The organism is Pseudomonas sp. NFX5 (assembly GCF_049132125.1).
Taxonomy (GTDB): domain Bacteria; phylum Pseudomonadota; class Gammaproteobacteria; order Pseudomonadales; family Pseudomonadaceae; genus Aquipseudomonas; species Aquipseudomonas marginalis.
The window spans coordinates 1-179133 of sequence record NZ_JAFMZG010000007.1 but is presented as its reverse complement, the minus strand read 5'-3'; the positions used below and the strand labels follow the sequence as shown (position 1 = coordinate 179133).

Sequence of the window (179133 nt, the reverse complement as noted above, 5' to 3'; positions counted from 1 at the left end):
GGCTTGTCCCGCCTTGGGCTGCGTAGCAGCCCCAGTAAAGCTGAATGCGGTGTATCAGAAACTCCATAGCGGCTGTTTTGGGGCCGCTACGCGGCCCAACGCGGGACAAGCCCGCTCGCCACAGGGAGATTTATCAGAGGCTGAAAAGTTGTGTAGATATCCATGCCCCGATGCGGGAGTGTCAGTTGATGCATCTGTAGCTGACCCACTGCCATCAGGGGGCAAGTCGAACCGTCGCACCGCCCCTCCCACATTTGGATTTGCATACCTCAGGTAGACCTCGGCCTGAGCTAAAGGCCAATCTCGAAAAGACATTATTTATATGAATAAAAAAACTAAAAAATAATAAAATTAGAGAATATTAGCTTATATCAAAACAGCATTGTATTTTCAAAACCCATTCCGTTATGTTTGATCGCAACAGCCTACCCCTGACCTCGGATGGTACCCAGCGTAATCAAGATTCTGCGCGCCATAACCGGGTGATCATCCCCGCAGCAGAATCGTTGGAAGGGAGTTCAACGTATGTTGCCAATTCAAACCCAGCGCCACACCTAGTCCCCAATCGCCGCAACCCCCCTGAAAAAAACCGAGCACCGCGCCCGCCCGCGTGACTGCCCGACTTCGCGATTTGGAATGTCTGGAGTGGCTATGAAGCAAGTCTTACAACCGACCGCCATCCTGGCGCTGGCAATCCTGGCCACTACCGCCCGGGCCCAGGACGACAGCACCCTTTCCACCGTGGTGGTCACCGGTAACCGTGGCGCCGAACAACGCACGGTCACCAGCAGCCCGGTGCCGATCGATGTGGTCAGCGCCAAGCAATTGCAGAGCACCGGCAAGCCCGGTTTGATGGAGGCGTTGAGCGCGGTGATCCCATCGCTGACCCTGCCGGAAAAAACCGGTTGGGACGCCAGCGGCATCGCCCGTGCGCCGAACCTGCGCGGCATGAGTGCCGCCGAAGTGCTGGTGCTGGTCAATGGCAAGCGCCGCCACACCGCGGCCACCCTGAACATCAACGGCATCAACACCGGCGCCGCGCCGGCAGACCTGGATTTGATCCCGATCAGCGCCATCGACCACGTCGAAGTCCTGCGCGACGGGGCCGCCGCCCAGTACGGCTCCGATGCCATCGCCGGGGTCATCAACGTGATCCTCAAGGCCGACACCAGTGGCACCTCGGTGACCAATGTCGGCCAGGGTTACGACGGCAAGAAACAGACCGTGCAGCAAAGCCTCAACAAGGGCTTCGAGATCGGCAACGGCGGCATCGTGCAGTTGGCCCTGGACGCGCGCAGTCAGAACGACGACAACAAGGCCAGCGCCAATGGCTACACCTACGCCCAGGCCTTTGAGCAGGCCGGCCGCTCCACCTATGGCGGCTACGGCACACCGAAGACCAACCTGCTGACCCTGGGCTACAACGCCGAATTGCCGATCGACGACAGCTTCAGCCTGTATTCCTTCACCACCTATTCGCGGCGCAAGGCCGAGCAGGGCCAGAACTTCCGCCTGCCGACCATCACCAACACCATCACCACCGGGCCTAACGGTTACCCCGGCGGCTACACGCCGACCTGGTATATCGACGAGGACGACTTCCAGGCCGCATTCGGCGGTAAAGGCACCGTCGGCGAGTGGGACTGGGACCTGTCCACCACCTACGGACGCAACGAGGCGGAGCAGGGCACCACCCATAACCAGAACCCATCCCTGGGCGAGGCCACGCCGAACAGCTTCACCTCCGGTACCTGGATTTCCACCGAGCTGACCACCAACCTCGATTTCAAGCGCGGCTTCGACATCGGCCTGCAAAAGCCGCTGGACCTGAGCTACGGTTTCGAACATCGCCGCGACACCTACGAGGTGCAGGCCGGTGACTATGAGTCCTACGCCAACGGCGGCTACTGCGTGGCACCGGGTAACTGTGCGTCGTCCGGGGCCCAGGTCACCAACGGCATCTCGCCGGATGAAGAAAGCAGCGCCTCGCGCAACAGCCTCGCCAGTTACGTCGACGTGGGCTTCAACCCGGTGCCGGACTGGTACGTGGGTACCGCGTTTCGCTACGAGCATTACAACCAGGGCGTGGGCGCTACCCGCAGCGGCAAGCTGACCACCCGCTACGACTTCACCCCGCAATTCGCCGTGCGCGCCACCGTGAGCAATGGCTTCCGTGCACCGTCCCTGGCCAACAGCCTGTTCAGTGCGCGATCCACCACCTATGGCGTGGTCGACGGCGTGTACCAGTCGATCAACTACGGCGTGCTGCCGGTAGGTTCGGCCGCTGCCCAGGCCTTGGGGGCGCAGGAACTGAAACCCGAGCGTTCCACCAACTTCAGCCTGGGTTTCACGCTGACCCCCAGCGATCGCCTGAGCTTCACCGCCGACGCCTACGTGATCAACCTGCGCGACCGCATCACCCTCACGGGCACCTTGCTCGGCCCGGAAATCACCCAGGTGCTGCAAGGCAATGGCATCACCTCCACCTCCGGCGGCCAGTACTTCATCAACGGCGCCGACACCCGCACCAAAGGCCTGGACCTGGTCGGCAACTACAGCCAGGACCTCGGCCCCTATGGCGCGCTGAAATGGACCGCCGCGTTCAACTGGAACCAGACCAGAATCCTCAACTACAAGGAATCCACCACGATCCTGGGCACGGCCTATGACCTGATGGACCGCCAGGCCCGCAACCTGATCACCGGCGTGCAGCCCAGCACCAAGCTGATCCTCGGTGGCGACTGGAGCATCGAACGCTTCAACCTCAACCTGGCCCTGACCCGCTACGGCTCTTACAAAGAGGTCAACGTCTCCGCCGACCGCAGCCTCGACCGGGTCTACAGCGCCAAGTGGATCACCGACCTCGATCTTGGCTACAACCTCACCAAAGACCTCAACGTGGCCATCGGCGCCAAGAACCTGTTCGACGTCTACCCGAAAAAACAAGGTGTACCGAGCAGCACCATGGTCAGCAGCTACGGCACCTATTCGCCCTACGGTTTTACCGGCGGGTACTACTACACCCGCTTGACCTATGCCTTCTAGGCCGAGGAATACATCATGCCCATCGTTGCCAAATCCTATGACCTGATTGACTCGCCCGGCGCGCTGCGCCAGGCCCGTGTGTCCACACCGATCAAAGCCCTGCAGGTGGTGCCCGCGCGGCACCCCTGGCGCTGGGCCGGGTCGATCTTTGCCGCGCTGGTGCTGCTCGCCATCGCCCATTCCCTGGCCACCAACCCGCGCTGGGAGTGGGGCGTGTTCGGCCAGTGGTTCTTCTCGCCGTCGGTGCTGCGTGGCCTCGGCCAGACCCTGTTGCTGACGCTGCTGAGCACGGTGTTCAGCGCCATCCTCGGCACTGCGCTGGCGTTGGCGCGGCTGTCGGGCTCGCCGCTGCTGGCGGCCCTGGCCTGGGGCTACATCTGGTTTTTCCGCTCGATGCCGGCGCTGCTGGTGCTGATCATCCTCTACAACTTCGCCTACCTGTACGACCACATTGTCCTCGGCGTACCGTTCACCAGCGTGGTGTTCGCCGAGTGGTCGACGGTGGACGTGCTCAGCCAATTCACCGTGGCCGTACTGGGCCTGAGCCTGATGCAGGCGGCGTACGCGGCGGAGATCATTCGCGGCGGCCTGATCGGTGTGGATGCCGGCCAGCATGAAGCGGCGGCGGCCCTGGGCCTGCCGGCCTCGCGGCGGATCTTCCGGATCATCCTGCCCCAGGCGCTGCGCTCGATCCTGCCGTCGGGGTTCAATGAAATCATCGGCCTGGTCAAGGGCACCTCCATCGTCTACGTGCTGGCCCTGCCGGAGCTGTTCTACACCGTGCAGGTCATCTACAACCGCACCCAGGCGGTGATCCCGTTGCTGATCGTCGCCACCGTCTGGTACCTGATCATCACCACCGTGCTCACCAGCGCCCAGTACTACGTCGAGCGGCATTTCGCACGGGGTACGGCCAGGGTGCTGCCGCCCACGCCATGGCAACGCGTGCGCCGCTGGCTGAAGGAGAACACCCATGAGTGAAGCCCGCGCCGGCCGTATCCAGATCCAGGGCGTGGGCAAGCGCTTTGGCAATCAACAGGTGTTGAAAGACATCGACCTGACCATCGATCCGGGCAAGGTCACGGTGATTCTCGGGCCGTCCGGCTCGGGTAAATCCACCTTGCTGCGCACCATCAACCACCTGGAAAAGATCGACAGCGGGCACATCACCATCGACGGTGAATACGTCGGCTATCGACGCAAGGGCGACCTGCTTTACGAGCTCAAGGAACGCGAGATTCTCAAGCGCCGTATCGACGTCGGTTTTGTGTTCCAGAACTTCAACCTGTTCCCGCACCTCACCGCCTGGGAAAACGTCGCCGAGGCGCCGCTGGCGCACAAGCGCTGGAGCAAGGCCGACGCCCAGGCCAAGGCCACCGCACTGTTGGCCAAGGTTGGCCTGGCGGACAAGGTCGATGCCTACCCACGCCAGCTTTCCGGCGGCCAGCAACAGCGCGTCGCCATTGCCCGCGCACTGGCGCTGGACCCCAAGGTGCTGCTGTTCGATGAACCCACCTCAGCCCTCGACCCGGAACTGGTGGGCGAAGTACTCGACGTGATCAAGGGCCTGACCCGGCTGGGCGTGACCCTGGTGATCGTCACCCACGAAATCGGCTTTGCCCGCGAAGTGGCCGACCACGTGGTGTTTCTCTGCGACGGCGAGTTGATCGAAGAAGGCCCGCCCGAACAGATTTTCCGCCAACCCCGACATCCCCGCACCGTGGCCTTTCTCGGCAAGGTGCTTTAGTTCAAGGAGTGACTGCCCATGTTCATCAACATCACCCGCGTGGCCCTGCTGGCGCTGGCCGTCAGTGCTGCGCAAAGCGCATTCGCCGTGCAACAGGTCGACCTCAGCCCCGACCGCCCACGCATCCATGTGCCGCGTAACGAAGCGGCGATTGCGCAGATCCCGCCGGGCTTCAAGTTCGCCCAGCCGGGCAAGTTCACCGTGGCCGTGTCCGGCGTGGCAGGGCCGCCCCTGGCGCTGCTGGCCAGCGACGACAAGACCACCATCGGCAGCGAAGCCGACACCGCGCAACTGGTGGCCGACAGCCTCGGCCTGCAACTCAATGTGGTGCAGACCAGCTGGGAAGACTGGCCCCTGGGCGTCAGCTCGGGCAAGTACGACGCGGTGATCAGCAACGTCACGGTGACCGAGGCGCGCAAGAAGCGCTTTGACTTCGCCACCTATCGCCAGGATGTGCTCGGCTTCTACGTCAAGACCACCAGCAAGATCAGCGAGATCAAGCAGGCAGCCGATATTGCCGGGCTGAAGATCATCGTCGGCTCCGGCACTAACCAGGAAAAAGTCCTGCTGGCCTGGAACGAGGCCAACGAAAAGGCCGGCCTCAAACCCGCGCTGTTGCAGTACTTCGACGACCAGGCCGCCGCGCAACTGGCGGTGCAGTCGGGGCGCAGCGATGCGCTGTTCGGGCCCAACTCGGTGTATGCCTATTCGGCGGCGATCACCGGCGGCATCAAGCGCGTCGGCACGGTGAACGGTGGCTGGCCATTGCAGGCGGACATTGCCGTGACCACCCGCAAGGACAACGGCCTGGTCAAGCCGATCCACACCGCCCTGGAAGGCGCGATTGCCGGCGGCCAGTACGAGCAGGTGCTGCAACGCTGGGGCCTGGATGTGGAACGCGTCGACAAGTCGCTGATCAACCCACCGGGCCTACCGGATTAAGGAGCAATCGACATGGGACTGACACGACGTGAAGCGTTGTCGAGCATCGCTGCGGTAGGCGGCGAAAAAGCCGTCAAGGATGCACTCGCGGTACTCGGCCTCGGGCCGTCATCGCACCGCCGACCGCAACCGTTGAAACTCAAGGACGGCCTGGGGCAGGGCACCCGCGTGCTGGTGCTGGGCGCCGGGATTGCCGGGCTGGTCACCGCCCTGGAACTGACCCGCGCCGGGTTCAGCGTGCAGGTGCTGGAAGCCCGTGAGCGGGTCGGCGGTCGCACCTGGACAATCCGCCATGGCGACCGTGTGGACTACCAGGATGGCCGTACGCAGACCGCCGCGTTCGAGCCGGGGCATTACTTCAACGCCGGGCCGGCAAGGATTCCCAGCCAGCACCGCACGATCCTCGATTATTGCAGTGAGTTGGGGGTGCCGCTGGAAGTGCTGGTCAACAGCAGCCATGGCGCCCAGGTGCGGCCGGATGTGAACCAGCCGGCCTTCAGCGTCGGCCAGGCGATCAACGATGCGCGCGGGCACGTGTCCGGGTTGCTGGCCAAGGCGGTGCAGCGCGATGCCCTCGACGATGTGCTGAGCGCCGAGGAGCGCACGCGCTTGCTGGCGTTTTTGCACGTGTATGGCGACCTGTCCCAGGAGCTGGCCTTTGAGGGCACGATCCGTTCGGGGCACCTGGAATCCCCGGCACATCCCGGCGCCTTGCCCGCCAGCCGCAGCCCGTTGGCACTGGACCAACTGCTGCACCCCGAGCTGTGGGGCGCCTTGCTGCACACCGAATTCCCGGAGTTTTCGGCGACCATGTTCCAACCGGTGGGTGGCATGGACCGCATCACCGACGCCTTCTACCGGCGCGTCAGCGATCACGTGCAACTGGGCGCCCAGGTGCGCCAGATCCGTCAGTTGGAAAACGGCGTGGCCGTGACCTACCACGACCAACGCAGCGGTCGCGAGCAGGTGGTACGCGCCGACTATCTGGTCTCGACCTTGCCGCTGCCATTGCTGGCCAAGCTCGACACCGACTTCAGCGACCCGATCAAGGCCGCCTTGCTCAGCACCCGCAGCGACCAGGCCACCAAAGTGGCGTGGCAGTCCCCACGCTTCTGGGAAACCGACTACCGCACCTACGGCGGCCTGTCGTGGATCGAACACCCGGCGCGCCTGCTCTGGTACCCGAGCAACGACCTCAACACCCGCGAGGGCCTGCTGGTGGCCGGCTACGTGACCGGGGAGGGCGCCGATGCGTTTGGCGCGCGACCGTTCGACCAGCAGTACGCCACCTCCAAGGAAGCGGTGGAACTGCTGCATCCGGGCTACTCCAGGCACCTGCGTCACCCGCTGGCGGTGTCCTGGGAACAGATCCCCTTCAGCGAAGGCCCGTGGCTGCAACGTGAACACTTCCCGGCCGATGCCAGCGCCTTGCTCGAAGAAGGCCACGGCCGCGTGTACTTCGCCGGCGACGGCCTGGTGCAAAGCGGCGTGGGCATCTGGCAGGAATCGGCGGCCAACTCGGCGCGGCATGTGGTCGCGCAACTGGCTGAACGCGTGACCCAACAACGACAGGTCGCGGCACTCGCCGCCTCTTAAGGAGACACACCATGAGCGACAGCATTCAACGCACCAGCGTCGGCGATTTCCCGATCTCGCAGACCGTCACCGTACCGGCGTCCGCCAGCCTGATCTTTGTCAGCGGGACCTTGCCGGACCTGGTTGATCCAACGGTTCCCGGGGTGTTTGGCAACACCGAAGTGCAAACGGTTTCGGTCTTCAACAAGCTGCGCCAGATCCTGCGCCAGCAAGACCTGGACCTGGGCGATATCGTGCAGTTACGGGTATTCCTAGTCGGCGCCGAGGAAACGGGCGGCAAGCTGGATTTCGCCGGGTTGCAGCGTGGGTATACGCAGTTCTTCGGCACCCCCGAGCAGCCGAACAAGCCCGCACGCACCGCGTTGCAGGTCGTGGCGTTGCCATTGCCCGGTGCACTGGTGGAAATCGAAGCCATCGCCGCCAGGACGGCGTGACAATCCCTCGCAAGTAACCCCCCCTCACAACCGCTTCCGGGCTTCGGCGTGACTGCGCCGAACGCCCCGGCGGGCGCCTGCCAGACAGCGTTTCCAACCTTCCTGAAGCCCCTCCCGCACAAAGATAAATCTTGTATTTAAACGCCTGCGACGTATTATCCAAGAAATGTCTTGTGTATATGCCTGAGGCTGGATTTCCCTTTCGACAAATACGGAGGTTTGAATGACTGTGGAGGCAGGGTTACTGGGTCACTCGATGTCAGTGTTCCTGGGCGTACAGGCCGTTGGCTTGAGCCTGTGGCTGAGCATTGCGGTGCTTAACAACTGGCAAGCGTTTCGCAGCTCGGTAGGCGCGGTAGGCGCGACCATGGCCATGGAGCCGTTGCGCCAGAGCCCCGCCATCGATATTCCCTTGCTGGTGCGGGCCGTGCGTTCACCCCGTCTGCACCAACTGGCGCTGCTGGTGGTGCTGGCCCTGCAACTGGTCGCTGCACTCGCGGCCTGGACCGGCAGTTATCACTTGATCCTCGGCGACGGCCTGCTGTCGGCACGGCCCTGGCTCAACCTCGCCCTGAGTGCGTTTTCGGCGTTTGTCTTCGCGATGCTGCTGGGGGGCTTGTGGTTCGGCTACTGGATTCGCCAGGAGGGGTTGCAACTGACTCACCTGGTGCTGTCGATCTGGGCGGTACTGGCCTTCTTCCTGTTCAACCACAGCTGGCTGTGAGCCGCGCGTAACGCACTCATCGTGATAAGGACGTCCATGAACAAGAAGAAGATAACCAGCCTGGTGTTGATTCCGGTGGCGGTCATCGCGGTGGTGATGATGTCGCGCGCGCCGTCCCAGGCCCAATCCGCCGATGCCCCCGCCAGCGCGTTGACCAAGGTGGCCCTGGGGGCAGTGCAATTGCGCCCGGCCAATGTGTATTTCGCCGGCGTCGGTGAGCTGGAAGCGGCCTCCCAGGTGCAGGTTTCCGCCGAGGTCGGCGGGCGGGTCACCTTGATCAACTTCGAGTCGGGCCGCCAGGTCAAGGCTGGCGAGGTGCTGGTCAAACTCAACGATGCCCCGGAACAGGCCGAGCAGTTGCGGCTGCAGGCCCAGGTGCGCAATGCCGAGATCATCCGCAAGCGCGTGACCGGGCTGGTCAGGGAAAACGCCGCGACCCAGGAACAGCTCGACAACGCCCGGGCCGCCCATGACATGGCCTTGGGCGAGTTGAAAAAAGTCCAGGCACTGATTGCCCAGAAGACTATCCGCGCACCCTTTGCCGGGGTGCTGGGGATTCGCCAGGTCAACGAAGGGCAGTACCTCAATGTCGGCGATCGCATCGTCAGCCTGGTCAACACCCAGGTGCTCTATGTCAATTTTTCCCTGGATGAGCAGCTCAGTCGCCGTCTGGTCGTCGGGCAAACCGTGGGCGTGCTGATCGACGCCTACCCTGACCGGGTGTTCAAGGCGCGGATCAGTGCCGTCGACCCGATGATCGGCCGCTCACGCACGGTGCAGGTGCAGGCCACGCTGGAGAGCCCGGACGCCCCCCTCAAGCCGGGCATGTACGCCAGTGTCAAAGTGGCCGATACCGAGGTGGCCGATGTGCTCACCGTGCCGGAAACGGCGGTGGCCTACACCGCCTATGGCGATACCGTTTTCCTTGCCCGCCCGGACCAGGGCGCCACGCTGGTGGTCAAGCGGGTGGCGGTGAAAATCGGCCAGCGCCAGGACGGTTGGGTCCAGATCCAGGAAGGCTTGCACGAGGGTGACCAGGTGGTGACCTCCGGGCAACTCAAGCTCAGTGACGGCATGGCGGTGCAGGCGACCGATGACACCCTGGCCCTGCCTGCGTCCAAACCGCCTGTGACGGGCATCTGATTCTTCGCCCAGAGAACGCTCATGACTTTCACCGATATTTTCGTTCGGCGGCCGGTGCTCGCGCTTGTCGTCAGTATTCTGATCCTGCTGCTGGGGATCATGTCCTTGTTGCAGCTGCCGATCCGCCAGTACCCGATGCTGGAAAGCTCCACCATCACCGTGACCACCGAATACCCCGGCGCGTCATCCGACCTGATGCAGGGCTTCGTCACCCAACCGATTGCCCAGGCGGTGTCATCGGTGGAAGGCGTGGATTACCTGTCGAGTTCGTCGGTGCAGGGGCGCAGCGTGGTCACGGTGCGCATGGAGCTCAACCGTGACTCGACCCAGGCCCTCACGGAAGTCATGGCCAAGGTCAACCAGGTGCGTTTCCGGCTGCCGGAGCAGGCCTATGACCCGGTGATCGAGCGCTCGTCCGGTGAGTCGACGGCGGTGGCCTATATCGGGTTCTCCAGCCCGACCCTGTCGACCCCGGCCTTGACCGATTACCTGGCACGGGTGGTGGAGCCGGTGATGAGCACCATCGAGGGCGTGGCCAAGGTCCAGGTGTTCGGCGGGCAAACCCTGGCGATGCGTCTGTGGATCGACCCCGCACGGCTGGCTGCGCGCGGCCTGACCGCCGCCGATGTGGCCGACGCGGTGCGCCGCAACAACTACCAGGCGGCGCCGGGCAAGGTCAAAGGCCTGTTCGTGGTCGCCAACCTGCGGGTCAATACCGACCTGACCAACGTCAATGAATTTCGCGATTTGGTGCTGCGCAACGATGGCAACGGCCTGGTGCGCCTGAAGGACGTCGGTACCGTGGAGCTGGGCGCGGCGTCCAGCGAAACCAGTGCCACCATGGACGGCGTTTCGGCCGTGCACCTGGGGTTGTTCCCGACGCCCGGCGGCAACCCGCTGGTGATCGTCGACGGTATCAAGAAACTCCTGCCGGACGTGCGCAAGACCCTGCCGCCGGACGTCAAGGCCGAGCTGGCGTTTGAAACCGCGCGCTTTATCCAGACCTCCATCGACGAGGTGATGAAGACCCTGCTCGAGGCCTTGCTGATCGTGGTGATCGTCATCTACCTGTGCCTGGGGTCGTTGCGCACGGTACTGATTCCGGTGGTGACCATCCCCTTGTCGATGCTGGGGGCCGCGGCGCTGATGCTGGCGTTCGGTTTCAGCCTCAACCTGTTGACGCTGCTGGCGATGGTGCTGGCCGTGGGGCTGGTGGTGGACGATGCGATTGTGGTGGTGGAGAACGTGCACCGGCATATCGAGGAGGGCAAGACCCCGGTGGCGGCCGCCCTGGTCGGTGCGCGGGAAGTGGCGGGGCCGGTGATCGCCATGACCATTACCCTTGCGGCGGTGTATGCGCCCATCGGCATGATGGGCGGCCTCACGGGGGCGTTGTTTCGGGAGTTCGCCCTGACCCTGGCCGGCGCGGTGATCGTGTCCGGCGTGGTGGCGCTGACGTTGTCGCCGGTCATGAGCTCGTTCCTGCTGCAGTCCAAGCAATCGGAAGGGCGCATGGCACACCTGGCCAACCGTTTCTTCGACGGCCTGGCCCTGCGTTATGCCAAGGTACTGGACCTGTCGCTGCGGCATCGCTGGCTCAGCGGGCTGTTTGCCTTGCTGGTGATGATCAGCTTGCCGTGGCTGTACCAGTTGCCGCAGCGGGAGCTGGCGCCCACCGAGGACCAGGCCGGGCTGCTCACCGCCATCAAGGCGCCGCAACATGCCAACCTGGAATACGTCGAGCGCTTTTCCACCAAGCTGAATGAGGTCTATGGGCGCCTGCCGGAAACCGTCAGCACCTGGATCATCAATGGCAGCGACGGCATCGCCTCGAGCATTGGCGGCATCAACCTGACGTTGTGGGGCGAGCGCGAGCGCACCGCCGCGCAGATCCAGGTCGACCTGCAGGCGGCCACCAACGATGTGGAAGGCACCAGCATCTTTGCCTTCCAGTTGCCTGCCTTGCCGGGCTCCACCGGTGGCCTGCCGGTGCAACTGGTGCTGCGCAGCTCCCAGGATTACCGCGTGCTGTACGAAACCATGGAGCAGATCAAGCAGAAGGCCCGCGACAGTGGGTTGTTCGCCGTGGTCGACAGTGACCTGGACTATAACAACCCGGTGGTACAGGTGCGGGTGGACCGGGCCAAGGCCAACAGCCTGGGGATCCGCATGCAGGACATCGGCGAATCGCTGGCGGTGCTGGTGGGGGAAAACTATCTCAACCGCTTTGGCCTGGAGGGCCGCTCCTATGATGTGATTGCCCAGAGCCCGGGCAGTGAGCGACTGACGCCCGAAGCCCTGACCCGCCAGTATGTGCGCACGGAAGACGGCACGCTGATTCCGCTGTCGACGGTGATCCAGGTGTCCGAGCACGTCGAACCCAACAAGCTGACCCAGTTCAACCAGCAGAACGCCGCGACCTTCCAGGGCGTGCCGGCGGCCGGGGTCACCCTGGGCGACGCCGTGGCGTTCCTGGAGGGCGTCACCGCCGAGTTGCCCGTAGGGTTCAGCTACGACTGGCAATCCGATGCGCGGCAGTACACCCAGGAAGGCAATGCGCTGCTGCTGGCGTTCCTGGCGGCGGTGATCGTGATCTACCTGGTACTGGCGGCGCAGTACGAAAGCCTGATGGACCCGCTGATCATCCTGATCACCGTGCCGCTGTCCATCAGCGGCGCGCTGATTCCCCTGGCGCTGGGCTACGCCACGATCAATATCTACACCCAGATCGGCCTGGTGACCCTGATCGGGCTGATCAGCAAGCACGGCATCCTGATGGTCGAGTTCGCCAACGCCCTGCAGGCCCAGGAACACCTCGACCGTTCCGAGGCGATACGCAAGGCCGCGCAGATTCGCTTGCGGCCGATCCTGATGACGACGGCGGCCATGGTGGTCGGCCTGGTGCCGCTGCTGTTCGCTTCGGGTGCCGGGGCCAACAGCCGCTATGGCCTGGGGGTGGTGATTGTATCGGGCATGCTGATCGGTACCTGCTTCACCCTGTTCGTGCTGCCGACGGTCTACACCCTGCTGGCCCGCAAGCATTCCCTGGCGGCCGCGACCCCACGGGCCCAGTCCCTGGCGCAAACCCTGAGGAGTGAACCATGAAGTCCGGCAAAACTGTCACCACCGTGCTGGCGCTGACGCTGCTCAACGGCTGCATGGTCGGGCCGCATTACGAAAAGCCCGTAACCCCGCCGATCAGCCTGGTCACCGCGCAAAAGGCCTTGTTCGCCCAACAGGCGCCCGTGCAGGCCCAGTGGTGGTCGTTTTTTGACGACGCCGAGCTCGATCGCCTGATCGACACGGCGCTGGCGCATAACCATGACATCCGCCAGGCCCAGGCCAACCTGCTGGCCTCCCGCGCGGTGTTCGATGACCGCCGGCTCGACCAGTATCCCGGCGTCACCGCCCGTGCCGCCTATGGCCGCAGCCTGGAGCAGCAGTTGCCGTTCGACGGTGGGCCACCGGAGCGGATGCTGTCGCAGACCTATCGCGCCGGCTTTGATGTGCAGTGGGAGATCGATGTGTTCGGGCGTTTGCAGCGCCTGACCGCATCGGCCATGGCACGTTCCCAGGCGGCGCAGGCGGACCTGGCGCTGATGCAGTTGAGCATCGCCGCCGACGTGGCGCGTTATTACTACGAGCAGCAAGGCTTGACCCGCAGCCTGGAAGTGGCCCAGGCCCAGGTCAGTGCCTGGCGCGAAACGCTCACGCTGACCAGCGCTCAGGTGCGCGCCGGCAGCGGTCAATTCGAGGATCAGCAAAACGCCCATGCCAACCTGCTGCTCAGCGAGGCGGCGATTCCACCGTTGCTGACGCGGATCCAGGAAACCGGTTATCGCCTGGACGTATTGACCGGCCAGCCACCGCGTCAACGGCAGGCCCTGGCCAAGGCGCATTTCCTCGCGCCCCTGGCCCGGCAACTGCCCTTGGGCGATGTCGACCAGTTGATCCGCAATCGTCCGGATGTGGTCAGCGCCGAACGCCTGCTGGCCGCCAGCACCGAAGACGTCGGCGCCGCCACGGCGGACTTGTACCCACGCCTGAACCTGGGCGGTTTCATTGGCTTCTTCGCCCTGCGTGGCGGCGACCTGGGCAGCGCGTCCCGCGCGTATGAGCTGGCGCCGTCGGTGGACTGGCCGGCGTTTCGCCTGGGCAACGTGCGCGCACGCCTGCGCGGTTCCCAGGCCCAGGCCAAAGGTGCCCTGGCGCGCTATCAACAGTCGCTGCTCAAGGCCCAGGAAGATGTGGAAAATGCACTGATGCGCCTGGCGCAGGACCAGACCCGCCTGGGCGCCTTGCTGGCGTCCGCCACCCATGCCGAGCAGGCGATCGACATCGCCAGCAAACGCTACCGCAGCGGTTCGGGCACCTACATGGCGGTGCTGGAAAACCAGCGTGCGTTTTTCCTGATCAAGAAGGACGTGGCCGATGCCGAGACGGCGTCCTACCTCAACGCCATCGCGCTATACAAGGCGCTGGGCTGGGGCAGTGGCGGTGCGCAGCAGGCTCAATCAGCGGACAAACCATTGGCCAGCAACTGAGCCTTGAGATCGGGCCGGTAGTTACGTGCATACGTGCGGCCCACGGTGCTTGACCAGGACTGGCCGTCCGCACGGCCGATGATCTGCCAATGGCGCATCAGGTGCTGGTCATAGGCACTGATCGCCGGTGCCAGCGCGGCCGGGTTGTAGCGCTCGTCGTGACGGAAGGCTTCGATGCCCATGCGCGGTTTCTGCGCCGCCGGCTCGTGCACATGACCCAGGGCCAGGCCGCACAGGGCGAAGGTCTGCTCGGGCAGCCCGAGCAGCTCGATCATCGCCTCGGCGTTGGCACGAATGCCGCCCACCGGCACCACGCCCAACCCCAATGAACGTGCGGCGATCATCAGGGTGCTGAGGATGATGCCGCCGTCGGTGCTGGCGGCGATCAGCCCTTCCAAATGCCGCTGGATTTGCTGTTGCTGGCCATTGAGCGCGGCACCGACGGCGGTCTTGTGAAAGTCCACCACCAGGGTGATAAACACCGGTGCCGACGCGATCCAGGGCTGGCCGCCGGCTATTGCCGCAATGCGTTGGCGGGTGCCTGCGTCGCGCACGACCACCACGGAAATATGCTGGGCATTGAAGGACGTCGGCGCCAGGTGGCCGGCCCGCAAGATGGCATCCAGGTGTTCGTCGCTGACGGGCGTGGGTTGGAAGCTGCGCTCGCTGCGGTGGTTGGCGAGCAAGTCGATAGTCGGGGTCATGGCCTTATTCCTTTAGGGCGGTTGGTGTGGGGCGGTCAGGTGCGCGGTTGGATGTTATAGACGCAACGCCGGTCCCCGGAGATCAGGTGTTCGCAGCGTTCGACAAGGGTGTCGTCACCCATGGCTGCACGAAATATCTGCAGCTCCGAGCGGCAGAAACCCTGGCATTTGCGCGCGGCGGCGCAGATCGGGCAATGGTTTTCGATCAGCAGCCAACCTTCACCTGCGGGTTCCATATGCGCCATATAGCCGGCGAGTTCGCGGATGCGCACCAGGATGGCGACTTTTTCTTCCAGGGATGAGGCTTGCGAACACGCCTGGACGTATTCCTGGCGGTTGGTCGCTTCCATGCTGGTGATGATTTTCTCGATGCCGTCACTGCCGAAAACCCCCTCGATGGATTCGATCAGGTGCAGGGTCAGCACACTGTGGGAATCGGGGAATTTGTTCTGCGCAGTGTCCGTCAACGCCCACTTCAACGAAGGGCGGCCGGCCCCGGAGGTGGGTGCCGAAACGCCGACGATCAGTTCCGATGCCTGCAACTTCTGGATTTGTTGCCGGGTTGCCTCAAACGTGAGTTCCAGCAGGGACGCCAGTTCGGTGGTTTTCAACGGGCCACGGGTCTTGAGCAAAAACAGGATGCGTTCAGCGGTGGATGACTGGGTATCGTCGGCAGGTCTGGAGGTCATAAATCGCGTGTAACCATGGGGAGTGAGGGCATCACTGGAGTTCGTCGACCTTTGGCGCCATCCATTGCGTAAGGGGTAGTGGGCATGAGCATAGTCATTTTTGCTGCTCAGGAAAATAATAAATAAATGGAATCAATAGGTAATTATAAATAGCAAATAATTATAAAAGGTTTGCCTTGCTTTTGTAGGGCTTACGACTAGGATCGTAGCTAGCTTTTTGGAAGCTGCTCGTAAACATTCATTTGCACACGACTCCGGACCGTTAAAAAACACGCTGCGTCCCAAGCACTCATCGCTCGCCGACGCCAGTGAAGACAAAAACATTCAAGGAAGAGAATCTGTATGAATGCGCAAAAGCCGACGACCATCTATGAGCACGCCGATGAAGTAACCGCTCTGTCCAGCGTGGTCGACCTGGTGAAACTCTCCGACCAGTATCGACAATCCGCCATCCTTCACTTCGCCGTAGCGCAGCACCTCTTCGATCACACCGCCCGCCCGGCTACCGCCAACGCGATCAGCCAGCAATTGGGCTGGGTGCCCAATAAGGCGAAGATCTTTCTCAATGGCCTGGTCGCCCTGGGCCTGTTGAAAAAGTCCGCCGACACCTATACCAACCAGCCCCTGGCCGAGCGTTTCCTGGTCAGCCGCAGCGCCGAGTTCATCGGCCCGATCATTGCCCACCAGCGCTTGCAGTGGCAGAACTGGCCACGCCTCGGGGAAATCCTGAGCAGCGCCGAGTCCATGGATTTCCAGCAGGAGAACCGCTTCAAGCACGACATTGCCGCACGTGATGCCTTCAACGATGCGATGGTGCGCTTCAGTCAACCCATGGTCGATGTGCTCAAGGAATTGCCGGTGTTCGATACCGCCAGCAAGGTCATCGACCTGGCCGGTGGACACGGCACCTATATCGCCGAAATTGCTCGGCGGCACCCTCAGGTCCAGGGCGAAATCTGGGACTTGGCCGCCACGCGCCAGTCCGCCGAAAGCACCGTCGAGAAGTACCAGTTGGCGGGGCGCCTGACGTTCAAGGAGCGTAACCTGCTGGACCTGGCCCGCTACGAAGGTGAAAGCGCCGACGTGATCATGGTCAATGATTGCCTGCACTATTTCACCCGCGAAGAAACCAGCACGCTGATCCGCTCGGCGGCCCAATTGGTCAACGACGGCGGTTCGTTGCTGGTGCTGAGCATGACCCTGGAAGACGATGAAATTCACCCGGCGCTGTCGGCGGATTTCTCCCTGCACATGATGGTCAACACGGTGCACGGCGAACTGCATCCCACCCGCTGGATCGCCGAACAGATGGTTGCCCAGGGCTTTGAGGTGGTCCAGGAGCCTATCGGGCGCTACAGCCTGTTGATCGGTCGCCGCACTGAGGGGAGGGTTGCCTGATGCTGCGCTTTATTACCTTGTACAGCTCCGACACGGCCGCACAACTGAACGGCTTTCTCGAGCCGTTGAACACCTGCGCGAAAGCCGCCGGTTTTGAACTGTGCGCTGCCGTTGAGGGCGCGCAGTTACCCCAGGCCGACGGGTTTATCCTGCTGGTGTCGGCGGCAGACAGCCTCGATACCCTCACTGCCCGGCTCGCGGCATTGGCCGATGGCTACCACAACAAGGCGGTCAGCATCGTGCGCCTTGCCGAAGGCAGCGCCGGGCAACCTGCCGGCGATCCGCTGAACGCGGCATTGCTGCAACGCACGGCCTGTTTCATTTACCCCCATGGCCTGGCGATCACTGACGCGGGCGTATCCACGGACACGGTGAAAAACTGGCTGGCCGGTTTCTCCAAATTCGCCGCCGCGATCAAAATGTGGCGGTCCCTGGAAGGCGTATCCATCGAGGCGGCCGCGCTGGAATCCCAGCGTCCGCAACTGACCCACATCAACATCCTCACCCGTAACCTGGAAGCCTCCCAGGCGTTTTATCGCGACATCTTCGGCGCCCACTATTGCTACAACCTGGGGCCACGCAAAGTGGTGATGGAGTTGAACGGGTTCGACTTCTTCATCGAGCACAATCCCGACTTTGTCTACCCGCCGGGCTACCACATCGGCATTCGTGCGCTGCCGGAGGATGTCAAGCGCATCGCCGACAAGGTGGCTGCCGACGACAACATCACCCTGGTCAAGGGCAATGGCCCCGCGCCGGGTTATCACCACGGTCCGGACAACGTCCGCACGGCCGTGTACTTCGAAGATCCCGATGGCCTGGTGGTTGAGGTGTACTCCACCGAAATCGAGATGATCGAGACCAATCGAAGGTTGCTGCTCGACCGACTCTGATACCTGACTGATCCACACGCCGAGCGGTTTCGCGCTCGGTCGTGGATGTGTTCGCTCGGAATAAAGGTGTACCTATGACGAATCAATACGGTTGGCATTGGCCGACGCTGCCGAGCCCTTTGCCAAAGAACGTGTCTGATCGGGTATTGATGGGCTACCCGCAGGCTTACGTCGAATATGAACTGACCCGGCAAATCGCCGACGCCACCGGACAGCTGATGAGTGCGCCCATCGAACAACTGCTACGGGTGGTCGAGTCGGTTGCCGAACCCCTGGTGAGGCGTATCGCCGCCGGTGAAGTGCTGGGCTACAAGGGCGACCCGCGCATCGACGTGTTCAGCCCCGCCATGTGCGACGTTCCTGCCGCCCAGGTCGAGATCGGCCTGGAGCCGCAGCGCGTCGATGCGGTCATGACCGCCTACGCCGGGCTGGGCCTGGACCGCAGTTGGATCGAGAAAGAAACCCCCAACCATCGGGTCGACCTGGCGAGCTTTCGCATCGGTCGCTACCCGGTCACCAACAGCGAATATCGCGCCTTCCTGTTGGATACCGGTTATCCGTTCCTGCCGACCGGCTGGGCCTTTGGCCGCTTTCCCCAGCACCAGGCCAACCACCCGGTCTACAGCGTCAGCGACGTGGATGCCGACGCCTACGCCAAATGGCTGAGCCGACGCACCGGGCGGGCGTTCGCGCTGCCCAGCGAAGCACAGTGGGAATACGCCGCGGCAGGGCCGCAGCGCTCTCAGTTTCCCTGGGGCGAAACCTTCAATGTCGAGTACGCCAACACCATCGAGTTGGGGTTGCTCACGTCGACACCCGTCGGGGTGTTCCTCGAGGGCGCCTCGATGTTTGGCGCGCTGGACATGGCCGGCAACGTGGAAGAGTACGTTGCCGACGATTATCGGGCCTATCCGGGCGGGCCTGAGATCAACGATGACCTGGTGCTGGATGTTGGTAGGCACCGGGTAGCCCGTGGCGGCAGTTTCACCCGCTTCAGGGATCTTGCGCGCAATCAGCGCCGACATGGACGTTATCCAAGACCCATCTATGTCATGGGATTCCGTTTGGTAGAAAACCACTCTGGCCAGAACGCGACACTTCCATAGAGGCTATGCCATGGACACTCCAGTAACGCTTCATACGCAAGTTCCCATCTCCATTCTTGGCGGTGAGGTCAACGCCCACTTCTACGGGTTCAAGGGCTTTGACAAGAACAATGAACACTTTGCCGTCAGAGCCGGTGAGCCCGATGCCGATGTGCCCCTGGTGCGCGTGCATTCCGAATGCATCACCGGTGATGTATTCGGTTCCCAGCGCTGCGATTGCGGCCCGCAGCTGCAGGAAGCCCTGAAGGCGCTCGATGCCGAAGGCGGCTACCTGATCTACCTGCGCCAGGAAGGTCGCGGTATCGGCCTGTATTCGAAGTTCGAAACCTACCTGCTGCAAGACGCCGGCATGGACACCTACGAGGCCAACGTGAAGCTCAACCACCCGGAAGACTCGCGCAGTTTCGCCCCGGCGGTCGCCATGCTGAGGGCCCTGGATGTGCATCGCTGCCGGCTCCTGACCAACAACCCGGACAAGGTCAAGCAGTTGCGCGATGGCGGGATCGACGTGGTCAGCTCAGTGCCGACCGGGGTGTTCCTGACCAAGCACAACCACAACTACCTGCGATCAAAAGTCAGCAAGTCGAGCCACACCATCAAGCTTTGATTTCATTCTCCAGGAAAAGGACTTTTCGATGAGACACATAGGCCCTATCAGCGGCGTCGCCGCCCATGCTGGTGAGTTCATCGCCACCGCCGGCTACGACAACCAAGTCATTCTGTGGAACGCCCAGACCGGGCATTCGATCCACCGTGTCAGCCATGACCACCTGGCCAACCAGTGCGCGTTCAGTGCCGATGGCAAGTACCTGGTGAGCGCCAGCAGCGACTACACCGCCCGCGTCTGGGAAGTGCCGAGCATGCGCCTCAAGGCCGTGCTGTCGGGGCATGACGACGACGTGGAAATGGCGGTGTTCTCGCCGGACGGTGCGTCGATCGCGACCTGCTCGCGCGATCATCAACTGCGCCTCTTCGACCTCGACGGCAACCTCAAAGGCACCTGTCGGGGGCATCAGGCCGATGTGATTTCCGTGGTCTGGTCGCCGGATGGCAAGCGCCTGATTTCCAGCAGCGACGACGGCACGGTGCGCCAGTGGGACACCAGCACCTTCGAGCAATGCGATGAAGTCGACATCGGCGGCGTCGAGACCGATACCGTCGCCATTACCCGTGCCGGCGTGGTGTTTGCCGGTGACGATGAAGGGCGCATCTCGATCATCCATGGGGGCGAGATCCGCTCCATTCCTGCCCACGACGCCGGGATCAAGCGCATTGTCTGGAACGACGAAAAACAGCTGCTGGTGACCTTGAGTTATGACCGCCTGGCGATCCTCTGGCGCTTCGATGGCACCCAGCTGGAGCGCCTGCGCAGCACCAATTTGCCGAGCATCGTCTGGCCGCGCAGCTGTGCGTTCGTCGGCAGTGACGCCTTGGTGTTCGCCACCTTCGGCTCGCGCTACGCCACCTGGGATTATGAACACGATCAGTGGACCGTGGACGGTATTCAGCCTGCGGTGAGCATCAACGCTGTGGTGACCACCGAGGGCGGGCAATACAGCATCGGTGACGCGGGCCTGCTGTTTCGCGATAACCAGCCCGTGAGCGGCGTCGGCAGCCTGTGCAACTTCCTGCTGCCGTTCGGTTCGCTGCTGCTGACCGGTGGGCAGATGGGCCAGGTGTTCGATGCCCTCAGCGGGCGCCTGTTGTATCAGCATCGCTCGCCGCTCAATTGCGGCACCACGTTCCAGCGCAATGGCCAGCTTCATGCACTGATCGGAACCTACACCGGCGAAGGCCTGGTGTTTGTCATCGCCGGCGATAACAGCCTGGAACTGGTGGCGTCGATCCCGATGCACGACAACGCGATCAAAGGCGTGGCCGCCAACGAGCATCACTTGTTCAGCGTGTGCGCCTCGGCCGCCGCCGCCCTGCACAATATCAGCGACTTCAGTTGCGCGCGGCATATCGAAAATGCCCACACGCGCATCTCCAACGGTTGCTGCCGGGTCGACGGCGGTTTCGCCAGCATTGGTCGCGACCTGAAACTGCGCCTGTGGCTGGAGTCCGGTGACGAGGTCTATGACACGCCGCACCGCAATTCCATCAAGTGCATTTGTGCCTCGGCCGACGGGGAAGTGATTGCCACTGCGAACTACAGCGGCACCATCGCGCTGTTCGACTTGCCCAGCCGTTCCTGGCAGCAAGTACAGCGTCCCACCGCCAGTGGCATCTCCTGCATCACCCACAGCGTGGCCAGTGATGACTTCCTGGCCAGTTCCTACGATGGCCAGATCTACGGGATTGCCACCCGTCGCGCCTCTTGACCCAAGGACCGCCTGATATGAGCAAGCAAGCGCAATTCATGGACGTATCGACGTACCGCCGGGCGCTCGACACCTCATTTGTCCACCGCTACAGCCATGGTGAAGATGAGTGGTCCTGGGACATCGGCATGGCCAAGGCCGCCCGGGTTTTCCTCGAGGCACTGGGGCCGACGCCGGACCAGCACATCCTCGACGTGGGCGTCGGCCGTGCGCGGGATGCCTCGGAGTTCATCCTGGCAGGGCACCGGGTGACCGGCCTGGACATCGTCGAGAATTCCAGCTGGCCGCTGCTGCGCAAACGCTGGGGTGAGCGTCTCAGCCTGGTGTGCAGCGCCCTGCAGGATTGGCAGCCACCGGCGGGGGAGGCGTTTGACGGTGTACTCGACAATGGCTGCTTCCATCACCAGCATCCGGATGAATGGGACCGTTACCTGGCCAATATCCGCCAGTACGCGCGCCCTGGCGCGCTGATCGGGCTCAACGTCTTCGGCGTCGACGCGAGCAATCCGGAGCCGGGCTGGCGCGAGATGGATAACCAGCGTCAAGGTTATTTCTTCACCGAACAGGGCGTGCGCGACACCCTGGAAGCGTTTGGTTTCACCTGGCAGGACCTGGTGGTGATCGAGCGCCAGCATGGCGAGGCGGTGTACCTGTTGGCGCTGGTTCGCACATGAGCCTGGCGCTGGCGCGCGACATGCACTTCATGCGGCTCGCCCTGAAACTGGCTGACCGCGGCGCCTTTACCACGGCGCCGAACCCGCGGGTCGGTTGCGTGATCGCCAAGGGCGACCTGCTGCTTGGCCAGGGCTGGCACGAGTGGGCGGGGCAGGCACACGCCGAAGTCAATGCCCTGCGCGAGGCGGGCGTCGATGCGCGGGGCGCCACCGCCTATGTCACCCTGGAGCCGTGCGGCGGTCATGGGCGCACGCCGCCCTGTGCCGACGCGTTGATCAGGGCCGGGGTGGCGCGGGTGGTGATCGCCAGTGTCGACCGCTCCCAGCATGAGCATCATGGCGTTGAGCGGCTTGAGGCGGCGGGGGTGCTGGTCGAACACTTGCCGTGTCCGGAGGCGCGCGAGTTGAACCAGGGGTTTTTCTCGCGTACCGAGCGTAAGCGGCCGTGGCTGAGGGTCAAGCTGGCCATGAGCCTGGACGGGCGCACGGCCCTGGGTAACGGGCAATCCAAATGGATCACTTCGCCCGAGGCCCGGGACGATGTACAAGTGTGGCGCGCCCGGGCCTGTGCGGTGCTCACCGGCAGTGGCACGCTGCTGGCGGACAACCCGCGCCTGACGGTGCGCCTGCCCGACCCGCACACGGCGTTTTCCGCGCCGCTGCGGGTGGTGCTCGACCAGCACCTCAAGGGCGATGCCAATGCCCATGTGCTGGATGGCGCGGCACCGACCCTGGTGTTTCATGGGCCCGGCGTCCAGCCGTTGCACCCGCCACCTGCGGGTGTGCGTTTCCGGCAGGTCGGGGTGGACGGCGAAGGGCTTGACCTGCGAGAGGTCATGACGGTCCTGGCTGAGGAGGGGTGCAACGAAGTCCAGGTCGAGGCCGGCCCGGTATTGTGTGGCGCCTTTGCGGCGGCAGGCCTGGTGGATGAATGGCTGGTCTACATCGCCCCGCTGTTCCTGGGCAGTGATGCACGGCCGTTGCTGGCGCTGGATGGCTTGACCGATCTGGGCCAGGCGCAACCCTTGTCGATCATCGAGCAGTGCCTGGTGGGGGCGGACATCCGGGTGCGATTGCGCCCGGTCGCCGCCCCGGCGTGATTATTTGCGGCAGGTCAAACCGATCTGCAGGCTGTTGCGCTCGAACAGCTGCCAGTACCCCGCACCCATGGAGGTGCGGCTGTGTTCACTGATCAGCGGGGCGACCCAGGTGAGCTGGTTGAAACCGGCTACCCGTGCGGCTTCTTCGTACACGCCTTGCTCCCAGCGATAGTAGGTAAAGGGTGCGGGGGGCGATGACATGAACTGCGCGTTGCAGCGGAACCCGCCGGCGACCGGGGTTTCATCGAACACCTCAATCCCATAGCGAGTGAAATTGCCTTTTCGCAGTTCGAACGACGGGTTGGCGGTGTAGGCCACCAATTGACCGCCGGGCTTCAGGTTGTCGGCCGCCGACTGAAACATCTTGCTCAGTTCGTCGACACTGCTGGCATAGTTGAACAGCCAGGCCGCCGTCACCATGTCGTAGGCGCCGATACGGCCCATCTTCGCCACGTCCCGTACTTCGTAGGCGATACCGTCGTTGGCTTGCCGCGCCTGGTAGATCATGTTTTCGGAAATATCCACGCCATGCACCTTGGCCGCCCCCCAGTCCTTCAACTGGCGACTGAAGAAGCCATGCCCACAGGCCAGGTCCAGGATACGCAGGCCCTCGACATTGCCGACCATGCTACGGAAGGTGTCGACCTCGACCTTGCGTTGAGAGGCCCTGGCGGTGAAATCCTCGAACTGTTCACTGATGCGTTCGTACACTTCTTTGGATTCTTTCATCTGCATGCCACTCCTTCGAATATGCGGGCTGGGTGATGAGCAAGCCTTGGTGGTTTTTTATGCAAGGTATTGCTTGCGATATTAGGCGCAACGCCTCGATTTAACAAACGGCTTAGTGGGCGGTGCTGCTCGATCGGGTCAGTCTGCTGATGGGAGAGCGTGGGGTTGATTATGCGCTTAGGGAATGTTCGGCATTGTTTTGATCATTATTTTTAATGATTAGCATAGATCCACAAAGCATTTCACAAGCCTGCCGGCGGGCATTATGGTCCTTCTCCACAGGTCAGCGTCGCTGCCATCCACGGAGGAGTATCGTGATGTCCCACTTACCCCGGCAACTCAGGTTCGGTGCCATCCTCACCGGCGTCGGCACCGCGCAGAACGAATGGCTGCACCCGCAAATCCCCGGCGACGCCAGTGTGGACATCAATTGGTACCGCACCCAGGCGCAACAGGCGGAAGCAGCGAAGTTCGATCTGGTGTTCATCGTCGACAGCCCCTACATCACCCCGGATTCGGCGCCGCATTTTCTCAACCGCCTGGAGCCGCTGACCCTGCTCTCGGCCGTGGCCGGTGCCACTTCGAAGATCGGCCTGGTGGCCACCCTGACCACGTCCTATACCGAACCCTTCAACGTCGCCCGCCAGTTTGCCTCCCTGGACCTGATCAGCGGCGGCCGCGCCGGCTGGAACGTGGTCACCACCGGCCTCGAAGGCGCGGCCGGCAACTTCGGCCGTGAGCAGCATATCGACCACACCGAGCGCTATCGCCGCGCCGCCGAGCACCTGGAGGTGGTGCAAGGGCTATGGGATTCCTACGAAGACGACGCCTTCGTGCGCGACAAGGCCAGCGGCGTGTTCCTCGACCCGCAACGCCAGCATCGCCTGGACCACCATGGCGAGTTCTTCTCGGTGACCGGGCCGTTGAATATCGCACGCTCAGCCCAAGGCCAGCCGGTGATTTTCCAGGCGGGTATTTCCGAATCCGGACGCAGCCTGGCGGCCAACTATGCCGAGGGCATTTTTGCCGGCGTGGGCAATTTCGAGGACGCCCAGGCCTACTACCGCGACATCAAACAACGCACCGCCGCCGCCGGACGCAACCCCGATCACGTGACCATCCTGCCGGGCATTTCGCCGATCATTGCCGACACCGACGAACAGGCCCAGGCCATCGACCGAGAACGCAATGGCGAGCTGGATTTGAACAAGGCCCTGGTGCAGTTGGGGCGACCGTTCAACTACCACGACTTCAGCCAGTACCCGCTGGACGAGCCCTTCCCGGACCTGGGCGACCTGGGCAGCAACGGCTATCGCGGGCATGCCGAAAACATCAAGCAAGTCGCCCGCGACCAGCGCCTGACCCTGCGCGAGGCGGCGTTGCGTTTTGCCAAGCCGTTTTCCAGCTTTGTCGGCTCGCCCAAGACCGTGGCCGACGAGATCGAACGCTGGTTTGTGGAAGGTGCGGTGGATGGGTTCAATATCCACGTCGGCGCGCCGGATGACTTTGCGCGGTTTACCGACCAGGTGCTGCCGTTGTTGCGTGAGCGTGGGTTGTTTCGCAGTGAGTACAGCCACAGCACGTTGCGTGGGCATCTGGGCTTGCCGGTGCCGGTGAATCGGCATACGGCGGCAAGGAGCGAGGCGGCCTGAGAGTCACCACCATTTCCAGCGGCCCTGTTGTTTCAGGGTCGCGATAATGACTAGGCGTTTGTGGCGTAACTCCACCGACTTTTGCCGCAGTTCGCGGCAGCGGTTGCTGTTGAGGATGAGCAGGCCGACAAGTGGGCAGAGCAGGGCCAGTGCATAGAGATAGGTATTGGGGCGCCAGAGGATGGCGGGGAGGGATATCAGCAGGCAGAGGAGGTAGATCGCGACGTTTATCCAGACCCAATGGATGCGGCCGTAGAGCACTTCGTATTTGGCCAGGGCGAATACTGCGCCCAAGCCCGCAGCGCTGAAAAAGCATGTCTTGGCGACAAACTCTACGGGGTGAGTCGGCAAATACGTAAGCATCGCCAAGATCGTTGTCAACGCTATCGAGAAACATCCTGCCAATGCATCACCTCCAATCACGGGCATGAACCGCTTGAGGAGTTGCCAAGGATCCTCAATAAAGAGTGATGAGTAATATTGGCCTTTTATCTTCCGTTGTTGGCTCACTGGTTAACTTCCTCGTAGATACCCAACGCCAGAGTTCTTACGTTTCCAGAGACTGTACTGCTGGTAAAACCGAGCAAGGCCGCAGCTATATCCATTTTGTGTGCGGCATTAGCACGCTGCATTTGAATAGCGCTGATACGTTTGGCCACATTGCCGGAGGCTTTTTCCAGCTTGAGCAACTTGGTTGTTAGTCTTGGATCTCGGATTTTAAGCAGCTCATTGTTCAATTTTGTCCGTTCTTGCCGTGTCATCCCTCTAAGCACTTGCCTAGCTGTTTTTCCGGTTACTTTTGTGGTCGTTGTGACGACTTTCACGGTGACGAATGCCGAGCTGGCAACACCCATCAAAGCAATACCGTCCAACACTGCTGTTGCGGCCTCATACCACGTCTCGTTATCCAAGTAGTCATTAACCTCTGGAAAGGCTAACTCCGATGCTGTACGTAAAGCGCCACCGATGCATTGAACTGTACTTGCAACGGCAGCAGCTTTACCGATAAACGAAATTATCGAGCTAGCCCCAGCTGTAAAAGGCATCAGCGCAGCCCCACTCGCAATGACCATCCAACTCAACACTACTCCGGTGCATGCAATTGCCGTATTTATAGCTTCCACCGCCATCCTCGACTCCCGAGGCTCATGCTCCAACATCCGCTTGAACTCCACCGGCCCCACATACCTCGGCGCTTCCCGCAGCACCACCTTGATTGGCCGCACACTGCAAATCGCCTGGAACTCACGCAGTACCACCACGTTGAAATCCCCATCGATATACACCACCCCCGCGCCGATCAACGCCGGGTCGGCGTCTATGGCGAAGAACAACCGCCGCAGGTCGAGGCTGCTTTCAATGCGTTGGCGTGTAGTGCGGTGGGTTGATGGGAAGCCATCCTTGAACAGGGCGACGGTCATTCCTGAACTCCTTTTTTGGGAGTTGAGAGAGTAAAGACGCCGCGACTGGGATGAGTGTCGGAAGCTTCGCCATTTGCAGTCGGGCACTTCCTGATGCGACGTTGACGTCTTGTAGGCCCGCTCCCGATTGAGGAAAAGTGCGCCCCACGTCACTTCCGGCGGACCACAGGACAAGGAGCCAACATGGCAGTCGATATGTTTTTGAAACTGGGCGATATCAAGGGTGAATCGCGGGACCAGGCCCATCGTGACGAGATCGACATTACCAACTGGGGCTGGGGTTTATCGCAAACGGGCTCGATGCATTCCGGCACGGGAGGCGGCTCGGGCAAGGCCGACTTTGCCAACCTGAACCTGACCAAACCCCTGGATAAATCCAGCCCCAACCTGATGATGGCCTGCGCCACCGGCAAGCATTACCCCGAAGCCAAATTGGTGGTGCGCAAGGCCGGCGGAGCCAGTCCGGTGGAATATCTGGTGATCACCTTGAAGGAGGTCATGGTGGTGTCCTACAGCACCCGCGCTGAAACGGCCGATGATGTGCTGTACGACAGCATCGCCTTGAACTTCGCCACCGTCGACGTCAGCTATCAGCCGCAGAAGGCCGATGGTGCCAAGGACGGCGGGCCGGTGAAGTTTGGCTGGAATATCCGGCAGAACGTCAAGGTGTGATGCGCTGAGAGGGCATAGGTATCTACACAACCTTTCAAACCCTGACACATCTCCCTGTGGTGAGCGGGCTCGTCCCGCGCTGGGCTGCGAAGCAGCCCCAAAACCAGCCTCTACAGAGTGTCTGATACACCGCGTTCTTCTTGACTGGGGCTGCTTCGCAGCCCAGCGCGGGACGAGCCCACTCACCACCAGAATGCGGTCGCCTGAAATTGTTTATGCAAGACTCAAGATTTTAGAGTGAAAATTTAACCCTTTAAAATCAATAGGTTATTTTGAGCTTGATAAAGGCCCATCACTCATTCGCCAAACCCGACAATCGCCTTGGTTTCCAGATACTCCTCAAACCCCTGCACCCCATACTCCCGCCCATTCCCCGAGCGTTTGTAGCCCCCAAACGGCGCCATCGGATTCCACGCCGGATGGTTCAGGTGCACCTGGCCGGCGCGTATACGCGAAGCCACCGCTCGCGCAAGATCAAGGTCCTGCCCCTGAACGTGGGCGCCCAGCCCATAGACCGTATCGTTGGCGATGGCGACGGCTTCATCCACCGTCTCATAGGCAATGATGCACAGCACCGGCCCGAATATTTCCTCCTGGGCAATGCGCATGGCGTTGTCCACGTCGGAGAAAACCGTCGGCCGTGTATAGAAGCCCTTGTCAAAACCCGCCGCCCGTCCCGGCCCACCGCACACCAGTTTGGCGCCCTCGTCGAGGCCGGCCTGGATCATGGTCTGGACGCGATGGAACTGGGCTTCGTTGGCGATCGGACCCAACTGCGTCTGTTCCGATTGCGGGTCGCCGACGATCAGTGCATTCGCGGTAGCCGCCGCCAGGGCTTCGACTTCGGCCAGGCGGCTTCTTGGCACGATCATGCGGGTCGGCGCGCTGCACGACTGGCCGACGTTGCGAAACGCCGACATCACCCCCAGCGGCACAGCCTTGGCGAAGTCGGCGTCGGGCAGCAGCACATTCGGCGACTTGCCCCCCAGTTCCTGGGTGACCCGCTTGACCGTCGGCGCGGCCGCCTGGGCAACCAACGCGCCTGCGCGGTTGGAGCCGGTGATGGAAATCATGTCGATATCCCCATGGGCGGCCATGGCCGCGCCGACTTCGGCACCGCTGCCGTTCACCAGGTTGAATACCCCAGGCGGCAGGCCGGCGTCATGCACCAGTTGCGCAAACAGCAGGGCGCTCAATGGCGACAGTTCGCTGGGTTTCAACACCACGGTGCAGCCGGCGGCGATGGCCGGGGCGACTTTTGCGGTGATTTGATACAGCGGCCAGTTCCACGGCGTGATCAGCCCGCACACGCCGATAGGCTCGCGCTCGATTGCGGTGCCGCCTTCCACGGTCTGGAAGCGATAGCTGGACAACAGGTCACGGGCGACCCGCACGTGTTCGGCCGCCAGCGGCACTTGCATCGCCCGCGCAAAACCGATGGCCGTGCCCATTTCCAGGGACAGCGCCTGTGCCAGCTGCTCTTTGCGTTCAAGGATCAGGGCGTGGATTTTCCCCAGCACCTGGGCTCTCGCAGCCGCCGGGGTTGCTGACCAACCGGCGAACGCCCCGCGTGCCGCCGCAACGGCCCGGTCGACATCCTCGGCAGACCCGCGTGCCACCTCGGCAACCACGGCTTCAGTGGCCGGGTTGACCACCGGCAGCGTCGCCGGGATCGCGGGGGACGTCCAACGCCCGTTGATGTAAAACTGGTGAGCCGTTTGCGCATCAACGCTGTAGCTGTTTGAAGATTGAGTTGTCATCCAACTGGCTCCCTGGAGCGGTAATAGGCGTTGCAAACAGCACGGCCCGGTGTCCGGATAAGCTAGCAAAAGCCTCCCGCGCAAAGATGCCGTTATTCAACGCTGCAAGGGATAATCTGCTGAATCCGGCAGGCGGGTGAGGCTCATATGAGTTTTCCTGTGGTGGGGGCGTTTGCCGGCACCGTCGAAGGTTGGGTAAAGCGCCGGATATCGAACGGGCTGATCAAGGTGCTGGTACTGCCGGTGCTGATCAGTTCGGCCATCACATCCCCCACGCCCGGGCCGAGCTGGAAGCCGTGGCCGCAGAAGCCGAAGGCATAAAACAGCCCGTCCACGCTGCCGCTGGGGCCCATCACCGGCAGGGAGTCGGGTGTGTAGCTTTCGATGCCGCTCCACACGCGGATGATGTTCAGTTTCTCGGCGCCCGGTAATAGCCGTTTCATCTGGCGCATCTGGTTGAGCAGGCTCTCGGGCTTGAAAAACGCGCGGCGGTTGAGCATGTCCGGCGTGCAGCGGGCGCCGCCACCGATGATGATGTTGCCGCGCGGGATCTGGCGGAAGTAGATCACCTCTTCCTTGATCTTGGTGAACACACCGATCACGGTTTTCAGCGCATAGGGCACCGGTTCCGTCACCGACATCTGCGGGCCGTTGGGCTCCAGCGGCACCGGCTCGCCGAAGCGCTCGGACAGGCGCGCGGCCCAGGCACCGGCGGTAATCAACAGTTGCTCGGCAACAAACAACTGACCGTCGGTGGTGGTGACGTGGAACAGGCCGTTGACCTTTTCCACGTCGGCGACTTCGGTTTTTTCCTCGATTCGCGCCCCGAGGCGCTGTGCGGCGCGGGCAAACGCCGGCGCGGCCAGGCGAGGGTTGGCGTGGCCGTCATGGGGCGCGTAGGAGCCACCTTTCACCTCGGGGCCGAGGAAACCGAAACGCTGGTGCAACTCGGCGCCGCGATAGATTTTCAGGTCCAATTGCGCGGCTTCCGGCGCGGCGGCGTAGGCCTCCAGTTCGGCGATTTCATCTTCGCGATAGCACACGCGCATGTGGCCGCTGGGGATGAATTCCAGGTCGTCGTCGATCAGCTCCGGCAGGCGCTTCCACAGTGCCCACGAACGATTGGACAGCTCCAGTTGCCCCAGGTAGCGGCCCTGGCGGCGCACATTGCCGAAGTTCACACCGCTGGCGTACTGACCGATCTGGTCGCGTTCCAGCAGCGTGACCGAGCAACCGCGGCGGCGCAGGAAAAACGCCGACGAGGCGCCCATGATGCCGCCACCGATGATCAGCACAGCGCTTTTTTGCGGGTTCATGCAGGCTGCTCCTGTGTGGCACGGGCCACCGCTTCGATTTCGATCAGGTAGCCATGGTGCAACACCGGCACGGGCACCACGGCGCGGGCCGGTTTATGTTCACCCAGGTAGCACGCGTAGATCCGGTCGAAGGCGGGCCAGTGTTCGATGCCGACCACGTAGACCGTCACTTTGAGCAGGTCACCGAGGCTCAGGCCCGCTTCACCGAGGATCGCCACCAGGTTATCCAGGGCAAGCGAGGCTTGCACCGCGAACGGTTGCCCGGCGCTGTGCTCGCCATTGGCGCGTACCGGCAGTTGCCCCGACACATACAGCACGCCGCCGTGTGCCACCGCCTGGGAATAGTGCCCGCCCGGCGGTGCCGCGTGGGGGCTATGAATCGAGTGGATGCGATTACCAGCCATGCAGGCGACTCCAGGTGTGCACGCTGCCATCGGCCTCCACCGCGTGATAATCCGGGAACTGCGCGCCGGTGGCACAGGCATGGTTGGGCAGGATGCGCAGCCGACTGCCGATGGGGAAGCGCGTGACAAGCACGTCACTGTTGGCCGCGCCCAGGCTGACGATGCCGTGTTCCTGGTTGGCAGCGCTGACCCGTGCGCCGTCGATCCAGTCGCCCGCTTCGCTGCACACTTGGCCGTAACCGAAGTCCTGGCGCTGGTGCTGGGTGCCACGGTCACGGCTCATGGCCATCCAACCGGCGTCGGTGATGATCCAGCCTTTGTCCGGCTGATGGCCGATCACGGTGGTCAGTACGCTCAGCGCCAACTCGTCGGCCTGGCACACGCCGATGTTGCGCATGACCAGGTCGAAGAACACATATACACCTGCGCGCACCTCGGTGACGCCGTCCAGGTTCAGCGCCGAGAGGGCCGTGGGAGTGGAGCCGATGCTGACCTCGGGGCACGCCAGCCCGGCTGCGCGGAGGGTGTCTGCGGCGTGTACGCAAAGTACGCGTTCCTGTTCGGCCAGCGCTTGCAGGGGTTCAAGGCTGTCCAGCTCGTAGCTCGAGCCGGCGTGGGTCATCACGCCACGCAGGTGCAGGCCGCCCTCGCTGAGGATGCGGGCGACGTCGATAAGTACAGGGTCCTGCGCGGCCAGGCCGGAGCGATGGCCGTCGCAATCGATTTCGATCCACACCTCGAAGCGTGCGTCATGCTGCTGTGCGAAAGCGACGATGGCCTCGGCGCCCGGGACGCTGTCGGTGAGCAGGCTGAGGTTGCAGCCTTTGCGCCACAGGGCCAGGGCCTGGGGCAGTTTGCCCGGGGCGATGGCCACGGCGTAGAACACATCGCGGATGCCGGCGGCGAAACAATGCTCGGCTTCCTTGAGGGTGGACACTGTGACACCGCTGGCCCCGGCGGCGATCTGGGCGTGGATCACCGGCAGGCACTTGCTGGTCTTGATATGCGGGCGCAAACGCACGCCCAGGCTGTTCATGCGCTCTTGCATGCGCTGGATATTGCGCTGCATCTGCGGGATGTCGACGAGCGCGGCGGGCGTGTCGAGGGAAGCAATCGGCGTGGACATGGCGGAACTCGTGTGGCGGGGGACAGGCTGCACTCTACTCAGCTGTCGTTAACCTGTGGTTCAATCGGTACTCATCAATCATTAAGTAAAATTGAATGATTTCCATCGAAGACCTGCGCCTTGCCGTGACCCTGGCCCGCTCGGAGTCGCTGAGCGCCGCCGCCCGCACCCTGAATGTGTCGCCGCCGGCATTGTCCATGCGCCTGCGCAAGTTGGAGACGCTGCTCGGGCTGAGCCTGGCCAATCGCGATGCGCGGCGCCTCAGCCTGACGGCGGATGGCGAGCGGTTTTCGCGGGAGAGCGCGCTGTTGCTGGAGCAGCTTGAGGCGCTGCCGGAGTCGTTCCGGCACAAGGATGAAACCCTGGTGGGCACCTTGAGGGTGGCGGCGCCGTTTGGCTATGGCCGCCAGCGCATCGCACCGCTGTTGGCGCGGTTTGCCAAACTGCACCCGCAGCTGTGTTTGCATCTGGATTTGCGCGAGACGCCCTGGCCCGATCGCCATGACAGCGATGCGGTGGTTCATATCGGCCATCTCAATGACAGTCTGTGGACCGCGCGGCCACTGACACCAAACGAGCGCTGGTTGTGCGCCAGCCCGGCCTACCTGCACGCCCATGGCGTGCCGTCTGCGCCGGACGAGCTAGCGTCCCATCGCTGCATCTGCATTCGGGAAAATGATGAGGACGTGACCCTGTGGCACCTGCGCAAAGGCCAGGGCCGCAAGACCCTGCGCGTGGAACCTGCGTTGTTGAGCAACGATGGCAGCGTTGCCCGGCGTTGGGCCGAGCAAGGCTTGGGGCTGGTGCTGCGTTCGCAGTGGGACGTGAGTGACGCCGTGGCCAGCGGCAGCCTGGTACGTGTGTTGGCGGACTGGAGCTTTGACAGCGCACCGGTGCTGCTGCTGGTGCCGTCGCGCAAACTGCGCAGCCCGCGCGTACAGGCGTTGGTGACGTTTCTGGAAGAGGCGTTGAAGGCCTGAGTCACTTCACCGCGTAGACCTTGCGCACGTACACCGTGCTGGTCCAGGCGCAGGGCGCGCCCTTGGCCACGAACACGGTGTCGCCGGTATTCACCGTGACTTCGCCACCTTCGTTGCCCTGCAGGGTGACGCGGCCTTCGAGCAGGTGCATCAGTTCGTGCAGTTTGTGCGGGCGGCCGTGGCGGGCGTAGGGCGTCGAGTCCCAGATGCCGATGCGCAGCTCGGTCACGGCATCGTCGAACAGGTTGAGGGCGCGGCACTGCGGGGTAGGGCCGATCAGTATCTGGGGTTCCGGCGCGGCGGAGGAGTTGAGCAGAGTGTGCGGCTCGAGCAGGGTCAGGCCGGGGGACACCGGGGCATCGGCCTGCTCGACTGCGCAGAACGCCCATTCGCTGCCTGCACTGGCCTGCACCGTGAGGCGTGTGCCGAAGCCGATGACGGCGCTGGCGCCGACGTCCAATTCCAAGGTCTGTTCCGCGTCACTGAGCACGACATGGCCTGCATGTACCACCAGCGTTTCGCTGTGGGGGAACTCTTCGATCACCGCTTCGCCGCTGAAGGACACCACGCCGGCTGACACGCCATCGTCGCCCATCCAGGCGAGTTGGCGGCTGTCGCCGAACGGGTCCAGCGCGCTCAAGGCGGCTTTGTTGAAAGACGTGGCAACGCGGCTGCCGTCGGCGCGTGCCAACAGCAGGATACGGGGAGATGACATGGGGAGTGCTCCGGGAGAAAAGTCAGCCGATCGCCTGGGTGATCAGGGCAAAGGGGTGGACGCCTTGGCTGGCCTGGGGTGGCGTACCCAGGGCCATTTGCGCGACGGTGTCGATGTTCTTCAGGCCGGCCTGTTCGAGCCAGTCGCTGAGGCCGCAGGCGACGGGAATGTCGATGCGCACAAAGGTGTCCGGCACCTGGGCCAGCAAGGTGGCGATCAGGTACTTGGCCTGCTCGATATTTTCCGCCACCACCGGGCCGATGCAACGCCCACGCCCAAACGGCCGCAGCAGGGCGAAGCCGCGTAGCCGGCCGTCGCGTTCGATACCCACGGCGTGCTCCACCTGCAGGTCACGCAGCACTTCACGGCGGTCCATACCGCTGGCGGCCTTGGCCAGCGCGAGCAGGCTGGCGTGATCATCGGCGTTAAGCGCCCGGCAGGTTTCGCCGTCGGCCAGCGTCGGCAGCGCGGGCACCACCGCCTGGCCCTGATGCTGCTGCACCCGGCCGAACTCGACGAACCCCTGGCTGGCATACAACGGCGCGCCGGCGAGGGTGGCGTTGAGGACCGGCGTGCGCGTATCGCAAGCGGCAATGGCCTTCTCCATCAAGCGCCGGCCGATGCCCTGGCCCTGGTAGTCATTGCTGACGATCACCAGGCCGATGGTGGCGTAGTCGCCCTGGGGGCAGGTGAACGCGCTGCCGATCAGCCGCTCGCCATCCATTGCCACGAAGCCGTCGCTGACCCGTTGCAACATTGCCCAGTCTTCCAGGCGGTGAGGCCATTTGAGTTGCACCGACAAATCGTGGGCGGCCGGCAGATCGGCTGCGGTCATTGGGCGGTAGAGATAAGTGGGGTGTGGCAGGGCGGACATGGCGAGCCTCCGTGGAGCGTTGTTTTGGCGGTGTCAGGTTGCTTGTATCCCACCTGGGTTGGAGGCTGGCAAGGGGGCCGGGAATATTCGGTAGATTCCTCGCGGTGTGCAGGGCGAGACCACAGTTACTACTTAATTGGGGTTGGGGGGCAGCAGCAAATGCCATGGGGTTGGCGTTGGAGCCAACTGGAGTAGGAAGGGTGTACACGGTACAAATGTGGGAGGGGGCTTGCTCCCGATGAGGCCGTGTCAGTGGATACATCTGTAGCTGACCCACTGCCATCGGGGCATAAGTATCTACACATTTTTTTCAGCGGTCTGTGGCGAGGGCACTTGCTTCCGTGGCGGCCTTCGGGCCGACCGCTTTTTTTGGGGGGTGAGTACATATCCGTTGCTGCGGTAACGGCTGCCTATGGTTCCGCTCTTACAGCGGGTCACTTTTGGAAAGACCCAAAAGTAACCAAAAGGTCTTCGCCCCAACACTACTCGGTGCCTCGCCTAGGCTCGGTGTGCCCTCACTCCGGCTTTGGAGCGTGGGCCGCCGCGATGGGCCATCCCTGGCCCAGCGCGGCTAACCCGGCGTCCTGCCGGGTTACCCACGCTCCAAAGCCTGCGTTCGGCCAGCGTGTTTGACGGGGCGATGCCAAATCAAAAACAAAAGCGAGGCGGCCTTAAAGCCGACCTGATTATTGAAGCGTGCGCGGTGTGGCTTCTACTTCCTTAATCGCTGACGAAGTCAGCAATCTTTTGATCTGGCTCTGGCTCTGGCTTTTGATCTTGATCTCAGGCGCCCCGTTAACCACGCTGGCCGAACGCAGGCTTGAATCCGTGGGTAACCCGGCAGGACGCCGGGTTAGCCGTCCTGGGCCAGGGATGGCCCATGACGGCGGCCCACGGATTCAAGCCGGAGTGAGGGCATACCGAGCCTAGGCGAGGTACCGAGTGGTGGGGCGAGGACCTTTTGCTTACTTTTGGGTCCTTCCAAAAGTGAGCCGCTGTAAGAGCGGAACCCTAGGTGGCCGTGACCGCAGCAACGGATATGTACTCAGTCAAACCCAACGACATGGTCGGCCCGAAGGCCGCCACGGAACCCAGCTCCCTCCCACCGTTCAACCCGCCACACTTTCTGCCGCCCCCACCCCCGTGCTTAAGCCTCTGCACCCCGAAAAGCCCCCTAAAAGCGCACAAACACTGGCCCTGCCCAAGCCTGGCGCGCACCGCAAAGTCTGCTGAGCCCGGCCACCAAAACGGTGGTTTGTATTGAGCGCAGGTCTTTTTAGACGGCATATGCTGATTTCACAGTGGTGTAATGAACCTGTGCTGCAACGAGGCCGACGCGCCGCCAGGGCAGCGAACGCTTGTCACACTCAACGAACTCCAGGACCGCACTCAATGAGCTTTCTTCGTCCCAAATTCATTACGTTCGACTGCTACGGTACGCTGACCAACTTCCATATGGGCACCATGACCCGCGAGCTGTTCGCCGATCGCATCACGCCCGAGCAGATGGACCAGTTCGTCAAGGATTTCTCGGCCTACCGCCTCGACCAGGTCATGGGCGACTGGCGCCCCTACGATGAAATCCTCAAGACTGCCCTGGCCCGTACCTGCAAGCGCTGGGGTATCGACTATCGCGAGGAGGGCCAGCTGTATTACGACGCCGTGCCGACCTGGGGCCCCCATGCGGACGTGCCGGCCGGGCTGTCGAAAATTGCCGACAAGATCCCCCTGGTGATCTTCTCCAATGCCAGCGACAGTCAGATCATGTCCAACGTCGACAAGCTCGGCGCGCCGTTCCACAAGGTGTTCACCGCCGAGCAGGCCCAGGCCTACAAGCCGCGCCTGGCCGCGTTTGAATTCATGCTCGACAACCTCGGCTGCGGCCCGGAAGACATCTTGCATGTGTCGTCCAGCTTCCGTTACGACCTGATGCCGGCCCATGACATGAAGATCAAAAACAAAGCCTTCGTTGCCCGTGGCCACGAAGTGCCGGGCAACGCGTTCTACGGTTACCAGCAGATCACCGACATCGGTGGGCTGCCGGCGCTGGTCGGTCTGTAATCGCACACCTCTGAGGGCAAGACATGGGCAGCGAATCCTATTGGCTCGACACCGCACCGGCGTTTACCGGTGCCCAGCTGGGCGGCTTGCCCAAGCAGGTCGATGTGGCTGTGGTCGGCGGTGGGTTCACCGGCTTGGCGGCGGCGCGGGCGCTGGCGCTCAAGGGCGCCAGTGTGGTGGTGCTCGACGCCGGGCGGGTGATCGGCGAGGCCTCGGGGCGCAACGGTGGGCAGTGCAATACCGGGGTGGCCCAGGATTACGCCGGGCTGCACGCCAGCCTCGGTGCCGTCAAGGCACGCGCCTATTACCAGGCCTATGAAAGTGCCGTGCAGACGGTGGTGTCGCTGGTCGAGCAGGAAGGGATCCCCTGCGACCTGGTGCGCAACGGCAAGCTCAAGCTGGCGGCCAAGCCGATGCACTACGAAGGCCTGGCGCGTACCTGCGAGCTGATCCGCCAGGAGGTGGATGCCGAGGTCGAGCTGCTCAGTGCCGAACAGACCCGTGCTGAGGTCAATTCGGCGCAGTTTCATGGCGGCCTGCTGCAGCGCAACGGCGTGCAGATGCACGTCGGCCGCTTCGGCGTCGGCCTGGCCGAAGCGGCGGCGCGGCGCGGCGCGATGATCTACGAGCACACCCAGGTCAAGGATTGGCAGGCCCAGGCCGGCGGCTACCAGGTCAACACCGCCAAGGGTTCACTGCACGCCGGGCAAGTGCTGCTGGCCACCGGTGCCTGCCAGCATGGCGACCTCGGCTGGTACCGCCGGCGCATTGTGCCGGTGGGCAGTTTTGTCATCGCCACCGAAGTCTTGCCCCAGGCGCTGATCGACCAGTTGCTGCCCCGGCACCGGGCCTATGTGACCAGCCGCATGATCGGCAACTACTTTCGCCTGACCCCGGACAACCGCCTGCTGTTTGGCGGGCGTGCGCGGTTTGCCATGTCCGACAGCGTCTCCGACGCCAAGAGCGGCAAGGTCCTGCAAGCGGCGATGCTGAACATGTTCCCGCAGTTGGCGCACGTGAAGATCGACTACTGCTGGGGTGGCCTGGTGGACATGACGTCCGACCGCCTGCCCCGCGCCGGCCAGCATGGCGGCGTGTTCCACTCCATGGGCTACAGCGGCCATGGCGTGCAGATGTCGGTGCACATGGGCCAGGTAATGGCCGAGGTCATGGCCGGCAATACCGCGGCCAACCCCTGGCGCGAACTGGAATGGCCGGCGATTCCCGGGCATTTCGGCAAGCCGTGGTTCCTGCCGTTCGTGGGGGCTTACTACCGCTTCCAGGACTATTTGCACTGAGTTGCCGTTGTTGCGTCACCGTCGTTTGTGTTTCCAGGACGCTCCGGACATCCGTGAGCACTCGATTCTTCCGATTATCGACAGGTAGCCTTGCTATGACTGACAACAAAAACACCCCCGAACTCATCTCCGGCCAGGACAGCCTGCGGGTGTTCGAACGTCTCAACCGTGGCATGTCGCGCCGCAACGCCCTGCAGATGCTGGGCGTGGCTGGGGTGGCCGCCGCCGGTGCCGGCAGCCTGTTCGGCGCCGCCGGCAAGCTGTTCGCCGACGAGGCCGCCGTGGCCGGCAAAGGCAAGCCAGGCGGCAGGATCCGCGTGGCCGGCATGTCCAGCTCCACCGCCGATACCCTCGACCCGGCCAAGGGCGCGCTGTCCACCGACTATGTGCGCCACTACATGTTCTACAACGGCCTGACCCGCTTCGATAAGCACCTGGTGCCGCAACTGGAACTGGCCGAGCGCATCGACAACACCGACGCCACCGTCTGGACCATTACCCTGCGCAAGGACGTGACCTTCCACAACGGCAAGGCCCTGACCGCCGCCGACGTGGTGTTCTCCCTCAACCGCCACAAAGACCCGCTGACCGGTTCCAAGGTCATGCCGCTGATGGAGCAGTTCGCCGAGATCAAGGCCAGCGGGCCGAACGAAGTGCAGATCCGCCTCAGCGCGGCCAACGCCGAATTGCCGTCGATCCTCGCGGTGTCCCACCTGTTGATCGTCCCCGAGGGCACCAGCGACTTCAGTAAAGGCATCGGCACCGGACCGTTCACCGTGGGCGAGTTCAAGCCAGGCGTGCGTTCGATTGCGGTGCGCAACAAGAACTACTGGAAACCGGGCCTGCCGTACCTCGACGAGATCGAGTTCATCGCGATTGCCGACGAGCCATCGCGGGTCAATGCACTGCTGTCGGGCGATGTGCACATGATCAACGAGGTCAACCCGCGCTCCACCACGCGCATCAAGGCCAGCGCCAAGCATCGCGTGGTCGACGCGCCGTCGGGCAACTACACTGACCTGATCATTCGCCAGGATCAACTGCCCGGCAAAAGCCCGGAATTCACCCAGGCCATGAAGCTGCTGCTCGACCGTGAACAGGTCAAGTCCGCCGTATTCCGTGGCTTTGCGGTGGTGGGCAACGACCACCCGATTGCGCCGGGTTCGCGCTACTTCAACACCGACTTGCCGCAGACGGTCTACGACCCGGAAAAAGCCAGGTTCCTGCTGAAGAAAGCCGGCATGGAAAGCATCACCATGCCCGTGATGGCCTCGCCTGCCGCCACCGGCTCGGTGGACATCGCCGTGCTGTTGCAGCAATCGGCCAAACAGGCCGGGCTCAAGCTCGACGTGAACCGCCTGCCGAGCGACGGCTACTGGTCCAACCACTGGATGAAGCATCCGCTGAGCTTCGGCAACATCAACCCCCGGCCAAATGCCGACGTGATGTTCTCGCAGTTCTTCCAGTCCAAGGCGCCGTGGAACGAGTCCGGCTGGCAGAACGATCAGTTCGACCAGTTGCTGATGCTGGCCCGTGGCGAAACCGACGACGCCAAGCGCGCCAAGATGTATGGCGACATGCAGGTCCTGGTGCACGACCACTGCGGCATCGGCGTGCCGGTGTTCATCAGCAATATCGACGGCGTCGACCAGCGCATCAAAGGCTACGACAGCAACCCACTGGGCGGTTTCATGGGCTACATGTTTGCCGAGCAGGTGTGGTTGGACGCTTGAGGAGGGTGGTGGGATGAATAGCAATACACTGTGGTTGATCGGCCGGCGCTTCGGCGCCGGGGCCTTGACCTTGTTGATCGTGTCCATGGTCGTGTTCGCGATCACGGCGGTACTGCCGGGGGACGCGGCGCAACAATCCCTGGGCCAGTTCGCGACCCCTGAACAGGTGGCGGCCCTGCGCCTGAAACTGGGGTTGGACCAGCCCGGTGTGTTGCGGTACCTGCACTGGTTGATGAGCCTGCTCACTGGCGACATGGGCGTGTCGGTCTCCAACGCCATGCCGGTCGGTGAGCTGATGGCGGGCCGGGTGCCCAACACCCTGATGCTGGCGGGCGCCACGGCGCTGGTCTCGGTGCCGGTGGCACTGGTGCTCGGCATCGGCTCGGCGATGGGCCGGGGCGGGCGCATCGACAGTTGCCTGAGCTTTATCACCCTGGCGATGGTCGCGGTGCCGGAATTCCTGGTGGCGACCCTGGCGGTGCTGATCTTTGCGGTCAACCTCGGTTGGTTGTCGGCACTCTCCTATGCCAGCGACATCAGTTCACCGCTGCAATTCATGCGCACCTATGCCTTGCCGGTGATGACGCTGTGCTGCGTGATCGTCGCGCAAATGGCGCGCATGACCCGCGCCGCCGTGATCGACCAGCTCGACAGTCCCTATGTGGAAATGGCCCGCCTCAAAGGCGTCAGCCCGATCCGCATCGTGCTGCGCCATGCCTTGCCCAATGCCATCGGGCCGATTGCCAACGCCATCGCCCTGAGCCTGTCGTACCTGTTGGGCGGGGTGGTGATCGTCGAAACCATTTTCAACTACCCCGGCATTGCCAGCTTGATGGTCGATGCCGTGACCAACCGCGACATGGCGCTGGTGCAGGCGTGCACCATGTTGTTCTGCGCGGCGTACCTGGGCCTGGTGCTGCTCGCCGACCTGTGCGCGATCCTGTCCAATCCGAGGCTGAGAAACCAATGAACAACCTCATTGCGAAATCCAAGCCTGTCTCCTCCGCCCTGGCACTCGCCAAGGTGTCCAGCGGCCCGTCGTGGCTGGGGCTGCTGGGCGGCGTGGTGTGTGTCGCCTGGCTGCTGGTGGCGCTGCTCGGCCCGTGGCTGGCGCCTCACCCGGTGGGGGAGGTGGTGTCCGATAACATCTTCGAAGGCTTCAGCCTCGCGCATCCATTCGGCACCGATTACCTGGGCCGCGACATGCTCAGCCGGATACTGGTGGGCGCGCGCTTTACCGTCGGGCTGGCGCTGGTGGCGGCGTTACTGGCCAGCACCTTCGGCACCGGCTGTGCGCTGTTGTCGGTGGTCTCGCCCAAGTGGCTGGACGAGATCATCAGCCGCATCATGGACGCCTTTATTTCGATCCCGAGCAAAATGCTCGCGTTGATCATGGTCTCGGCGTTTGGCTCATCGGTGACGCTGCTGATCTGTACGGCCGTGATCAGCTATATCCCCGGCTCGTTTCGCGTCGCCCGCAGCATGGCGGTCAATATCGAAGCCCTGGAGTACGTGCAGGTCGCGCGTACCCGTGGCGAGCGCCGGCTTTACGTGGCGTGCGTGGAGATCCTGCCGAACATGCTCAACCCGGTCCTGACCGACCTGGGCCTGCGTTTCGGCTACATCGTGCTGTTGCTCAGCGGCATGAGTTTTCTTGGCCTGGGCGTGCAACCGCCGGATGCCGACCTCGGCTCGCTGGTGCGGGAAAACATCGGCGGCCTCAACCAGGGCGCGCTGGCCATCATCCTTCCGGCGCTGGCCATCGGCACGCTGACCATCGGCGTGAATCTACTGATCGACTATCTGTCCTCGCGACGCAGTCGACGCACGGGAGGCCATTGAAATGACTGAATTGATTCGCGTCGAAGACCTGCGCGTGGTCGCCTGTGGCGAGCGTGGCGAGGTGGAAATCGTCAAGGGCGTGAGCTTTGCCCTGAAACAAGGTGAAGTGCTGGCGTTGATCGGCGAGTCCGGCTCCGGCAAGACCACCATCGCCCTGGCCTTGCTGGGGTATGCACGGCGCGGGTGTCGCTTGTCCGGCGGCGTGGTGCAGGTCGGCGAGCACGACATGCTCGCCCTGGGCGAACACCAACTGCAAGGCCTGCGCGGCAACCGTGTGTCCTATATCGCGCAAAGTGCCGCCGCCGCGTTCAACCCGGCGAAAAGACTCATCGACCAGGTCATCGAAGGCGCACTGATCCACGGCCTGGGCACGCGCGCCGAGCTGTACGCCAAGGCTATCGGCCTGTTCCGCGACCTGGCGCTGCCAGGCCCGGAACGCATCGGCCAGCGCTACCCGCACCAGGTCTCCGGCGGGCAGCTGCAACGGGTGATGGCGGCGATGGCGTTGATCAGCGATCCGCTGCTGGTGGTGCTCGACGAGCCGACCACCGCCCTGGACGTGACCACCCAGATCGACGTGCTGCGTGCCTTCAAACGCGTGGTGCGCGAGCGCGGTGCCACGGCGGTATACGTGTCCCACGACCTCGCGGTGGTGGCGCAAATGGCCGACCAGATCGTGGTGCTCAACGGCGGGCAGATCCTCGAACAGAGCGCCACCGCACCGTTACTTAACGCCCCGACCCACGCCTACACCCGCAGCCTGCTGGCCGCCGCACGGCCCGACACCACTATTCGCCCGCCCTGCGGCGTCGTCGGGGAGGTACCGCTGCTGACCATCACCGGCCTCACCGCCGGCTACGGCAACAAGAACCTGCACGGCATGCCGTCGATTCGGGTATTGGAAGACATCGACCTCACCGTGCGCCGTGGCCAGGCCATCGGCGTGATCGGCGAGTCGGGCTCGGGCAAGTCCACCCTGGCCCGGGTGGTGGCGGGGTTGCTGACCCCGGCCCTCGGCGGCCTGGCCTTCGACGGGCAACCCTTGGGCGGCAGCCTCGCCGAGCGCACCCCGGAACAGTTCCGGCGGATCCAGATGGTGTTCCAGAACGCCGACACCGCGCTCAACCCCATGCACAGTGTGGCGGCCATCATCGGTCGGCCGTTGAAAATGTATTTCGGCCTCAAGGGCGCGGCGCTGCAAACCCGCATCGGCGAACTGCTCGACCTGGTGCGCCTGCCCCGGGACCTCGCCGAACGGCGCCCGAATGAGCTGTCCGGCGGGCAAAAGCAGCGGGTCAACCTGGCCCGCGCGCTGGCGGCCAAGCCCGACCTGATCCTCTGCGATGAAGTGACCTCGGCTCTCGACACCGTGGTGGGTGCGGCGATTCTCGAACTGTTGCGCGACCTGCGCCAGCAACTGGGGGTGTCGTACCTGTTTATCAGCCACGATATTTCCACCGTGCGCGCGCTGTGCGATGACATTGTGGTGATGTACAGCGGCCGCAAGGTCCAGGCCGGCAGTCGCCAGGCGTTTGCCGAGCCGCCGTTCCATCCTTACACCGACCTGTTGATTCACTCGGTGCCCGAGTTGCGCCAGGGCTGGCTGGAAACCTGCGGTACTGCAGGCGACACGCTGCCGGCGCTCGGCGAGCGGGCCAATGGGCCGCAGCTGTGCACCTTCCTCAATCGCTGCCCGGTGCGCGTCGACGGCCTGTGCAACCGCACCGCGCCGCCGCGCCGCCGCCTTGACGACGGTGGTGAAATCCTTTGCCACCACGACAGCGCCCATTTGCTGGATACCCAGCAGGGCGTCAACACCCTCACTGTGGGAGCCTATGCATGAGCGCGCGTTTTGTGAGGCTGGCCGAACAGGGCCGGCCGACGGTCAGCCTGACCGTGGATGGCGCTGCCGTCCAAGCCCTGCAGGGCGACACCCTGATGGTCGCGCTGCTGACCCAGGGCAATGCGCTGCGCCAGTCGGAATTCGACAGCGGCCGCCGCGCCGGTTTCTGCCTGATGGGCGCGTGCCAGGATTGCTGGGTGTGGACCCGCAGCGGTGAACGCCTGCGCGCCTGCTCCAATGAAGTCCGTGACGGGCTGGATATCGTTACCACACAACCGGAGGCGACATGGCCACTGCACGGGTAGTTATTGTGGGCGCCGGACCGGCCGGGGTGCGCTGCGCCGAAACCCTGCTGGCGGCCGGGATCAAACCGATCCTGATCGATGAAAACCGCCGCGACGGTGGCCAGATCTACCGGCGTCAGCCAGAAGGCTTCATCCGCGACTACGCGACCCTGTACGGCAGCGAGGCCGCCAAGGCCCAGGCCCTGCACCAGAGTTTCGACCGCCTGCGCGACGCCATCGACTACCGCCCCGACACCCTGGTGTGGAACCTCACGCCGGGGCAACTGTGCTGCGTGAGCCAGGGCCGCCACACCACGGTGGATTACGATGCACTGATCCTCTGCACCGGCGCCACCGACCGCCTGATGCCCATCGAGGGCTGGCAACTGGCGGGCACCTACAGCCTGGGCGGGGCGCAGATCGCGTTGAAAAACCAGGCCGTGTCCATCGGCCATCGCGTGGTGTTCATGGGCAGCGGGCCGTTGCTGTACCTGGTCGCCAGCCAGTACGTGAAGGCCGGCGCCGACGTGGCGGCGGTGCTCGACACCTCAGCCTTGAGCCTGCGTCTGAAAGCCTTGCCCAAACTGCTGGCGCGGCCTGGCGTGCTGTTCACGGGGATCAAGCTATTGGCGCAACTGTACCGCGCCAAGGTGGCGGTGCACCTCGGGGTCAAGCCGCTGCAAGTGATGGGTGACGCGGCCAACGGCGTGAGCGGTGTGCGCTTTACCACCGGCAACGGGCAGGCCGTCACGGTGCAGGCCGATGCCGTTGCGCTGGGTTACCACCTGCGCCCGGAAACCCAGCTGGGTGACCTGGCCGGCTGTCGCATGGCGTTCGATGAGGCATCGAGCCAATGGTGGCTGGCCACGGATGACGCCGGACGCACCTCGGTCAAGGGCGTGTACACGGCCGGTGACGGCGCGAAAATTCGCGGCGCCGATGCCGCCGAGCATGCCGGGCGCCTGGTGGCGCTGGCGCTGCTGGAAGACCTGCAACAACCGGTCGACACCGGCCTGCGGGATGAGCAACAGCAGGCCCTGGCGGTGATGGATCAATTCCGCCTGGGCCTGGCCCAGGCGTTCCCGTGGCCGAGCGAACAGGCCAAGGCGTTGCCGGACAGCGCCATTGTGTGCCGCTGCGAGATGATCAGCGCCGGCGAGTTGCGCCGCACGGTGAAGGAGAAGGGCGCCTGCGAAGTCAATCGCGCCAAGGCGTTCAGCCGCGTGGGCATGGGCCGTTGCCAGGGGCGTTATTGCTCCCAGGCCGGGGCCGAAGTGATCGCCGCCGCTGCCGGCGTGCCGGTGCAGGCGGTCGGACGCCAGCGCGGCCAGGCGCCGGTCAAACCGTTGTCGATGCTGATCACCGAGGAGGTCTCGTCATGAGCGTGCAAAAAACCGATGTGGTGATTGTCGGCGGGGGGCTGATGGGCTCGGCGACCGCGTTTTTTCTGCGCCGTCGCGGGCAGTCGGTGATCCTGCTGGAGCGCGACCAGATCGGCCAGTACGCCAGTGGCGTCAACTTCGGCAATGTACGCCGGCAAGGGCGTTTCCTCGGCCAGTTGGCCTTGGCTAATCGCTCCTGGGCGCTGTGGAAACGCCTGCCGGAACTGATCGACGACGACCTGGAATTCATCCCCAGCGGGCATATGCGCGTGTGTTACCGCGAGGATGAAATTGCCGAGCTGGAGGCCTACGCCGCCGCACCGGAAGCGCAACAACTGGACCTGAAGATTTATCGTGGCGCCGAACTGCATCAACGCTTCGGCTTCCTCGGCCCGGACGTCAAGGGTGGCTCCTACGCGCCCCACGATGGCCATGCCAACCCGCGCCTGGCCGCGCCGGCGTTTGCCCGCGCCGCCCGGCGCCTGGGTGCGCAGATCGAAGAGCGCACCGAAGTGGCCGAGGTGCAGAAAGTCGGCGCCGACTTCCAGGTCACCACCACCGACGGCCGCCAGTTCCACGCCGCGCAACTGTTGATCACCGCCGGCGCCTGGGGCCAGAAGCTCTCGGCGCAGTTCGGCGAACCGGTGCCGCTGGACACCCACGGCCCGCAAATGGCCGTGACCGAGCCGGTGCCTTATGCCTTGCCCACGGTGATCGGCGTGTACACCAAGGTGCCCGAAGAGGTGATCTACTTCCGCCAGATTCCCCGGGGCAATATCGTCATCGGCGGCGGCTACCGCAGCAAGCCGGATATGCTCAACCGCCGCGCCTACGTGGAACCGCGCAGCATCCTCAACCAGGTCAGCCAGATGCGCCGCCTGCTGCCGGGCGTCGGCAACCTGAACATCATCCGCGTGTGGAGCGGCATCGAAGGCTACCTGCCGGACTCGCTGCCGGTGATGGGCCCCAGCGGTACTGTCGACGGGCTGTTCTATGCCTTCGGGTTCTGCGGCCACGGTTTCCAGCTGGGCCCGGGCGTCGGCGATGTGATGGCCGAGCTGCTCGCCACCGGCAGCACCAGCACCCCGATCGAGCCATTCTCCATCACCCGGTTCGCCCCACCTGCCGAGCAACGGAGCCAGGCCTCATGAAACCCCGCGTATTGGCGATTCTGAAACAGCTGATGGCCTTCGACACCGTGTCATCGGCGTCGAACATGGCCTTGATCGAGTATGTGCGCGACCTGCTGCTGAGCAAGGGCATCGACTCGCTGATCGTCAAGGACCCCAGCGGCAAGAAAGCCAACCTGTTCGCCAGCACCGGGCCCAAGGAACAGCCCGGCGTGCTGCTGTCCGGGCACACCGACGTGGTGCCGGCGGCGGGGCAGGCCTGGACCTTTCCCGCCTTTGCCGCCACCGTGCAGGACGGGCGCATTTATGGGCGCGGCAGCTGCGACATGAAGGGCTTTATCGCCCTGGCCATCGACGCCATGCTGGATGCCGCCGACCACACGTTGAACCGCCCATTGCAACTGGCCCTGTCCCATGACGAAGAAATCGGCTGCGTCGGCGTACGGCGCTTGCTCGACGTGCTGCACCTGGCGCCGATGCGGCCGTTTCTGTGTGTGATCGGCGAGCCGACCAACATGCAGTTTGTCCTCGGCCACAAGGGCAAGGGCTCCTACCGCACGTACTGCCGAGGCCAGGAGGCGCATTCATCCCTGGCGCCGCGCTCGGTCAACGCCATCCACGTGGCCTGCGACTTTATCGCCGCCCTGCGTGACAGCCAGCAGCAGTTGCAACGCCACGGCGCCCAGGACAACGACTATGACGTGCCCTACAGCACCGTGCATGTCGGCCAGATTATCGGCGGCAAGGCGCTGAATATCGTGCCCAACCTGTGCACCCTGGACTTCGAAGTGCGCAACCTGCCGGCGGACGACCTGGACGCGTTCCTGGAGCAGATGCGCGAGCGCGCCGAGGTGATCGTGCGTGAGGCGCAGAAGCTGTCCAGCGTGGCGGCCATCGAGATCGAAACGATCAACGTCTATCCTGGCCTCGACACCCATCCCAGTGTCGAGGCGGTGCGCTTTCTCAAGCAATTCGCCGCGCCGGGCACCGGCACCTCCAAGGTTTCGTTCGGCACCGAAGGCGGCCTGTTCAAGCAGCGCCTGGACGTACCGGTGGTGGTGTGCGGGCCGGGTTGCATCGAGCAGGCGCACAAGCCCGACGAGTTTATCGAGATCAGCCAGATGGACGCCGGCGAGCGCTTTTTGCAAGGCTTGCTCGGTTCGCTGACGGCCTAGCAGAGCCTGCCGTCCTGGGCGCAATTTCAGCACGGCACGCTGCTTTAACCGCGCTTTCGGCATCCTCGTTTGCGGCGCCTCCCTAGACTGGAGCGTGTCTCGGATCAGGACTCGACCATGCTCAAGAATCGCTTGCAAGACCCCAGCCTGCTGGCTGAACTCGCCTACGTAGATGGCCAGTGGATCGCTGCCGACAGCGGCGCCACCCTGGCCATCCGCGACCCGGCCACCGGCCACGTGATTGCCCAGGTGCCGGCCATGGACGCGGTGGACACCCGCCGCGCCATCGAAGCCGCCGAGCGTGCCTGGCCCGCCTGGCGCGCACGCCCGGCTGCCGAACGCGCGGCGCTGCTGGAGCGCTGGTACCAGGCGATGATCGACAACCTCGATGACCTGGCGCTGATCATGACCTGCGAGCAGGGCAAACCCCTGAACGAAGCCCGTGGCGAAGTGCGCTACGGTGCCGGTTTCGTCAAATGGTTCGCCGAGGAAGCGCGCCGGGTCTACGGCGAAACCATGCCCGCGCCCAGTGGTGATCGGCGTTTGCTGACCCTCAAGCAACCGGTGGGCGTATGCGCCGCCATCACCCCATGGAATTTCCCCAACGCGATGATCACGCGCAAATGCGCGCCGGCCCTGGCCGCCGGTTGCCCGATCATCGTCAAACCCTCGGACCTCACGCCGCTGTCGGCCCTGGCCCTGGCGGTGCTGGCCGAGCGCGTCGGTATTCCGGTCGGGGTGTTCAATGTGATCACCGGCTTGCCCGCCGGCATTGGCGAAGAGCTGACCGGCAACCCGGCGGTGCGCAAGATTTCCTTTACCGGCTCCACCGCCGTCGGCCGCCTGTTGATGCGCCAGAGCGCCGAGCACATCAAGCGCTTGAGCCTGGAACTGGGCGGCAATGCACCGTTTATCGTGTTCGACGACGCCGACCTCGAACAGGCGGTGGCCGGGGTGATGCTCAGCAAGTTCCGCAACGCCGGGCAAACCTGCGTGTGCGCCAACCGCATCCTGGTGCAGGACGGTATCTACGCGCGTTTCGCGGCGCGGCTGGTGGAAGAGGTGGGCAAGCTCAAGGTCGGCAACGGCCTGGACGACGGCGTGACTATCGGCCCGCTGATCAACCCCGCAGCGGTGAGTAAAGTCGCGCGGCATATCGACGACGCCCTGAGCCAGGGCGCCCGGCTGCTGTGCGGCGCCGTCCCCAGCGGCGACAGCCAGTTCGTGCAGCCCACGGTACTCGGCGATACCCACGCCGGGATGTTGCTGGCCAATGAAGAAACCTTCGGCCCGGTGGCACCGCTGATGCGCTTTACCGACGAAGCCCAGGCCCTCGCCCTGGCCAACGCCACCCCGTATGGCCTGGGCGCCTACTATTTCACCCAGGACCTGCAGCGTTCGTGGCGTTTTGGCGAGGCCCTGGAGTTCGGCATGGTCGGCCTCAACACCGGGATCATCTCGATGGAGGTCGCGCCGTTCGGCGGCATCAAGCAATCGGGCCTGGGGCGCGAGGGCAGCAAGTACGGCCTGGACGAATACCTTGAAGTCAAAGCCTTCCATATCGGCGGCTTGAACTGAATTTTTGCGAGGCATGCACCATGAGCAAGGCATTCAGAATCGCCGCGATTGCCGGCGATGGCATCGGCAAGGAAGTCCTGCCCGAAGGGCTGCGGGTACTGGAACAGGCCGCCAGGATCTGGGACCTGGACCTGAGCATCGAAGTGCTCGACTGGGCCCACTGCGATTACTACCTGGAACACGGGCAGATGATGCCCGAGGACTGGTTCGAGCAGCTCAAGGGCTTTGACGCGATCTACTTCGGCGCCGTGGGCTGGCCCGACAAAGTCCCGGACCACATCTCGCTGTGGGGCTCGCTGCTCAAGTTCCGCCGCGACTTCGACCAGTACGTGAACATCCGCCCGGTGCGGCTGTTCCCCGGCGTGCCATGCCCCTTGGCCGGGCGCGCGCCGGGGGACATCGACTTTGTGGTGATCCGCGAAAACACCGAGGGCGAATACTCCTCGGTGGGCGGCAAGATGTTCGAAGGCACCGAGCATGAATTCGTGCTGCAGGAGTCGGTGTTCACTCGACGCGGGGTTGACCGCATCCTCAAGTTCGCCTTCGACCTGGCCCAGACCCGTCCGCGCAAGAAGCTGACGGCGGCGACCAAGTCCAATGGGATTTCCATCAGCATGCCTTACTGGGATGAGCGCACGGCGTTGATGGCGGCGAACTATCCCGAGGTGACGTGGGACAAGCAGCACATCGATATTTTGTGTGCGCGGTTTGTGTTGCAGCCGGACCGGTTTGATGTGGTGGTGGCCTCGAATCTGTTTGGCGACATCCTGTCGGACCTGGGGCCGGCGTGTGCGGGGACCATCGGGATAGCGCCGTCGGCGAACCTGGATCCGGAGCGGCGGTTTCCGTCATTGTTCGAGCCGGTGCATGGGGCGGCGCCGGATATTTACGGGCAGAACATAGCCAATCCGATTGCGATGATCTGGTCGGGGGCGTTGATGTTGGACTTCTTGGGCAATGGGGATGGGCGGTATCGGGCGGCCCATGATGGGATATTGCGGGCGATTGAGGCGGTGATTGCAGAAGGGGTGGTCACGCCGGATCTGGGGGGCCGGGGATCGACTCAGGATGTGGGATTGGCAATTGCGACGCGGTTGACTGAGACGAATTGATCAAAGCGCGGCGGCCTTATAGCCGATCGGCGTTGTGCCTGATGTACTGGGTAAAAAATGTGGGAGGGGGCAAGCCCCCTTCCACCGTTTGATCTGCATACATCAGGTAAACCTTGGCCTGCTCTTGCGGCTTGGAACCCACGGCCTTGGAACCGACTGCCTTGGAACCGAATAGGTACTCAATACCCCCGCAACCGATCCACCTCACCCACCATCTCCTCCCCCCGCTCAAACCGCCGAATATTCTCCAGCAACACCGCAAACGCACTCTCCGGTTGGGTCATGGCCGCAATATGTGGCGTCAACAACACCTGCGGATGCCCCCAGAACGGATGCTCCGGCGCCGCCGGCTCTTCCCGCAGCACATCCAGCACCGCCCCACTCAACTGCCCACTCTCCAACGCCTCGAGCAAATCCTCTTCCACCAGGTGCCCCCCACGGCCCATATTCACCAACCCCGCCCCCCGTGGCAGTTGCGCAAACAAGCGCCGGTCCAGGATCCCCTGGGTCTGCTCCGTCAACGGCAACACGCACAGCAAAATATCGCACTGGCTGAGAAACGCCGGCAGTTGCGCTTCCCCCGCATAACACTCCACCCCCGACACCTGGTGCGCACTGCGCGCCCAGCCGGACAGGGCAAAGCCCAGGGGGGCCAAGGTCGCCAGGATCTGCTGGGCCTGGGCACCCAACCCCATCACCCCCACGCGCCGGTTCGCAGCCGGTTGCAACAGGTGCGCCTGCCAACAGCGCGCAACCTGCTGCTGGCGGTAGCGCAACATATCCCGGTGCAGGCTGAGCACCGCCCAACTGGCGTATTCGCACATGCCGCGGGTGATACCCGGATCCAACAGGCGCACCACCGGCAGGCCCGCAGGCAGGCGATCAAGGTCCAACTGATCGACACCGGCCGACAAGGCGAACAACACCTTCAGGTTGGGCAGCACGCGGGCCAGATCTTCCGGTGCCTGCCAGGCGGCCAGGTAGTCGACCTCGTCGGGGTTGCCGAGGTCGGGCCAGGTGCGCCACTCGATTTCCGGCGCGTGTTGGGCGAACAGTGCCTGCCAGTGTCGGCCGCGCACCGGGTCAGCTTTGTAGAGCAAGGCCATGGGCATTTCCTGCTGGATAAACGGAAGCATCATCATCGCCCAAAGCCCGGCGCAGGATCTGTTGAAACGCGGGGCGAAAACAGTTGATCCGAATTTCTCACGGGGCAAGTTCGGCGTAGTTGGTTGCCCGCAGGCCGTACTCTGGACTGCATCGCAACCACCTTCCGGTTGCCGGACTCACGATGGGAAATGCCATGAATAGCAAAGTCGACGAAACCCCTCATTTGCTCCGTCAGCGCGAGCAGTTCGTGCCCCGTGGCCTGGTGACCGCGCACCCGCTGGTGATCGACCGCGCCCAGGGCGCCGAATTGTGGGACGTGGATGGCAAGCGTTACCTGGACTTCGTCGGCGGTATCGGTGTGCTCAACATCGGCCATAACCACCCCAAGGTGGTCGCCGCCGTGCAGGCCCAGTTGCAGAAGGTTTCCCATGCCTGCTTCCAGGTGGTGGCCTACCAGCCTTACCTCGACCTGGCCCAGCGCCTGTGTGAAATGATCGGCGGCCAGGAAGCCTATAAAGCGGCGTTTTTCACCTCCGGCGCCGAGGCGGTGGAAAATGCGGTGAAGATCGCCCGCGCCCATACCAATCGCTCGGCGGTCATCGCCTTCCGTGGCGGTTTCCACGGGCGCACATTGCTGGGCACCACGCTCACCGGCATGAGCCAGCCCTACAAGCAGAACTTCGGGCCGTTTGCGCCGGAGGTGTTCCACACCCCGTACCCGAATGCTTATCGCGGCGTGACCAGCGACATCGCGCTCAAGGCCCTGGATGAGTTGCTGGCGACCCAGGTAGCGCCGGAACGGGTGGCCGCGATCATCATCGAACCGGTGCAGGGCGATGGCGGTTTCCTCACTGCGCCCCCTGAGTTTCTCCAGGCGTTGCGGGCGTTGGCCGACAAGCATGGCATCGTGTTGATCCTCGACGAGATCCAGACCGGCTTCGGTCGCACCGGCACCTGGTTCGGTTTCCAGCACGCGGGTATCCAGCCCGACCTGGTCACCGTGGCCAAGAGCCTGGCCGGCGGCTTGCCGTTGTCCGGCGTGGTCGGCAAGGCGCACATCATGGATGCACCGCTGCCCGGCGGGCTGGGCGGCACCTACGGTGGTAATGCGCTGGCCTGTGCGGCGGCGCTGGCGGTGATCGATGCGTTCGAGCAGGAGCAGTTGCTGGCGCGCAGCCAAGTACTGGGCGAGCGCCTGCGCCAGGGGTTGCTCGGTTTGCAGGCGCGCTGCTCGCGCATCGGCGATGTGCGCGGCACCGGCTTTATGCTGGCGATGGAGTTGATCAAGGATGACCCGGCCCGCACCCCGGATGCCGATCTCAATCAACGCTTGATCGATGCAGCCCGGGCCGGTGGTTTGCTGGTGATCAAGTGCGGGGTACATCGCAATGTGCTGCGCTTCCTCGCGCCGTTGGTGACCAGCGAAGCCCAGGTCGACGAAGCGCTGGAAATCCTCGACGGCGCCTTGGCACGGGTCTTGAACTGAGGCTGTGCCCGCTACGGGCCAACTGCGGCATTGGAGGCTTGACCCCACATGGGACTGACAGATTATCGAGCGTTGCTGATCGATTGCGATGAAGTGCTGGTGGATCGCGATTCAGGGGTGTGGGCGGCGTTGCAGCCGCTGCTCGACAGCCGTGGCGGGCAGCCGGCCAAGGATCAGGTGCTGGCCGAATTCAACACGCAGGTTGCCAGGCTCTACCCGCGTTTCGCCGAGCTGGGCTTCAGTGGCGTGTTGTGTTTTGCCCATCGCCAACTGGCCGAAAGTTGGGGGCTGCACGCCAGTTGGGAGGAGGGCATGAGCTTTGCTCGTTCGGCGGGCAATTGGTCGTTGTTCGAGGATGCGCCGGGGGCGATGCTGTACCTGCGCAAGTTCTACCGCTTGCTGGTGCGTGGCGACCGTGATGCCGAGGACCGCGGGGTGTTGTGCGAGCGATTGGGGATTGCACCGGAAGATTTCATTTCCCTCGCCGAAGACCCGCAATGGCTCACGGACCGAGGCGCGCAGCTGCAACCGGTGCTGCATGTGACGCGACCGTCGGTCGGCACACACGGGGCGCTGGACCGCTGTTTGATCGGCCGCCACCGGGCGCGGCAGCCTTCGCCTTGTGCGGCGGAGTACTGCATCAACAGCATGGCGGATCTGGTGGCGCAGCATCAGCTGTCTTTACGGCGCTGATTTTGCTAGAAGATTGTCTTACAAACGGCAGTCAAGAGGTACGTGATGGAAGGGCAAGTCAAGCTGGACCGGATCGACATCAGTATTCTGGTTGAACTGCAAAAAGACGGGCGGATGACCAATGTCAGCCTCGCCGATGCCGTGGGCCTGTCCGCCAGCCCCTGCCTGCAACGGGTCAAGCGGCTTGAATCGGCCGGGTATATTTCCAGCTACAAGGCGCACTTGAACCTGGCCAAGATCACCGATTCGGTGACGGTGTTTACCGAGATCACCCTCAGCGACCATAAACGTGAAGACTTCGCCAAGTTCGAATCGAATATCCGCCTGGTGGACGAGGTACTCGAGTGCCACCTGATCAGCGGTGGCTACGACTATCTGGTGCGTTTCATGACCCGCAGCATCCAGCACTACCAGGAAGTGGTCGAGAGCCTGTTGGATAAGAACATTGGCATCTCCAAGTACTTCAGCTACATCGTGATCAAGTCACCGGTGCTCAAGGATGGCGTGCCGTTGCGCAAGTTGCTGCGGCACTGAAATCCGCGCGCTTTCCTGTGGGAGGGGGCTTGAACCTGATGGCGGCCTGACAGCCGACCAGGATGTTGGCGTGGAATGAGTACATATCCGTTGCTGCGGTAACGGCCACTTAGGGTTTCGCTCTTACAGCGACTCACTTTTGGAGAGGCCCAAAAGTAAGCAAAAGGCCTTCGCCCCACCACTCGGCACCTCGCCCAGGCTCGGTGTGCCCGTAATCCGACAGTGATTTGGGGGGCCGCCGCCACGCGCCATCCATGGCGCGGGGCGGCTAAACCGGCATCCCTGCCGGTTTACCCCCCAAATCACTGTCGAATTCCGGCCAGCGTGGTTTAACGGGGCGCCTGAGATCAAGATCAAGATCAAGATCAAGATCAAGGGCGGCTCGCTTCGCATCGTGGTTACTGTTGGTGGCTACAACGTTGTAGATAGCTATGCCCCTGATGGCGGTCTTTCAGCTGACCCCGCTTTAGGGGGTGAACCGGTTCAAATGTGGGAGCTGGCTTGCCTGCGATGCAGGCACCTCGGTACATCAGGTACACAGCTTTGCGCAGGGCGTGGGAACGATCAAAGCTCACTGCTTTTGCACCTCAATTGGACACGCCCCCCCGTAGTCTCGGCTAAACGCCTCATCTCGACGCAACCCGCATAAAACACTTTTTTGGGCCCTTAAACAGTGGTCTGCGCCGATCCGTGGGTGCAATTCGGCGAAAAACGCAAAAGGGCCTGCGCTGTAATGCTCGCAGAGTGAGGGAGCGCAGGGTTGTGCGGTGTTTTCCAGCCGCGACAGCCGTGGGTTGAACACCACCAATCGGAGCGAAAAAAATGCGAATGAGCAACGCAAAAGCACTGTTGGGTTATGGGGCGTTCATGTTGGCAACCGCCAGCGAGGCGCATCAGATTTGGTACGAACAACTTCCCGGTCAGCCCTTGGCCTTGTACTACGGGGAATATGACAAGAACGTGCTGGAGGTCACGCCGGGGGGAATGGACCGGTTCAGGCAACTGCGGGCGTGGTCGATGGCCGACCGGTCGGCACCGCTGCAACTGAGCCTGCAGCGCCAGGCGTTCCTGCTGGCGGAGCAGCCCGGGCAAGAGGATTCGCTGCTGGCCCAAGACCTGCACTATCCGATGTTCGATGTGCAGGAAGGCGGCAAGACCTTGAAAGCCGCCTGGACCCCGGCCACGCGTTGGGTCGGTGACCTGCGGGCCCGTAGCCCGGAGCTGACCCTGGATATCGTCCCCACCGGCGTTGCCGATGCGGGCCGTGCGCAGTTCCGGGTGTTCTACGCGGGCAAGCCGCTGACGGGCCAGGAGGTTCTGCTGGAAACCGCCTCCGGTGAAGTCTTCAAGCAGCGCAGCGATGCCGCCGGCAACGTCAGCTTCGCGCTGCCCTGGCAGGGCACTTACGTGGTGGCCGTCGAGTACCAGGACAACAGCCCTGGCGAGCGTCTTGATCCGGCGGGCAAGCCCGAGCGGTTTGACGTCAAACGCTTCAGTTCGACGTTGTCGTTCCACCGCCGGCAAGGCCAGGCGCCGTTACCTCGCGCGCCGTCGCAACTGCCGGCATCGGAAGTCGCCAGGCTGAAAAAGTCAGCCTGATTCATTGCCTCCTTCATGAGTGATTGATATGACCCTTTCTTCAGGATTGGCCGGTCAGGCGGGCACTGTTGCGCCGACGCTTGCCCGCACGAACGTCACGACGGCCACACGCATGCTGGCTATCGATGCGCTGCGTGGTTTTGTGATGCTGTTGATGCTCATCGACCATGTGCGCGAAACCTTCTTGCTGCACCGGCAGGTCACCGACCCGATCGACGCCTTGAGTGTCACCCCGGACCTGTATTTCACCCGTATGCTCAGCGAGATCTGCGCCCCGGCGTTTATCTTCCTGACGGGCTTGTCGGCCTGGCTCTACAGCCAGAAACACAGCGCCCGCGAAACCTCGGTGTTTTTGCTCAAGCGCGGGCTGTTCCTGGTGTTCCTGGAAATCACCTTCGTGTGCTTTGCCTGGAATGCCGAATTCCCACCCAAGACGTTGTGGCTGCAAGTGATCTGGTGTATCGGCCTGTGCATGATCGTGCTCGCCGGTTTGCTGCACTTCAAGCGCGCCTGGCTGATCGTGCTGGGGGTGGCGATTGTCGCCGGGCATAACCTGCTCGACGGCGTGACCGTCGGGCCGGAGTCGCCGTTCTTCGTGCCCTGGTCGATCCTGCATCAGCGGGTGTTTATCGACATTACCGAATTCACCCGCGCCCGCACGACGTACCCGATATTGCCGTGGATCGGTGTGATCCTGCTGGGCTGGGGCATCGGCCCGTGGTTTGGCAAGGCAATGCCGTCGGCGGAGCGTATCTCGCGCCTGGTCAAGCTGGGTGCAGGCCTGCTGGTCGCGTTCGTGTTTATCCGCTACCTCAATGTGTATGGCGAGAAACCCTGGGTGCAGACCGGTGATGCGCTGCGCACCTTCATGAGCTTCATGAGCGCGAAGAAATACCCGCCGTCGCTGATGTTCCTGATGCCCACCCTGGGCCTGTCGCTGCTGCTGTTGGCGCTGTTCGAGAAGTGGCAGGCCCGCTGGGCCACTGCGACCTTGGCGATCTACGGTGGGGCGCCGATGTTTTTCTACTTGCTGCACCTGTACGTGCTCAAGGCCATGTACCTGGTCGCGCTGGCGATCTGGGGCGCCAACCAGGGCACCTACTACGGTTTTGACGACCTGCCCATGGTGTGGTTGTGGAGCGTGATACTCGGGGTGTTGCTGTTCTTCCCGACACGCTGGTTCGCCGACCTCAAGCAGCGTCGTCGCGACATCGCGATGCTCAAATACCTCTGACGGAACCAACGGTGTTCTGCGCCCTGCGGAACACCTTTGCCTGACACGTTCTGGAGTCAAACCGTGAAGATGCTATCGACCCGCACCCTGCTATTGGCATTGGGAGGGCAGAGCCTGCTCGCCTTCGCCGCCGAACAAGACACCGCCAACGGCTTTATCGAGGACAGCCAGTGGAACCTGCTCAACCGCAGTGTCTACGACCGCCGCGACTACCAGCATGGCGCCCTCAGCAACGGCGCACGCAACGCCTACAAACCTCGATCCCAGCGCAGCGACCTGGCGGAAGAATGGGCCTATGGCCTGATGGCTGACTACGCCTCGGGTTTCACCACCGGCACCCTGGGTTTTGGCCTGGATGCCCACGTTTATTCCGCCTGGCAATTGGACAGTGGCGGTGGGCGCGCCGGGAAGGCACGGCTATTGGCGGTGGACAATGACGGCCACCCCAAGGAGCAGTTCAGCCGCGGTGGCGCAGTTGCCAAACTGCGCGTTTCCTCAACCGAATTGCGCTACGGCGAGCAGCGGGTGAAAACCCCGGTGTTTGCCTCGTCCGACAGCCGCTTGCTGCCCGAAACCGCGACGGGATGGTGGCTGACCAGCCGCGAGTTGCCGGCCACCACCCTGTTCGCGGGGCACTTCAATGAGAGCACCGACCGCAACGCCAGCAGCCATGACCGAGGGTTTGTCGTCAACTATTCCAATGGCAGGCAAGGCGATCGCTTTGACCTGGTGGGCGTGCGCAATACGGCAATCAAGGGGCTGAGCGCCAGCGTGTTCAGCGCTGTCTATGAAGACACCTGGCGCCAGCATTACCTGGGGGCGGTCTACACCCGGCCGCTGTTTCCCGGCCAGGCACTGACCGTTGACCTGAACCTGTATCGCACCCAGGACACCGGCAAGGCGTTGTCCGGGCGCATCGATAACACCACATGGAGCCTGCTCTCGACCTATCGGTTCGGTGCCCACAGTGTGGGCGTGGGCTATCAGAAAGTCAGTGGCGACACGCCGTTCGACTACGTGACGCGCGGGGCGATTTACCTGAGCAACGCCGTGGCGTTGTCCGACTTCAACGCCCCACGGGAGGCCTCGTGGCAGGCCCGTTATGACCTGGACCTGGCGGCCCATGGCATGCCCGGCCTGAGCCTGGCGGCGTTGTATGTACGCGGCAGTGGCATCGACGGCCGCCACATGGATCCTCGCGGCGGCTACCAATGGCTCGGCTACGGTGATGGGGGCAGGCATTGGGAACGTGACCTGCAGGCACGCTACGTGGTGCAGTCCGGGGCCGCGAAAAACCTCGCCTTTACCCTGCGCCATGCCGTGCACCGGGGCAATGCGGCCCAGGCGGAACTGGATGCCAACCAGATCCGCCTGGCGGTCGAGTACCCGTTGGGCGGGCGCTTGCACTAGGTCGGCGTTACTCCTGCAACTGCAACGCCTGCTGCTTGAGCTGGCGTTTCTGCGCGAACGGCAGCTTTTCATCGTCCCCATAGGGCGCGCTGTACCAGTTGCCGTAAGTCGGGTTGGGCAGCAAAAACCAGCGCTGCCCGAGCCAGTTCACATAGGGTTCGACGGCCTTGCGCTGGGCCTCGAGGGTGTTGCGTTCGGCCTGGACGAAATCCCCCAGGGAATCACCGGCCATCAACAGCACGCGAGCCTGGCTGGCGACCCATTGGCGGCGGCAGTTCTTGCCGTAGCCGGCGCTTTCGCAGTGCCCGGTAGGCGTGCTGGCGGCGAGCACCTGTTGATTGCTCTCCACCGGAAAACCGCGCAGGCGCAGGTTGGCCACCGTGGCCGCGACCTGGCTGTGTTCGCGGTTGGTCAGGTAGTAAACCGTGATGCCTTTTTGCTTCGCCGCTTGCAGGAACGCCACGGCACCGGGAAGGGCCTGGGCCTTGGCCTGGTCGACCCAGGTGTTCCAGCGGTCGTAGCCATACACCTGGTTATGGATGACGTCGCGGGCATTGAGCGGCACGTTGTCCAGCAGGGTTTCGTCAATATCCACCACCACTGCCGGTGGCAGGCCGCTCAGGTTGCGGGGCGGGAAGGGCAACGCGTCCCAGCTGGGATCGGCCAGGGCCACGTCGAGCTGGCGGGTGGCGTTGGCGAACACCTGGCGATAGATCAACTCGTGTTCGATGGAGGTCTGGGTCCAGAGTACGGCGTCGAGCTGGTCGTTGGCCGGCGGCGTTTGTTGGCAGCCTGCCAGCAGGCACAGGCTGGCGAAGATCAGGGGTCGCATGCAGAGGTCTCGCAGGGAAAGGGCGCGTGGGCGGCACCTTAGCCTAATCCCGCGTGGATTCACCACATTGCGAAATGTTTCGCCGGATGCGAAACTGACGTAATTGTGAATACTTATCATCTAGCGCCAACCTTATCGCCGGCCCCGCGCATCCTGATCATCGAGGATGACGTGGAGCTGTGCACGCACCTGAGCAACCATTTGAGCCGTCGCGGCTTTGCCTTGAACAGTACCCAGTGCGGCGACCAGGGTTTGGACCTGGCGCTGCATTCGCCGGTGGAGCTGATCCTGCTGGACATCATGCTGCCCAATGAAAGCGGCCTGAATATCCTTGCACGCCTGCGGCATGCGCGCGGCACCCCGGTGATCCTGATGTCGGCGCTGGGCGCCGAGCAGGATCGCATCACCGGCTTCAGCCAGGGCGCCGATGACTACTTGCCCAAGCCGTTCAGCCTGGCGGAACTCGATGTGCGCATCGACGCCTTGCTGCGTCGCGTGGCGATTGATTGCGGGGTCGCGAAACCGCTCGCCCGGCATTCCACATCGGGACTGGACAGCGACGCACGCGATTTCACCTGTAACGGCCGCGCCGCCGGGCTGACGGCTTCGGAATTCCGTCTGTTGTGCACGCTGCACGCACACCGGGGCGAGACGCTGAGCAAGGCTTTCCTCTACCAACAGGTGCTGCATCGCCCCTACACCCGCCTGGACCGTGGCCTCGATGTGCATGTGTGCAACCTGCGCCGCAAGCTGGCGGCCATCGATGTGCAGGGTATTCGCATCGACGCGGTGCGCCATCAGGGCTACGTGCTGCTGTGCGACAGCGCCTGATGCCGCGCCGTCATCCGCTGCTGTGGAAAATGGCGGCGCTGCAAGTGTGCTTCTGCCTGCTGCTGGTGTGGCTGGTCTGGAGCTGGGGCTTGCAGGTGGAGCGCAACACCTACTTTCTGGAACAGCCGGATCGCATCGCGCTGGCTGCGTATGCCGCCGAGGCGGAACAGCTGGCGGCCCGCGGCGATGCCCAGGCGCTGGAGCGCTGGCGACTGGCGTTGCAGCAGCGCGAGCACACCTGGGTCGCGGTGCTGGATGACTACTTGCACAGTCTGGGCACCACGCCGCTGACGGCCGAACAGGTCGGCCACCTGACTTTCATGCGCAAGCTCAGTTGGCCGATGAGCAAGCGCCTGGACGATGAATTGCCCTACGTCAGCATCGCCTTCCCCCAGCACCCCGAGCGCGGTCGACTGGTGATGCAATTGCCGGAGCGCCTGTTGCCACCGGGCCTGACGCCCTGGACCCATGTGTTGAGCCACGGCGTGGTACCGGTGCTGTTGGCGCTGGGCCTGGGGTTGCTGCTGTATCGCCATTTGGTACAGCCGTTGAACGAACTGCGTGAGCGCGCCAACGCCTTGAGTGCCGGCGACCTCGAGCCCCTGGCCAGCAGCCGCGTGACCCAGCGCCCGGACGAATTGGGCGAGCTGGCACGCGCCTATGAACACATGGCGGGGCGCCTGCGCCAGAGCCTGCACCAGCAACGGCAATTGCTGCGCACCCTGTCCCATGAAATCCGCACACCGTTGGCACGCTTGAAGATCGCCAGTGAAAGCGGCCTGTCGCCGGCCCAGCTGGAGCAGCGCCTGGGACGGGAAGTGGAGGAGATGCGCCGGCTGGTGGACGACTCCCTCAACCTGGCCTGGCTCGACACCGAAAAACCGCGCCTGGAAGCTGAAACGGTGGTGGTGGCCTCGGTGTGGGAAGCGCTGGTGCAGGACGCGCATTTCGAAACCGGCTGGCCCCTGGATGCGCTGGTCTGCGAGCTGGACAGCGCCTGCCAGGTGCACGTGCACCTCAACAGCTTTGCCCAGGCCCTGGAAAATATCCTGCGCAATGCCATCCGCCACTCACCGCAACACGCCGTGGTGCGCTTGAGCGGCGAGCGTGACGGCGACAGCTGGTGGCTGGTGATCGAAGACCAGGGGCCGGGCGTGGCCGAAGGCGATCTTGAGCGCATCTTCGAAGCCTACCTGCGCCTGGATGGCACGGTGGGCAGCGGTTTCGGCCTGGGCCTGAGCATCGCCCGGCGCGCCATCGAACTGCAGCACGGCCGGCTGTGGGCCAGCCAGGGCACTCAAGGTCTGCGCATGAACCTGCGCCTGCCCGCGGCGAATGTTTAGAAAGTTAATGTTCTTTACTCGCAATTGCATCTGATTATCATCGGCGATCTTTGATGGCCCACCGCTATCGGTCGGGCTGACGTTTGGAGATCCGCGCATGTTCCGCTTGTCCCTGCTTGCCGTGAGTATTTGCAGCCTGTTGCCCGCCAGCAGTTTCGCGGTTGAAACCGAAGCCCCCGCGCAGATGGAGCTGCCGACCCAGACGGTACTGGGCACCGCACAGGAAGAGATCAAGCAGATGCCCGGCGTGTCGATCATCACCGCCGAAGACATCAAGAAACGCCCCCCGGCCAATGACCTCTCGGAGATCATCCGCACCATGCCTGGCGTCAACCTCACCGGTAACTCCAGCAGCGGCCAGCGCGGCAACAACCGCCAGATCGACATCCGCGGCATGGGCCCGGAAAACACCCTGATCCTGGTGGACGGCAAGCCGGTCAGCAGCCGTAACTCGGTGCGTTACGGCTGGCGTGGCGAGCGCGACAGCCGTGGTGACAGCAACTGGGTGCCGGCTGACCAGATCGAGCGCATCGAAGTCATCCGTGGTCCGGCGGCGGCGCGTTACGGCAACGGCGCGGCAGGCGGCGTGGTGAATATCATCACCCGGCAACCGGGCAGCGAAACCCACGGCTCGGCGACGATCTACCACAACTTCGCCCAGCACACGGCCGAGGGTGAGACCGAGCGCATGAACTTCGGCCTCAACGGCCCGCTGACCGACACCCTCAGCTACCGCGTGTACGGCAACATCGCCAAGACCAATGCCGACGATGCCGATATCAACAGCGGCCATGAGTCCGTGCGCACCGGTAACCAGGTCGGCACCTTGCCGGCGGGGCGCGAAGGTGTACGCAACAAGGACGTCAACGGGCTGCTGAGCTGGCAGTTCACCCCCGAGCAGACGCTCGACCTGGAAGCAGGGTTCAGCCGCCAGGGCAATATCTATACCGGCGATACCCAGAACACCAACAGCAATGCGAATGTGAAGAGCATGCTGGGCCATGAGACCAACATCCTCTACCGTGAAACCTATTCGGCCACCCACCGTGGCGAGTGGGATTTCGGCAGCAGCCTGGCCTACCTGCAATACGAAAAGACCCGCAACAGCCGCATCAACGAAGGCCTGGCGGGCGGCACCGAAGGCATCTTCGCCAACACCGATTTCTACACCACTGTGCTGCGCGACCTGACCGCCCACGGCGAGGTCAACCTGCCGCTGCACGCCGGTTTCGAACAGGTGCTGACCCTGGGCACCGAGTGGGTCGAGTCGCGGCTCGACGACCCGAGCGCCAACACCCAGACCACCACTGCCGGCGGCAGTGTCGCAGGGCTGACCAGCACCAACCGCAGCAGTACCTCGTCGTCACGCATCTTCTCGGTGTTCGCCGAAGACAATATCGAGCTGCGCCCCGGTACGCGCCTGACGCCGGGCCTGCGCCTGGACCACCACGACATTGTCGGCGACAACTGGAGCCCCTCGCTGAACCTGTCCCAGGTGCTCACCGACACGCTGACCTTGAAGGCCGGCATTGCCCGTTCGTACAAGGCGCCGAACCTCTACCAGCTCAACCCCAACTACCTGCTGTACAGCAATGGCCAGGGTTGCTATGGCTCGACCAAGAGCTGCTACCTGCAAGGCAATGCCGATCTCGAGGCCGAAACCAGCGTCAACAAGGAGCTGGGGATCGAGTACCGCAATACTGCCGGGGTGGTCGCCGGCCTGACGTATTTTCGCAACGACTACAAGAACAAGATCGAGTCCGGCCTGACGCCGGTGGGCACCGCTTCGGGCGGTTCTGGCACCACGGCCAACGCCAATATTTTCCAATGGGAAAACGTCCCCAAGGCACTGGTTGAAGGGCTCGAAGGCAACCTCACGTTGCCGTTGGCCGAGTCGCTGACCTGGACCAACAACTTCACCTACATGCTGCAATCGAAAAACAAACAGACCGGCGATGTGCTCTCGGTCACGCCCAAGTACACCCTCAACTCCATGCTCGATTGGCAAGCCACCGAGGCCCTGTCCCTGCAGGCCAGCGTGGCCTGGTACGGCAAGCAGACCCCGAAAAAGTACGATTACCACGGCAACCGTGTCACCGGCACCGGCAACAATCAACTGTCGCCCTATGCCATTGCCGGTGTGAGCGGCACCTACGCCATCAGCCAGCATCTGAGCGTTACCGCTGGCGTCGATAACGTTTTCGACAAACGCCTGTGGCGCGAGGGCAACGCCCAGGGGGTGAACAACATCGAAGGCGCGGGGGCGGCGACCTATAACCAGTCCGGCCGCACCCTGTACACCAGCCTGACGGCGTCGTTCTGATGGGGCGCGCGATCTTCCTCGCCTTGCTTGTCACCCAGGGCGCCCATGCCAGGCCGGCACCGGACCAGTTGATGGACGCGCCGGTATTGCGCGAAGCCAGCGCCTACCGTTTCAGCACCCTGGAACTGGACTCCGCCGATGGTGCGCGGCACTACCGCATCTGGCTGGGGCAACCGCCCAAGGTCAGTGCCGCCAACCCTGTGGCGTACCTGTTGGATGGCAACGCGGCGATGGCGGCACTGGATACCGAGCTGTTGAATCGCCTGTCCCACCACCCGACGCCACCGGTGCTGGTGGCGGTGGGGTACGCCACGCCACTGCGCATCGAACGCAATGCCCGCACCTTCGATTACACACCGCAGGTGGGCGAAGGCATGCAACGCGACCCACTGACGAATGTGCCCAGCGGTGGGGCCGATCAGTTCCTCGACCTGCTCACCCGGCAGATCCGGCCCTTGATCAACCAGCGCCTCGCCGTGCAGCCTGCGCGCCAAGTGCTGTGGGGGCATTCCTATGGTGGGCTGCTGGTGCTGCACACCCTGCTGACACGCCCGCAGGCCTTTGATGAGTATGCCGCCGCCAGCCCCTCGCTGTGGTGGAACAGTGGGGTGATCGAGGCCGAAGGGCTGGGCTTGCAACAACGGCTGCAGGGCCGGCGGCCGAGGCTGTTGCTGATGCGTGGCGACGCAGAACCCGCCGGCCCGACGAGGTCGGCCACGCCGCAGGATGATGCCGCGGCCAAGCGATTGCTGGTCAGGCTGCAAAGTGTCGAGGGGCTGACTACCCGCTACCAGACCTTTCCCGGCCTTGGCCATGGCCCGATGTTACCCGCGTCGTTGCGCTATACCCTCGAACACCTGTAGGCGTCATCAATCGGGTTGGCACACCAACGGCTGTCGCTCGTAGTTCAACGCCTTGTTCTGTGGCGCCAGCACATAGCTCGCACGGCAACGCTGTTCGCCCCACTTGATGGTCAGGGTGCCCCGGTCCTGCTCAACCAGCGCCAGGGCATTGCCGTTCGGGTCGGCAATTGCCAGTTGCTTGCCGTTGGCATCTTCCAATGAGGTACCAAACGACAGCGGCTTTCGTTGCGCATCAAACAACTCGAACAACACTCGCCGTCCGGTGGTGCCACTGTAATGCGCGACGACCACGGCCCCCCGGCGCGGTACCAGTTGCTGGGTGGCGTTGGTGATCTCCACGTTGCCCCCCAGGTCGCGGGTGTCGAGGCTGATCCAGTTCACCCGATAAGGTTGCGCCGTCGGGATCACCGCATAGCCGTTGGATCCGGTTTCCACACCGCTGTAACTGCTGATCTTCGCCCCGGAGATGCCCGGCACTTGAGCCAGCGCGAAGGTCTCGCTGACCGTTTGCCCCAGGTTGATACCGCCGGCATGGGCCACCACCGAACCTGCGAGGTTGACGTTCTGCGAGGTGTAGCCCTGGCCCTGGCTGTAGCCGAGGCTGACGTCGGCCACGGCGGTACGGCTGTTGATATTCACCGAGCCGGAATCGCCGCTGGTATCGCTGTGGCCCGCCTGCACCGAATAGAACGTGTCGCTGGTGTCGGCGACATAGCCGTTGATCCCCGCCTGGGTGGTGGTGTCGCCGTGTTGCCGGCTGGTGGTGACAAAGGCGCGTGGCGCGCGCGCTTGGCTGCCCAGCGGGAATGAGACGGACAGGTTCAACTGCGTGTCGCTGCTGGGTTCGCCCCAGGTGACGATCTGCTTGGTGCGTGTCACGCCCAGGTTGTAGCTCAGGTCGCCCCAGTGGCTGGTGTAGCCGGCGGAAAAACTCTGCGAGCCGCCGCGATTCCAGTAGCGCTGGTCGCTGGCATTCACGTACAGGCTGCCGAACGCACTGTTGCGTCCCAGGCTCTGGTTGATGGTCAGGTCGGTGCGGGTTTTTGAATGCCCGGTGCGAACGCGCACGTCTTCGCTGAGGTCCTCCACGTGGTCGGTGAGGGTGCGGTAGCCCTCGGTGGAGTAGCGGTAGGCGGCCAGGGTGAAGTTGGTGTCGGTGCCGGCGAAGGTCTTGGCATATAGCGCACGCACGCTGCTGCCCTGGGTGGTTTGCCCGCGTGCCTTGCTGGACGAGTGGGTGGCGTCCAGGGAGAACGCGCCCAGCGAGGTGTTCTTGCCGGCGCCGACCGACACGGCGTTGTAGTCCTCGCTGGCCTGCAAACCGACGATGCCGCTGAGGTTGCTGGTCAAGCCGTACGCCAGCGTGCCACTGAGAAAACGCGGGGTCGCCAGGCCGTCGGCATTGCTCTTGAAGGTGCCCGCCGAAACGCTGTATTTGACCTGGCCTTCACGCACCATGATCGGCAGGCTGGAGAACGCCTGCATCGTCACGCGGCGGCTGCCGTCGGCTTCGGTCACGGTGATTTGCAGGTCGCCGTTGGAGCCGCTGGGGTAGATGTCGTTGATCTCGAACGGCCCTGGCGCGACGTTGGCGGTGTAGAGGATGTAGTCGTTCTGGCGAATTTCCACGGTCGCGTTGGTTTGCGCCACACCCCGGATCACGGGCGCATAGCCGCGTTCGCTGTCGGCGCGCATGCCTTCATCGGAGGCCAGTTTCAGGCCGCGATAGCGCACGCTGTCAAACAGGTCGGTGTCGGAGAAAATTTCACCGGCGCTGAACTGACCCTTGATCGCCGTCACATCATGCTGCAGGTAGGTGCGGTTGCTGGTGTAGGTGTTCGAGCGCCCGGTACCGCCACTCAGGTTCGATTCGTTGCGCAGACGCCAGGCGCCGAGGTTGATGCCGTTGCGCAGGCCGAGGTTATTGGCGATGCGGGTGTCGTAGTCGCCCGCAGTACGACTGCTGTTGAGCTGGTAGTTGATGAAGGCGGCGGTGACGCCTTCGTCCCACAGCTGCGGGTCGACATAGCCGCGCAAGCCACGTTGCATGGCCACTTGCGGAATGCTCGCCAGCAGGCGCAGGCGGCTGCTGTCATAGCGCACGTTGGCCTCTTCGATTATCTCGGCCAGGGCGTAGCAGTCCTGCGGGTGCTGCGGGTCGAGTTTGCCCTCGGCCTGCAAGCGGGCCAGGTCGATGCCCAATTGCTTGAGCAGGTCGAGGTTCAGGCAGGCTTCGACGCGACCGTTGTGGGGGTTGCGCTTGAAGTCGATATCGCGCCGGCCCACCAGCACCTCGTTGCTGTACAGGTCGACGCGGTAATTGCCCGGCAACACGCTGTTCGCGGAGAGCAACTGCTGCAGGTCTACGGTGGACTGTGCACCTTGCAGGAACGTGGTGTTGAAGCGCTCCGCAGGCTCATCGGCCATTGCCCAGGCCGGCAGGCTGGCGGCCATCGCGAGCGACAGTGTCTTCAACGTCAGTGCGCCGTGCGCGGGCCTGTTGCTGGAAAAAAAAGACATGCGAAGACCTGTGACATCCCGGGTTGGCGAACAGGCGGGCACGCAAACACGCACGCGAGGTGAGCCTGTGGATTAGAAAAGGGGCTTAGGGTTTGCGGCGTGATTCCGTGGCGTGCGCGGGGGCGGCAGCACCGACGGCCAGGGGCGCGGTGTACGCGTTCTGTGCACCGTAGTCATTGATGCTGGAAAACGACAACTGCACCGGCCCGCTGGCGGGCGTGGCGCCGAGGGGAAACTGTTTCTCCTCGCCGGGCGCGATCATGGTGGAGTCGCTGGCCAGTTGCGCCTGCACTTTGATGTCGGCCATGGACACGTGGTAGAGCGTCGGGTTTTTCACCCGCAGCAGGGTCTGTGCGCCATGTCTGACCAGGCGCCACTCGAGCTGCGCTGGGGCCTGCAACGCACTGCCTGCGAGGCCGGCAGGGCGGTAGAAAATCTTGATGCGTTGGCGGATCGCCAGTTGCAGGGTGTTCTCGGCCTCGCTGGCCTTGGGGATCTCCTGCACGTTGAGCCACACCACCGACTCGCGGTCCGTGGGCATGCCGGCGCCCTCATACAGGATGCGCAGCAGTTGCTGTTCCTTGGCGAACACCCGCGCCAATGGTGGGGTGACGGCAAACGGTGCGCGGCTGCCGCTGGCATCGTTCATGTCGACCCAGGATTGCACCAACACGTCCTGGTTACCGTTGCGCACGGTGATATTGGCTTCCCTGTGGGCGCCATCGAACACGATACGGGTGGCATTCAGTGAAATGCTGGCGGCGGCCTGGGTAGCCATAAGCATGCCCAGCAGCACCAGGCTCATGGCGATAGAACGAGGCGGCATGAGGGGTATCCGGTGTCATCAAAAAGGGAATGGCGAGGCCGCATGGCCTCGCGCGTTCGGTGCACGGGGCGCCGGGGTTATTCGTATTGCAGGATGAACGGCAGGGTTGCATCACCGCGACCGGCGGTGGACGCACCGGCGGCACCGGTGGTGACGTAGGCCGCCGCGAAGCTCAGGGTAGCGTCGCCGCCTTCAGTGCCTTGACCGTGCATGGTGCTTTCGATACGTGCGGTGGCTGGCGAGCTCAGATCGATCAGCGTGCCTTTGCTGTCCAGGAGGGCGATACCGACGTTTTGCGCGGTGGCCGAACCCGGGTTCAGGGCCAGTACGTTCTTGCCGGTCACCAGGCCCGAACCGCCGTTGTTGGCGTCAAAGATCATCGCCACCTTGGTGCCCTGGTTGCAGTTGACGTTCAGGTTGAAGTCTTTGGCGGTAACGCGACCTGCGGTTGGGTTTTCCGCGGTGCCCATGTCCTTGATCGAGACGTTGCCCATGTCGACCGAGATGGTGCGGTCGGAGTTGGCGCCGTCCACCGAGCAGGCGTCGTTGTTGATCACGCCGGTGAAGGTGATTTTGCCGCTGCCGCCCAGGGTAGGAGTAGGCGCTACCGTATCGTCGGCGAACGCACTGCCGGATGCGGCGATAATGGCCGAGGCGATAACAGCCAGGGAAAACTTCTTCATGATGATGTCCGTTAGTGTTAGTTGGAGAATGTAACTACTGAACTGCCAGGAAAGAGTAAAAGGCGAGGTCGTTGACCAGAATAAGACGATTCTTATAAGTCGAAACTCAGGCGCACTGGTTACGCGTCAAGAACAGGCGGGGAGTCTGAAAATAAAGGGCGAAGCCATTGTCGGCGAATGGCTTGCGAGTGGTTCTTTAGTTGAAAATGTTACGCGCCAGGCAATAAGCGAGCAGGTCTTGGTCGCTGTTGACTTCAAGTTTGCGCATGGCCGATATTTTTTGTGCGCTGATGGTTTTTGAACTTCGATTCTGGCTGCGTGCAATATCACTGACACTCATGCCGGAGATAAACAAGCGCAGGATCTCGAACTCTTTGGGCGACAAGCTGGTAAAGCGCTCGTCGAAGTCGGTGAGGGTTTCGATCACTGATGTCTTGGGCGGTTCCAGGCTGCGATAGGCGCTCTGCTGGGCAATGGCCTGGAGTGCCAGTTGAATCTCGGTGTGCAACTGGCTTTTCTGGATGATGCCGACCACACCCAGCTCTTGCAGGCGGGTGAGAATCAGGTGGTTGGAAATCATCGTGAGGATCAGGACCTGCACTTGTGGGAAATGCCGTTTCAGGTATTCCACCAACTTCAGGCCATCGCCGTAGGGCGAGTCGCCCGGCATGTTGTAGTCGGTGATCACGATGTCGGCGCCCTGGCGCTGCAGCAAATCGATCAGCCCGGCCGAACACACGGCCTCGCCGACCACTCGAAAGCGCGTGTCGCGTTCCACCAGCTCGCGAACGCCCAGCAACACGATCGGGTGATCGTCGGCGATTACCACGTTGAATTTTTTCATAAGGGGCCGTCCGTAGTGCCGGTTCAAGTGAGTGAAGAGTGCCCGGGCTGGAGAGTCTCCAGGACGGCCGACAGTCGCTGCATGACCGCTTTCACCTTGAGCGTAAGGTCAGTGTCGAGGCTGCCACGGTTAAGTGCGCTTTCCAGTTCGATGCAGGCGTGGGCCAGGTCGAGCGCCTGGACGGCACCCAGGGCGCCGGCCAGCGAATGCAGGCGTTGGCCAAGACCGTGGGCGTCGCGCTGTGCCAGGGCGGCGTCGATACCTTGCAAGTCCTGCTCCACGCTGCTGATGAACAGCGGGCGCATTTTCTCCGATAACTGCACGCTGTCGTTGAATGACGCGGTGGCTGGCGCAACCGGCGGCTTGACCTTGCACAGCTTGATCAACTGGCCACGCAAGGTTTGCAGGCTCAAGGGCTTGACGATCCAGGCGTTCATGCCCACCGCCAGGCAGCGCACGCCTTCCTCGCGCATCGCATTGGCGGTCACGCCGATGATCGGCAACTGCGGGTCGTGCTCGCGCAGGGCCCTGGCCAGGTCATAGCCATTCATCAACGGCATATTCACGTCGGTCAGCACCAGGTCAAAGGCGTGCGGTTGCCACAAGTGCAGGGCCTGCTCGCCATTGGCGGCCAAGGACACCGAGCAACCGAGTGCTTCCAGCTGTTCCTTGATAATCGCCTGGTTGACCGGGTTGTCCTCGGCCACCAGGATATGCAACCCCAACTGCCCGGCACTTTGCAGGCGCGTCGCAGGCGGTTGCTCATGCTTGCCGTGTTGTGCCAGCGAGACCGTGGCGGCGATGGCACGTACATCGTACATATCCACCCTCCAACCCTGGGCCGTGTGCAGCGGCGGGCTGTGCGCACCTGGCAGGCACAGCACGCGCTGGCCGACCCAGGGCCGCGCGGGGTCGCTGGCGAACAGGTCCACCAGCACCGCGTGGCGATTGTCCTGTTCCTGGGTGGGCGCCGCCAGCGCCGCCGCAATGCCCAGGCGGTTGAGCCAGTCACTCATTGACTGTGCCAGCTCGCGCACCGGTGCCTGCACATACACCGGCGTCGGGCTGGGCTCGATCAGCGGCAGGTTGGTCAAGGCACCGCCACACAGCGGCAGGCGCATTTTCAATGTGAAGCTGCTGCCCAGGCCCGGCTCGCTGACCACTCTGATCTCGCCGTCCATCATCTGCGCCAGCCACCGGCAGATCGGTAATCCCAGCCCGGCGCCGCCTTCGCTGGCGGTGTCCGGTGCCTGGTAAAACAGATCGAACAGCTTGGCCTGCTGCGCCTCGGGGATGCCCACGCCGGAGTCGGTGACTTGCCATTCCAGCTCAACGTGGTTGGCGTCCTGTGCCGTGACCCGGGCGCGGATCACCACGCGGCCGATGTCGGTGAACTTGATGGCGTTGCTCACCAGGTTATTGAGAATCTGGCGAATCCGCATCGGATCGCCCATGACGCAGTCCGGCAGTTGCGGGTCTATGCAGCTGTAGAGCTGCAAACCCTTGCGCTGGGCGAAGGCGGCGTAGGTGTGCAGGGTGTCTTCGAGCATGTCCAGCGGGCAGAAATCCACGGCTTCTATCGCCATTTGCCCGGATTCGATTTTCGACACATCGAGCACATCGCTGATCAGTTGGAACAGCGTGCCGGATGAGCGCTGGATGGTCTGCAGGTAGGTTTTCTGGTGCGGGTCCAGATCTGTCAGCCCGAGCAGTTCAAGGGTACCGAGCACGCCATACAGCGGTGTGCGGATTTCATGGCTCATGGTTGCCAGGAACAGGGTCTTGGCCTCGTTGGCCGCATCGGCGGCGCGGCGGGCGTCTTCCAGGGCCTGGGCGTCATCGATATGACGGGTGATGTCGTTGAACGCATACAGGCGCACGTCTTCGGCCTGGTAGCGGGTCGACACGAAGCCGATCTGCAGGTGCCGGCCTTCGATCTCCAGGTGCGTCTCGCCGCTCTCAGCGCCCTCAGGTGTACCGGCCATGGCCGCTACCAGGCATGCGGTGCCCGGCCATTGCTGGGCGCGCTGGTTTTCGATAAGCACCTTGCCGTCGCTGCGGCGCACCACGCATAGGCCGGTGGGTGCGGTGTCGATGATCACGCGGCTGAACGCCACGCTTTCGGCAATGCGCTCGTGGGCCAGGCGCGCCGGGTTGATTACCTGGCGCCGATACCAGCGGCTGCCGCCCCAGCCGAGGGTGATCAGGCCGCCGAGAAACAACGCCAGGCTGCTCAGCGGCCACAGCGCAGAGTGGAAGAAGTGCGCGTAGTTCAGGCCGTAGACCGCGCTCCAGGGCCGGTCACCGGCCTGGGTCATCTTGAATTCGAAGCCATCGGCGTTGAAGTGCACGCCATCGCTGAGCGATGCGTCGACGTCGGGCCCGGCCAGCCGCTGGCCGTCGGGCCCCATCAACGTGAGGCGATCGAATGCCGAGTGATCCAGGGCGCGCTGTACATCGTCGACCCGCGACAGGTCGAGCAAGGTGCCGACTACCGCCTGTTCCTGACCGCCAAGTGGCAGGCCGATATACGCCAGCAAATGTTCGGCGGCGGGACCGGCTTGCCAATACACACGGTTTTGTTCCAGGGGCTGGGGCGTCTGCTCCAGGCGTTGTTGCACTGCGTTGACCAGCGCCACCAGGTTGCCCGTGTCCTCTGTGCTTTCGCGACGTTGGTAGCCCACGGACGGCACGGTAATGGTGTAGTTCGCCTGACGATTGAACAGGAAGGTTTGTGGTGCCTCGTAGGGCGACGAGGACCAGAAGGCGCTGTAGTAGCTGGTCAGGTGGGCGCCCAGCGCGAAAATCTGCGGCCGGGCAGCGACATTGACCTGTTGCTCATCGAACTTGGCGCTGAAGGGCACCGAAAACGAATACTTCTGGCCTTCGTACAGCGTGCGGTGGTTGTCGACCATGCGGCTTTTCAGGCTGACCTGCACATGGGTGGCACGCAACAGTTCGGCCTGGATGCCCGGGTGGGTCAGGCTCTTGAGATAGGACTCCTGCTCCTGCAGGTTTTCCATCAGCCGCGCGAAGTGAAAGCGCGTGGCGCCGTAGCGGGTTTCGATCCCGCGTTGCAGTGACCAGTAGTTGGTCAGGACCAGCAGCAACGCGATGCCAATCAGCACCATCAGGCCTTTGTTCAGGCGCAATGAGCTGCGGGTGAAAGCTTCGAGGATCGCGTTGTTGTGCTTCATCAAGGGTTTCCGCGGGCGCAGGATAAATCGGCACTGGATGGAGCTTACTCCTTAATACGGGGTAAATAATCCGGGGCCGGCTGCTAGTGAGATGTCGCAGGGCCATCATTGTTCAGTAGTTGTTGAAATTGATCCGGCGACACCGCGTGGGAGATCAGAAAACCTTGCACCTGGTTGCAGTCGATCTTGCGCAGGAGCGCCAGTTGCTGGGGCGTCTCCACCCCTTCGGCGACCACGGTCAGGCCGAGTTTGCGGCCCAGCGCGATGATGCTCGCCAACGCCTGGGCAATGCCTTCGTTGTCATGGCTGCCCTGGACCAGCGCCTGGTCGATCTTGAGTTCGGTAAACGGCGTGGACACCAGGTTCAGGTACGAGCTGTAGCCCTTGCCGAAATCATCCTGGGACAGCCCGAACCCCTTGATGCGCAGGCGGCAGGCACCGGCATAGAAGTTACTGATGTCCTGCGGCACCGAGCACTCCATCAACTCGAAGCAGATCATCCCCGGGATGCCATCGTGGTGCAGCACGAACTCCAGCAAACGGTCCGCCAGGTCATGGCTGTTGAGCAGGTGGGTGGGCAGGTTGATCGACACCGGGATTTCATAGCCACGCTGGCGCCAGTGTTCCTGGGCGTGGATCGCCTGCTTGAGCACCAGCCACAGTAGTCGTTCCTCCAGTTCGAAGGCCTTGATCGCCGGCAGGAAGGCACCCGGCAGCATCACGCCTTGCTCGGGGTGCATCCAGCGCACCAACGCTTCGGCGGCGACGATACGGCCGTTGGCCAGGGATTTTTTCGGTTGGAACCAGGCCTGGAACTGGCCGGCGTTCATGGCCTGGATCAGGCTGTGACGGTCGATGTCCACGTGCTCGGGCATTGCGGGGGAGGGCTTGCACACCCTGTTCCTGAGTTGTTCCACCAGGCTGCGCAATGCATCGGCGGCAACCGGTTTCGAGATCAGCCCGATCACCTCCACATCGAGGTTTTTTGCCACCAGGCTGGCCGCCATCAACATGCGTCGCGACGCAGCGCTCATGATCGCCAGCGCCGGCTTGCAGCGCAGGCTGGCCAGGCACTGGATAAACTGCACGCCGTCCATGCCGGGCATCAGCAGGTCGGTCAGTACCAGGTCGAAATCCCGCTGGCGCAGCTGCTCCAGCGCTTCTTTGCCATCCGCGGCGGTTTCGAGCATGAACTCCCCCAACTCACTGAGCAGGTGCTGCAGGTAGATGTGCTGCAGGGGATGATCCTCAACAATCAAAATACTAAGGGGCTTCATGGGTGATCCGTGCATAAGGCGCCAGGGAGTTGAATAGAGCCCGCAACGCAAAGGGTTTGACCAGGCAGTGGTTCATGCCGGCGGCCAGGCACAGGTCGGCCTCGCCGCGCATGGCGTTGGCGGTGGCCCCGATAATCGGCAACGGGCAGCCCTGGCGGCGCAGTTCGCGCGCCAATTCATAGCCGTTGATATGGGGCATGTTCACGTCCGTCAACACCACGTCGAAGTTGCCGGCGGTGTACAGCTGCAACGCTTCCCGGCCATCGGCCGCCAGCTCCACGGTACAGCCGAGTTCTTCGAGTTGGTCACGCAGTATCAGCTGGTTGATGATGTTGTCCTCGGCCACCAGCAGGTGCAGGTTGAGTTTATTCAGGTCACGCTGGCGCGTGTGCTCATCGGCGCGGGCCACCCACAGCCCTTGCGCCTGGCTGACGGCCTGATGAATAGCGCCCAAGTGGTTGAGGTTGACGTGCCAGGCACCGGCGTCGGCCTCCAGGGTCGTGCAGGCATTGCTGCTGACGTGAATCACCGGGCCCGGCCACTCGGGCACCAGCGACGGGTCGATGCTGCCGGGGTGCACTTGCAGCAGCAGATGATTGTCCGCCAGGGTCGGCAGGCCGGCCTGGGCCCTGGCGCCCCAGCGACGCAGCCAGCCACTGACCGAGTTGGCCAACTCCGGAATCGGCGAGGCCACGTAGATTGTCTCGGCCAATAGGGGGGGCATGGGCGGGGTGGGAGCCTCTTCCAGCGGCAGGATCAGACTGAAACTGCTGCCCAGGCCGAGTTCGCTGACCATGCGGATATTGCCGTTCATCAACTCCGTCAGGCGTTGGCAGATCGGCAGGCCCAAGCCGGTGCCGGCGACCACATTGGTGTTGCCTTCACTCTGGTAGAACGGTTCGAAAATCATCGCCTGGTCTTCCTGAGCGATGCCTTTGCCGGTGTCCGAGACTTGCCACAACAGGCTGGAACGCTCGCCGTCGCGGCCCAGTACTTTGACCCGCAGCACCACGCGCCCGTAGTCGGTGAACTTCACCGCGTTGTTGAGCAGGTTGTTGAGTATCTGACGGATGCGCGTCACGTCGCCGATCAAGCGTTCCGGCAGCGTAGGATCAAAGCAGGCGTACAGTTGCAGGCCCTTGCCCTGGGCGGCTGCGGCGTAGCCCTGGATGATTTCGTGGACCAGGTCCAGGGGCGAGAATTCGCTCAACTCCAGGGCCAGTTGGCCGGCCTCGATCTTCGACACATCCAGCACGTCGCAGATCAACTGCAGCAGCGTCGAGGAGGAGCCTTCGATGGCATGCAGGTAGTCCTTCTGCTGGGCGTCCAGTTGCGTGCGCGCCAGCAATTCCAGGGTGCCGAGCACGCCATACAACGGTGTGCGGATTTCATGGCTCATGGTTGCCAGGAACAGGGTTTTGGCGGCGTTGGCGGCATCCGCCGATTGGCGTGCTTCTTCCAGCGCCGCCTCGACTTGCTTGCGTGCACTGATATCGCTGAACGCGCAAAACAGCACGTCCTCGCCGCGATAGCGGGTGGGGGCGCTGCTCAGGTACAGGTGGCGGCCGTCGATGGTTTCGAAGTAGTCACTGTGTTCGCTCGGCTCGCAGGCAAAGGCCTGCTCGATCCAGCCGGCGCGCAACGCCTCACGCTCCGGGCCGTGGCCCAGCCACTGTTGGGCCAGGGTGTTTTCCAGCACCACCTGGCCGTCGGTGCGGCGCAGCACGCAGAGGGCAACGGGCGCGGTCTGGATCACGTCGCGGCCGAACGCCTCGCTTTCGATCAAGGCCTGGATGCGATGGATCGAAGGGATGATGAAGCGCTGGTCGACGCGGCGCATCACCAGCCAGATCAACGTCAGGCTGAACAGGCAGAACAGCAGCGAGCCGAGCAACTGTTTCCACAGGCCGGTGACCACCGCGCGCAGGTCGATGGAGTACATTAGTTGCCAGTCCGAGGACTTCAGATGCTTGCGGATCACCAGGTGGTCGGGCAGGAAACCACTGCCGACAAACCCGAAAAAATTGTCTTCCCTGGGCTTGAGGCGTTGCTGGCTCAGCTGTGAGTCGTGACTGTTGGTGAAGACCAGCATGCCCTGGGAGTTGAGCATCATGAATTCGCCGGCGCTCTGGTCGCTGAGGGTCTGGGACACTTCGCGGCTTTCCATTTCCAGGCCCAGCCAGCCGGAGCGAGGGTCGCGCTCATCCAGGCGAATGAAGATGTAGAGGTGCGAGTGCTGCTCGGTCTTGTCGCTGAGCCACAGCTCCTTGAGTGTGCCCGGGTCGCTGTTTTGCAGGGCCTTGAGGCGGTTGAGCATGCATTTGGAAATCGGCAGCACCTGCGCAGTGGAGTCGTACAGCCGCGTCACCTGTGGGGTCGGGCCGGTGTTCACGTAGAGCAGGTTGACCTGCTTGGCCTTGAGGTAATCGCGCATGCGCGTGGTCAGCCAGATGCTCCACTGGTTGCCTGGCGTGTCACCCAGTTGCAGGTGTTGTTCCTCCTCCGAGGGTGGATAGATCCTTGCCTGCTTGCGCACTGCGGACAGGCTGAGGCTTTCGAGCAGGGCCTCGCGGTTGGTGAAAAAAGTGTGGGCTTCGGCGATGGCGCTGCTCATGTAGCCGCGGCGCTGGGAGATGTCGTTGTTGAACGTCGACAGTAGAAAGGTATAGACCCCGCTCAGGATGCCGATCAGCAGTACGGTCGCAAAAATACGAAGCAGCCTTCTGGCTGCTTCGGGTCGGGAGAGGACGGGGTTGATCTGGAGCAGATAACTTTTCAATCGCATCGGCGCACTTTAAACAGCACGGTGCACCGGGGGTATAAGACGATCCTTAAAACGGGCCTACTTGTAGTACATATCCACCACCACGGCGGCGTCGAAGGCACCCGGGATCGGCAAGGTGCGCCATTTCAGGTCGGCGCGGAATTCATCGTGGCTCTGGCCCAGCCCCATCAACTCTTGCAGCGTGAACCAGTTATTGAACGGCAATTGCTGTTGGCTCTCGGCGCGGGACAGCGCGATGCCCACCGAGCTGTTGTTATCCGGCACCAGCAAGCCATTGATCACACTGCCGCCCCCCGCCGTGCTGGCGAAGCGTGCGCTGATGGTGTAGGGCGTGTCGCAGCCCTTGCGCAGGTTCAGGCTGAAGTTGGCGCTGCTGGCCACTTCACCGATGGCAGCCTTGCGCGACGGTGTTGGGAAGTTGACCACGCTGGGGGTGATGGTCAACTCGGGGGTACAGGGCACGAAGCGGATATCGTTCATGCCGGTGACCACGTAGTTGAAATTGCTGTTGGGCCGCGAGTTGAGCCCGCGCACGCCGTCGAGCTGGAATACCCGGTAGGAGGTCAACGTACTGGCTTGCCCGCTGGGTGGCGTGGGGTCGTATTTCTCGATGAACACGCTGAAGTTGAGGGTAAAGCGCGCCTTGTCCCAGCCGACGCAATTGGCCAAGTTGCAGCCTCGATCGGAATAGAAGCCGGTACCGACCTTGCCGGTGCTTTGGGTAATCGGCTGGTTGTTGTAGCGAATGCCCACGCGAATACCCGTGCCGATACTCACGCCGGCCGGATTGACGTAGAAATACACTTCTTCGCGGCCATGGCCGTAGTCGTCCTTGCAGATCACATCGGTCGAGCGCGGGCCCGACTCCCAGATGATGGTGCCGTTGGGCGCATCGGCGGCCACCGCCAGCGCAGTACCCAGTGCCTCCTGGGTGATGATCGAGTTGGTGCCGTCCTCACGGCAGGCCAGGGCGTGGCTGGTAGCCGGCAGGACCGCACAGGCCCACAGCAGCATCGGTAAGCAGTGTTTGGTGAGTGACATGGGGGCAGATACTCCGCGATCTATCACTTGAGCGCCGCACTATGGCGGGCCTGCAAGCCGATATCGGTGATTTCGGTGAAGTGAAGGGGGGTGCCTTTGGCCAGACGTCTCGGTGCGGTGAGGGTTTTGCTCTCATGGGGTTTGAGCAGCAGGTAATCGCTGAGCGCCAGGCTGTCGGTCTGCACATTGACCAGCGACAGGTGAAACGCGCTGGGGTTACTGACGGTGATAGTCGGCCCGTCGTCGCTGCGCCATGATAATTGCCGCACCGCCTCGGCCGAGCCACCCTTGAGCGCGGGCGGCCGATAGAACAGCTTGAGCCGTTGGCGTATTGCGAACTGCACGCTGTTGGCGTCTTGCGCCTTGAGCGGAATTTCCATGACGTTGAGCCAGAACAACGACTCGCGATCGGCGGGCAAGCCTTCCCCGGCATACAGGATGCGCAGCCGGTGATGTTCCCCGGCGCCCAGTCGCACCAGCGGTTCGGGGGTGGCAAACGGCACGGGGCCTGCGGCTGAATCGTCCTCGCCGGTGACCCAGGTTTGCACCACGACGTCACGCAGTGCCTGATTGACCACGCTGATACTGGCGGCCTTGTCCTGGCCGAAGTAGATCAGGCGCGTGCCTTCGATCTTCAACGCAGCACGGGCGGGTGGCGGTGCGAGAGCCAGCAGCGCACAGGCCAGCATCGCCATTCTGAGTAGAAACATGAGCACAATTGAAATCCATGGGAGCGTGTGGGGACGCAGCCCATGGTAGGGAGAGGTGCGCGCGGGGGCTTTCAGGCGATTCTTAAAAGTGTGCCGGTGTACCGGCTTAGCGTTTCAGAATCGCCTTAAAGTCAGGTTTGCCGCCCGACGGTTAACGTAGCGGCGTTGAATGATCGACGCTGATGCCCAACTGTCAGGTTTACCTATGTCCAATAAAGCGTTACGCCTTCTGATTGCCGATGCAGACCTTCTGCAACGGATCAAGATCGAGAAAATGCTCAACCAGATGGGCTATCACCGTATCGCCCCGATTGGTTCGTTCGACGAACTGCTGGCGTTGACGCGTTCCCCCGGCGTGGCATTCGACCTGTTGATCATCAACATGGCGCTGGTGCATACACGGGAGGTGAACCTGTTGAAGTACTGCCATGACAACCCGCTGATCCGCCACACACTGGCGTATGACGGCCAATGTGCGCAGAGTTCAAGGGTGTCGGTGTCGGTAAGCCAGACCTTGCATTTGTCGCTGTCGCAATCGCCGGACTTCAACTCGCTGCGCCGTTGCATGGAGATGGTCGATCCCTTGCACACGCCACAGTCACTGGAGCGCCCGACGCTGCGCGCAGTAGACACGGAGCGCATGGCGCCCCGGGTCAGTAAGGGTTCAATAGGCACGCGTGCGTTTTGCCCCGGCGACCCGGCGGTGGTCGCGTGTGCGATCGGGTTGTCGCCCAAGCGCTAGGGGGCTGGCGTTACAAAATGCTCAACGGGTAACTGATGATCACCCGATGCTCATCGCTGTCACGCTGGGTGGTCACTTCGGTGCGCAATGAGGCATGGCGCAAGGCGATGCTCAGGTTCTTCAGCGGGCCTTGCTGGAACACATAGCTCACGGTCAGGTTGCGTTCCCACTCGCTCTTGTCACCCGTTGGCGTGCGGATGTTCGAGCCACTTTCGTACATGCCCATAAAGCTCAGGCCTGGCACGCCGACCGTGGCGAAGTCATAGCCGTAACGCACCTGCCAGGTGGTTTCCCCGGCGCGCTGGAATTTGCCGATCATCGACTCGGTCATGAAGTAGGCCGTGGAACCGTCCCCCTGGTTCAGCCACACCGCATCGCTGTCGCCGCTGACCTGTTGCAGGCCGGCGGCAATCGTATGGCCGTCGACCAGGTAAGTGAACAGGGCGCTGCTCAGGCGGCTGTCGACCTTGCCCTTGGTCACGCCGTCGCCGTAGTAGCCGAAGGTGTAAAACGCCGGGTCGTTGCCGTTGGCGCCGTCGGAGCGGTTGTCGAAGTGGCGCAGGTCGGTGCGCAGGGTGCCCGGGCCGATCTGCCAGTCGTACTTGAGGCCCAGGAAGTTCTGCTTGTAGAAGTCCTGCAGGTTGCCGTAGTAGTACTGCAACGTCAGGTCTTTGGTGGGTTTGTAGTCGACGCCACCGTAGTAGAACTTGTTGACGAACTCACCGCTGACCGCGTTGTTGGCGCCCGGGATCGACATGCCCATCTGGTTGCTCGAACCACGGCCTTTCACGTGTTCAAGCTGGCCGAGGGTGAAGGTGAAATGGTCCAGGTCCTTGGACTGCACCTGTCCGCCGTTGAAGGTCTGTTGCAGCATGCGGTCGGTGGACATCACCACCGGCAGCATGGGCACCAGGGTCCCGTATTTCAGCTCGGTCCGGGCAAAGCGCGCCTTGGCGGTCAGGCCCAGGCTGCCGAACTGGTCCACCGCGCGGCCATCGTGATCGGTGGGGAACACGTTGCCGTTGAACGCAGTGCTTTGCGGGTTGTAGTGACGGCCCTTGCCGGAGTCCAGGCGCACACCGAACATGCCGATGGCGTCGATGCCGAAGCCCACCGTGCCCTGGGTGAAACCCGACTCGAAGTTGGCGATAAAGCCCTGGCCCCATTCCTGGGTGTAGTTGGGGTCGGCCGCGCCGCTGCGGTTGTCGGCGTTACTGAAGAAGTTGCGGGCCAGCACGTTGAGCTTGCTGTCTTCCACCAGGCCGGCGGCGTAGCCCTGTTGGGCGATCAGCAGGCCACAAAGACCGGCGAGTACTGTTGGTGCGCGATTGAAAAGCTCCATCGGTGTCATCCCCATGTGTGTTTGGTTTTTTTGAGGGCAGTCAAAAGCGGCAGTGAAGGTTTTCTATTTGTTTTCAGGAGCAGGTGTTTCAGGAGCAACGGTGGCCGGCACGACATGCAGTCGCACCGGCGGCAAGCGGTACAGGATGAACAGCGCCAGCACGCCGATCCCGGCGCACAGCAACAGGCCTACGCCAACGGACTGCGCCAGGGCATCCCGGGCCAGGTTCAGCCACGGCGAGGCGTCGAGGTTGGCATGCAACAGCGTTTGCGGATCGGCGTACGCGGCAATGCCCTCGGCGTGATTCGCGGCGAGAAACACCCGCTGCACATTGGCGCTGTACAGCAGGTTGACCAGCACCCCCATGCCCGCAGTGCCGAGCAGCCCGCCGACCAGGCGCAGGGACTGGGTCAGCGCCGTGGCAATCCCCAGGAACTGCCGTTCGGCCAGGGTCTGGGTGAAGACAGTGAGGTTGAGCAGGATAAATCCCAGCCCCAGGCCGGCCAGCAGGATCAAACCGAGCAGCAGGTTGAACGCGGCCCCGCGCCCGACCACCGCCAGGCCCAGGCACGCCAGCAGCAGTGCGACAAAGCCTGCCAGAGGCAAATGGTTGGGGTTGCGCAAACGGGTCACGATGCGGCTGTTGACGATGGCCCCCAAGGTGATGCTCAACGCCAGCGGCGTGATCAACAGGCCGGCGTCCTGGGGCGAGTAGCCGTAGGCGCCTTGCAGCAACAGCGGCAGGTAGAACAACAGCGAAAACATGATCGCGCCGGCCGCCACCGACAGTGCGAACAACCATCGCAGGCTCGGCAAACTGAACAGCGCCGCCGGCAACAGCGCATGGGGGCAACGCCGCTCCCAATGCCACAGCGCGCTGATCGCGGCCATGCAGCCCAGGCCCAGGGCGGCGCTCAACGCCAGGCTCGAATGCCCCAGCCACTCCACAAATAGCTGCAGGCTGCCCAGGGCCAGAGCGATCAATAGCGCGCCGGGCCAGTCCAGGCGAATGCCGCTGCGCTGCTGCGGGCGGTACCAGGGCAGAAAGCGCCAGGCGATCAACAGCGCCAGGCACCCCAGGGGCAGGTTGAGGTAGAACACCGAGCGCCAGCCAAAGGCGCCGGTCAGGTAACCCCCCAGGCCCGGGCCGATGGCATTGACCACGCTGAACAGCGCACTCAAGAGCATTTGCCAGCGCAGGCGTTGACGGGTATCGGGAAACAGTTCGGGAATGCAGGCGAACGCGGTGCCGATCAGCATGCCGCCGCCCACGCCTTGCAAGGCGCGGCCGATCACCAGCACCCGCATGTCATCGGCCACGGCGCAGGCCAGGGAGGCCAGGGTGAAAATCAACGTGGCGGCGAGCACGAACGGCTTGCGCCCGTAGTAATCCCCCAGCCGCCCGAAAATCGGAATGGTGACGATGGACGCCAACAGGTAACCGGTGGCCACCCACGCGTAGAGTTCAAATCCATCGAGTTCGGCGACGATGCTCGGCAAGGCGTTGCCGATCACCGTCTGGTCGAGTGCCGAGAGCATCAGCACCAGGGAGATGCCGAGCATGGCCAGCAAGGCTTGCTGGAAACTCAAGGGCGGGTGGGCTGCCACGGTCATGGTCGGCCCTCAGCGCAACGCGGTGACGGCGGTGGCGATGCGTGCACAGCCCTGGTCGAGAGTAGCGATCGCGGTGGCGATCGACATACGGAAAAACGGCGCCAGGCCATACGCCGTGCCGGCCACCACCGCCACGCCCTGGCTTTCCAGCAGGTACATCACGACGTCGCTGTCGGTGTGCAGCACCTTGCCCTCGGGCGTGGTTTTACCCAGCAGGCCAGCGCAATTCACATACAGGTAGAACGCACCATCGGGCTTGCGGCAACTGAGGCCGGGAATGGCATTGAGCAGCTCCAGGCAGCGGTCGCGGCGTTGCTGGTAGACCAACACGCTTTGCTTGACGAAGCTCTGGTCGCCGTTGAGCGCTTCCACCGCCGCTGCCTGGCTGATCGAGCAGGCGTTGCTGGTGGACTGCGATTGCAGGGTGGCCATGGCGCCGATCAGGTCGGCGGGGCCGGCGGCGTAACCGATGCGCCAGCCGGTCATGGCGTAGGTCTTGGACACGCCGTTGACCACCAGGCTGCGCTCGCTCAAGGCCGGCTCGATGGCGAGGATATGCGGGTTGTCCAGGCCGTCGAAACGGATGTGCTCGTAGATGTCATCGGTCATCAGCAGCACATGGGGATAGTCCAGCAGCACATCGGCCAGGGCGCGCAATTCGCTGTGGCTGTAGCTGGCGCCGGTGGGGTTGCTGGGGGAGTTGAGCAGCAGCCAGCGGGTACGCGGGGTGATCGCCGCGCGCAGCTGGCCTGGGGTCAGCTTGAAGCCGTTGTGTTCCGGGCAGGCGAGGGTCACAGGCTCGCCTTCGCAGGCCAGCACCATGTCCGGGTACGACACCCAGTACGGCGCCGGGATCAGCACCTCATCGCCGGCGCCGAGAGTGGCGGCGAAGGCGTTGAAGATCGCACTTTTGGCGCCGCTGGTCACCAGCACCTGCTGGGCGGTGTAGATCAGGGCGTTTTCCCGTGCCAGCTTGTCGACGATGGCCTGGCGCAGCTCCGGGGTACCGGCGTTCTGGGTGTAGCGGGTTTCACCGCGCTCGATGGCGGCACTGGCGGCCTGGCGAATGTTGGGTGGCGTATCGAAATCCGGCTCGCCCACCACCAGGTTGATGATGGACTGGCCCTGGCGACGCAGCTCGTTGGCGCGGTCGGACGCGGCGCTGCTGGGCGATGGTTTGATGCGTTGCACACGGGCGGCGATGCGGGAGGCAGTCACGGGCGTTCCTCGTTGATGGCGTTGACAGGGGCCACAGTACGAGGCGCGGGGAAGGGCGCCATAAGATGAGTTCGTTCTGGTTTGATAGGCAGTGCTTATGGCTGGGGTTGCACTGTTGCGGTGCGTCCAGTCCTGGCTGCTCCGGGCGGGTGCCTTGGATCGGAGATCAGGGACAGCCATAGCAAAGCCTTATGGCTGGTTATACGGATGGCCTGTCTTTTGCAAACCTGCCAGGTGTACGCAAAACCAAATGTGGGAGGGGGCTTGCTCCCGATAGCAGTATGTCAGTCACAGATGCATCAACTGACACTGCCTCATCGGGAGCAAGCCCCCTCCCACATTTAAGGCATCACTTGTCCATTACATGAGCATCGCCATTTTGAACCTGCGCCGATTGAAGTATTTCGTGAAACTGGTCGACATCGGCAGCATGACCCAGGCCGCCGATGTACTGCATGTGGCGCAACCGGCGTTGAGCCAACAACTGGCAACCCTGGAAGCCGAGCTGCAACAGCAGCTGTTGATTCGCACCAAGCGCGGCGTCACGCCGACCGAGGCGGGCAAGGTGTTGTATGGGCATGCGCAGATTATTTTGCGTCAGTGCGAGCAGGCCCAGAGCGATATCAATGCCACCGGCCAGGCGTTGTCCGGGCAGGTGTCGGTGGGGCTGGCGCCGGGTACTGCGGCGTCGGCGCTGTCGTTGCCGTTGCTGCGCACCGTGCGTGAGCGCCACCCTGGCATCCTGCTGTACCTCAATGAAAATTTCGGTACCACCTTGAGCGAGCTGATCATGAACGGCCGTATGGACATGGCCGTGCTGTATGGCGGGCGCGAGGTGCATGGCCTGAGTTTTGTCTCGCTGTTGCGCGAGCCGCTGTACCTGGTGAGTGCCGACCCGGCGATTGCCACGCGTGAAGAAGTGCCCCTGGCCGAACTGGCCGACATGGACATGCTGCTTCCGCGTCCCTACAACGTGATGCGTCGGCTGGTGGACGAAGCCTTCCTGCGCATCGGCCTGAGTGCGCGGGTGGTGGCCGAAATTGAATCCTCGACCACGCTGACCGCCGCCGTGGCCGACCATTTCGGCTCGACCATCCTGCCGGAGTCGTCGGCGCGGGTGATGGTGGCGGCCACTTCGGTGCACATGTGCCGCATCGTCGAACCCGAGGTGGAGGCGCCGCTGGCGCTGTGCCTGTCGGGGCATTTGCCGTTGTCGGTGCCGGCCCAGGCGGTCAAGGCGATCCTGCTGGAGCTGGTGGCGAAGATGCGTGGCAGCCTGATTTGAGCGGTCATAAGGTCGGCTTATCACCCCAAAGCCAAAGCGTCTTGGCCGCTTTTCGAGGGGCTCGGTAGATTGGGCCCATCCACTCAAGACACGCTCGACAGGCAGGGGCCATACATGGATTCAGCACGTATCAAGGGGTTGATGGATTTGCTGGCCGAATCCGATCTGCTGGAACTGAGCCTGACCGAAGGTGACAGCACGCTGCGGCTGTTCAAGCAGGCAGGTCAGGTGATCACCAGCGTCGCGCCGGCCGTGACCGCAGCGCCAACACCCGCAACCCCCGTGGCCAGCTCCGCCGTGGAGATCAAGGCCAGCCTCTATGGCGTCCTGCACCTGACGCCCGCCGTGGGTGAGGCGCCGTTCGTCAGCGTGGGCCAAGCGATCGAAGCCGGCCAGACCGTGGCGGTGATCGAGGCGATGAAGATGTTCCATCCGGTCAAGGCCAAGGTTGCCGGCAAGTTGGTTGAGATTCTTGCCCAGGCCGGCGTCGAAGTCGAAGCGGGCCAGGCCCTCTTCCGGCTCGGTTGACCCCCACGCGTATTCGTTATTCAGGTGAATTCAATGTTCGACAAAGTGCTGATCGCCAACCGTGGCGAAATCGCCCTGCGCATTGCGCGTGCCTGCCACGGCCTGGGTATCAAGACCGTGGCGGTGCACTCCGAAGCGGACCGCCATGCGCAGTATGTGCAAAACGCCGATGAGTCGCTGTGCATCGGTCCGGCCGCACCGGGCCTGAGCTACTTGAACCAGACGGCGCTGCTGTTTGCCGCCAGGGTCAGTGGTGCCCAGGCGATCCACCCCGGTTACGGGTTCCTGTCGGAAAACGCCGGGTTTGCCGAGCGCATCGAAGCGGCCGGGTTGACCTTTATCGGGCCGAGCGCCGCATGCATTCGCACCATGGGCGACAAGGTGGCAGCCAAGCGCGCCATGCGTGAAGCCGGTGTGCCGTGCGTGCCGGGGCCGGATTCGAGCATGCCGAGCGACGATGCGAGCATCCTCGCCATCGCCGCCGACATCGGTTACCCGGTGATCGTCAAGGCCGCCGGTGGCGGCGGCGGTCGCGGCATGCGCGTGGTGCAGGCAGAGGCCGAGTTGTTGGCGGCCATCGGTCTCACTCGCGAAGAAGCGCGGTTGGCGTTCGGCAACCCTGAACTGTATATCGAGAAATTCCTCGGCCACCCCCGGCACGTGGAAATCCAGGTGCTGTGTGATGCCCATGGCCATGCGATCTGGCTCGGCTGCCGCGACTGTTCCCTGCAACGCCGCCACCAGAAAGTCCTGGAAGAAGCGCCGGCGCCGGGCATCGATCCCGCGCTGATCGCCACGGTCGGCGAACGCTGCGCCGAGGCCTGCCGCCGCATCGGCTATCGCGGCGTGGGCACTTTCGAGTTTCTGTATGAGGACGGCGAGTTCTTCTTCATCGAGATGAACACGCGCCTGCAAGTGGAGCATCCGGTCACCGAGATGACCACCGGCATCGACATCGTCCAGCAGCAACTGCGCATGGCCCGCGGTGAAGTGCTCAGCGTGCGCCAGGAGGACGTTCAACTGAACGGCCACTCCCTGGAGTGCCGCATCAACGCCGAGGACCCGCTGACCTTCATGCCGACCCCCGGCCTGATCCAGCGTTGGGAAGTGCCCGGCGGCTTTGGTGTGCGGGTCGATTCCCATGTCACCACCGGCTACCGCGTGCCGCCGTACTACGACTCGATGGTGGCCAAGGTCATCACCCACGGCGCTACGCGCGAAGACGCCATGGCGCGTATGCGCCTGGCCCTGAGCGAGATGGTCGTGGAGGGCATCAGCACCAACATTTCTTTGCACCGCGAGATTCTGGATGACCCGGCGTTCTGCGCCGGCGGCGTCGATATTCATCACCTTGAGCGCTGGTTGCAGCAAAGGAGTCCGACATGAACACCGCCCCTGTCATCAGCCTGCTGGGCTCCAGCGCCTTGCTGTTCGAGGCGCCGGGCGAACTGGACCTGGCCCCGCAGCAGCGCATCTGGCGCCTGGCCCTGCAAGCCGGCGAATGGCCCGAGATCCACGAAGCCGTGCCCGGCATGAACAACCTGATGCTCACCTTCCTCACGCCGCCCCGTGAACTGAACGGCCTGTGCCAGCGCCTGCTGGAAGCCTGGGAACAGAGCCAGCCGCTGCCCCTGGAGGGGCGCATTGTCGAATTGCCGGTGGTGTACGGCGGCGAGTTCGGCCCGCATATGGCGGACGTGATCGCCCACACCGGGTTGGATATCGAGACCATCGCCAACCTGCACTGCGAACCGCTGTACCCGGTGTACGCCCTGGGCAGCCACCCCGGTTATTGCTACCTCGGCGGCATGGACCCGCGCCTGGCCACGCCACGGCGCCAGGTGCCGGTGCTGACTATCGGGGCGGGCTCGGTGTCCATCGGCGGGGTGCAGACCGGGGTGTCCGCCTCGGCCGGCCCCAGCGGCTGGAACACCATCGGCCGCACTGAAATGGCGTTTTTCGACCCCGCCCAAACCCCGCCCGCGATCTTGCGGCCGGGTGATTTCCTGCGCTTGCGCATCGAGAGGATCATTCGATGATCGAGATTTTATCGGCCACCGCCCTGGCCACCGTGCAGGACTTCGGCCGCTTCGGCAGCCTGGGTTATGGCGTGGGCACATCGGGCGCCATGGACCACCTGGCCCGGGCCTTGGGCAACCTGTTGCTGGGCAATCCCGAAGACGCCGCCGCGATTGAAATACCGCTGTTCCCGTTCGAGGTACGGCTGCTGCAGGACTGTGCCTTTGCGGTGACCGGCGCCGCTTGCGACGCCACCCTGGACGGCCAGCCCTTGCCACCGAACTGGGTGTGCCAGGGCCGCGAAGGCCAGGTCTTGAACCTGGGCTATCCGACGTCTGGCAGCCGTGCCTATCTGTGTTTGGCGGGCGGGGTGGATGTGCCGTCGGTGCTGGGTTCGCGCAGCACTCAATTGCGCGGCGAGTTCGGTGGCCTCGACGGCCGCGCCCTGCAACAGGGTGATCGGCTGGGGGCACTGCACCCCGGTATCAGCCCGTTGCCGCTGGATGTTGGGGTGCTGGCGCCAGGCCTGGCGCTGCCGTTGCAGGTTGATGGGGTGCCTGCCATGCGCGTGTTGCCCGCCGCCGAATACGAGCGCTTCCAGGAGGCCTCCCGCGCGGCGTTCTGGGCCGGTGAATGGAAGATCACCACCCAGAGCAATCGCTACGGCTACCGAATGGAAGGCCAGCCGCTGCTGCCCATTGCACCGATGGAAATTCGCTCCCACGGCATCGTGCCGGGGGTGATCCAGGTGCCCCACGGCGGCCAGCCCATCATCCAGATGCGTGACGCCCAGCCCAGCGGCGGCTACCCCAAGTTCGGCAGTGTGATCGAGGCCGACCTGTGGCGCCTGGGCCAGGCGCCCATCGGCGGCAAGGTGCGCTTTATCGAGTGCAGCTACCTGGAGGCCGTCGAGGCCCTGGAAACCAATCGCGCGTATCTGCGGGAAGTCAGCCGCCTGCTGGAACTGCACCGTGAAGGAGTGAAAGCATGACCCTTGAGGAAATTCGCCAATTGGCGCTGTGGCTCAAGGAGCACCACCTGGCCGGTGCCGAAATGAGCCGCCCCGGTGTGCACCTGACGCTCAAGCGCGGCGCCTCGGCCGGCGCTGTTGCGGCGCCTGCCGTGGCCGTGGTTGAAGACCAGGTGCTGCGCACCACCGGCCTGGGCCGCTTGCTGCTGACCCATCCCCAACTGGATCAACCGTTCGTGGCGGTGGGCGATCAGCTCAGCGCCGGGCAACTGGTCGCGCTGCTGCAAGTGGGTGAGTTGCTGTTGCCCTTGCGCGCGCCCCGCGCCGCACGGGTCGTCGATGTGCGCGTGCCGTGCGGCACCACCGTCGGCTACGGCGAAGCCTTCCTTGGTGTGGAGTACCCCGCATGAAGATTGATTTGAACGCCGACCTCGGCGAAGGCTTCGGCCCGTGGCGCATGGGCGAGGATGAGGCGCTGATGCACCTGATTTCATCGGCCAATGTCGCTTGCGGTTTCCATGCCGGCGACCCGTTGATCATGGACAACACGGTGCGCCTGGCCAAGGCCGGTGGCATCGACCTGGGGGCGCATGTGGGCTTCCCGGACCTGATGGGCTTTGGCCGTCGGCAGATGAACATCGAGATCAAGGAACTCGCCGCCCATGTGATCTACCAGCTCGGCGCGCTCGCCGGGATCGCGGCGGTCAACGGCCATCCCATGACCCACATGAGCTTCCACGGCGCCCTGGGCAATATGGCCGCCGCCGATGCGGCGCTGGCGGAGCCGTTGGTGCGGGCGGTGGCGGCGTTTGACCCGACGCTGATCATCAGCTCCTCCAGCAGCCGCGCCATCGAGGGCGCGGCCGAGAAGTGCGGCCTGCGCGTCGCCACCACGTTTCTCGCGGACCGCGCCTATGACGACGATTGCCTGCTGGTGCCGCGCAAGGTCGACGGTTCGGTGATCAAGGAGCCGGCAGCGGTGCTGCGCCGGGTGCGGCAGTTACTGGAGGAGGGCACCGTGACCGCCCTCAGCGGCAAGGTGCTGCGGGTGCCGGCCCATTCGATCCTGCTGCATGGCGACACCCCCGGCGCGGTCGAACTGGCGCGCACCATTCGCGCCGAAATCGAGCAACTGGGCGGTCGCATCACGCCGATTTCCCAGCTGCTGGCCGCGTCATAAGCAGGCCTTATCGCCACACAACCATTGCGTCTTGGTCCAGCGCCCGAAGGCTGGATAGAGTCGAACCATAACCCGTAGCACAAGGACCACCCCATGCCATTTTCCGACTACAAAACCGCGCTGGTCACCGGGGCTTCCTCCGGCATCGGCGCCGCCGTTGTCGAACGCCTGTGCCAGGAAGGCGTGCAGGTGCATGCCCTGGCTCGTAGTGCCGACAAGTTGCAGGAACTGGCGGCCAGGACCGGCTGCATCGCCCACGCCATCGACGTGACCGACCTTGCCGGGTTGACCCAATTGTTCGCCGAGAACACCTTCGACATCCTGGTCAACAACGCCGGCGTCGACAAACCCGGTTCCCTGCTCAAGGCCGACGCCGACGGCATCGACCTGCTGATCGACGTCAACCTGCGCGCCGTGCTGCACCTTGCACGGCTGGCGCTGCCGGGCATGGTCGAGCGCGACTGCGGGCACATCATCAACATCAGTTCGATCGCTGCGGCCTACAACTTTGGCGGCAACTCCACCTACCACGCCACCAAGGCGGCGGTGAGCATGCTTTCGCGCCAGTTGCGCATCGATGCGTTCGGCAAGCGCGTGCGGGTCACCGAGATCTGCCCGGGTCGGGTCGCCACGGATATTTTTGCCCACGTGCACGGCGATTCCGAAGCCACCTACAAGCGCTTCGTCGAGGGCTTTGAATTGCCCCTGGCCGAGGACATCGCCAATGCCATCGCCTTCGCGATTGCCGCGCCGATTGCGGTCAACATCGGGCACATGGAAATCACCCCGACCTTGCAGGTGCCGGGCGGGCTTTCCACCGCCCGGCCCCAGGACTACCAGGGCTGAATCCGAGCCCCGGCAAAAGAACGGATCGATCCGTCAGCGCTGCATCCCGCCACGGCCACGCCGGGTGATTTTGATTTCTGCCCTAGCCCAATGCCGATAGGGATTGACCATGAAGCAAGACTTCGATTTGGCCGCGATTCTGCAAGGCGAGTATGCCGAGCTGATCGTCAAGGGCATCGAAATGACCTTGCAGCTGGCGCTGTTCGCCTGGCTGCTGGCGATGCTGCTGGCGCTGACACTGGTCACGGTGCGCCTGACCGGTAACACGCTGGCCGACCGCCTGGTGGCGGGGTATGTGTCGTACCACCGCAATGTGCCGACCCTGGTGCAACTGATGCTGTGGTACTTCGGCGTGCCGACGCTGCTTGGCGAGTCCACGCAACTGTGGCTGGCCAACCACAACACTGAATACCTGTTCTCGGTGATCGCCCTGGGCCTGTGCCAGGCTGCGTATTTCTGTGAAGACATGCGCAGCGGCCTGCGCGCCATTCCCGCCGGGCAGACCGAAGCGTCCAGGGCCCTGGGCCTGGGCTACGTGCGTTCGATGCGCTACGTGATCCTGCCCCAGGGCGTGCGCAACTGCCTGCCGTCGCTGATCAACCACACCGTGCTGCTGTTCAAGAACACCAGCCTGGCGATGGCGATCGGCGTGATGGAACTGACCTACGCCAGCCGCGAAGTGGAGAACTACACGTTCCGCACCTTTGAGTCGTACCTGGTGGCCACGGTTTTCTACCTGGTGTTTTCACTGCTGCTGATGGGCGCCGGGGCATTGCTCGCCCGTCACTTCAGCAAAGCCCTGGCGAGGTAGACCGCGATGTTCGATATGTTTTCAATCGTGCAGCAGAACTGGACGCTGTTCCTGATCGGCCAATACCCCCACGGCCCGCTGGGTGGCCTGGTCAGTACCCTGATCCTGGCGGCGGTGGCGTTGCTGCTGGCGTTCCCGTTCGGCCTGCTGCTGGCCTTGGCGCGGGTGTCGCCGTGGAAGGGCTTGTACTGGGTCGCGACAGTGTGGGTCTATGTGCTGCGTGGCATCCCGTTGCTGATGGTGATCTTCTGGACCTACTTCCTGGTGCCGTTGCTGATCGGCCATAACATCACCGGCTTCATGACCATGCTCTGCACCCTGGTGATCTACCAGAGCGCCTACCTGTGCGAAATCATTCGCGGCGGCATCCAGGCGCTGCCGGCCGGGCAGTACGAGGCGTCCCGCGCCCTGGGCCTGGGCTATGTGCGCACCACGGTCTGGGTGATCCTGCCCCAGGCGCTGTACAACGCGCTGCCGAGCCTGATCAGCCAGTTCATCTCGATCATCAAGGAAACCTCCCTGGGCTACGTGATCAACGTGCAGGAAGTGACCTTCGCCGCCAACCAGGTCAACAACCAGCTGCTGACCAAGCCGTTCCAGGTGTTTTTCATCCTGGCGATCATCTACTACCTGCTGTGTTTCGGCCTGACCCGCCTGGCCGGTTGGGTGGAGCAACGCATTGCCCGCAAGCGCCTGGGCGATGGCGGGCAAACCGTGGCGGGCGGTCCGTTGCTGACCACCGATAATTGAAGAGGGCTGCGCTCATGCATCCAATGATCATGTTTTCGAAAATCAATAAATGGTACGGCGAGTACCAGGCGCTTACCGACATCACCGCCGAGGTGCAACCCGGTGAAGTGGTGGTGCTGTGCGGCCCCTCGGGTTCTGGCAAGTCGACGCTGATCCGCACGGTCAACCGCCTGGAAGACATCCAGGCCGGCCAGATCCTGTTCGATGGCCAGGACGTGCACGGCACCGACGCGCAGATCAACCGCCTGCGCAGCCGCGTGGGGTTTGTGTTCCAGAGCTTCAACCTGTTCCCGCACCTGTCGGTGCTGGAAAACATCACCCTGGCGCCGAACAAGCTGCGCAACCTCAAGGGCGCCGCTGCCAAACAAAAGGCCATGGAATTGCTCGACCGCGTCGGCCTGGCCCATAAGGCCGGTGCTTACCCGGCGCAGTTGTCCGGCGGCCAACAGCAGCGCGTGGCGATTGCCCGGGCATTGGCGATGGAACCGCCGGTGATGCTGTTCGACGAGCCCACCAGCGCCCTCGACCCGGAAATGGTCGGTGAAGTGCTGAGCGTGATGAAGGGCCTGGCCAAGGACGGCATGACCATGATGTGCGTGACCCACGAGATGAACTTCGCCCGCGAAGTGGCCGACACCATCTGGTTTATGGACGCGGGGCAGATTCTGGAAAAGAGCAGCCCCGATGCGTTCTTCACCCAGCCTTCGCACCCGCGAGCGCAACGTTTTATCGCCGACCTGCGGGCCCATTGAGCTGCGGCGGCTTTGCTCCCTCTGCCATTTTTGCTGGTCCAACTTTCTGGAGATTTCCCATGGGTATGAAGCATCTGTTTACCGCACTGGCATTGGGGCCATTGGCGATCGCCGTCGCACAGGCCGACCAGTTGAGCGACATCCTGGCCAAGCAGTCCCTGAGCTGCGGCGTCTACGCCGACGTGCCGCCATTCTCCGCGCCGGACCCGAAAACCCGCGAGCTGGTGGGCATGGACGTGGACCTGTGCAAGGCCCTGGCCAAGACCATGGGCGTGGCCCTGGAACTCAAGCCGCTGTCGGTTGAAGCGCGGATTCCCGAAGTGAAAATGGGTCGCGTCGACGTGATCTTCGCCAACCTGGCCTACACCAAGACCCGCGCCGAACAGATCCAGTTCAGCGACCCGTACTACATCGCCAAGGAAACCCTGGTGGTGCGCGCGGCGAATGCCGACCAGCCGAAAAGCTTCTTCAAGGACAAGCGCATCAGCTCCACCAAGGGCTCCACCTCCGAGCAGTCGATCCGCCTTGCCGGGGCCACCCCGGTGACCTTCCAGGACACCGGCTCGGCCTACATGGCGTTGCAACAGAACAAGGTGGTGGGCCTGGTGACCAACACCATGACCGCGCTGAAACTGGTCAACCAGGCCAAGGCCAGTGGTGTCGAACTGGCCCTGGCCAAGGAGCCGATGGCCCTCGAACCGATCGGTGCCGGCATGCGCCGCGATGAGCCGGCGTTTCTGGCCAAGGTCAATGAGTCGTTGATGGCGATGGAGAAGGCCGGGGAGATCGATGCGATCTGGGACCGCTGGATCGGCCCGAACACCGAATACAAGATGTTCCGCGAGGACAAGGTGCAGAGCTTGAGCGCATTGAAGTTCGAGCCGTTGCCGTAAGCGCCGGCGGTTGTGAAAAAGCCCGCCGTGGGTGATGCACGGCGGGCTGTTTTTTACGGTGTTCTGTACTGGGGGCGCAGGGCCTCATCAATCATCCAGTGCGGTTGGCCGGGCCTGATGCATGTACCGCCCACCCAGCGTTCGTGGCTGGCATGGTCGAGCCAGTACGCCTGTCCGTTGAGCACGCTATAGCCCAAGGGGGTCAGCGACAACGTGCGGCGGGGCCAGTCCAGATGCGTCTCGGTTTCCGTCAGCAACGGCTGCTCGCCATCGATCAACGGCCGCAACAGCGCATGAAACATCATGTCCCCGAGGAACGGCAGCGGGTCGCGCCTGGCCATCAGCTCGGCGAACACACGGCCAAACGGCAGCGGCCCGGCTTCGGCGAGGTAGGTCAGGGCCAGGCGTTCGGTCAGCGACAGGCCGTCCTGGGTGCCCGGTAACTCCTGCAACTGACGCAACAGCGCCGGCGCCAGCAACGGCAGGGCGGGGTGTTGGCCATGGGCAAGCGCCGCCAGCCGGGTCGGTGAGCTGTCGCAATAGGCCGACCAGGCCTGTTTGGCCAGGTGCACGGCATCGTCACCGATGAGGCGCCGCTGTGGCCAGAGCCACGCCAATACATCGGGCGCCAGTTGGCCGATACCGATAAAACGCTCGACACCGGGAATACGATCCACCTCAATCAGCTCCAGCTTGGGCGGTGCCTGCTCCAGGCCGGCCAGGGCACGGATCAGGAACAACTGGTCATAGGCGTCCGCCTCACACCACAGCACGCTGTGCTCGGCATTGGCCAAGGTTTCCAGCTGATCGTATTCATCGTCGACGCGGCGCGTGACGTCCGCTAAGGGCAGAGCAAAGGCCTGGCTGATGAACGCGCTGCGCAGGGCGCGGAATTCTGCGGCGGGGACGTCGCGCACCGGGCCCATGCACAGCGGGTCGGTGAGCATCTGGAAGCGGCCCTTGAACCCGGCCACCTGGAGGCTGTGGGCAATGTCATTGCCGCAGCGCCAGTGGGTGGTGCGTGCTTCGTCGCTGGCGGCAAAGTCGGGATGGCGGGCGGCGAAGTCAATGGCGTCGACATGGGCCTTGAGCTTGGGCCAACTGCTGAAGCCCAGTTGCCTGGCGATCTGCCATTGGGCTTGGGACAGGGTGGCGCCGGGGTCCTGGGCTTTCAGATGGCGCAACAGTTCCTTGGCGCGCTTGCGCTGCTGCTCAAGGTTGAGACGGCCATCGGTGTTGGAGGATACGGGGCGTTGCGACATACGATCTCCTTGCACAAACCTTTTCCGCTTTAAGGTTGGGAGTCGTAGAAATGAGGTAGAGCTTCATTGTCCTGGGCGCAGCCCTTTCCGCGGAAGGTGGCGTAGAGAGCGCCAGGCGGGAAATATAGGCACTGCGGCGTTTGATTGCAAATCGGGCTTGGGATCGAAGCCGTACTCCTTTTTTGGGGGGGACGGGATTAAATGTGGGAGGGGGATTTGCCCTCATGCCAGTCAGTGAAGACGTAGAAAGGGGAAAAAGTAACCTGTGGTGAGGGAACAAGCTCTTATCAAGATTAAAATAACTCACTGATTTTAAAGGGATAAAATTTCACGCTGAAGTCTTGAGTCCTGCATAAATAATTTCAGGCGAGCGCATTCTTGTGGTGAGCGGGCTTGTCGAATCGTCGCACCGCCCGCGTTGGGCTGCGCAGCAGCCCCAAAAACAGGCGCAGAGGAGTGTCTGATACACCACATTTGTCTCCATCAGGGGCGCTTCGCACCCCAACGCGGGCGGTGCGACGATTCGACAAGCCCGCTCGCCACAGAGGTCCCAGTTTGCTGCGCGACAGCGCTACGTCGAAGAGGTAGTGGCACCTCCCTCGCCACAGGTACGCTGTTCTGGATTATTTGTCCTTGCGTGCATCCATGGTCTTCTGGTGCTCGGCCAGGAACGGCTGTTCTGCCGGGTCGAAGCGATCAATCCCGGCAGTAAAACGATGCCAGTACGGGTACAACGGTTGGCGCCGTGTCACCGCTTCAATACGCGAGAACTGTTCATCGGTGAGTTTCAATTCCGTGGCCGCCAGGTTGTCACGCAGATGCGCTTCCGTGCGGGCGCCGACGATCAGCGAGGTAATTCCCGGACGGTCCTTGAGCCAGGCCAGGCAGGTGCGCGCCACTGACACGCCCTGTTCATCGCCCACGGCGGCGAGGGTCTCGATGATGTCCAGCGCACGTTCCTGGTCATGCACGTAGGGTTCGGGCCAGCCGCTGCCCTGACGGGTATTGGCCGGTGGCTGCTGCCCGCGCCGGGTGGAACCGGTCAGCAGGCCTTCGCCCATCGGCCCCCACACCAGCGTCCCCACGTGCTGGTCCAGGGCCAGGGGCAGTAACTCGTACTCGGCCTCGCGGGATTCCGGGGTGTAGTAGATCTGCTGGGTGATGGGCTTGAGCATGCCGTGCAATTCGGCCTTGCCGAGGGTTTTCATCATCTGCCAGGCGGTGAAGTTGCTGGTGCCAAAGTAGCGGATCTTGCCTGAGCCAACCAACAGCCGCAGGGCTTCGAGGGTTTCCTCGATGGGAGTCATGCCGTCCCAATTGTGCAATTGGTAGAGGTCGATATGGTCGGTGCCCAGGCGCTTCAAGCTCGCTTCGCACGCGCGAATCAGGTGATAGCGCGACGAGCCTGAGTTGTTCGGGTTGTTGTCCACGGGGCTACGGCCCTTGGTGGCCAGCAGGATATCGTTGCGCTTGTCGCCCAAGGCTTTGCCGACCACTTCTTCGGCCAGTCCGTGGGAGTAGAGGTCGGCGGTGTCGACCATATTCACCCCGGCGTCGAACGCGATATCGAACATGCGCCTGGCCTGGGGCACGTCTACCGATCCGCATTTTTCAAACTCGGCGCGACCGCCAAAGGGCACGGTGCCGAGGATGATTTCGGATACCAGCAGGCCCGAATGGCCCAGTTGTCGGTATTGCATGTCGTCTCCTACTTAACGTTGAACCTGAAGTTCTGAACGACGTGGGTGGCGATAGTTTGAATTTTTTCATGAAAACTTCCCGCGCCTGCCGCACCATTGCGCCCAACAGGTTTAAGAGGAATACCGCGTCCATGAGTGCACTGATCGAAACCCGCGCCCTCACGCGCATGGACGAACGCCGGCAGGTACCGTTGCTGCAGCCCACGGATTTCACCTTGAACCGCGCCGACCGCGTGTCGATCACCGGCGCTTCCGGTTCCGGCAAAAGCGTATTGCTGCGGGCATTGGCGCTGCTGGATGCGCCCACCAGCGGGCAGGTCCTGTGGAACGGCCAGCCGATTGCCAATGCCGAGATTCCCCATTACCGCAGCCATATCAGCTACCTCTCCCAACGCCCCGCGCTGCTCGAAGGCACGGTGGAGGACAACCTGCGCTTTCCCTTCAGCCTCAAGACCCTGCGCCAGCGCCGCTTCGACCCGCAAGCGGTGACCGCGTTGCTGGGGCATGCCGGCAAGGCAGCCGATTTTTTGACCAGGAACGCATTGGACCTCTCGGGCGGCGAGGCCCAGGTGGTCTCGCTGATCCGCACCCTGCAACTCAACCCCGAGGTGCTGCTGCTGGACGAACCCACCGCTGCCCTCGACCCCACCTCATCCCGCGACGTGGAAGTGCTGATCAGCGCCTGGTTTGCCGGCGACAACGCCCGCGCCTATGTCTGGGTGTCCCATGACCTCGATCAGGCGCGGCGCATGAGCGACATCCACTTGCACATGAGTGCCGGCGTGTTGAGCGAGGCGACCCAGCCATGAATTATCAAAACCTCACCGCCCTGGACATGGGCATCGCCGCTTCGCTGATCCTGGTCAACGGTGCGCTCTCCCTGCTGCTGCGCCTGGGCCTGGGCCGCCAGTTGCTGTGGGCGGCGGTGCGTACCGTGGTGCAACTGTTGGCCATCGGTTACCTGCTGGGCTGGGTGTTCGCGTTCGCCTACTGGTATGTGGTGCTGCCGTTGATGGGCGCAATGACCCTGATCGCCGGGCTGTCGGCGGCGGGGCGCGGGCGCAGGACGTACCGTGGGCAAAGGGTCGACAGCATCCTGTCGGTGTGGGGCAGTTCGTGGCTGGTGACGGCAGTGGGTTTGTTTGCGGTGATCCGCATCCACCCGTGGTACGAGCCGCAGTACGCGATCCCGATCCTCGGCATGATCCTCGGTAATACCCTGACCGGCGTGTCCCTGGGGATCGAACGCATGACCCAGGAACTGACCTCGGGGCGCAACACCATCGAGATGATCCTGGCCCTCGGCGGCTCACGCTGGGAGGCGGCGCAGGAAGCGATCCGCCAGGCGGTACGCGCGGGGATGATCCCGACCCTGAACCAGATGACCGTGGTCGGCATTGTCAGCCTGCCCGGCATGATGACCGGCCAGGTGCTGGCGGGGGAAAGCCCGGTGGACGCGGTGCGCTATCAGATCGTGATCATGTTCCTGATTGCCGCGTCGTCGGCGTTGGGTACGGTGGGGGCGGTGTTGCTGACGTATCGGCGGTTGTTTTCCAGGAGCCACCGGTTTTTGCGTGAGCGCTTGCAAGAGCGCGTCTGAGCCTCAGGTGTTGCAACCCTTAGCAATCGAATCTTCATCGCAGATGTGCGGCCGCGACGGTTCGAGATTGCACTCGAGCTTGTTGCGGGCAATGTTAAAGCGATACTGCGCGCCATTTTAGAAACCGCGCGACCGGCCCGATCGCTGATAAACAGAGACTGCAAGTCACTGGTGGGCGTGCTTGATTGTTTTTTTTTGTATACGTTAGTTATTGCAGGGATGGTTTGCAGTAAAATCCTACACTCAGGTCGCTACTTCGAGCTTGAAACTACCTATCCGTTCGGCTAGCTATTTGTCTGGGAAGTAATCTGTTAGCGTTCAATTATTCTATGTCGAGGATAGGGGGGCTTCAGAATGGAGCTCGCAGATATTGGCAGTACGCCACTGGTAGAATTGAAAACACTCTCGATAAATGGCAATAAGGTTTTTTCTAAGTGTGAGTTTTTGAATCCCTCAGGAAGTCACAAGGACAGGACTTATCTAAATATTGTTAGCCGATTGGAAGAGGTCGGCGTCATTTGGCCGGGCATGACCTTGATAGATTGTTCTACCGGGAATGGTGGAGCAGCACTTGCGTGGATCGGAAGGCTAAAAGGCTATAAGGTGAAAATCTTTATGCCGGAAGGTATGACTGAGGAACGGAAAGTTCAAATACGCTCTTATGGGGCTGAAATAGTTGAAACGCCAAGAGAAGGGTTTTTATCAGAAGCCGTACTCCGAGCCAAACGTTATCAAGCGGAGAACTCGGCGAGAGAAAGTTATTTTCTGGATCAGTCCAGCAATTTATTGAACAGGCAAAGTTGGAAAGTCTGTGGTGAAGAAATAGTACGGGACCTGAAGGTGTACGGCGTAGTTCCTGATTTTTTTGTTTGCTCGATAGGCACGGGTGGAACGTTTTCTGGTATTGCTGAGGTCTTGAAACGAGAGTACAGCGAAATTAGAACCGTAGGGGTTGAAGTCAATAATTCTGCTCCATTGTTTGCAGAAAGGCATCACTTGGCCTTTGAACATCGCCCTCATAATTTAATGGGGCTCGGTGCCGGAGTCTTGTCAGCTAATACAATCTCTGAACTCGTTGATGAGGTCCGAGTGATTGAAGGCTCAGACGCATGGGCTCGAATGAAGCTCTTTATTGACGAAGAAAAAATCCCAATTGGCCCGACCTGTGGTGCGAACTTGCTGGTCTGCGATGAGTTTGCACGAGCATTCCACAAAAAAAATATAGTCACCTTGTTTTTTGATAGTTCATGGAAGTACGCAAGTCGCTGGGATGGTGTTTATCCACAATACAGTGAGGTGAATGATGTTACTTGAAGAGGTTTATAGGAATGCCAGAGTTGTGAACTCTGGTACAGCATTGACTACCGTAAACGAGTTTACTGATCAAATTCCGGCATTAAGGCCGGAGGTATTAATGGAGGTGGCTCAAAAAGTCGTTAGGCTCATGGATTTTAATGTTTCAAAAATTGTAACTGAAGAAGATAAAGGTGCTGCGCTTGCTACGACGGTCTCTTTGCTTACAGGTATTCCTATGGCAATGGCTAGATGGTATTCCTACAGTCTGGGGGATATCAATGAGCAGGTGGTTAATGTGCAGTCGGAGTATTTTCAAGGAGATATGTATCTTAATGGTGTTAATGCTGGTGATCGCGTAACTATTATTGATGATACGTTGAGTACTGGTGGTGCAGTGATTGCGCTGGTCAATGCAGTGAAAGGTGCTGGTGGCGAATTAGTGGACGTTATTTGTGCCGTTGAAAAGGTGGGGAATAATGGCGCTGAAAAGGTTAAAGAACAAACGGGTATTGATGTGAAGACCATTATGAAAATAGTGGTTAGAGACGAAGGTGTGAACGTGATTTCATAGGTCAGTATTTTTTTCGGTTGATAGATATGCTTAGGGTGGGCGTAATAATTGGCTTGGTGTTTTGCTTGCTTAGTGCAGCATTCGATGTGTATGTCGCTTATGTCACGCAATCGATCAATACGCTGATCGTTGTTTTTTATTGTTTTGCAACGTCGGCAGTGTTTTTTATCGTGTGCGCACTGTATCGCGATGCAGGTTCTTTGGTTTCAAAGTTTAGATCCTGTTGGCCATTTGTCTTTATCGTCAATATTGCAGTTCTACTCAACTGGGGAGGCCTGTTTTATGCGTTGCGTTATTTAGAGCCAGCAGTGGTCGGAGTCGCCTCAGTAGCATGCGGCCCAGCCTTCACTTTGATTATCTCGCTGCTGAATAAACGCGGTGCTAAGGTTGCCTTCGCAGATACGCTGGTTTCATGTCTGGTGCTCACGTCGGTAGGCATCATGTTGTTCAATTCATTTGCCGGTGACAGCGGTGTGGTCGCTACTACCGTGGAGGAGCGACTGTTGGGTATTGGCAGCGTCATGGTTTGCGCGTTGGGTACCGTCATTTACACGGTTTTCTCCAAGGAGATGTTCGCTCGCCATTGGTCTGTCCATGAAATACTGGCTGTCAGGAGCGTGGCGATGATTGGTGCCTCCGTCATCGCAATTCCTGCTTCCGAGGTGAGTTTTTCGCTTGACCGCGAATTGATTCTGCCGATGGTGGTCTTGGTTGTGATCGGGCATTTGTTGCCGATTTACCTGATTCAGAAAACCATCTACTACCTCACACCCATCCATGTCTCCCTGGTTTTGCTGACACTTCCTGTCTTTGTACTGTTACTCCAATACCTGGATACCAGAGTGGAGTTTTCCATGGCCAGTGTGGTGGCGGTCAGCGTCATTGTGTTGTTGCTTTCGGGTCGGGCGATGTATGCAATCAGGAAGGAGGCAACATGATTAGAGTGGTCGTGGTTGATGGTTTCTCTTCGGGAAAATTTGTGGCGAAGCGGTTGAGTGAAAAGGGTTGTGTGCTTATGCATGTTGCGTCAACGGGAGCCTTGGACAGTTACTACTACAAGGGCTTCGATCATTCGATTTATGAGCAGATGATTGTCAATGGCTCTATGACGACTACCTTGGCGGGCGTCGAATGCTTCAAGCCTGACTTCATCATCGCCGGTGCCGAAACCGGTGTGCTTCTGGCTGACCTGTTAAACGAACGACTGCAACTGCCCTATCGTAATGACTTCGACAAGACCAATGCCCGCCGAAACAAGTACGACATGATTCAATGTGTTGCCCAGGCTCAGTTGCCCGCACCCCGACAGTTCGTTGCAGGCAGTTGGGTGCTGGCCGACGGCTGGATCAAAGACCATGGGCACTTTCCTCTCGTGGTAAAACCCCTCGACAGCGCAGGCGCCGACGGTGTGTTTATCTGCGCGGACAGGCAGGCCTGCGAGACTGCGGTGGGCAAGCTGTTGGGAGCAACGAATAAGTTGAACCTGCCTAATACGCAGGTGCTGATTCAGGAGTACCTGGCGGGGACGGAATATGTGGTGAATATGGTTTCACTCAATGGTCAACAGCTCGTTACCGAGGTCGTGAGGTACCAAAAACAGCGCACAAAAGAGGGCGGCGTACTCTATGACATCGATGAGTTGATTGGACCTGACTCATCGGTTTACCCGCTGCTGGTGGATTACACTCGGGCAGTGGTGCGGTGTCTGGGTATTCGCAACGGCCCCAGTCATGCAGAAGTCATGTTCACCGCAGAGGGGCCGAAACTGGTAGAAGTTGCTGCGCGAACCGACGGTATTCTGCGTCCCGGTGTATCCAGGCAAACCACTGGTCTGGGGCAGATTGAAGCTGTGGCTTTATCCATCGCCGAGCCGGAGTTTTTTGCACAATTGCTGGCAAGGGAGGCCGACTCTCCACTGTTGCAACGTACCTATAATGTCTGCCTGATCAATCGTTCAAATGGCTGTTTCGATAAGGATCTATTTTTGAAAGAGCTGCTCAAACTTGAGTCTTTCTTCGATGCAGTTTTCTACGTCGAGAATGGACAACAAATTGGTGTGACGCAGGACGTGTTCAGTCAACCCGGGACTGTGTATCTGGTTCATGTCGATCCTAAGGTGATCGCCGCAGATTACCTTAGGATTCGTGCACTTGAGGTCGAGGGGGGGTATTTGACCGAAAGCGGGTAGGCCTTACTCCACATCCACCACGCCAAAATCCAACACCACCTTCATCGCCTGGGTCTTGTCCGCCGCCAGTTCAAACGCCTGCACCGCCTGCTCAAACGGCAGCGTGTGTGAGATCACCGGGCGTACGTCGACGACCTGGCGATTGAGCAGGTCCACCGCCTGGGCAAACTCGCTGTGGAAGCGGAAGGTGCCGCGCAGGTCGATCTCGCGGCTGACCAGCAGGTTCAGCGGCAGCGACACCTCACCGCCCAAGCCGACCGTGACCAGCACGCCGCGCGGGGCGATGCAGTCCAGGCCGTTACGCAGGGCCTGGGCGCTGCCGGAGACTTCGAACATCACCTCGAAGTAACCCTTCTCGGCGGTGTAGCGCTTGAGCGCGTCGATGCCGTCGGCAATGTTGTGGGTGCGCGTGGCGCCCATTTTTTCCGCGCAGGCCAGGGCGCTGGCGGACAGGTCCACCGCGACGATTTCAGCCGCACCGGCGGCGCGCAGGCCGGCGATCAGCAGGTTGCCGATGGGGCCGCAACCGGTCACCAGCACGCGCTTGCCGAATACCGCGCCGGCCCGTTGGATCGCATGCAACCCCACCGACAGCGGTTCGGCCAGTGCACCTTCGGCGAGGCTGACATGATCGGCCAAAAGATGTGCCTGATGCGTCTCGATCACCAGGCTCTGGCGGAACGCGCCCTGGACATGCGGGAAGGGCATCGCGCTGCCGTAGAAGCGCATGTCCAGGCAGTGGTTGGGCAGGCCTTGATGGCAATAACGGCAAGCACCGCACGGGCGCGAGGGCGATACGGCAATGCGTTGGCCGACCTTGAACCGGCCGGCGTCGGAGCCCACGGCGTCGATCACTGCCGAGACTTCGTGGCCGAGCACCATCGGCTCGCGCAGGCGCACAGTGCCGAAGCCGCCGTGCTGGTAATAGTGCAAGTCCGAGCCGCAGATGCCGCCGCGGGCGATGCGCACGCGCAGTTGCTCGGGGCCCAGGCTGTGAGGTTCGTCCTGGGGGCTGACCCGCAGGTCTTTTGAGGCGTGGCAGACAATGGCATGCATAAGGTTCTCCAGGGTTACAGCGACGCGGTGATGCCACCGTCGACATAGAGGATATGACCGTTGACGAAACTCGCGGCATCGCTGGCCAGGAACACTGCCGCACCGGCCAACTCAGCGACGTCGCCCCAGCGTCGGCTCGGCGTACGTTGCACCAGCCAGTCGCTGAATTCGGGGTTGGCCACCAGGTTGGCGTTCAACTCGGTCTTGAAGTAGCCGGGGCCGATACCGTTGACTGTCAGCCCGTGGGGGCCCCAGTCGATGGCCATGCCCTTGGTGAGCATCTTCAACGCACCTTTGCTCGCCGCATACGGCGCGATGCCCGGGCGGCCCAATTCACTTTGCACCGAACAGATATTGATGATGCGCCCACGCTTGCGCGGGATCATTGCCCGCGCCACGGCCTGGCCCACCAGGAAGGCGCTGTCGAGGTTGGTGCTGATCAGTTCGCGCCAGTGCTGCTCGCTGTAGTCTTCCAGCGGCCCACGGCGCTGCATGCCGGCGTTGTTGACCAGGATGTCCAAGGGCCCGAGGCGTTCCTCGATAGCGGCCACGCTGGCCTGGATCGCCGCGCTGTCAGTGACGTCGAAGGCCTCGGTGTGCACCTCCAGGCCCTCGAGGGTCAGCAGCGCGGCGGCGTCGCGCAGGGTGCTGCGGTTACGCCCGTTGAGCACCACTCGCGCACCGGCCTGGGCCAGGCCTCGGGCGATGGCCAGGCCGATACCGGCACTGGAACCGGTGACCAGCGCCAGCCGGCCATCGAGGCGAAAGGTGTCTAGAACGCTTTGCATGGGCATGTTTCTCCGGGCGCGCTTGTGATAATCAAAACAATGGCTGATGGGCTTAACTTCACTCCGGTATAGGGCGCAGGTCCAATGTTTATTTATGATCGGTTGATCAATATCGGTGATAACCGGGGAGGCTCGATGGAACTCAAGCACTTGCGCGCCTTTGTGGTACTGGCCCAGGAGCTGCATTTCGGCCGGGCGGCGGCGCAGTTGTCGATTGTGCAACCGGCCCTGAGCATGCAGATCAAGCTGCTCGAAACTGGCCTGGGCGTACGCCTGCTGGACCGCAATCGCCACTCGGTGACCTTGACCGATGCCGGTCGGGTGTTCCTGCCCGAAGCCCAGGCGACCCTGCACCAGGCCGCTCGGGCGGCGGAGGCGGCGCGGGCGTCCAACCGGGGGGAAATCGGCCGGGTGCGCCTGGGCTTTGTGTCGTCGGTATTGCCGCACCTGTTACCCGCGTTGATCCGCACGGTGCATCAGCGCTACCCGCGGATCGAGCTGGAACTCAAGGACATGCCCGGCCCCGATCAAGCCGCCGCGCTGAAGAATGATCGCCTGGATTTCGGCCTGATGCGCCTGCCCGCCGCCTACCCCGGGGTGCAAACCCGCGTGGTGCTGCGCGAGCCGTTCTGCGTGGCCCTGCCGATGGATCATCCGCTGGCCGCCCAGGCGTCGATCCAGCCCGGCGACCTGCTCGACGTGCCGGTGTACATCCTTGCGCGGCGCTATGCGCCCGGGTTCTACGACGAATTTATCCAGGCCGTGGGCATCCCTTTGCAGATCGCGTCCGAACTGGGCGAGTTCACCACCATGCTCGCGCTGGTCTGCGCCGGGTTGGGCGTCGGCGTACTGCCGCAGCAGGCCGCGCGGGCGTTGCCGGCCAATTGCGTGTCGCGGCCACTGGAGTTGGGGGCGTTCCAGGCGCGCACGGGGTTGGCCTGGACCACGTTGGACAGTGCGGTAAAGACCACGTTGTTTGCGTTGATCGTCGAACTGTTTGGCGAGTGATTGTTTCATCCGCTGAAATGCTGGATTGTAAAAGCTGGTGATTCCAGTGGTCGGCGCAGCGGTGGAACATGCCGGTGTCAAACCCCCACCCTTTGGAGCCTTACATGTCCCAGCCTGCGATCAAACTCTATGGTTTCCCCTTGTCCGGCCATTCCCATCGGGCCGAGCTGATGCTGTCCCTGCTGGGGTTGCCCAGCGAGTTCATCCTGGTGGACCTCAAGCAAGGCGCGCATAAAAGCGCTGACTTCACTGCGACCATCAACCGTTTCGGCCAGGTCCCGGCGATTGACGACAACGGCACCGTACTGGCGGATTCCAACGCGATCCTGGTCTACCTCGCCACGAAATACGGCAAGGGCCAATGGTTGCCAAGCGACCCGGTGGGGCAGGCGCGCGTACAGCGCTGGCTGTCGGCGGCCGCCGGCGAGCTGCACGCCGGGCCCGCCACCGCACGGCTGGCCGTGGTGTTCGGTGCCGACGTGGATGCGGCGGCGGCGATCAGCCGTGCCCATGGCTTGTTGGCACTGGTGGAGCAGCAACTGAGCGAAACCCGCTTCCTGGCGGGGGAGCAAGCGAGCATCGCCGATATTGCGTTCTACACCTACGTGGCCCATGCGCCGGAAGGCAATGTGTCGCTGGCCGACTACCCTAAGGTGCGCGCCTGGCTTGCCAGCATCGAGGCCTTGCCGGGATTTGTGGGCATGCCGCGTACGGCGGTAGGGTTGCAATCACATTAACGTTGCTGAGGCGCATCGATGGACCGATTTCACGAAATGCAGGTGTTCCTGGCGGTGGCCGAGGAGGAGGGCTTTGCCGCCGCGGCGCGCCGCCTGAACACCTCGCCACCCAGCGTGACCCGGGCCATCGCCGCCATGGAAGCGCGCATCGGCACCCAGCTGCTGGCGCGCACCACCCGCAGCCTGCACCTGACCGAGGCCGGCCAGCGTTACCTCGAAGATTGCCGGCGCATCCTCGCCGAGCTGGACGAAGCCGAAGAAGCGGCGGCGGGCAGTTATTCGATCCCCTGCGGCCACCTCACGGTGACCGCACCGGTACTGTTTGGCGAGTTGTATGTGGCGCCGGTGCTGGGCGAGTACCTCGACCGTTTTCCGCTGGTGAATATCAATGCCTTGCTGGTGGATCGGGTGGTCAACCTGACCGACGAGGGTATCGATGTGGCTGTGCGCATCGGCCATCTGCATGAGCCGGGGCAACAGGCGATCAAAGTGGGCGAGGTACGCCGGGTGGTCTGCGCCTCGCCCGGCTATCTCGACCAGCACGGCCGCCCCCGGCACCCCGGGCAATTGCCTGCGGCGCAGATCGTCGGCCTGTCCTCCAGCCGATTGGTGAGTGAGTGGGCGTTTGTCGACGCCGGCCAGCCGCTGACGGTGCCCATCGAACCGCGCCTGGTGGTCTCGGCGAACAACGCAGCGATCAACCTGGCGCGCCTGGGCTGGGGGGTGACGCGGGTGCTGTCCTATCAGGTCGCGGCGGCGGTGGCGGCCGGCGAGCTGGAAATTGTCCTCGAGGACTTCGAGCCGGCCCCGTTGCCGATCCAGGTGGTGTTCCAGAAAAGCGCGCGCGTGCCGGCCAAGATCCACACCTTTGTGGATTTCCTCAGCCATCGCCTGGGCCAGGACACGGCCTTGAATCCGGCGATGAAGCGGCGCGGTTGATGGAGCGTTATCGCGATATGCAGCTGTTTGCCGCGCTCGCCGAGCAACCGAGCCTGGCCTCGGCCGCACGTGCAGCCCAGGTCTCGGCGCCGACATTGATGCGTGCGATCGCCCGCTTGGAAGCACGCCTGCGCGTACCGTTGCTGCAACGCAGCACGCGGGGTGTCAGCCTTACCGACACGGGCACTGTCTACATGGCCGACTGCGTGCGGCTGCTGGCCGCCGTGGACGCCGCCGAAGCCTCGGCCAACGGCTTGCATGTACAGGTCCAGGGCAATCTGCGGGTGTTCATGCCGTTGCTGTTCAGCCGCTATGTGATGGCGCCGCTGTTGGCCAGCTACATGGATCGTTATCCGGCGGTGCAGCTTACCGCCCACTACCACGACTATTACCCCAACCTGCACGAAGAGGGGCTGGACGTGGCGATCCTGGTCGGCGAGTTGCCCAGCTCCTCACTGATCGCGCGGCCGGTCGGGCACGTGCGGCAGATCCTCTGCGCCAGTCCCGCTTACCTCGCGGCGCACGGCGAACCCCGACACCCGGACGACCTCAAGCGGCATCGCCTGATCGCCACTGCCGACCCGGTGCATTGGGCGTTCCAGGGGTGCCAGCTCAAGGCCCGCGCGCGGCTGAGTTGCGCCACGGTGCAAGGCACGATCAATGCGGCGGTGCAGGGCGCGGGGCTGGTGCGTTGCTTGAGCTATCCGCTGCATGAGCATCTGCTCAGCGGCCAGTTACGCCGCGTCCTGCGGGGCTATGAGCCAGCGCCCCTGCCGGTGCATGTGGTGTACGGCGAAGGGCGCCATGGGCCGATGCGTGTGCGCAGTTTTGTCGATCATTGCGTGGCGGCGCTGCGTGAGCATCCGGCATTTCAGTTGGCGTAACAGTGGATTGCCTGGGCTGGGTATTCTGCGTTTGGCTGGCGAGGCGCAGCATGGGGGCAACCCACTGGAGGTGATCACCATGAACCCTATTGAACAATCCCCCTGGCATGCCGGCGAACGGCAGTTACAAGCAGCGGTCGGCGTGGCCGAGCGCATGGCGGTGGTCGGGCCCAAGGTGATACGCGATCACCTGCCGGAGCAGCATCGGGATTTTTATCCGCTGTTGCCCTACCTGGTGCTTGGCGTGGTGGATGAACAGGGGATTCCCTGGGCGACCCTGATTGAAGGCGCGCCGGGGTTCGTCCACTCTCCCGACCCTTATACGTTGCAGATTGACAGCCTGCCCTCTGCCAGCGACCCGGCCCGCGCCGCCTTGCACAAGGGCGCTGCCGTGGGTCTGCTGGGTATCGACCTCAACACCCGGCGGCGCAACCGCATGAATGGGCGTATCGGCGCGCTCGATCACGAGGGCCTGTCGGTCGACGTGGTGCAGACCTACGGCAATTGCCCCAAATACATCCAGCTGCGGCCGGTCGATGGGATTGCGCGTAAACCCGGCACCCGGGTCGAGCGTCTTGACGGCCTGGACGCCGCTGCCGAAAGCATGATCCGCAACGCCGACACCTTCTTCGTCGCCAGCTACGTGGAGGTCGACGGCGAACGCTCGGTGGACGTCTCCCATCGCGGCGGTAATACCGGCTTCGTGCGCGTGGAGGGCGACGTGCTGACCATCCCGGACTTTGCCGGCAACCTGTTCTTCAACACCCTGGGCAACCTGGCGGCCAACCCGGTGGCGGGGCTGCTGTTTATCGACTTTGAAACGGGGGATGTGCTGCAGATCGCCGGGCATACCTCGCTGATCCTCGACGGCCCTGAAGTCGCCCGCTTCGAGGGCGCGCAGCGGCTCTGGACGGTGACCGTGGACCACGTGGTCCGCCGCCCGGCGGCGTTGGCCTTGCGCTGGCAGTTCGCGGAGTTTTCGCCGTTCAGCCTGGCGATGGGCGGTTGGTAGCGTCAGCGTATTTATCACGGCCTGTTGAAGAGCAAATGGGGGAACTCCCTCTGTGGTGAGGGGGCTTGTCCCGCGTGGGGCTGCGCAGCGGCCCCCAAACCAGGCGCAGAGGCATGCCTGATACACCTCATTCATCTTCATAGGGGCGCTTCGTACCCCAACGCGAGACAAGCCCGCTCGCCACAAGAATGCGGACGAATTGACCACCTGATCCGGCCCCATCGCAGCCTCGCTGAAGCTCGACAACTCCCACAGGGGGCTTTACTGCGCTGCTTGGATTTGCGCTGTGTGATCAGGGCACCGGCATTCCCGGTTAAGGGCTTCATCCACCAATAACTGCGCAATCTCGATCATCTGCACCAATGCCAGCACCTGCCTGCGGTGGTGACTGTCAAGGCGTTCGGCGCAGTCGTACGCGCAGACCGTAGCCGATTCAAGCATCTCGCTGGCGTTGTTCAAGGCGGCTTCCGTACTCAGGCCGGGACGGACGGTGAGATGACATCGGGGGGGATTTGCGGATCGTCATCCGAGGTGGAGGGTTAGGTGTGACTTTCTTCATGGCGAAGCTCCTACGAATGAGCACCTCCATTTTGCTACCACCTATCCGTTAGGCCAGCTATTTTCGATGAGATTTGCTTGGTAGCGTCAACTGCGAACGAACTGCTGTTGGGCTTACTTTCGAAAGACAAGAGGGGGGGGCGAATCAAGTGCAAGACCTCTGGAAATCAACGCTGTTTGCATTGGTGCTCTCCATCAGTTTCGGCCCTGTGGCCTTCATCATTTTCAGGCAGTCCTTCACCTTCGGCTTCCTTAGCGCTTTACCTGCGGTTTTCGGGGCGGCAGTTGCAGATGCAGTGTTTGCAGCTGTCGCCTTCGCGGGGTTGCGAGCCGTTGAAGCGTTTTGGGCCGCCAACAGCCAATTGCTAACGTGGGCGGCGATTGCCTACCTCTTTTATTTGGGCGTAATCACTTTCAAGAAATCCGCAGCCACCTCCCTGGCCAAACGAGCAACAGGGTTCATCCCGGTTTTCCTGCTGACGTTGACCAGCCCTTTAACTATCGCTGCGATTTCTTCCTATGTCATCGCCAGTGAGGCGCTGCTCTATAGGCATGGAATGTACTTGAATTTGCTGGGTTTTCTGCTGGGTTCATTGTCGGGGCAGATGTTGTACGCGCTCGTTGGTGCAATGATCAAGAGGGCGCTTGCTGACCCGCTCGATTTCGGCTTTTTGAACCGCGTCAGCGGAGGTTGTCTCATTGCTTTTGCTGCCTGGCAGTTGGCTCGCGTTCTGGAGACGTAAGACTTTTAACGTTAGCCTTGCACTTCTACCGACAACAAGGACTCGTCATGCAACCCAAGGTCATCAATCCCAAGAGCGTATTCAACTCCCTGCAATACGGCTTCAGCCAAGCCATCGAAGTGCCTGATGGCCGGCGTATTCTGCTTTCCGGCCAGGTAGGTGTGGATGCCCAGGAGCGTACGGTCGGTCCAGGCATTGCCGAGCAAACCGATACGGCGTTGGACAATATCGAAAAAATCCTGGCGGAGGTCGAGGGTGACTTGTCCCATGTGGTAATGCTGCGGCTGTATATCGTCGAGTCCGCACGTGATCGGCAGGAGCTTATCGCCCAGGCGCTGCGTGAGCGCTTCCCCCATAACCCGCCGCCGTCGTCCTGGATTATTGTCAGTGGGCTTTCGTTGCCGGAGTGGTTGATCGAAATCGAGGCGGAGGCGGTGATTTCACCGAAATAAGGCCACGACAAGCATGTTCACGCCAAAACCTGTTTGCCATGATCCAGCGGCTCACTGTCCTCCGCCCCGGCCGGTGCGGTACACGCGCAGCTGATACGCAGCCATCAGCGTGACGTGGGGATAAACGCCACACTGCCCTCGTCACGCTTCTGAAACAACCGCTCGCCATTGTCCGGCTGGGTCGTGATCACCTGATGATCCGCACCCAGATACGCCAGCGGCGTCGGATCATCCTTGGAAAACTGCGCGACGATGATCGTACGGTGCGGGTCGAAGGTCTGGCCGCTGGTTTTTTCCAGCCAGGCCATGAAGGCGGCGGTGTCACCCTGGCGGGGAAAGTCCTGGGTCTCGGCGATGTAGTAGAACGGCTTGCCGCCATTTTGCAGGTACATCGGGACCTTGTTGTCGACTTCCACCAGCACCATTTGCCATTGGTTCCAGGGTGCGCTTTTCACGGCCTCGGCTTGCACATCCTCGGCGAAGCGGGTCACGCCGCCGTTGCCGTTGGACCAGGGATAGGCCACGCCGAGGATCAACAGCATGAGTGCGGCAGCGATCCCCAGACCTTTCTGCCAGCGCGGCCAACTGGCGGGCTTTTTCAACACGCGTTCACTCAGCCACCACGCCGCCAGCAACTGGGCAAACGGCACCAGCGGCAGTACGTAGTAGCTGCGCCGGCTGCCGCTGGCGGTAAAGAACACAAACAGCAGGCCCAGGCCCCACACCAGCCAGCGCACGTTCGGCGGGGTGTGACGCCAGTGCCGCACGGCCAGCCACAGGCCCAGCAGCCAGCACGGCGTCCAGGGCAGGGTGTAGGCGGGCAGGTAGATCAGGTAGGTGTAGATCGGCCCCATATGGTCGAACGGGTCGAAGAAACGCACCACGTTTTCCCGGAATACCAAGGCCAGGCCGCTCGCGCCATAGGCCGGTGCGCCGTAGACGTGCGACAGCACGAACGGCACGGCGTACACCGCGGCGGCGATCAGTACGGCCAAAAGCAGGCGCAGGTTGAGGTGGCGCTTGTAGCGCTGTTCGCCGAGCAGGTGCGGCAACAGCACCAGACCGGGCAGCACGAAGCCGATCAGGCCCTTGAACAACGACGTCAGGGCCAGCAACAGGAAAAACACCGTGTAGCGCCACAGCCGTGTGTCGTCGGGGCCGCGCCAATACCAGGCGACGGCTGCCAGCACGCCGCACACGGTGAGCACATCCGCCGTGGCCACGCGGGCCCAGAACAGGAAGTAGAACGTGGTGGCGAGCATCCAGCCGGCGATCAGCCCCGTGCCCTTGCGGAACAAACGTTCGCCGATCAAGTACACCAGCCACACACTCAACCACGCGCCGATCACCGATGGCAGGCGCAACGACCAGGGCCCGAGGCCCCCCGCCAGGTGGGCCGCGCCAGTGATCAGCCAGTAGGAGGGCAGGGGTTTGTCGTAATAGGGCACGCCCTTGAGATAGGGATCGAAATAGTCACCGCTCTGCAGCATCTGCAAGGCGATATTCGCCCAGCGGGTTTCCGGGCCCCACAGGTCACGTGCGCCCAGGCCGGTGAGCAGCAGCAGGGCCGAGACGCCGAGCAACAGCAGCAGGGCGCCGCGTTCGGTCTTGAAATAACCCGGCATCATGGCGCCTGCGGGTAGAGGATAAGTTCCAGGTAGCCCTTGTAGTAGCGTTTGCCTCCGGGCGGCAATTGCCCGGCCTCGCGCATTTCACTGGTGCTGTTGACTCGCAGCAGCACGCCGACCGAGCCGTGCTGGCGCGCCTCTTTGAGCCAGCCCTGAACCTGTTCCAACTCCACTTTGCGTGTGACCGCACCGGCGTACTGCAAGCCGTAGCGCAACTCGCCTTCGGTGTCATACAGCGCCACGTCGGGTCGTTGCAGGCGCCAGGCCAAGGCGCTGGCGCTTTCCAGTTCATTGCTCAGCAGCGCGTGGGTGTGCTGCAACTCATCCAGATGCTCCAGCACAAATTGGTCGGGCATTTCGTTATCGGCGATGTAGGCCGGCATGCTTGACGGCAGCAGCACTACCAGCAGGCCGATGCCCAAGGCCGGCATCGCCCACAGCGTCAGCGGCCGCACGCTTTGCAGCAGGTTGGCAAGGATCCAGCCCAGCAGCACGATAAACGCCAGGGACAGGCTGAACATCTCCGCATGGCTGTTGCTGTACAGCGGCCTGGCGATTTGCAGGTAGATCAGCCCGACCATGGCGGCCATGCCGATCACGAAGTTGAGCAGGCCATTGAGGCGCAGGGTGCGGGTTTTGCCCTGGCTGACCAGCTCGCTCAGGGTATGCCCCATCAGCAATGCGAGGGGCAGCAGGCACGGCATGATGTAGGTCGGCAGCTTGCCGTTGCTCAGGCTGAACAAGCCCAGGGGCAGCAGCAACCACAGGGCCAGGAAGGCGATTGCCGGTTGGCGCTTTTCTTTCCAGGCCTGGTACAGGGTGTTGGGCAGCAGCCCGGCCCACGGCAGGCAAGCCACCGCCATGATCGGCAGGAAGAACCACCAGGGCCGCACGTGTTGCGCGTTATCGGCGCTGAAGCGGCGGATGTGTTCATTCCAGAAAAAGAAGCGCCAGAAATCCGGTTCCTGAGTGTGAATCGCCAGCACCCAGGGCAAACACACCAGCACAGCCACGCCGATGGCCAGCGGGCCATACCGCAGCAACTCGCCCAGGCGGCGCTGCCAGAGCATATAGGGCACGGCAATCAGCACCGGCAGCGCCCACGCCAGGAAACCCTTGGTCATGAACCCCATGGCACACGCAAATCCCAGCACGGCCCAGGCGCCCAGGCGGCTGCGCAGGGTGCTGCTGTCGAGGGCAAACCACAGCGCCACCAGGCTCAGGTTGACCCACAGGGTGAATTGCGGATCGAGGTTGGAATACCCCGCCTGCCCGGCCACCAGGCCAAAGCTCAGGTAGAGCAGGGCACAGGCGAAGCTTTTTCGCGGGTCGTTCCACAGGCGACGGGCGATCAGGTAAGCGAGCAGCACGCTCAAGCCGGTGGTCAGGGCCGAGGCGATGCGCACGCCGAACAGGTTCTGGCCAAACACGGACTGGCCCAGGGCGATCAGCCAGTAACCGGCGGCCGGTTTTTCGAAATAGCGGATGCCCATGAAGTGCGGCGCCACCCAGTTGCCGCTCAGGAGCATTTCCTGGCTGATCTGGGCGTAGCGGGTTTCATCCGGTATCCACAAACCGTGCAGGCCCAGTGGCAACAGATAAAACGCGACGAAGGCCAGCAAGAGTACCGGCAGGGGGTTCAGGCGAGTCATGAAAACGTCGCTCCTTGACGTCTGATGGTGTTTTTTTCAATTAATGAAGTAATGGTGAAAGTCGTCACGGCGTTCACTAAATAACAGGAAATAGTCATAACGACCTTAATTAAGGACGCAACTAAACATGCCAGAACAGGGCTGTCTTTTTGCTGAACATAAGCCGTAGTGGCGGGAAGGGAATGACGTGGATTTATTTAAGCGCGGCAGGCCAGTCCTGGTTTTTCATGATGCCCAGGGCCTTGAACTTGCCGTTGGCCAGCACCTGCACGAACAGCGCGCTGCCGTACTCGGAAAACTTGGCGTGGGGGAAGCCCAGGGCGGTTTCAAAGTCGGCGATGCAACCGCTGTGGGTGACGAATACGAGGTTGCGTCCAGCCTGTTTGTGGCCGAGCAGTTCTTCACCCATGGCGTTGCCGCAGACGGCTTGTTCGCTGGAGGTCATGTCGGTTTTGCCGAACATGAAACGCGAGGTCTGGGCCGTGCGAATGGCGGGGCTTGAGAGTACGTCGGTGCCGTCCATACCCAGGGATTTAAAGGCTTTCCCCAGGTTTTCGGCGTGTTGGCTGCCATTGATCGTCACGCCTTCCACCGGGCCCAGGCACGGGTTGCTCGAACGGTCGCAGCGCTCTTCATGACGCACCAGTACGATCAGGTCGCCGTCGCGCCACAGCGGCAGCACCTGGGACGTCAGCAGGCGGTTGCCCACGCCGAGGTCCCGTGGGGAGGTCGGCCAGAACAGCGCGCAAGTGAGCAGCACGGCGACCACCGTAAGCCCGAGCCAAAGCGGTTTGAGGCGCTTGAAAAAGGCTCGGCGCGAGCGTGGTTTAATCAGGGTAAGGTCAACCACTACATTCACCATGGTCACTATCGGCTGTGTTGTATTAATTAGGCGCAACTTGTCGGCAAGTGCCCGAAGTGAAGCGCGAGGCTGTCACAGGGTGGCTGTCTTTTCGCTGAACATGCTGCGGTTAAAAGTTGCCAGGCGTGGCAACTAATAAGTTGTCGACGAGTGACGCTTGGCCGGCAATTTAAAGTGCGGTGGGTGGGCGGCCGGTGAAAACCATGTGAAAAATTTGCGTGGCCTTGATCCTCAGCCGTTATTCTCGATTGCCAGCCATCCGATGAGTGTTCCCATGTTGCAGGTGCAAGGTGTCTTCAAAAGCTACGCCACCCCCCAGGGCCCGTTGGCGGTACTGGCGGGGGTCGACCTGCACCTGGGGGGGCGCAGCAGCCTGGCGTTGATGGGTGAGTCCGGCAGCGGCAAGAGCACCCTGCTGCACTTGGTTGCCGGGCTTGATCGGGTGGACGGCGGCAGCATCCAGGTGGGTGAGCAGCGCCTTGACCAGATGAGCGAGGCGCAACTGGCCCACTGGCGGCGCACTGAGATTGGCCTGGTGTTCCAGCAGTTCAACCTGATCGGCAGCTTGCGCGTCGACGACAACCTGGCGTTCCAGGCCCGCCTGGCGGGGCGTTTTGACCCGCAGTGGCAGGCGCAATTGGTCGAACGCCTGGGCCTGGGGGACTTGCTCAAGCGTTACCCGGAACAACTCTCGGGCGGCCAGCAGCAACGGGTGGCGGTCGGGCGGGCGTTGGCCTCGCGCCCGGGTTTGCTGTTGGCCGACGAGCCCACCGGCAACCTCGACGAAGCCACCAGCGACGAGGTCCTGCAACTGCTGCTGGACCTGCTGCGCGACAGTCCCACCAGCCTGTTGATGGTCACTCACAGCCCACGCATCGCCGCCCGACTGGACCGGCAAGTGGTGCTGCATCATGGACAGGTCATGCCGACGTGAGGGTGTTTTACTGGACCTTGCGTGCCTTGCTCAGCCATTGGCGACAGCATCCGGTGCAGTTCTTCAGCGTGCTCACCGGCCTGTGGCTGGCCACCGCGCTGCTGACCGGGGTGCAGGCCCTCAACAGCCAGGCCCGCGACAGTTACGCGCGCGCCAGCCAATTGATCGGCGGCGAACCCCAGGCCAGCCTCAGTGCGCCGGACGCCGCCAGTTTCCCGCAAACGCTGTTTGCCCAACTGCGTCGTGCCGGGTGGCCGGTGTCGCCGGTGGTGCAGGGGCGGCTGCAACTCAAGGGGCATGAGGACGTGCGCCTGCAGTTGATGGGCATCGAACCACTGTCGTTGCCCGGCAGCGGCGCGGTGGCGGGGCAGCGCCTGAGCCAGGCGCAGATGCTGGCTTTCTTTGAACCGCCGGGGCGTACCTGGATTGCGCCGCACACCTTGCAGGCCCTGGGGCTGCGCGAGGGCCAGCAACCGCTCACGCTGAATGGGCAGCGCCTGCCGCCATTGCAAGTCCAGGCGGATATGGCGCCCGGCCTGTTGCTCACCGATATCGGGTTTGCCCAGGTGCTGCTGGAGATGCCCGGCCAGCTCTCGCGCCTGCTGGTGGACAAGGCCTTTGCCGCTCGCCATCCCACACCGCCCGCCGGGCTGCAGCTCAAGCAGGGCGAGGAGAATAACCTCGCGCGGCTGACCGAGAGCTTTCACCTGAACCTTGATGCATTGGGTTTCCTGTCGTTTGTGGTGGGGCTGTTTATCGTGCATGCGGCCATCGGTCTGGCCCTGGAGCAACGGCGCGGGTTGTTGCGCACCTTGCGCGCCTGCGGGGTGAGTGCGCGGATGTTGATCCTCGGCCTGGGGGTGGAGCTGGGGGCGTTGTCGCTGTTGGGGGGCGTGCTCGGCGTCGCCAGTGGTTACCTGCTGGCCAGCCTGTTGCTGCCGGATGTGGCCGCCAGCCTGCGTGGCTTGTATGGCGCCGAGGTGCCGGGCCAATTGAGCTTGAGTCCCTGGTGGTGGGCGGCAGGGTTGGGCTTGAGCCTGCTCGGCGCCTTGCTTGCCGGCGCCAGCAGCCTATGGCGCGCGGCGCGTTTGCCGTTGCTGGCGCTGGCCAACGCCCAGGCCTGGCACGAGGCCCATGGGCGCTGGTTGCGGCGCCAGGGCTGGGTCGCGGCTACGGCCTTGCTGATCGCGTTGTTGGCGTTATGGCTGGGCGACAGCCTGGCCGCCGGTTTTGTGTTGATGGCGGCCTTGCTGCTCGGCGCCGCCCTGGGCCTGCCGGTGCTGCTCAATGGCCTGTTGGAGGCGCTGCTGGGGCGCAGCCGTTCGGTACTCGGCCAGTGGTTCCTGGCTGACTGCCGCCAACAATTGCCGGCCCTGAGCCTGGCATTGATGGCGCTGCTGTTGGCCCTGGCCGCGAATATCGGCGCGGGCTCCATGACCTCGGGCTTTCGTCACACGTTCAATAACTGGCTGGAGCAACGCCTCACCGCCGAGCTGTACCTCAACCCGCAAAACCCGGCCCAGGCAGAGCAACTCAGCACCTGGCTGGCGCAGCAACCGTTGGTGCAAACCGTGTTGCCCACCTGGCAGGTCGCGGTGCAATTGCAGGGTTGGCCAGCGGATCTGTTTGGCGTGGTCGACGACCCGACCTATCGCCAGCACTGGCCGTTGCTGGAAGCGGCGAGGGCGCCGTGGGACCAGTTGCAGCAAGGCGAGACCCTGATGCTCAGCGAGCAACTGGCGCGGCGGCTCGGGGTGACGCTGGGTGATACGGTGAGCATTCCCACGCCCCAGGGGGTGTGGTCGCCCACCGTAGTGGGGGTGTATGCCGATTACGGCAACCCCAAGGGCCACGTGCTGGTCAATTCCCGGCACCTGCTGGCCCACTGGCCGACACTGGCACCGGCGCGTTTCAACCTGCGGGTGTTGCCAGAAAACGTGGCGCCGCTGGTGGCTGAAGTGCAGCGCGCCTTTGCCCTGGAAGACAGCCGTATCGTCGATCAACAGCAACTCAAGGGCTGGTCGAGCCAGGTGTTCGAGCGCACCTTCGCCGCCACCGCCGCGCTCAACAGCCTGACCTTGGGCGTGGCCGGCGTAGCGCTGTTCATCAGCCTGCTGACCCAGAGCCAGAGCCGCCTCGGTCAACTCGCCCCGCTGTGGGCATTGGGGGTGACGCGCAGGCAATTGATGCTGCTGAACCTGGGGCAAACCTGGCTGCTGGCGGTGCTCACGCTGCTGCTGGCATTGCCCCTGGGGCTGTTGCTGGCGTGGTGCCTGGACGCGGTGATCAACGTGCAGGCCTTTGGTTGGCGGCTGCCGTTGCAAGTGTTCCCGTGGCAGCTCGCACAATTGCTGGGGCTGGCGATGTTGGCCACGTTGTTGGCGTCGGCCTGGCCCCTATGGCAGCTGTACCGCAGCCGTCCGGCGGATTTGTTGAGGACGTTTGCCCATGAAGATTAGGGCGTTGATGTGTGCGTTATTACTGCTGGCGGCCTGCGACAAAGTCCCCGCGCCCCAGGAAAGCTTCGCCGGCCTGGGCAGTGACGCCGCCGACTTTGCCCAGGTGCTGTCCGGCAAGGTCTTCAGCTTTCCCGAAGACCACGGCTCCCACGATGGCTTTCGGATCGAGTGGTGGTACGTCACCGCCAACCTCAAGGACGCCCAGGGCAATGTGTTCGGCGTGCAATGGACGTTGTTTCGCAACGCCCTCAAGGCTGGGCCGACGCAGGCGGGCTGGCACGACTCGACCGTATGGCTCGGCCACGCCGCCGTCACCTCCGCCACCCGCCACTACGCTGCCGAACGCTTCGCCCGCGGCGGCGTCGGCCAGGCCGGGGCGCAGGCAGTGCCGTTCAACGCCTGGATCGACGACTGGAATTTCGCCAGCCAGCCCGGTGCCGCGAGCGCCTTGGCGGACATGCAACTCAAGGCCAGCGGTGCGCAGTTTGCCTACGACCTGCGCCTCACCTCCAGCCGGCCATTGGTGTTGCAAGGCGACAACGGCTACAGCCGCAAATCCGATCAGGGCCAGGCGTCGTACTACTACAGCCAGCCGTTTTTTACCGCCGAGGGCAATGTCAGCATCGACGGTAAGACGTACCAGGTCAGCGGCCCCGCGTGGCTCGACCGCGAATGGAGCAGCCAACCGCTGACCGCCAGCCAGACCGGCTGGGACTGGTTCTCCCTGCACCTGGACCGTGGCGAGCAGTTGATGCTGTTTCGGGTGCGGCAAACCGACGGCGCGTCCTACCTGACCGGCACCTGGATCGACCGCGAAGGCCACACCCAGACCCTGCACAACGCCGATATCCAACTGGCACCGCTGGACACCACGGCGATCGACGGTCGCCAGATTCCCACACGCTGGTCGCTGAAAATTCCCGGCAAGCAGCTGGATATCACCACCCAGGCCGTCAACCCCAAGGCCTGGATGAACCTGAGTATTCCGTATTGGGAAGGGCCGGTGCGGTTTGAGGGTGGGGTGGGGTACCTGGAGATGACCGGGTATTAGATGAAGAAATTTCCTACAAAAATACTGGACATACATACAGCTGTTGGCTAGATTCCATCCCAGGTGACCGGATGTCACCTGACCTTCAGTTTTTAACTATGGATGGATAAAAAATGAAATCGAAAAAAGCCTTTATGCTCGGTGCGGCCATGGCGGCCACCTGCTTCGTCTCGGCCTTTGCCCTCGCTGAACAATACCCTCACCTGGCTGCGCAAGCGGCGCCTCCTGCGGTCAAGCAAGGCTTGAAAAACGCTGCGAAGATCAAGGCCAACAAGGCGACGGCTGCCCTCAAGCAGCAATTGCTGGCGGGTGCCCAGCAGAAGAAAACCCTGTTTGCCCCCAAGGCGAAGGCTGACTCGGTGGTGGAAGACAACACTGCGCCGGCCAGGGTGACCAAGCTGCAGAAAACCACGGCCCAGTCGGCGCCTGCCGTACAGGCTGCGCTGGTCCAGGGCTGTGAGCAGACGCTGGACATCAACTCGCTCTACACGATCGATGGCGTGCAAACCGGCGACCTGCTGTGCTACCACTTCAACCTGCCGCAGAAGGCGCGGATCAATGTTCTGCTGGTCAACCAGACCGCAGGCACCGACATGTCGTTGTCGCTGTTCCAGGACGACGGCCAGGGCAATCCGCTGCCCCTGGGCACCTCCAATAACCCCGGCACGGGCGATGAAAGCCTTGGCGGCGTGGTGCCGGCCGGCGATTACTACTGGTTCATGGAGGCCAACGCGGCGGTCCAGGGCTCGAGCTTTCAGTTCGGCGTGGCGGTCGATACCAACCTTGATGCGTTCGAACCCAATGACACCCCGGACACGGCCTTCCAACTGCCGGACACCCTCAACTACATCAACGGCAATGCCGACAGCCTGGATGATGTCGATTACTTCGATTTCACCGCCGTCCGTGGCCAGAGTGTGGGTATTGCGCTGACGGCCGATGCGACCAGTGGCAGCACGCGCAACAAGTGGATCCTCGAGCGTTTCGATGGCGCCCAGTGGGTCACCGTGGGGGCCAACGTCGTGTCGACCTCGATCCCGAGCCCGGGTGTCGGTGGCGTGGTCAAAGTACGTGTGCGGCCGAACCAGCACCCGAACGAGCCGTGGAGCGCGACCGGCAAGTACAACTTGTCGTTTGGTTCCAACCCGCGGGTCAACAGCCCGGATGTGAAGGGCGAGGCGAACGTGTTGCGCATTCCGTATTCGGCTTCCGACGTGGGCTACGGTTACATGACCACCCAAGCCTATCGCGACCTGACCTGGACCATGGGCCTGTCGGACAGCACCGGTGCACCGCTGGTGGGCCTGCACCCGATCGTCTATCTCGACCAGCGGATCGACCCGGCCAACGGCGATATCGTCTACAAGGCGTATTCGGCGGCGACCGACAGTGCGGGCCAAGCGGCGGGCACGATCAACGTGGGCACCTGCTTCGGTGATTTCCAGACCACCTTTGTCGATTACGCCCAGGGCTACAACAACACCTGGCGTACCGACTTCAACTACGGCGTGTGGCGCATGGAAGTACTGGAATACCCGGGTATCGGCGTCGGTGGTGACAACACCGAGTTCGTCAGCTTCGGCCACCTGTGCAAACAGACCTTGCTGAGCAGCACCAAGAGCTGAACATGAGTGACCCGTAGTACCCAGGGCATACAGGCCAGGCGCCTGTATGCCCTGTTTGCGTTATTGCGCCAACGCCAGCTTCAACGACAAGCGCGCCATGCTCGTATTCTTCAATGAGCCCAGGTACAGCCAGTCGCCATATTCCCGGGCCGTGGTGATGGGCGAGTAATTGCCGGCGCTGCCATCCTGCAAATTGGCGATGACCTTGCCGTCGGTGTCCAGCCCCAGCACGAAGGCTTTGCGCTCAATGGGCTTGGGCACCACCATCAGCGCACGCACCATCACCTTGCGCAGCAAGGGGTAGCCGGCAAAGCTGTCCAGCAGCGGGTTGCGTGGTGAGTACAGCGCCACCCAGAAACGGTCCTGGCCGTTGAAACTGAGGTTGTCCGGCAGGCCGGGCAGGTTGTCGATAAACAAGTCGTGGTTGCCCGCACGTTCGCCCTTGAGCCAGTAGCGGCTGATGCGATACGCCCCGGTTTCATTGACCAGCAGGTAATTTTCATCGGGGCCGAGGGCCACGCCGTTGGCGAATTGCAGTTGGTCCAGCAACACCTCGGTGGTGCCGTTGCGAAAGTCATAGCGCAGCAGGCGACCATCGCCGCCATGCTCGATCACCGCCTCGCCATCCTGGCCATAACCCCAGCGGCTCGAAGCATCGCTGAAGTAGGCATAGCGCCCGCCGGCATCGATGGTCACGTCGTTGGTAAAGCCAAAGGGGACGCCATTGGCGCTGGCGCTCAGGACGGTCAGTTGGCGCTGGGGATCCAGCGCGAGCAAGCCCCTGATCCCGTCGGAAATGATCAAGCGCCCGTCCGGGTGCAGCGCCATGCCCAGCGGCCGACCACCGGTGTTGGCCAGCACTTCCAGAGTGGGGCTGTCGGGCGACGTGCGGATGATGCGGCCGTCATGCAGCCCGCTGATCAGAAGCCCCTGGGCATCGAGCAGCAAGGCCTCGGGGCCGGCGATGCCCTGGGCGCCGATTTTCTGCACAGCCTTGAGGCGTTGGTTGTCGGCATAGGCGCCTTCCTTCATCGATGGCGCCTTGGGCGGAGCCCAGTTCACCGGTTGCACTTTGGTCGGCATCAACAGCAGGAAAGCGATCACCGCCAGCAGCAGCACAAACAGCAGATGACGCATTTTCTTTCGACGGGTACTCATGACGATTCCTGGTTGTCGTTGGGGTTCGGTTCCCAGTACAGGGTGCCGAACAGGTAATCCATCAGCGGGAGGACGATATTGAAATTGCGCCCCTGCATCAGCTCGCGGCGGTGATGCAGGGCGTGCAGTCGATGCATCTGGCGAATCCACGGCAGGCGCGCCAGCGGGTGGTCGGCGGGCAAGTGCTCGCAGGCGTGGAACACTTCGTAGAGCAGGTAACCGAGGATCATGCTCCCGGCGAACAGCCCGGCGACATTGGCGTTCAGGTGCTGGAGCAACCACCAGGCGGGGAGGGTGATGACCAGGCTGTGCAGCACGATCAGCCACGCCGGAAAGAGAATGACGCGCCAGTCTCGCGGGCTGTCGTAGGTCATGTGGCCGGGGGTAAAGAAGCTGTGGTGATCACCGGTGTGGCGCGCATAGAACAGGCGGGCCAAGGCGTGCTTGTGATGGCCGAGGTTGCGATGCACCAGGTAGATACAGAGGTTGAAGAACACCAGGGTCAGCGGCACGGTCAGCCACTCGAACGGCGTCACTCGGTGGGTGGAGGCCCCGGTCAGGCCGATGCAGCACACGCCATAGCCGAGCACAAAGCCGGCGTGCAGCCAGGGGTTGTAATGGGGGCTGACCTCGGCGCGGTAGCGGCTGCGAAACGTCTCGGTGGGGTGGACCATGGCGGGCTGCTCAGGTTTTTTTGTTGGAGACTGAGCTTAGTTGGTACACGGGAATCTGCGAGTTTTGCGCGCTGCGCCGGTGAAGGGATTCAGATCAACGGGTCCCAGCGCTGCGACCAGTCACTCTCGGCCTTGACCACTTCACGCAGCAGCCCCAGGGCCTGTTGCAACACCGCCGAATCCCGTGCCCGCGAGTACACCAGGAACGTCGGGAAGCTGAACTCCGGGGCCTTGGGCACGCGCTGCATCACGCCGCTGTCCAGGTAGCTCTGTACCACCCGCGTGCGGAAATAGCCGGCGCCGCCGTTCTCGAGGATGTACTGCAATGCCAGCGGTCCGAGGTTGAAACTCACCGCCGCGCGAGCCCTGTCGGGCAGGGCCGCGTCGTGCTGCTGGCGGAAACCCGGGCCCCAATCGATGTAGACGTACGGGGCCGGTTTGCTCGTCAATTGCACCAGGATCAGTTTTTCTTCCAGCACCTGCTCCACCTGCAACCCCGGCCAGTACTGCGGCTGGAACACCAGCGCCGCATCGAGTACGCCGAGCTCCAGCTGCCGCAGCAGGTATTCACCTTCACGCACTTCGGTGCGCAGGGCATGCCCGGGGATCTGTTCGCGCAGGGCCCGGGCCCAACCGAGCATCAGCGGGTTGCACAGGCTGACTTCACCGCCGATATGCAGCACATTGCGATAGCCATCGGGCAACGGCAGGTCGCGCCGCGCGGCTTCCCAGGTTTGCAGCAACTGGTTGGCGTACACCACAAACGCCTCGCCGTCGGCGGTCAGGCGTGCACCGGCGCGGTTGCGCACGAACAGCGTACTGCCCAGTTGGCTTTCCAGGTTTTTAACGCGGGCGGTGATGGCGGTCTGGGTGACGTGCAGTTTCTCGGCGGCGGCGGCCAGGCTGCCGCAGCGGGTGATTTCCAGGAAAGTGCGTGCCAGTTCGATGTCCATGAAGCCCCCGGGGATGAATGGGAGACATTGTAGAGGCAGGGGATTGGAATGCGGTCAGAAAATGTGGGAGGGGCAAGTCGAATCGTCGCACCGCCCCTCCCACATTTGGATCTACGGTGTTGGGGTGATCGGTGTCTGTAAGTGCCGGGTCGGAAACGCCTTGGCATACGCCCGGCACACTCGCAACACCTGCTCATCGGCAAACCGCGCGCCCACCACATGTAACCCCACCGGCAAACCATTCGCCGCCAAGCCGCACGGCACCGACGCCGCCGGCTGCTGGGTAAGGTTGAAGGGGTAGGTGAACGGTGTCCACTCGGTCCATTCCTGCATCCCGGAACCGGGCGGTACGTTGTGCCCGGCCTCGAACGCGGTGATCGGCATCATCGGCGAGACCAGCACGTCGTAATGCTCGTGGAACGCCGCCATACGGGCCACCAGCGCGGCGCGGGCTTCGAGGGCTGCGTTGAAGTCATCCAGGCTCAGTTGCTCGCCACGCTGGGCAATGCGCAGCAGCCCAGGGTCCAGCAGTTGTTTCTGTGCGTCGCTCATGGACCCGGTCAGGCGTGCCGCGCCCGCCGCCCACAAGGTGCTGAACACCTCCAGCGGGTCGCTGAAGCCAGGGTCGATCTGCTCGACATGGGCACCCAACTGCACCAGGCCCTCGACCGCCCGGGCGACCACCCTGGCCACCTGCGGGTCGACATCCACGTAGCCAAACGTGGGGCTGTAGGCCACGCGCAGGCCGTTCAAATCCGTGTGCGGCGTGAGCCATGGCGTGGTCCTCGGCGCGCCGATCAGGCCATCCCGCGTATCCTGCTGTGCCACGGCCTGCAGCATCAGCACGCTGTCTTCCACGGTACGGGTCATCGGCCCCAGGTGCGACAGGATGGTCATTGAACTGGCCGGCCATTGCGGTACATAGCCGAACGTCGGCTTGATGCCGAAGGTGCCGGTAAACGCGCAGGGGATGCGGATCGAGCCGCCGGCATCGCTGCCCTGGTGCAGCACGCCCAGGTTCAATGCAGCTGCCGCGCCCGCGCCGCCAGACGAGCCGCCCGCCGTGGTGCGGGTGTCCCACGGGTTGCGCGTGATGCCGTACAGCGGGTTATCGGTGACGCCTTTCCAGCCGAATTCCGGGGTGGTGGTCTTGCCCAGCAGCACCGCGCCGGCCTTGCGCATAAAGGCCGGGAAGGGCGCGTCGACGTCCCACGGCCCCTCGGCCGACGAGGTGCGCGAGCCCTTGCGGGTGGGCATGCCGAGCGTCAGCGTGAGGTCCTTGATCGAGGCGGGCACGCCATCCAGGGCACCGCAGGGTTCACCCTTCAACCAGCGTTGCTCCGACGCCCGCGCGGCGCGCAGCGCGCCCTCGGGGTCCACATGGCAGTAGGCGTTGACCACCGGGTTGTGGCGTTCGATGCGCAGCAATGCGTCCTCGGTGACGTCCACCGGCGACAGGGTCTTGTCGCGAAAATGCGCCAGCAGTTGTACCGCCGTCAGTTCACCTATGTCACTCATGGCTGCTCCCCCTGTGCCGCGTTGACCATGGCGCGCAGCAACACGGCGCATCCGGCCGCCAGGTCATCCGGCGCGGCGTTTTCGATTTCGTTATGGCTGATGCCGCCTTCGCACGGCACAAAGATCATCCCGGCCGGGCCCAGCTCGGCGACGAAAATCGCGTCATGCCCGGCGCCGCTGACGATGTCCATATGGCTCAGGCCCAAGGCACCCGCCGCATCGCGCACGGCGTTGACGCAGGCCGGGTGGAAGTCCAGGGGCGGGAAGTCGGCGGTGGGCGTCAGTTCGAAGGTCAACCCGTGCCGGGCTGCTGTGGCGTCGATCACGCCACGTACTTCATCGACCATGGCCTGCAGCTTGTCGGCATGCAGGTGGCGCAGGTCGAGGGTCATGTGCACCTGGCCGGGAATCACATTGCGCGACCCCGGGTGCAGGCTCAGGCAGCCGACCGTGCCGCAGGCGTGAGGTTGTTGCTGGTGGGCGATACGGTTGACCGCGCTGACCACCTCGGCGGCGCCCACCAGGGCGTCCTTGCGCAGGTGCATCGGCGTCGGGCCGGCGTGGGCCTCGACGCCGGTGAGGGTCAGGTCGAACCACTTCTGGCCCAGGCAGCCCATGACCACGCCGATGGTGGTGGCCTGGTCTTCCAGCACCGGGCCTTGCTCGATATGCGCTTCGAAATACGCGCCGACCGGGTGGCCCGACACCGCACGTGAACCGGCATAGCCGATGCGCTGCAACTCGGTGCCCACCGACAGGCCCTGTTCGTCCTGCTTGTCGAGGGTGTCCTGCAGGTCGAACTTACCGGCAAATACCCCGGAGCCCATCATGCACGGCGGGAAGCGCGAGCCTTCTTCATTGGTCCATACCACCACTTCGATCGGCGCCTGGGTCTCGATGTTCAAATCGTTGAGCGTGCGGATCACTTCCAGCCCGGCCATCACCCCGTAGCAGCCGTCGAACTTGCCGCCGGTGGGTTGGGTGTCGATGTGGCTGCCGGTCATCACCGGGGGCAGGGCGGGATTACGCCCAGGGCGGCGGGCGAAGATATTACCGATGGCGTCGACACTGACGCTGCACCCGGCGGCTTCGCACCACTGTACAAACAGGTCACGGGCCTGACGGTCCAGGTCGGTGAGGGCCAGGCGGCACACGCCGCCCTTGACCGTGGCGCCCAGTTGCGCCAGGTCCATCAGCGATTGCCACAGGCGGTCGCGGTTGATCAGCGGGGCGTTGCCCTGGAGCGGTTGCGCAAAACTGTTCATCTGTATTCTCCCGTCAGGCGCTCAGCGCCAGGTAGCGGTTCTTGATGGTCGGGTCGGCGCGGAAGGCGGCGGCACTGCCTTCGTAGACCACGCGGCCCTGTTCGAGGACGTAATGGCGGTCGGCGAGCTTGTCGCAGACCATCAGGTTCTGTTCCACCAGCAGCACCGGCAGGCCGTCGTCCTTGACCTTGCGCAGGATCTTCACCAGTTCGTCGACGATCACCGGGGCGAGGCCTTCGGTGGGTTCGTCGAGGATCAGCAACTTGGGGTCGTTGAGCAGGGCGCGGGCGATGGCGAGCATCTGTTGCTCGCCGCCGGAGAGTGCATGGCCGGCGTTCCTGCGCCGCTCCTTGAGGCGCGGGAACATGCCGTACACGTCTTCGAGCTGCCAGCGGCTGGTCTTGCGCACGGCGATGCGCAGGTTTTCCTCGACGGTCAGCAGGCGGAAGATCCCGCGATTTTCCGGCACCAGCGCCAGGCCCTGGCGCGCGATTTCAAAGATTTTCTGCCCCACCAGCGCCTGGCCGTTGAAGTGGATCTGGCCCTGGCGCGGGCAGATGATGCCGAGGATGCTGCGCAGGGTGGTGGTCTTGCCCGCGCCATTGCGCCCGAGCAGGGTCACCAGTTCGCCGGGGTTGACCCTCAGCGACACGCCTTCGAGCACGTGGCTCTTGTCATAGTAGGAATGGATATTCTCGACGATCAGCATCAGGCAGCCTCCCCAAGATAAGCACTGCGCACGCGTTCATCGGCACGCACGAACTCCGGCGTGCCTTCCACCAGGATCTGCCCGTGGCTCATCACCGTGATGCGCTGGCTGATGGACATGACGATGCTCATGTTGTGTTCGATCAACAGCACGGTGTGGTCGCGGCCGAGGTCGCTGATCAACTGGGTCATGATCGGGATGTCATCGATGCCCATGCCCGAGGTGGGCTCGTCGAGCATCAACAGTTTGGGCTTGGAGCAGATCGACATGCCCACCTCCAGCACCCGTTGCTGGCCGTGGGACAACTCGCCGGCCAGGGTCTCGGCGCGGGCGCTGAGTTGCAGGCGTTCGAGCACCTGGTCGGCCATCTCCAGGTGTTCGCGCTTGCTGTCCACGCGGCGCCAGAAGTTCAATGCACGTGCACCGTCGCGGCCCTGGGCGGCGAGGCGCAGGTTTTCGCGCACGCTGAGGTTCTGGAACAGGCTGGTGAGCTGGAACGAGCGCGCCATGCCCAGGCCGACGCGGCCGTGGGCCGGCTTGCGCATCAGGTTCCTGCCGTCGAAATGAATCGCTCCGGCCGTGGCCTGGCGTTCACCGGTCAGGCAGTGGAACAGGCTGGTCTTGCCCGCGCCGTTGGGGCCGATGATGGTGTGGATGGTGCCGGCTTCGACCTTGAGGTTCACGCCATTCACCGCACGGAACGCGCCATAGGCCAGTTCCAGGTCCTGGGTTTCCAACAGGATGCTCATAGCCCTTCCTCCTTGGCGACGACGGCGGCCTTGCGACGGCCGCGCACGCGCTCGAACAACGCGGCCAGGCCGCCCCACAAACCGCCGCGCATGAAGATCACCACCAGGATCAGGATCACCCCCAGCAGCATCAGCCAACGGGGCCACAGGTCGGAGAGAAAATCCCCCAGCAGCACGATGGACCCGGCGCCCAGCAACGAACCGAACAGCGAGCCGGTGCCGCCGATAATGGTCATGATCAGGATGTTCTCGGACATCGCCAGGTCGATATTCGACAGCGGCACAAAGTGCAGCAGCATGGCGTACAGCGCCCCGGCAATCCCGGTGACTGCGCCGGACAGCACGAACACCAGGATCTTGAAATGCCGCGTGTCGTAGCCGATGGCCGAGGCGCGGGTTTCGTTTTCGCGGATCGCCATCAGCGTGCTGCCGAACGGCGAGGCGATCACCCGGCGTGCGCCGATAAAGATCAACAGGAACAGCACCGCGACAAAGCCATAGAACGCACGGGCGTCGGCCAGGGACAGCAGCACGGTATCGCCGATGCGGATTTCCGGGCGTGGCACGCTGAGCAGGCCGTTGTCGCCACCGGTCCAGTCGCTGAGGGTGTAGGCGACAAAGTACGCCATCTGGCTGAAGGCCAACGTAAGCATCACGAAGTAGATGCCGGTGCGCCGGATTGCCAGGGCACCCACCAGCAAGGCCAGGAAGCCACCGGCGATGGCGGCACCCAGCAGCGCGGCGAACAACCCCAGTTGCAGGTGGATCATCAGCAGTGCCGCACAGTAGGCACCGGCACCAAAGAAGATGCCTTGGCCGAATGACAGCAGCCCGGTGTAGCCCAGCAACAGGTTGCAGGCCAGGGCGGCCATGGCAAAGATCAGGATCTCGCTGGCCAGGGTCGCCGAGGGCAATAGCACGGGCAGGCCGATCAGCACCGCCACGACCCACAGCAACATGGCGCGCGATTGGGTTTTGGCAAACGGCAGGGGATTTTTCTCGCTCATGTCAGGCTCTCCCAAACAGGCCGTAAGGCCGCACCAGAATCACCACGGCCATGGCGCCGTAGATCATCAGGCTCGCGCCTTGGGGCCAGAGTGTGGTCATCAGGCTTTGCACCACGCCGACCAGCAAACCGCCGACCAACGCACCGCTGAACGAGCCCATGCCGCCGATCACCACCACCACGAAGGCGATGCCGAGAATCTCCGGGCCAACGAACGGCTGCGCACCGCGCAACGGCGCGAACAGCACCCCGGCCATGCCGGCCAGGCCCACGCCGAGGGCGAAGGTCATGGAGAACAGGCGGAAGATATTCGTGCCGAGCAGCGACACGGTCTCGGTGCTTTCACTGCCGGCGCGCACCAGGGCGCCGAAGCGCGTGCGCTCCAGCAGCAGCCACAGGCCCAGGCCCACCAGCCCGGAAAACACGATGAGGAACAGGCGGTAGTAGGGGTAGACGAAATCACCCACCACCAGCACGCCGCGCAGCAGTTCCGGCACGGCGACGCTTTTGCCCACCGGGCCCCAGATCATCACGCTGGCTTCCTGGATGATCAGCGCGATGCCCAGGGTGACCAGGATCTGGAACATGTGCGGCAAGTGATAGATCCGCTGGATCAACAGCCGCTCGATCACCCAGGCCAAAGCGGCCACCACCAGCGGCGCAATCAGCAGCGCCAGCCAGAAGTTGCCGGTGAGGCTCACGGCGGTGTAGCAGATGTAGGCGCCCAGCAGGAAGAACGCGCCGTGGGCGAAGTTGACGAAGTTGAGCAGGCCGAAAATGATCGTCAGCCCGACCGCGATCAGGAAGTAGATCATTCCCAATCCAAGGCCGTTGAGTATCTGGAACAGGTAAAGATTAAGCATGCAGAAACCCTCGAACAGGTGGCCGCCGGGGCGGCCCTGCCGTGTACAACGGTGGTGTTTTAGCGGATCAGGCGAGCGTGCAGCCCGTGGCTTCCACCGGCGGGAATGACTGGCCGGCGCTGAGCACCTTGGCCAGGTCATCCTTGTCGGCCATCTCGCCGGCGGCCTTGCCGACCAGCAGGTAGTAGTCCTTGATCACCTGGTGGTCGCCGGCGCGGATCGACTCCTTGCCGGTGGGGCCTTCGAAACTCAGGCCCTGCATTGCCTTGGCCACGGTCGGCCCGTCGAAGCTGCCGGTGGCGATGATGGTGTCGAGCATGACTTTGATGCTGATGTAGTCGGCGGCCAGCGGGTAGGTGGGGTTGATGCCGTACTTGGCCTGGGTCAGCTTGACCAGCTCGCGGTTGAGCGGGGTGTCGACCTGATGCCAGTACTGCGCGCCGAGGTACACGCCGTCGAGGATATCGCTGCCCAGTTCCTGGAACTGGTCGAGGCCGGCGGACCACACCAGCAGCACTTTCATGCGTTCCTTGATGCCGAAGTTCACCGCCTGGCGCAGGGTGTTGGACGACTGGCTGCCAAAGTTGAGCAACACCAGCACATCCGGCTTGGTGGAAATGGCATTGGTCAGGTAGCCGGAGAATTCCTGCTCCTGCAGCGAGTGGTAGCTGTTGCCGACGTGCTCCAGGCCATGTTCCTTGAGCACGTTTCTGGCGCCTTCGAGCAGCGCTTCGCCGAACACATATTGCGGCGTGATGGTGTACCAGCGCTTGGCATCCGGCAGCAGCTTGATCAGCGGCACCATGGTTTCGCGGATCGCGCCGTAGGTGGGCACCGACCAGCGAAACGTGGCGTGGTTGCAGTCTTTGCCGGTGACTTCATCGGCACCCACCGGGGTCATGAATACACCGCCAACCTTGTCGACTTCCTTGGCCACCGCGAGTGCCGACGACGACAGCGTACAGCCCTGGAAGAACCGCGCGCCGTCCTGCTGGATCGCCTCCTGCACCTTGCGCACGGCCTTGCCGGCGTTGCCCTCGGTGTCGATGACCTTGTAGTTCAAGGGGCGGCCCAGCAGCTCGGTGTGTTGTGCCACCGCCAGGCGCGAACCCATGTCGGCAAACTTGCCATAGCTGGCAAAGGCGCCGGACATGGACTTGAGGCCGTAAAAGGTAAAGGGCTCGGCGGCGAATGCGGACCGTACGCTCAGCGGAAGACTGAGGGCGGCGGCCGCGGTAAGACTGGCTTTCAATAACGTACGACGCTGCATGGGGTGACTCCCTGGTTTAGTTATTGGCAGGAGTAGCAAGGGCGATACGGTGGAGCAGGGCCTGTGGGCAGGCCTGTTATTGGGGTAACGCAGTGAATGCAGTCAACTGTGGGCGGGGTGTTTTCAGTGGTTGTGGTCGAACTCCAGTAGAAAGTGCGGGCTGACCTGGCCTTCCAGCGCGGTCATATGGTGTTCGGCGTCGCACATATGTTCATGCATCAGGCTGCGTACCGCGCCTTCATCCCCGGCGCGAAAGGCGTTCAGCAGTTGCTTGTGATAGTCGAGGTTGGCCGCGTCGAACTGCTTGCGCTTGGGCTTGTAGGCTTTTTTCAGTACCACCAGGTCGCGCAGCAGGTCGTTGAGAAATTGCGCCATAAAGCTCAGCAACGGGTTGGGGCAGGCCTTGGCCAGCAGGTTGTGGAACTCCAGTTCCGCCAGGCGTTGCTCGCGCTGGCCGGCTTCGCTGTCTTCGGGGGCGCTGCAGAAATCCACGTTGTCCTGCAATGCCCGGTAGTCGTCCTCACTCAGGCGCCCGAGCACCGACACCGCCAGTTCCACTTCGATGACCTTGCGCAACTGGTACACCTGCTCGCCGTCCAGGTGCTGGAAGTGCAGGTAGTTACGCAGCGCGCGGCTGGCGGGCTCCGTGCCGGCCTGGTTCAGGTAGGCACCGCCGCTGGGGCCGGTGCGCGTACTCACCAGCCCCTCGACCTCCAGGGCCTTGAGCGCTTCACGGGCCGAGCCCTTGGAGCACTGGAAGCTTTCCATCAGCTCACGCTCGGTGGGCAGGCGGTCGCCGGGCTTCAAGGCGTCGGTGACGATGGAGCGCTTGACCGACTCGACAATCACGTCGGACAGCTTCTGGCGTTTGCGGCGTAGCGGGCGAGTCAGCATGGGTTCGATTTATCGTATTAATGCGGATAAATAGTACTTAATAACGATTGCGACGGAGCGTCAACGCAGGGTGTCGTTTTCGGCGGCAACAGGTCGTAAACGACGCGCTACTGCCTGCCTGCCACGTCAAGGCAGCGAGTCGACGGTGGCGGCTGTTTGCCATAGGCGAGGAAGTCACCCACCCATCGGTTGATACAGCCGCCGGCGTCCGGTTTGGCGGGCTCCTTGAGGCGCAGTTGTTCGACCCCAAGCCTACCCGCCATGGTGTGTTCGGCGTTGACCAGCACCATGCGTGCGACGCGCTCGGGAAACACTGCGGCATAGCGGCTGCCCAGGCGCGTGGCGAGGGTGTCCCCCAGGTAATGCAGTTGGGCGTCGCCCAACTGGGCGCGGACGTACTCCATATCCCGTACGGCCTGTTCGACGCCATGCTCCTGAGTGAGGTCGCGGGGGCTGAGTTCGATCATGTCGTAGCGGTTGAGCAGCGTGCGATAGGCTTGTGTGGAATACGTGTCTCAGCGGCTGGCGAGGTGAATGGCGAAGGTGCTTCCGTAGTTTTTTTGCGCGGTGTCGCCGGCCTGGGTGAAGACCACGCCCTTGCGGTTCAGGGGATCGCGGGCGCCGACACGGGTCAGGTAGAGGCGCTGGTGGCCTTGCCAGGGGGCGGCATGGTTGCGCGGGACGGTGACGATGCCGCACTGGGTGCGCGACAGCACCTCGGGGTCAAGCCGTTCGGTGGTGGGGAGGGGGCAATCGAGCAGCCAATCAATGGCGGTGGGTTTGATCAGTGGCTCTGCCTGGCCAAGGTTTGCCATCAACCAGAGACAGCCGCACGCGAGGTATTTTGCAACATTCATCAGTGTTCCCTGGCAGCCGTGTGATAGCGGCATTTTTTACCAAGGAACCTGAGTCGAAGAATGTAGGGGCGGTAGACGACTTATGTACGAAACTGGAGTTTCGTTTATCAGATGCTGGTTTTCCAACCGCCGCCCAATGCCTTGTACAGCGCAATGCTGGCCTGCAGGCGTGACAGTCGCAATTGCACGTTCAAGTCCTGGGCGGCATACAGGGTGCGCTGGGTTTCCAGTACCGTCAGCAAGTCCTCGGCACCCGCCTGGTAGCGGCTTTCGGCGATCCGGAAGGCGGTTTGGGCCTGTTGCAGTTCTTCCGTTTGCCAGTGGCGCTGCTGGTCCAGGCGCGTGATGCTGCTGAGGGCTTTTTCCACATCGGCAAAACCGTTGATGATCGCGCCGCGGTAGGTTTGCAACAGCTCCTCCTGGCGCGCGCGCGCCTTGTCGCGCTCGGCGCTTAAACGGCCGTTGTTGAAGATCGGCCCGACCAGGCCGGCCGTCAGCGTGTAGTAGGGGCTGCGCAGGACGTCCACGGCCTTGTAGGCATCGGAGCCGAGTGTGGCGCCGAGGGTCAGGGCCGGCAGCATGGCGGCGCGGGCCACGGTGACGTCCGCCTGGGCCGCCGCCAGTTCGGCCTCGGCCTTGGCAATGTCCGGCCGGCGGCTGAGCAACTGGCTGGGCAGGCCGGCGCCGATGGCTGGCCAGGTCAGGTCCTGGAAGGGTTCGGTGCCCAGCTCCAGGGCCTGGACCGGTTGGCCGAGGAGGGCGGCAAGGGTGATCTGGGATTCTTCGGCCAGTTGTTGAATCAACGGCAGCTGGCGTTGCTGGCTGGCCACCAGGCTTTTCTGCTGGGCCAGTTCCAGGGCCGTGGCGGAGCCTGCGTCGTAACGGGTCTGCACCAGCTCGAGGACGTTACGCGCATTGGCCAGGTTCAACTCGGCGATCTGCTGGCGCTCGCGCGCCGCGAGGGTTTGCGCGTAGCGGTCGGCGACGTTGCTGAGCAAGGTCAGCTCCACGGTCGCCTGGTCGAACTCGCTGGCGCGCAGGCTGTGCAGGGCACTGTCACGGGCAGCGGCGCGGCCACCCCAGAAATCCACTTCGTAGCTGGCGGTGAAGTTGGCGCCGAAATTATCGACGGCGTCATCGCTTTGTGAGGCGTCAAGGTCCGGCCCGCCCGCGCCGTGCAACAACTTCTGGTGGCTGGCGGCAAGGTTGAACTTCACCTCGGGCAACAGTGGCGCCCCGGCAATCACCGCCGTGGCCTGGGCCTGGCGCACGCGGGCCATGGCGGCGGCCACGTCGAAGCTGTCACGCCGGGCCTGGTCGACCAGGCGGTTCAACTGCGGGCTGCCGAACTGCGTCCACCAGCGCTGGTTGGTGGCCCGGGCGGCGTCGCGTTCGGCGAACTGCCAGGCAGCCGGCGGCGCAATAGCGCTGTCCACGGCGGGCGGGTCACCGGCGCAGGCCGTGAGCAGCAGGCACAGGCCAAGTGCGGGCAGGTACGGGGGAATGGATCGTTTATTCACTGGTCAACGCCTTAACCGGATCGAGCCGGGCAGCTTTACGGGCCGGCATGAAGCCGAATACGACGCCGGTGACCAGTGCGCAACCGAATGCGCCAAGCACCGCCACCAGGGAAAACTGCACCGCCACCTTGGCCAGCACCAGCACGCCACCCACCAGCAGGGCCAGGGCAATGCCGCACAGGCCGCCGACCACCGACAGCATCACCGCCTCGGTCAGGAACTGGCGCAGGATGTCACGCTGGCGCGCGCCGGTGGCCATGCGAATGCCGATCTCGCGGGTGCGTTCGCGCACGGTCATCAGCATGATGTTCATCACGCCAATGCCGCCCACCAGCAGGGAAATCGCGGCAATCGAACCGAGCATCAACGACAGGGTGTTCTGGGTGCGCGCCTCGGCCTGGATCATCGCCGCGTTGTTGGTCAACTCGTAGTCGCGCTTGCCGTTGTGCAGCTTTTGCATCAACTGATCGATGGCCACTTCGGCCTCGTGGACCTTGCGCGCATCGGCGGCGGCAATCACCACGTATTCGGGGTTGTAGCTGCCGAACAGGCGCACGCTGGCGGCGGAGTAGGGGATGGCGATACGGTCATCACTGTCTTTGTTGCCGGAGCTGGCGCCTTTCTCCGCCAGCACGCCGATCACCTGGAACGGTACGTTTTCGATCAGGATGTATTGCCCGATGGGGTCGACCTCTCCCTTGAACAGCTTTTCCCGCACGCGATGGCCGATCACAGCCACGGTGGCAGCCGCACGCTCGTCGGCCGGCGTGAAGTAACTGCCCTCGACCACCGGCCAATTGAAAATGTCCGGGAAATTGGTGTCATTGCCGCCCACATAGGCCATGTAGTCGACGTTGCCATAGCGCACGCCGGCTTCGGTGCCGTTGACCGGCATGATGCGCTTGATCTGGGGCAGCGCCGCCAGCGCCGCGACGTCGTTGAGGGTGACGATACCCAGCGGCGTGCGCGGGTTGGGCGATGAGCCGCTGAGGTAGAGGATGTTGGAGCCGAACGCGCCCATCTGCGCCATGACCTGGCGTTTGCTGCCTTCGCCCACGGCCAGCATCACCACCACCGAGGCCACGCCGATGATGATCCCCAGCAGGGTCAGTGCGGTGCGAAAACGGTTGATCCACATCACCCGCCAGGCGGCCTGGACCGCGTCCAGCAATTCGGCTTTCCACGCGCCATTGTGTTCGGCGCCGTCGGCCAGGCGCTGGCGCAGGTCCACGGCTTGCAACGCGCCGCTGTTGGCCGGTAGGGGAGCGGCGCCGTCATCGGCCGAGTCACTGATGATCAGGCCATCGCGAATCTCGATGATGCGATTGGCCCGCGCCGCGACTTCACGGTCGTGGGTGATCAGGATCACCACATGGCCCTGGCTGGCCAGTTCGTCCAGCAGGCTCATCACCTCGGCACCGCTGTGGCTGTCGAGGGCACCGGTGGGTTCATCGGCAAGGATGATGTGCCCGCCGTTCATCAGCGCCCGAGCGATCGAGACACGCTGTTGCTGGCCGCCGGACAGCTGGTGCGGACGGTTACCGGTGCGCTCGGCCAGGCCCAGGCGCGCAAGCAGGGCGTGGGCGCGGGCATGGCGTTCGGCGGCGCTGATGCCGGCGTAGATCGCCGGCATCTCGACGTTCTCCTGGGCCGAGGCCGAGGGGATCAAATGGTAGCCCTGGAACACAAAGCCGAACGCCTCGCGGCGCAGCCAGGCCAATTCGTCGCTGTCCAGGTGGGCGACGTTTTCCCCCGCGAACAGGTACTCGCCCAGGCTTGGGCGGTCGAGGCAACCGAGGATATTCATCAACGTGGACTTGCCGGAACCGGAAGCCCCGACGATGGCGACGAATTCCCCGGCATGGATCGACAGGTCGATGCCGCGCAACACGTCGACCTGCGGGCTGTCGCCACCGCCGTAGGATTTGCGGATGTTCTTGAGTTCGATCAGGGGCGTGGTCACCTCAACCCCCGTTGCCGTCGGCCGGGCCGATCAGCAGGTGATCGCCTTCGTGCAGGCCGTCGAGCACTTCGACCCGCAGGCGATCGCTGATGCCCAGGCGGACTTCACGTTCTTCGATGCGGCCGTTGGTGGCGACCACGCGGGCGATCTGCTTGTCGGCACTGGAGGTGCCCAGCAGTGCGGCCACCGGTGCGGTGAGGACATCCTTGACCTGGCTGGCGACGAAAAATACCTGGGCGGTCATTTCGGCCATCAACGCGTTGTCGCTGTTGTCCACATCCAGCAGCACGGTGTACAGCACCACGCGCCCGCTGCCGCTCTTGCTGGAACTGTTGGGGCTGCCGCTGCCCTGGGTTTCATTCAGCGGCTTGGGCGGGATCGGCAGGATCTGCCGCACGGTACTGGTCCAGCGCCGGTTGCCGCCGCTGAGGGTGGTGAAGTAGGCGGTCATGCCCGGTTTGACGTGGCCGATGTCGGCTTCCGAGACTTCCGCCCACACGGTCATCGGCGACAACTTGGCGATCCGCAGGATCAGCGGCGTCTGCTGCTGGGCATTGAGGGTCTGGCCGACCCGCGCGTCCACCGCGACCACGGTGCCGGTCATCGGTGCGTAGATGCGCGTATAGCCCAGTTCCGCTTCGTCGCTGCGCAGGCTGGCCTGGGCCTGGAGAATCTGCGCCTGGAACATGTCCATCCGGGCCTGGGTGGCACTCAGTTCGGCCTTGGCGGTTTGCACGTCTTCCTCGCGGGTGGCGTTGCCGGCGGCCAGGCGCTGCTGGCGCTGGTACTTCTGGCGGGCGAGGGCGTGCTGGGCCTTTTGCTCCTGCAACTGGGCCTTGAGGTTTTCGATGGCGTAGCGGCTGGCGTCGAGCTTGGCTTTTTGCGTCGAGGGGTCGATCTCCACCAGCAATTGGCCTTCCTGCACCTGGTCGCCGGCTTCAACGTGGATCTTGCGAATCTGCCCGGACGCCTGGGCGCCCACGTCGACATACCGGCGCGGTTGCAGGGTGCCCAGGGCCGTGACGCTGTTTTCAATAGTGCCGCGGGTGACGGTGACGGTGGTCAGGTTGTCACGCCCCGGCGGCAACACCTGCCAGGCGGCCACGGCGATGATGGGAATCAGGCACGCGATAGCGAGCAAGGCGCGTCGGGCAGGTCGAGGGCGTTTCATGCTTAGGTTCCAGCCGGGAAAGTTCGGAGCGCAGTTGCGCAGAGCTGACAGTTAAACGAGAGAATTGCCCGAGGATTTAGGCTGTTACATAAGTGGTTACAGGTCTTGTGGAGAAAAAAAACGGCCTGTAGGTGCAAGTCTTGTTTAAAAGTAGATGAGAATTACTATAAATTGCACCTACCCAAACTGCCATTACTGAATACGCCGTCTTTTTTCGCACTCAAGGATCTGATGCCGCCACCCGGCGGCCGGGAGTCATGTTGGAAAACTACTATCGCGAGCTGGTGTGTTTCCTCAACGCCAAGCTGGGCAACCGTCAGGTGGCCGAGGATGTGGTGCATGACGCTTATGTCCGGGTGCTGGAACGTTCCAGCGAGACGCCCATCGAACAGCCGCGTGCCTTTTTGTATCGCACCGCGCTGAACCTGGTGATCGACGGCCACCGGCGCAATGCCCTGCGCCAGGTCGAACCCCTGGAGGTGCTCGACAGCGAGGAGCGCTTTGCCGCCTGTTCGCCCCATGCCACCCACGACTACGGCCAACGCCTGGCCTTGCTCGAACGCGCCCTGGCCGAGCTGCCGGCGGCCTGTCGCGACAGCTTCCTGCTGCGCAAACTCGAGGGTCTGAGCCACCTGCAAATCGCCGAGCGCCTGGGTATTTCCCGCGCTCTGGTGGAAAAACACATCGTCAACGCCATGAAGCACTGCCGGGTGCGGATGCGCGAGTGGGACGCGCACTGATCACTGTTCGGTTAAATTTTTTTTCACTGTCCTCGTTTCCTATCAACACATGACCTGTTGTGCAGGTCTCGAAGGTATTCCCGCCCCACCGCCAAGGGGCTTATCCAGAGGACACTGGAATGACACAGGCAATTGCTTCGCCCGCGGTTCACGACCTGATCGGTATCGGTTTCGGCCCTTCGAACCTGGCGCTGGCCATCGCCCTGCAGGAGCGCGAAAAGGCCCAGGGCAAACTGGACGTACTGTTTCTCGACAAACAGGCCGATTACCGCTGGCACGGCAATACCCTGGTGACCCAGAGCGAATTGCAGATTTCGTTCCTCAAGGACCTGGTGACCCTGCGCAACCCCACCAGCCCGTACTCCTTCGTCAATTACCTGAAAGCCCACGGCCGCCTGGTGGACTTCATCAACCTGGGCACCTTCTACCCGTGCCGCATGGAGTTCAACGACTACCTGCGCTGGGTCGCGGGGCAGTTCCAGGCCCAGGCCCGCTACGGCGAGGAAGTACTGGCCATCGAGCCGATCCTGCACCAGCAACAGGTCGAGGCATTGCGCGTGATCTCCCGCGACGCCCTGGGCGAGCAGCATGTGCGCACCACCCGTTCGGTGGTGGTCAGCGCCGGCGGCACGCCGCGCATTCCCGAAACTTTCAAGGCCCTCAAGGGCGACAGCCGGGTGTTCCACCATTCCCAGTACCTGGAGCGCATGGCCACCCAGCCTTGCGTGGACGGCAAGGCGATGCGCATCGCAATCATCGGTGGTGGCCAGAGCGCGGCCGAAGCCTTTATCGACCTGAACGACAGCTTCCCATCGGTACAGGTCGACATGATCCTGCGCGGTTCGGCACTCAAGCCTGCCGATGACAGCCCGTTCGTCAACGAAGTGTTCTCGCCGGCCTTCACCGACCTGGTGTTCCAGCAAGTCGGTGCCGAGCGCGAGCGCCTGGTCGCCGAGTACCAGAACACCAACTATTCGGTGGTCGACCTCGACCTGATCGAGCGCATCTACGGGATTTTCTACCGCCAGAAAGTCTCCGGTATCGCCCGCCAGGCCTTCCGCACCATGACCGTGGTCGAGAAGGCCACCCCCGGCCCCCTGGGCATCGAACTGGCCCTGCGCAACAACGCCAGCGGCGAAACCAGCGTCAACCATTACGACGCGGTGATCCTCGCCACCGGCTACGAGCGCGAGACCCACCGCGCATTGCTGGCGCCGCTGGAGGAGTACCTGGGTGATTTTGAAGTGGCGCGCGACTACCGCATCGTCACCGACGAGCGCTGCAAGGCCGGCGTCTACATCCAGGGCTTCAGCCAGGCCAGCCATGGCTTGAGCGATACGTTGCTGTCGGTACTGCCGATTCGCGCGGATGAGATTGCGGCGTCGCTGTTTGAAAATGACCGTAGCCGTGGCAAGGGGCGTTCGGTGCAGGATCTGCTCCTCGCCACCGCCAGCTGACAGGCTGCACTTGTGACACGGGGGGCTGGCTGATACTGTACAAAAAACCAGTATCGGTAAGCCTCCATGCAGTTGATCGAAAAACTCAGCATCCTCGCCGACGCCGCCAAGTACGACGCCTCCTGCGCCAGCAGCGGCGCGCCCAAGCGCAGTTCGGAAGGCAAGGCAGGGCTGGGCTCCACCGATGGCATGGGCATCTGCCACAGCTACACGCCGGACGGTCGCTGCGTATCCTTGCTCAAGGTGTTGCTCACCAACTTCTGCCTCTACGACTGCCAATACTGCGTCAACCGCCGCTCCAGCGACGTGCCCCGTGCACGCTTCAGCCCGGAGGAGGTGGTCACCCTGACCCTGGATTTCTACAAGCGCAACTGCGTCAGCGGGCTGTTCCTCAGCTCCGGCATCATTCGTTCGGCCGACTACACCATGGAGCAATTGGTGCGGGTGGCCAAACTGCTGCGCGAAGAGCATGACTTTCGCGGTTACATCCACCTCAAGACCATCCCCGAGGCCGACCCGGCGCTGATTGCCGAGGCCGGGCGCTACGCCGATCGCCTCAGCGTGAATATCGAACTGCCCACCGATGCCAGCCTGCAAACCCTGGCGCCGGAAAAGCAGATCGTCTCGATCAAGCAGGCCATGCAGACCATCTACACCGGCGAGCAGACGGTCTTCAACGAACCCCGTGCACCGCGTTTCGCCCCGGCCGGGCAGAGTACCCAGATGATCGTCGGCGCCGACGAGACCGACGACAGCACCATCCTCCACAGTGCCGAGGCGCTGTATGGCAACTTCAAGCTGCGCCGCGTGTATTACTCGGCCTTCAGCCCCATCCCCAACAGCCCGAAAAGCGTGCCACTGGCCGCGCCGCCGTTGATGCGCGAGCATCGCTTGTACCAGGCGGATTTCCTGCTGCGCAGCTACGGCTTCAGTGCCAACGAACTGTTCGAAGGCCCCGGCCACCTGGCCCTGGACATCGACCCCAAGCTGGCCTGGGCCCTGGAACACCGCGAGGTGTTCCCCCTGGACCTGAATCGCGCCGAGCCGACCTTGATCGCCCGCATCCCAGGGATCGGCCTGCGCACCACCCAGCGCCTGGTGGACCTGCGCCGCGAACGCAAGATCCGCTTTGAAGACCTGGCACGCATGCGCTGTGTGCTGGCCAAGGCCAAGCCGTTTTTCATCACCAGTGACTATCACCCGCAACAGGCGGACAGCACCAGCGTGCTGCTGCGCGAACAACTGCGCGACCACCCGCAGCCGCAGCAGATGGGGTTGTGGGGATGATCAGCCTGGAATGCGACAACCTTTTCAGCACCTGGCGCGAACAGGCGCGCTGGCTGCTCAGCCATCAGGTCGACCCCAGCCAGGTCAGCTGGGGCGAGGTACAGGCGGCGGACCTGTTTGCCACCGATGAGCCGATCCCCGCGGGCTTGGGGCCGTTCCAGGCGCGTGTTCCCAAGGCGCTGCTGGAGCTGTTGGCGTCAGCCGCCTGTTACCAAGGCGACCAGCGTTGGAGCCTGTTGTACGAAGTGCTCTGGCGCGTCAGCCATGGCGACCGCACCGCGATGCTGGCGGGGGATAAACTCGGCACTGAATTGCAGCGACGCATCAAGCAGGTGAGTCGTGAGGCCCATCACCTGCATGCGTTTGTGCGCTTTATCGCCTTGCCGGCAGAAGCAGGGCCCGAGTTGCCGGAGTACGTGGCCTGGCATGAACCGGCCCATGACATCCTCAAATCGGCCAGCCAGCATTTTGTGGGGCGCATGGGGCGCCATCGCTGGATGATAGCCACGCCGTTGGACGGGGTGTACTACGACGGCGAGCAGCTGACCCACCAGCGTGAGTGCCCCGAGGCGTGGCGGCAGCTGGCGCAGAATGTCGAGGATCCCCACAGCGCGATGTGGCTGACGTACTACAGCCACATTTTCAACCCGGCGCGATTGAACCCCAAGGTGATGGAAGGGCACTTGCCGAGTCGGTTCTGGAAAAATCTGCCGGAGGGCAGGTTGATCCCGGGGTTGATCAGCGAGGCGCGTACGGGGAAGCAGAAGGATGGGCAGGCGAAGCTGGTGGGGGCGCGCCAAGGTAAGAAAATCTTAAGCGGGCATGGTTAAAAATGTGGGAGGGGCGGTGCGACGATTCGACTTGCTCCCGATAGCGGTGGGTCAGTGAAAGATGAGCTGACTGACACACTGCTATCGGGAGCAAGCCCCCTCCCACATTCGACCTCATTGGCTTGGCGAGTGGGGCTCAGGCCAGTTCGATGGCGGTATTTTTCACCACCGCCAACTCCGGATGCGCCACCAACTTATCGATGTGCAGCTCATCATTGTTCAGCCAGATCTCCGATACCACCCGGTAGTGCTCCATGTCCCGGCAACGCATGCGCAGGCTGTAGTCGAACGGCCCGCTGATCAGCTGGCATTCGAACACCTGGGGGCAGGCCTTCATACAGGCTTCGAAGGCCTTTTGCGCCGAGCGCCCGCTCTGGTTGGACAAGGCCACCAGCACCAGCAGCGACAGCCCGGGCGAGACCATCTGCACATCGATGATCGCGCCGTACCCGCGAATCACCCCGCGTCGCTCCAGCTTGCGCACCCGCTCCAGGCAGGGCCTGGGGGTGAGGTGCACCAGTGACGAGAGCTTTTCATAGGTGATACGCCCCTGGTGGCGCAGCACTTCGATGATCGCCTCATCGATGCGATCCAGCGCAGGGGAGGTATGGGGTCCGTTGGCCTTGGTATCCATGGGTTTCACTTCAAACGGTTGGAAAGAAATTGCTGCAAGCGCTCGCTGTTGGGGTGGTCGAGGATCTCGGCGCCGCCTTGTTCCTCGACTCGGCCTTGATGCAGGAACAGCACTTGGCTGGACACCTGGCGGGCAAAGCCCATTTCGTGGGTGACCATCAGCATGGTACGACCTTCCTCAGCTAACGTCTGTATGACTTTGAGGACTTCTCCTACAAGTTCGGGGTCGAGGGCGGATGTGGGTTCATCGAACAGAATGATTTCCGGCTCCATCGCCAGGGCCCGCGCGATGGCCACGCGCTGTTGCTGGCCGCCGGACAGGAACGCCGGGTACTGATCGGCCACGCGGCCCGGCAGGCCGACCTTGTCGAGGTACATGCGCGCGCGTTTTTCCGCTTCGGCGGCACTTACCCCCAACACCCGGCGTGGGGCCATGGTGATGTTTTCCAGCACGGTCATGTGGCTCCACAGGTTGAAGTGCTGGAACACCATGGCCAGGCGCGTGCGCAGGTTCTGCAATTGTTCCTGGTGTGGCGCGCGGGCGCCGGCGCGGCCCTGGCGCATTTCGATGCTGATGCCGTCCAGGGTGATGACACCGGCGTCCGGCTGTTCGAGAAAGTTGATGCAGCGCAACAGGGTGCTTTTGCCCGAGCCGCTGGCGCCGATCAGGCTGATCACGTCGCCGTGGCGTGCGTTGAGGGACACACCCTTGAGCACTTCGTGTTCGCCGTAGCGTTTATGGATGCCCTCGACCTGCAGCTTGACGGCAGCAGTTGCCGCCTGGGTAACGGGTACATCGACAGGATAAGTGGCCAGGGCCTGCGCGGACTGATTCATGGGTTAGCCTCGGGTAGGAACAAGAAAACGCATCCAGCGACGTTCGGCCAGTCGGAACAGGCCCACCAGTGCAAAGGACAGCAGCATGTAGAGCAGGGCGGCGATGCCGAAGGCCTGGAACGTCAGGAACGTCTCGGCATTGGCATCGCGCGCCACCTTGAGGATGTCGGCGACGGTGGCGGTAAACGCCAGCGACGTGGCGTGCAGCATCAGGATCATTTCATTGCTGTAGGCCGGCAGCGCGCGGCGCAGTGCGGCAGGCACCACCACAAACAGGTTGAGGCGCCAGCCGTGCAGGCCATAGGCGCGGGCCGCTTCGAGTTCGCCGTGGGGAATGTTGCGGATCGCCCCGGCGAAGATTTCCACGGTGTAGGCGCAGGTGTTGAGCACAAAGGCCAGCAGGGTGCAGTTGAGGGCATTGCGGAAAAACTGGTTGAGCAGGGCGTTGTCCTGCACCACCTCCAGGCTGTACAGCCCGGTGTAGCAAATCAGCAATTGGATATACAGCGGCGTGCCGCGAAACAGATAGGTGTAGACCTCCACCGGCCAGCGCAGCCAGAAGTGCGCCGACACGCGGGCCAGCGCCAGCGGGATCGAGAGGAAAAACCCCAGCACCACCGAGATAATGAACAGCCACAAGGTCATGGCAACGCCGGACAACCCGGTGCCATCGCTGAACAGGTAGGCCACGCCGTATTGCTGGAACAGTTCGATCATCGCGCCATCCCCTTGATGCCGAGGTTATAGCGCCGTTCGAGGCGCTTGAAGATGCGGTTGGAGAGGGTGGTGATCACCAGGTACACCAGGCCTGCGAGGATCAGGAAGTACAACGGCTCGTTGGTGGTCTTGCCGGCGTTCTGCGCGGCCTTGACCAGGTCCGACAGGCCAATGATCGACACCAGCGCCGTGGACTTGAGCAGCACCAGCCAGTTATTGCCCAGGCCCGGCAGGGCAAAGCGCATCAGCTGCGGGAACAGCACCAGGTGAAAACGCTGCCAGCGGCTCAGGCCGTAGGCGGTGGCGGCTTCGAGTTGGCCGACCGGCACACTGAGGATCGCACCGCGAAAGTTCTCGGTGAAATACGCGCCGTAGATAAACCCCAGGGTGATGACCCCGGCGGTAAACGGGTCGATTTCAAAGTAGTCCCAGCCGAACACTTCGCTCAGGTCGTTGAGCCACAGTTGCAGGCTGTAGAAAATCAGCAGGATCAGCACCAGGTCCGGCACGCTGCGGATCAGCGTGGTGTACAGCGTGGCCGGCACCCGCAGCCATTGGGCGCTGGACAGTTTTGCGCCGGCGGCGATCAGGCCCAGGGCGAGGCTCAGGGCCAGCGCCAGGAGCGCCAGCTTGACCGTCATCCAGGCACCCTGGGCGAGCATCGGGCCGTAGCCTTGCAGGTTGAGGAGTTCGTTCATGGGGAGATCTCTAAAGGGCGCAGACATACCCCTGTGGGAGGGGGCTTGCTCCCGATGAGGGCGTGCCAGTCGACACCTGTATTGACTGACCCGCAGCTATCGGGAGCAAGCCCCTTCCCACAAGGGATTGTGTTGGCTTATTCGTTGTAGATGTCTTGATCGCCGAAGTATTTCTTCTGGATCTGTGCGTAGGTGCCATCGGCCTGGACGGCGGCGATGCCTTTGTTGATCAGCGCACGCAAGTCCTGGTCGTTCTTGCGCAGGCCCATGGCGATGTCCAGGGGCAGGGTCGGGTCCTTGAAGGCCGGGCCGGTCTTGAAGTCGGCGCCTTCAGGCTTGGACAGGAAGTTGAGCTGGGCTTCGAGCTTGTCGGTCAGGGTGGCGTCGAGACGGCCGTTCTGCAGGTCGGCGTAGTTCTGTTCCTGGGACTGGTACGCCTTGATCTGCGCGCCCAGCCTGGCCAGGTGCGCGCGGGCATAGGCTTCCTGCAACGAACCTTGCAGCACGCCGACCTGTTTGCCTTTCAACGATTCCGGGGTGTCGCCGAAGTCGGCGTTTTTGCGCGTGATCACCGACGTGGGGCTGAGGAACAGGCGGTCGGTGAAGTCGATGACTTTCTCGCGCGCCGGGGTCACGGCCATGGACGACATGATCGCGTCGAACTTGCGCGCGCGCAGGGCCGGGATCATGCCGTCGAATTCGTTGTGCACCCAGGTGCATTTGACCTCGAGCTTGGCGCAGATGGCGTTGCCCAATTCGATATCGAAGCCTTGCAGGCTACCGTCGGCGGCCACGGATTCAAACGGGGGGTACTCGGGGAATACGCCGAAGCGGATTTCTTTCCAATCCTGGGCGTGGGCGGCGCTGGCGCACAGTGGCAACAGCAACGCAGCGAAGAGTGATCGCAGTGGAGTCATGTGTCAGTCCCTATATTTTGTAATTGATGTCAGGGCAGTAGAAAGGGTGCAGCGTGCATGCATTCGGTGACTCTTTGGTCGGGCTCAGAATGCTTCATGATGGTGCGTTTTTTGTGTCGTTTACCCGGTGCTCAAAGCGCAAATTGCGCTGTTAAAACACGCAATGCAGCGGAATCGGCTGTGACACCCGCTGAATCGGCTTTTGAGCCCTGGAAATCCGACCTGCCCATGGCGCAAAGGGGCAGGCCAGAGCGGTCTCAGGCGCGCTTTTTATGCTGTGCTCGAGGCTGTTGGGCCAGGCGCGCGAACAAGTCCTTGGGGTCGGCCAGGTCCGGCACCAGTTCCAGTTCGCTGCCGACATCCAGGGCCTTGGCCACGTCCAGCACATAGCGCAGGGCCGAGTAGTCTTCGATGGCAAAGCCCACCGAGTCGAACAGGGTGACCTGGCGCTCATGCTCGCGGCCGGCGACCTGGCCGTTGATGACCTGCCACAACTCGGTCACCGGCGAGTCTTCCGGCATGTGCTGGATTTCACCTTCGATGCGGCTTTGCGGTTCGTACTCGACGATCACACGGGCGCGCTCGACGATGCGGCGGTCCAGTTCGGTCTTGCCTGGGCAGTCGCCGCCCACGGCGTTGAGGTGCATGCCGGGCTCGATCATGTCGTCGGTGAGGATGGTCGCGTAGGCCTTGTCGGCGGTGACGGTGGTGACGATGTCCGCGCCCTTGACCGCTTCGGCCACGCTGTCGGCCAGGATCACCTTGATTGCCGGGAACGCCTTGAGGTTGGCTGCCAGCTTGGCGGTGGCCCTGGCGTCGATGTCGAACAGGCGGATCTCGTTGATGCCGAGCATGGCGTGGAAGGCCAGGGCCTGGAATTCGCTCTGGGAGCCGTTGCCGATCAACGCCATGCTGCGGCTGTTGGCGCGGGCCAGGTAGCGGGCCACCAGGGCCGACGTGGCGGCGGTACGAATGGCAGTGGTCAGGGTCATTTCCGCCAGCAGCACCGGTTTGCCGGTGTCGACGTCACCGAGGGCACCAAAGGCCATTACGGTGAGCATGCCGGCCAAGGTGTTCTTCGGGTGGCCGTTGACGTACTTGAAGGCGTACAGCGAGGCGTCGGACACCGGCATCAACTCGATCACGCCATCCGGCGAGTGGTTGGCCAGGCGTGCGCATTTTTCAAAATCGTGCCAGCGCAGGTAGTCGGCGCGGATGTACTCGGCCATCTCGGTGATGCAGGTGTGCAGGCCTTTTTGCGAAACCAGATAGCTGAGGTCGTTGACGTCGATATAGCGGGTCATGGCAAGACTCCTTATTGAAATGAGGGACGGGCGGGCAGATGCACTTCTGCCAGCATGCAGCGGGCACTGCCGCCGCCGATGCGTTCGATATTGTCGATGTTCACCACCACCGGCCGGGTGTGGCGCTCCACATGCCGGCGCTGGGCCGGTTGCAGCGCGCCCCAGGCACTGGCAGACATCACCAGCAGCGGCTGGCCGTCGCGGTCGTGGACTTCGAGCATGTTGCCGGCGAAGGCTTCGAGCTGGTCGAAGTCGAGGCCGAGGATGTCTTTGCCGGTGTCGCGCAGCGAGCGTTCCAGGGCCTGGCGTTCGTCGGCGTCGGGCAACGCTTGCAGGCACACCACCGAAAGGTCGCGGCCGACGCTCATCATCACGTTGCTGTGGTAGATCGGTGCGTGGTGGCGGTCGACGGCGTGGAAGACGCAGAGCTGGTAGTCGAGGCGTTCGGCAAACTGGCGCAACGCGTCGTGGTGGGTGCGCCCGGAGTGGCAGGCGTAGCTGATGCGGTGCTGGCGGTCGAGGACCATGCTGCCGGTGCCTTCGAGGAAAATGTTCTGTTGTTCGAGGTGGCTGAGGTCGATGGTGTCCTTGATCGCAAAGCGCTGCTCCAGCACTTGCAGCACGCCTTTGTTGCGCTCCAGTCGTCGGTTCTGGCCTTCCATCGGGTACAGCACCAGGCTGCCGTCGGCGTGGCTGCTCCACCAGTTGTTGGGGAAGATCGAGTCGGGTGTGTGGGGCGCCGGAGTGTCTTGCACCACCAGCACTTCCACGCCGTGCCGGCGCAGGGTGTCGACATAGCCGTCGAACTCTTCCAGCGCTTTCTGCTGTGCACTGCGCGGGTCGAGGGGCGGGCGTTGGAAACGGTTGTTGATCGCGGTATCCGGGTTGAAGGCAAAGCGCGCCGGGCGAATCATCAGGACGGTGTTGGTGGTTTGCATGGGGGCACGAATCCATGGGGTTGAGCAGTGGGGCTATTTTGTTCGCTGTGGCAGGGGAATCCCGGCTGAAACCCAGGGGCGGTTCAGCCGGGAAAGCTGAAAAGGGGGGTGAGGCAGCCGAATTGGCTGTTGGAGCTGGAGCGCGGTCAAAATGTGGGAGGGGGGCTTGCCCCCGATTGCGGTATATCAGTCACTCAATCCATCAACTGGCACACCGCCATCGGGAGCAAGCCCCCTCCCGCATTGGTACAGTGGCGACTGTAATAACGCCGTCAGCCAGGAGGAATCATGTCTACCGTCGTACGTCTTGCCCAATCCGAGGATGCCGAAGGGATCAGCCAGGTCATCCTGGCGGCCTTGCACAGCAGCAATGCGCGGGACTATCCAGCGGATGTGATTGCCCGGGTGGCCAGCAACTTCACCCCGGACGCGGTGCTCGACCTGCTCAAGCGCCGTGTGGTGCTGGTGGCGGTCCAGGACGGGGTGATCGTCGCCACGGCGGCCCTGGATGCCAATGTGGTGCGTTCGGTGTTCGTCAACCCTACGCTGCAAGGGCAGGGCATTGGCCGGTTGCTGATGATTGAAATCGAACTGCGCGCGCGGGAAGCGGGGGTGACGACGCTGAGTGTGCCGTCTTCGCTGACCGCCGAGCCGTTCTACACCAGGCTGGGTTTTCACACGGTACGCGACGTCTACCACGGCAATGAGCGCACGTTGGTGATGGAAAAGGCGCTGTTGTCGCGCCATCCCATCGGTCCGTATCGCGACCGCCAGCACCGCGGGCAAGTGGTGGCGTTATGGCAGGAGGCGTTTGGGTATGACACGGCGCATAACCTGCCGACCCTGGCGATCGATAAGAAACTGGCGGTCAATGACGGGCTGTTTTTTGTGGCGACGGACAAAAAGACTGTCATCGGGACGGTGCTTGCCGGCTACGACGGTCATCGCGGCTGGTTGTACTCGGTGGCCGTGCACCCTGGCTATCGACGTCATGGCCTCGGTTCCTCGCTGGTGCGGCATGCGGAACAGGCCCTGACGGCCCTGGGCTGCATGAAGATCAACCTGCAGATCACCGGTGGCAATGAGGCGGTGGTGGGGATCTATGAGGCGCTGGGGTATGGGGTGGAGCCGAGGATCAGCATGGGCAAGAAGATTGCCGAGAATATCCCGGCTCAATCCTGAGGACACCGGAGAGCAAATGTGGGAGGGGGCTTGCCCCCGATGTCGGTGTATCAGTCAACAGACTCATTGACTGACCCACTGCCATCGGGGGCAAGCCCCCTCCCACATGGGATATGCGTTGAGGCTGTTAGACCTTAACGATCCAACCCGCTGGCGCTTCGACGTCGCCGGTCTGCACGCCGGTCAGCTCTTTGTAGAGCTTCTGGGTGATCGGGCCGACTTCGGTCTCGCTGTGGAACACATGCAACTGGCCGTTGTACTGGATACCGCCGATCGGCGAGATCACTGCCGCAGTCCCGCAGGCACCGGCTTCCTTGAACTGATCCAGCTTGTCGATGAATACCTCGCCTTCGACCACTTCCAGGCCCAGGCGGGTCTGGGCCAGTTCGATCAGCGACAGGCGGGTGATGCCTGGCAGCACCGAAGGTGACTTCGGTGTGATGAACTTGTTGTCGTGGGTGATCCCGAAGAAGTTGGCCGAGCCGACTTCTTCGATTTTCGAGTGGGTCATCGGGTCCAGGTAGATCGCGTCGGCGAAACCGGATTTCTTCGCTTCCGAGCCCGGCATCAGGCTGGCGGCGTAGTTGCCACCGACCTTGGCGGCACCGGTGCCCTGTGGGGCGGCGCGGTCGAAGGTGGAGATCTGGAAGTTGTGCGGCACCAGGCCGCCCTTGAAGTAGGCGCCGACCGGGATGCAGAACACCGAGAAGATGAACTCCGGCGCGGTGCGCACGCCGATGTTGTCACCGGTGCCGATCACGAACGGGCGCAGGTACAGCGCGCCGCCGCTGCCGTACGGCGGAATGAACCGCTCGTTGGCCTTGACCACTTGCTTGCACGCGTCGATGAACGCGTCGGTCGGGACGTGGGGCATCAGCAGGCGGGCGCAGCTGCGCTGCATGCGCGCGGCGTTCTGGTCCGGGCGGAACAGGTTGATCGAGCCGTCCTTGCAGCGGTAGGCCTTGAGGCCTTCGAAGCACTGCTGGCCGTAGTGCAGGGCGGTAGAGCCCTCGCTGATGTGCAGCACGTTGTCGTCGGTCAGGGTGCCGGTTTGCCATTCGCCGTTTTTCCAGACCTGGAGAAACCGCTTGTCGGTCTTGATGTAGTCAAAACCCAGCTTGTCCCAATTGATGCTTTCGTTACCCATGACACCCTCTATCTTTGGTCAAGTCGGTTTTTTTCTGAATGGGCGCAACAATACTTCATTCCCGGGCCCGTTCGCATCCCCTGTAGCGCCCTCGCCACAAACGCTATAGGTGCAAGGCGTGGCCCAGGGCCCGCAGCGCAGCTTCCTGCACCGCCTCGCCAAGCGTCGGATGGGCGTGGATGCTGCCGGCCACGTCTTCCAGGCGTGCGCCCATTTCCAGGCTCAGGCCGAAGGCGGTGGACAGCTCGGACACGCCGGCGCCGACCGCCTGCCAGCCCACAATCAGGTGATTGTCCCGTCGCGCCACCACCCGCACGAAGCCGGTTTTCGACTCCAGCGTCATTGCACGGCCGTTGGCGGCGAACGGGAAACTCGACACGATGCAGTCCAGGCCGGCGGCCTTGGCGTCGTCGGGCGTCTTGCCGACCACCACCAGTTCCGGGTCGGTAAAGCACACCGCCGGGATCGCCGCCGGGTTGAATTCGCGGGATTGACCGCTGATCAGTTCGGCGACCATTTCGCCCTGGGCCATGGCGCGGTGCGCCAGCATCGGCTCGCCGCTAAGGTCGCCGATGGCATACACGTTGCGCATGCTGGTCTGGCAGCGGCTGTCGATCTTGATCGCCGCGCCGTTCATCTCCAGGTTCAGCGCCTCAAGGTTCCAACCCTGGGTGTTGGGTTTGCGACCAACGGCAACCAGCACCTGATCGGTTGTCAGCGCCAGGATGTCGCCATTCGGGTCGCATACTTGCAGGCTGCCATCGGCAAAACCCGTGACGCTGTGCTTGAGGTACAGCTTCACGCCCAGTTGCTTGAGGGATTCGTTCACCGGTTGCGTCAGCTCGGCGTCGTAGGCTGGCAGGATGCGGTCCTGGGCCTCGACCACACTCACGTCGGCGCCGAGCTTGCGATACGCAATCCCCAGCTCCAGGCCGATGTAGCCGCCGCCCACCACAATCAGGCGCTTGGGCACGCGGGTCGGGGCCAGGGCTTCGGTGGACGAGATGATCGGCCCGCCGATCGGCAGCATCGGCAGGTTGACGCTTGTCGAACCGGTGGCCAGCAGCAGGTGTTCGCACTGGATGCGCTGGTCGCCGACGTCGACGGTCTTGCCGTCCACCACCTTGGCCCATCCGTGGATCACCTGCACTTTGTGCTTTTTAAGCAGTGCGGCGACACCGGTGGTCAAGCGGTCGACAATGCCGTCTTTCCATTCCACGCTTTTGCGGATGTCCAGGGTCGGCACGTCCACCTCGATTCCCAACCGGGAACCCTGGCTGTGGTGCACGGTTTGCTGGAACTGCTCGGCCACGTGAATCAAGGCCTTGGACGGAATGCAGCCGATATTCAGGCAGGTGCCGCCCAACGCCTGGCCTTCCACCAGGATCGTCGGGATGCCCAGCTGGCCGGCACGAATGGCGGCCACATAACCGCCAGGGCCGCCGCCGATAATCAGCAGCGTGGTATGCAATGTCTGGGTCATGCCCTTACTCCAGGAACAGGCTGGCAGGTTGTTCGAGCAGGCCGCGAATGGCCTGGATGAATTGCGCCGCGTCCATGCCATCGACCACGCGGTGATCGAAGGAGCTGGAGAGGTTCATCATCTTGCGGATCACGATCTGGCCCTTGATCACCATCGGCCGCTCAACGATACGGTTGACGCCGACGATGGCCACCTCCGGCAGGTTCAGCACCGGGGTGCTGACGATGCCGCCCAGGGCGCCCAGGCTGGTCAGGGTAATGCTCGAACCGGACAGCTCATCGCGGCTGGCCTTGCCATTGCGTGCAGCAGTGGCCAAACGCGTGATTTCCTCGGCGTTGCCCCACAGGCTGCGCGCTTCGGCGTGACGCACCACCGGCACCATCAGGCCCACGTCGCTCTGGGTGGCGACGCCCACATGCACCGCGCCGAGGCGGGTGATGACCTGGGCTTCGTCGTCGTAGCGCGCGTTGATCTGCGGGAAGTCCCGCAGCGCCACGACCATGGCGCGCACGATAAACGGCAGCAACGTCAGCTTGCCGCGCGTGGCGCCGTGCTTGTCGTTGAGGTGCACGCGCAGCTCGTCGAGGGCGGTGACGTCGATCTCTTCCACATAGCTGAAATGCGCGGCACGCCGGGTGGCGTCCTGCATGCGCTGGGCGATCTTGCGGCGCATGCCGATCACCGGGATCTGTTCTTCGTCGTTGCGTTCGGCGTAAGGGTTGGCGGCCATCGAAGCTTTTGACGCCCCTTGTTGCAGGTAGGCCTCGAGGTCTTCGTGCAGGATCCGCCCGGCCGGGCCGGAGCCCTGGACCAGGCGCAGTTGGATACCGGCATCCAGCGCGTGCTTGCGCACGGCGGGGGAGGCCAGAGGGCGTTCGTCGGCATCGCGGGCCACGGGGGCCTGTGCGGCTGCCACTGGTGCGGGCTTGCTTTCGACCACCGGTGCCGGCTTGGCCTCGACAACGGCAGCCGCTTTCACCGGCTCCGCGGCTACCGGCACCTCCTTGGCATTGCCCGCGCCTTCGACTTCAATGCTGATCAGGATACTGCCCACCGCCATGACTTCACCTGGCTCGCCGCCGAGGGCAATCACCTTGCCATGGACCGGCGAGGGAATGTCCACCATCGCCTTGTCGGTCATCACATCCGCCAGCACCTGGTCTTCGACGACCATGTCGCCGACCTTCACATGCCACTGCGACAATTCAACTTCCGCGATGCCTTCGCCAATGTCCGGCATCTTGATAACGTGCGTGCCCATTCAGACCTCCATGACCCGTTTCAACGCCGCGCCCACTCGGGACGGGCCTGGGAAATACGCCCACTCCTGCGCGTGCGGGTAGGGGGTGTCCCAACCGGTGACGCGTTCGATCGGCGCTTCCAGGTGGTGGAAGCAATGCTCCTGCACCAGCGCCACCAACTCGGCACCAAAGCCGCAGGTACGGGTGGCTTCGTGCACCACCACGCAACGGCCGGTCTTCTTCACGGACTTGACGATGGTGTCCAGGTCCAGCGGCCACAGGCTGCGCAGGTCGATGACTTCGGCGTCGATGCCGGTTTCTTCGGCGGCGACCTGCGAGACATACACGGTGGTGCCGTAGGTCAGCACAGTGACGGCCGAGCCCGGGCGCACGATGGCGGCCACGTCCAGCGGCACCGTGTAGTAACCGTCCGGCACCTGGGCTTGCGGGTGTTTCGACCACGGCGTTACGGGGCGGTCGTGGTGACCGTCGAACGGGCCGTTGTACAGGCGCTTGGGCTCGAGGAAGATCACTGGGTCATCGTTTTCGATGGAGGCAATCAGCAGGCCCTTGGCGTCATAGGGGTTGGACGGCATGACCGTACGCAGGCCGCAGACCTGGGTGAACACCGCTTCGATGCTCTGGCTGTGGGTCTGGCCGCCGTAGATGCCGCCGCCGCAGGGCATGCGCATGGTCAAGGGCGCGGTGAACTGGCCGGCCGAGCGATAACGCAGGCGCGCCGCTTCGGAGATGATCTGGTCGGTGGCGGGGTAGACGTAGTCGGCGAACTGGATCTCGGCCACCGGGCGCAGGCCATAGGCACCCATGCCAACCGCCACGCCGACGATGCCGCTTTCCGATATCGGTGCGTCGAACACCCGCGAGCTGCCGTACTTGGTCTGCAAGCCTTCGGTGCAGCGGAACACGCCGCCGAAATAGCCGACGTCCTGGCCGAACACCACCACGTTGTCATCACGTTCAAGCATCACATCCATGGCCGAGCGCAGGGCCTGGATCATGGTCATGGTGGTGGTGGTCATGGCGGTTTCCAATTCGATGCTGTTGTTGTGATCGTTCATGTCAGATCCCCAACTCTTGACGCTGGCGCTTCAAGTGCTCCGGCATCTCTTTATAGACGTCTTCGAACATGGTCGCGGCGCTTGGGATCTGGCCACCGGCCAGGGTGCCGTACTGTTCGGCCTGTTTCTGCGCGGCGATCACCTCGGCTTCCAGTTCGGCACTGACCGCCGCGTGCTCCTCTTCGGACCACTGGCCAATCCTGATCAGGTGCTGCTTGAGGCGGGCAATCGGGTCGCCCAGCGGGAAGTGGCTCCAGTCGTCGGCGGGGCGGTATTTGGACGGATCGTCCGAGGTGGAGTGCGGGCCGGCGCGGTAGGTGACCCATTCGATCAGGCTCGGCCCGAGGTTGCGGCGCGCACGCTCGGCGGCCCAGACGGAGGCGGCGTACACCGCGATAAAGTCGTTGCCGTCCACGCGCAGGGAGGCGATGCCGCAGCCGACGCCGCGTCCGGCGAAGGTGGTGGCTTCACCACCGGCGATGGCCTGGAAGGTGGAGATGGCCCACTGGTTGTTGACCACGTTGAGAATCACCGGGGCGCGGTACACGTGGGCAAAGGTGAGGGCGGTGTGGAAGTCGGATTCGGCGGTGGCGCCGTCACCGATCCAGGCCGAGGCGATCTTGGTATCGCCCTTGATCGCCGAGGCCATGCCCCAGCCCACACCCTGTACGAATTGGGTGGCGAGGTTGCCGGAAATGGTGAAGAAGCCTGCGTCCTTGACCGAATACATGATCGGCAACTGGCGGCCCTTGAGCGGATCGCGCTCGTTGGACAGCAACTGGCAGATCAGGTCCACCAGCGGCACGTCGCGGGCCATCAGGATGCTTTGCTGGCGGTAGGTGGGGAAGCACATGTCGTCGATGTTCAAGGCCAGGGCCTGGGCGCTGCCGATGGCTTCTTCGCCAAGGCTCTGCATGTAGAACGACATTTTTTTCTGACGCTGGGCGACCACCATGCGGTTGTCGAAGATCCGCGTCTTGAGCATGGCACGCATGCCTTTGCGCAGGATCTCCACGGGAACCCCTTCGGCCCACGGGCCCAGGGCCTGGCCCTGGTCGTCGAGCACGCGGATCAGGCCCTTGGCCAGGTCGGCGGTGTCGGCGGGTTCTACGTCGATGGCGGGTTTGCGCACCAGGCCGGCGTCGGTCAGGCGCAGGTAGGTAAAGTCGGTCTTGCAGCCTGGGCGGCCCGAGGGTTCGGGAACGTGCAGGCGCAGTGGGGCATACGGCTGATTCATGGCTTTCTACGCTCGATCTTGTGAATTTCTTGTAGTGGGCGCGCTAGCTGACAGTCAGTCTCCGGGTAAGAGAAATCTTGTCCTACAACAATCATAGGCGTGGCGTAGAAGAATATTTATCTGTGTTTCATTGCGCCCGCGATCATTTGCGGATAAAAAACCTGCATAAACATAATAAACAGGTGATTTTGTCTCATGCGCAAACTGGACCGTACCGATATCGGCATTCTCAACGCGCTGCAGGAGAATGCGCGGATTACCAACGCCGACCTGGCCCGCTCGGTCAACCTGTCGCCCACACCCTGTTTCAACCGGGTCAAGGCCATGGAAGAACTGGGCTTGATTCGCGAACAGGTCACCCTGCTCGACGCCGATCTGCTGGGGTTGCACGTGAATGTGTTCATTCATGTGAGCCTGGAAAAACAGAACGAGCTGGCGCTGCAGCAGTTCGAAGGCGCGATTTCCGACCGGCCCGAGGTGATGGAGTGCTACTTGATGGCCGGCGACCCGGACTATTTGATCCGGGTGTTGGTGCCGACGATCCAGTCGCTGGAGCGTTTCATGATGGACTTCCTGACCAAGGTGCCGGGGGTGGCGAATATTCGCTCCAGCTTTGCGCTTAAGCAGGTGCGCTATAAGACAGCGTTGCCGCTCCCGGCCAATGGCATCAGCCTCGGTAGCTGATGCATCAGATTACCAATGTGGGAGGGGGCAGGCCTCCAACATTATTTCCGCATCTCAGAGTTGGTTGAGGGGTATCTTCAAGTAAGTAACCCCATTCTCTTCCGCCGGCGGCATATGACCGGCCCGCACATTCACCTGGATCGCCGGCAACAACAGCGTGGGCATCCCCAGCCCGGCATCGCGTTGGGTGCGCATCGCCACGAACGCCGCTTCATCCACTCCGTCATGCACATGGATATTGCCCGCGCGCTGCTCCGCCACGGTGGTCAGGCATTTGGCCTCGCGCCCTTCGGGCGGGTAGTCATGGCACACGTACAGCTGGATGTCGGGGGCAAAGGCCAGCAGTTTGCGCGTCGACGCATACAGCTGGCGTGCATCGCCGCCGGGGAAGTCGCAGCGGGCGGTGCCGACATCGGGCATGAACAGGGTGTCGCCCACCAGGATCAAGCGGTCGTCGATCAGGTAGGCCATGTCCGCCGGGGTATGCCCGGGCACGTGCAGGGCCTGGGCCTTGATGGTGCCGATGTGGAAGATTTCATCCGGCGCGAACAGGTGGTCGAACTGCGAGCCGTCGACGCGAAATTCCGGCTCCAGGTTGAACAGGTGCTTGAACACGTCCTGCACCTTGCTGATCGCCTGGCCGATGGCGATCTTGCCGCCCAGGGTGCGGCGCAGGTACGGCGCGGCCGACAGGTGGTCGGCGTGGGCGTGGGTTTCCAGCAGCCATTGCACCTGCAAGTCGTGCTCACGCACAAAGGCGATGACCTTGTCGGCCTGGGCGGTGTCGGTGCGCCCGGAGGCCGGGTCGTAATTGAGCACCGAATCGACGATGGCACAGAGGCCGCCGTCCGTTTCATAGACGACGTAGGTGTAGGTCGACGACGCCTCGTCCAGAAAGGAATGAATCAACGCTGACATGACGGCTGCCCCTGATGTTGAAAAAAGTGATTACAATCACTTTACATTTACACATAATGTTTTGAGCTTAAGTGACGCAAAGGACCCGAGGCAAATGGAATCTACTCTGAGTGAAGGCGAAGTCGCCCAGTTGCGCGCGTCGGCATCCAAGGCCTGTGCCTTGCTCAAGGCCCTGGCCAATGAGGATCGCCTGTTGATCCTGTGCCAACTGACCCAGGGCGAACGCAACGTCGGCGAGCTGGAAACCATGACCGGCGTACGCCAGCCCACGCTGTCACAGCAGTTGGGCATCCTGCGTGACGAAGGGCTGGTCGCCACCCGTCGCGAAGGCAAGTACATCTTCTACGGGCTGGCCAGCCACGAAGTGATCCAAGTGATGAAGACACTGTCCGGCCTTTACTGCGGCGCGGTGATAAAAAGCTGGGCGTGACGCCATACGGCAGCGACCCTTGTGTGCATTGACGATAAAAGGCAATAGACCATGACCGACCAACACTGGGGGCCAACCATCAGTGGCGATATCGTCGTCATCGGCGGCGGTTCGGCAGGCATCGGCCTGCTGGCCAGCCTGCTCAAGCGCGACCCCGACCTCAACATCACCCTTATCGAACCCTGCGACCAGCACTGCTACCAGCCGGCCTGGACCCTGGTCGGCGGCGGCGCCTACGACCTGGAAAAGACCCGACGCCCCCTGGCCGACGTGCTGCCCAATGGCGTCACCTGGGTGCAGGCTGCCGTTACCGAGTTGTTGCCGGATGAGCGCGCCCTGGTGCTCGACAGCGGCCAGCGGGTGACCTGGAACCACCTGATCGTCTGCCCAGGCCTGCGCCTGGCCTGGGAGAAAGTCGAGGGCCTGGAAGACACGTTGGGCCGCAACGGCGTCACGTCCAACTACAGCTATGAGCACGCGGCGTATACCTGGCAGCTGGTGCAGCAGTTGAAGCGCGGCAAGGCGATCTTTACCCAGCCGGCCATGCCGATCAAATGTGCGGGTGCACCGCAAAAGGCCATGTACCTGTCCTGCGATCACTGGCTCAGGCACGGTGACCTCAAGCACATCGACGTCGAATTCAACCTGGCCGGCGCGGCACTGTTCGGCGTGGCGACTTTTGTGCCACCGCTGATGAAGTACGTGGAGAAGTACAACGCGCGCCTGGCGTTCAACGCCAACCTGGTCAAGGTCGACGGCCCGGCGCGCAAGGCCTGGTTCGAGGTGAAGGACGCCGAGGGCACTATCACCCTCGAGGAAAAATCCTTCGACCTGCTGCACGTGGTGCCGCCGCAAGTTGCCCCGGACTTTATCCTCCAAAGCCCGCTGGCCGACGCTGCCGGCTGGTGCGAGGTGAACCCCCACAGCCTGCAACACCAGCGCTACCCGCAGATCTTCGGCCTGGGCGATGTGTGCGGCACCAGCAATGCCAAGACCGCCGCCGCCGTGCGCAAGCAAATCGTGGTGGTCGCCGAAAACCTGCTGGCCCTGCGCAAACAGGCGCCGCTGCCGCTCAAGTACGACGGCTATGGTTCGTGCCCGCTGACGGTGGAGAAGGGCAAGGTGGTGCTGGCCGAGTTCGGCTACGGCGGCAAGCTGCTGCCGACCTTTCCCCTCGACCCGACCCGGGCACGCCGTTCGATGTGGTTTCTCAAGGCGACGTTGCTGCCGTGGTTCTACTGGAACGGCATGCTCAAGGGCCGCGAGTGGCTGACCCGTCTGAGCAAGGTGGACTGAATGCTGCTGGCGAGCGTTTTAGGCGTGTTGATGGGCCTGGTCATGGGCCTGACCGGCGCGGGCGGCGGCATCCTCGGGGTGCCGGCGTTGGTGCTGGGGTTGGGCTTGACCATGACCCAGGCCGCGCCGGTGTCGTTGCTTGCGGTGGGGGCGGCAGCAGCCGTCGGGGCGATTGACGGCTTACGCCACGGCCTGGTGCGTTACCGCGCCGCGCTGTTGATCGCCTTGCTCGGCGCGCTGTTTTCGCCGCTGGGGGTGTTTCTCGCCCACCAGTTGCCGGAGCCGGCGCTGATGGGCCTGTTCAGTGCCTTGATGGTGCTGGTGGCCTGGCGCATGTTGCAGCGTGAAAAGCTCGAGGCCGGGCCGAGCGACCATGGCGCGGCGTCCTGGGGCCAGAAGAACTGCATGCTCAACCAGCAGACCGGGCGCCTGGCCTGGACCGCCAAATGCAGCGCCACCCTGGCCGCACTGGGCGCGGTAACGGGGGCAGTCTCGGGGTTGCTCGGGGTGGGCGGCGGCTTTTTGATCGTGCCGGCGTTCAAGCAACTCACCGACGTGCAGATGCGCGGCATCGTCGCCACGTCGCTGATGGTGATCAGCCTGATTTCGCTGATCGGCGTGGCTGGCGCGTTCCATGCCGGTGTGCGCATCGAACCCGTGGGCTGGGTGTTTATCGCGGCGAGCATCGTCGGCATGCTGATCGGCCGGCGCCTGTGTTCGGTGATCCCCGCCCGCACCTTGCAGGTGGGGTTTGCCAGCCTGTGTGTAGTGGTTGCAGCTGGAATGCTTGTGAACGCTTTGCTGTGAATTTGAAATGCAGTCCAACAGTTGAATCTCCCTTGTTTTTGAGCGATTCATCCCATCGCATCCCCCCACCCAGTACCCAAGTAGCATAGGTCCCGTCCCCCGCCCTTCGTACACTCATGCTTCAGAGGGGGGAGGCAACGATGCACAACAGTGAAGGCGTAGTCAGTGCCATGTCCCAGGCCACCGATGCCGGGCAGGCCGCCGAGGAGTTGGCGCGGCAACTGTTGCATCCGTACCTGGGCTTCGTGCTGTTTTTCTGCTCGGCGTCCTACGACCTGCAGGCCCTGGGCCGCGCCCTGCAGGAGTGTTTCGGCAACGTGCGCGTGGTGGGCTGCACCAGCGCCGGCGAGATCACGCCCCAGGGCTATGGGCGCAATTGCATTACGGCGATGGGCTTCAACCATGCGCACTTTTCCATCGCCACGGAACTGATCGACCAGGTGGAACACTTCAGCCTGATCGACGCCCAGCAGATGGTCGAACGTCTGGTCGGCGGTTGCCGCAGCAATACCCTGGCACCGATCAAGGGCAACACCTTCGCCCTGACCCTGCTCGATGGCCTGTCCAGCCGCGAAGAAGTGGTGCTCGCCGCCCTCAGCGCGGCGCTCGGCGACATTCCGCATTTCGGCGGTTCGGCCGGCGACGACAACTTCCTCACCCACACCCATGTGTACTTCAACGGCGCCTTCCACAGCGGCGCGGCGGTGGTGGTGCTGGTCAATACCTGGCTGGACTTCGAGGTGTTCACCACCCACCACATCCTGCCGCGCAGTGAAAAGCTGGTGGTGACCGGCGCCGACAGCCCGTCACGCCGGGTCTTCGAGCTCAACGCCGAACCCGCCGCCGAAGAGTACGCGCGGCATATCGGCGTGGCCGTGGCCGACCTCGACCACCGCGTCTTCGCGGCGCACCCGTTGGCGGTGCGCATCCACGACCAGTACTACGTGCGCGCGATCCAGCAAGTGCACGACGACCTGAGCCTGAGTTTCTACTGCGCGGTGGAAAACGGCATCGTCCTTACCGTGATGAAGCCCGGGCCGATCCTGCCAAACCTGCAAACCCTGTTCGACGGCCTGCAGGCGCGCCTTGGCGACCTGCTGTTGACCATCGGCTGCGACTGCTTCCTGCGCCGCCTGGAGTTGGAAGACAGCGACAATCTGGAACAGATCGGCGGCTTCCTGCGCGACCAGCGGGTGATGGGTTTCAACACCTACGGAGAACAGTTCAATGGCATGCATATCAACCAGACCTTCACCGGGGTCGCCATTGCCCGAGGCCGGCGCTGAACTGCTCGCCCAGGTTGCCCAGCTGCAGCAGGACAACCACAAGCTGGCGCGGATCAACGCGGCGCTGATCGAGCGCATCGAGTCCGGCATGGCCCAGGGCAATAACCCGTACACCACCTTTCAGCATTCGGTGGTGCTGGCCGAGCAAGTGCGCGAACGCACCGACGCGCTGAACCAGGCGATGGCCGAACTCAAGGCCAGCAACCACTTGCTGATCAACGCCCGGCTGCGCGCCGAAACCCTGCGCGGCGAACAGGCCGCGGCGCAAAAGGCCCAGGAAAGCGAACGCTGGATTCGTCTGATCACCGATAACGTCCCGGCCCTGATCGGCTACCTGAATGCCGACCTGGTCTACGAGTTCACCAATAAAGTCTATGAAGAATGGTATTGCTGGCCGCGCGGCATGATGCTCGGCCAGAGCCTGCGCGAAGTCCACAGCGAGCAGCATTGCCAGCGCCTGGACGCCTACGTCGCCCGCGCCCTGGCCGGGGAGAGCGTGACCTTCGAGTTCGCCGAGACCAATATCAATAACCAGGAGCGCTACATGCTGCGCTCCTATGTGCCGAATATGCTGGCCAGCGGCGAAGTGGTGGGGATCTTCGTGCTGATCCGCGACATCACCGAACGCCGCCGCACCGCCGAAGCCCTGCACCAGGCCTATCAGCACCTGGAGCAGCGCGTGGCCCAGCGCACCTCGGAGCTCACCGCGCTTAACGACCAGTTGTTGCAGGAGATCGACGAGCGCCGGCGCATGGAGGCGCGCCTGCGCGAAGCCAAGCTCGAGGCCGAGCAGGCCAACCTGTCGAAAACCAAATTCCTCGCCGCTGTCAGCCATGACCTGCTGCAACCTTTGAATGCGGCGCGCCTGTTCACCAGCGCACTGCTGGAGCGGCCCAGCGAAACCCTGGTGCGCAACGTGAGCAATTCCCTGGAAGACGTGGAAAACCTGCTGGGCACCCTGGTGGATATTTCCAAGCTGGATGCCGGGGTGATCAAGGCCGACATCGCGCCGTTTGCCCTGAGCGAACTGCTGGATAACCTGGCCGCCGAGTACACCGAATTGGCCCGCAGCGAGGGCCTGGAATTGCATTTTGTCGGTTGTTCGGCGCTGGTGCGCAGCGATATTCAGTTGCTGGCGCGGATCCTGCGCAACCTGCTGAGCAATGCGCTTCGCTACACCTACAAGGGGCGGGTGGTACTGGGCTGTCGCCGCCAGCATCAGCGTTTGTCGATCCAAGTGTGGGACAGCGGCATGGGCATCGCCGAGGAGCGGTTGGAGGAGATTTTCCAGGAATTCAAGCGCGGCGATGTGCAGCGGCCCGACCAGGACCGTGGGCTGGGCCTGGGGCTGGCGATCGTGGAAAAGATCGCCGGGATCCTGGGGCATCGCATCAGCGTCAAATCCTGGCCGGGCAAGGGCTCGATGTTCTCGGTGGAGGTGCCGTTGAGCGCCACGGCGCCCAAGTCTCTGCCGATCCTGGCCATGAGCGAACCGATGCTCGAACGCCTGCAAGGCGCGCGGGTGTGGGTGCTGGATAACGACGCGGCGATCTGCGCGGGCATGCGCACCTTGCTCGAAGGCTGGGGCTGCCAGGTGATCACCGCGTTGTCCGAGCAGGACCTGGCACGCCAGGTGGACAACTACCATGCCGAAGCCGACTTGCTGATCGCCGACTACCACCTCGACGACGACCAGAACGGCGTCGACGCCGTCGCCCGCATCAATGGACGCCGCGGCCGCGCGATACCGGCGCTGATGATCACCGCCAACTACAGCAATGAACTCAAGCTGCAAATTCGCGAGTTGGGGCACACGCTGATGCACAAGCCGGTGCGGCCGATGAAACTCAAGACCGCCATGAGCCACCTGCTCGGAAAATGAACGGCGAAATACCCACAAGTGGAGATCAAAATGTGGGAGGGGGCTTGCTCCCGATAGCGGTGGGTCAGTCGACATCATAACTGACTGATACACCGCCATCGGGGGCAAGCCCCCTCCCACCTTTGATTTGTGTTGGGTCTGGAAGATTGGCGGCGCTGATGCTCAAGACTGCCATGAGCCACCTGCTCGGCCGGCCCTGACAAACAGAGAACCAATGTGGGAGGGGGCTTGCCCCGATAGCGGTGGTTCAGTCAAGTAGATGCCGACTGCTCCACTGCCATCGGGAGCAAGCCCCCTCCCACATTTTATTTGTGTTGTGTCTGGAAGATTGGCGGCGCTGATGCTCAAGACTGCCATGAGCCACCTGCTCGGCCGGCCCTGACAAACAGAGAACCAATGTGGGAGGGGGCTTGCCCCCGATAGCGGTGGTTCAGTCAAGTAGATGCCGACTGCTCCACTGCCATCGGGAGCAAGCCCCTCCCACATTTTATTTGTGTTGTGTCAGATGGGTCAGCGGCGCAGGTACGAGCCGAAATCGATATCCCCGGCACTGAGGATCGCCTGCACCCGGTTATGTACATTCAACTTGCGCAGGATCGCCGACACATGGGCCTTCACCGTGGTCTCGGCAATTTCCAGGGTGTAGGCGATCTGCTTGTTCGATTCGCCCTTGGTCATGCGCTCCAGCACCAGCAACTGCTTGCGCGTCAGGGCTTGCAGCAGTTCGGGGGCGAAGCCGGGATTTTCGTTGAGGCGTCGGTGGGTGCCGGGTTTCTGGGTGCGGATGATGTCCGGCGGCAGGTACACGTTGCCGTTGAGAATCTGCTGGATCGCCTCGGTCATTTGCAGGCGCGGCGAGGATTTGGTGATAAAGCCCACGGCGCCGTAGGTGATGGCTTGCAGCACGACCTGCTTGTCCTGCTCGGCCGAGACGATCACCACCGGAATGGTCGGCGCCTCGTTGCGCAGGTTGATCAGGCCATTGAGGCCATGCATGCCGGGCATGTTCAGGTCGAGCAGGATCAGGTCGAGGTCGTCGTGTTCCTGGGTCAATGCCAGGGCGCTGTCGAGGTCGGCGGTTTCCATCACTTCGCTGCCGGGGAAGCCGTCGCTGATGACGTTATGGATCGCTTCGCGAAACAGTGGGTGATCGTCGGCAATCAGGATTTTGTACATGGCCGTTCACCTTTCTTATTGTGAGGTTTGAAATGGCTCGGGTTGGGCGACCGTCACCGGCAGCTTCGCCGCTTCCCAGGCATCCAGGCCGTCGCGATACCAGTACACAGAGGTATAGCCGAGGTTGGCGGCACGTTTTACCGCGTTCCAACTCAGCCAGCAATCGGAGCGGCAATAGAAGACCAACGGTCGCTTGAGGTCGCCGCCGCTGTAGGCATACAAGTGGCGCACGAAATAGCTTTGCCACTCCGGCGTCAGGTCGCCGTCGCCGGTATTGGCCAGCCAATGGCTGCCGGGCAGGTTGGCGTGGGGCTGGTCTTCGATGAAGCGGCCTTGCAGCCATTGGCGGCGGTACACATCGATCAGCACTGGCGCCGGGCTTTGATCGAGCAGGGTTTGCAGGGCCGCGGTGTCGACAATCGTGGCGCCTGGCAGGTGGTCGGGCGTGGGGCTGCGGTACAGGCTGATGCGGTAGCCCTCGGCGGAAAACAGCGGGGTGTCGGCCTGGACGTGGGCGACGAACAGGCACAGCAGCGCCAATAGAGGCAGTCGGGCAGGCAGCATGGCAGGGCAATCCTTATCGTTATGCGCGCATTACACGTGAGTCCCGAGCCCTTGGGAATGCGACGATAGACAGGAAAACCAGTACCAAAGTAGTAGTTTTGCCGCCCTCAGCCCTTTTTGCGCAACGCTGCATGCTGGGGATTGAAGGTCAGCACCGCCAACACCGTGAACAGCACGGTCAAACCCAGGCACACCGCCAGGGCCAGGCCGGCGAAGCGTTGGTACAGGGCAAAGCGCACCAGCTCCACGGCGTGGGTAAACGGGTTGACCGCGCACAGCCAGTACAGCCATTCACTGGAGTCGCGCATCTTCCACAACGGGTACAGCGCCGATGACAGGAAAAACAGCGGGAAGATCACGAAGTTCATCACCCCGGCAAAGTTCTCCAGCTGGCGAATCGCATTCGACAGCAGCAAGCCCAGGGCACTCAACATCAAGGCCACCAGCAGCAACGCCGGCAGGGCGACGACCAGCCCCATGGCCGGCGGTTGCACGCCGTACACCCAGGCGATCGCCAGGAACCCATACACCTGCAACAGCGAAATCAGCGCGGTGGCCAACAGCTTGCTGCACAGCAAAAACGTGCGCGGCAGCGGGCTGGTCAGCAGCACGCGCATGCTGCCCATCTCGCGGTCGTAGACCATCGACAGCGAGCCCTGCATGCCGTTGAACAGCAGGATCATGCAGGCCAGCCCCGGGACGATGTACACCTCGTAGGGGATGTAGGTGTCGTAGGGCTCGATCACCGAGATGCCCAGCGCAGCGCGGAACCCGGTGGCGAACACCAGCAGCCACAGCAAGGGGCGCACCAGCGCACTGAGAAACCGCGTGCGCTGCAACACAAAGCGCAGCCACTCGCGCAGCACGATGCCGCGCAGGCATTGCCAGTAAGCGTTCATGCCGCCGCTCCCGTCGTGGTGGGGCGGGTCAAGCGCGCGAACACGCTGCCCAGGTCGCCGCCTTGTTGCGCGATCAAGGCATCGACTTGCCCACTGGCCACCAGGCGGCCCTGGTGCAGGATCATCAAGGCATCGTCGGCCTGTACTTCGTCGAGCAGGTGAGTGGTCCACAGCACGCTGATGCCGTGTTCGAGGCACAGGCTGCGCACGTGCTGGTTCAGCGCCAGGCGGCTGGCGGGGTCGAGGCCGACGCTGGCCTCATCCAACAGCAGCAGGCGCGGCTCATGCAGCAATGCCCGGGCGATTTCCACGCGGCGGCGGTGCCCGCCGTTCAGTTCGCGGACTTTTTCCCGGCGCCGTTCGGTGAGGGCCTGGCGGGCCAGTTCGGCGGCGACGCGCAGGTCGGTCTGGCGTCGCGACAAACCATGCAACGCGGCGTGGTAGCGCAGGTTCTGTTCCACGCTCAAGTCCAGGTCCAGGGTGCTCTGCTGGAACACCACACCCAATTGCGCAAGGGCCGCACGCGGCGCCTCACGCAGGGAATGACCGCCCACGCGAATGTCGCCGCTTTGCAGGTCATACAGCCGCGTGAGCAGGGCGATCAAGGTGGATTTGCCGGCGCCATTGGGCCCCAGCAGCGCCGCAAAACGCCCTGGCGCCAGGCTGAAACTCACCTCGCACAAGGCCTGCCGTGCGCCGTAGGCGAAGCTCAGGTCGCGCACCTCCAGGGCGTTCATGGCGTGACCACCACGCCCCACGGATAACGCCCGACCTTCACCGACTTGATCACCTTGAGGTTGTCCACATCGATCACCGACACATCACCGCTCACGCCATTGGTGGCCAGCAACTGTTTCTCGTCCGGGGTAAATGCCATCTGCCACACGCGGCGGCCCACCAACAGGTAGTCGAGGACCTCGAAGGTCTTGGCGTCGATCACCGCCACATGGTTGGCCGGGCCGAGGGCGACAAAACCGTACTTGCCGTCGGCGCTGAGCTTGATGCCGACCGGCTGCACCTTGTCCGGGTGCACGCCCTTGATCTTGAAGGTCAGGGTCTTGAGGATCGCGCGGCTGGCCACGTCGAGGATGGTCACGGTGCCGCCGATTTCCGCCGAGGCCCACAGCTGCGAGCCATCGTGGTTGAACTCGACGAAGCGCGGGCGCTGGTCCACCAGGGTGCTGTCGGCCAGGGTTTGGGTGCTGGTGTCGATCCAGTGCAGCATGTTGGTGGTTTCGCTGGTGTTCACCGCCCACTTGCCATCCGGGCTCACGGCCATGCCTTCGGGCTCGACGCCGACGTTGATCTGGCCGAGCACCTTGGAGGTCTCGGTGTCGATCACGGTGACCAGCGCATCGTCTTCGTTGGACACGTACAGCCAGCGGTTATTGGGGTGCAGGGCGAATTGCTCGGGGTCTTTGCCGGAGGGCAGTTCCTTGATGATCCTGCGCGTGGCCACGTCCATCACCTGCACGCGGTCCGAGTCGCTGGCGCAGATGTACAGCAGCTTGTTGTCATGGGACAGCAGCAAGCCTCGCGGACGCTGGCCGACCTTGAGGGTGTCGGTGACTTGCAGGGTCTGCATGTCGATCAGGCTCAGGCTGTTGTCCTTCTCGTTGGAGACCCAGGCGGTACTGGCCACGGCGTGCCCGGCGGCAAGCAGCAGGGCGCATGGGAGCAGGGTGCGGCGCATGGCGGATTCCTTATTATGGTGGGTAGTTGATCAAGGGAAGCGGCAGGTCACCTCGGGTTTGTCATAGCCCAGGCTGTCCATTTCGTTGGTGGGGTGCAGGAAACCGTCCTGGGGCGAGGTGCTGACCAGCGCGCGGGGCTGCACGAGGGGAATCGGCTGGCGCAGTTGGCCGTTCCAGGGGCGGTAACTGAGCTTGCGGCCCTTGAATCCGTCCAGGGGCAGTTGCTCGCTGATTTCCACTTGGCGGATCGCCATGGGCTCGACCTGGCGCAACTTGCTCACTGCACTGGCGACGCTGCGCACGGCCATCCAGGCGGCGAAGTCGCGGTCGTTCATCCAACGCCCGGCCAGGGCCTCGAAGCGTTTCTGCAATTGGGCGGCGCCGTAGGTCTCGACGGTTTTGTGCCAGCCGGTGGGCGTCAGGCCCTGGGTGCCGGCGACGGGGCGCGGGTACCAGGTCTGGTAGGGCACGTACTCGCCGAAGTCGCCGCGCTCGTCGGCCACCAGCACCACGTCGTATTCGGCGGTCTGGGTGAACAGCGGCATATCCGCCTGGGCGCTGCGGCGTTGGTCGTTATCGAAGCGCCAGGCCTTTTCCGCCACCAGCTGCACGCCGAAGCGCTTGGCGGCACGACGCAGGGCGGCGGCGTAGGCCTGGTCATCCTCGGTGGGGCCGACGATCAGCAGTGCCTTCTGCCATTTGCGCACGACCAGGAACTGCGCCAGCGCATCGGCGAGCATCGCGCGGCTGGGCAGGGTATGCAGCACGTTGCCCAGGCAGTCGCTGCTGCGCAGGCGGTCATCCGGGCTGCCGGCGTTGAACAGCAGGCTGTCGGGCAACGCCGCGCTGAGTTGGCGCAGGCTGGCGGCGGGTGCGTTGATCACGAACAGGCGCAGGCCCTGGGCATGCTGGGCCTGGGCGGCGGCGAGCAGAGCGTCCGGAGTGTCCACCGTGGCGCTGGTCAGGCTGTAGCGCTGGTTGAGAAAGGCGCCGGTGCTGTTGCTGTCGATGATCGCCAGTTCAGCACCACGCTGCCCGGCATCGGCAGGCTCGGCAATCACATTCGACAGCAGCGGGCCCGGATCGGGCCGATAACCCAGGTAGCCGATCTGCACCTGCAAGGGCGCTTCGGCGGCCTGGCCGGTGGCGGCCCAGGCGATCGCCAGCAGGCAGATCACGGCGTAGGGGGCGAGCTGGCGCATAGGGCACTCCATGACAGGTAGCGCCAGCATAGGAACCCTGAACGTCGCTGCAAATATGCAGAAAGTAGCGCTGGGGCAGTACCAAGGTAGTAGCCCCGGGCGCGCCGTGGGGTTTTAGCATGGAGCACCACGGGCTCTATCCACAGGAGTGACACCAGCATGCGCGTCTTGTCGGCCTTGTGGCGCATCAATCTATGGGTGTGCGGCTTCTTCATCCTGGTGACCTGCGCCTGCACCGCGCTGTTGCTGCACCAGGCTCTGGCCGATGTGGAGCGCGAGCTGCAATCGGCCGAAGCGGTGGTGCACTACCTGAGCGAAACCGCCGCGCGCGATCCGGCCAGCCTGCAACCCCACCTCACCGCGAGTTTGCGCCATGTGCGTGTGCACTGGCTGGCGAGCGGCGACACCGTGCAAGCGCCGGACGCGGACGGGCTGGACGCCTGGCTCGGGCGCCTGTTGTTTGCCGAGGCGCGGCGCAGTGCCCAGGTGCTGGACTTGCCGGACGGCCGGCGTGTGTCCATCACTGTCGACCCACGGGATGAAATCGACGAGGTCTGGGACTCCCTGCAACAATTGTTGGGCCTGTGCGCACTGGCTCTGGCCCTGAGCCTGTTGACCATCCGCTGGGCGGTGCGCCGGGGCATGGGCGTGCTGGATGAATTGCTGCGCGCACTGCAACAGGTGTGCGCCGGCCAGCTCAATGTGCGCCTGCGCAGCCAAGGCGCGCCGGAAGCACGCCAACTGGCGCTGCACTTCAACCGCATGACCGACGCCCTGGAGCAGGCGCGCACCGATAACACCCGGCTTACCCAGACCCTGCTGGCGGTGCAGGAGCAGGAGCGCACCCACCTGGCCCAGACCCTGCACGATGACCTCGGCCAATACCTGGCCGGCATTCGCGCCCAGGCCTGCCTGTTGCGCCTGGCCACCGACCAGCCGCACCTGCTGGCGCCCACGGTGGCGCAACTCGAGGATCACTGCGAGCACTTGCAGCAAGGCTTCCGGGCACTGGTCCACGACCTTTATCCGGTGGCCCTGCAACACCTGCCGATGGCCGAGGCGTTTGCGCTGCTGGTCACCCAGTGGCAGGCCAGCCACGGCATTCCCTGCCACCTGCAGGTCAGCACCGACCTGCCGCTGTTGCCCGGCGCCAGCAAGACTCATCTGTACCGCCTGCTCCAGGAAGCCCTGACCAACATCCTGCGGCATGCCGACGCCAGCCAGGTGCACGTGCGCCTGCAACATCGCGGTTCGCGCCTGCGCCTGTGGGTGCGTGATAACGGTCGCGGTGCAGACACGCCCCAGCGGCCCGGCGTGGGCCTGTATTCAATGGCCGAACGCGCCCGTTGCCTGGGCGGCGAATTGAAGATCATCAGCCAGCCCGGCGCCGGCTGGGCGTTGGCGTTGAACATGCCGTTGGAGGCCTCATGAATATTCTGTTGGTGGATGACCACGCGGTGGTACGCCAAGGCTATGCCAGCCTGTTGCGTGCGCTGCTGCCGGCCGTTGAAGTGCGCGAGGCGGCCAGTGGCGAAGAGGCGTTGAGCCGGGTCCAGGAAGCGCTGCCGCACCTGGTGATCATGGACTTCGGCCTGCCGGGCATCAGCGGCCTGGAAACCACCCGGCGCCTGCGCCAGCGCTTGCCGCACCTGCGCGTGCTGTTTTTCAGCATGCACGACGAGTTGCCCCTGGTGCGCCAGGCCCTGGAGGCGGGCGCCTCGGGCTACCTGACCAAAACCTCGGCACCCGAGGTGTTGATCGAAGCGGTGCGGCGCATCCTCGACGGTCACGCCTACATCGAACAGGCCCTGGCCACTGAACTGGCCTATACGCCCGGTGATCAACGTTTGCAGGGCATGACCCCGCGCGAGCTGGAAATCTTCCTGATGCTGGCCAGGGGCACGCCGACCCGAGCGATTGCCGACCAGCTGAATATCAGCAGCAAGACCGTGTCCAATCACCTGACCTTGCTCAAGAGCAAATTGCAGGTGAGTTCCCATGCCGAACTGGTGCACCTGGGGATCGACATGGGCGTGGTGCGGGTGGTTGGATAACAGCGTATGCGCGGGGGGGCTAGCGATCCCAGGTGGTGGGGCAGTCGATGCAGCCTTCCATATTGGCATCCTGGAAGTTCGCGTAGTGCTGGCGGCTGCCGGTGAGGGTGGCCTGTTCCAGGTTGCTCTCGCCGAACTTGGCTTCCTGCAGGTTGGCATCGCTGAGGTCGGCCCCTTGCAGGTCGGCCTTGCTCAACCAGGTCATTTCCAGGTCGGCCGCACGCAGGTTGGCCTTGTGCATTTTCGCCCCCGACAGCCGCGCAAATTGCAGGTAGGCCGCGCTGAGGTTGGCGTTTTCGAACTGCGCACCCTGGGCGAACACGCCCCAACCCTGGATCGCCATCAACGTGGCGCCGCTGAAGTCGGCCAGGCGCAGGTTGGCCTGTTGCAGGCTGGCGCGGGTCAGGTTGGCGCCTTGCAGTCGGGCTTTTTCCAGGTTGGCCAGGTCGAGGTTGGCATGGCGCAGATCCGCCTCGCGCAGGTCAGCGCCGGCCAGGTTCATCTTGCTCAAGTCCTGGTTGCGCAGGTTGGCGCCCTTGAGGTTGGCGCCGGGGCATTGGCTGTGTGCGGCGATGGTGCAGCCGTTGATGATCAGCGGCGCATCGTCCCCATCCTCGGCGTGGGCCACGGGCAGGCAGAGCAGGAGTAACAAGGGCAGGTAGTTCATCGTGCGACCTCTGGGGATCCTGTGGTGAGCGGGCTTGTTGTGGTGAGCGGGCTTGCCCCGCGCTCGGCTGCGCAGCAGTCGTAAACCCTGAGCGCACGGAGGTACTGGAAGAATGCCAGGGCCGCTTCGCAGCCCTGCGCGGGGCAAGCCCGCTCACCACAAGGGAAGAAGCCGCCTGCTGCAAAAAGCGGCCCGGCATTCTCGTGGAGGTTATTTTTGCGCGGTCTTCTGATCCCAGCTCGGGATCTTGAACACCCAGAACGACCCGCCTTGTGCCACCGGCTTGGTCAGCTCGGCCATGTCGCCGCCCCACAACGGCACCGCGCCGCCGTAGCCGACGGTGACGCCGACATACTGCTCGCCATCCTGCTCCCAGGTGATCGGCGGCGAGACGATGCCGCTGCCGGTCTGGAACTTCCACAGCTCCTTGCCGGTTTTCGCGTCGAAGGCCTTGAAGAAACCGTCGCCGGTACCGGTAAACACCAGGTTGCCCTTGGTCGCCAGCACGCCGGCCCACAGCGGCAAGGCTTCCTTGTGCTCCCACACTACCTTGCCGGTGGTCGGGTTCATCGCCCGCAGGGTGCCGACGTGGTCGTCATACATGCGCTTGATGCGAAAACCCATCCCCAGGTACGCCGAGCCTTTCTTGTAGTTGACCTCTTCGGTCCAGTATTCCTCTTTCCACTGGTTGCCCGGGATGTAGAACAGGCCGGTGTCCTGGCTGTAGGCCATGGGGTTCCAGTTCTTGCCCCCCAGGAACGGCGGCGAGACTTCCACCGGTTTGCCTTTGGTTTCACCCGGCAAGGGTTTGGCCGGACGCTGGCCTTCGTTCTCCACCGGACGCCCGGTCTTCAGGTCGATATGGCTGGCCCAGGTGATGTTGTCCACGAACGGGAAGGCGTTCTGCAGCTTGCCGTTGTTGCGGTCCACCACATAGAAAAAGCCGTTGCGGTCGGCGTGGCCGGTGGCCTTGACCACCTTGCCGTCCTTGTCCTTGTAGTCGAACAGCACCAGCTCGTTGTTGCCGGAGAAGTCCCAGGCATCGTTCGGGGTGTGCTGGTAGAACCACTTCACTTCGCCGGTGCTCGGGTCGACGCCGACCTGGCCGGAGGTGTAGAGGCTGTCGAAGTCGTGGGGGTTGCCGTCCTTGGCGGTGCGCGCCCAGGTGTTCCACGGGCCGGGGTTGCCGGCACCGACGATGATCGTGTTGGTCTCGGCATCGAAGCTCGCGCTCTGCCAAGGAGCGCCGCCGCCGTGGCTCCAGGCCTCGACCTTGCCGGTTGCGGTGGTCGGGTCATCCGGCCACGAAGGCGCCTTGACGTCGCCGGTGGTGGTGCTGTCCTTGCCGTTGAGGCGGCCCATATGGCCTTCCACGAACGGGCGCATCCACACTTCTTCCCCGGTGTCCGGGTCGCGGGCAAACAGCTGGCCGACCACGCCGAATTCATCGCCGGAGCTGCCGTGGATCAGCAGCACTTTGCCGCTGACCTTGTCTTTGATCAGCACCGGGGCGCCGGTCATGGTGTAGCCCGCGGCGTGATCGCCGAACTTCTTGTTCCACACCACTTTGCCGGTGTGCTTGTCGAGGGCGATCAGGCGTGCGTCGAGGGTGCCGAAGTAGATCTTGTCGCCGAAGATCGCCGCACCGCGGTTGACCACGTCGCAGCATGGGCGAATGTTGTCGGGCAGGCGGTGGTTGTAGGTCCACAGGCGCTTGCCGGTCTTGGCGTCGAGGGCGAACACCCGGGAATAGGAGCCGGTGACGTAGACCACGCCGTCGCTGACGATGGCCTGGGATTCCTGGCCGCGTTGCTTCTCATCGCCGAACGAGTAGGACCAGGCAGGGGTGAGCTTGAACACGTTCTTGTCGTTGACCTGGGCCAGCGGGCTCCAGCGCTGGGCGTTGGTGCCCATGCCGTATTGCAGCACGTCCTGGGTGGTCAGGTGGTCGTTGGCGATGTCTTCCCAGGTGACATTGTGCGTCGGCTTGGCGGGTTCGGCGGCGGCAAACGTTGCCGCACTGAGGGACAGGCTGCCCACCAGCAAAAAGGCTTGCACGGCAAGGCTTAAAGGTGAGCGGGCGGGTAGCGATCTTATTGTCATGGTTGCAGTTCCCAGTGGAGGTTTTGGCCTGCACAGGGTGGAACGCCGGGGCGCCGGGCGGATACGGAAAAACTCCCGCTGTGGCCGGGAAGACTTCCCGAGGCGCCGCTGTTTTAGGCGTGCCCCACAAGCCCTACTACCAAGGGAGGAGAGGGCGGCCACCAAAGCAGCATACGGCCCATGCCCCGGGGTTTCTAAGATGGTTGCCATAGCCTCTGCAATGAGGTTTTGCGTGCAATCCTGAGGGCAAAAATAATGACAACAAAACACAATGCCTTGCTCGTCGCCGGGCTGTTGGTCGGTGTGATCGCCGGGGGCTCCGCCTGGGCCCATGGCAACGTGGTCCCGCAAGCGGTGGAAACCAAGGGCCTGACCTCGATCAAGGACGCCGGCGTGCCGGTCAACGAAGACGGCTGGGCGGCGGTCAATCCGTACCGCACCTCGCCTGAACACGACCGGGCCGTGGAAATCGGCTCGTCCGCCTATAACCAGAACTGCGCCGCCTGCCACGGCCTGGAAGCCAAGTCCGGCGGCATCGCCCCCGACCTGCGCATGCTGGATGTGGGCGAAGCCGGTGATGAGTGGTTCGTCGAGCGCGTGCGCCATGGCGCGGTGCGTGACGGCCGCGTGTACATGCCGAAAATGGCCGACTACCTGAGCCAGGAAGCCTTGTGGGCCGTGCGCACCTACCTGGACAGCGTGCACGTCGAGGAGTAAGCCATGCGCCTGTTCGCTTATGTGCTTGGCCTGGCCCTGCTGTGTTGCCAGCCGGCACAGGCGCAGGTGCGCAGCTATGACCAGATGATCGCCGCCGGCGAAATCAACGTGGCGGTGTACAAGGATTTTGCCCCTTACAGTTTCGAAGATGGCGCCACCGCGCGCGGGGTCGACGTGGAACTGGCCCAGGCCCTGGCCACGGCGCTGGGGGTACGGCTCACGTTGATCTGGGCGCCGGCCGGCGAGAAGCTCGACGACGACCTGCGCGACTACATCTGGCGCGGCAGTCCGTTGCACAACCAGCAACTGGCCGACCTGATGATGCGCGCGCCCTACGACCGCGATTACGCGCAAAAGCGCAACGACCAGGGCGAACTGGAAAACGGCCATGTGGTGATGTTCGGGCCGTACCAGAACGAACAATGGCAGGTGGCCTACGATCGTCGGCGCCTGGACACGGTCGCCAGCGTGGCGGTGTTCGAGCAGCACCCGATTGGCGTCGAAGTCGACAGTGTGCCGTCGTTCTACCTCACCTCGGTGTTCAACGGCATGCTCGCCGCCAGGACCCATCACTACCCCGACGTCCCCCAGGCCTTTGCGGCGATGAAAGCCGGTGAGGTCGATGCGGTGATGGCGATGCGCGGCGAAGTCGATTGGCAGGTGCATGAAGCCCACGACCCGCAACTGGCCCTCGCCGAAAACGCCTACCCGAACATGGGCAAGCAACGCTGGGAGATCGGCATGGCAGTGCACGAGAGCAATCGCCAGTTGGCCTACGCGGTGGAAGAGGCGCTGGAAGGCCTGATCCGCGACGGCGCGGTGCAAGCCATCTATGCCCGTTACGGCCTGCAGTACGAAGTGCCCGAGATGTATCAATAGGAGCAGGGGATGAACTGGCGACTGAGCTGCATCCTGGCCTGCTGGCTGCCGCTGGCGGCGCACGCCGTGGAGGTCGACCCGGTGCCGTCGGTGATGTGGGACTTCTATCACAAGCAGTTCCTGGCGCAGGCGCCGTTCGTGTTCGACGACCGAGTCAAGCTGCTCGCGCCGCCGTTCGCCGAAGATGCGCGTCAGGTGCCCCTGGAAATCGACGCCCGCGCCTTCAACGGCCATGTGGTGAAGATCCTGGCCTGGGCCGAGCTCAACCCATTGCCGAAAATCGTCGACTTCCAGCCCAAGGCCGGGGTGCTGCCATGGCTGTCGCTGCGGATTCGTATCGAGCAGGCCACCCCGTTGCGGGCGGCGGTGCTCACCGATGACGGCCTGTGGCACGTGGGCTCGACCCTGATCGACGCGGCCGGTGGCGGCTGCACCGCGCCCAGCGTGGTACGCACCCAGCCGGGCTGGGAAGAGCACATCGGCGAAGTGCTCGGCGGCCGTTACCCGCGTGGCGAGTTCAGCCGCGTGCGTGTGCAGGTGGCGCACCCGATGGACAACGGCATGGTCAGCGGCATCCCCGAGTTTTTTATCAACCATGCGCAACTGCGCGGCCAGGACGGCCAGGTGCTGGCTGACCTTGAGCTGTTCCCGGCGGTCAGCGAAAACCCCAACCTGGCCTTTGATATCGCCGCGCCGGGGGCCACCCGCCTGGTGCTGCGCGACAACAGCGGCAATGAGTTCGACGCGTCCATCCCCTGACCAGAAGGAGCGCGGCATGCGCTGGATTCTATTGTTATGCCTGGGCCTGAGCCTGCCCGCCCTGGCGGACCTCGACTACGCCCTTGCGCCCCGGCTGATCGCCGACGACACCTGGCTGCTCGAAGGCAGTACCGACAATTTTGCCAAGGCCAACGGCGGCAATATCGTCAACACCGCCTTCATCGTCACCGAGGCCGGTGTGGTGGTGATCGATACCGGACCGTCGCGGCGCTACGGCGAAGCCATGCGCGAGGCCATCGCCCGTGTCACCCCCAAGCCGGTGATCCAGGTACTGATTACCCATCATCACCCCGACCATGCGCTGGGCAACCAGGCCTTCAAGGACGTGCCCATCGGCGCCCTGGCCGAGACCACGCGGCTGCTGCACGAGCAGGGCGACGGCATGGCGGAAAACCTCTACCGCATGGTCGGCGACTGGATGCGCGGCACCGAGGTGGTGTTGCCCACCCAGGTGCTGGAGCCCGGTGTGCTGAGCGTGGGCCGCCATGACCTGCGCCTGCTCGCGCTCAGCGGCCACACCGGCGCCGACCTGGCGATCTTCGACCAGGGCACCGGCGTGTTGTTCGCCGGCGACCTGGTGTTTTACCAGCGCGCCCTCACCACCCCCAACAGCCCGGGGCTGGCGGTGTGGCTGGCGGACCTCGGCACCCTGCAAGCCTTGCCCTGGACCCTGATCGTGCCCGGCCATGGCCCGGTGGCCAGCGACGCGCAACCCTTTACGCAGATGCGCGACTACCTGACCTGGCTCGATCAACTGCTGCGTGACGGGGCCGCCCAGGGCAGCGACATGGCCGAGATGATCCGCAGCCCCATCCCCGCACGCTTCGCCGCGATCAGCCTGAGCCGCTATGAGTTGATCCGCAGCGTCAGCCACCTGTACCCGCGGTACGAGCGCGAACAGATGCAACGCGTGGATTCGCCGCGCTGACCCGCTACTAAGGAACTAGCAAACTCGATACTGCGGTCAATTGTGACAACGGCCCCTGCGCCCAAGAATCTGCACCAGACCGGGAAAATTTCCCGGGTATAACAAAAAACCGCAGAGGTAGCCGTCATGACCCAACCCGCACGTCGCCAACCCTTCGCCTTGAGTGTGTTGCTCGGTGCCATCCTGTTATCCGGCCAGGCCATGGCCTCGGTCAGCGATGAGGACATCCTCCAGGACCCGAAAAACCCCGGGCAGATCGTCACCAACGGCCTGGGCGTGCAGGGCCAGCGCTACAGCCCCCTCGATACCCTGAACGTCGACAACGTCAAGGACCTGCGCCCGGTCTGGGCGTTTTCCTTTGGCGGCGAGAAGCAGCGTGGGCAACAGGCGCAGCCGATGATCAAGGACGGGGTGATGTACCTCACCGGTTCCTATTCGCGGGTGTTCGCGGTGGATGCGCGCACCGGCAAGAAGCTCTGGCAGTACGATGCGCGTCTGCCCGATGACATCCGCCCGTGCTGTGACGTGATCAACCGTGGCGTGGCGCTGTACGGCGACCTGGTGTTCTTCGGCACCCTCGACGCCAAGCTGGTGGCGCTGAACAAAGACACCGGCAAAGTGGTGTGGAGCAAGCAGGTCGCCGACCACAAGGAAGGCTACTCGATCAGCGCCGCGCCCCTGGTGGTCAACGGCAAGCTGATCACCGGCGTGGCCGGTGGCGAATTCGGCGTGGTCGGCAAGATCCAGGCCTATGACCCGAAAAACGGCGAGCTGCTGTGGAGCCGCCCGACGGTCGAAGGCCATATGGGTTATGTCTACAAGGACGGCAAAGCCGTGGAAAACGGCATCTCCGGCGGCGAGGCGGGCAAGACCTGGCCGGGCGACCTGTGGAAAACCGGCGGCGCCGCACCGTGGCTGGGCGGCTACTACGACCCGGAAACCAACCTGCTGCTGTTCGGCACCGGCAACCCGGCGCCGTGGAACTCGCACCTGCGCCCCGGCGACAACCTCTACTCGTCCTCGCGCCTGGCGCTGAACCCGGACGACGGCACCATCAAGTGGCACTTCCAGAGCACGCCCCACGACGGCTGGGACTATGACGGCGTCAACGAGCTGATCTCCTTCAACTACACCGAAGGCGGCAAGGAAATCAAAGCGGCGGCCACCGCCGACCGCAACGGCTTCTTCTACGTGCTCGACCGCACCAACGGCAAGTTCATCCGCGGCTTCCCGTTTGTCGACAAGATCACCTGGGCCAGCGGCCTGGATAAGGACGGTCGACCGATCTACAACGAAGCCAGCCGCCCAGGCGCGCCGGGCAGCGAAACCAAGGGCACCTCGGTGTTTGTCGCGCCGGCGTTCCTCGGTGCGAAGAACTGGATGCCGATGGCCTATAACCGCGACACCGGGCTGTTCTATGTGCCGTCCAACGAGTGGGGCATGGACATCTGGAACGAAGGCATCGCCTACAAGAAGGGCGCGGCGTTCCTTGGCGCCGGCTTCACCATCAAGCCGCTGAACGAAGACTACATCGGCGTACTGCGCGCCATCGACCCGAAGACCGGCAAGGAAGTCTGGCGCCACAAGAACTTCGCGCCGCTGTGGGGCGGCGTGCTGACCACCAAGGGCAACCTGGTGTTCACCGGCACGCCGGAAGGCTTCCTGCAGGCGTTCAATGCCAAGACCGGCGAGAAGGTCTGGGAGTTCCAGACCGGCTCCGGCGTGCTCGGCTCGCCTGTGACCTGGGAAATGGACGGCGAACAGTACGTCTCGGTGCTCTCCGGCTGGGGCGGCGCCGTGCCGTTGTGGGGCGGTGAAGTGGCCAAGCGCATCAAGGACTTCAACCAGGGCGGCATGCTCTGGACCTTCAAGCTGCCCAAAGAGCTGGTCGCCAGGCACTGAAACTACGACCAAATGACAAGTGCCCCCCTGCCAACGGCGCATTCGCCCGCCAGCGGGGGCTCTTTACTATCGGGTCATCGCCTGTTGACCGACAGGCCCGGACCCAGACAGAGGCTTTAACATGATCTACGCACAACCTGGCACCCCTGGCGCCATCGTCAGCTTCAAGCAGCGCTACGGCAATTACATCGGCGGCGAGTTCGTCGCCCCGCTCAGTGGTGAGTACTTCACCAACACCTCGCCGGTGACCGGTGAAGCGATCGCCGAATTCCCGCGCTCCAACGCTGCCGATATCGACAAGGCCCTTGACGCTGCCCATGCCGCCGCCGACGCCTGGGGCAAGACTTCGCCCCAGGATCGCTCCCTGGTGCTGCTGAAAATCGCCGACCGTATCGAGCAGCACCTCGAAGTGCTGGCCGTGACCGAAAGCTGGGACAACGGCAAGGCCGTGCGCGAAACCCTCAACGCCGACGTGCCCCTGGCCGCTGACCACTTCCGTTACTTCGCCGGCTGCATTCGCGCCCAGGAAGGCGGCGCCGCCGAGATCAACGAACACACCGCGGCCTATCACTTCCATGAGCCATTGGGCGTGGTCGGGCAGATCATTCCGTGGAACTTCCCGTTGCTGATGGCCGCCTGGAAACTCGCCCCGGCCCTGGCCGCCGGCAACTGCATCGTGCTCAAGCCGGCCGAACAGACGCCGCTGTCGATCATGGTGTTTGCCGAGTTGATCAATGACCTGCTGCCACCGGGCGTGCTGAATATCGTCCAGGGCTTTGGCCGCGAAGCCGGGGAGGCGCTGGCCACCAGCAAGCGCATTGCCAAGATCGCGTTCACCGGCTCGACCCCAATCGGTGCGCACATCATGCATGCGGCCGCCGAGAACCTCATTCCCTCCACCGTGGAACTGGGCGGCAAGTCGCCGAACATCTTCTTCGAAGACATCATGCAGGCTGAGCCGCAGTTCATCGAAAAAGCCGCCGAAGGCCTGGTGCTGGCGTTCTTCAACCAGGGCGAAGTGTGCACCTGCCCGTCGCGGGCGCTGGTGCAGGAGTCGATCTACGACGACTTCATGAAAGTGGTGATGAAGAAGATCGTCAAGATCAAACGCGGCAACCCGCTGGACACCGAGACCATGGTCGGCGCCCAGGCGTCCGAGCAGCAATACGACAAGATCCTCTCCTACCTCAAGATCGCCCAGGAAGAGGGCGCCGAGCTGCTCACCGGCGGCGCGGCCGAGCGCCTGGAGGGCGACCTGTCCAGCGGTTACTACATCCAGCCGACCTTGCTCAAGGGCCACAACAAGATGCGCGTGTTCCAGGAGGAAATCTTCGGCCCGGTGGTGGGTATCACCACCTTCAAGGACGAAGCCGAAGCCCTGGCGATTGCCAACGACAGCGAATTCGGCCTCGGCGCCGGGCTGTGGACCCGCGACATCAACCGCGCCTACCGCATGGGCCGGGCGATCAAGGCCGGTCGCGTGTGGACCAACTGTTATCACCTGTACCCGGCGCATGCGGCGTTTGGCGGCTACAAGAAGTCGGGCGTGGGGCGTGAGAACCACAAGATGATGCTCGATCACTACCAGCAGACCAAGAATTTGCTGGTGAGCTACGACATCAATCCGTTGGGTTTCTTCTAACCCTCTGACTGCAATGCGGTCCCCTGTGGGAGGGGGCTTGCTCCCGATGGCGGTGGGTCAGAGGCATAAATGCTGGCTGACAC

159 protein-coding genes and 2 pseudogenes are annotated in these 179133 nt (G+C 63.2%); 91 read left to right on the top strand and 70 right to left on the bottom strand.

Features of this window, described 5'->3' with window-relative positions; all coding sequences use genetic code 11:
• Positions 1-651 precede the first annotated feature (651 nt).
• The 10 genes from J1N02_RS03275 to J1N02_RS03230 all read left to right on the top strand — a co-directional run bounded on the left by J1N02_RS03275 (position 652) and on the right by J1N02_RS03230 (position 14175).
• Positions 652-3045 carry a TonB-dependent receptor plug domain-containing protein gene (locus J1N02_RS03275; RefSeq protein ID WP_092354846.1) on the top strand — a complete coding sequence of 798 codons (2394 nt, stop codon included), beginning with the start codon at positions 652-654 and terminating at the stop codon, positions 3043-3045.
• A 15-nt stretch (positions 3046-3060) separates the two neighbouring features.
• Positions 3061-4026, top strand: coding sequence for an amino acid ABC transporter permease (locus J1N02_RS03270; RefSeq protein WP_027607424.1), 966 nt, complete (start codon positions 3061-3063; stop codon positions 4024-4026).
• Positions 4019-4792, top strand: coding sequence for an amino acid ABC transporter ATP-binding protein (locus tag J1N02_RS03265; RefSeq protein WP_027607425.1), 774 nt, complete (start codon positions 4019-4021; stop codon positions 4790-4792). The genes J1N02_RS03270 and J1N02_RS03265 overlap by 8 nt, the downstream gene beginning before the upstream one ends.
• Positions 4793-4810: 18 nt before the next feature.
• Positions 4811-5734, top strand: coding sequence for an ABC transporter substrate-binding protein (locus J1N02_RS03260; RefSeq protein ID WP_027607426.1), 924 nt, complete (start codon positions 4811-4813; stop codon positions 5732-5734).
• Positions 5735-5746: 12 nt separating this feature from the next.
• Positions 5747-7330, top strand: a complete 1584-nt coding sequence (locus J1N02_RS03255) for a flavin monoamine oxidase family protein (protein ID WP_108574152.1) — start codon at positions 5747-5749, stop codon at positions 7328-7330.
• An 11-nt stretch (positions 7331-7341) separates the two neighbouring features.
• Positions 7342-7764, top strand: a complete 423-nt coding sequence (locus tag J1N02_RS03250; RefSeq protein ID WP_027607428.1) for a RidA family protein — start codon at positions 7342-7344, stop codon at positions 7762-7764.
• 223 nt (positions 7765-7987) lie between these two features.
• The gene (locus J1N02_RS03245) at positions 7988-8488 is read left to right on the top strand and encodes a DUF2165 family protein (protein WP_043293747.1); all 501 of its coding nucleotides are present in this window, start codon (positions 7988-7990) and stop codon (positions 8486-8488) included.
• 36 nt (positions 8489-8524) lie between these two features.
• Positions 8525-9631 (top strand): efflux RND transporter periplasmic adaptor subunit, encoded by a 1107-nt coding sequence (locus tag J1N02_RS03240; RefSeq protein WP_092354840.1) that lies wholly within the window; start codon positions 8525-8527, stop codon positions 9629-9631.
• Positions 9632-9652: 21 nt separating this feature from the next.
• On the top strand, positions 9653-12736 hold the full coding sequence (locus J1N02_RS03235; RefSeq protein ID WP_027607431.1) for a MexW/MexI family multidrug efflux RND transporter permease subunit: 3084 nt from the start codon (positions 9653-9655) through the stop codon (positions 12734-12736).
• Entirely contained in the window at positions 12733-14175 is a 1443-nt protein-coding gene (locus J1N02_RS03230) for an efflux transporter outer membrane subunit (RefSeq protein ID WP_421147142.1), read from the top strand. Before J1N02_RS03235 ends, J1N02_RS03230 begins: the two co-directional genes overlap by 4 nt.
• Here the strand turns inward: J1N02_RS03230 and J1N02_RS03225 are convergent.
• Entirely contained in the window at positions 14142-14879 is a 738-nt protein-coding gene (locus J1N02_RS03225; RefSeq protein ID WP_027607433.1) for a nitroreductase family protein, read from the bottom strand. The two genes, J1N02_RS03230 and J1N02_RS03225, sit on opposite strands and share 34 nt — an antisense overlap.
• A gap of 35 nt (positions 14880-14914) precedes the next feature.
• A complete protein-coding gene (locus tag J1N02_RS03220; RefSeq protein WP_027607434.1) occupies positions 14915-15568 on the bottom strand; it encodes a helix-turn-helix transcriptional regulator in 654 nt (217 codons plus the stop codon).
• 342 nt (positions 15569-15910) lie between these two features.
• Here J1N02_RS03220 and J1N02_RS03215 point away from each other — a divergent pair, with 342 nt between their 5' ends.
• From J1N02_RS03215 to ribD, 7 genes are all read left to right on the top strand, one after another.
• Positions 15911-16966: a class I SAM-dependent methyltransferase gene (locus tag J1N02_RS03215; protein ID WP_027607435.1), complete on the top strand. Its 1056-nt coding sequence runs from the start codon at positions 15911-15913 to the stop codon at positions 16964-16966.
• The gene (locus J1N02_RS03210) at positions 16966-17859 is read left to right on the top strand and encodes a VOC family protein (protein ID WP_098479053.1); all 894 of its coding nucleotides are present in this window, start codon (positions 16966-16968) and stop codon (positions 17857-17859) included. The genes J1N02_RS03215 and J1N02_RS03210 overlap by 1 nt, the downstream gene beginning before the upstream one ends.
• Before the next feature lie 74 nt (positions 17860-17933).
• Positions 17934-18965 (top strand): formylglycine-generating enzyme family protein, encoded by a 1032-nt coding sequence (locus J1N02_RS03205; protein ID WP_421147141.1) that lies wholly within the window; start codon positions 17934-17936, stop codon positions 18963-18965.
• Positions 18966-18975: 10 nt separating this feature from the next.
• Positions 18976-19572, top strand: coding sequence for a GTP cyclohydrolase II RibA (ribA, locus tag J1N02_RS03200; RefSeq protein ID WP_027607438.1), 597 nt, complete (start codon positions 18976-18978; stop codon positions 19570-19572).
• A gap of 28 nt (positions 19573-19600) precedes the next feature.
• The gene (locus J1N02_RS03195) at positions 19601-21289 is read left to right on the top strand and encodes a WD40 repeat domain-containing protein (RefSeq protein ID WP_027607439.1); all 1689 of its coding nucleotides are present in this window, start codon (positions 19601-19603) and stop codon (positions 21287-21289) included.
• 17 nt (positions 21290-21306) lie between these two features.
• Positions 21307-21963 (top strand): SAM-dependent methyltransferase, encoded by a 657-nt coding sequence (locus tag J1N02_RS03190; RefSeq protein ID WP_027607440.1) that lies wholly within the window; start codon positions 21307-21309, stop codon positions 21961-21963.
• Positions 21960-23063 (top strand): bifunctional diaminohydroxyphosphoribosylaminopyrimidine deaminase/5-amino-6-(5-phosphoribosylamino)uracil reductase RibD, encoded by a 1104-nt coding sequence (gene ribD / locus J1N02_RS03185; RefSeq protein ID WP_227432255.1) that lies wholly within the window; start codon positions 21960-21962, stop codon positions 23061-23063. Before J1N02_RS03190 ends, ribD begins: the two co-directional genes overlap by 4 nt.
• Here ribD and J1N02_RS03180 read toward each other — a convergent pair whose 3' ends face one another.
• Complete coding sequence (locus J1N02_RS03180) at positions 23064-23792, bottom strand: class I SAM-dependent methyltransferase (protein ID WP_092355469.1); 729 nt, start codon at positions 23790-23792, stop codon at positions 23064-23066.
• A 317-nt stretch (positions 23793-24109) separates the two neighbouring features.
• Between J1N02_RS03180 and J1N02_RS03175 the strand changes: the two genes are divergently transcribed.
• Entirely contained in the window at positions 24110-25444 is a 1335-nt protein-coding gene (locus J1N02_RS03175) for an LLM class flavin-dependent oxidoreductase (protein ID WP_092354828.1), read from the top strand.
• A gap of 3 nt (positions 25445-25447) precedes the next feature.
• On the opposite strand, the gene J1N02_RS03170 is transcribed toward J1N02_RS03175, so the two are convergent.
• Together J1N02_RS03170 and J1N02_RS03165 are read right to left on the bottom strand one after the other, a co-directional pair.
• A complete protein-coding gene (locus J1N02_RS03170; protein ID WP_098479054.1) occupies positions 25448-25954 on the bottom strand; it encodes a hypothetical protein in 507 nt (168 codons plus the stop codon).
• Positions 25951-26865, bottom strand: coding sequence for an NAD synthetase (locus J1N02_RS03165; RefSeq protein WP_098479055.1), 915 nt, complete (start codon positions 26863-26865; stop codon positions 25951-25953). Before J1N02_RS03165 ends, J1N02_RS03170 begins: the two co-directional genes overlap by 4 nt.
• A gap of 183 nt (positions 26866-27048) precedes the next feature.
• Here J1N02_RS03165 and J1N02_RS03160 point away from each other — a divergent pair, with 183 nt between their 5' ends.
• Positions 27049-27537 (top strand): Hcp family type VI secretion system effector, encoded by a 489-nt coding sequence (locus tag J1N02_RS03160; RefSeq protein WP_065948050.1) that lies wholly within the window; start codon positions 27049-27051, stop codon positions 27535-27537.
• Positions 27538-27833: 296 nt separating this feature from the next.
• Here J1N02_RS03160 and J1N02_RS03155 read toward each other — a convergent pair whose 3' ends face one another.
• From J1N02_RS03155 to J1N02_RS03140, 4 genes are all read right to left on the bottom strand, one after another.
• On the bottom strand, positions 27834-29297 hold the full coding sequence (locus tag J1N02_RS03155) for an aldehyde dehydrogenase family protein (RefSeq protein WP_421147140.1): 1464 nt from the start codon (positions 29295-29297) through the stop codon (positions 27834-27836).
• A 143-nt stretch (positions 29298-29440) separates the two neighbouring features.
• Positions 29441-30613, bottom strand: coding sequence for an NAD(P)/FAD-dependent oxidoreductase (locus J1N02_RS03150; protein ID WP_421147139.1), 1173 nt, complete (start codon positions 30611-30613; stop codon positions 29441-29443).
• Positions 30610-31017: a RidA family protein gene (locus tag J1N02_RS03145; RefSeq protein ID WP_405125598.1), complete on the bottom strand. Its 408-nt coding sequence runs from the start codon at positions 31015-31017 to the stop codon at positions 30610-30612. Before J1N02_RS03145 ends, J1N02_RS03150 begins: the two co-directional genes overlap by 4 nt.
• Positions 31007-32143 carry a DSD1 family PLP-dependent enzyme gene (locus J1N02_RS03140; RefSeq protein ID WP_421147138.1) on the bottom strand — a complete coding sequence of 379 codons (1137 nt, stop codon included), beginning with the start codon at positions 32141-32143 and terminating at the stop codon, positions 31007-31009. The genes J1N02_RS03145 and J1N02_RS03140 overlap by 11 nt, the downstream gene beginning before the upstream one ends.
• A gap of 95 nt (positions 32144-32238) precedes the next feature.
• Here J1N02_RS03140 and J1N02_RS03135 point away from each other — a divergent pair, with 95 nt between their 5' ends.
• Positions 32239-33123 (top strand): LysR family transcriptional regulator, encoded by an 885-nt coding sequence (locus J1N02_RS03135; protein ID WP_421147137.1) that lies wholly within the window; start codon positions 32239-32241, stop codon positions 33121-33123.
• A 1-nt stretch (position 33124) separates the two neighbouring features.
• Here J1N02_RS03135 and J1N02_RS03130 read toward each other — a convergent pair whose 3' ends face one another.
• Positions 33125-33838, bottom strand: coding sequence for a cupin domain-containing protein (locus J1N02_RS03130; protein WP_108574160.1), 714 nt, complete (start codon positions 33836-33838; stop codon positions 33125-33127).
• A gap of 22 nt (positions 33839-33860) precedes the next feature.
• Positions 33861-34712: a GNAT family N-acetyltransferase gene (locus tag J1N02_RS03125; RefSeq protein WP_027607453.1), complete on the bottom strand. Its 852-nt coding sequence runs from the start codon at positions 34710-34712 to the stop codon at positions 33861-33863.
• Positions 34713-36104: 1392 nt separating this feature from the next.
• Here J1N02_RS03125 and J1N02_RS03120 point away from each other — a divergent pair.
• The 12 genes from J1N02_RS03120 to J1N02_RS03065 all read left to right on the top strand — a co-directional run bounded on the left by J1N02_RS03120 (position 36105) and on the right by J1N02_RS03065 (position 50150).
• The gene (locus J1N02_RS03120; protein WP_065940281.1) at positions 36105-36773 is read left to right on the top strand and encodes a haloacid dehalogenase type II; all 669 of its coding nucleotides are present in this window, start codon (positions 36105-36107) and stop codon (positions 36771-36773) included.
• A gap of 23 nt (positions 36774-36796) precedes the next feature.
• Positions 36797-38071, top strand: coding sequence for an NAD(P)/FAD-dependent oxidoreductase (locus J1N02_RS03115; RefSeq protein WP_421147136.1), 1275 nt, complete (start codon positions 36797-36799; stop codon positions 38069-38071).
• A gap of 95 nt (positions 38072-38166) precedes the next feature.
• Positions 38167-39804, top strand: a complete 1638-nt coding sequence (locus J1N02_RS03110) for an ABC transporter substrate-binding protein (RefSeq protein WP_092485804.1) — start codon at positions 38167-38169, stop codon at positions 39802-39804.
• Positions 39805-39817: 13 nt separating this feature from the next.
• Positions 39818-40774, top strand: coding sequence for an ABC transporter permease (locus J1N02_RS03105; protein WP_146476517.1), 957 nt, complete (start codon positions 39818-39820; stop codon positions 40772-40774).
• Positions 40771-41646: an ABC transporter permease gene (locus J1N02_RS03100; RefSeq protein WP_065940277.1), complete on the top strand. Its 876-nt coding sequence runs from the start codon at positions 40771-40773 to the stop codon at positions 41644-41646. Before J1N02_RS03105 ends, J1N02_RS03100 begins: the two co-directional genes overlap by 4 nt.
• A gap of 1 nt (position 41647) precedes the next feature.
• Positions 41648-43489, top strand: coding sequence for an ABC transporter ATP-binding protein (locus J1N02_RS03095; protein WP_027607460.1), 1842 nt, complete (start codon positions 41648-41650; stop codon positions 43487-43489).
• Positions 43486-43794: a (2Fe-2S)-binding protein gene (locus tag J1N02_RS03090; protein WP_027607461.1), complete on the top strand. Its 309-nt coding sequence runs from the start codon at positions 43486-43488 to the stop codon at positions 43792-43794. The genes J1N02_RS03095 and J1N02_RS03090 overlap by 4 nt, the downstream gene beginning before the upstream one ends.
• Positions 43776-45155, top strand: a complete 1380-nt coding sequence (locus tag J1N02_RS03085; protein WP_146476516.1) for an NAD(P)/FAD-dependent oxidoreductase — start codon at positions 43776-43778, stop codon at positions 45153-45155. The genes J1N02_RS03090 and J1N02_RS03085 overlap by 19 nt, the downstream gene beginning before the upstream one ends.
• A complete protein-coding gene (locus J1N02_RS03080) occupies positions 45152-46306 on the top strand; it encodes an NAD(P)/FAD-dependent oxidoreductase (RefSeq protein WP_108574163.1) in 1155 nt (384 codons plus the stop codon). Before J1N02_RS03085 ends, J1N02_RS03080 begins: the two co-directional genes overlap by 4 nt.
• A complete protein-coding gene (gene argE, locus J1N02_RS03075) occupies positions 46303-47460 on the top strand; it encodes an acetylornithine deacetylase (RefSeq protein WP_092354782.1) in 1158 nt (385 codons plus the stop codon). The genes J1N02_RS03080 and argE overlap by 4 nt, the downstream gene beginning before the upstream one ends.
• A gap of 117 nt (positions 47461-47577) precedes the next feature.
• Positions 47578-49038, top strand: a complete 1461-nt coding sequence (locus J1N02_RS03070; RefSeq protein ID WP_092354779.1) for an NAD-dependent succinate-semialdehyde dehydrogenase — start codon at positions 47578-47580, stop codon at positions 49036-49038.
• Between the two features lie 20 nt (positions 49039-49058).
• Positions 49059-50150: a tartrate dehydrogenase gene (locus J1N02_RS03065; RefSeq protein ID WP_421147135.1), complete on the top strand. Its 1092-nt coding sequence runs from the start codon at positions 49059-49061 to the stop codon at positions 50148-50150.
• 179 nt (positions 50151-50329) lie between these two features.
• Here J1N02_RS03065 and J1N02_RS03060 read toward each other — a convergent pair whose 3' ends face one another.
• A complete protein-coding gene (locus tag J1N02_RS03060) occupies positions 50330-51256 on the bottom strand; it encodes a 2-hydroxyacid dehydrogenase (protein ID WP_092354770.1) in 927 nt (308 codons plus the stop codon).
• Positions 51257-51450: 194 nt separating this feature from the next.
• Here J1N02_RS03060 and gabT point away from each other — a divergent pair, with 194 nt between their 5' ends.
• The 6 genes from gabT (at position 51451) to J1N02_RS03030 (ending at position 58213) form a co-directional block, all read left to right on the top strand.
• The gene (gene gabT / locus J1N02_RS03055) at positions 51451-52743 is read left to right on the top strand and encodes a 4-aminobutyrate--2-oxoglutarate transaminase (RefSeq protein WP_065940269.1); all 1293 of its coding nucleotides are present in this window, start codon (positions 51451-51453) and stop codon (positions 52741-52743) included.
• Between the two features lie 48 nt (positions 52744-52791).
• Positions 52792-53436 carry a 2-haloalkanoic acid dehalogenase gene (locus tag J1N02_RS03050; protein ID WP_092354767.1) on the top strand — a complete coding sequence of 215 codons (645 nt, stop codon included), beginning with the start codon at positions 52792-52794 and terminating at the stop codon, positions 53434-53436.
• 45 nt (positions 53437-53481) lie between these two features.
• On the top strand, positions 53482-53970 hold the full coding sequence (locus tag J1N02_RS03045; RefSeq protein ID WP_010449292.1) for an Lrp/AsnC family transcriptional regulator: 489 nt from the start codon (positions 53482-53484) through the stop codon (positions 53968-53970).
• An 828-nt stretch (positions 53971-54798) separates the two neighbouring features.
• On the top strand, positions 54799-55569 hold the full coding sequence (locus J1N02_RS03040; RefSeq protein WP_421147134.1) for a DUF4198 domain-containing protein: 771 nt from the start codon (positions 54799-54801) through the stop codon (positions 55567-55569).
• A 28-nt stretch (positions 55570-55597) separates the two neighbouring features.
• Entirely contained in the window at positions 55598-56803 is a 1206-nt protein-coding gene (locus J1N02_RS03035; RefSeq protein WP_027607471.1) for a DUF1624 domain-containing protein, read from the top strand.
• A 69-nt stretch (positions 56804-56872) separates the two neighbouring features.
• Complete coding sequence (locus J1N02_RS03030; protein WP_421147143.1) at positions 56873-58213, top strand: OprD family porin; 1341 nt, start codon at positions 56873-56875, stop codon at positions 58211-58213.
• A 7-nt stretch (positions 58214-58220) separates the two neighbouring features.
• On the opposite strand, the gene J1N02_RS03025 is transcribed toward J1N02_RS03030, so the two are convergent.
• Positions 58221-59045, bottom strand: coding sequence for a 5'-nucleotidase, lipoprotein e(P4) family (locus J1N02_RS03025; RefSeq protein ID WP_421147133.1), 825 nt, complete (start codon positions 59043-59045; stop codon positions 58221-58223).
• Positions 59046-59150: 105 nt separating this feature from the next.
• Between J1N02_RS03025 and J1N02_RS03020 the strand changes: the two genes are divergently transcribed.
• The 4 genes from J1N02_RS03020 to J1N02_RS03005 all read left to right on the top strand — a co-directional run bounded on the left by J1N02_RS03020 (position 59151) and on the right by J1N02_RS03005 (position 64405).
• Positions 59151-59876 carry a response regulator transcription factor gene (locus J1N02_RS03020; RefSeq protein ID WP_108574170.1) on the top strand — a complete coding sequence of 242 codons (726 nt, stop codon included), beginning with the start codon at positions 59151-59153 and terminating at the stop codon, positions 59874-59876.
• Positions 59876-61219 carry a HAMP domain-containing sensor histidine kinase gene (locus tag J1N02_RS03015; protein ID WP_027607475.1) on the top strand — a complete coding sequence of 448 codons (1344 nt, stop codon included), beginning with the start codon at positions 59876-59878 and terminating at the stop codon, positions 61217-61219. The genes J1N02_RS03020 and J1N02_RS03015 overlap by 1 nt, the downstream gene beginning before the upstream one ends.
• Before the next feature lie 97 nt (positions 61220-61316).
• Positions 61317-63542, top strand: a complete 2226-nt coding sequence (locus J1N02_RS03010) for a TonB-dependent siderophore receptor (protein WP_065940263.1) — start codon at positions 61317-61319, stop codon at positions 63540-63542.
• Entirely contained in the window at positions 63542-64405 is an 864-nt protein-coding gene (locus J1N02_RS03005) for an alpha/beta hydrolase (protein WP_043293750.1), read from the top strand. The genes J1N02_RS03010 and J1N02_RS03005 overlap by 1 nt, the downstream gene beginning before the upstream one ends.
• Positions 64406-64411: 6 nt before the next feature.
• Here the strand turns inward: J1N02_RS03005 and J1N02_RS03000 are convergent, their stop codons facing one another.
• From J1N02_RS03000 to J1N02_RS02960, 9 genes are all read right to left on the bottom strand, one after another.
• A complete protein-coding gene (locus J1N02_RS03000; protein WP_169899037.1) occupies positions 64412-66925 on the bottom strand; it encodes a fimbria/pilus outer membrane usher protein in 2514 nt (837 codons plus the stop codon).
• Positions 66926-67010: 85 nt separating this feature from the next.
• Positions 67011-67751: a fimbrial biogenesis chaperone gene (locus J1N02_RS02995; protein ID WP_169899035.1), complete on the bottom strand. Its 741-nt coding sequence runs from the start codon at positions 67749-67751 to the stop codon at positions 67011-67013.
• 77 nt (positions 67752-67828) lie between these two features.
• Positions 67829-68434, bottom strand: a complete 606-nt coding sequence (locus J1N02_RS02990) for a fimbrial protein (protein ID WP_027607480.1) — start codon at positions 68432-68434, stop codon at positions 67829-67831.
• Between the two features lie 196 nt (positions 68435-68630).
• Positions 68631-69278, bottom strand: coding sequence for a response regulator (locus J1N02_RS02985; RefSeq protein WP_027607481.1), 648 nt, complete (start codon positions 69276-69278; stop codon positions 68631-68633).
• 23 nt (positions 69279-69301) lie between these two features.
• Positions 69302-72475, bottom strand: a complete 3174-nt coding sequence (locus J1N02_RS02980) for a hybrid sensor histidine kinase/response regulator (RefSeq protein ID WP_169899033.1) — start codon at positions 72473-72475, stop codon at positions 69302-69304.
• Between the two features lie 83 nt (positions 72476-72558).
• Entirely contained in the window at positions 72559-73752 is a 1194-nt protein-coding gene (locus J1N02_RS02975) for an EAL domain-containing response regulator (protein WP_421147132.1), read from the bottom strand.
• Positions 73739-76537, bottom strand: coding sequence for an ATP-binding protein (locus J1N02_RS02970; RefSeq protein WP_421147131.1), 2799 nt, complete (start codon positions 76535-76537; stop codon positions 73739-73741). Before J1N02_RS02970 ends, J1N02_RS02975 begins: the two co-directional genes overlap by 14 nt.
• Positions 76538-76594: 57 nt before the next feature.
• A complete protein-coding gene (locus J1N02_RS02965; protein ID WP_027607485.1) occupies positions 76595-77578 on the bottom strand; it encodes a fimbrial protein in 984 nt (327 codons plus the stop codon).
• Positions 77579-77601: 23 nt separating this feature from the next.
• Entirely contained in the window at positions 77602-78288 is a 687-nt protein-coding gene (locus J1N02_RS02960; protein WP_421147130.1) for a molecular chaperone, read from the bottom strand.
• A gap of 205 nt (positions 78289-78493) precedes the next feature.
• On the opposite strand from J1N02_RS02960, the gene J1N02_RS02955 reads away from it, so the two are divergent.
• Positions 78494-79030 (top strand): hypothetical protein, encoded by a 537-nt coding sequence (locus J1N02_RS02955; RefSeq protein WP_027607487.1) that lies wholly within the window; start codon positions 78494-78496, stop codon positions 79028-79030.
• Positions 79031-79040: 10 nt separating this feature from the next.
• Here J1N02_RS02955 and J1N02_RS02950 read toward each other — a convergent pair whose 3' ends face one another.
• The 3 genes from J1N02_RS02950 to J1N02_RS02940 all read right to left on the bottom strand — a co-directional run bounded on the left by J1N02_RS02950 (position 79041) and on the right by J1N02_RS02940 (position 83204).
• Positions 79041-80372, bottom strand: coding sequence for an OprD family porin (locus J1N02_RS02950; RefSeq protein ID WP_092354730.1), 1332 nt, complete (start codon positions 80370-80372; stop codon positions 79041-79043).
• 63 nt (positions 80373-80435) lie between these two features.
• On the bottom strand, positions 80436-81986 hold the full coding sequence (locus J1N02_RS02945; protein ID WP_092354727.1) for an MFS transporter: 1551 nt from the start codon (positions 81984-81986) through the stop codon (positions 80436-80438).
• A gap of 9 nt (positions 81987-81995) precedes the next feature.
• The gene (locus tag J1N02_RS02940; RefSeq protein ID WP_092354723.1) at positions 81996-83204 is read right to left on the bottom strand and encodes an aspartate transaminase; all 1209 of its coding nucleotides are present in this window, start codon (positions 83202-83204) and stop codon (positions 81996-81998) included.
• Positions 83205-83583: 379 nt separating this feature from the next.
• Here J1N02_RS02940 and nac point away from each other — a divergent pair, with 379 nt between their 5' ends.
• From nac to J1N02_RS02880, 12 genes are all read left to right on the top strand, one after another.
• Positions 83584-84489 (top strand): nitrogen assimilation transcriptional regulator NAC, encoded by a 906-nt coding sequence (nac, locus tag J1N02_RS02935; RefSeq protein WP_027608096.1) that lies wholly within the window; start codon positions 83584-83586, stop codon positions 84487-84489.
• 114 nt (positions 84490-84603) lie between these two features.
• On the top strand, positions 84604-85017 hold the full coding sequence (locus tag J1N02_RS02930) for an acetyl-CoA carboxylase biotin carboxyl carrier protein (RefSeq protein WP_027608097.1): 414 nt from the start codon (positions 84604-84606) through the stop codon (positions 85015-85017).
• A gap of 33 nt (positions 85018-85050) precedes the next feature.
• On the top strand, positions 85051-86403 hold the full coding sequence (accC, locus tag J1N02_RS02925; RefSeq protein WP_146476503.1) for an acetyl-CoA carboxylase biotin carboxylase subunit: 1353 nt from the start codon (positions 85051-85053) through the stop codon (positions 86401-86403).
• Positions 86400-87056, top strand: coding sequence for a 5-oxoprolinase subunit PxpB (pxpB, locus tag J1N02_RS02920; RefSeq protein WP_027608099.1), 657 nt, complete (start codon positions 86400-86402; stop codon positions 87054-87056). The genes accC and pxpB overlap by 4 nt, the downstream gene beginning before the upstream one ends.
• Positions 87053-88027 carry a biotin-dependent carboxyltransferase family protein gene (locus J1N02_RS02915; RefSeq protein WP_421147129.1) on the top strand — a complete coding sequence of 325 codons (975 nt, stop codon included), beginning with the start codon at positions 87053-87055 and terminating at the stop codon, positions 88025-88027. The genes pxpB and J1N02_RS02915 overlap by 4 nt, the downstream gene beginning before the upstream one ends.
• A complete protein-coding gene (locus J1N02_RS02910) occupies positions 88024-88416 on the top strand; it encodes an acetyl-CoA carboxylase (protein WP_027608101.1) in 393 nt (130 codons plus the stop codon). Before J1N02_RS02915 ends, J1N02_RS02910 begins: the two co-directional genes overlap by 4 nt.
• Positions 88413-89186 (top strand): LamB/YcsF family protein, encoded by a 774-nt coding sequence (locus tag J1N02_RS02905; protein WP_027608102.1) that lies wholly within the window; start codon positions 88413-88415, stop codon positions 89184-89186. The genes J1N02_RS02910 and J1N02_RS02905 overlap by 4 nt, the downstream gene beginning before the upstream one ends.
• Before the next feature lie 93 nt (positions 89187-89279).
• Positions 89280-90032, top strand: a complete 753-nt coding sequence (locus J1N02_RS02900) for an SDR family oxidoreductase (protein WP_027608103.1) — start codon at positions 89280-89282, stop codon at positions 90030-90032.
• A 109-nt stretch (positions 90033-90141) separates the two neighbouring features.
• Positions 90142-90843 carry an amino acid ABC transporter permease gene (locus tag J1N02_RS02895; protein WP_027608104.1) on the top strand — a complete coding sequence of 234 codons (702 nt, stop codon included), beginning with the start codon at positions 90142-90144 and terminating at the stop codon, positions 90841-90843.
• 6 nt (positions 90844-90849) lie between these two features.
• A complete protein-coding gene (locus tag J1N02_RS02890) occupies positions 90850-91593 on the top strand; it encodes an amino acid ABC transporter permease (RefSeq protein ID WP_085205429.1) in 744 nt (247 codons plus the stop codon).
• A gap of 23 nt (positions 91594-91616) precedes the next feature.
• A complete protein-coding gene (locus J1N02_RS02885; protein ID WP_169899070.1) occupies positions 91617-92345 on the top strand; it encodes an amino acid ABC transporter ATP-binding protein in 729 nt (242 codons plus the stop codon).
• 59 nt (positions 92346-92404) lie between these two features.
• Entirely contained in the window at positions 92405-93238 is an 834-nt protein-coding gene (locus J1N02_RS02880) for an ABC transporter substrate-binding protein (RefSeq protein WP_092354702.1), read from the top strand.
• Positions 93239-93291: 53 nt separating this feature from the next.
• On the opposite strand, the gene J1N02_RS02875 is transcribed toward J1N02_RS02880, so the two are convergent.
• Positions 93292-94500 carry a DUF1835 domain-containing protein gene (locus J1N02_RS02875; protein ID WP_421147128.1) on the bottom strand — a complete coding sequence of 403 codons (1209 nt, stop codon included), beginning with the start codon at positions 94498-94500 and terminating at the stop codon, positions 93292-93294.
• A gap of 623 nt (positions 94501-95123) precedes the next feature.
• Positions 95124-96200 carry an aldo/keto reductase gene (locus J1N02_RS02870; RefSeq protein ID WP_027606138.1) on the bottom strand — a complete coding sequence of 359 codons (1077 nt, stop codon included), beginning with the start codon at positions 96198-96200 and terminating at the stop codon, positions 95124-95126.
• Between the two features lie 131 nt (positions 96201-96331).
• Between J1N02_RS02870 and J1N02_RS02865 the strand changes: the two genes are divergently transcribed.
• Together J1N02_RS02865 and J1N02_RS02860 are read left to right on the top strand one after the other, a co-directional pair.
• Positions 96332-97009, top strand: a complete 678-nt coding sequence (locus J1N02_RS02865) for an ABC transporter ATP-binding protein (protein ID WP_027606139.1) — start codon at positions 96332-96334, stop codon at positions 97007-97009.
• The gene (locus J1N02_RS02860) at positions 97006-97800 is read left to right on the top strand and encodes an ABC transporter permease (protein ID WP_065940241.1); all 795 of its coding nucleotides are present in this window, start codon (positions 97006-97008) and stop codon (positions 97798-97800) included. The genes J1N02_RS02865 and J1N02_RS02860 overlap by 4 nt, the downstream gene beginning before the upstream one ends.
• A 3-nt stretch (positions 97801-97803) precedes the next feature.
• Here the strand turns inward: J1N02_RS02860 and J1N02_RS02855 are convergent.
• A pseudogene (locus tag J1N02_RS02855) lies at positions 97804-97899 on the bottom strand (DUF2599 domain-containing protein); the annotation flags it as partial.
• A gap of 255 nt (positions 97900-98154) precedes the next feature.
• Here J1N02_RS02855 and J1N02_RS02850 point away from each other — a divergent pair.
• Genes J1N02_RS02850 through J1N02_RS02835 form a run of 4 tightly spaced genes read left to right on the top strand, consistent with a single transcriptional unit; the run spans position 98155 to position 101855 of the window.
• Complete coding sequence (locus tag J1N02_RS02850; RefSeq protein ID WP_169899025.1) at positions 98155-99114, top strand: cysteine synthase family protein; 960 nt, start codon at positions 98155-98157, stop codon at positions 99112-99114.
• Positions 99101-99667, top strand: coding sequence for a phosphoribosyltransferase family protein (locus J1N02_RS02845; RefSeq protein ID WP_169899023.1), 567 nt, complete (start codon positions 99101-99103; stop codon positions 99665-99667). Before J1N02_RS02850 ends, J1N02_RS02845 begins: the two co-directional genes overlap by 14 nt.
• Positions 99668-99723: 56 nt before the next feature.
• Positions 99724-100605 carry an EamA family transporter gene (locus J1N02_RS02840; RefSeq protein WP_338137021.1) on the top strand — a complete coding sequence of 294 codons (882 nt, stop codon included), beginning with the start codon at positions 99724-99726 and terminating at the stop codon, positions 100603-100605.
• Positions 100602-101855 carry an ATP-grasp domain-containing protein gene (locus J1N02_RS02835; RefSeq protein WP_169899019.1) on the top strand — a complete coding sequence of 418 codons (1254 nt, stop codon included), beginning with the start codon at positions 100602-100604 and terminating at the stop codon, positions 101853-101855. The genes J1N02_RS02840 and J1N02_RS02835 overlap by 4 nt, the downstream gene beginning before the upstream one ends.
• A gap of 3 nt (positions 101856-101858) precedes the next feature.
• On the opposite strand, the gene J1N02_RS02830 is transcribed toward J1N02_RS02835, so the two are convergent.
• Complete coding sequence (locus J1N02_RS02830) at positions 101859-102911, bottom strand: L-idonate 5-dehydrogenase (RefSeq protein ID WP_169899018.1); 1053 nt, start codon at positions 102909-102911, stop codon at positions 101859-101861.
• Between the two features lie 14 nt (positions 102912-102925).
• A complete protein-coding gene (locus J1N02_RS02825; protein WP_092354689.1) occupies positions 102926-103699 on the bottom strand; it encodes a glucose 1-dehydrogenase in 774 nt (257 codons plus the stop codon).
• Positions 103700-103834: 135 nt separating this feature from the next.
• On the opposite strand from J1N02_RS02825, the gene J1N02_RS02820 reads away from it, so the two are divergent.
• The 5 genes from J1N02_RS02820 to J1N02_RS02800 all read left to right on the top strand — a co-directional run bounded on the left by J1N02_RS02820 (position 103835) and on the right by J1N02_RS02800 (position 108279).
• On the top strand, positions 103835-104707 hold the full coding sequence (locus J1N02_RS02820; RefSeq protein ID WP_169899068.1) for a LysR family transcriptional regulator: 873 nt from the start codon (positions 103835-103837) through the stop codon (positions 104705-104707).
• 104 nt (positions 104708-104811) lie between these two features.
• Complete coding sequence (locus tag J1N02_RS02815) at positions 104812-105444, top strand: glutathione S-transferase family protein (protein WP_027606144.1); 633 nt, start codon at positions 104812-104814, stop codon at positions 105442-105444.
• An 18-nt stretch (positions 105445-105462) separates the two neighbouring features.
• On the top strand, positions 105463-106383 hold the full coding sequence (locus J1N02_RS02810; protein WP_098479089.1) for a LysR family transcriptional regulator: 921 nt from the start codon (positions 105463-105465) through the stop codon (positions 106381-106383).
• The gene (locus J1N02_RS02805) at positions 106383-107267 is read left to right on the top strand and encodes a LysR family transcriptional regulator (RefSeq protein WP_414887524.1); all 885 of its coding nucleotides are present in this window, start codon (positions 106383-106385) and stop codon (positions 107265-107267) included. The genes J1N02_RS02810 and J1N02_RS02805 overlap by 1 nt, the downstream gene beginning before the upstream one ends.
• A 79-nt stretch (positions 107268-107346) precedes the next feature.
• Entirely contained in the window at positions 107347-108279 is a 933-nt protein-coding gene (locus tag J1N02_RS02800; protein ID WP_098479981.1) for a pyridoxamine 5'-phosphate oxidase family protein, read from the top strand.
• Between the two features lie 261 nt (positions 108280-108540).
• On the opposite strand, the gene J1N02_RS02795 is transcribed toward J1N02_RS02800, so the two are convergent.
• Positions 108541-108738, bottom strand: coding sequence for a DUF6124 family protein (locus J1N02_RS02795; protein ID WP_262382148.1), 198 nt, complete (start codon positions 108736-108738; stop codon positions 108541-108543).
• Positions 108739-108986: 248 nt separating this feature from the next.
• Between J1N02_RS02795 and J1N02_RS02790 the strand changes: the two genes are divergently transcribed.
• Both J1N02_RS02790 and J1N02_RS02785 read left to right on the top strand, forming a co-directional pair.
• Positions 108987-109580, top strand: a complete 594-nt coding sequence (locus tag J1N02_RS02790; protein ID WP_098479983.1) for a LysE family translocator — start codon at positions 108987-108989, stop codon at positions 109578-109580.
• A 47-nt stretch (positions 109581-109627) separates the two neighbouring features.
• The gene (locus J1N02_RS02785) at positions 109628-110032 is read left to right on the top strand and encodes a RidA family protein (RefSeq protein WP_027606149.1); all 405 of its coding nucleotides are present in this window, start codon (positions 109628-109630) and stop codon (positions 110030-110032) included.
• A gap of 104 nt (positions 110033-110136) precedes the next feature.
• Here J1N02_RS02785 and J1N02_RS02780 read toward each other — a convergent pair whose 3' ends face one another.
• The 3 genes from J1N02_RS02780 to J1N02_RS02770 form a co-directional block, all read right to left on the bottom strand.
• Positions 110137-111657, bottom strand: a complete 1521-nt coding sequence (locus J1N02_RS02780) for an ArnT family glycosyltransferase (protein WP_421147127.1) — start codon at positions 111655-111657, stop codon at positions 110137-110139.
• Positions 111657-113312: a lipid IV(A) 4-amino-4-deoxy-L-arabinosyltransferase gene (arnT, locus tag J1N02_RS02775; protein ID WP_027606151.1), complete on the bottom strand. Its 1656-nt coding sequence runs from the start codon at positions 113310-113312 to the stop codon at positions 111657-111659. Before arnT ends, J1N02_RS02780 begins: the two co-directional genes overlap by 1 nt.
• Positions 113313-113505: 193 nt before the next feature.
• Positions 113506-114174 (bottom strand): histidine phosphatase family protein, encoded by a 669-nt coding sequence (locus tag J1N02_RS02770; protein ID WP_419480537.1) that lies wholly within the window; start codon positions 114172-114174, stop codon positions 113506-113508.
• Positions 114175-114448: 274 nt separating this feature from the next.
• Here J1N02_RS02770 and J1N02_RS02765 point away from each other — a divergent pair, with 274 nt between their 5' ends.
• The 4 genes from J1N02_RS02765 to J1N02_RS02750 all read left to right on the top strand — a co-directional run bounded on the left by J1N02_RS02765 (position 114449) and on the right by J1N02_RS02750 (position 120243).
• Positions 114449-115108, top strand: coding sequence for an ABC transporter ATP-binding protein (locus J1N02_RS02765; protein WP_419480538.1), 660 nt, complete (start codon positions 114449-114451; stop codon positions 115106-115108).
• A complete protein-coding gene (locus tag J1N02_RS02760) occupies positions 115105-117567 on the top strand; it encodes an FtsX-like permease family protein (RefSeq protein ID WP_419480539.1) in 2463 nt (820 codons plus the stop codon). The genes J1N02_RS02765 and J1N02_RS02760 overlap by 4 nt, the downstream gene beginning before the upstream one ends.
• The gene (locus J1N02_RS02755; RefSeq protein ID WP_421147126.1) at positions 117557-118618 is read left to right on the top strand and encodes a lipocalin-like domain-containing protein; all 1062 of its coding nucleotides are present in this window, start codon (positions 117557-117559) and stop codon (positions 118616-118618) included. The genes J1N02_RS02760 and J1N02_RS02755 overlap by 11 nt, the downstream gene beginning before the upstream one ends.
• A 113-nt stretch (positions 118619-118731) precedes the next feature.
• Positions 118732-120243: a hypothetical protein gene (locus J1N02_RS02750; protein ID WP_368963693.1), complete on the top strand. Its 1512-nt coding sequence runs from the start codon at positions 118732-118734 to the stop codon at positions 120241-120243.
• Between the two features lie 60 nt (positions 120244-120303).
• Here J1N02_RS02750 and J1N02_RS02745 read toward each other — a convergent pair whose 3' ends face one another.
• The 15 genes and pseudogenes from J1N02_RS02745 to J1N02_RS02675 form a co-directional block, all read right to left on the bottom strand.
• A complete protein-coding gene (locus J1N02_RS02745) occupies positions 120304-121401 on the bottom strand; it encodes an SMP-30/gluconolactonase/LRE family protein (protein ID WP_421147125.1) in 1098 nt (365 codons plus the stop codon).
• Entirely contained in the window at positions 121398-122075 is a 678-nt protein-coding gene (locus J1N02_RS02740) for a sterol desaturase family protein (protein ID WP_421147124.1), read from the bottom strand. Before J1N02_RS02740 ends, J1N02_RS02745 begins: the two co-directional genes overlap by 4 nt.
• Before the next feature lie 89 nt (positions 122076-122164).
• Positions 122165-123028 carry a LysR family transcriptional regulator gene (locus J1N02_RS02735; RefSeq protein ID WP_027606159.1) on the bottom strand — a complete coding sequence of 288 codons (864 nt, stop codon included), beginning with the start codon at positions 123026-123028 and terminating at the stop codon, positions 122165-122167.
• Between the two features lie 111 nt (positions 123029-123139).
• Positions 123140-124546 carry an amidase gene (locus J1N02_RS02730; RefSeq protein ID WP_421147123.1) on the bottom strand — a complete coding sequence of 469 codons (1407 nt, stop codon included), beginning with the start codon at positions 124544-124546 and terminating at the stop codon, positions 123140-123142.
• Entirely contained in the window at positions 124543-125811 is a 1269-nt protein-coding gene (locus J1N02_RS02725; RefSeq protein ID WP_098479096.1) for a Zn-dependent hydrolase, read from the bottom strand. The genes J1N02_RS02730 and J1N02_RS02725 overlap by 4 nt, the downstream gene beginning before the upstream one ends.
• A gap of 13 nt (positions 125812-125824) precedes the next feature.
• The gene (locus J1N02_RS02720) at positions 125825-126520 is read right to left on the bottom strand and encodes an ABC transporter ATP-binding protein (protein WP_027606163.1); all 696 of its coding nucleotides are present in this window, start codon (positions 126518-126520) and stop codon (positions 125825-125827) included.
• A complete protein-coding gene (locus tag J1N02_RS02715; protein WP_027606164.1) occupies positions 126520-127269 on the bottom strand; it encodes an ABC transporter ATP-binding protein in 750 nt (249 codons plus the stop codon). The genes J1N02_RS02720 and J1N02_RS02715 overlap by 1 nt, the downstream gene beginning before the upstream one ends.
• Positions 127266-128276: a branched-chain amino acid ABC transporter permease gene (locus J1N02_RS02710; protein ID WP_098479098.1), complete on the bottom strand. Its 1011-nt coding sequence runs from the start codon at positions 128274-128276 to the stop codon at positions 127266-127268. The genes J1N02_RS02715 and J1N02_RS02710 overlap by 4 nt, the downstream gene beginning before the upstream one ends.
• Position 128277: 1 nt before the next feature.
• On the bottom strand, positions 128278-129138 hold the full coding sequence (locus tag J1N02_RS02705; protein ID WP_065923782.1) for a branched-chain amino acid ABC transporter permease: 861 nt from the start codon (positions 129136-129138) through the stop codon (positions 128278-128280).
• 67 nt (positions 129139-129205) lie between these two features.
• Entirely contained in the window at positions 129206-130408 is a 1203-nt protein-coding gene (locus J1N02_RS02700; RefSeq protein ID WP_421147122.1) for an ABC transporter substrate-binding protein, read from the bottom strand.
• 123 nt (positions 130409-130531) lie between these two features.
• Positions 130532-131302, bottom strand: coding sequence for a FadR/GntR family transcriptional regulator (locus tag J1N02_RS02695; RefSeq protein ID WP_027606168.1), 771 nt, complete (start codon positions 131300-131302; stop codon positions 130532-130534).
• 107 nt (positions 131303-131409) lie between these two features.
• A pseudogene (locus J1N02_RS02690) lies at positions 131410-132159 on the bottom strand (alpha/beta fold hydrolase).
• Positions 132160-132266: 107 nt separating this feature from the next.
• Positions 132267-133679, bottom strand: coding sequence for an efflux transporter outer membrane subunit (locus J1N02_RS02685; RefSeq protein WP_146477038.1), 1413 nt, complete (start codon positions 133677-133679; stop codon positions 132267-132269).
• The gene (locus tag J1N02_RS02680; RefSeq protein WP_405125623.1) at positions 133672-135642 is read right to left on the bottom strand and encodes a MacB family efflux pump subunit; all 1971 of its coding nucleotides are present in this window, start codon (positions 135640-135642) and stop codon (positions 133672-133674) included. The genes J1N02_RS02685 and J1N02_RS02680 overlap by 8 nt, the downstream gene beginning before the upstream one ends.
• 1 nt (position 135643) lies before the next feature.
• A complete protein-coding gene (locus tag J1N02_RS02675) occupies positions 135644-136813 on the bottom strand; it encodes an efflux RND transporter periplasmic adaptor subunit (RefSeq protein WP_098479103.1) in 1170 nt (389 codons plus the stop codon).
• 191 nt (positions 136814-137004) lie between these two features.
• Between J1N02_RS02675 and J1N02_RS02670 the strand changes: the two genes are divergently transcribed.
• The 4 genes from J1N02_RS02670 to J1N02_RS02655 all read left to right on the top strand — a co-directional run bounded on the left by J1N02_RS02670 (position 137005) and on the right by J1N02_RS02655 (position 141127).
• The gene (locus tag J1N02_RS02670) at positions 137005-137553 is read left to right on the top strand and encodes a sigma-70 family RNA polymerase sigma factor (RefSeq protein ID WP_223841646.1); all 549 of its coding nucleotides are present in this window, start codon (positions 137005-137007) and stop codon (positions 137551-137553) included.
• 119 nt (positions 137554-137672) lie between these two features.
• Positions 137673-139010, top strand: coding sequence for a lysine N(6)-hydroxylase/L-ornithine N(5)-oxygenase family protein (locus J1N02_RS02665; protein ID WP_027606174.1), 1338 nt, complete (start codon positions 137673-137675; stop codon positions 139008-139010).
• A 66-nt stretch (positions 139011-139076) separates the two neighbouring features.
• Positions 139077-140297: a putative DNA modification/repair radical SAM protein gene (locus J1N02_RS02660; protein WP_169898997.1), complete on the top strand. Its 1221-nt coding sequence runs from the start codon at positions 139077-139079 to the stop codon at positions 140295-140297.
• Positions 140294-141127 carry a TIGR03915 family putative DNA repair protein gene (locus J1N02_RS02655; protein ID WP_169898995.1) on the top strand — a complete coding sequence of 278 codons (834 nt, stop codon included), beginning with the start codon at positions 140294-140296 and terminating at the stop codon, positions 141125-141127. Before J1N02_RS02660 ends, J1N02_RS02655 begins: the two co-directional genes overlap by 4 nt.
• A 136-nt stretch (positions 141128-141263) precedes the next feature.
• Here J1N02_RS02655 and J1N02_RS02650 read toward each other — a convergent pair whose 3' ends face one another.
• The 7 genes from J1N02_RS02650 to ctlX all read right to left on the bottom strand — a co-directional run bounded on the left by J1N02_RS02650 (position 141264) and on the right by ctlX (position 147171).
• Entirely contained in the window at positions 141264-141761 is a 498-nt protein-coding gene (locus J1N02_RS02650; protein ID WP_053138651.1) for an Lrp/AsnC family transcriptional regulator, read from the bottom strand.
• 5 nt (positions 141762-141766) lie between these two features.
• Entirely contained in the window at positions 141767-142597 is an 831-nt protein-coding gene (locus tag J1N02_RS02645; protein WP_256592536.1) for an ABC transporter ATP-binding protein, read from the bottom strand.
• Between the two features lie 3 nt (positions 142598-142600).
• Positions 142601-143314, bottom strand: a complete 714-nt coding sequence (locus tag J1N02_RS02640) for an ABC transporter permease (protein ID WP_027606179.1) — start codon at positions 143312-143314, stop codon at positions 142601-142603.
• Positions 143311-144012, bottom strand: a complete 702-nt coding sequence (locus tag J1N02_RS02635) for an ABC transporter permease (RefSeq protein ID WP_027606180.1) — start codon at positions 144010-144012, stop codon at positions 143311-143313. The genes J1N02_RS02640 and J1N02_RS02635 overlap by 4 nt, the downstream gene beginning before the upstream one ends.
• Before the next feature lie 137 nt (positions 144013-144149).
• A complete protein-coding gene (locus J1N02_RS02630) occupies positions 144150-144929 on the bottom strand; it encodes an ABC transporter substrate-binding protein (RefSeq protein WP_027606181.1) in 780 nt (259 codons plus the stop codon).
• A gap of 257 nt (positions 144930-145186) precedes the next feature.
• Positions 145187-146233: an ornithine cyclodeaminase gene (locus J1N02_RS02625; protein WP_421147121.1), complete on the bottom strand. Its 1047-nt coding sequence runs from the start codon at positions 146231-146233 to the stop codon at positions 145187-145189.
• Between the two features lie 11 nt (positions 146234-146244).
• Positions 146245-147171 carry a citrulline utilization hydrolase CtlX gene (gene ctlX, locus J1N02_RS02620; protein WP_405125626.1) on the bottom strand — a complete coding sequence of 309 codons (927 nt, stop codon included), beginning with the start codon at positions 147169-147171 and terminating at the stop codon, positions 146245-146247.
• A gap of 288 nt (positions 147172-147459) precedes the next feature.
• Between ctlX and J1N02_RS02615 the strand changes: the two genes are divergently transcribed.
• Positions 147460-148353: a GNAT family acetyltransferase gene (locus J1N02_RS02615; protein WP_414887530.1), complete on the top strand. Its 894-nt coding sequence runs from the start codon at positions 147460-147462 to the stop codon at positions 148351-148353.
• A 127-nt stretch (positions 148354-148480) separates the two neighbouring features.
• Here the strand turns inward: J1N02_RS02615 and J1N02_RS02610 are convergent, their stop codons facing one another.
• The 5 genes from J1N02_RS02610 to J1N02_RS02590 all read right to left on the bottom strand — a co-directional run bounded on the left by J1N02_RS02610 (position 148481) and on the right by J1N02_RS02590 (position 154540).
• Positions 148481-149500 (bottom strand): branched-chain amino acid aminotransferase, encoded by a 1020-nt coding sequence (locus tag J1N02_RS02610; protein WP_027606184.1) that lies wholly within the window; start codon positions 149498-149500, stop codon positions 148481-148483.
• A 103-nt stretch (positions 149501-149603) separates the two neighbouring features.
• Positions 149604-150983, bottom strand: coding sequence for a dihydrolipoyl dehydrogenase (lpdA, locus tag J1N02_RS02605; protein ID WP_098479109.1), 1380 nt, complete (start codon positions 150981-150983; stop codon positions 149604-149606).
• A 4-nt stretch (positions 150984-150987) separates the two neighbouring features.
• Positions 150988-152244: a dihydrolipoamide acetyltransferase family protein gene (locus J1N02_RS02600; protein ID WP_414887531.1), complete on the bottom strand. Its 1257-nt coding sequence runs from the start codon at positions 152242-152244 to the stop codon at positions 150988-150990.
• Positions 152245-153303, bottom strand: coding sequence for an alpha-ketoacid dehydrogenase subunit beta (locus J1N02_RS02595; protein WP_027606187.1), 1059 nt, complete (start codon positions 153301-153303; stop codon positions 152245-152247).
• 1 nt (position 153304) lies between these two features.
• Positions 153305-154540: a 3-methyl-2-oxobutanoate dehydrogenase (2-methylpropanoyl-transferring) subunit alpha gene (locus tag J1N02_RS02590; RefSeq protein ID WP_414887532.1), complete on the bottom strand. Its 1236-nt coding sequence runs from the start codon at positions 154538-154540 to the stop codon at positions 153305-153307.
• A 195-nt stretch (positions 154541-154735) separates the two neighbouring features.
• On the opposite strand from J1N02_RS02590, the gene bkdR reads away from it, so the two are divergent.
• Entirely contained in the window at positions 154736-155224 is a 489-nt protein-coding gene (bkdR, locus tag J1N02_RS02585; protein ID WP_003174877.1) for a Bkd operon transcriptional regulator BkdR, read from the top strand.
• 54 nt (positions 155225-155278) lie between these two features.
• Here the strand turns inward: bkdR and J1N02_RS02580 are convergent, their stop codons facing one another.
• Positions 155279-156142, bottom strand: a complete 864-nt coding sequence (locus J1N02_RS02580) for an MBL fold metallo-hydrolase (protein ID WP_368963663.1) — start codon at positions 156140-156142, stop codon at positions 155279-155281.
• A gap of 94 nt (positions 156143-156236) precedes the next feature.
• Here J1N02_RS02580 and J1N02_RS02575 point away from each other — a divergent pair, with 94 nt between their 5' ends.
• The 5 genes from J1N02_RS02575 (at position 156237) to J1N02_RS02555 (ending at position 161843) form a co-directional block, all read left to right on the top strand.
• Entirely contained in the window at positions 156237-156572 is a 336-nt protein-coding gene (locus tag J1N02_RS02575) for an ArsR/SmtB family transcription factor (RefSeq protein ID WP_017527038.1), read from the top strand.
• A gap of 51 nt (positions 156573-156623) precedes the next feature.
• Complete coding sequence (locus J1N02_RS02570) at positions 156624-157868, top strand: NAD(P)/FAD-dependent oxidoreductase (protein ID WP_368963661.1); 1245 nt, start codon at positions 156624-156626, stop codon at positions 157866-157868.
• Entirely contained in the window at positions 157869-158675 is an 807-nt protein-coding gene (locus tag J1N02_RS02565; protein ID WP_368963659.1) for a sulfite exporter TauE/SafE family protein, read from the top strand. It begins immediately after the preceding gene.
• Between the two features lie 140 nt (positions 158676-158815).
• Positions 158816-159961: a nitric oxide-sensing protein NosP gene (gene nosP, locus J1N02_RS02560; RefSeq protein WP_027606194.1), complete on the top strand. Its 1146-nt coding sequence runs from the start codon at positions 158816-158818 to the stop codon at positions 159959-159961.
• The gene (locus J1N02_RS02555) at positions 159903-161843 is read left to right on the top strand and encodes a PAS domain-containing hybrid sensor histidine kinase/response regulator (protein WP_051429362.1); all 1941 of its coding nucleotides are present in this window, start codon (positions 159903-159905) and stop codon (positions 161841-161843) included. The genes nosP and J1N02_RS02555 overlap by 59 nt, the downstream gene beginning before the upstream one ends.
• 510 nt (positions 161844-162353) lie before the next feature.
• Here the strand turns inward: J1N02_RS02555 and J1N02_RS02550 are convergent.
• The 6 genes from J1N02_RS02550 to J1N02_RS02525 all read right to left on the bottom strand — a co-directional run bounded on the left by J1N02_RS02550 (position 162354) and on the right by J1N02_RS02525 (position 167378).
• Complete coding sequence (locus J1N02_RS02550) at positions 162354-163019, bottom strand: response regulator transcription factor (protein WP_010209341.1); 666 nt, start codon at positions 163017-163019, stop codon at positions 162354-162356.
• Between the two features lie 15 nt (positions 163020-163034).
• Positions 163035-163583 (bottom strand): PQQ-dependent catabolism-associated CXXCW motif protein, encoded by a 549-nt coding sequence (locus J1N02_RS02545; protein WP_169898988.1) that lies wholly within the window; start codon positions 163581-163583, stop codon positions 163035-163037.
• 107 nt (positions 163584-163690) lie between these two features.
• Complete coding sequence (locus J1N02_RS02540) at positions 163691-164482, bottom strand: ABC transporter permease (RefSeq protein ID WP_414887533.1); 792 nt, start codon at positions 164480-164482, stop codon at positions 163691-163693.
• A complete protein-coding gene (locus tag J1N02_RS02535; protein WP_414887534.1) occupies positions 164479-165219 on the bottom strand; it encodes an ABC transporter ATP-binding protein in 741 nt (246 codons plus the stop codon). The genes J1N02_RS02540 and J1N02_RS02535 overlap by 4 nt, the downstream gene beginning before the upstream one ends.
• Positions 165216-166175, bottom strand: coding sequence for a YVTN family beta-propeller repeat protein (locus J1N02_RS02530; protein ID WP_414887535.1), 960 nt, complete (start codon positions 166173-166175; stop codon positions 165216-165218). Before J1N02_RS02530 ends, J1N02_RS02535 begins: the two co-directional genes overlap by 4 nt.
• Positions 166176-166205: 30 nt before the next feature.
• On the bottom strand, positions 166206-167378 hold the full coding sequence (locus J1N02_RS02525; RefSeq protein ID WP_098479118.1) for an ABC transporter substrate-binding protein: 1173 nt from the start codon (positions 167376-167378) through the stop codon (positions 166206-166208).
• A 168-nt stretch (positions 167379-167546) separates the two neighbouring features.
• Between J1N02_RS02525 and J1N02_RS02520 the strand changes: the two genes are divergently transcribed.
• Positions 167547-168809 carry a sensor histidine kinase gene (locus J1N02_RS02520; protein ID WP_414887607.1) on the top strand — a complete coding sequence of 421 codons (1263 nt, stop codon included), beginning with the start codon at positions 167547-167549 and terminating at the stop codon, positions 168807-168809.
• The gene (locus J1N02_RS02515; RefSeq protein WP_065948415.1) at positions 168806-169432 is read left to right on the top strand and encodes a response regulator transcription factor; all 627 of its coding nucleotides are present in this window, start codon (positions 168806-168808) and stop codon (positions 169430-169432) included. The genes J1N02_RS02520 and J1N02_RS02515 overlap by 4 nt, the downstream gene beginning before the upstream one ends.
• A gap of 19 nt (positions 169433-169451) precedes the next feature.
• Here J1N02_RS02515 and J1N02_RS02510 read toward each other — a convergent pair whose 3' ends face one another.
• Together J1N02_RS02510 and exaA are read right to left on the bottom strand one after the other, a co-directional pair.
• Positions 169452-170099 carry a pentapeptide repeat-containing protein gene (locus J1N02_RS02510; RefSeq protein WP_414887536.1) on the bottom strand — a complete coding sequence of 216 codons (648 nt, stop codon included), beginning with the start codon at positions 170097-170099 and terminating at the stop codon, positions 169452-169454.
• A gap of 210 nt (positions 170100-170309) precedes the next feature.
• A complete protein-coding gene (gene exaA / locus J1N02_RS02505) occupies positions 170310-172202 on the bottom strand; it encodes a quinoprotein ethanol dehydrogenase (RefSeq protein WP_092354650.1) in 1893 nt (630 codons plus the stop codon).
• Positions 172203-172457: 255 nt separating this feature from the next.
• Here exaA and pedF point away from each other — a divergent pair, with 255 nt between their 5' ends.
• The 6 genes from pedF to J1N02_RS02475 all read left to right on the top strand — a co-directional run bounded on the left by pedF (position 172458) and on the right by J1N02_RS02475 (position 179050).
• Positions 172458-172919 (top strand): cytochrome c-550 PedF, encoded by a 462-nt coding sequence (pedF, locus tag J1N02_RS02500; protein WP_027606205.1) that lies wholly within the window; start codon positions 172458-172460, stop codon positions 172917-172919.
• A gap of 3 nt (positions 172920-172922) precedes the next feature.
• Positions 172923-173798, top strand: a complete 876-nt coding sequence (locus tag J1N02_RS02495; protein ID WP_414887538.1) for a substrate-binding periplasmic protein — start codon at positions 172923-172925, stop codon at positions 173796-173798.
• Positions 173799-173807: 9 nt separating this feature from the next.
• Positions 173808-174557 carry a quinoprotein dehydrogenase-associated SoxYZ-like carrier gene (locus J1N02_RS02490; RefSeq protein WP_421147120.1) on the top strand — a complete coding sequence of 250 codons (750 nt, stop codon included), beginning with the start codon at positions 173808-173810 and terminating at the stop codon, positions 174555-174557.
• A 16-nt stretch (positions 174558-174573) separates the two neighbouring features.
• The gene (locus J1N02_RS02485; protein ID WP_414887539.1) at positions 174574-175506 is read left to right on the top strand and encodes a quinoprotein relay system zinc metallohydrolase 1; all 933 of its coding nucleotides are present in this window, start codon (positions 174574-174576) and stop codon (positions 175504-175506) included.
• Positions 175507-175632: 126 nt separating this feature from the next.
• Positions 175633-177408 carry a PQQ-dependent methanol/ethanol family dehydrogenase gene (locus tag J1N02_RS02480; protein ID WP_092354641.1) on the top strand — a complete coding sequence of 592 codons (1776 nt, stop codon included), beginning with the start codon at positions 175633-175635 and terminating at the stop codon, positions 177406-177408.
• Positions 177409-177529: 121 nt separating this feature from the next.
• Positions 177530-179050 (top strand): aldehyde dehydrogenase family protein, encoded by a 1521-nt coding sequence (locus tag J1N02_RS02475; protein WP_027606210.1) that lies wholly within the window; start codon positions 177530-177532, stop codon positions 179048-179050.
• The last annotated feature ends 83 nt before the right edge of the window (positions 179051-179133 follow it).

Coding starts and splice junctions, on each gene's coding strand:
- J1N02_RS02780 (WP_421147127.1), bottom strand. CDS start 111,657: ATGCCGGGTTATTTCAAGACCGAACGCGGCGCCCTGCTGCTGTTGCTC.
- J1N02_RS02590 (WP_414887532.1), bottom strand. CDS start 154,540: ATGAATCAGCCGTATGCCCCACTGCGCCTGCACGTTCCCGAACCCTCG.
- J1N02_RS03230 (WP_421147142.1), top strand. CDS start 12,733: ATGAAGTCCGGCAAAACTGTCACCACCGTGCTGGCGCTGACGCTGCTC.
- J1N02_RS02600 (WP_414887531.1), bottom strand. CDS start 152,244: ATGGGCACGCACGTTATCAAGATGCCGGACATTGGCGAAGGCATCGCG.
- nosP (WP_027606194.1), top strand. CDS start 158,816: ATGCACAACAGTGAAGGCGTAGTCAGTGCCATGTCCCAGGCCACCGAT.
- J1N02_RS02715 (WP_027606164.1), bottom strand. CDS start 127,269: ATGAGCATCCTGTTGGAAACCCAGGACCTGGAACTGGCCTATGGCGCG.
- J1N02_RS03235 (WP_027607431.1), top strand. CDS start 9,653: ATGACTTTCACCGATATTTTCGTTCGGCGGCCGGTGCTCGCGCTTGTC.
- J1N02_RS02615 (WP_414887530.1), top strand. CDS start 147,460: ATGTCTACCGTCGTACGTCTTGCCCAATCCGAGGATGCCGAAGGGATC.
- J1N02_RS03245 (WP_043293747.1), top strand. CDS start 7,988: ATGACTGTGGAGGCAGGGTTACTGGGTCACTCGATGTCAGTGTTCCTG.
- J1N02_RS03195 (WP_027607439.1), top strand. CDS start 19,601: ATGAGACACATAGGCCCTATCAGCGGCGTCGCCGCCCATGCTGGTGAG.
- J1N02_RS02645 (WP_256592536.1), bottom strand. CDS start 142,597: ATGAATCAGTCCGCGCAGGCCCTGGCCACTTATCCTGTCGATGTACCC.
- J1N02_RS02945 (WP_092354727.1), bottom strand. CDS start 81,986: ATGACCGTGGCAGCCCACCCGCCCTTGAGTTTCCAGCAAGCCTTGCTG.
- J1N02_RS02650 (WP_053138651.1), bottom strand. CDS start 141,761: ATGGATACCAAGGCCAACGGACCCCATACCTCCCCTGCGCTGGATCGC.
- ribA (WP_027607438.1), top strand. CDS start 18,976: ATGGACACTCCAGTAACGCTTCATACGCAAGTTCCCATCTCCATTCTT.
- J1N02_RS02755 (WP_421147126.1), top strand. CDS start 117,557: ATGAAGATTAGGGCGTTGATGTGTGCGTTATTACTGCTGGCGGCCTGC.
- J1N02_RS02995 (WP_169899035.1), bottom strand. CDS start 67,751: ATGCCGCCTCGTTCTATCGCCATGAGCCTGGTGCTGCTGGGCATGCTT.
- J1N02_RS02720 (WP_027606163.1), bottom strand. CDS start 126,520: ATGCTGATCGTCGAGAATATCCATTCCTACTATGACAAGAGCCACGTG.
- J1N02_RS02495 (WP_414887538.1), top strand. CDS start 172,923: ATGCGCCTGTTCGCTTATGTGCTTGGCCTGGCCCTGCTGTGTTGCCAG.
- J1N02_RS03040 (WP_421147134.1), top strand. CDS start 54,799: ATGAGCAACGCAAAAGCACTGTTGGGTTATGGGGCGTTCATGTTGGCA.
- J1N02_RS02490 (WP_421147120.1), top strand. CDS start 173,808: ATGAACTGGCGACTGAGCTGCATCCTGGCCTGCTGGCTGCCGCTGGCG.
- J1N02_RS02710 (WP_098479098.1), bottom strand. CDS start 128,276: ATGAGCGAGAAAAATCCCCTGCCGTTTGCCAAAACCCAATCGCGCGCC.
- J1N02_RS02535 (WP_414887534.1), bottom strand. CDS start 165,219: ATGAACGCCCTGGAGGTGCGCGACCTGAGCTTCGCCTACGGCGCACGG.
- J1N02_RS03220 (WP_027607434.1), bottom strand. CDS start 15,568: ATGACCTCCAGACCTGCCGACGATACCCAGTCATCCACCGCTGAACGC.
- J1N02_RS02595 (WP_027606187.1), bottom strand. CDS start 153,303: ATGAACGATCACAACAACAGCATCGAATTGGAAACCGCCATGACCACC.
- J1N02_RS02745 (WP_421147125.1), bottom strand. CDS start 121,401: ATGAGTACCCGTCGAAAGAAAATGCGTCATCTGCTGTTTGTGCTGCTG.
- gabT (WP_065940269.1), top strand. CDS start 51,451: ATGAATAGCAAAGTCGACGAAACCCCTCATTTGCTCCGTCAGCGCGAG.
- J1N02_RS02740 (WP_421147124.1), bottom strand. CDS start 122,075: ATGGTCCACCCCACCGAGACGTTTCGCAGCCGCTACCGCGCCGAGGTC.
- J1N02_RS02885 (WP_169899070.1), top strand. CDS start 91,617: ATGATCATGTTTTCGAAAATCAATAAATGGTACGGCGAGTACCAGGCG.
- J1N02_RS02845 (WP_169899023.1), top strand. CDS start 99,101: ATGATGTTACTTGAAGAGGTTTATAGGAATGCCAGAGTTGTGAACTCT.
- J1N02_RS02725 (WP_098479096.1), bottom strand. CDS start 125,811: ATGAACAGTTTTGCGCAACCGCTCCAGGGCAACGCCCCGCTGATCAAC.
- J1N02_RS02570 (WP_368963661.1), top strand. CDS start 156,624: ATGACCGACCAACACTGGGGGCCAACCATCAGTGGCGATATCGTCGTC.
- J1N02_RS02830 (WP_169899018.1), bottom strand. CDS start 102,911: ATGCATGCCATTGTCTGCCACGCCTCAAAAGACCTGCGGGTCAGCCCC.
- J1N02_RS02765 (WP_419480538.1), top strand. CDS start 114,449: ATGTTGCAGGTGCAAGGTGTCTTCAAAAGCTACGCCACCCCCCAGGGC.
- argE (WP_092354782.1), top strand. CDS start 46,303: ATGAAACCCCGCGTATTGGCGATTCTGAAACAGCTGATGGCCTTCGAC.
- J1N02_RS02485 (WP_414887539.1), top strand. CDS start 174,574: ATGCGCTGGATTCTATTGTTATGCCTGGGCCTGAGCCTGCCCGCCCTG.
- J1N02_RS03085 (WP_146476516.1), top strand. CDS start 43,776: ATGGCCACTGCACGGGTAGTTATTGTGGGCGCCGGACCGGCCGGGGTG.
- J1N02_RS02580 (WP_368963663.1), bottom strand. CDS start 156,142: ATGTCAGCGTTGATTCATTCCTTTCTGGACGAGGCGTCGTCGACCTAC.
- J1N02_RS03115 (WP_421147136.1), top strand. CDS start 36,797: ATGGGCAGCGAATCCTATTGGCTCGACACCGCACCGGCGTTTACCGGT.
- J1N02_RS02750 (WP_368963693.1), top strand. CDS start 118,732: ATGAAATCGAAAAAAGCCTTTATGCTCGGTGCGGCCATGGCGGCCACC.
- J1N02_RS02865 (WP_027606139.1), top strand. CDS start 96,332: ATGAGTGCACTGATCGAAACCCGCGCCCTCACGCGCATGGACGAACGC.
- J1N02_RS03005 (WP_043293750.1), top strand. CDS start 63,542: ATGGGGCGCGCGATCTTCCTCGCCTTGCTTGTCACCCAGGGCGCCCAT.
- J1N02_RS02565 (WP_368963659.1), top strand. CDS start 157,869: ATGCTGCTGGCGAGCGTTTTAGGCGTGTTGATGGGCCTGGTCATGGGC.
- J1N02_RS03125 (WP_027607453.1), bottom strand. CDS start 34,712: ATGTCCGCCCTGCCACACCCCACTTATCTCTACCGCCCAATGACCGCA.
- J1N02_RS02910 (WP_027608101.1), top strand. CDS start 88,024: ATGACCCTTGAGGAAATTCGCCAATTGGCGCTGTGGCTCAAGGAGCAC.
- J1N02_RS03225 (WP_027607433.1), bottom strand. CDS start 14,879: ATGACCCCGACTATCGACTTGCTCGCCAACCACCGCAGCGAGCGCAGC.
- J1N02_RS03080 (WP_108574163.1), top strand. CDS start 45,152: ATGAGCGTGCAAAAAACCGATGTGGTGATTGTCGGCGGGGGGCTGATG.
- J1N02_RS02785 (WP_027606149.1), top strand. CDS start 109,628: ATGCAACCCAAGGTCATCAATCCCAAGAGCGTATTCAACTCCCTGCAA.
- J1N02_RS02675 (WP_098479103.1), bottom strand. CDS start 136,813: ATGAAACGCCCTCGACCTGCCCGACGCGCCTTGCTCGCTATCGCGTGC.
- J1N02_RS03210 (WP_098479053.1), top strand. CDS start 16,966: ATGCTGCGCTTTATTACCTTGTACAGCTCCGACACGGCCGCACAACTG.
- J1N02_RS03165 (WP_098479055.1), bottom strand. CDS start 26,865: ATGACCGTCGCCCTGTTCAAGGATGGCTTCCCATCAACCCACCGCACT.
- J1N02_RS02655 (WP_169898995.1), top strand. CDS start 140,294: ATGATCAGCCTGGAATGCGACAACCTTTTCAGCACCTGGCGCGAACAG.
- J1N02_RS03120 (WP_065940281.1), top strand. CDS start 36,105: ATGAGCTTTCTTCGTCCCAAATTCATTACGTTCGACTGCTACGGTACG.
- J1N02_RS03060 (WP_092354770.1), bottom strand. CDS start 51,256: ATGGCCTTGCTCTACAAAGCTGACCCGGTGCGCGGCCGACACTGGCAG.
- J1N02_RS02895 (WP_027608104.1), top strand. CDS start 90,142: ATGAAGCAAGACTTCGATTTGGCCGCGATTCTGCAAGGCGAGTATGCC.
- J1N02_RS03010 (WP_065940263.1), top strand. CDS start 61,317: ATGTTCCGCTTGTCCCTGCTTGCCGTGAGTATTTGCAGCCTGTTGCCC.
- J1N02_RS03215 (WP_027607435.1), top strand. CDS start 15,911: ATGAATGCGCAAAAGCCGACGACCATCTATGAGCACGCCGATGAAGTA.
- J1N02_RS02640 (WP_027606179.1), bottom strand. CDS start 143,314: ATGATCGAACTGTTCCAGCAATACGGCGTGGCCTACCTGTTCAGCGAT.
- J1N02_RS02705 (WP_065923782.1), bottom strand. CDS start 129,138: ATGCTTAATCTTTACCTGTTCCAGATACTCAACGGCCTTGGATTGGGA.
- bkdR (WP_003174877.1), top strand. CDS start 154,736: ATGCGCAAACTGGACCGTACCGATATCGGCATTCTCAACGCGCTGCAG.
- J1N02_RS02515 (WP_065948415.1), top strand. CDS start 168,806: ATGAATATTCTGTTGGTGGATGACCACGCGGTGGTACGCCAAGGCTAT.
- J1N02_RS02960 (WP_421147130.1), bottom strand. CDS start 78,288: ATGTTTCTACTCAGAATGGCGATGCTGGCCTGTGCGCTGCTGGCTCTC.
- J1N02_RS02475 (WP_027606210.1), top strand. CDS start 177,530: ATGATCTACGCACAACCTGGCACCCCTGGCGCCATCGTCAGCTTCAAG.
- J1N02_RS02965 (WP_027607485.1), bottom strand. CDS start 77,578: ATGTCACTCACCAAACACTGCTTACCGATGCTGCTGTGGGCCTGTGCG.
- J1N02_RS02735 (WP_027606159.1), bottom strand. CDS start 123,028: ATGGACATCGAACTGGCACGCACTTTCCTGGAAATCACCCGCTGCGGC.
- J1N02_RS02900 (WP_027608103.1), top strand. CDS start 89,280: ATGCCATTTTCCGACTACAAAACCGCGCTGGTCACCGGGGCTTCCTCC.
- J1N02_RS03145 (WP_405125598.1), bottom strand. CDS start 31,017: ATGGCTGGTAATCGCATCCACTCGATTCATAGCCCCCACGCGGCACCG.
- ctlX (WP_405125626.1), bottom strand. CDS start 147,171: ATGCAAACCACCAACACCGTCCTGATGATTCGCCCGGCGCGCTTTGCC.
- J1N02_RS02800 (WP_098479981.1), top strand. CDS start 107,347: ATGAACCCTATTGAACAATCCCCCTGGCATGCCGGCGAACGGCAGTTA.
- J1N02_RS02525 (WP_098479118.1), bottom strand. CDS start 167,378: ATGCGCCAGCTCGCCCCCTACGCCGTGATCTGCCTGCTGGCGATCGCC.
- J1N02_RS03035 (WP_027607471.1), top strand. CDS start 55,598: ATGACCCTTTCTTCAGGATTGGCCGGTCAGGCGGGCACTGTTGCGCCG.
- J1N02_RS02660 (WP_169898997.1), top strand. CDS start 139,077: ATGCAGTTGATCGAAAAACTCAGCATCCTCGCCGACGCCGCCAAGTAC.
- J1N02_RS03015 (WP_027607475.1), top strand. CDS start 59,876: ATGCCGCGCCGTCATCCGCTGCTGTGGAAAATGGCGGCGCTGCAAGTG.
- J1N02_RS03240 (WP_092354840.1), top strand. CDS start 8,525: ATGAACAAGAAGAAGATAACCAGCCTGGTGTTGATTCCGGTGGCGGTC.
- J1N02_RS02870 (WP_027606138.1), bottom strand. CDS start 96,200: ATGCAATACCGACAACTGGGCCATTCGGGCCTGCTGGTATCCGAAATC.
- J1N02_RS03105 (WP_146476517.1), top strand. CDS start 39,818: ATGAATAGCAATACACTGTGGTTGATCGGCCGGCGCTTCGGCGCCGGG.
- J1N02_RS02990 (WP_027607480.1), bottom strand. CDS start 68,434: ATGAAGAAGTTTTCCCTGGCTGTTATCGCCTCGGCCATTATCGCCGCA.
- pedF (WP_027606205.1), top strand. CDS start 172,458: ATGACAACAAAACACAATGCCTTGCTCGTCGCCGGGCTGTTGGTCGGT.
- J1N02_RS02880 (WP_092354702.1), top strand. CDS start 92,405: ATGGGTATGAAGCATCTGTTTACCGCACTGGCATTGGGGCCATTGGCG.
- J1N02_RS03180 (WP_092355469.1), bottom strand. CDS start 23,792: ATGAAAGAATCCAAAGAAGTGTACGAACGCATCAGTGAACAGTTCGAG.
- J1N02_RS02575 (WP_017527038.1), top strand. CDS start 156,237: ATGGAATCTACTCTGAGTGAAGGCGAAGTCGCCCAGTTGCGCGCGTCG.
- J1N02_RS02730 (WP_421147123.1), bottom strand. CDS start 124,546: ATGAGTGACATAGGTGAACTGACGGCGGTACAACTGCTGGCGCATTTT.
- J1N02_RS03155 (WP_421147140.1), bottom strand. CDS start 29,297: ATGACAACTCAATCTTCAAACAGCTACAGCGTTGATGCGCAAACGGCT.
- J1N02_RS02915 (WP_421147129.1), top strand. CDS start 87,053: ATGATCGAGATTTTATCGGCCACCGCCCTGGCCACCGTGCAGGACTTC.
- J1N02_RS03190 (WP_027607440.1), top strand. CDS start 21,307: ATGAGCAAGCAAGCGCAATTCATGGACGTATCGACGTACCGCCGGGCG.
- J1N02_RS03260 (WP_027607426.1), top strand. CDS start 4,811: ATGTTCATCAACATCACCCGCGTGGCCCTGCTGGCGCTGGCCGTCAGT.
- J1N02_RS03045 (WP_010449292.1), top strand. CDS start 53,482: ATGGAAGGGCAAGTCAAGCTGGACCGGATCGACATCAGTATTCTGGTT.
- J1N02_RS03070 (WP_092354779.1), top strand. CDS start 47,578: ATGCTCAAGAATCGCTTGCAAGACCCCAGCCTGCTGGCTGAACTCGCC.
- J1N02_RS03255 (WP_108574152.1), top strand. CDS start 5,747: ATGGGACTGACACGACGTGAAGCGTTGTCGAGCATCGCTGCGGTAGGC.
- J1N02_RS02955 (WP_027607487.1), top strand. CDS start 78,494: ATGTCCAATAAAGCGTTACGCCTTCTGATTGCCGATGCAGACCTTCTG.
- J1N02_RS03110 (WP_092485804.1), top strand. CDS start 38,167: ATGACTGACAACAAAAACACCCCCGAACTCATCTCCGGCCAGGACAGC.
- J1N02_RS03175 (WP_092354828.1), top strand. CDS start 24,110: ATGTCCCACTTACCCCGGCAACTCAGGTTCGGTGCCATCCTCACCGGC.
- J1N02_RS02635 (WP_027606180.1), bottom strand. CDS start 144,012: ATGAACGAACTCCTCAACCTGCAAGGCTACGGCCCGATGCTCGCCCAG.
- J1N02_RS03275 (WP_092354846.1), top strand. CDS start 652: ATGAAGCAAGTCTTACAACCGACCGCCATCCTGGCGCTGGCAATCCTG.
- J1N02_RS03270 (WP_027607424.1), top strand. CDS start 3,061: ATGCCCATCGTTGCCAAATCCTATGACCTGATTGACTCGCCCGGCGCG.
- J1N02_RS03000 (WP_169899037.1), bottom strand. CDS start 66,925: ATGTCTTTTTTTTCCAGCAACAGGCCCGCGCACGGCGCACTGACGTTG.
- accC (WP_146476503.1), top strand. CDS start 85,051: ATGTTCGACAAAGTGCTGATCGCCAACCGTGGCGAAATCGCCCTGCGC.
- J1N02_RS02875 (WP_421147128.1), bottom strand. CDS start 94,500: ATGTCGCAACGCCCCGTATCCTCCAACACCGATGGCCGTCTCAACCTT.
- J1N02_RS02555 (WP_051429362.1), top strand. CDS start 159,903: ATGGCATGCATATCAACCAGACCTTCACCGGGGTCGCCATTGCCCGAG.
- J1N02_RS03095 (WP_027607460.1), top strand. CDS start 41,648: ATGACTGAATTGATTCGCGTCGAAGACCTGCGCGTGGTCGCCTGTGGC.
- lpdA (WP_098479109.1), bottom strand. CDS start 150,983: ATGACCCAGACATTGCATACCACGCTGCTGATTATCGGCGGCGGCCCT.
- arnT (WP_027606151.1), bottom strand. CDS start 113,312: ATGACTCGCCTGAACCCCCTGCCGGTACTCTTGCTGGCCTTCGTCGCG.
- J1N02_RS02970 (WP_421147131.1), bottom strand. CDS start 76,537: ATGCGATTGAAAAGTTATCTGCTCCAGATCAACCCCGTCCTCTCCCGA.
- J1N02_RS03140 (WP_421147138.1), bottom strand. CDS start 32,143: ATGTCCACGCCGATTGCTTCCCTCGACACGCCCGCCGCGCTCGTCGAC.
- J1N02_RS02665 (WP_027606174.1), top strand. CDS start 137,673: ATGACACAGGCAATTGCTTCGCCCGCGGTTCACGACCTGATCGGTATC.
- J1N02_RS02610 (WP_027606184.1), bottom strand. CDS start 149,500: ATGGGTAACGAAAGCATCAATTGGGACAAGCTGGGTTTTGACTACATC.
- J1N02_RS03265 (WP_027607425.1), top strand. CDS start 4,019: ATGAGTGAAGCCCGCGCCGGCCGTATCCAGATCCAGGGCGTGGGCAAG.
- ribD (WP_227432255.1), top strand. CDS start 21,960: ATGAGCCTGGCGCTGGCGCGCGACATGCACTTCATGCGGCTCGCCCTG.
- J1N02_RS02625 (WP_421147121.1), bottom strand. CDS start 146,233: ATGACCCGCTATATCGACGTCAACGACCTCAGCTATCTGGTTTCGCAA.
- J1N02_RS03135 (WP_421147137.1), top strand. CDS start 32,239: ATGATTTCCATCGAAGACCTGCGCCTTGCCGTGACCCTGGCCCGCTCG.
- J1N02_RS03030 (WP_421147143.1), top strand. CDS start 56,873: ATGCTATCGACCCGCACCCTGCTATTGGCATTGGGAGGGCAGAGCCTG.
- exaA (WP_092354650.1), bottom strand. CDS start 172,202: ATGACAATAAGATCGCTACCCGCCCGCTCACCTTTAAGCCTTGCCGTG.
- J1N02_RS02810 (WP_098479089.1), top strand. CDS start 105,463: ATGGACCGATTTCACGAAATGCAGGTGTTCCTGGCGGTGGCCGAGGAG.
- J1N02_RS02835 (WP_169899019.1), top strand. CDS start 100,602: ATGATTAGAGTGGTCGTGGTTGATGGTTTCTCTTCGGGAAAATTTGTG.
- J1N02_RS02630 (WP_027606181.1), bottom strand. CDS start 144,929: ATGACTCCACTGCGATCACTCTTCGCTGCGTTGCTGTTGCCACTGTGC.
- J1N02_RS02700 (WP_421147122.1), bottom strand. CDS start 130,408: ATGCAGCGTCGTACGTTATTGAAAGCCAGTCTTACCGCGGCCGCCGCC.
- J1N02_RS02985 (WP_027607481.1), bottom strand. CDS start 69,278: ATGAAAAAATTCAACGTGGTAATCGCCGACGATCACCCGATCGTGTTG.
- J1N02_RS03250 (WP_027607428.1), top strand. CDS start 7,342: ATGAGCGACAGCATTCAACGCACCAGCGTCGGCGATTTCCCGATCTCG.
- J1N02_RS03065 (WP_421147135.1), top strand. CDS start 49,059: ATGAGCAAGGCATTCAGAATCGCCGCGATTGCCGGCGATGGCATCGGC.
- J1N02_RS02905 (WP_027608102.1), top strand. CDS start 88,413: ATGAAGATTGATTTGAACGCCGACCTCGGCGAAGGCTTCGGCCCGTGG.
- J1N02_RS02850 (WP_169899025.1), top strand. CDS start 98,155: ATGGAGCTCGCAGATATTGGCAGTACGCCACTGGTAGAATTGAAAACA.
- J1N02_RS02530 (WP_414887535.1), bottom strand. CDS start 166,175: ATGCGCCGCACCCTGCTCCCATGCGCCCTGCTGCTTGCCGCCGGGCAC.
- J1N02_RS02805 (WP_414887524.1), top strand. CDS start 106,383: ATGGAGCGTTATCGCGATATGCAGCTGTTTGCCGCGCTCGCCGAGCAA.
- J1N02_RS02860 (WP_065940241.1), top strand. CDS start 97,006: ATGAATTATCAAAACCTCACCGCCCTGGACATGGGCATCGCCGCTTCG.
- J1N02_RS02695 (WP_027606168.1), bottom strand. CDS start 131,302: ATGCTGACTCGCCCGCTACGCCGCAAACGCCAGAAGCTGTCCGACGTG.
- J1N02_RS02770 (WP_419480537.1), bottom strand. CDS start 114,174: ATGGTGAATGTAGTGGTTGACCTTACCCTGATTAAACCACGCTCGCGC.
- J1N02_RS03090 (WP_027607461.1), top strand. CDS start 43,486: ATGAGCGCGCGTTTTGTGAGGCTGGCCGAACAGGGCCGGCCGACGGTC.
- J1N02_RS02825 (WP_092354689.1), bottom strand. CDS start 103,699: ATGCAAAGCGTTCTAGACACCTTTCGCCTCGATGGCCGGCTGGCGCTG.
- pxpB (WP_027608099.1), top strand. CDS start 86,400: ATGAACACCGCCCCTGTCATCAGCCTGCTGGGCTCCAGCGCCTTGCTG.
- J1N02_RS02510 (WP_414887536.1), bottom strand. CDS start 170,099: ATGAACTACCTGCCCTTGTTACTCCTGCTCTGCCTGCCCGTGGCCCAC.
- J1N02_RS03025 (WP_421147133.1), bottom strand. CDS start 59,045: ATGCGACCCCTGATCTTCGCCAGCCTGTGCCTGCTGGCAGGCTGCCAA.
- J1N02_RS02550 (WP_010209341.1), bottom strand. CDS start 163,019: ATGTACAAAATCCTGATTGCCGACGATCACCCACTGTTTCGCGAAGCG.
- J1N02_RS03205 (WP_421147141.1), top strand. CDS start 17,934: ATGACGAATCAATACGGTTGGCATTGGCCGACGCTGCCGAGCCCTTTG.
- J1N02_RS03100 (WP_065940277.1), top strand. CDS start 40,771: ATGAACAACCTCATTGCGAAATCCAAGCCTGTCTCCTCCGCCCTGGCA.
- J1N02_RS02980 (WP_169899033.1), bottom strand. CDS start 72,475: ATGAAGCACAACAACGCGATCCTCGAAGCTTTCACCCGCAGCTCATTG.
- J1N02_RS02950 (WP_092354730.1), bottom strand. CDS start 80,372: ATGGAGCTTTTCAATCGCGCACCAACAGTACTCGCCGGTCTTTGTGGC.
- J1N02_RS03050 (WP_092354767.1), top strand. CDS start 52,792: ATGGGACTGACAGATTATCGAGCGTTGCTGATCGATTGCGATGAAGTG.
- J1N02_RS02975 (WP_421147132.1), bottom strand. CDS start 73,752: ATGAAGCCCCTTAGTATTTTGATTGTTGAGGATCATCCCCTGCAGCAC.
- J1N02_RS02930 (WP_027608097.1), top strand. CDS start 84,604: ATGGATTCAGCACGTATCAAGGGGTTGATGGATTTGCTGGCCGAATCC.
- J1N02_RS02815 (WP_027606144.1), top strand. CDS start 104,812: ATGTCCCAGCCTGCGATCAAACTCTATGGTTTCCCCTTGTCCGGCCAT.
- J1N02_RS02480 (WP_092354641.1), top strand. CDS start 175,633: ATGACCCAACCCGCACGTCGCCAACCCTTCGCCTTGAGTGTGTTGCTC.
- J1N02_RS03130 (WP_108574160.1), bottom strand. CDS start 33,838: ATGTCATCTCCCCGTATCCTGCTGTTGGCACGCGCCGACGGCAGCCGC.
- J1N02_RS03150 (WP_421147139.1), bottom strand. CDS start 30,613: ATGAACCCGCAAAAAAGCGCTGTGCTGATCATCGGTGGCGGCATCATG.
- J1N02_RS02545 (WP_169898988.1), bottom strand. CDS start 163,583: ATGCTGCCTGCCCGACTGCCTCTATTGGCGCTGCTGTGCCTGTTCGTC.
- J1N02_RS02540 (WP_414887533.1), bottom strand. CDS start 164,482: ATGAACGCTTACTGGCAATGCCTGCGCGGCATCGTGCTGCGCGAGTGG.
- J1N02_RS03160 (WP_065948050.1), top strand. CDS start 27,049: ATGGCAGTCGATATGTTTTTGAAACTGGGCGATATCAAGGGTGAATCG.
- J1N02_RS02890 (WP_085205429.1), top strand. CDS start 90,850: ATGTTCGATATGTTTTCAATCGTGCAGCAGAACTGGACGCTGTTCCTG.
- J1N02_RS02820 (WP_169899068.1), top strand. CDS start 103,835: ATGGAACTCAAGCACTTGCGCGCCTTTGTGGTACTGGCCCAGGAGCTG.